Annotated in this window: 173 protein-coding genes, 2 tRNA genes and 3 pseudogenes (1 of these 178 cut by a window edge); 131 read left to right on the top strand and 47 right to left on the bottom strand. The window is 41.3% G+C overall.

Features of this window, described 5'->3' with window-relative positions:
- Window positions 1-371 precede the first annotated feature (371 nt).
- The 8 genes from rpmH (at window position 372) to rsmG (ending at window position 7,240) form a co-directional block, all read left to right on the top strand.
- Complete coding sequence (gene rpmH, locus NKF87_RS14225; protein WP_021859823.1) at window positions 372-506, top strand: 50S ribosomal protein L34; 135 nt, start codon at window positions 372-374, stop codon at window positions 504-506.
- A 53-nt stretch (window positions 507-559) separates the two neighbouring features.
- The gene (gene rnpA / locus NKF87_RS14220) at window positions 560-901 is read left to right on the top strand and encodes a ribonuclease P protein component (protein WP_028087564.1); all 342 of its coding nucleotides are present in this window, start codon (window positions 560-562) and stop codon (window positions 899-901) included.
- A 6-nt stretch (window positions 902-907) separates the two neighbouring features.
- Entirely contained in the window at window positions 908-1,120 is a 213-nt protein-coding gene (yidD, locus tag NKF87_RS14215) for a membrane protein insertion efficiency factor YidD (RefSeq protein WP_006427130.1), read from the top strand.
- A gap of 32 nt (window positions 1,121-1,152) precedes the next feature.
- On the top strand, window positions 1,153-2,229 hold the full coding sequence (locus NKF87_RS14210; protein WP_242998897.1) for a YidC/Oxa1 family membrane protein insertase: 1,077 nt from the start codon (window positions 1,153-1,155) through the stop codon (window positions 2,227-2,229).
- Between the two features lie 12 nt (window positions 2,230-2,241).
- A complete protein-coding gene (gene jag / locus NKF87_RS14205; protein WP_117598111.1) occupies window positions 2,242-3,036 on the top strand; it encodes an RNA-binding cell elongation regulator Jag/EloR in 795 nt (264 codons plus the stop codon).
- A 61-nt stretch (window positions 3,037-3,097) separates the two neighbouring features.
- Window positions 3,098-4,480 (top strand): tRNA uridine-5-carboxymethylaminomethyl(34) synthesis GTPase MnmE, encoded by a 1,383-nt coding sequence (gene mnmE, locus NKF87_RS14200; RefSeq protein WP_055284846.1) that lies wholly within the window; start codon window positions 3,098-3,100, stop codon window positions 4,478-4,480.
- Window positions 4,446-6,356 (top strand): tRNA uridine-5-carboxymethylaminomethyl(34) synthesis enzyme MnmG, encoded by a 1,911-nt coding sequence (mnmG, locus tag NKF87_RS14195; protein ID WP_117598112.1) that lies wholly within the window; start codon window positions 4,446-4,448, stop codon window positions 6,354-6,356. Before mnmE ends, mnmG begins: the two co-directional genes overlap by 35 nt.
- 170 nt (window positions 6,357-6,526) lie before the next feature.
- Window positions 6,527-7,240 (top strand): 16S rRNA (guanine(527)-N(7))-methyltransferase RsmG, encoded by a 714-nt coding sequence (gene rsmG, locus NKF87_RS14190; RefSeq protein ID WP_117598113.1) that lies wholly within the window; start codon window positions 6,527-6,529, stop codon window positions 7,238-7,240.
- A gap of 123 nt (window positions 7,241-7,363) precedes the next feature.
- On the opposite strand, the gene NKF87_RS14185 is transcribed toward rsmG, so the two are convergent.
- Window positions 7,364-8,236 carry an alpha/beta fold hydrolase gene (locus tag NKF87_RS14185; protein WP_117598114.1) on the bottom strand — a complete coding sequence of 291 codons (873 nt, stop codon included), beginning with the start codon at window positions 8,234-8,236 and terminating at the stop codon, window positions 7,364-7,366.
- Window positions 8,237-8,538: 302 nt separating this feature from the next.
- Here NKF87_RS14185 and NKF87_RS14180 point away from each other — a divergent pair, with 302 nt between their 5' ends.
- The 18 genes and pseudogenes from NKF87_RS14180 to NKF87_RS14095 all read left to right on the top strand — a co-directional run bounded on the left by NKF87_RS14180 (window position 8,539) and on the right by NKF87_RS14095 (window position 24,565).
- A complete protein-coding gene (locus NKF87_RS14180; RefSeq protein ID WP_055284851.1) occupies window positions 8,539-9,300 on the top strand; it encodes a ParA family protein in 762 nt (253 codons plus the stop codon).
- Window positions 9,301-9,328: 28 nt separating this feature from the next.
- Window positions 9,329-10,243, top strand: a complete 915-nt coding sequence (locus NKF87_RS14175) for a ParB/RepB/Spo0J family partition protein (protein ID WP_117598115.1) — start codon at window positions 9,329-9,331, stop codon at window positions 10,241-10,243.
- A 6-nt stretch (window positions 10,244-10,249) separates the two neighbouring features.
- Window positions 10,250-10,759 (top strand): annotated as a pseudogene (locus tag NKF87_RS14170) (DUF4446 family protein); the annotation flags it as partial.
- A 246-nt stretch (window positions 10,760-11,005) separates the two neighbouring features.
- Window positions 11,006-12,295: a serine--tRNA ligase gene (serS, locus tag NKF87_RS14165; protein ID WP_006427141.1), complete on the top strand. Its 1,290-nt coding sequence runs from the start codon at window positions 11,006-11,008 to the stop codon at window positions 12,293-12,295.
- A 20-nt stretch (window positions 12,296-12,315) separates the two neighbouring features.
- On the top strand, window positions 12,316-13,191 hold the full coding sequence (locus NKF87_RS14160; protein ID WP_055284855.1) for a DUF3881 family protein: 876 nt from the start codon (window positions 12,316-12,318) through the stop codon (window positions 13,189-13,191).
- Between the two features lie 108 nt (window positions 13,192-13,299).
- Window positions 13,300-13,373, top strand: a tRNA-Arg gene (locus tag NKF87_RS14155).
- Window positions 13,374-13,699: 326 nt separating this feature from the next.
- Window positions 13,700-14,665: a ParB/RepB/Spo0J family partition protein gene (locus NKF87_RS14150; RefSeq protein WP_055160129.1), complete on the top strand. Its 966-nt coding sequence runs from the start codon at window positions 13,700-13,702 to the stop codon at window positions 14,663-14,665.
- 14 nt (window positions 14,666-14,679) lie between these two features.
- Window positions 14,680-15,300: a ParA family protein gene (locus tag NKF87_RS14145; protein WP_334301071.1), complete on the top strand. Its 621-nt coding sequence runs from the start codon at window positions 14,680-14,682 to the stop codon at window positions 15,298-15,300.
- A gap of 14 nt (window positions 15,301-15,314) precedes the next feature.
- Window positions 15,315-15,611, top strand: a complete 297-nt coding sequence (locus NKF87_RS14140) for a hypothetical protein (RefSeq protein WP_005334864.1) — start codon at window positions 15,315-15,317, stop codon at window positions 15,609-15,611.
- A gap of 7 nt (window positions 15,612-15,618) precedes the next feature.
- Complete coding sequence (locus tag NKF87_RS14135) at window positions 15,619-16,023, top strand: hypothetical protein (RefSeq protein ID WP_006427147.1); 405 nt, start codon at window positions 15,619-15,621, stop codon at window positions 16,021-16,023.
- 134 nt (window positions 16,024-16,157) lie between these two features.
- Window positions 16,158-17,135, top strand: coding sequence for a choloylglycine hydrolase (bsh, locus tag NKF87_RS14130; protein WP_005347230.1), 978 nt, complete (start codon window positions 16,158-16,160; stop codon window positions 17,133-17,135).
- Between the two features lie 38 nt (window positions 17,136-17,173).
- Window positions 17,174-17,854: a GTP pyrophosphokinase gene (locus NKF87_RS14125; protein ID WP_005360232.1), complete on the top strand. Its 681-nt coding sequence runs from the start codon at window positions 17,174-17,176 to the stop codon at window positions 17,852-17,854.
- 35 nt (window positions 17,855-17,889) lie between these two features.
- Window positions 17,890-19,449, top strand: coding sequence for a cardiolipin synthase (gene cls, locus NKF87_RS14120; RefSeq protein ID WP_006427148.1), 1,560 nt, complete (start codon window positions 17,890-17,892; stop codon window positions 19,447-19,449).
- A 290-nt stretch (window positions 19,450-19,739) separates the two neighbouring features.
- Complete coding sequence (locus tag NKF87_RS14115) at window positions 19,740-21,173, top strand: phospholipase D family protein (protein ID WP_006427149.1); 1,434 nt, start codon at window positions 19,740-19,742, stop codon at window positions 21,171-21,173.
- A complete protein-coding gene (locus tag NKF87_RS14110) occupies window positions 21,152-21,862 on the top strand; it encodes a response regulator transcription factor (protein ID WP_003693048.1) in 711 nt (236 codons plus the stop codon). Before NKF87_RS14115 ends, NKF87_RS14110 begins: the two co-directional genes overlap by 22 nt.
- Window positions 21,862-22,905, top strand: a complete 1,044-nt coding sequence (locus NKF87_RS14105) for a HAMP domain-containing sensor histidine kinase (protein WP_005347239.1) — start codon at window positions 21,862-21,864, stop codon at window positions 22,903-22,905. Before NKF87_RS14110 ends, NKF87_RS14105 begins: the two co-directional genes overlap by 1 nt.
- 33 nt (window positions 22,906-22,938) lie before the next feature.
- Window positions 22,939-24,003: an FUSC family protein gene (locus NKF87_RS14100; RefSeq protein ID WP_117598116.1), complete on the top strand. Its 1,065-nt coding sequence runs from the start codon at window positions 22,939-22,941 to the stop codon at window positions 24,001-24,003.
- Window positions 23,993-24,565 (top strand): CDP-alcohol phosphatidyltransferase family protein, encoded by a 573-nt coding sequence (locus NKF87_RS14095; RefSeq protein WP_006427153.1) that lies wholly within the window; start codon window positions 23,993-23,995, stop codon window positions 24,563-24,565. Before NKF87_RS14100 ends, NKF87_RS14095 begins: the two co-directional genes overlap by 11 nt.
- Window positions 24,566-24,742: 177 nt before the next feature.
- On the opposite strand, the gene NKF87_RS14090 is transcribed toward NKF87_RS14095, so the two are convergent.
- From NKF87_RS14090 to NKF87_RS14080, 3 genes are all read right to left on the bottom strand, one after another.
- Complete coding sequence (locus NKF87_RS14090; RefSeq protein WP_242859243.1) at window positions 24,743-25,267, bottom strand: ImmA/IrrE family metallo-endopeptidase; 525 nt, start codon at window positions 25,265-25,267, stop codon at window positions 24,743-24,745.
- 486 nt (window positions 25,268-25,753) lie between these two features.
- Entirely contained in the window at window positions 25,754-27,049 is a 1,296-nt protein-coding gene (locus NKF87_RS14085; RefSeq protein WP_108817231.1) for a tyrosine-type recombinase/integrase, read from the bottom strand.
- An 86-nt stretch (window positions 27,050-27,135) separates the two neighbouring features.
- Window positions 27,136-27,765, bottom strand: coding sequence for a helix-turn-helix domain-containing protein (locus tag NKF87_RS14080; RefSeq protein ID WP_108817232.1), 630 nt, complete (start codon window positions 27,763-27,765; stop codon window positions 27,136-27,138).
- Window positions 27,766-27,940: 175 nt separating this feature from the next.
- On the opposite strand from NKF87_RS14080, the gene NKF87_RS14075 reads away from it, so the two are divergent.
- From NKF87_RS14075 to NKF87_RS14050, 7 genes are all read left to right on the top strand, one after another.
- A complete protein-coding gene (locus NKF87_RS14075) occupies window positions 27,941-28,171 on the top strand; it encodes a helix-turn-helix domain-containing protein (protein WP_002578307.1) in 231 nt (76 codons plus the stop codon).
- 145 nt (window positions 28,172-28,316) lie between these two features.
- On the top strand, window positions 28,317-28,631 hold the full coding sequence (locus NKF87_RS14070) for a relaxasome subunit MobC (protein WP_108817247.1): 315 nt from the start codon (window positions 28,317-28,319) through the stop codon (window positions 28,629-28,631).
- Window positions 28,631-28,984 carry a hypothetical protein gene (locus NKF87_RS14585; RefSeq protein ID WP_108817233.1) on the top strand — a complete coding sequence of 118 codons (354 nt, stop codon included), beginning with the start codon at window positions 28,631-28,633 and terminating at the stop codon, window positions 28,982-28,984. Before NKF87_RS14070 ends, NKF87_RS14585 begins: the two co-directional genes overlap by 1 nt.
- Entirely contained in the window at window positions 28,960-30,681 is a 1,722-nt protein-coding gene (locus NKF87_RS14065) for a MobA/MobL family protein (protein WP_108817234.1), read from the top strand. The genes NKF87_RS14585 and NKF87_RS14065 overlap by 25 nt, the downstream gene beginning before the upstream one ends.
- Complete coding sequence (locus tag NKF87_RS14060) at window positions 30,620-31,369, top strand: DUF6040 family protein (protein WP_243024445.1); 750 nt, start codon at window positions 30,620-30,622, stop codon at window positions 31,367-31,369. The genes NKF87_RS14065 and NKF87_RS14060 overlap by 62 nt, the downstream gene beginning before the upstream one ends.
- A gap of 155 nt (window positions 31,370-31,524) precedes the next feature.
- Window positions 31,525-31,983, top strand: a complete 459-nt coding sequence (locus NKF87_RS14055; RefSeq protein ID WP_253583735.1) for a MarR family transcriptional regulator — start codon at window positions 31,525-31,527, stop codon at window positions 31,981-31,983.
- On the top strand, window positions 31,973-32,386 hold the full coding sequence (locus NKF87_RS14050; protein ID WP_253583733.1) for an MATE family efflux transporter: 414 nt from the start codon (window positions 31,973-31,975) through the stop codon (window positions 32,384-32,386). Before NKF87_RS14055 ends, NKF87_RS14050 begins: the two co-directional genes overlap by 11 nt.
- Before the next feature lie 72 nt (window positions 32,387-32,458).
- Here NKF87_RS14050 and NKF87_RS14045 read toward each other — a convergent pair whose 3' ends face one another.
- Window positions 32,459-32,938 carry a hypothetical protein gene (locus NKF87_RS14045; RefSeq protein WP_055283236.1) on the bottom strand — a complete coding sequence of 160 codons (480 nt, stop codon included), beginning with the start codon at window positions 32,936-32,938 and terminating at the stop codon, window positions 32,459-32,461.
- A 157-nt stretch (window positions 32,939-33,095) separates the two neighbouring features.
- Between NKF87_RS14045 and NKF87_RS14040 the strand changes: the two genes are divergently transcribed.
- Window positions 33,096-33,770 (top strand): response regulator transcription factor, encoded by a 675-nt coding sequence (locus tag NKF87_RS14040; protein ID WP_055157894.1) that lies wholly within the window; start codon window positions 33,096-33,098, stop codon window positions 33,768-33,770.
- Complete coding sequence (locus NKF87_RS14035; protein WP_253583732.1) at window positions 33,767-35,119, top strand: sensor histidine kinase; 1,353 nt, start codon at window positions 33,767-33,769, stop codon at window positions 35,117-35,119. Before NKF87_RS14040 ends, NKF87_RS14035 begins: the two co-directional genes overlap by 4 nt.
- A 153-nt stretch (window positions 35,120-35,272) precedes the next feature.
- On the opposite strand, the gene NKF87_RS14030 is transcribed toward NKF87_RS14035, so the two are convergent.
- From NKF87_RS14030 to NKF87_RS14015, 4 genes are all read right to left on the bottom strand, one after another.
- Window positions 35,273-35,902 (bottom strand): YczE/YyaS/YitT family protein, encoded by a 630-nt coding sequence (locus tag NKF87_RS14030; RefSeq protein ID WP_008371268.1) that lies wholly within the window; start codon window positions 35,900-35,902, stop codon window positions 35,273-35,275.
- A 3-nt stretch (window positions 35,903-35,905) separates the two neighbouring features.
- On the bottom strand, window positions 35,906-38,149 hold the full coding sequence (locus tag NKF87_RS14025; RefSeq protein WP_117598122.1) for an alpha-galactosidase: 2,244 nt from the start codon (window positions 38,147-38,149) through the stop codon (window positions 35,906-35,908).
- A gap of 33 nt (window positions 38,150-38,182) precedes the next feature.
- A complete protein-coding gene (gene melB, locus NKF87_RS14020; RefSeq protein ID WP_055283242.1) occupies window positions 38,183-39,601 on the bottom strand; it encodes a melibiose:sodium transporter MelB in 1,419 nt (472 codons plus the stop codon).
- Between the two features lie 176 nt (window positions 39,602-39,777).
- Complete coding sequence (locus NKF87_RS14015; RefSeq protein WP_055283244.1) at window positions 39,778-40,695, bottom strand: AraC family transcriptional regulator; 918 nt, start codon at window positions 40,693-40,695, stop codon at window positions 39,778-39,780.
- 322 nt (window positions 40,696-41,017) lie between these two features.
- Between NKF87_RS14015 and NKF87_RS14010 the strand changes: the two genes are divergently transcribed.
- The 5 genes from NKF87_RS14010 to NKF87_RS13990 all read left to right on the top strand — a co-directional run bounded on the left by NKF87_RS14010 (window position 41,018) and on the right by NKF87_RS13990 (window position 45,662).
- Window positions 41,018-41,488, top strand: coding sequence for a pyridoxamine 5'-phosphate oxidase family protein (locus tag NKF87_RS14010; protein WP_117598124.1), 471 nt, complete (start codon window positions 41,018-41,020; stop codon window positions 41,486-41,488).
- Between the two features lie 195 nt (window positions 41,489-41,683).
- Complete coding sequence (locus NKF87_RS14005) at window positions 41,684-43,702, top strand: ATP-binding protein (RefSeq protein ID WP_117598125.1); 2,019 nt, start codon at window positions 41,684-41,686, stop codon at window positions 43,700-43,702.
- Between the two features lie 17 nt (window positions 43,703-43,719).
- Entirely contained in the window at window positions 43,720-44,592 is an 873-nt protein-coding gene (locus NKF87_RS14000; RefSeq protein WP_055283250.1) for a YitT family protein, read from the top strand.
- A gap of 13 nt (window positions 44,593-44,605) precedes the next feature.
- On the top strand, window positions 44,606-45,181 hold the full coding sequence (locus NKF87_RS13995; protein ID WP_055283253.1) for a DUF4230 domain-containing protein: 576 nt from the start codon (window positions 44,606-44,608) through the stop codon (window positions 45,179-45,181).
- Window positions 45,182-45,305: 124 nt separating this feature from the next.
- Complete coding sequence (locus NKF87_RS13990; protein WP_117598126.1) at window positions 45,306-45,662, top strand: Hpt domain-containing protein; 357 nt, start codon at window positions 45,306-45,308, stop codon at window positions 45,660-45,662.
- A gap of 4 nt (window positions 45,663-45,666) precedes the next feature.
- Here the strand turns inward: NKF87_RS13990 and NKF87_RS13985 are convergent, their stop codons facing one another.
- The 11 genes from NKF87_RS13985 to NKF87_RS13935 form a co-directional block, all read right to left on the bottom strand.
- Window positions 45,667-46,722, bottom strand: a complete 1,056-nt coding sequence (locus tag NKF87_RS13985) for a type IV pilus twitching motility protein PilT (protein WP_117598127.1) — start codon at window positions 46,720-46,722, stop codon at window positions 45,667-45,669.
- A gap of 32 nt (window positions 46,723-46,754) precedes the next feature.
- Window positions 46,755-47,258 (bottom strand): hypothetical protein, encoded by a 504-nt coding sequence (locus tag NKF87_RS13980; RefSeq protein WP_117598128.1) that lies wholly within the window; start codon window positions 47,256-47,258, stop codon window positions 46,755-46,757.
- Window positions 47,251-47,679, bottom strand: a complete 429-nt coding sequence (locus NKF87_RS13975; RefSeq protein ID WP_117598129.1) for a type IV pilus modification PilV family protein — start codon at window positions 47,677-47,679, stop codon at window positions 47,251-47,253. The genes NKF87_RS13980 and NKF87_RS13975 overlap by 8 nt, the downstream gene beginning before the upstream one ends.
- Window positions 47,676-48,161, bottom strand: a complete 486-nt coding sequence (locus tag NKF87_RS13970) for a DUF4860 domain-containing protein (protein WP_117598130.1) — start codon at window positions 48,159-48,161, stop codon at window positions 47,676-47,678. The genes NKF87_RS13975 and NKF87_RS13970 overlap by 4 nt, the downstream gene beginning before the upstream one ends.
- Complete coding sequence (locus NKF87_RS13965) at window positions 48,158-48,496, bottom strand: sigma factor regulator N-terminal domain-containing protein (RefSeq protein WP_028086577.1); 339 nt, start codon at window positions 48,494-48,496, stop codon at window positions 48,158-48,160. Before NKF87_RS13965 ends, NKF87_RS13970 begins: the two co-directional genes overlap by 4 nt.
- Window positions 48,497-48,511: 15 nt before the next feature.
- Complete coding sequence (locus NKF87_RS13960) at window positions 48,512-49,561, bottom strand: type II secretion system F family protein (RefSeq protein WP_226853389.1); 1,050 nt, start codon at window positions 49,559-49,561, stop codon at window positions 48,512-48,514.
- Window positions 49,562-49,625: 64 nt separating this feature from the next.
- On the bottom strand, window positions 49,626-50,552 hold the full coding sequence (locus NKF87_RS13955; protein WP_117598132.1) for a transglutaminase-like domain-containing protein: 927 nt from the start codon (window positions 50,550-50,552) through the stop codon (window positions 49,626-49,628).
- Between the two features lie 35 nt (window positions 50,553-50,587).
- A complete protein-coding gene (locus NKF87_RS13950; RefSeq protein ID WP_253583730.1) occupies window positions 50,588-51,337 on the bottom strand; it encodes a hypothetical protein in 750 nt (249 codons plus the stop codon).
- Entirely contained in the window at window positions 51,330-51,929 is a 600-nt protein-coding gene (locus NKF87_RS13945) for an RNA polymerase sigma factor (RefSeq protein WP_055283273.1), read from the bottom strand. The genes NKF87_RS13950 and NKF87_RS13945 overlap by 8 nt, the downstream gene beginning before the upstream one ends.
- 18 nt (window positions 51,930-51,947) lie before the next feature.
- Window positions 51,948-52,643 (bottom strand): GGDEF domain-containing protein, encoded by a 696-nt coding sequence (locus NKF87_RS13940; protein WP_055283276.1) that lies wholly within the window; start codon window positions 52,641-52,643, stop codon window positions 51,948-51,950.
- 159 nt (window positions 52,644-52,802) lie between these two features.
- On the bottom strand, window positions 52,803-53,954 hold the full coding sequence (locus NKF87_RS13935) for a GGDEF domain-containing protein (RefSeq protein ID WP_147332475.1): 1,152 nt from the start codon (window positions 53,952-53,954) through the stop codon (window positions 52,803-52,805).
- 261 nt (window positions 53,955-54,215) lie between these two features.
- Here NKF87_RS13935 and lepB point away from each other — a divergent pair, with 261 nt between their 5' ends.
- From lepB to NKF87_RS13900, 7 genes are all read left to right on the top strand, one after another.
- Window positions 54,216-54,773: a signal peptidase I gene (lepB, locus tag NKF87_RS13930; RefSeq protein ID WP_117598135.1), complete on the top strand. Its 558-nt coding sequence runs from the start codon at window positions 54,216-54,218 to the stop codon at window positions 54,771-54,773.
- A gap of 26 nt (window positions 54,774-54,799) precedes the next feature.
- Entirely contained in the window at window positions 54,800-56,368 is a 1,569-nt protein-coding gene (locus NKF87_RS13925; protein ID WP_117598136.1) for a D-alanyl-D-alanine carboxypeptidase family protein, read from the top strand.
- A gap of 351 nt (window positions 56,369-56,719) precedes the next feature.
- Window positions 56,720-59,875 (top strand): isoleucine--tRNA ligase, encoded by a 3,156-nt coding sequence (gene ileS, locus NKF87_RS13920; protein ID WP_117598137.1) that lies wholly within the window; start codon window positions 56,720-56,722, stop codon window positions 59,873-59,875.
- Between the two features lie 33 nt (window positions 59,876-59,908).
- On the top strand, window positions 59,909-62,386 hold the full coding sequence (locus tag NKF87_RS13915) for a glycogen/starch/alpha-glucan phosphorylase (protein ID WP_117598138.1): 2,478 nt from the start codon (window positions 59,909-59,911) through the stop codon (window positions 62,384-62,386).
- 95 nt (window positions 62,387-62,481) lie between these two features.
- Complete coding sequence (locus NKF87_RS13910) at window positions 62,482-63,432, top strand: SpoIID/LytB domain-containing protein (RefSeq protein ID WP_181978368.1); 951 nt, start codon at window positions 62,482-62,484, stop codon at window positions 63,430-63,432.
- Between the two features lie 44 nt (window positions 63,433-63,476).
- On the top strand, window positions 63,477-64,283 hold the full coding sequence (locus tag NKF87_RS13905; protein ID WP_117598139.1) for a M23 family metallopeptidase: 807 nt from the start codon (window positions 63,477-63,479) through the stop codon (window positions 64,281-64,283).
- Window positions 64,284-64,442: 159 nt separating this feature from the next.
- Window positions 64,443-64,712: a GIY-YIG nuclease family protein gene (locus tag NKF87_RS13900; protein ID WP_117598140.1), complete on the top strand. Its 270-nt coding sequence runs from the start codon at window positions 64,443-64,445 to the stop codon at window positions 64,710-64,712.
- 115 nt (window positions 64,713-64,827) lie between these two features.
- On the opposite strand, the gene trhA is transcribed toward NKF87_RS13900, so the two are convergent.
- On the bottom strand, window positions 64,828-65,490 hold the full coding sequence (trhA, locus tag NKF87_RS13895) for a PAQR family membrane homeostasis protein TrhA (RefSeq protein ID WP_117598141.1): 663 nt from the start codon (window positions 65,488-65,490) through the stop codon (window positions 64,828-64,830).
- A gap of 149 nt (window positions 65,491-65,639) precedes the next feature.
- A complete protein-coding gene (locus tag NKF87_RS13890) occupies window positions 65,640-66,506 on the bottom strand; it encodes an AraC family transcriptional regulator (RefSeq protein ID WP_055283294.1) in 867 nt (288 codons plus the stop codon).
- 235 nt (window positions 66,507-66,741) lie between these two features.
- On the opposite strand from NKF87_RS13890, the gene NKF87_RS13885 reads away from it, so the two are divergent.
- From NKF87_RS13885 to NKF87_RS13860, 6 genes are all read left to right on the top strand, one after another.
- Window positions 66,742-68,025, top strand: coding sequence for an ABC transporter substrate-binding protein (locus tag NKF87_RS13885; RefSeq protein ID WP_055283296.1), 1,284 nt, complete (start codon window positions 66,742-66,744; stop codon window positions 68,023-68,025).
- Window positions 68,026-68,070: 45 nt separating this feature from the next.
- Window positions 68,071-68,949 (top strand): carbohydrate ABC transporter permease, encoded by an 879-nt coding sequence (locus NKF87_RS13880; RefSeq protein ID WP_055283297.1) that lies wholly within the window; start codon window positions 68,071-68,073, stop codon window positions 68,947-68,949.
- The gene (locus NKF87_RS13875; RefSeq protein ID WP_117598142.1) at window positions 68,949-69,791 is read left to right on the top strand and encodes a carbohydrate ABC transporter permease; all 843 of its coding nucleotides are present in this window, start codon (window positions 68,949-68,951) and stop codon (window positions 69,789-69,791) included. The genes NKF87_RS13880 and NKF87_RS13875 overlap by 1 nt, the downstream gene beginning before the upstream one ends.
- A 43-nt stretch (window positions 69,792-69,834) precedes the next feature.
- Window positions 69,835-72,021 (top strand): alpha-galactosidase, encoded by a 2,187-nt coding sequence (locus tag NKF87_RS13870; protein ID WP_117598143.1) that lies wholly within the window; start codon window positions 69,835-69,837, stop codon window positions 72,019-72,021.
- A gap of 90 nt (window positions 72,022-72,111) precedes the next feature.
- The gene (locus tag NKF87_RS14450; protein WP_181978369.1) at window positions 72,112-72,570 is read left to right on the top strand and encodes an alpha-amylase family glycosyl hydrolase; all 459 of its coding nucleotides are present in this window, start codon (window positions 72,112-72,114) and stop codon (window positions 72,568-72,570) included.
- A 113-nt stretch (window positions 72,571-72,683) separates the two neighbouring features.
- A complete protein-coding gene (locus NKF87_RS13860) occupies window positions 72,684-73,271 on the top strand; it encodes an ECF transporter S component (RefSeq protein WP_117598144.1) in 588 nt (195 codons plus the stop codon).
- 96 nt (window positions 73,272-73,367) lie between these two features.
- On the opposite strand, the gene NKF87_RS13855 is transcribed toward NKF87_RS13860, so the two are convergent.
- Entirely contained in the window at window positions 73,368-73,910 is a 543-nt protein-coding gene (locus tag NKF87_RS13855; protein WP_055283308.1) for an NADH peroxidase, read from the bottom strand.
- 121 nt (window positions 73,911-74,031) lie between these two features.
- Entirely contained in the window at window positions 74,032-74,439 is a 408-nt protein-coding gene (locus NKF87_RS13850) for a Fur family transcriptional regulator (protein WP_117598145.1), read from the bottom strand.
- A 273-nt stretch (window positions 74,440-74,712) separates the two neighbouring features.
- On the opposite strand from NKF87_RS13850, the gene NKF87_RS13845 reads away from it, so the two are divergent.
- Together NKF87_RS13845 and NKF87_RS13840 are read left to right on the top strand one after the other, a co-directional pair.
- On the top strand, window positions 74,713-75,594 hold the full coding sequence (locus tag NKF87_RS13845; protein WP_117598146.1) for a C40 family peptidase: 882 nt from the start codon (window positions 74,713-74,715) through the stop codon (window positions 75,592-75,594).
- A 446-nt stretch (window positions 75,595-76,040) separates the two neighbouring features.
- On the top strand, window positions 76,041-76,262 hold the full coding sequence (locus NKF87_RS13840; RefSeq protein WP_006427234.1) for a DUF1858 domain-containing protein: 222 nt from the start codon (window positions 76,041-76,043) through the stop codon (window positions 76,260-76,262).
- 113 nt (window positions 76,263-76,375) lie between these two features.
- Here the strand turns inward: NKF87_RS13840 and NKF87_RS13835 are convergent, their stop codons facing one another.
- Window positions 76,376-77,122 (bottom strand): adaptor protein MecA, encoded by a 747-nt coding sequence (locus NKF87_RS13835; protein ID WP_055283313.1) that lies wholly within the window; start codon window positions 77,120-77,122, stop codon window positions 76,376-76,378.
- 482 nt (window positions 77,123-77,604) lie between these two features.
- Between NKF87_RS13835 and NKF87_RS13830 the strand changes: the two genes are divergently transcribed.
- The 9 genes and pseudogenes from NKF87_RS13830 to NKF87_RS13790 all read left to right on the top strand — a co-directional run.
- A complete protein-coding gene (locus tag NKF87_RS13830; RefSeq protein WP_028086551.1) occupies window positions 77,605-77,817 on the top strand; it encodes a hypothetical protein in 213 nt (70 codons plus the stop codon).
- Between the two features lie 115 nt (window positions 77,818-77,932).
- Window positions 77,933-79,813 (top strand): glycosyl hydrolase family 18 protein, encoded by a 1,881-nt coding sequence (locus NKF87_RS13825; protein ID WP_226851402.1) that lies wholly within the window; start codon window positions 77,933-77,935, stop codon window positions 79,811-79,813.
- Between the two features lie 74 nt (window positions 79,814-79,887).
- The gene (locus NKF87_RS13820; RefSeq protein ID WP_055283316.1) at window positions 79,888-80,568 is read left to right on the top strand and encodes an N-acetylmuramoyl-L-alanine amidase; all 681 of its coding nucleotides are present in this window, start codon (window positions 79,888-79,890) and stop codon (window positions 80,566-80,568) included.
- Window positions 80,569-80,588: 20 nt separating this feature from the next.
- On the top strand, window positions 80,589-81,641 hold the full coding sequence (locus tag NKF87_RS13815; RefSeq protein WP_117598147.1) for an L-threonylcarbamoyladenylate synthase: 1,053 nt from the start codon (window positions 80,589-80,591) through the stop codon (window positions 81,639-81,641).
- 27 nt (window positions 81,642-81,668) lie between these two features.
- Window positions 81,669-82,298 carry a uracil phosphoribosyltransferase gene (gene upp, locus NKF87_RS13810; RefSeq protein WP_028086547.1) on the top strand — a complete coding sequence of 210 codons (630 nt, stop codon included), beginning with the start codon at window positions 81,669-81,671 and terminating at the stop codon, window positions 82,296-82,298.
- A gap of 16 nt (window positions 82,299-82,314) precedes the next feature.
- Entirely contained in the window at window positions 82,315-82,803 is a 489-nt protein-coding gene (locus NKF87_RS13805) for a deoxycytidylate deaminase (protein ID WP_028086546.1), read from the top strand.
- Window positions 82,804-82,873: 70 nt separating this feature from the next.
- A complete protein-coding gene (locus tag NKF87_RS14580; protein ID WP_319638541.1) occupies window positions 82,874-83,167 on the top strand; it encodes a pro-sigmaK processing inhibitor BofA family protein in 294 nt (97 codons plus the stop codon).
- A 202-nt stretch (window positions 83,168-83,369) separates the two neighbouring features.
- On the top strand, window positions 83,370-84,287 hold the full coding sequence (locus NKF87_RS13795) for a hypothetical protein (RefSeq protein WP_055283321.1): 918 nt from the start codon (window positions 83,370-83,372) through the stop codon (window positions 84,285-84,287).
- A gap of 5 nt (window positions 84,288-84,292) precedes the next feature.
- Window positions 84,293-85,147, top strand: a pseudogene (locus NKF87_RS13790) (CpaF family protein); the annotation flags it as partial.
- A gap of 474 nt (window positions 85,148-85,621) precedes the next feature.
- On the opposite strand, the gene NKF87_RS13785 reads toward NKF87_RS13790, so the two are convergent.
- The 6 genes from NKF87_RS13785 to NKF87_RS13760 all read right to left on the bottom strand — a co-directional run bounded on the left by NKF87_RS13785 (window position 85,622) and on the right by NKF87_RS13760 (window position 90,979).
- Window positions 85,622-86,536: a DUF6551 family protein gene (locus NKF87_RS13785; RefSeq protein ID WP_117592861.1), complete on the bottom strand. Its 915-nt coding sequence runs from the start codon at window positions 86,534-86,536 to the stop codon at window positions 85,622-85,624.
- 2 nt (window positions 86,537-86,538) lie between these two features.
- Window positions 86,539-87,459 (bottom strand): hypothetical protein, encoded by a 921-nt coding sequence (locus NKF87_RS13780; RefSeq protein WP_117592863.1) that lies wholly within the window; start codon window positions 87,457-87,459, stop codon window positions 86,539-86,541.
- Window positions 87,446-87,862 (bottom strand): hypothetical protein, encoded by a 417-nt coding sequence (locus NKF87_RS13775; protein ID WP_117592865.1) that lies wholly within the window; start codon window positions 87,860-87,862, stop codon window positions 87,446-87,448. Before NKF87_RS13775 ends, NKF87_RS13780 begins: the two co-directional genes overlap by 14 nt.
- Window positions 87,822-88,610 (bottom strand): hypothetical protein, encoded by a 789-nt coding sequence (locus NKF87_RS13770; protein ID WP_055145192.1) that lies wholly within the window; start codon window positions 88,608-88,610, stop codon window positions 87,822-87,824. The genes NKF87_RS13775 and NKF87_RS13770 overlap by 41 nt, the downstream gene beginning before the upstream one ends.
- Window positions 88,607-90,460 (bottom strand): recombinase family protein, encoded by a 1,854-nt coding sequence (locus NKF87_RS13765; protein ID WP_117592867.1) that lies wholly within the window; start codon window positions 90,458-90,460, stop codon window positions 88,607-88,609. The genes NKF87_RS13770 and NKF87_RS13765 overlap by 4 nt, the downstream gene beginning before the upstream one ends.
- Window positions 90,461-90,589: 129 nt before the next feature.
- Window positions 90,590-90,979, bottom strand: coding sequence for a helix-turn-helix domain-containing protein (locus NKF87_RS13760; RefSeq protein WP_008374249.1), 390 nt, complete (start codon window positions 90,977-90,979; stop codon window positions 90,590-90,592).
- Between the two features lie 225 nt (window positions 90,980-91,204).
- On the opposite strand from NKF87_RS13760, the gene NKF87_RS13755 reads away from it, so the two are divergent.
- The 7 genes from NKF87_RS13755 to NKF87_RS13725 all read left to right on the top strand — a co-directional run bounded on the left by NKF87_RS13755 (window position 91,205) and on the right by NKF87_RS13725 (window position 97,986).
- A complete protein-coding gene (locus NKF87_RS13755) occupies window positions 91,205-91,420 on the top strand; it encodes a hypothetical protein (RefSeq protein WP_013976761.1) in 216 nt (71 codons plus the stop codon).
- Between the two features lie 124 nt (window positions 91,421-91,544).
- Window positions 91,545-91,865 (top strand): helix-turn-helix domain-containing protein, encoded by a 321-nt coding sequence (locus tag NKF87_RS13750; protein WP_013976760.1) that lies wholly within the window; start codon window positions 91,545-91,547, stop codon window positions 91,863-91,865.
- A 57-nt stretch (window positions 91,866-91,922) separates the two neighbouring features.
- Window positions 91,923-92,411 carry a chemotaxis protein CheY gene (locus NKF87_RS13745; protein ID WP_253583728.1) on the top strand — a complete coding sequence of 163 codons (489 nt, stop codon included), beginning with the start codon at window positions 91,923-91,925 and terminating at the stop codon, window positions 92,409-92,411.
- Between the two features lie 110 nt (window positions 92,412-92,521).
- Entirely contained in the window at window positions 92,522-95,320 is a 2,799-nt protein-coding gene (locus tag NKF87_RS13740) for a DNA methyltransferase (RefSeq protein ID WP_117592868.1), read from the top strand.
- A 1,246-nt stretch (window positions 95,321-96,566) separates the two neighbouring features.
- Window positions 96,567-96,734, top strand: a complete 168-nt coding sequence (locus tag NKF87_RS13735; RefSeq protein ID WP_015513594.1) for a transposon-encoded TnpW family protein — start codon at window positions 96,567-96,569, stop codon at window positions 96,732-96,734.
- Between the two features lie 76 nt (window positions 96,735-96,810).
- Window positions 96,811-97,413 carry a Type 1 glutamine amidotransferase-like domain-containing protein gene (locus NKF87_RS13730; protein ID WP_071144650.1) on the top strand — a complete coding sequence of 201 codons (603 nt, stop codon included), beginning with the start codon at window positions 96,811-96,813 and terminating at the stop codon, window positions 97,411-97,413.
- A 54-nt stretch (window positions 97,414-97,467) separates the two neighbouring features.
- Window positions 97,468-97,986, top strand: coding sequence for a ClbS/DfsB family four-helix bundle protein (locus NKF87_RS13725; RefSeq protein WP_117849504.1), 519 nt, complete (start codon window positions 97,468-97,470; stop codon window positions 97,984-97,986).
- 424 nt (window positions 97,987-98,410) lie between these two features.
- Here NKF87_RS13725 and NKF87_RS13720 read toward each other — a convergent pair whose 3' ends face one another.
- Window positions 98,411-99,208, bottom strand: coding sequence for a helix-turn-helix domain-containing protein (locus NKF87_RS13720; protein WP_055219104.1), 798 nt, complete (start codon window positions 99,206-99,208; stop codon window positions 98,411-98,413).
- Window positions 99,209-99,448: 240 nt separating this feature from the next.
- Between NKF87_RS13720 and NKF87_RS13715 the strand changes: the two genes are divergently transcribed.
- From NKF87_RS13715 to NKF87_RS13640, 16 genes and pseudogenes are all read left to right on the top strand, one after another.
- Window positions 99,449-100,552, top strand: coding sequence for a tyrosine-type recombinase/integrase (locus tag NKF87_RS13715; RefSeq protein WP_117592873.1), 1,104 nt, complete (start codon window positions 99,449-99,451; stop codon window positions 100,550-100,552).
- An 18-nt stretch (window positions 100,553-100,570) separates the two neighbouring features.
- Entirely contained in the window at window positions 100,571-102,301 is a 1,731-nt protein-coding gene (locus tag NKF87_RS13710) for a tyrosine-type recombinase/integrase (RefSeq protein WP_121056313.1), read from the top strand.
- The gene (locus NKF87_RS13705; RefSeq protein WP_244832845.1) at window positions 102,288-103,796 is read left to right on the top strand and encodes a tyrosine-type recombinase/integrase; all 1,509 of its coding nucleotides are present in this window, start codon (window positions 102,288-102,290) and stop codon (window positions 103,794-103,796) included. Before NKF87_RS13710 ends, NKF87_RS13705 begins: the two co-directional genes overlap by 14 nt.
- Window positions 103,780-104,187: a DUF6262 family protein gene (locus NKF87_RS13700; RefSeq protein ID WP_117592877.1), complete on the top strand. Its 408-nt coding sequence runs from the start codon at window positions 103,780-103,782 to the stop codon at window positions 104,185-104,187. Before NKF87_RS13705 ends, NKF87_RS13700 begins: the two co-directional genes overlap by 17 nt.
- 20 nt (window positions 104,188-104,207) lie before the next feature.
- On the top strand, window positions 104,208-104,588 hold the full coding sequence (locus tag NKF87_RS13695) for a TnpV protein (protein WP_117592879.1): 381 nt from the start codon (window positions 104,208-104,210) through the stop codon (window positions 104,586-104,588).
- A gap of 167 nt (window positions 104,589-104,755) precedes the next feature.
- On the top strand, window positions 104,756-105,016 hold the full coding sequence (locus NKF87_RS13690; RefSeq protein ID WP_243038314.1) for a hypothetical protein: 261 nt from the start codon (window positions 104,756-104,758) through the stop codon (window positions 105,014-105,016).
- A gap of 139 nt (window positions 105,017-105,155) precedes the next feature.
- A pseudogene (locus NKF87_RS13685) lies at window positions 105,156-105,566 on the top strand (ATPase, T2SS/T4P/T4SS family); the annotation flags it as partial.
- Window positions 105,514-106,272, top strand: coding sequence for a type II secretion system F family protein (locus tag NKF87_RS13680; protein ID WP_227080196.1), 759 nt, complete (start codon window positions 105,514-105,516; stop codon window positions 106,270-106,272). The pseudogene NKF87_RS13685 and the gene NKF87_RS13680, both read left to right, overlap by 53 nt.
- Entirely contained in the window at window positions 106,209-107,477 is a 1,269-nt protein-coding gene (locus NKF87_RS13675; protein WP_117598150.1) for a type II secretion system F family protein, read from the top strand. The genes NKF87_RS13680 and NKF87_RS13675 overlap by 64 nt, the downstream gene beginning before the upstream one ends.
- Window positions 107,478-107,515: 38 nt before the next feature.
- Window positions 107,516-107,692 (top strand): Flp1 family type IVb pilin, encoded by a 177-nt coding sequence (locus NKF87_RS13670; RefSeq protein WP_138375783.1) that lies wholly within the window; start codon window positions 107,516-107,518, stop codon window positions 107,690-107,692.
- 26 nt (window positions 107,693-107,718) lie between these two features.
- The gene (locus NKF87_RS13665; RefSeq protein ID WP_253583726.1) at window positions 107,719-109,092 is read left to right on the top strand and encodes a DUF5702 domain-containing protein; all 1,374 of its coding nucleotides are present in this window, start codon (window positions 107,719-107,721) and stop codon (window positions 109,090-109,092) included.
- A 104-nt stretch (window positions 109,093-109,196) separates the two neighbouring features.
- Window positions 109,197-110,036, top strand: a complete 840-nt coding sequence (locus NKF87_RS13660; protein WP_118224994.1) for a pilus assembly protein — start codon at window positions 109,197-109,199, stop codon at window positions 110,034-110,036.
- Window positions 110,024-110,452, top strand: a complete 429-nt coding sequence (locus NKF87_RS13655) for a prepilin peptidase (protein WP_253583725.1) — start codon at window positions 110,024-110,026, stop codon at window positions 110,450-110,452. The genes NKF87_RS13660 and NKF87_RS13655 overlap by 13 nt, the downstream gene beginning before the upstream one ends.
- Window position 110,453: 1 nt before the next feature.
- Window positions 110,454-110,873: a TadE family protein gene (locus tag NKF87_RS13650; RefSeq protein ID WP_253583723.1), complete on the top strand. Its 420-nt coding sequence runs from the start codon at window positions 110,454-110,456 to the stop codon at window positions 110,871-110,873.
- A 15-nt stretch (window positions 110,874-110,888) separates the two neighbouring features.
- Window positions 110,889-111,638, top strand: coding sequence for a DUF6382 domain-containing protein (locus NKF87_RS13645; RefSeq protein ID WP_028087039.1), 750 nt, complete (start codon window positions 110,889-110,891; stop codon window positions 111,636-111,638).
- 71 nt (window positions 111,639-111,709) lie between these two features.
- Window positions 111,710-112,318 carry a rhomboid family intramembrane serine protease gene (locus NKF87_RS13640; RefSeq protein ID WP_118224996.1) on the top strand — a complete coding sequence of 203 codons (609 nt, stop codon included), beginning with the start codon at window positions 111,710-111,712 and terminating at the stop codon, window positions 112,316-112,318.
- Here NKF87_RS13640 and NKF87_RS13635 read toward each other — a convergent pair.
- The gene (locus NKF87_RS13635; protein WP_253583721.1) at window positions 112,274-113,020 is read right to left on the bottom strand and encodes a sensor histidine kinase; all 747 of its coding nucleotides are present in this window, start codon (window positions 113,018-113,020) and stop codon (window positions 112,274-112,276) included. The two genes, NKF87_RS13640 and NKF87_RS13635, sit on opposite strands and share 45 nt — an antisense overlap.
- Before the next feature lie 86 nt (window positions 113,021-113,106).
- Between NKF87_RS13635 and NKF87_RS13630 the strand changes: the two genes are divergently transcribed.
- Together NKF87_RS13630 and NKF87_RS13625 are read left to right on the top strand one after the other, a co-directional pair.
- The gene (locus NKF87_RS13630) at window positions 113,107-113,517 is read left to right on the top strand and encodes an HIT family protein (RefSeq protein ID WP_278336861.1); all 411 of its coding nucleotides are present in this window, start codon (window positions 113,107-113,109) and stop codon (window positions 113,515-113,517) included.
- Between the two features lie 20 nt (window positions 113,518-113,537).
- A complete protein-coding gene (locus tag NKF87_RS13625; protein WP_055283337.1) occupies window positions 113,538-114,101 on the top strand; it encodes an RNA polymerase sigma factor in 564 nt (187 codons plus the stop codon).
- Between the two features lie 56 nt (window positions 114,102-114,157).
- On the opposite strand, the gene NKF87_RS13620 is transcribed toward NKF87_RS13625, so the two are convergent.
- Entirely contained in the window at window positions 114,158-115,225 is a 1,068-nt protein-coding gene (locus NKF87_RS13620) for an undecaprenyldiphospho-muramoylpentapeptide beta-N-acetylglucosaminyltransferase (protein WP_195257079.1), read from the bottom strand.
- A 148-nt stretch (window positions 115,226-115,373) separates the two neighbouring features.
- Here NKF87_RS13620 and NKF87_RS13615 point away from each other — a divergent pair, with 148 nt between their 5' ends.
- Complete coding sequence (locus tag NKF87_RS13615) at window positions 115,374-116,279, top strand: DUF4367 domain-containing protein (RefSeq protein WP_253583719.1); 906 nt, start codon at window positions 115,374-115,376, stop codon at window positions 116,277-116,279.
- 71 nt (window positions 116,280-116,350) lie between these two features.
- Window positions 116,351-116,824, top strand: a complete 474-nt coding sequence (locus NKF87_RS13610; protein ID WP_253583717.1) for a DUF6147 family protein — start codon at window positions 116,351-116,353, stop codon at window positions 116,822-116,824.
- A 525-nt stretch (window positions 116,825-117,349) separates the two neighbouring features.
- Here NKF87_RS13610 and NKF87_RS13605 read toward each other — a convergent pair.
- Window positions 117,350-117,592: a TIGR03905 family TSCPD domain-containing protein gene (locus tag NKF87_RS13605; protein WP_028087031.1), complete on the bottom strand. Its 243-nt coding sequence runs from the start codon at window positions 117,590-117,592 to the stop codon at window positions 117,350-117,352.
- A 200-nt stretch (window positions 117,593-117,792) separates the two neighbouring features.
- Here NKF87_RS13605 and NKF87_RS13600 point away from each other — a divergent pair, with 200 nt between their 5' ends.
- From NKF87_RS13600 to NKF87_RS13540, 13 genes are all read left to right on the top strand, one after another.
- A complete protein-coding gene (locus NKF87_RS13600) occupies window positions 117,793-118,485 on the top strand; it encodes a 5'-methylthioadenosine/adenosylhomocysteine nucleosidase (protein ID WP_055283346.1) in 693 nt (230 codons plus the stop codon).
- 153 nt (window positions 118,486-118,638) lie between these two features.
- The gene (locus NKF87_RS13595) at window positions 118,639-119,541 is read left to right on the top strand and encodes a hypothetical protein (RefSeq protein ID WP_253583715.1); all 903 of its coding nucleotides are present in this window, start codon (window positions 118,639-118,641) and stop codon (window positions 119,539-119,541) included.
- Between the two features lie 31 nt (window positions 119,542-119,572).
- On the top strand, window positions 119,573-121,114 hold the full coding sequence (locus tag NKF87_RS13590; protein ID WP_253583713.1) for an aminotransferase class I/II-fold pyridoxal phosphate-dependent enzyme: 1,542 nt from the start codon (window positions 119,573-119,575) through the stop codon (window positions 121,112-121,114).
- Window positions 121,107-121,694, top strand: coding sequence for a guanylate kinase (locus NKF87_RS13585; RefSeq protein ID WP_118225690.1), 588 nt, complete (start codon window positions 121,107-121,109; stop codon window positions 121,692-121,694). Before NKF87_RS13590 ends, NKF87_RS13585 begins: the two co-directional genes overlap by 8 nt.
- A complete protein-coding gene (gene holB, locus NKF87_RS13580; RefSeq protein WP_215720331.1) occupies window positions 121,681-122,670 on the top strand; it encodes a DNA polymerase III subunit delta' in 990 nt (329 codons plus the stop codon). The genes NKF87_RS13585 and holB overlap by 14 nt, the downstream gene beginning before the upstream one ends.
- Window positions 122,671-122,674: 4 nt before the next feature.
- Window positions 122,675-123,586 carry a PSP1 domain-containing protein gene (locus NKF87_RS13575; RefSeq protein WP_055283355.1) on the top strand — a complete coding sequence of 304 codons (912 nt, stop codon included), beginning with the start codon at window positions 122,675-122,677 and terminating at the stop codon, window positions 123,584-123,586.
- Window positions 123,576-124,340: a tRNA1(Val) (adenine(37)-N6)-methyltransferase gene (locus tag NKF87_RS13570; protein WP_028087024.1), complete on the top strand. Its 765-nt coding sequence runs from the start codon at window positions 123,576-123,578 to the stop codon at window positions 124,338-124,340. Before NKF87_RS13575 ends, NKF87_RS13570 begins: the two co-directional genes overlap by 11 nt.
- Before the next feature lie 3 nt (window positions 124,341-124,343).
- Window positions 124,344-125,189 (top strand): 16S rRNA (cytidine(1402)-2'-O)-methyltransferase, encoded by an 846-nt coding sequence (gene rsmI, locus NKF87_RS13565; protein ID WP_118225691.1) that lies wholly within the window; start codon window positions 124,344-124,346, stop codon window positions 125,187-125,189.
- Window positions 125,190-125,348: 159 nt separating this feature from the next.
- Complete coding sequence (locus NKF87_RS13560; protein ID WP_028087022.1) at window positions 125,349-126,461, top strand: ABC transporter ATP-binding protein; 1,113 nt, start codon at window positions 125,349-125,351, stop codon at window positions 126,459-126,461.
- Window positions 126,462-126,707: 246 nt separating this feature from the next.
- Entirely contained in the window at window positions 126,708-127,793 is a 1,086-nt protein-coding gene (locus tag NKF87_RS13555) for a PucR family transcriptional regulator (RefSeq protein ID WP_118225692.1), read from the top strand.
- Between the two features lie 68 nt (window positions 127,794-127,861).
- Window positions 127,862-130,141 carry a hydratase gene (locus tag NKF87_RS13550; RefSeq protein ID WP_253583711.1) on the top strand — a complete coding sequence of 760 codons (2,280 nt, stop codon included), beginning with the start codon at window positions 127,862-127,864 and terminating at the stop codon, window positions 130,139-130,141.
- Between the two features lie 267 nt (window positions 130,142-130,408).
- Complete coding sequence (locus NKF87_RS13545) at window positions 130,409-130,915, top strand: RNA polymerase sigma factor (protein WP_118225694.1); 507 nt, start codon at window positions 130,409-130,411, stop codon at window positions 130,913-130,915.
- Between the two features lie 7 nt (window positions 130,916-130,922).
- On the top strand, window positions 130,923-132,863 hold the full coding sequence (locus tag NKF87_RS13540; RefSeq protein WP_253583710.1) for a beta-propeller domain-containing protein: 1,941 nt from the start codon (window positions 130,923-130,925) through the stop codon (window positions 132,861-132,863).
- 643 nt (window positions 132,864-133,506) lie between these two features.
- On the opposite strand, the gene NKF87_RS13535 is transcribed toward NKF87_RS13540, so the two are convergent.
- Entirely contained in the window at window positions 133,507-134,073 is a 567-nt protein-coding gene (locus NKF87_RS13535; protein ID WP_117597645.1) for a biotin transporter BioY, read from the bottom strand.
- Window positions 134,074-135,378: 1,305 nt separating this feature from the next.
- Between NKF87_RS13535 and NKF87_RS13530 the strand changes: the two genes are divergently transcribed.
- Both NKF87_RS13530 and glgB read left to right on the top strand, forming a co-directional pair.
- Complete coding sequence (locus tag NKF87_RS13530; RefSeq protein ID WP_117597677.1) at window positions 135,379-138,477, top strand: hypothetical protein; 3,099 nt, start codon at window positions 135,379-135,381, stop codon at window positions 138,475-138,477.
- 155 nt (window positions 138,478-138,632) lie between these two features.
- On the top strand, window positions 138,633-140,543 hold the full coding sequence (gene glgB / locus NKF87_RS13525) for a 1,4-alpha-glucan branching protein GlgB (RefSeq protein ID WP_117597644.1): 1,911 nt from the start codon (window positions 138,633-138,635) through the stop codon (window positions 140,541-140,543).
- A gap of 112 nt (window positions 140,544-140,655) precedes the next feature.
- On the opposite strand, the gene NKF87_RS13520 is transcribed toward glgB, so the two are convergent.
- From NKF87_RS13520 to trmB, 3 genes are all read right to left on the bottom strand, one after another.
- Window positions 140,656-141,975, bottom strand: coding sequence for a DUF1002 domain-containing protein (locus NKF87_RS13520; protein WP_117597643.1), 1,320 nt, complete (start codon window positions 141,973-141,975; stop codon window positions 140,656-140,658).
- Window positions 141,976-142,087: 112 nt separating this feature from the next.
- Window positions 142,088-142,495, bottom strand: coding sequence for a thioredoxin family protein (locus NKF87_RS13515; protein ID WP_117597642.1), 408 nt, complete (start codon window positions 142,493-142,495; stop codon window positions 142,088-142,090).
- 122 nt (window positions 142,496-142,617) lie between these two features.
- Window positions 142,618-143,277, bottom strand: coding sequence for a tRNA (guanosine(46)-N7)-methyltransferase TrmB (trmB, locus tag NKF87_RS13510; protein WP_117597641.1), 660 nt, complete (start codon window positions 143,275-143,277; stop codon window positions 142,618-142,620).
- 223 nt (window positions 143,278-143,500) lie between these two features.
- Here trmB and NKF87_RS13505 point away from each other — a divergent pair, with 223 nt between their 5' ends.
- From NKF87_RS13505 to NKF87_RS13465, 9 genes are read left to right on the top strand one after another with little or no spacing between them, the layout of a single operon-like run.
- Window positions 143,501-143,812: a hypothetical protein gene (locus NKF87_RS13505; protein WP_117597640.1), complete on the top strand. Its 312-nt coding sequence runs from the start codon at window positions 143,501-143,503 to the stop codon at window positions 143,810-143,812.
- A 3-nt stretch (window positions 143,813-143,815) separates the two neighbouring features.
- A complete protein-coding gene (locus NKF87_RS13500; protein ID WP_117597639.1) occupies window positions 143,816-144,865 on the top strand; it encodes a V0D/AC39 family V-type ATPase subunit in 1,050 nt (349 codons plus the stop codon).
- Window positions 144,862-146,802, top strand: a complete 1,941-nt coding sequence (locus tag NKF87_RS13495; RefSeq protein ID WP_117597638.1) for a V-type ATP synthase subunit I — start codon at window positions 144,862-144,864, stop codon at window positions 146,800-146,802. Before NKF87_RS13500 ends, NKF87_RS13495 begins: the two co-directional genes overlap by 4 nt.
- Window positions 146,803-146,838: 36 nt before the next feature.
- On the top strand, window positions 146,839-147,273 hold the full coding sequence (locus NKF87_RS13490) for an ATP synthase subunit C (RefSeq protein WP_055284325.1): 435 nt from the start codon (window positions 146,839-146,841) through the stop codon (window positions 147,271-147,273).
- Window position 147,274: 1 nt separating this feature from the next.
- Window positions 147,275-147,583: a V-type ATP synthase subunit F gene (locus NKF87_RS13485; protein WP_022415202.1), complete on the top strand. Its 309-nt coding sequence runs from the start codon at window positions 147,275-147,277 to the stop codon at window positions 147,581-147,583.
- Between the two features lie 20 nt (window positions 147,584-147,603).
- A complete protein-coding gene (locus NKF87_RS13480) occupies window positions 147,604-148,191 on the top strand; it encodes a V-type ATP synthase subunit E (RefSeq protein WP_117597637.1) in 588 nt (195 codons plus the stop codon).
- Complete coding sequence (locus NKF87_RS13475) at window positions 148,184-149,956, top strand: V-type ATP synthase subunit A (protein ID WP_253583708.1); 1,773 nt, start codon at window positions 148,184-148,186, stop codon at window positions 149,954-149,956. Before NKF87_RS13480 ends, NKF87_RS13475 begins: the two co-directional genes overlap by 8 nt.
- A 15-nt stretch (window positions 149,957-149,971) precedes the next feature.
- A complete protein-coding gene (locus tag NKF87_RS13470; RefSeq protein WP_055284327.1) occupies window positions 149,972-151,372 on the top strand; it encodes a V-type ATP synthase subunit B in 1,401 nt (466 codons plus the stop codon).
- Between the two features lie 11 nt (window positions 151,373-151,383).
- Window positions 151,384-151,998, top strand: a complete 615-nt coding sequence (locus tag NKF87_RS13465) for a V-type ATP synthase subunit D (RefSeq protein ID WP_022415198.1) — start codon at window positions 151,384-151,386, stop codon at window positions 151,996-151,998.
- 124 nt (window positions 151,999-152,122) lie between these two features.
- Here the strand turns inward: NKF87_RS13465 and NKF87_RS13460 are convergent, their stop codons facing one another.
- The 3 genes from NKF87_RS13460 to NKF87_RS13450 form a co-directional block, all read right to left on the bottom strand.
- The gene (locus tag NKF87_RS13460) at window positions 152,123-152,305 is read right to left on the bottom strand and encodes a pyrroline-5-carboxylate reductase dimerization domain-containing protein (protein WP_227080479.1); all 183 of its coding nucleotides are present in this window, start codon (window positions 152,303-152,305) and stop codon (window positions 152,123-152,125) included.
- A 107-nt stretch (window positions 152,306-152,412) separates the two neighbouring features.
- Entirely contained in the window at window positions 152,413-153,693 is a 1,281-nt protein-coding gene (locus tag NKF87_RS13455; RefSeq protein WP_253583706.1) for an amidohydrolase, read from the bottom strand.
- Window positions 153,694-153,796: 103 nt separating this feature from the next.
- On the bottom strand, window positions 153,797-154,513 hold the full coding sequence (locus tag NKF87_RS13450) for an L-2-amino-thiazoline-4-carboxylic acid hydrolase (protein ID WP_253583704.1): 717 nt from the start codon (window positions 154,511-154,513) through the stop codon (window positions 153,797-153,799).
- Between the two features lie 176 nt (window positions 154,514-154,689).
- Between NKF87_RS13450 and NKF87_RS13445 the strand changes: the two genes are divergently transcribed.
- Window positions 154,690-155,643 carry a polysaccharide deacetylase family protein gene (locus tag NKF87_RS13445; RefSeq protein ID WP_253583703.1) on the top strand — a complete coding sequence of 318 codons (954 nt, stop codon included), beginning with the start codon at window positions 154,690-154,692 and terminating at the stop codon, window positions 155,641-155,643.
- Window positions 155,644-155,680: 37 nt separating this feature from the next.
- Here the strand turns inward: NKF87_RS13445 and NKF87_RS14575 are convergent, their stop codons facing one another.
- Window positions 155,681-156,256: a DUF6512 family protein gene (locus NKF87_RS14575; RefSeq protein WP_253583701.1), complete on the bottom strand. Its 576-nt coding sequence runs from the start codon at window positions 156,254-156,256 to the stop codon at window positions 155,681-155,683.
- Window positions 156,257-156,393: 137 nt separating this feature from the next.
- Here NKF87_RS14575 and NKF87_RS13435 point away from each other — a divergent pair.
- The 8 genes from NKF87_RS13435 (at window position 156,394) to NKF87_RS13400 (ending at window position 164,845) form a co-directional block, all read left to right on the top strand.
- Window positions 156,394-156,466 (top strand) — tRNA-Lys (locus NKF87_RS13435).
- A 238-nt stretch (window positions 156,467-156,704) separates the two neighbouring features.
- On the top strand, window positions 156,705-158,279 hold the full coding sequence (locus NKF87_RS13430) for a phospholipase D-like domain-containing protein (RefSeq protein WP_253583699.1): 1,575 nt from the start codon (window positions 156,705-156,707) through the stop codon (window positions 158,277-158,279).
- A gap of 180 nt (window positions 158,280-158,459) precedes the next feature.
- A complete protein-coding gene (locus NKF87_RS13425; protein ID WP_006428785.1) occupies window positions 158,460-158,789 on the top strand; it encodes a PadR family transcriptional regulator in 330 nt (109 codons plus the stop codon).
- A 44-nt stretch (window positions 158,790-158,833) separates the two neighbouring features.
- Window positions 158,834-159,664 carry an NfeD family protein gene (locus NKF87_RS13420; protein ID WP_253583697.1) on the top strand — a complete coding sequence of 277 codons (831 nt, stop codon included), beginning with the start codon at window positions 158,834-158,836 and terminating at the stop codon, window positions 159,662-159,664.
- Window positions 159,665-159,759: 95 nt separating this feature from the next.
- Entirely contained in the window at window positions 159,760-162,429 is a 2,670-nt protein-coding gene (locus NKF87_RS13415; RefSeq protein ID WP_253583695.1) for a hypothetical protein, read from the top strand.
- Window positions 162,404-163,162: an ABC transporter ATP-binding protein gene (locus NKF87_RS13410; RefSeq protein ID WP_253583693.1), complete on the top strand. Its 759-nt coding sequence runs from the start codon at window positions 162,404-162,406 to the stop codon at window positions 163,160-163,162. The genes NKF87_RS13415 and NKF87_RS13410 overlap by 26 nt, the downstream gene beginning before the upstream one ends.
- A gap of 310 nt (window positions 163,163-163,472) precedes the next feature.
- Complete coding sequence (locus NKF87_RS13405; RefSeq protein ID WP_334304176.1) at window positions 163,473-164,420, top strand: PD-(D/E)XK nuclease family transposase; 948 nt, start codon at window positions 163,473-163,475, stop codon at window positions 164,418-164,420.
- Window positions 164,421-164,491: 71 nt separating this feature from the next.
- Window positions 164,492-164,845, top strand: coding sequence for a hypothetical protein (locus tag NKF87_RS13400; RefSeq protein WP_253583689.1), 354 nt, complete (start codon window positions 164,492-164,494; stop codon window positions 164,843-164,845).
- A 327-nt stretch (window positions 164,846-165,172) separates the two neighbouring features.
- On the opposite strand, the gene NKF87_RS13395 is transcribed toward NKF87_RS13400, so the two are convergent.
- A complete protein-coding gene (locus tag NKF87_RS13395) occupies window positions 165,173-166,066 on the bottom strand; it encodes a DMT family transporter (RefSeq protein ID WP_117597627.1) in 894 nt (297 codons plus the stop codon).
- 96 nt (window positions 166,067-166,162) lie between these two features.
- On the bottom strand, window positions 166,163-166,585 hold the full coding sequence (locus NKF87_RS13390) for a bacteriohemerythrin (protein WP_055284335.1): 423 nt from the start codon (window positions 166,583-166,585) through the stop codon (window positions 166,163-166,165).
- A gap of 98 nt (window positions 166,586-166,683) precedes the next feature.
- On the opposite strand from NKF87_RS13390, the gene NKF87_RS13385 reads away from it, so the two are divergent.
- On the top strand, window positions 166,684-167,352 hold the full coding sequence (locus tag NKF87_RS13385; protein WP_117597676.1) for a Crp/Fnr family transcriptional regulator: 669 nt from the start codon (window positions 166,684-166,686) through the stop codon (window positions 167,350-167,352).
- Here NKF87_RS13385 and rd read toward each other — a convergent pair whose 3' ends face one another.
- The gene (gene rd / locus NKF87_RS13380) at window positions 167,353-167,514 is read right to left on the bottom strand and encodes a rubredoxin (RefSeq protein WP_055284336.1); all 162 of its coding nucleotides are present in this window, start codon (window positions 167,512-167,514) and stop codon (window positions 167,353-167,355) included.
- A gap of 287 nt (window positions 167,515-167,801) precedes the next feature.
- On the opposite strand from rd, the gene NKF87_RS13375 reads away from it, so the two are divergent.
- A complete protein-coding gene (locus tag NKF87_RS13375) occupies window positions 167,802-169,055 on the top strand; it encodes an MFS transporter (protein WP_117597626.1) in 1,254 nt (417 codons plus the stop codon).
- A 13-nt stretch (window positions 169,056-169,068) separates the two neighbouring features.
- Complete coding sequence (gene buk / locus NKF87_RS13370) at window positions 169,069-170,175, top strand: butyrate kinase (RefSeq protein ID WP_117597625.1); 1,107 nt, start codon at window positions 169,069-169,071, stop codon at window positions 170,173-170,175.
- A 143-nt stretch (window positions 170,176-170,318) separates the two neighbouring features.
- On the opposite strand, the gene NKF87_RS13365 is transcribed toward buk, so the two are convergent.
- The gene (locus NKF87_RS13365) at window positions 170,319-172,262 is read right to left on the bottom strand and encodes a BglG family transcription antiterminator (protein WP_117597624.1); all 1,944 of its coding nucleotides are present in this window, start codon (window positions 172,260-172,262) and stop codon (window positions 170,319-170,321) included.
- A 135-nt stretch (window positions 172,263-172,397) separates the two neighbouring features.
- Between NKF87_RS13365 and NKF87_RS13360 the strand changes: the two genes are divergently transcribed.
- The 4 genes in view from NKF87_RS13360 to NKF87_RS13345 are tightly spaced (at most 21 nt apart) and all read left to right on the top strand, a layout consistent with a single transcriptional unit that may run on beyond the window.
- Window positions 172,398-173,036, top strand: coding sequence for a class II aldolase/adducin family protein (locus tag NKF87_RS13360; protein ID WP_117597623.1), 639 nt, complete (start codon window positions 172,398-172,400; stop codon window positions 173,034-173,036).
- Window positions 173,037-173,046: 10 nt separating this feature from the next.
- Window positions 173,047-174,192, top strand: coding sequence for an iron-containing alcohol dehydrogenase family protein (locus tag NKF87_RS13355; protein WP_117597622.1), 1,146 nt, complete (start codon window positions 173,047-173,049; stop codon window positions 174,190-174,192).
- A 21-nt stretch (window positions 174,193-174,213) separates the two neighbouring features.
- On the top strand, window positions 174,214-175,371 hold the full coding sequence (locus NKF87_RS13350) for an MFS transporter (protein ID WP_117597621.1): 1,158 nt from the start codon (window positions 174,214-174,216) through the stop codon (window positions 175,369-175,371).
- Window position 175,372: 1 nt separating this feature from the next.
- Window positions 175,373-175,442 carry the beginning of an NAD(P)-dependent oxidoreductase gene (locus NKF87_RS13345; protein WP_117597620.1) on the top strand. The gene runs 986 nt beyond the window's last position, so 70 of the gene's 1,056 nt are visible here — the first part of the coding sequence; the start codon lies at window positions 175,373-175,375; its stop codon lies off the right edge, out of view.

Here is a 175,442-nt window from a genome sequence, read left to right as displayed (position 1 = left end):
ATTTACTCCTAATCTGTCTGATTCGCGGATTTTCACCTATAAACCCACTCTTCTACATTGTACATCAAAAAGTTGCTTTAGGCAATCTTTAATCGTGCACTTTGATGCATGTGAGAAACTGTGGAAAACTCAATCCCAATTATCAACATAGTAAAAATGCGTATATAAAGGGGAAAAAAACTAAAAAAATATATGATTTCCACACGTTATCCACAGAAATCCACAAAGTTTTCCACAAAATGTGGATAAATATATTTTAAAAATTTGCGGAATTGCTTGACGTAGAGCGGTTTTTTTAATATAATCAAGGCTGATGTCTTATGAAAATTAGGGAGAACATCCCTTGGAATAAAATAAGGAGGTGGATATCCATGAAGATGACATTCCAGCCAAAAAAGAGACAGAGAGCTAAAGTACATGGCTTCAGATCTAGAATGAGCACAGCAGGTGGAAGAAAAGTACTTGCTGCAAGAAGAGCAAAAGGAAGAAAGAAATTATCAGCGTAGGCCGCATATATGTGGCCTTTTCTTCTACTCAGAATAATTAGGAGAATCACACAATGAAGTATTCCGAATCACTGAAAAAGAACAAAGATTTCCAATATATATATAGAAAAGGGACATCTTATGCCAACAAATATCTGGTTATGTATGTACTGGAGAATGGGACAGGTCAGAATCGATTAGGAATATCTGTAAGTAAAAAAGTAGGAAACAGTATAGTACGGCACAGATTAACGAGGTTAATCCGCGAAAGCTATAGATTACAAGAAGAACGGTTCAGATGTGGATTGGATATTATTGTTATAGCAAGAATAGGCGCCAAAGGAAAAGGTTATAAAGAGATTGTCGGCGCAATGCTCCATCTGGCCCATCTTCATAAGATTATAGATGAGGGGTAACGTATTATGAAGAAGATTCTGCTCACTGGTATCAGATTTTATCAGAGATATCTGTCTCCGATAAAGGGCGGTTCCACCTGTAAGTTTTATCCGACCTGTTCTCAGTATGCGAAAGAAGCAATTGAGAAATACGGCGCGTTAAAAGGGGGACGGCTGGCAGTGTGGAGAATTCTGCGCTGTAATCCGTTTACCAGAGGAGGGTACGACCCTGTTCCTTAAAAAGATTACAACTACATATGGAGGAAAAAATTATGGTACCAAGTTTACTGACTGCCGCTAACTGGCCGATTGTCGGACAGCTTTGCTGGATTCTGGGTAAGGTAATGAACTTTATCTATAATTTACTGGACAACTGTCTGCCAAGCGATAATGGACTGGTAGGTCTGTCAATCATTCTGTATACGATTTTTGTGTATACGTTATTACTTCCACTTACAGTACAGCAGCAGAGAACATCGAAGATGTCATCTGTTATGAATCCGGAGATTCAGGCTATACAGAAGAAGTATAAGAATAAAAAAGACCAGGCATCAATGATGAAACAGCAGGAAGAGATTCAGCAGGTGTATGACAAATATGGTACATCGATGTCAGCAGGATGCCTTCCATTACTGATTCAGATGCCGCTGTTGTTTGCTTTGTACCCGGTTATCTATAATATCCAGAAATATGTTCCGGAGATCAAGACAGCTCCAAAAGCAGTAAATGTATTCCTGACCCTTCCTGACCTGACCATCTCACCTATGCAGATGATCAAGAACAGCGGGGACTATGGATTTGCACCGGTTGTTATTATTATTACTGCAATCTTGCTTCCGGTATTATCTGGTCTGACACAGTACGGAAGTATCAAGCTTTCACAGGCTATTTCCGGACAGCAGCTTGATAAAGATAACCCGATGGCATCTACGATGAACACGATGAATGTGACAATGCCGCTGTTCTCGGTATTTATGGTATTTTCACTTCCGACAGGTATCGGTCTGTACTGGATCGTCAGTGCGGTAGTACGTTGCGTTCAGCAGATATTTATCAATAAGCATTTAAGCAAGATGTCTGTAGATGAAATCCTGGAGAAAAACAAGGAAAAGGCTGAGGAAAAACGTGTAAAACGTGGCGAGAAAAATGAACGAATCGCAGCAATGGCTCAGACGAATACCAAGAATATGAACAACCAGGCATCCATGAAAAAGCAGAGTACATCTAACTTAAGTGAAAAAGAAAGAGAAGCCAGAGTGGAAAAAGCGCACCAGAAAGCAGACAATGCGAAGAAAGGAAGTCTCGCATCAAAGGCAAATATGGTGAAGAAATTTAACGAAAATGATTAGGGGGCGGCTGTAATGGAGGATTACATTACCTTATCAGCAAAGACACTGGACGATGCGATTACAGAGGCACTGGTTCAGTTAGGCGTAACAAGTGATCGTTTAGATTATATTGTTGTTGAAAAAGGAAGCGAAGGTTTCCTTGGAATCGGAAGAAAGCAGGCTGTGATCAAGGCCCGCAGAAAACAGGAAGAAAAACCGGTTGAAGAAGTTGTAAAAGAAGAGCCGAAAGTGGAAGAACCGGTAAAAGAATATTCACACGCCAGAAAACCGGCGAGAGAAGAGAAGCCGGAAGTAAAACCTGCTCCAAAGAAAGAAGCAGAACTTGCAAAGGTGGAACCACAGACGATCGAGACATGTGAGAAATTCATCTATGATGTGATGAATGCAATGGGCATGGAGGATGTAAAAGTTACATCTGCTGTAGATGAAGAAGGTGCACTTTCTATCAATATGGAAGGAAGCAATATGGGTATTCTGATCGGAAAACGAGGACAGACACTTGATTCTCTGCAGTATCTTACAAATCGTGTTGCCAATAAGATGCAGGATGGATATGTAAGAGTGAAACTTGACACAGAGGATTACAGAAGAAGAAGAAAAGAAACACTGGAAAATCTTGCAAAGAATATCGCAAGTAAAGTTAAGAGAACAAGAAAGACAGTTTCTCTTGAGCCGATGAATCCATACGAGAGAAGAATCATTCACTCTGCGCTGCAGTCTGACCCGGCAGTATCCACACACAGTGAAGGTGAAGAGCCTTACAGAAGAGTTGTGGTAACACTGGTAAGAAACAGAAATAACCGATAATTAAGAGACAGGGGTCTTTAAGCGGCCCTTGTCTTTTTTGATACCAAAGTATGGAGGAAATATGGAACAATTATATAATTCCACAATTGCCGCAATATCTACGGCAATGAGTAATTCCGGGATCGGAATTGTACGAATGAGTGGTCCGGAAGCATTTCAGATCGCAGACCGGGTGTATAAAGGGAAAAAAGAGAAGAAGTTATGTGAACAGCAATCACATACGATCCATTATGGGTATATGGTTGATGGAGATCAGGTGATCGACGAAGTACTGGTCATGCTGATGCGCGGGCCGCACAGCTACACCGGTGAAGATACGGTGGAGATCAACTGTCACGGCGGAGTCTATGTGGTAAAGCGTATTCTGGAGCTTCTGATCAAAAATGGTGCGCGCCCGGCAGAGCCGGGAGAGTACACCAAGCGTGCGTTTCTAAATGGCAGACTGGATCTTTCACAGGCAGAGGCTGTCGGGGACCTGATCGCATCGCAGAACGAATATGCTTTACAGAGTTCAGTGAGCCAGCTTAAGGGCAATATCAAAGATAAGATCGGTGAAATGCGTGAAAAGATCCTGTATCACACTGCATTTATCGAGACCGCACTGGATGATCCGGAGCATATCAGCGTTGATGGATACGGGGAAACACTAAAAAAAGTGGTTGATGAGATCATAGAAGCAATGAAAAGATTGCTAGATAGCTGTGATGATGGTAGGATTATAAAAGAGGGCGTACGCACAGTCATCCTCGGAAAACCGAATGCGGGGAAATCATCCCTGTTAAATGTACTTCTCGGTGAAGACCGGGCAATAGTTACAGATATTGCAGGTACAACCAGAGATGTATTGGAAGAACACCTGAATCTGAAGGGAATTTCTTTAAATATCATGGATACTGCCGGCATCCGTGATACGGAAGATGTGGTAGAAAAGATCGGTGTTGACCGTGCAAAAGAATATGCAGACAAGGCAGACCTGATCCTGTATGTGATCGATGCATCCAGACCGCTGGATGAAAATGATGCAGAGATCCTGCATCTGATCAAAGGAAAACGTGCGATCATCCTGCTGAACAAATCCGATCTGGATATGCAGGTGAAAAAAGATCAGGAAGAGCTGCCGGAGGAATTCCCGGTGATCGAGATCTCCGCAAAGAATGTGGAGGGAATCGGAGAACTGGAAGATACGTTAAAGGAGATGTTCTTCCAGGGCGAACTGACATTTAATGATGAAATCTATATTACGAATGTGAGACAGAAAACAGCACTTCAGGATGCATATGCCGCACTTGAACGTGTGAATGACAGCATTGCCGCAGATATGCCGGAGGATTTCTATTCGATCGATCTTATGGATGCATATGAAGCTCTCGGCAATATCACCGGCGAAACGATAGGAGAAGATTTGGTTAATGAGATATTCAGCAAATTCTGTATGGGAAAATAAAGATAAATATGATGTTGTCGTCATCGGTGCCGGACACGCAGGATGCGAGGCGGCACTGGCAACGGCGAGACTTGGATTTCAGACACTGGTATTTACCGTAAGTGTGGACAGCATTGCGATGATGCCGTGTAATCCGAATATCGGAGGAAGTTCCAAAGGCCATCTGGTAAGAGAACTGGATGCCCTTGGCGGAGAGATGGGAAAGGTCATCGACCGTACATTTATCCAGTCAAAAATGTTAAATAAGTCCAAAGGCCCGGCGGTACATTCGCTTCGTGCACAGGCTGATAAGGCGGTCTACAGCAGAACGATGCGCCGTGTACTGGAAGCGCAGGAGAATCTTGAGATCAAGCAGGGAGAGGTGGCAAATCTCCTGGTGGAAGATGGAAAGATTACCGGAGTGCAGACATTTTCGGGTGCAACTTATCACTGTAAGGCGGTTATCATCTGCAGCGGAACTTATCTGAAGGCACGTTGTATCTATGGGGATGTGAGTCAGTATACCGGTCCGAACGGACTGCAGGCGGCCAATCATCTGACCGATTGCCTGAAAGAACTGGGAATTAAGATGTACCGTTTCAAGACAGGAACACCTGCCAGGGTAGACCGTAAAACCGTGGATTTCAGCAAGATGGAAGAGCAGTTCGGAGACGAGAGGGTAGTGCCGTTTTCATTTACTACGAATCCGGACGATGTGCAGATCGACCAGGCTTCATGCTGGCTGACTTATACAAATGAGACGACACATGATATCATCCGTGCCAATCTGGACAGATCACCGCTGTATTCCGGAATGATCGAGGGAACGGGACCGAGATACTGTCCGTCGATCGAAGATAAAGTTGTAAAATTTGCAGATAAAAAGCGTCATCAGGTATTTCTTGAGCCGGAAGGACTGGAGACGGATGAGATGTATATCGGTGGTATGTCGAGTTCGCTGCCGGAAGATGTACAGTATGCCATGTACCGCAGTGTTCCGGGGCTGGAGCATGTGAAGATCGTAAGAAATGCATATGCGATCGAGTATGACTGTATTGATGCAAGACAGTTAAAACCATCCCTGGAATTCCGTAACATCAGTGGATTATTCAGCGCGGGACAGTTCAACGGAAGCTCCGGCTATGAGGAAGCTGCCGCACAAGGGCTTATAGCGGGCATAAATGCCGCCAGAAAGCTGCAAGGCATGGAATCCTTGGTGTTAGACCGTTCAGAGGCTTATATCGGCGTTCTGATCGATGATCTGGTTACAAAGGAAAGTCATGAGCCATACCGTATGATGACTTCCAGGGCAGAGTACCGTCTGCTTCTGAGACAGGACAATGCGGATCAGCGTCTGACGGAAAAAGGCTATGAAGTCGGTCTGATCTCACAGGAGCGTTACGACCGCCTGAAGGAAAAAGAAAGGCTGATAGAGTCGGAAATCGAGCGGTTAAAGAATGCTTATGTCGGAACCAGTGAAAAGGTACAGGAACTCCTGGAATCCTATGAAAGTACACCGCTGAATTCTGGAAGCAGTCTGGCAGAATTGATCCGGAGACCGGAATTGTCTTACGAAGCAGTTGCAGATATTGATGTGACCCGGCCAAAATTGCCGGAAGATCTGGCGGAAGAAGTGATCGGACAGGTGGATATTTCCCTGAAATATGACGGTTATATCCAGCGTCAGAAACGCCAGGTAGAGCAGTTCAAGAAGATGGAAAATAAGAAAATTCCGGAAGATATGGATTATGATGCAGTGAACAGCCTTCGTATCGAAGCAGTTCAGAAGCTGAAAGAGTACAGACCGGTGTCGATCGGACAGGCGTCACGCATTTCCGGTGTGTCTCCGGCTGATATCTCGGTGCTGCTGGTATATCTGAGTGGAAATCACAGATAAAGTGCAGAGATACAACGGATTACAGTGGTAAATATATTTATAATTATATCATAAAATAATACAATTATAATCATATAGTAAATATAACAATAAGTATATAAAATGAATAACATGAAAAAATCATACATTTTATATACTTATTGATTTTAGAGAGAAATAAGGAGAAAAATATGGACCAGATTTTGAAAAAAAGCCTGGAAAAGATAGGAATAGAGATCACGGATCAGCAGAAAGAGCAGTTCGATGCCTATCATAAGCTTCTTGAAGAGTGGAATAAGGTGATGAACCTGACTGGGATCACAGAATATGAGGAAGTTGTGGAAAAACATTATGTAGACAGCCTTTCTATTGTAAAAGTCATGGATATGGCTAAGGCAGATCAGGTAATCGATATTGGTACGGGGGCGGGATTCCCGGGATTACCGCTTAAGATCGCATTTCCACATCTGAAAGTGACATTGCTTGATTCATTGAACAAAAGAATTAAGTTTCTGAATGCTGTGATCGAAGAACTGGGATTGGAAGATATCCACACAATTCATGGAAGAGCGGAAGATTATGCCAAAGATGCAGCATATAGAGAACAGTATGATCTGTGTGTGTCCAGAGCAGTTGCAAATCTGGCAACATTGAGCGAATATTGCCTGCCTTACGTAAAAGTGGATGGTATGTTTGTACCTTATAAATCGGGTGAGATTGATGAAGAAGTAAAAGAGTCGTCGAAAGCGGTAAAGATACTTGGTGGTAAGATTGAAGACGTAGTAAAATTCGAGCTTCCGGGAACAGACATCGGCAGATCGTTCGTGAAGATCCACAAAGTGAAGAATACGGCAAAGAAATATCCACGAAAGGCTGGAATGCCTTCCAAAGAGCCGATACGGTAAGAAAAATAGTAATTTAATAAGAATTTTGTGAAAACAAGAAAATGTAAAAGGGGTAATGTTTCATGTGAAACATTACCCCTTTTGTAAAACTTAATATTATTTACTGGTGATACAGGCAGAACACTAGCAGTTGTCACTTAGCAATATGTCTATCTGCTCTAAAAATGCATCAGCATTTTCCCGCTGCGGCAGTAATCCACAGCCTGTAATTTCAATATGCTCAATGGATGGGAGAACATTACAGTATTCTTCAGCGTTTTCGAAAGTTTCCGGTGCATTTTTCCCGGAAATCACGGCAATGGAAGTTGTAAGTCCTTCGAGACAATGAGCGATATTTACTGTTGTATAATGACCTAAAATGCTGGAGTAGAGATATCTGCATTCAGCAGAATCCGAAAGTGCAGTGTTACGTGCGCCAACATTATAGATGAATGTTCCATATATAGGAAGATTTATAATACTTGCGAGCAGCTTTGACTTATGGTTTGGTGCTTTTGCAAGTGTACGGATGCTTTCCGGACAAACAAGGATTATATGACCAATCTGATCTGCAATGTTCTGACAGACAGCTGTTACAAAAGAAACAGATGCTCCGGTTGCAACGATATCTGTCTTTTCTCCAATGATATCGCGAATGAAATCAGTGAGAAGCTGGACATAGAGATAGCAGGTGTATGTGATGGCAGGTTTATCAGATTTTCCGCATCCAAGAAGATCTATGGTATACACAGTGTGTTCTCTGGAAAGAGTATCGATTACTTTGTCCCATTCCATTGAAGAACTGTAATGATTCAGATCATGGATGAGAAGAAGAGGAGAGCCGCTTCCTGTCTTTTGATAATATATATTTCCAAATTTCCAATTGTAGTAGTTGGATGAGTCTTCTTCTGAGGGTTCATCAGAGGTGTTGAATATGAATTTGTTTATTACGTGGAACGCCAGGGTTGTTGTTCCGATTGCTGTCGAGATGAACAATAATGTCTTTTTCCAGTTCATGTTGATACCTCACTTTCTTACTACTAATTATACTATATTTACTTATAAATTGGAAGATTGCCTTTGCAAAATGAACGCAAAATGAACATCTGTGTAATCAAAGAAAATGTTTCACGTGAAACATTAAAAAATAAAAAGAATAAAAAGAATGGAAAAGCATAAAGATAACGAAAATAACAAATAGAACAGATTCATATTTATGAAAAATGGAAAAACTATGTTTCACGTGAAACATTTTATGGATAAGTACCTGGAAAAGTGATATACTAATATCATGTAAAAAAAGGGAAGGTGATAATTAAATGGGACGAGTTATAGCCGTTGCGAACCAAAAAGGTGGCGTTGGAAAGACAACGACAGCTATTAATCTGTCGGCATGCCTTGCTGAAAAAGGCCAGAAAGTTCTTGCTATCGATATGGATCCGCAGGGAAATATGACGAGTGGATTAGGAATAGACAAAGATGAAGTTGAAAAGAATATCTATGATCTTATGATTGGACAGGTTGGTGTAGAGGAAGTGCTTCAAAAAGAAGCAATTGAAAACCTGGATATTATTCCGACAAGTATTGATCTGTCAGCGGCAGAGATTGAATTGATCGGTGTGGATGATAAAGAATTTATCATCAGAAACGCTATTGCACCAATCAAAGACAATTATGATTATATTATTATTGATTGTCCACCATCGTTGAGTATGCTGACAATTAATGCTATGACAACAGCTGATTCGGTGCTGGTACCGATTCAGTGTGAGTACTATGCGCTGGAGGGATTGAGCCAGTTAATACATACAGTTGAACTGGTGAAAGAAAGATTGAATCCAATTCTGAAAATAGAAGGCGTTGTATTTACAATGTACGATGCGCGAACGAATCTTTCACTTCAGGTTGTAGAAAATGTAAAAGAGAACCTGCAACAGAACATCTATAAAACGATTATTCCTAGAAATATCCGGTTGGCAGAAGCACCAAGTTATGGAATGCCGATCAATCTGTATGATCCAAAGTCTACAGGAGCAAGCGCATACCAGAGACTTGCTGATGAAGTGATGAATAGAGAGTAACTAAAAGATGTGATGTAGGAGGGAACGAATGTCAATTAAGAAAAAAGGTCTGGGAAAAGGTCTGGACAGTCTGATCCCAGATAATAAGAGCATAAAGTCTGTAACACCTGACAAATCTGCTGAAGCAAAGAAAGAAGCAGAAGAAAAAGCAGGCGTGCAGACGATGAAGATCAATGAGGTTGAGCCGAACAGGGATCAGCCGAGAAAGAATTTTGATGAAGATGCTCTCCTTGAACTTTCGGATTCCATCAAACAGTTCGGTGTATTACAGCCGCTGCTTGTTCGGAAAAGAAAGGATTACTACGAAATCATTGCCGGTGAAAGAAGATGGAGAGCTGCAAAACTTGCCGGGGTAAAGGAAGTTCCTGTAATTGTAAAAGAATATACAGATCAGGAAATTCTTGAAATCGGTCTGATTGAAAATATCCAGAGAGAGAACCTGAATCCAATTGAAGAAGCAATTGCATTTAAGAGACTTTTGGAGGAATTCAATCTGAAACAGGATGAAGTTGCAGAACGAGTATCGAAGAGTAGAACTGCGGTAACAAACTCTATGAGACTGTTGAAGTTAAGTGATAAAGTACAGCAGATGATAATTGACGATATGATTTCTACAGGGCATGCGAGAGCGCTTCTCGCAATTGATGATCCGGAACTTCAGTATACACTGGCAAATAAGATATTTGACGAGAAACTCAGTGTGAGGGAGACTGAGAAGCTTGTGAAAGAGATCAAGAATCCGAAAAAACCAAAAGAGAAGAAGGTAATGGAGAATGCGTTCATTTACCAGGATCTGGAAGAAAAGATGAAAGGTGTATTCGGAACAAAAGTCAGTATAGCATCAAAAGGAAAGGGAAAAGGTAAGATAGAGATAGAATATTATTCAGATGATGAATTAGAACATTTGTTCGATATGATGATGAGCATTAAAAGAGGAGAGTAATTGAATATGGATAGCAAAATACTGAAAGCACTTGGTATCGATCCGGCATTGATATTTTTATTTTTGCTGGTACTGATTGTTATATTATTCGTTCTGTATGTAAATGTAACAATGAAGTATAATCGGTTGAAAAGCAGCTATACGACGTTTATGCGTGGGAAAGATGGAAAGACACTGGAAGAAAGCATGATGTCAGGATTTTCGGATGTAGAAGCAATTCTGAAATACACAAAGCAGAATCGTACAGACATCCAAAAGCTGAACAAGAAGATGGAGAAGTCTTACCAGAAGGTTGGTATTGTCAAGTATGATGCATTTAATGAAATGGGTGGAAAGCTCAGCTTTGCACTTGCAATGCTAGACAATAATAATACCGGATGGATCCTCAATGCAATGCACAGCAGAGAGGGCTGTTACACTTACGTAAAGGAGATTGTAAAAGGGGAAAGCTATGTAGAACTTGCTGAGGAAGAAGCAGAAGCACTGGATAAGGCTATTTTCGAAGATGGATATGAAGAAGAAGTCAATAAGGCTGTTGCTTCTGTAACAGGAAGTATGAAAATGGCAAAATCCGGTCCGGCAAAGAACGGAAATCAGAAAAACAGTAATGCAAGAAGTGCAAAACAGGCATCTGGAAAGGCAAATAATGGAAAAATCCTGAATACAAGAACCAGCAGTATGCGTCCAGATATGGCAAGACCTGAAAAAAATAGAAAATAGCAGATCATATAACAGATATGAGAGCAGGAGGAGTTTAGAAAAATGTTAGATATCAAATTTGTAAGAAATAATCCGGATGTGGTAAAACAGAACATCAAAAATAAGTTCCAGGATGAGAAATTACCTTTGGTAGATGAAGTAATAGAACTGGATCAGAAGAATAGAGATATTAAGGGAGAAGTAGAAGCACTTCGTGCAGAAAAGAATAAAATCTCTAAACAGATCGGTGCATGTATGGCACAGGGAAAGAAAGAAGAAGCGGAAGAATTAAAGAGAAAAGTAGCTGAGAGTGCTGCAAGAATCGAAGAACTTTCCAAAGAAGAAAAAGAAGTAGAAGAGAAACTGAAACAGAATATGATGATTATTCCGAACATCATCGATCCTTCTGTACCAATCGGAAAAGATGACAGTCAGAATGTAGAAATTGAAAAATTTGGTGAGCCTTTTGTTCCTGATTTCGAGATTCCATACCATACAGAGATCATGGAAGCATTTGACGGAATCGATCTTGAGAGCGCCGGAAGAGTAGCGGGAAATGGATTCTATTATCTGATGGGTGATATCGCAAGAATTCATTCTTCTGTACTTGCATATGCAAGAGACTTTATGATCAATCGTGGATTTACTTACTGTGTACCACCTTTCATGATCAGAAGCAACGTTGTAACAGGTGTTATGAGCTTCGCAGAGATGGATTCTATGATGTACAAGATCGAGGGAGAAGATCTGTATCTGATCGGAACAAGTGAGCACTCTATGATCGGTAAATTCATCGACACAATGCTGGAAGAAAAACAGCTTCCACAGACACTTACAAGCTATTCACCATGTTTCCGTAAAGAAAAAGGAGCTCATGGTATCGAGGAACGTGGAGTATACAGAATCCACCAGTTCGAAAAACAGGAAATGATCGTTGTATGTAAACCGGAAGAAAGCAAGATCTGGTATGATAAATTATGGCAGAACACGGTAGATCTGTTCCGTTCACTGGATATCCCGGTACGTACATTAGAGTGCTGCTCAGGTGACCTGGCAGATCTGAAGGTAAAATCTTGTGACGTGGAAGCATGGTCTCCAAGACAGAAGAAATACTTCGAAGTAGGAAGTTGTTCTAACCTTGGTGATGCACAAGCAAGAAGACTTGGTATCCGTGTCAAAGGTGAAGACGGAACAAAATATTTCGCACATACACTGAACAATACAGTTGTGGCTCCACCGAGAATGCTGATCGCATTCCTGGAAAACAACCTTCAGGAAGATGGATCTGTTAAGATTCCTAAGGCATTACAGCCATACATGGGCGGAACAGAGAAGCTTGTACCTAAAAAATAGGAAATTATAAGGATAAGCGTATGCATCAATATTTGAAATCCATTGGATTTGGAAATATCAGAGACAAAAAACAGTTAATACAGATCATAAGAGATGTGGAAGAATCCTATACGGGACATCAGCTTGTCACGCAGGATGAAGTGACGGATCTTTGTGAATTTGATAAAGAATATGGAGAAGGTATCGGGATCAAGGTGTGCGGAGATATGGATATCGACGAACAGTTTGATTACCGCTATTATGCTCCGTATTTCACAGGATCCGGCGTAACATCTTATGCAAATGTCAGTGTGGAACGAAGGATAGACCGTGAAGCATATGTAGGCATTTGTGAGGATACAAAAGTTGGCATCAACCTGGTATTCTATCTGCAGAATATGATGGAATATCTGAGAGAGAGGCAGATTGGCGGAAGAAGTATCAAGTATTCTTCTGTTACTTTGTCCGGACTCTGTAATGAGGGAACCATCCTGCTTCCGGTGAGGAAAAGCAAGGAGCAGGAACGGGAACAGCAGGAAGAGGTGCACAACCGCATGCTGTTGTTGAGTGCAGCCAGAACAGGTGATCCGCAGGCAATCGAAAGTCTTACACTGGATGATATGGATACCTATTCCAAAGTATCGAAAAGACTGATATCGGAAGATGTATTTACCATTGTGGATACATACATTATGCCTTATGGAATCGAATGCGACCGGTATTCGATCATGGGCGAGATCTTGGAATATCGTCTTACTAGAAATGAGATTACAAGGGAAGATATCTGCATTATGAAATTGGATGTGAACGGATTATTATTCGATGTATGTGTACCAAAAAGAGAAGTCATGGGCGAACCGGCAGTCGGACGCAGATTCAAAGGAAATGTGTGGCTGCAGGGAAAAATCAATTTCTGAATGTGGATAAGAACAGTAAAATGTGGATAAATATTTCAGAATGATACAGGGGTGGGGATATCCATCCCTGTATTGACTTTTGTGAGATTAATGGTAAAATAGACATGTGTCGTCATAGCTCAGCTGGATAGAGCACTCGCCTCCTAAGCGAGGGGTCGGAGGTTCAAATCCTCTTGGCGACGGGCTTCAAAGCGTTCGAAAATGTTAGCTGGATTAGCTGACAACGAACGCTTTTGTTATTTTCAAATCACGTTCGTGACACAAAATTCCATTCAAAATGATCAATTTCCAGCTAACGCAATCCGATTTTTGTTAGCTGACAGCTAATCAAAATTACCGGTTTGCAAACATGGGTTTTAAGAAGTCCAGCTAACATTTGGGTTCCGCTCCGTTGTCACCTCTTATTCGGGGATGTAAATCAGAGAAAAGGCGGGAAAAGAAACAATCTCTCCCAAACTTGCAAACATGAATTAGCTGAAACAGTATTCAATTCTATTAGCTACAGCTAATGGTCAAACAGCAATGTCTGTTTGGAACTTTACTATCTATAAAAGTTCCAGGCAGGCATTTTTTATTTCCTGAATCCTGGAGGAAAGGAGTCAAGATGACTGAGCCAAACAGACAATCAGGAGAAAACGAAGAAAGAATCATAGAAATTGAGATTGAGCGTCTTCGTCCGTTCAAAGAGCACCCGTTTCAGGTAAAAGATGATAAGGAAATGTTTCTTTTGCAGGAAAGCATTGAGAAGTATGGAATTTTAAATCCGCTAATCGTCAGACCAGTACCGGATGGATACTATGAGATCATATCCGGTCACAGAAGAAAACATGCTGCGGAGAAATTGGGATACCGTAAAGTACCGGTAATCATCCGGGTATTAAGTGAAGATGATTCCATCTTGAGCATGGTAGATTCCAATCTTCACAGAGAACGGATCAGCTACAGTGAAAAAGCTTTTGCTTACAAACTGAAGAATGACGTATTAAAAAGAAAAAGTGGTCGAAAAAAGAGCCAAGTTGACCACAAAACACCAAGAAAGCGGGCAATAGAAATCATCAGTGAAGATTGTGGTGATAGCCCAAAACAAGTGCAGCGTTATATCTCACTGACAAAACTGATACCGGAAATGTTGCAGAAACTGGATGATGAGATTATTTCTTTTTGTCCGGCTGTAGAGATAGCTGCATTAAGTGAAAAAGAACAAAGAGAACTGCTTGTAGCAATGGAGTATGCACAGGCAATCCCATCACTCTCACAGGCCCAGAGGATCCGGCAACTGAGTAAAGAAAAACAGTTGTCACTGGAAAAGATGGAAGAGATCATGTGTGAAGTGAAAAAGGGTGAGATCACAAGAGTGGCATTCACAAACGAGCAGTTGCACAAGTATTTTCCAAATTCTTATACACCGGCAATGATGAAACGGGAAATACTGGCACTGTTGAAATTATGGAAAAAAGAATCATGGGAAAGTTAAAGGAGGAAGAAATCATGTGTAAAGTTATATCCGTAGTAAACCAGAAAGGTGGCGTCGGAAAGACCACCACAACCGTAAATGTAGGCATTGGACTGGCAAGAGAAGGTAAGAAAGTGTTGCTGATCGACGCGGATCCACAGGGAAGTTTAACCGCAAGTCTTGGATATGAGGAACCGGATGATCTTCGCATCACATTGGCAACGATCATGATGGATGTCATCAACGAAGAAGAAATCTCTCTGGAAGATGGGATTTTACATCACCAGGAAAATGTAGATCTTCTCCCGGCAAATATTGAGCTTTCCGCACTGGAAGTAACGATGGGAAATGTTATGAGCAGAGAAATGATCATGAAAGAATATATCGATGCGATACGATGCCGATACGATTATATCCTGATCGACTGTATGCCGAGCCTTGGTATGATGACAATCAATGCACTGGTCTCTTCCGATTCTGTGTTGATACCTGTGCAAGCCGCATATCTGCCGGTGAAAGGACTTCAGCAGCTGATCAAGACCATTCTTACAGTAAAGAAAAGACTGAACCGGAAACTGGCGATTGAGGGCATTCTCCTGACCATGGTAGATTTCAGAACCAATTACGCAAGGGATATGATATGCCAGGACTGGTAAAATAGGAGGTGCACATGTTTATTTTAAAACTTGCTGGAAAGATATTATTACTGCCGGTATGGCTGATCCTTTTTGTGATCGGCCTGGCAGTAAAAATGACAGTACAGACTTATGCGGTTGTCAGAGGGATCCTTGGATTTATATTCACTTTATTGATTATAGCGACTGCATACTGTTATCATGACTGGGTACAGGTTGCATTTCTATTTTCGCTGAGTGTAATTCTGTATCTGATCCTGTTTGCAGGAGTGTTTGTAGATACTGTACTGGACATGACAAGAGAACGTATTATTGATTTTATTATATCGTGAGGAGAATATGAAAATGAGCGAAAACAATGATTATATTCAGTTACCACCACTAAAAAAAGACACACCGTCCGATGTGGTAGCATTTATCTGGGAGTACATGAAAGTACCGGAGAACTCAAGAGAAAAAGTTAAGAATCTGCTTAAAGATGCAAATGAAAATGGCGTAAAATTAAGTCATCAGGCACCAACACTGTATGATGTTGTTCCAAAAGAAGAAATTGCTGAATTTGAAGAGCTTATGCGCAAAACCATAGCTGACATTGTATCAGAAGCCAGTAGCGTTGCCTGTTGGGTGTATGTGCAGAAATATGTGAAGCACAAAACCCTAAACGAAATGCTGCAAGAATTGCCAGACGTAGGTCAATTCATCCTAGCTATGGATACCTGGTTTGAAAAACTGATGGAGAAATAATCTAGGAAAATAGTTTAAAGTTTACATGTTATGATCATGTATGAAGTTGGAACAAAATAAAAGAATTGTGCTATAATATTGTTCAAGAAAAAGCTCATTGACATATTTCAATCTATTTAGGAGGATAAACGATCATGTGTACAGCAGCAACTTATAAAACAAAAGATTTTTACTTTGGACGAACCCTCGATTATGAATTCTCTTATGGTGATCAGATAGTAATTACACCACGTAATTATGCGTTTAATTTTCGCCATGTTGGCGATATGAAAAATCATTATGCAATTATTGGAATGGCTCATGTTGCTGAGGATTATCCTTTGTATTATGATGCTATGAATGAAAAAGGAGTGGCAATGGCAGGACTGAATTTTGTCGGAAATGCTGTTTATGCCGCGATTAAGCCAGATGTGGAAAATATTGCACAGTTTGAATTTATTCCGTGGATTTTAAGTCAGTGTTCTTCTTTAGTTGAAGTTCGCGAGCTTCTTGAACGAATTAATATTGTTAATACTCCTTTCAGCGAGCAATTACCATTAGCACAATTACACTGGATCATTTCTGATGAGAATGAGTCAATTACGGTAGAATCTATGTCAGATGGTTTGCATATTTATGACAATCCAGTAGGAGTGCTTACGAATAATCCTCCATTTCCACAGCAGATGTTTCAACTAAATAATTATATGTATTTATCTCCTAAACAGCCCAGAAATACTTTCTGCGAAAATTTGGCTCTTGATGCATATAGTAGAGGTATGGGAGGATTAGGTCTTCCGGGAGATCTCTCATCTTCCTCACGCTTTGTACGTGTAGCTTTTACAAAGGTAAATGCAATTTCAGGTGAATCAGAGGAAGAAAGCGTTAGCCAATTCTTCCACATTCTCGGATCTGTGGATCAGCAACGAGGATGTTGCGAAGTAGCGGATGGAAAATATGAAATCACATTGTATACGTCGTGTTGTAATGTTACAAAAGGTATTTATTATTACAATACTTATGAAAACCATCAGATCAGTGCAGTAGATATGCATGTAGAAAATCTGGATAGTGATAAAATGATTTGTTATCCAGTAATTCAAGGAGAACGAATCAACTATCAAAATAAATAATGTTTTGAAATCAGGGATGAGGTAGAAAGGAAAGTTCCATGACAAAAGATGAAGTAAAAAAACTCAGGATGAACAGTCCGGAATCACTACAGTTTTTAAATAATGCTACAAAATTTTATAATTTAATGATGATGTATCGTTGTGCTATTCGGGAGATACAAACTAAACTTGAGGTTTTGGATGATGAATTTTCAGTTGAGAACAATCGAAATCCTATTTCTTTTATAAAAACAAGAATTAAGCAGCCCAATAGTATTTACGATAAACTGCAGAAGATGGGATATGAATTTACAACAGAAAATATACAGACATATCTCAATGATGTAGCAGGCGTTCGAATAGTTTGTGCGTTTATTGACGATATTTATATGATATCAGATTTGATTACCCAACAGGATGATATTAAAGTTATTGAAATAAAAGATTATATAAAAAATCCAAAATCGAATGGTTATCGAAGCTATCATATGATTGTTGAAATACCAGTATTTTTTGCTAAGGGTAAAACACCTATGCGTGTAGAATTACAGATTCGAACCAATGGTATGGATTTCTGGGCAACATTGGAACATCAACTTCGCTATAAAAAAGGAATTGAAGAAATGCCTGGCTATGATGAGATAAGTGAAGAATTACTTCATTCTGCAAGAGCTATCATTGAAGCAGATAATGAAATGCAGAGAATAAAAGACAAAATTGGTATGTTCCACGAAATTTAGGAAGAAAACTGAGCAAGTAGGAAGGTGGAATATATATGAAACAAGATACTTTAGAGGGCAAAGCAAAAACAAAAAATGGGGTAAAACGGCTGTGTTTTTCCATAATCTGCATTCTTCTGGAAGTGATTTTTATTATTACTATCGTAACACGCTTGAATGAATATGCAGAAATCATAAATTTATTTACAAGGATTTTGAGTGGGATCTTGGTTTTGGGATTGTACGCATCAAATAAGACATCCTCTATGAAAATGCCTTGGGTCATCTTAATTCTAATTTTCCCAATTATGGGTGTAGGCCTGTATTTGTTGATTGGTTTGAATGGTGGCACACATAAAATGCGTGAGCGATATGCAGAAATTGATAGCAAATTGTTACCAATGCTTCCGGACAGTCAGGAGTGTTTGAGCAAAATAAAAGAAAAAATTCCGAAAGCAGGAAATATAGCAAGTTACATACAAAGAAATTCGCAGTATCCAATCTATCAGAATACGGATATTGTGTATTTTGATGAAGCAGTGAAAGGATTAGAGGCACAGCTTAAGGATTTGGAGAAAGCACAGAAGTTTATCTTTATGGAATATCATGCGATAGAAGACGCTGAAGCATGGCATAAGATTCAAGATGTTCTGGAAGAGCGAGTAAAAGCAGGTGTGGAAGTTAGAGTATTCTACGATGATATGGGTTCTATAGGCTTTATTAACACAGATTTTGTGAAAAAGATGGAAGCAATAGGAATTCATTGCCGTGTATTCAATCCGTTTATGCCAGGTTTAAATCTGTTTTTGAACAATCGTGATCATAGAAAAATAACAGTTATTGATGGAAAAGTCGGATTTACAGGTGGATATAATCTAGCAAACGAATATTTTAATTACACACACCCGTATGGACAGTGGAAAGATACAGGTATTCGTTTAGAAGGAGATGCTGTTCAGTCGCTTACGGTGACATTTTTGGAAATGTGGAATGCAGTAAGTGATAAGGATGCTAATGATTCTGATTTTAGTAAATACCTTTTCCACTATGATTATGCGGCACAGCAAACTGGGTTTGTTCAACCTTATGCAGACAGCCCTATGGATAATGAGCAAGTAGGAGAAGAAGTTTATATCAGTATGATAAATAAAGCTGAAAAATATTGTTGGTTTATGACTCCATATCTAATCATAACAGATGAAATGACGCATGCGTTATGTCTGGCTGCTAAGCGAGGGGTAGACGTAAGAATTATCACACCTGGTATCCCTGATAAAAAATTCATTTATAATATAACTCGTTCTTTTTATCATGGATTAGTTAAACATGGTGTTCGTGTTTATGAGTGGACTCCTGGTTTCTGTCATGCAAAAATGAGTGTGGCAGATGACTGTATGGCAACTTGTGGAACAATTAATCTGGATTATCGAAGTTTATATCACCATTTTGAAAACGGCTGTTTTATGGCAGATTGTCAGGCAGTTGTGGAAATAAAAAATGATCTGATAAGAACGATGGGAGAATGTCGTGATGTGACAGACCAATATCAAACCGGACGAAGTGCATATTTGCGACTGGGACAATTATTTATGAGATTATTTGCTGGATTGCTATAAGAATCTGATGAAACGACCTTTCAAAAAACAGTTGATTTAGAAGTTAACTGTTTTTGAAAGGCCGTTTTTGCTATATCTAACAGTCTGTTGTACAAAGAAGATTTTGCATGGATAGTGATTAATACAACGGAGTAAGAAAAGCTCCTTCATATATTAGAATAAAAATATGACTGTTTCTTTAAAAAGAAGCCGGTCATATTTTTTTATGAAAAATAAATTTTGTTGAGGTTAAATTGAGATTGACTTTGTATTGTATAAGTATGAAATAAAAAGGAAGCAGGTGATGTACAATGAAAAAGCATAAAATATGTAAAATCCTTCTTGTTATACTGGCAATTTTTTTATGTGTGGCTTTTTATGAATTGCTCGGAATCTGCGTTGCATATAAAAAGCAGCCGGAAGTGTCCAATACAACCAAAAAAGAAACAAAAAATGGGTCATGGAACGAATGCAGTGAAAATACAGAACGGGCAGTAATCATAGAAAAGAATCCAGAAGCGCTTTTACAAAGAGTGCGTTTGATCAAGAATGCAAAAAAGGAAATTATTCTTTCTACTTTTGCATTTCAATCCGATGAAAGTGGAAAATTGATTTTAGGAGCACTGCATGATGCGGCAGACAGAGGTGTACATATTCGTCTGTTAGTAGATGGAATGGAGAGCTGGATTGATATGGAAGGAAATCCGTATTTCTATGGATTATCTTCCCATGAGAATGTTGAAATTAAACTGTATAATAAGGCCAATCCGTTGAAACCGTGGAAAATGATGGGTAGAATGCATGATAAATATTTGATTGCAGATGGAAAGAGATATATTCTTGGGGGAAGAAATACATATAATTATTTCCTGGGTGATTTTCCGGGACATAAGAACTATGACAGAGACGTGTTAGTGGTTTGCGATGAACCTGAGAAAGAAAATTCAGTTAACCAGTTGTCAGAGTATTTTGAAACCATATGGAATCAGGAAGACAGTGGTTATTTTCATAACAATAAAAAACTGGCAAATAGAAAATCTGTAAAGAACGCAGTTTTAGAGCTGCAGAACAGCTATCAGAAATATTTTGAAGAGAATAAGGAAAGAATCTGCGAGACCGATTATACGGACGAAACTTTTGAGACAGAAAAGATTACATTAGTGTCAAATCCTATTCACACAGGTTCCAAAGAACCAGTAGTGTGGTATCAGTTGGGAGAATTGATGAAAAATGCAAAAGATCGTGTGAAGATCCACACGCCATATATTATCTGTAATGATATGATGTATAATACATGGGAGGAGATTGCAGAGAACGTTTCAGATTTTTCTATCATGACAAATTCAGTTGCGAATAATGGGAATCCATTTGGGGCTGCCGATTATGCGAAAAACAGAAATAGAATCTTAAGTACAGGAATTAATATCTGGGAATATGAAGGCGGTTATTCATACCACGGAAAAAGTATTCTCATTGACGATGATCTGTCTGTAATCGGTTCCTTTAATATGGACATGAGAAGTGCATATCTGGATACGGAACTGATGCTTGTAATTCGCAGTAAAGATATTAATAAACAGTTGGAAGAGGGCATGATGGAATATGAAAAAGTGTCCCGCCAGATATTAGAAGGCGGAACTTATAATGATCCATATCATGTAGAGCCAATCGAATTAACAAAGAAACGTCAGAGAAAAATATTTTTGGTACAGCATCTGCTTGGATGGGCAAGGTATCTGTTTTAATAAGGAGGAAGGAAAACGTGTTTCAAATATTGATTGTAGAAGATGATAAAGAATTAAGCCAGCTATTCCAAAAAGTGCTTGAGAAGAATGGATATCAAGTCAAAAGTGCATCGGATGGAGCACAGGCATTAGAAGTATTGGATAAGGAATATATTGATCTGATCATTTCTGATATTATGATGCCGGTTATGGATGGCTATGAACTGGTGTCAGAACTCCGTTCAGCAGGATATCAGATACCAGTGCTTATGATCACTGCGAAAGGTTCCTTTGATGATATGCGCCAGGGATTTCTTTCGGGAAGTGACGATTATATGGTAAAACCGGTAAATGTGAATGAAATGGTTTTAAGAGTCGGAGCACTGCTTCGCCGTGCACAGATACTGAATGAACACAAAATTGTGATCGGTTCAACAGAGTTTGATTATGATGCAATGACGGTTACAACTGATAAGGAAAGTCTTGTTTTGCCTAAAAAAGAATTCCTGCTTTTATATAAGCTTGCAGCTTCGCCAGGCAGAACATTTACAAAACAACAGTTGATGGATGAAGTATGGGGATACGAGACGGAGGCAGACCCACATACGATAGAGGTACATATAGGAAGAATCAGAGAGCGTTTTAAAGATAACCCTGATTTTGAAATCGTAACAATGCGTGGAATTGGATACAAGGTGGTGAAAAAATAATGGAACAAAAGAAAGAAAAAGGATTGCGGATCCGATCCTGTCTGACTGGTGCAATCTGGCTGGCACTTGTATTTTCAACAGTCATATCTGCTTTATTATTTGCTTTTTTGAATCATTTTTTTAATCTGCCGGGCAGCATACCTGTGCTTGGCTGGCTTTTGATTTTCAATACATTGATTGCAGGGCTGATCACTTCCTTTATCAATGCAAAGTTACTGGAACCAATTACCAGACTTAGTAAAGCAATGAAGGAAGTTTCTCAGGGAGATTTTGAACAGCATTTGGAAACGAACAGCCGTATAGCAGAAGTTGGAGAATCTTATCAAAGTTTTAATGTTATGACAAAAGAACTTCGTGCAACAGAGGTGCTGCAGATGGATTTTGTATCTAATGTTTCTCATGAGTTTAAGACCCCGATTAATGCCATTGAAGGATATACAATGCTGCTTCAGGGAGAAGAACTGTCTCCGGATCAAGAGGAATATGTAGAAAAAATCTTATTTAACACCCAAAGACTTTCCGGATTGGTTGGTAATATTTTGCTGTTATCCAAGTTAGAGAATCAGAATATACCAATGAAAAAAACAGAATATCGTCTGGATGAACAGATTCGCCAGGCATTTCTTTCATTGGAAACAAAATGGACAGAAAAAGAAATTGGTTTTCAGGTAGAATTGGAGGAAGTTAAATATACTGGGAATGAAGGACTTTTTATGCATATCTGGATAAATCTTTTGGATAATGCGATTAAGTTCAGCCCTTCAAAGGGGACAATTACGATGTTTCTGAAACAAGAACAGGATTCTGTTAAGTTCATTCTGGAAGATGAAGGACCAGGAATAGAGGATGATGTAAAATCCAGAATATTTGACAAGTTCTATCAGGTAGATGGATCTCATAAAGCAGAAGGAAATGGCCTAGGTCTTGCACTTGTAAAACGCATTGTAGATAGTGCCGGAGGAACAATCAAAGCAGAAAACCGTGAATATGGTGGATGCAGATTTGTTATAGAGCTGCCAAAGCAGAAAGATGAGATTATATAGTTTTAAGATAAATTAGAAGATGGGAGGATTTATATGACATTTTATCAGGAGTTGCAGTTAAATCAGACAGGTTCTAAAAACCTGTTGAAAAAGAGTGAAACACTAAAAGAAAAATTATATCATATGTGGGTATATCTGGTGAAGATAGCTGTTACAATGGCATTTTGTTTTTTCTTTGTTAGTATTTTCAGCATCCTATTTGGAAATGAGAACAGCATTGTAGGTGTAGTAGTCTTATTATGTCTCATGGTGTTTAGAAATGCGGATCTGGGGATCCACACCGGACAATCTACGATGCTTTTGGCTTTGTTCTTTGTAATTATGACTGTATGTCCGCATTTAGCAAATCAGTTTTCACCGGTATTGGGAATGCTGTTAAATATTGCGGCACTGGCTGTGTTGATTCTGTTCGGATGCCATAATCCATTCATGTTTAATCAATCTACATTGGTTCTTGGGTATCTGCTGCTATATGGTTATGATGTTACGGGAAAAAGCTATCAGATGCGATTAGTCGGAATGGCTTTAGGTGCAGCACTTACCTGCTTCGTATTTTATCGAAATCATAAAAACAGAACTTATAAAAGAAATCTGAAAGATCTGATACAAGAATTTGATATCACTTCTTCCAGAACAAAATGGCAGATATGTCAGATTTTATGCGTACCGATTGTCCTTTGCATTGCAGAACTTTGTAATATGCCACGTGCAATGTGGGCTGGTATTGCGGCCATGTCCGCGATTTTGCCATTTATGGAAGATATGCACTATAGAGTCCGTAAAAGGATTGTCGGAAATATTGCAGGTGTTATATGTTTTACAGTATTATATTTTCTGCTTCCTTCGTCAATCTATGCATATATAGGAATTCTTGGTGGAATCGGTGTAGGACTTTCAGCACAATATGGCTGGCAGGCAGTATTTAACACATTTGGTGCTTTAGCCATTGCTGCAGAGACTTATGGACTACAAGGAGCGGTTAGTCTTAGAGTGATTCAAAATGTTTTTGGTGTTGTGTTTGCATTAGCATTTTGTGTTATATTTTATTGGTTTATGTCAAAAAAAAAGGAAAGTGAGGCGACCGTACATGCAGAGTGAAGTGAATCAGGAAGAAAATTTGAATAGAATTATTACGGTTCCTAATCTTCTTTCTTTTTTTCGGCTTTGCCTGATTCCGGTAATTATATGGAGCTATTGTGTAAAGAAAAATCCTCTGTTAGCTGGAGAAATCTTATTGCTGTCTGGTCTTACGGATCTTGCTGATGGATATATCGCAAGAAGATTCCATATGATTAGTAATTTGGGAAAAATACTTGATCCGGTGGCCGATAAGCTGACACAGGCAGCGATGTTAATCTGTCTGTTTACTCGGTTTCCGCATATGCTTCTTTTAATCGTAATAATGGCAGGTAAGGAGCTGTATATGGCAGTCAGTGGATGTCTTGTGATACGAAAGACAGGAAAAGTACACGGTGCAGACTGGCATGGAAAGATAGTAACCTTTTTATTATATGGAACTGCAGCGGTGCATATTATATGGTTCCACATTACACCGATGGTATCAGATCTGTTGATTGGTTTGTGCGCTATAATGATGGTCATATCGGTTGCTCTGTATATTATCCAGAATACCAGGACTCTTAAGGGAGAGACTGTATAAGCAATTTTATATTGCAATGACTAGAAAAATATTTAGGAGAAGATAGATATAAACAGTAAGTCAAACACACAAACTATGGAGTCTTTAGTCGGTTTAATAAAATTTTAGATAGAAAATAAATCATTATAAAAAGATCCTGTTCATACTATGATATATAGAACAGGATCTTTATTTACTTTATTTCGCCAGGAAATTGCTCTGAATCTCCATCGGCATATGATAAGCCTGGCCTCGTTTTGTCAGGCTGTATAATTTAAAGCTCATTAGTTCCGGAGTCGCATTCAATGAACTGCAGAGTCCGAAATAATCCAGGTCCTCGTTCTGAACCATATCTTCGATTTTCTCATCTTCAATCAGCAGATCGGCAGCAAACAGATTGGCCTGGTATTCTGTATTATCCGTCATATTGTAGAGTGTATCATCTTGCATCGGAGCCATTTTCAGCTGGGAACGATGCAGGATGATATGCCCTAATTCGTGGGCGGCAACGATCATCTTTTCTTCTTCTGAAAGGAAACTGCTGATCATGACATAGATTGTCTTGCAGCTCATAAAACAATATCCTTTCAGTGTCTTATATCTGGAAGTTTCCCCGACAACAATGTTCATCTGATCCATGATCTCAAATGGATCTCGGGTTCCATATTTCTTGATTAATTTCTTTGTTTCTGTATATATGTAAGTGTTTCTCAAATAAATCACCTCAAAAGTAAAAAATAAAAGGGCAGAAATATCCTTGTAACTATAAGGTAACAGATTAGGTGTACAATAATCCCGCCTTCTATTATTTTTCCTCTTGGTTTTTCAGATATTTTTTCGGTGTAAATTTCTTTGCACGTCTTTTGGAATCCAGATAAAGGCTCTGGATCTCATCCATAAAAGCTATTTTATCTTCGTCTGTCAGTGATCCACCGGCAAACATGAATTAGCTGAAACAGTATTCAATTCTATTAGCTACAGCTAATGGTCAAACAGCAATACTTGGTTCGAAAGACTGATGGCGGATCAATAGAAGTTGTGATAGAATGAAGAAAACGATTTGATGTGCAAATCGGAATTTGTGGAGAGATTTCCTGAACTTTCCTTATTTTTCAAGGCTTACAGCCTCTTAGATAGTGAAATGATATGTATTTTCCCTTATTTTTGCCCTTATGCGGAATCCGCAAGGGAAATAAGGGAAATTTTTAGTTAAGCATTGCTCACTACTTTATCAAGAAGTCTTGCGGAATCCCGCTTTGCTTTTCTTGTTGAGTGAGCGTAAATATTCATTGTGGTACTGACATCAGAGTGTCCTAACAGTTCCTGTACATCTTTCGGTGCAGCCCCATTGGAAAGCAGATTGCTGGTGTAGGTGTGACGTAACTGGTGGAAATGGAAATCTTCAAATCCTTCCAGTTTTTTTGACACTGATCTGCATACAATGCTGAGTGTACTCGGCAGTTCCAAAGAGCCATCCGGTCTTAAGCAGACAAAGGAGATTTCTTTGTAATCTGCCGGGACTTCCTGTGTTCCGGCAAGATGATAGTATTCATAATAGACTCTGTTTTTCACATGAACTTCTTTGTAGTAATTGCGGTGATATAATTCGCCATACTGCATCCGGTTTTTGAGTTGTTCCTTTCTGGCAGCTTTTAATATTTCAGTCAGAGTATCGCCAAAATCAACAATCCTTACTTTCTTCCGTTTCGTTGGTCCGATAATGTTTTTGTGTTTTATGCCGTCGTAGCGGATACTGCGTTTTATGGTCAGGCATTGTTCCTCAAGGTTAATGTCCTGCCATGTAAGACCACAGGTTTCTCCGATACGGAGCCCGGCATAATACGCAATCTGAATCGGCAGAATGGCAGGTGGGTTTTTCTTTTCCAGATACTTGATAAGTCGCTCGTAATCCTCGTGTGAAATCGGCTGTGTGCCTTCTTCCACTTCATCATCGGAAAAGAGGTCAACTTCCTCTGCCTGTCGTTTCAGTTTGATATATTGCATCGGATTGAAACTGATTAGTTGTTTTGGAAATACTGCAAAACGGAATGACTGCTGTAACACTGCGGAAAAAGAATGTATATAATCTTTGCTGTATCCCTTTCTTACTTTCCCGTCTGGAAACTCACCACCGAATGTAAGCAGATCAAGAAATGCCTGTAAATGTTCGGCAGTAACTGTTTTCAGTTTGCGGTCTGCAATCGGGTGTTTTTTGATACAGCGGATTGCACCAAGATAATTTTCCACTGTGCCGTTGCTGAGTGTCCCGGTTTTCAGTTCTTCTTCCGCCCACATATCCAGAAGCTCTCCTACCGTAAGGCTGTCTGCCTTTGCGACAAACTTCTTATTTTCGTAATCTTCCAGTGCTTTGCGGAGAAGTTTTTCCGTCTCACTTTTACTTTCGGTTCCAGCATATTCTTTCTGAACCATTTTACCGCTTGCATCTTCTACATAGAAGCGATAGTACCATTTTTTTCCTTTTTTTCTAACAGATCCTTTTGCCATAATCGTATGTCTCCTTTCGATATCAGACAATCGGAACTGTTGAAATGCTTCTTGCGTGTAAGTATATCACAACTCCGGTTGTCTTACTATACCGATTCAGAATCCTCATACATAACTTCGGATAAAAGATTGGCAAGTCTTTGTTCTGCTGTTTCCGGTTTCTTAGAATAGAGTCTTATCACATCTGCCATATCGTTAAATGCGTTGACAGTATGTGTGATCTCCCTGAGAAACATGATCTCGTTATATTCATCTTTCGATTCAAAGCCCATTACTTTGGCAATGTCCGCATCTTTGGTACTGCCCTTGTAATTTTTACAGGCGAACTGAAACGAATCCAGAAACAGTTCATATTGCTTTAACATTAACAGCAGTAAGTCTTTGGAAAATGCGTCTTCTGTTTTATTGAGGTCGAGCGGTAACTGTTTGAGAATATCACTCATCGCATCACGAATCAGTAATTCTTTCTTATCCGTAATATCAGTTTCATATTCATCGGTTTCCCCTTTGAGCCATTCAATCGATACATGAAGTGCTTCCGAAAGACCTTCCAGTACCATCTTTTTGGTATTGTCAATCGAACCATTCTCATAACGCAGGATTGTGGAAGCGGTAACTCCCATCTTCTCTGCGACATAAGGCTGTGTCAGATTTAATTCGAGACGGCGCTGTTTTGCCCTGCTGCCGATCAGCTTGCGTAGTTCTTTATCTTTCATGCTGATGTGCCTCCTTTTTCGGTATGTCATTACTATACCACGCAACAAAATATATTGCAATATGCAATTCAAGAAAAAGAAACATAATTTCATAATGCTTGACAAAGCAATATAAACACGCTATACTGACAGCACAAATGAAATTGCATAATGCAACTAAAGAGGAGGTGGTCATATGACACAAAGAAAGATTGCCTTATCTATTGAGGAAGCTGCTGATTATACGGGAATCGGCAGGAACACCCTGAGAAAACTGGTGGAGTGGAAGAAACTTCCGGTATTAAAGGTCGGGAGGAAAGTGCTGATCAAAACGGATATGCTGGAACTTTTTATGGAAGCCAACGAGGGCAGGGACTTGAGGGATAAGGGAAATGTGAAAGCAGTCACAAGAAACGGTTCAACTTAAAAAAGCGGTTCCCGAAGAAACCGCCAAAGGTTCTATCAGACCGGAGTCATGATATACCTACACGCAAACAGATTATACCATGTACTTCGTCTGACAGACAACAGGAAACTTATGTTTGGAAGAAAAAGAAAGGACGATGATATTTATGGCAAGATCAACAAAGAGTTATGAGGAGCGTATGCTCCAGTTGGAAAAGAAAGAACAGGAAAGCCTTGAGAAAGCAAAACAGTATGCAACACAGAAACGGGAACTGAAGAAACGTCAGAAAGATGTGGAAACCAAAAAGCGGACACACAGGCTCTGCCAGATTGGCGGTGCGGTGGAATCAGTGCTGGGTTCTGCGATTGAGGAAGAAGATATCCCGAAGCTGATCGGCTTCTTAAAAAGGCAGGAAGCAAACGGAAAGTTTTTCTCAAAGGCAATGCAGAAAGAGCCAGTTGCAAATACGGAGGAAGTGTAATGCCGGAGGGAGTGGGTTTTCCATTCCCTTCATTGCTTTTTCATGAAGGGCGCACTTATGGACAACCAGAGGTCGTCCGTATAAGTTTGCCACAGGTGGCAACCGGTCTGCGCTTACGCTTGCCGGGCTCGTTCCGTCGGCGGGCATTTCATGCAGACCTGCTCATGCCGCAGGAGGCACTCTTCGCCAGAGGGGCGCATTCCATGCAGGCTGTTATGCACAGGGCACTCTTACGCAGAGGGCGTTCCGGCAGATACCATTTTCTTTTTGGGAAAACGTTACCTGCCGGAAATCAAAGCCGGATACGGCAGAAAGGGGGAAACGGAGCATGGCGATTTTTCATTATACAGTAAAGATTGTTGGACGCAGCAAAGGGAAATCCATCATATCAGCATCTGCGTATCTCAATGGTGATGTGATGAAAAATGAAGAAACAGGCAGGATCAGCTACTACACTGCCAAAAGAGAAGTTGTTTATACCAGCCTGTTGATGTGTGAAAATGCACCACAGGAATGGCTGAATGTACCTGCTGAAAATATCAGACGGTTCCAGAAATCTGTCCGATATAAAAGGGCAGATAACAAAGAAGCCGCACTGAAAAAATTTAAACTTACTTTTCAGAAGCAGCGTTTATGGAATGAAGTTTTGAGGATAGAAAAAAGTGCAGATGCACAACTCGGCAGGTCATTTGAGTTCTCACTTCCGAAAGAATGGAACAGACAGGAACAGATTGATTATACAACCGAATATATTCAAAAGACCTTTGTAAATAAGGGAATGTGTGCGGACTGGAGTATCCACGATAAAGGAGATGGAAATCCCCATGTGCATTTACTTGTGACGATGCGACCATTCAATCCAGACCACTCATGGGGGAACAAAGAAATCAAGGATTGGGAGTTTGTCAGAGATGAAAATGGAAATATTGTGGTGGATGAATCCCATCCGGACTGGTGGCAGGATAAAAAGGACCCTGACCGTCATGGAATCCGAATCCCGGTATTGGACGAAAACGGTAATCAGAAAGTCGGTGCAAGGAACCGTAAACAGTGGAAACGTGTATTAACCGATGCTACCGGATGGAACAGTCCGAAAAATTGTGAACTGTGGCGGAGTGAATGGGCGAATGTCTGTAATGCACATTTGAAAACGGAAAATCACATTGACCACCGTTCTTATGCAAGGCAGGGGAAATTAGAGATACCGACGATCCATGAGGGCGCGGATGCCAGAAAAATTGATGAGAAATTTCAAAATGGGCAGACACAATCAGCGTCATGGAAAGTGGTAGAAAATCAGATCATAAAAAGACAAAATGCACTGCTGGATAAAATACAGATTTCTTTCGGAAAGGTATCCGGTGCATTGACACAATGGAAGGAGCGATTGGATGACATTAGAAGAAAGCCGGGAAGTCATTCCCATGATGGAGACAATGATAAACCAGATCGAGGAACAGCAGAATTTTATGGCAGCGATGGTACAGGAATTGCAGGAACGGGATCGACAGCTCCTGTCTTTTCAGGAGCAGAACCAGAGTTTAAAAAGCTTAAACAGCGAATTATCCAGGCTGCTAAATCTTTTGCCAGATACAGAAGAACTGCTCTCACAGATCGAGCAACAGAAAACCAGAATCGAACAGTTGGAAAACGAGAATCAGCAATGGCAGGAATTAACGCAGAAGCTGAACAACGAGAACAGCTTATTGCAGAAACAGAACAGCGAATTGCTGACCTTAAACAGCAGATAGAGAAAGCGAGGGAGATCGATGAGCGAATGCAGAAACTTAGAGAACGTCGGGCAGGTGGAAGAACTTCTGCTGATGACCGAACAGATGCAGGACGAACTGGATCAGAAAGACCAGACAATCCAGGAACTAAACAGGCAGCTAAGCGAATTGCTGACCTTGAACGAGAAATTGAACAGCGAAAACAGAGCCGAGAATATCGAAGCATTGCGGACAAGATTAAGGCAAACAGAGGAACGATTGACCAGCGAGACAGACAGCAGGAAAAGAGCCGACGCAGAAGCCGTGGCATGGAAATTTAAGTATGAAAAAGCAGAGCAGGAAAAACTTTATGCACAGACACACCAAAAGACGGTAGAGGTAGCTGTTGAGAAAAAAGTGCCTTATGAGAAATGTGAAAAATGTGACCGTACTGCTTACCGGAAAGCAAAAGAAAAATGCGATAGCCGTAAAAGCCAGTTAGAAAAGAAATATAAAAATATGACGATTGGTTATGAAAGTATCTTGTTTCTACTGGCATGGTACAGCATAACAACAACACTGTTTACTGCGATTCTTTCGTCGGTTTTCCTTAACGACTGTATCGTCTTTTTCGGTGCGTTAGGAAAAGGAATGGGAAGTTTATTTCGGGAGTTTGTGACAGGTGCAGACTCTTTCGGACAGTTAAGCAGTGGAATACCTAACAGTATTCTTTCCGGGATTGTGTACTGGCTGATTGCCGGTACTGTCATGGCAATTTTATTCGTAATAACCGGGTGGCTGATAATCGGGATTGGTTATCAGGTAGGAAAAATCTACCGGAAATATTGTTGGGATATCATCAGTATCGTGGTAGCGATAACGAGTACAGCTGTTGTAATTTACTTTGGAGAATGGATTAAAAACGCTAATCCGATAAATCTTATTGTATTGCTATTACTGTCGCATATTATTTATATTGGAATCAGATGTTATGTGAAAGACTGGATGGAAGAACGAGGATATTATTAAAAGAGGACAGGGAAATTTCATAATCTTCCTGTCCTTAGTAAGGGACTATTGATTGTTTATATAAAGAAAAAGTATATAAATAAATCTTGACAATTAGTACGAACTCGGACTATACTATAAAAGTCCGGATTCGTACTAATTTAAGGAGAAAAAAGATGAGAAAAGATAATAATATGATAATACAGTTGCAACGATATTATGCTTTATGGAAAGAATGTACAGCAATGTATGAGGAATGGTCAAAGGATCAGGGACTGTCTTCAAATGGAGTTTTTGCTTTGTATTCATTTTATGAAAGTAATGGAAGATGCACGCAGAAAATGATAAGTGAAAAATGGAATATACCTAAGCAAACGGTAAATACGATACTAAAAGATTTTCAGAAAAAAGGATACATCAATATGGTATCTGATGATTCAGACAAGAGAAATAAGCTGATATGCCTCACAGAATCAGGAATGGAATATACGAAAGATATCATAGAAAAACTGCACTCAAAAGAAATATATGTAATCGAAAAAATGGGATTAGAGAATATAGAAAGTCTTAATGATAATACAGAGCTGTTTATCAGACTTTTCAAGGAAGGAGATTGTAAGAAAGATGAATCATAAATCATTATTTTTTAAATATGTTATTCCATCTATTATAGCATTTGCATTATCAGGAATATATGCGATAGTGGATGGATATTTTGTAGGCAATACCATAGGAGATGCTGGAATTTCGGCTATTAATATTGCATATCCGATTGTGGCTTTGATTCAGGCTCTTGGAACAGGAATTGGTATGGGAGGAGCTGTTTATTACTCAATTAATGCAGCAGAAAAGAAAGGAAAACGGGCAGAAGAATTTATTGCTACAAGCTGGTGGCTTCTTGTAATAGTAAGTGTTATCAATACCATAATTATTTACTCCTTTTCGTCTAAAATTTTAGGATTGCTTGGAGCAGATGGAATTATATTAACAAATGCGACAGATGCCGTAGTCAGATCGCAGAGGTATGCAGGTAGATAAAATAATTATCTACCTCCTACCCGATTTGAGAAATTAAGAAAGTTCTGCCACATTCTTGTAGCCCAGATTGAATTAATCATCAATGCCGTATTTGTTTTCCAGCGCTTCTTCTGCTAATTCCAGTTCATCTTCCAGTTTTTCAATCGCGCGTTCTCTCGCTTTGTATGTCTCGAAGCTAATCTCTTTCATCTGGTAAGCATACTCAAATTCATCATCAAGTTTATCCAGTTCGTCATCAACTGCGTCTACCTGCCTTTTCAAAGTGTAGAATTGTTCGTGATTCTCAGATGCATTTGTAGATGTTTTTGCATTGTTTACACTTTTTGTTATATTACAGATTTCTTCTTCATAAGAAGAAAAATCATAGTCCTTTTCGTTCACATTCTCTGCTGCGTTTTCTGTGTTACTGATGTTATCATCATCGTCATCTGTATTTGATGTTACAACTTCCTGGGTCTTAATATCTTCTGTAGCTTCATTATTGGATGAAGTGCATCCTGTAAAAGCAAATATTAATGTGAGGGATAATAAAACTACTAATATTTTTTTCATAACGTGTTCTCCTTCCGTCTCTTGGATGTTTTGTTTTTGCTGTTATATGTATCATATGGGGGGAAGATTAAAAAAAGATTAAAACAAATAGTAATTTCAAAAAATGAAAAAAAGGACTCTAGCACACGAAAATGATTGGTATTATAATAATTACATTATGAGATTACTGATTGTAGAAGACGAGAATGATTTAAGAAACATTGTCAAAAAAAGGCTTGTCAAGGAACATTACAGTGTAGATGCCTGTGGGGATGGTCTGGAAGCGATGGCTTATATCGATATGACTTCCTACGATGGTATTATTCTTGATATCATGTTGCCGGGAAAGGATGGATATGAAATCTTAAGAGAATTAAGGCAACGAGAAGATGATACACCGGTTCTGTTACTGACAGCAAAAGACAGCATTGAGGACCGTGTCAAAGGACTGGATCTTGGTGCCGATGATTACCTGATCAAACCATTTGCATTTGAAGAACTGCTTGCAAGAATCCGTGTCATGATGCGTAGAAAGCCACAATTTACATCCAATCAACTAAAAATAGCAGATCTTATTCTGGATCGTGACACAAGAAAGGTTACAAGAGCCGGAAATGAAATTGATCTTTCTGCAAAAGAATTTATGGTTCTGGAATGTCTTATGCGCAACAAAAATATCGTAATGACAAGACAGCAGATTGAACAGAATGCGTGGGACTTTGATTTTGAAGGTGGTTCCAATGTGATCGACGTATACATTCGTTATTTGCGAAAAAAAATCGATGCACAATATGAACAAAAACTCATCCACACTGTTCGCGGTGTCGGATATGTAATGAGGGAAAACGAATGAAACAGCTGACGATCAAGAAAAAAATTACGCTATGGTACACCGGAATCATTGCCGTAGTCCTTGGGACTATTTTAGTTCTCGTCCTTCTTTTTGTGGATAAGGTTGGAATTTCTGCGACAGAAGAAGAAATCAGTGCCGCAGTGACTGGTTTCTCTTCAAATATTAATTTTCAGGATGATTCCTTTTATCTTGACGGCGATACCGAATTTTACGATGACGGTATTATGTTTTGTATTTATGACAAAAACGGACGCTTACTTTATGGAACGATTCCAACCCAATTTCCAGAAGAAACTATCCTCAAGTCGAATACACCGCGAATGATAACCGGATCAAATCGAAAATGGATGATATATGACAGCGTTTACACTTACGGTGATGATGAGGAAATGTGGGTACGAGGAATTACCTCTGTACATTCTATAGAACTTTTCATGCAGACATCCGAGAAAATGCTGTTGATTGTATTCCCATTACTCATTATTCTGATCGGAGCCATCGGATATTTTATGATCAAACGGGCATTGAGACAGGTGGATCTTATCTGCGATGAAGTTGAAAACATCAGCAATGGAAAAGATCTTTCCAAACGATTGTCTCTGCCAAAAGCAAAAGATGAATTATACGAATTGTCGGAGAAATTTAACGGAATGTTCGAGCGATTGGAATTTTCGTTTGAGAAGGAACGTCAATTCACATCAGACGTATCCCATGAACTGCGGACTCCCGTTGCTGTTATCATTTCCCAGTGTGAGTACTTATTGGAAAATGAAAACTTATCTGCGGAAGATAAGGAAGAGATTGCAGTCATCTTAAGGCAGGCAAAACGAATGTCAAAGCTGACAAGCGAAATGTTAATGATCGCCAGAAACGAACAGGATGAGCAGCATCTGATGGAAAAACTGGATTTTGGATTATTAAGCAAACTTGTAATAGAAGAACTGCAGACAAAAGCACAGGAAAAAAATATTGAGATTACCCTGCAAAAGCAGGACGACTTATTTATGAACGGCGACCAGACATTGATTTTGCGTATGATGATAAATTTAATAACCAATGCCATCAATTACGGAAAAACAAATGGACATATCCATGTTATCCTGAAGGTCGAAAATGACCAGATTGTCGGTGAAGTGAAAGATGATGGTATTGGAATAAGTGAGGAACACCTGGACAGAATCTGGGAGCGTTTCTATCGCATAGACAAAAGCCGTTCCAGAGAAAGTGGCGGTACCGGACTCGGCCTTTCTATGGTGCGTTGGATTGTAAATCTCCACAATGGAACCATTCACGTCGAAAGTATCGAAGGTATCGGAACGAGTTTTATTTTCCGATTTCCGAAAATATAAGGAGCTATCGCTGTATATCCAATTTTTTTTACCAAAGAGAAGGGTTCATTATTCAATGTGAAGGTTTGGATGAAGCTACTGGTGAAAAAGAAAGGCCCGTATCCGTTCAGGATATGAGCCTTGCAAGAATTGGAGAATTGTAATCCGTAGATTTTACAAGTAAAATCTCTCCAGTTTTGTTTTAAAAAATTGAATTAATGGGCCGTTGAAGCAGGCATTTATAATTGTCCCAATCCCTACTACCGACCAGATACCCGCCCCAGATGCAGTGGCAAATATGATTCCGATAATCACGACAACAACATCTGAAAGAATCCTTGCTTTATGGAATGGAATTTTCTGATGTGTCAGTTTCTCGATTATAATTGCGACACTGTCATATGGAGCGATTCCCATATCTGCGACCATATATAATGCCACTCCCATAGATGCCATCAACTGAGCAAGCAGCAGTGCAAGGATACGCAGTGGCAGATTCATCTGAATCTGCACTACATCATTCGCTACATAACAAATAAAGTCTGCAATGTATCCGACAAATACCATATTGATAATGGTCCCCGCACCAATGCAGGATCTTGCCTGAAAAAATACAACTACAAGGATGATCGCATTGACAAGCAACTGCCACGTTCCAAAGCTCCATCCGATAAATCCGCTGATTCCAAGATTCATTGCACTGAATGGATCCACGCCAAATTGTGAAAGTCGTAAGAAAGATACACATAATCCAATAAACAATATTCCCAGTACCATTCCGCCGGTTCTTTTTGTCTTCGTCATGATCTATCTTCCCTCCTGAACTTTTTTGCCTTTCAGCATATATATTCTAGATTCAAAATCGGTACAAGGAGTCACATTCCCTGGCACTTCACCAGCTGTCACATCGGATGTGATCAATCCATAATTCATCAATTCGTCTCCGTAATTTTCTGTATGATTCCATACATTTTCATAAATCATATCCGGGTTCAATCCCTGTAATCTGACACGGCTATACGGCTGATTCACTCCATTTAAAACACGATAGTAGCCTACGATTGCAAGCGTGCGGTCTTCATTTGTCACCATCCATACCGTCTCATTTCCTTCGAATGGACTTTTCAGACGATAAAATGTTCCAAACTGTAACACTTCTCGGTATTCTTTCATAAATGTGATCTGTTCTTTTACTTCTTTGATCTCTTCTTCTGTCAATTTGTTGAGATCCAGTTCGTATCCAAAAGTTCCAAAGTATGCTACATTCGCTCTTGTATGTAATGGGGTATTGCGAAATACCTGGTGATTCGGGACAACAGACACATGGCTTCCCATACTGCTGAGCGGATAACACATAGAAGTTCCGTACTGAATCTTCAGACGCTCAATTGCATCCGAATCATCGCTTGTCCATCCCTGTGGTGCATAATACAGCATTCCCGGGTCAAATCTTCCGCCACCGCTGGCGCAGGATTCAAATAATACTTCTGGAAACTCATTTGTCAAACGTTCATACAGATCATATACACCTAAAATATAACGATGGAACACTTCTCCCTGTCTGTCTGAAGAAAATTTGCTGCTGTAGCATTCTGTAATGCTTCGGTTCATATCCCATTTAATATATGAGATTTTCGACTCCGATAATAACTTTGCCATCATTCCGTAAATATGATCTACTACTTCTTTTCTTGCAAAATCGAGTACATATTGGTATCTGCCGTGTGATGTATTTCTTCCTGGTGTCTGTAAGATCCAGTCCGGATGTGCTCGATAAAGATCAGAGTCTTTATTTACCATCTCCGGCTCAAACCAAAGACCGAATTTTAATCCTAGTGCTTCAATTCTTTCTGACAGGCCTTTGATGCCATTTGGCAGAAGCTCTTCATTTGCCACCCAATCACCAAGACCAGCTCTGTCATTTCTTCTTGCGCCAAACCATCCGTCATCTAAGACAAACAGTTCTACTCCACATTCTTTTGCTTTCCTTGCAATCTCTACAAGGCGATCTTCTGTAAAGTCAAAATAAGTTGCTTCCCAGTTGTTATTTAAAATCGGTCTTGCCTTATCACGCCAGTACCCTCTTGCGAGTCTCTTTGCATACAGCTTCTGGAATGTCTGACTCATGCCATTTAATCCATTTTCACTGTAAACCAGAACTGCTTCCGGTGTCTGAAAGCTTTCTCCCGGTTCTAATTTCCAATCGAATCCTTCCGGATTGATCCCGGCTGTAATTCGTGTCACATCATGTGTATCTACCTCTGCCTGCATACGGAAATTTCCACTATATACAAGGCTTATTCCGATTGCTTCTCCTGCATTTTCATCTGTGTTGTGACGTTTTAAAGCAAGGAACGGATTATGTTCGTGAGAAGAATTTCCGCGCATGCTGTCGATAGCTGTTATGCCTTGCTCCAATGTTCGATTCTTTATATAGCGCTCTCTGGACCACGCACCGGACAACTGCATCCATTCATAATCCTTATCCGGAAGATCCAGGCTTAAGCTCATCATATTTAATACATGCAGATTTTTCTCACCGGCATTTTCAATATAAGCACTTCTTGCAATTGCACTATATTCATCAAAAATCGTATATAAAAGCGCCAGTTTTGCACCAGTCAAAGCGTCTTTCAGAAAGATGCGCAATGTCTGCGCTTCCTCCTTGGACTCTGTGTAAGTTGCCGGCAATCCGGAGAGTTTCGGTTTTCCGGCAATAATCTCATAACTGTCATATTGGAACTCACTGATTCTGCTGCCATTTTCCTGCAACAATTCAATTGCCGGATGTCTGTAGTCTGTCGTACCGTAAACAGGATATTCCTGTCGGATATGTTCCAATGAAAAAGTACGATCCCATTCATATATATATGATGTCATTGGGCGTTCACATTTCTCAACCAGATAAGAAAAATCTGCTTTGTCATGAAGTCGTTTTCCAAAATATAATTGTCCCAGATGTCCATTTTCTAATACACATAAGATATAACTGATTTTTTCATTGTATAAATGGAAAGTTTTCGTTTCCTCGTGAAAAATAATCTGTCTCATATAATACCCCTTTTACAATTTAATTGTTGGCTCTTAAGCTGTCTGCTTTTTCGCATGCATTTCATTTACTTTTCTTGTGATTTCTTCCATCTTCTCACCTTTTAAAATGTAGTATTTTTTGTAAATACCAAAGCTAGCAAATGCAAGAATGATTGGAATTACAATCATTAACACGCGAATACCCATTACGGTTGCTGTGCTCTGCGTTACCGCTTTTGCGTTGTATCCTACAATCTGAAGACCAATTCCTGTTAATCCACCTGCTGCTGCCATGGCTGCCTTCATAAGGAATGTCTGTGCAGAACATGTTACGCTTTCATTTCGTACACCAAACTTCACTTCTCCATAGTCGATAACATCTGCCATACAGCATGTTGTTACTCCAAGTGAAAGACCTGAGCCGAAGAAAAGTAATGCACAACATACAATAACTAACACCTTGCTCTGTGGTGCTACATATCCTGCTGCACCGAGCAGTACAAATCCAACAATCGGAAGTCCGCATGCAAATGCGTATACTTTTTCACGGCTAATTTTTTCTGCAATTTTCGGGAAGCATAAAAGTCCCGCCATCTCAGCAATAATCGCAAATCCAAAAATAGAATACAGATATTCATCATGGCATACACATTTGAAATAATATACAGCAAAGCTTTTTGCAATCTGTGTACAAAGGTTAAATGTCAAAAGTAATCCGATAAATGCAAGCAGCTGATCATTTTTTACAATTACCTGAAATGCCTGTTTCAGACTTGTCTTTTCTGCTGATATACCTAATGTTGATTCCTCTTTTACATTAAATACAGTAATGCCGATTGTAACGATGAAAATAACTGCGATAATGATTGCGAAAAGTGTATATCCTTTTTCTGCGTAGAGATTGCTCTCGCCTGCAACTTTGTTCAGGTAGTTGATGATGTAAAGCCCAAATGTTGCTACTGAAAATCCTGCAAGACTTGCGAAAAATCTTGGAATTACGGATACTTTTTCACGTTCGTGCGGATCATTTGTCAAGTTCGGAAGCCATGACCAGTAAGGGACATCCATGATCGTATAAGTCATTCCATATAAGATATACATAACGGATACATATACGTACAATGCTGTTCCTGACAGGTTAAAACTGTGGAATAGCAAAACAAATACAACTGAATTTACCAATGTTCCGATTACAAGCCAGATTCTGAATTTACCAAAACGTGTATGTGTATTGTCAACAATCATACCCATCATCGGGTCATTGATCGCATCCCATATTCTTGCCACAAAAAACAGTACGCCGACAAATGCCGGTGCCAGATACAATGTATCTGTAAAATAAAGCATTAAAAATGCTCCTACTAAATTGCAAATCGCGTCTTTACCGATTGCCCCAATTCCAAAACATAATTTTTCTCTTGTAGACGCATATTTATATTGCGGATTTTTCTGAGTTTCTTTTTGATTTCCCATGATTCTCCTCCTCTAATACTCCTTTGTTTATTTTTTATTTGAGTGAAGAAACCTGTGCACGTGTTCCTTATGTTTGTTGATACAAGTATAGCGTACAAAAAAAACATCCGTTATACCTTTTTGTTAAGGGTTATATCCCAAATGTTAGGTATTGGATGTTTTTTAAAACATTTTGTCTATTCTTTTTCAATGTCTCCCACATAAATTGTTTTATGCTTCTTATATTCTTTCAGTTCATTTTGTACACAGATCAATCGTTTTCGGGCATCCTTTCTGTTGTCGTTACGATATTGGGTCGGCGTTATTCCCATTTTCTGCTTAAATACTTTACCGAAAGCAAGGGAATTACGATAGCCACAGGAAACTGCAATCTCCTCCACAGACAGATCTGTAAGTGCGAGCTGCTCCTTTCCTCTGGAAATTCGAAATTCCGTCAAAAAATCTTTTGGAGAGATTCCGAGACTGTTCATAAATATTGTATATAAATAGCTTCGATTTAGTGCCAAATAATTTGCTATATCTTCCACTGTGATTTTCTGTGAATAGTAATTCTTTATATAGGAAATTGCCTCCTGCACATGTATGCTTTCTTTTGTATCATTCGAATATTGCTGAATTTCAATCCCGCGAGCCAGTACTGAGAAAAACTGATAGAGCTTCCCCTGGAGATAGTAAAGATTTTCTGCAGTTGAACATGTATGATGAAGCATTTCAAATACAATTTCTTTCAGTTCTTCTCCATATTCACACTCGCATGTAAGCTGACGACTGTTCAGTCCAAGATCTCTGACAAATCTCTGTGCTTCCGTACCACCAAATCCTACCCAAAGGTAAGACCATGGGTCCGTTTTATCTGCCTGATAAAAGGTAAGGCTTTCCGGCTCGATCAGAAAGGCTTGCCCTTCTTTCAGCTGATACTTCGTTTCGCCGACCTGATAGATACCTTTGCCCTTCATTACATAATGCAAAATATAATTGGGTCTTGCGGCTGGCCCGTAGCTATGTAATGGCTTGCATTCTGCAAACCCGCAGAAACACAAATGAAAATCTTTAAACTTTGGTTTCAACAGTTGTAATACGTAAGAATCTTCCATAATCTGTATCCTCTCTTAATCCCTAAGATCACAAGCACTTTCCAGTCATGCTTACTTTTGCTGTTGCTCACTCAGCAATAGTTAGTTTAACCGTTTTCCTTATTCTATCACAGTATCGTGTTATTCTTCCATCAGTTTTCAAACCAAGTATTAAACGGTGCCTCTTCCTTTATAAGTTTCCCCAAAAAAGGCAATGTGTTTTTTCTTGTATGCAAAGAAATAAGGATGTAAAATAAAATTAGTTTTCAAATAAAAAATAGTAATAAGTGAAATGGCAAATTCTGATTGTAGAACTGACATGTGATTATAAGGAAGGAATAATATGAGAAGAAAAGATAGAGAAATCACAGATATACACAAGATTGAAAAAATATTGTCGAGTGCAAAGTATTTACATCTGGGGGTATTAGATGATGAATACCCATATGTTGTACCGCTTCATTACGGTTATCAGATAAACGGCGGGAAACTAACATTTTATGTTCATAGTGCGAAAGTGGGGCATAAACTGGATTGCATTCGGAAAAATAACAGTGTTTTTGTGGAAATTGATTACGGAGAAAAACTTATAGAAGCAGATGTTCCCTGCAAATATAGTGCTGAATATGCGAGTGTCATGTGCCGAGGGAAAGCAAAAATCCTCCAGAATGCAGCGGATAAGTGCGCGGCACTTCGCATTCTTATGAGAGAGCAAACCGGAGAGGAACATGAAATTAATGAAAAAATGATAAATGCGGTATGTGTAATTGAAATAAATGTAGATTCGTATACGGCAAAAGCGTGTGTAAAATAAATTTTAGTTTTCGGCATTATTGCTTCCACCGGTGATTAGTCTGTATTATATTTGTATTCGTGCATTACATAAAAAGACAGTAAAAAAGCCATAAACACCGTCCCCAGTGCTGCGATATTATGTTAAAATGAAGTAAACAAGAAAACTGGAAAAACAAAAAGTTGTTCAAGATATACGGGATGAGAGGGATTGGTTATGGATGATTTTAAACAACTTACAGAGCAGCTTTTAAAATTTTATATCGACACGGAATCCGTAGATGATATAGGCTTTGAAAACTTCTTTGATGATAACAGTAGTATAATCGGAACAGGAAAGCATGAGTTTTTCAGGAATCTGCATGAATTTCAGGAATCATATAAATTCGATGTAAAACAAAGAGGAAAAATCAGACTTAAAATAAGAGATTTACAGCAGGAAGAAGCAGAGCTTGGTGATGACCAGATCCTTGCGTATGGATCGGTAGTCTTTACCGGTTTATTTGAAGATGGATCCGTCTGTTTTGAGATGGACACACGGTTTAGCATTATCTATAAAAAGGTGAACGGGAAATGGCTGGTTAAGCATCTGCATCAGTCAGTACCGGACAGAGACCAGATGACAGGGGAAGAATTCCCGGTTACGCTGGGAAAACAGGTGGAAGAGGCGCACCGGGCAATCAGTGCATTAGGGACCGCTTATTATCACATCTCACGTCTGGATTTAAAGACAAAGAAGATCGAACTTGTGAAAAGATCCCGGAAAATGGAGCTGGGCATTTCGAAAAAAAGCGCGGACTGGGATTCGCAGTTTGAGGTCATCAAAGATGTGATAGCAGAACCGTTTGTACAAAAGTACATAGATTTTTTTGATACACAGACCATGGCCGCACGGCTTCGTAATAAAGAGTCCATGTCTTTTGAATTCAAAAAAAAGGATGGGAAATGGTTCCTTGCCATGATCGTTCCACAGAACTATGATAAAGACGGAAATATTACATCGGTGCTGCTTGCAAACCGGGATGTGACAGATGAAAAACTGCGGGAATTGAGGCAGGAGGAAGAACTGCGGGAAGCTAAATTAAATGCGGAAGTTGCAAGTAAAGCCAAATCCGCATTTCTTTTCAATATGTCCCATGACATCAGAACGCCTATGAATGCGATCATTGGTTATGCGGATCTGGCATCCAGACATCTGGAAGACACAGAAAAACTTGGCAGATATATCGATAACATTCAGGTATGCGGGGAAAAACTTTTATCGTTACTCAGTAATGTCCTGGATCTTGCAAGAATTGAAAATAACAAGGTCGAAATGCAGTATGCCGTGTCGGATGTCCGGGAAGACTTTACGAATTGTGTTACAATGTTCCAGCAACAGGCAGAAAGTAAGAATCAGACTCTGTGTATGACAGAACAGATCCTGTATCCGTATGTATATGTGGATGAACCACATTTATCGGAAGTCTGCATCAACATCATAAGTAATGCGGTCAAGTATACAAATGCGGGCGGTACAATATCCTGTAAGGTTGCACAGAGACCTTGTGAGAAGGAAGACTGGTGCGATATGATCATCAGTATTACCGATAATGGAATTGGTATGGCAGAAGAGTTCCAAAAACATATCTTTGAAGCGTTCGAAAGAGAGCGGACTTCTACGATTACCCATATTGAGGGCAGCGGCATCGGCATGGGAATCGTGAAAAAGCTTGTGGATCTGATGGGTGGTACGATAGAGGTGGAAAGTAAACTTGGTGAGGGATCCACTTTTACAGTGACGATCCCTTGCAAAAAAGCATCAAAAGAAGAAGCTTTAGAGAAGAAAAATCAGAATCCACGAAGTAAGAAGTCGCTAAAAGGCGTCCGGGTCCTGCTGGTCGAAGACAATGAGATCAATGCGGAGATCGCGACAGAACTGTTGAAAGAAGAAGGGTGTATTGTCGAAGTTGCAACTGACGGAGTTGCATGTATCAGCATGATTGAAAAGGCAGATGCGGACTATTACAAGATGATCCTTATGGATATTCAGATGCCGGTTATGAATGGGTTCGATACGACATTAACCATCCGGAAGATGAAGGATGATAAAAAAGCGATGATCCCGATCATAGCTATGACTGCCAATGCCTTTGCAGAAGACAGACAGAAGGCGCTTTCTGTCGGGATGAATGATCACGTTGCCAAGCCTGTTGATATGAATATTCTTGCGCCAACGATGATGAAATATTTATAAAAGTGGGGAATAAAAAAATGAACAAAGAAAAAAAACAGGTTGTCACACCGGACAATCTAAAAGAAATTGCCGTCATGACGATAGCAGTGGGGATCATCGCTGCGGCCGTGTATTTCTTCCTGATTCCGAGCCAGACCTCGATCAGCAGCGTATCTGCGCTGGCGATCATTATTGCGCATTATGTACCGTTACATGTATCAACGGTTACGATGATACTGAATGTGGTCTTACTGCTGATCGGATTTATAACCTGTGGGAAAGAATTTGGGGCGAAGACGGTATATACAAGTATTTTGCTGCCACTGTATCTGGCAGTATTTGAACATGTATTTCCGGATTTTGAATCGTTGACAAATAGTACGGAACTGGATGTGTTATGTTATATTCTGGTTGTAAGCTTCGGACTCAGCATCTTATTTAATATGAATGCGTCGTCCGGCGGACTGGATATCGTGGCAAAGATCATGAATAAATATCTTCATGTCGAACTGGGAAAAGCGATGTCCATCTCAGGAATGTGTGTGGCACTTTCTTCCGCATTGATCTATGATAAAAAAGCGGTTGTACTGAGTGTGCTTGGTACATACTTTAACGGTATTGTGCTGGATCATTTTATCTTTGGACAGAATGTAAAGAGACGTGTCTGTATCATTACAAAATATGAAGAAGAGGTGCGCCAGTTTATTTTACATGAGCTGCACAGCGGGGCAACGTTCTACGAGGCAATGGGTGCTTACAATATGCAGAAATACAGAGAGATCATTACAATCGTAGATAAGAACGAATATCAGAAACTGATGAATTATGTCAGTAAAAAAGATCCGGAGGCATTTGTAACCGTATACACGGTATCCGATATGCGCTACCGGCCGAAAGTTAAATCATTTTAACGGAGGAAAACATATGAAGACAAAAGCTAAAATAATCATTGCGGCAGTTCTTGCCATTGCGATCAGCATCGGTTCGATAGCCATATATAAGCATATTACCGGTCCGAAAGAAGAGAGCATACCGCTTGAGACGACGCTGGAAGATGCAGCGGAGCTGACGACACAGAAGATGATCATCTCGGATGTATTCAGGAGCACAAAGGGAGAGATCCCGCTGATCAACAAGAACAGATTTCTCGTACAATACAAGACGACAGTGACTGCGGGACTGGATGTACAGAAAGCTGTCATAAAGGAGACAGACGACAAGATCCAGATATCTATTCCGCACTGCACGGTCAATGAGGATTCTATTAAGATCAAATCCAGTGATCTGAAGATATATGATACGAATTTTGCGATTATGAGTATCGATAAAGAGGCGGTTATGGAACTTGTCGCAGAGGCTGAGAAGAAAGCAAAGGAAAAAGCCGGATCGGATGAATACGGATTTCTTGAAAATGCAGACAAGAACGCCAAGAAAGTGATCAAGGGCATGTTCGAAAATGTATCGAATGGAAAAGAAGTGATCGTGTCTTTCCAGAATTAGATCGGAAATGACGGATATGTTGTGTAAAAGAATGTAGAGATTATGTGAAGAATGTCGAAAACCATTAATTTCTGCAAAAGAATGTGCTACAATAAAGAAATCTTATATAGACAGGAGATAAAAAATGACAATACAGGAATGCTATGAAGCGATTGGAGGAAACTATGAAGATGTCTTAAGACGCCTTCCCAGTGAAGCACTGATCCGGAAATTCACATTAAAGTTCCTTGAAGATCAGAGTTATCCACTGTTAAAGCAGTCTTTGGGGGATAACAATTACGAAGAAGCTTTTCGTGGTGCACACACACTGAAAGGGGTATGTCAGAATCTTTCCTTTGACCGTCTGTATGAAGTGAGCAGTGAGCTTACAGAACTTTTGAGAGACCGGACCGGAGAGAAGCCGGGGATACCGGAAGCAATGGAAAAAGTAACAAAAGAATATGAGACAACAATTGAAGAAATTAAGAAGCTGCAGGAGTAATCTCCTACAGCTTCTTTTTTAACATTTCCGGATTGGATGCATAAGCAAGTGCCGTGTCAGCAGTAATGCGTCCGTTTTTATAAAGTGAAAGAAGACTGGAATCCATAGAGACCAGATCATTTCCCGCAGAGGAATAGATGAGACCGTCGATCTGCGGGATTTTGTTATCACGGATCATATTGCGGATCGCAGGATTGACGATCATAATCTCGAATGCAGGGGTGAGACCGCCGTCTGTGGTCGGTACCAGCTGCTGGGATACCACTGCCTGCAGGACCATGGAAAGCTGTACTGCGATCTGTCTCTGCTGATTTGGCGGGAAGACGTCGATGATACGGTCGATCGTGTTGGCAGCACCGATCGTATGCAGTGTTGAGAATAACAGATGACCGGTCTCGGCAGCAGTCATGGCTACCTGCATCGTCTCGTAATCACGCATTTCGCCCAGAAGGATCACATCCGGACTCTGGCGCAGGGAAGCACGCAGTGCCGTGACATAATTCTCGGTATCAACATTGATCTCACGCTGGCTTACGATACTCCGGTTGTGCCGGTGAAGGAATTCCAGAGGATCCTCCAGTGTGATGATGTGCTTGTCATAGTTTTTATTGATATGGTCGATGATGCACGCGAGGGTAGTGGATTTCCCGCTTCCGGCAGGTCCTGTGACCAGTACCATTCCTTTGGAGAAATCTGCAAAACGAATGATCTTTTCCGGGATACCGAATGTGGCAGGATCCGGCAAAGTAAAGGAAATAATACGGATCACGACGGACAGGGAGCCTCTTTGTTTGAATGCGCTGACGCGGAACCGTGAGAGACCCGGAACCGCAAAAGAGAAATCATCGTCGCCTGTGTCTTCCAGTATGCCGATGTCACGATGTCCGGCAAGCTCATAGATCTGTTCGATAATCCGCCGGGTGTCATCCGGGAGGAGACGGGTATTGTCTTCCATCCGGATATCACCATGTATGCGCATAGAGACCGGCCGCCCGGCTACGACAAAGATGTCGGATGCTCCGGCGCTGACAGCCTTTTCAAGTAATTCTGTGGTATTCATAAATGCCTCCTGATATCATATAGTCTTTATCATTATTGTATTAATTGAATGGAATTGTCGGCATTCCAGTCACTTGTAGAAGTCATTTTCCAACAGGTGATCTTATAGAATGCAGAAGCAGTATCTGAATCTTCCCGGTCAGACCCGGCTGTAGCGGAACTGTCCGGATAGGTGATCTGGATCCGGACTTCCAGTTCCTGTGACTTGTTGACAGCTGTCTGAAAAGAATAGATCAGGGATCCGTCGCTGCCGGTGATTCCAAGCTGTTGACGCACCTGTTGATAATAGCTGTCTGCATCGGAAGTGGAATGATAGCATGCCTGCAGGATCTTCTCTGTCTTTGCAAGCTTTTTCTCTGCTTTGTTGGATGCCCTGTAATAAGCGGTTGTGTGACCGGCAAGTGTCTGTGCAGACCGATAGCTGCCGGAAGCGGTAGACAATGATAACGCTGCAAGTGTAACCATACAGAGCACGATGAATATCATCAGAAGCGATACAGAGCCGATATTCGTAACAGGAAATTTTCGTTTATTCATGACCGGCAGCCTCCTTTATGCTGTATGGTGTATGGCAGGTAACGTTCAAAGAATAGATCTTTCTTCCGTTGTTAAGCTGCCTTGCGGTGATCTGGTAAGTTGTCAGGCCATCCGTACCGCTATCTTCATCGGATGCGTCCTTTTCTTTTACAGTTATCATATAAGCGGCCTTCTTCTCTTCACATGTATCCCAGGAAGAAGAGTAGAAAGCCTGTGCCTCTACAGATTCTCCTGCTCTTAGAAGTTCCGCAGTGCTCTCTACATGCATAAGAGCTGCGTTCAGGTCACGGGCATTCTCTGTCAGGATGTGTGACCGTGCAAATGCTCTCAGACAGACAGCACTTACCAGTGAGAAGAACAGAATGGCAATGATCAGTTCGATCAGAAACAGAGAAGAGCGGCTGTTGGAAGTTCGTTTCATTGGCGGCTCCTTTCTGATATCGTGACAGAAGCAGTCGTTCCATCCGTATCTGTGGATGTGAATCTGAAAAGTCCGGGTTTGATCTCGCTGACAGAGAAGTCTGCGACTGCCAGGATATCTTTGCCATCCGAAGGGGAAGCATCCGTGCCGTCCCGGAGAGTCAGTTCCTTTAATTTACCTTTGTAAGAATAGATATAAGTGGTGTAGCGGATATCACCGGAACCACCCTTTAGTACAAGACATTCCTGTCCCTGAAAAGTCCCGGCTGATATACCGCCGTCAGAATCGTTCTGACGTATCTTTTCCGCCACGTAGGCAAGAGATGTGTGGACGGTGTAGCCGGTATTCATTTTCTGTGTCTGCGAACTGTATATATGGGCAGACAGGACCAGCACAAGGAAGGAAGAAATGGCAAATACGAAGAGGACAGCAATCGGGAATAACAGGTCAATGACATGATTTTTCTGTCTTTGGAATCTCAACGGTGATCCGCCTCCTTCCTGATAATAGTAATGTCGGGCATGATATTGGCACCGAGCGGCTGATAGTCTACAAAATATTTATTCTCATCATAATGAAGTCCGTAATGTTTTTTCAGGTAGCCAAGACTCTGCGGATAGCTCCCTTCCAGGGTATAACAGGTGGTTACACTCCGGGTTATGGCATTCTGAAGAGTCTGCATCTCCTCCTGATCCATCTTTTTGTTCATGGCAGTCAGCCCGCAGCCAAATCCGGCAAAGATCAGCAGGAAGATAAGAACAGAGATGATAACATTACGCAGATATGAAGTTTTACGTTCTCTTATAAAACGCTGCATATGCATCCACTCCTTCTATAATCCTGCCATAATGCTGACTAGCGGAAGCATTACGGACAATAAGATAATGCCGACGATCACGGATAAGATGATGACGAGTGTCGGTTCGATCGCAGCGATCATTCCGGCCATCCTTACATCAATATCTTCATCATATTGATCTGCGATCTTCTGCATGATCTCTTCCATGGAACCGGTACGTCCGCCGATGGACACCAGTCTGGCGTAAAGTCCGGAGAATATGTGATTGCTCAAAAGTACTTCACTAAAATCATTTCCGGATGAAAGCTCTTCCCGGCATTTTTCCAGCCTGGTACGGAATGCATGGTCATCGATCAGATCCATAGTAAGGTTCAGACATTCTTCCGGCGGAAGACCGCTGCTTAACGTAAGTGCCATACCGCTGGCGAAGCGGCGGGCAGAGATCTTCTCATATAACTGTCTGGAATTCTTAAACTTTCCAAAGAAAGACTGGAAGTTCTGAGACCGCTTTTTCGAAAAGCATACGTAGAAAATCATTCCTGCCAGTACGGCAAGAATCAGAAGAAAGACTGCAATATGACGGTTCAGGAACTGTCCGATATTCAGGATCACAAGGGAAATGCCGGACATACTGCTTCCGAGCTGGATAAATACCTGATTGAAGACCGGCATTACTTTCATGATCAGGAGCAGGATGACAAGCAGCATCATGACGATCATGATCAGCGGATAAGTAACCGCACTCTTGATGGATTCTGCCAGAGAATCCTCTTTCTCATAATAGACGGCCAGAGAATCCATAACATCATCCAGGCGGCCGGTCTGCTCACCGATTCGGACCATAGAGATCATGTAGTCCGGATAAGCGTGTGTATCTTCCAGTGCCTGTGTCAGGTTTCCGGTCTGCATAAGTGTATCATTGACCGCAGAGAGTAATTCCTTCTCGCCTGCATTCTGTGAATCTTCCAGCATGATCGAGATCCCCTCGATAGAAGAGATACCGGATCTTAAGATCATGGCGGTCTGGGAACAGAAAGCGGCAATCTCTGTATTGGAAAGTGGAGTGAATGTTTTGTCTGCCATAAAAGTCTCCTTTCATATCCCATCATATATGGCCATATAGAATACTACATATTTCATGGTGGGATTAATACGTATATTTTACAACATAATGACTGCCGTCGCCGACATATTTCTTAACAGCGGCACTGTCGTTGGTTGCGGCAAGGGTTGGATCCATAATCTGCCAGGTATTCCCGTTGAACTGGATGATATCATCTACCCAGCCTTTGTCATCAATATATGTGCTGATCCAGGCATGGTAGGCATCTCCGGAGTAACCGACTTCCAGTTTGGTCGGAATATTCTGTGACCGCAGCATGCTTGTCATAAGTGCCGCATAGTCAAAGCATATCCCTTTTTTGGAAGAAAGCGTATCATCAATATCCGGGACATATCCGTAAGATACGTTCTGTGCTTTTTCTGTGTCGTAAGAAATGTTTTTAATCACATAATTGTAAATGTTCTGTACAACATCCAGATCACTGTAGGTGTCTTTTGCAAGATCGCTGCCTTTGGAGACAGCCTTCGAATCTGTATGGAAGTTCACATATTGATTCGGATACAGGAAAGGAAGGAATTCATCTTCGATGCTGACGTTGATGGATTGGGCAAGTGAGACGGTATAAGTGTCACCTGCGACATTTTCCAGAACCTGTAAGGCATAGGAGCCATTTCCGGCTGTCAGCGGGAATGTATCATATGCTCCGCGGTCGCTGATCAGGTAAGTATAACAACTCTGATCGGGACATGTGATCTGAAGCTTTACTTTTTCATTTGTTCCATTGTATTTCACCATAACATAGCCCTGCGAAGTATTTGATGTATCAATGGAAGCAAAATCATTCTGATAAACGGTAACCCCGTCAGCTGACGGGGTTAACACTCTAGGCGTTGAATCTCTGGGGGGACCGGAATGTTCCTTTCGGGATGCGGAAGAACTGCCGGAACAACCCCCAAGAAGAAGGCAGAATATGGCGATAAGTAAATAGGATAAATGTAATCTGTATTTCATATCTGCAATCCTCCTGTGTATTTATAAATCGTCTGTTAATTATTATCGACCGGTGAGAGCAGAAGTACCAGCTCGTTTCCGGCGTTATCCGGAATCGTAACGGTTACAGGTGCGTCCGGAACCGGATATACAATCATTCCGGTTTTTGTGTCAAAGTGATCCGGTGCGTATCCGCCGATATTCGGATAGTCGATACCGGAATAGGTATCCATAACTTCCAGGTAGATATAACCGTCTTTGGAATAATAATCCTTAAGAACCGGCTTTTCTTTGTCGAGATGACGGACCTTGTAGAACCTGGCGGCCACCTGTCCGTTGAAAGAGACTGCTTTGATCTTCAGTGTTCCGTTATCGGAAATCGCAGCCTTGAATTCCTTTGAACCCTCTTCCTGAAGCCGGACCGGAGTCCCGTTTATGGTGGCACTTACGGAATGTAAAGGAAGCAGTGTCTTGATATGAATATTATATATGGCATCCGAAGCGGATTTGACATCCGTTCGTTCTGCGATGATCGATGGCCGGAAGAACATAAGCGGAAGCAGGATCAGGACGATCAGGAAAATGTATGCCAGAGTCCGTCCGAGATTGAAGCCGTGCTTTTTATAATTTCCCCAGGATTCCAGGACTTCGACCGGGACTACGCTGGGTTCCATATCGCATGCGGCAAATACATTATCCAGCAATTGGTTCGCTGTCTGTGTATCCAGTTCAGGAATGTCTGTATGTTCTGTGTTGTTCAAAGAAGAATTATCCGGATGAAATACAAGGGTGGCGTTTTTATTCAAACCAATCGCCTCCCATCTTATTTTTCAGCAGTTTCTCAAGTAGTTTTTTGCCTTTTACAAGTCGACGTTTGATCGTGCTGTGGCTGCAGTTCATGGCATCGGCAATCTCATCGATACTCATATCGTTGAAATAACGCATAATAAGTGCCTGTGCATATTGCGGTGGTAATTCGAGAACAGAAGCCATGAGTACGGGGTGGTCGAAATGATCCATGAGCTGCTTTTCCGGATTGTGTGTCATGGAATCCGGCTGCAGATGCGGATCCTTTTCCTGCGTCATCTCCGTAACATGGTTAAGCTCTTCTTCATGACGGCTGTTCTTCTGACATACATCAAAACAGGTGCGGAATGTAATCTGGTTCAGCCAGGAGACGAAGAGCCGGGGATTCTTCAGGGTGTTGATATTTTTCAGCACCAGAATGTATACATCCTGAAGAATATCCTGTGCGAGATAAGCATCCTTTGCATAACGATAGGTAAAACGGTACTGCTTCTGATATGTGGCGGTATAAAGTTCTGCAAAAGCCTCACTATCACCGCGCTGAGTCTTGAGAACAAGTTCGGCGAGATAGTTATAATCTAATTCATCCATAGAACAGTACCTCCTTGGTTAGTGCGCGATCGTTTCATCGGAAATTCTATTATAGGCAAGAGCAATCAACTGGGTAATTTCAGCAAGGTGTTCTTCGCTGTTCTTTGCAATACCGATCCGATATTCAATGGAAATGGCAGAAGGTGACTGGTTGTGCTGCTTAACACGGTCGGCAATCCGGGCGAGGAAAGTATTCAACTGGTCATCTGTGCAATTTTCAAAGATTGCAAGAAATTTATTGCCGCCGTTACGTCCCACAAAACAAAGGGACAGCGCGGAGGCAGACAGGATATTGGAAAAATCTTTTAATAACATATTTCCGGTCGCATGATCATAAAGTTTGTTCACGGACGAAAGATTGGAAAGATCTATCATCACACATGTCAGATTGTCAGGAAGCGTTGTGTCATAATACTTTTCAATGATCGTATCACAGCTGAAACGGTTCGGGATACCGGACAATGGATCGGAATATGCAACGCCGTATAAATTGTGATAGTTTAATTTGACCGATGAAAGGATACTGAAATCAATCAGAAGAAATACATAACTTGCAAGTAATACGATCCAGATAATGATGAACAGTATCGTTGCGGGAGTTGATGCAAAGATATACTGCTTTACTTCCGGCTGCATCAAAAGATATACACTGATCAACGTTATCAAAATCAGTAAAGATAATTGTACAATTTTAAAAATATTGAATTTTTTCATAACTTCCCTGTCTCTTTTTCAAAAATGGATATTTTCATATCTGTGGTATAGATCTGTATGAACAATTTCAGTATAACATAAACTAGCCGTTTTGATAAATAAAGAATAACATAAACCCGGATTATTCATGTCTGCTGTGAATAATCCGGGTTTATGTTATCAATTATCTGATTTCTTTAACAAATGATATTTCCGCTTTTCCTCATACATTTTTTCATCCATATGCATCAGGAACACTTCGGCATCATCTTCAGATCCAAATTCTGCATATCCCATGGAAACACTTAGAGTGAATGGTTCTATCCCGGATTCATTGAAACGGGATAGGTTATTATGAATCTCTTTCATTGTGGCCAGGACACTTTCTTCCTCAACACCTGATAGTAATACAATAAACTCATCTCCCGCATAGCGGATTGCCATACCGGCAGCTGGTATAGATCTAAAAAGTATATTTCCCAACGTACAGATAGCCTTATCTCCCATACTATGACCAAAATTATCATTAATATATTTAAAGGCGTTTACATCCATCATGATTCCATATAAAGATTTACATTTCGTAAATTTCCTTTCAGAAAGTACTGCATTAAGATATCTCCGATTATATAATCCGGAAAGTTCATCCATATATAAATTCTCGGCATATGTCTGCATCTGCACAAATATCAATGCGATCGCAACTAACACCCATGACGATGTGATTCCGTAAAAAAGGAACTGGATAAGCACGCCTGCAAAACAGGGACCGACGAAATATATCACGGGAAAGAAATTCACATTAACTCCCTGTTTTTTGGAATGATACACCAGATAGATGCTGTAAGCAAAATATAATATAAGTGAGATATATCCTACCAGTGAACCGGCAGTTCGCTGATATACATTCTCCTTAGATATTTTAAACATAATCCCTGTTCCGGGCAGATTACATAAAACCATAATTACTTCTACGATCCAAGGAAACATTACAACTCTTACTTTTTTGAATATTCTCTTATAATTCCGGTAAATGCGTAATTCTACATACAGACACCAAAGCAGACCTATGCTGACGGTACCTATAAAACATATGCTGTTGGAGATATAATTGATCTGTCTACAGCCGGTAAATTGATTCCCATCTACCAGAAAAGCAATTGTCTCAGACAATGCCCCCGCTAAGTTCACTATTGCCATTCCGTCATATAGTTTGTCTTCCTCATGGAGACTTTCTCTGTTTTTCCGTCTGCAAAGCAAAAGAAACCACATCATTAGCACAGTCAATCCGTTTGCTATCAATATTTCTTCTATAACTATTATTTCTATCACCTTCCTATCACCATGTTTTTCTATTATATCTCCGTGCTTCCTTCAAAACAATACATATCCTGGATTATTCATACCTTTTACGTGAAAGCTGGTAAAAATCACTTAGTGATTTACACGAAGACTGCTTCATTTTTTCTGAACATTAAGGCAGGGAAAAGGGGCGGCCGTTCTTTTTTGTTGAGTTAACCGGGGAAAAGGATTATAATAGAGAACGCGTGGAATAAGACGCAGGAAAGACAGGAAAAGGACAAAGGATAGAATATGGAGATAGATGCAATCAAGAAGAAAGTGTTGGAAGATGTAGATCCCGAGACGCGCAGAAAGAAAAAAAAAGAGATGCGCATCCAGAGACTGATCGTGACATTGCAGTTCCTGGGGATAGCAGCAGTGGTGATCCTGATCTTCTATATACTGATGGGAATCTCGACTGTTGATGGGAATTCGATGTATCCGACACTTCATGACAAGGACATCGTTATATATAACAGAAGATGTAAGGAATATAAGGCCGGAGACATCGTGGCGATCGCCCGGCCATCCGGAGAGGATTATGTAAAGCGGGTCATAGCTGTGGCCGGAGACACGGTTAATATCCAGGATGGCAAAGTATATGTAAACGGAGAAGAAGTAAGATACGACGGAGAGATAGGAACGACAGAAAAGAAGGCGTCAAAGATCACATATCCACTGAGAGTCGGAGACAAAGAGGTATTTGTCCTCGGAGATAACAGAGAAGTATCCAGAGATTCGCGGGAGATCGGAACGGTGAAGGTGTCCGATATTGAAGGAAAGATTGAGTGGTATATGGGAAGACCATAACGAAACGACAGAGGAGAATAGAAATTATGCGGGGGAAAAAACAGATAGCAGCCGTAGTTCTTGCGGTGATACTTGCGGTGGCAGCAGGGATACCGCACAGTATGGTATACGCAGAGCCGGACAGCACCGGGAATGCGCAGGCAGCAGACGCAGCGGCAGATGATACCCAGAAAGAAGAGAAAAAAGAAGAAGACATGACTCCGGAAGAGCTGGAGAAGAAGGCAGAAGAAGATGCTTATAAGATGGAGATCCAGTCGAACAGCTGGAAGAACTGGCCGCAGGGACCGGGAACATACGGAGAAGCAGCGATCGTGATGGATGCAGGAACCGGAAGTATCTTATATGCGAAGAATATTGACGGGCATGAATATCCTGCCAGCATCACAAAAGTTCTGACCAGCCTTATCGCATTAAAATATGGCAGCCTGTCAGACCAGGTAACATTTTCGAATGACTGTATATCTTTTATGCAGCCGGGAGATTCTTCCGCAGGATTAAAAGAAGGAAATGTGATCTCGTTGGAACAGGCGTTGTATGCGACACTGCTTGCCTCGGCAAATGAAGCAGCCTATGCGGTTGCGGAAAATGTCGGGAAGAATGCCGGGCACGATTACAACTGGTTCATACAGCAGATGAACGAGGAATGCAAAAGTCTCGGCGGGGAGAACTCGAACTTTGTCAATGCGAACGGGCTTCATGATGACAATCATTATACCTGTGCGCGTGACATGGCTTTGATCGGCAGGGAGATCTGGCGTTATCCGGAATTCTTAAAGATCTGTCAGGAGCAGAGTTATACGATCCCGGCATCCGATACGACGGAAGAGCACGTATTTCCGCAGCATCATAAGATGCTTATAAAAGAAAATAAAAATTATTACCAGTATGCGGTCGCAGGAAAGACGGGATATACATCCAATGCCTTATCCACACTGATCACCATGGCTGATAACGGCAATATGAAACTGGTATGTGTCGTACTCAGGACGCATGGAGCGAATATATATCCGGATACAAAGAATCTGTTCGAATATGTATTTAATAATTTCCAGAAGATTCCGGTGGCAGATGAGAAGAAACCGACAGAAGTAAAAGAATTCATAACGGCATCGGATGAAAGTGAGGACGCCGGATCCGCACAGACGGGCGGGAATGAGTACCAGCCGCTGGAAGATGGCTATGTGATCCTGCCGAAGGATGTCTCATACAAAGATACAGACTATGAGATTACAGACGTAGATGAAAAGACCGGAAAAGGAACGATCCAATATACTTATGACGGACATCCGGTAGGAAGTGCGACAGCAAAGTTCACGGAAGAATACCTGCAGAAAATAAGTACAGGGAAAGAACGTGTGGATAATAAGAAGGAGAATGTGGATAACTCCGGGACAACGAAGAACTCCGGTGGAAAATTAAGCGCAAAGAGCATCTGGACGAATTTCGTGCAGAAAGCAAAAGCAGCATGGGCGTTTGGCCAGAAGAAATATGCCGGGAAATCGGCTTCGGAACAATATATGATCGCCGGAGAATGTGTGGCACTGGTGATCCTGATCGTCAGCCTGATCGTTGTATTGATACGCCGGAGAAGATAAAAGACAGAGGATACATGAAAAATAAGGTAAAACCCCTTGACGGATTTTAGGATTGTTGCATATAATAAAGGGTGTGAAAAACGCTGACGAAGACAGTAGGATATAACAGAACGCAGCAGCGAGCCGGGGATGGTGGAAGTCCGGTGCAAGTAAGATATATCTGAATATCACTTCTGAGTTGCAGATTTTGAAAGGTTTCGGTAAGTGACTGAGTAAAAACTGACGGTATTCCTCCGTTACAGGGAAGACATATGATGGTATGTTAGGTGGTTTATAAACGTAAGTACAGCTTTCGTCCTATACAGGGCGGAAGCTTTTTTAATTCTATGTTTTAATTTTATGGAGGTAAATATGTATAAGAAAGTTTCTACGGATCTTAATTTTGTAGACAGAGAAAAACAGACAGAGAAATTCTGGGAAGACAATGACATCTTCAGAAAAAGTATGCGTGACCGTGAAGGCAACGAGATCTATATGTTCTACGACGGCCCTCCGACAGCCAACGGAAAACCGCACATCGGACACGTTCTGACACGTGTTATTAAGGATATGATCCCGAGATACCGTACCATGAAGGGATACGAAGTTCCAAGAAAGGCCGGATGGGACACACACGGACTTCCGGTAGAGCTGGAAGTTGAGAAGCTTCTCGGACTGGACGGAAAAGACCAGATCGAAAAATACGGTATGGAACCATTCATCAAGAAATGTAAAGAAAGCGTATGGAAATACAAAGGTATGTGGGAAGACTTCTCTAATACCGTAGGTTTCTGGGCTGATATGGATGATCCATATGTAACATATGATAATAACTTTATCGAGTCTGAGTGGTGGGCACTCAAGAGAATCTGGGACAAGAAGCTCCTGTATAAAGGATTCAAGATCGTGCCATACTGTCCTCGCTGCGGAACTCCGCTTTCTGCACAGGAAGTAGCACAGGGCTATAAAGATGTAAAAGAACGTTCTGCGATCGTTCGTTTCAAAGTAGTAGGAGAGGATGCATATTTCCTCGCATGGACAACAACACCATGGACACTTCCGTCTAACATCGCACTCTGTGTGAACCCGGAAGAAGACTATGCGAAAGTAAAAGCTGCCGACGGCTATACTTATTACATGGCTGTTGCACTTCTCGATACCGTACTTGGCAGACTTGCCGATGAAGAAAACGGAACAAAGGCTTACGAGATCCTTGAGACATACAAAGGAAAAGATCTCGAATACAAAGAGTATGAGCCATTATACCAGTGTGCTTACGACTGCGCTTCTAAGCAGAACAAGAAAGCATTCTTCGTTACATGCGATACCTATGTAACACTGACAGACGGTACCGGTGTGGTTCATATCGCTCCTGCGTTTGGTGAAGACGATGCCAAGGTCGGACGTAGATATGATATGCCGTTCGTTCAGCTGGTAGACGAAAAAGGTAACATGGGAGAGACGACTCCGTTTGCCGGATTATTCGTTAAGAAGGCTGATCCGGAAGTATTAAAAGACCTCGACGGACGCGGACTTCTCTACGATGCACCGAAGTTCGAGCACAGTTATCCACACTGCTGGAGATGTGATACACCACTTATTTACTACGCTCGTGAATCATGGTTCATCAAGATGACAGAAGTAAAAGATGACCTGATCGCCAACAACAATACAATCAACTGGATTCCGGAAAGCATCGGTAAAGGACGTTTCGGCGACTGGCTTGAGAACGTTCAGGACTGGGGTATCAGCCGTAACCGTTACTGGGGAACTCCACTGAATATCTGGGAGTGTGAATGCGGACACCAGCATTCGATCGGAAGTATCGAAGAGCTGAAAGAAATGTCCGACAACTGCCCGGATGAGATCGAACTTCACCGTCCATACATCGACGAAGTAACGATCAAGTGCCCATGCTGCGGAAAGCAGATGCACAGAGTACCGGAAGTTATCGACTGCTGGTTCGACAGTGGATCTATGCCATTTGCACAGCATCACTATCCATTTGAGAATAAAGAGTTATTTGAAAAGCAGTTCCCTGCAGACTTCATCTCCGAGGCTGTTGACCAGACACGTGGATGGTTCTACTCATTGCTTGCAATCTCTACACTGATCTTCAACAAAGCACCATACAAGAACGTTATCGTACTTGGACACGTGCAGGATGAGAATGGTCAGAAGATGAGTAAGTCCAAGGGAAATGCAGTTGATCCGTTCGACGCACTGGAGAAATACGGAGCAGATGCGATCCGCTGGTACTTCTATGTCAATAGTGCACCATGGCTTCCGAACCGTTTCCACGGAAAAGCCGTTGTAGAAGGACAGAGAAAGTTCATGGGAACACTATGGAACACCTATGCGTTCTTCGTGCTGTATGCGAATATCGATGATTTCGATGCAACAAAATATACACTGGAATACGACAAGCTGTCCGTTATGGATAAATGGCTTCTGTCTAAGCTCAATTCCGCAATCAAGGCAGTAGACTATGATCTGTCCAACTACAAGATTCCGGAGGCTGCAAAGGCACTTCAGAGCTTCGTAGACGATATGAGTAACTGGTATGTAAGACGAAGCCGTGAACGTTTCTGGGCTAAGGGAATGGAACAGGATAAGATCAATGCTTACATGACTCTGTACACAGCACTGGTTGAGATCTGTAAGACGGCAGCGCCGATGATCCCGTTCATGACAGAAGAGATCTATCAGAACCTGGTAAGAAGCGTGGACGAGAGCGCTCCGGAAAGTATCCATCTGTGTGACTTCCCGGTTGTAAATGAAGCACATATCGATACAGAACTGGAAGCTAATATGGACAATGTTCTGAAGCTGGTTGTTATGGGACGTGCATGCAGAAATACTGCAAATATCAAGAACCGTCAGCCGATCGGACAGATGTATGTAAAAGCTGATTTTGAAGTACCGGAATTTTACAAAGACATCGTAAAAGATGAATTAAATGTAAAGAATGTAACATTTACACAAGATGTTCGTGACTTTACTTCATATACTTTTAAACCTCAGTTAAAGACAGTGGGACCAAAATATGGTAAAATGTTAGGAGGTATTAAAGCAGCACTCGATAAACTCGAAGGAAATGCAGCAATGGATGAGTTAAATGCTACAGATGCCCTGAAGCTTGATATCAATGGACAGGAAGTGACTCTGTTCCGCGAAGATCTGTTGATCGAATCTGCACAGATGCCGGGATATGTATCTGAGAATGACAACGGAATTACAGTTGTTATGGATACAAACCTTTCCGAAGAACTTCTGGAAGAAGGATTTGTACGTGAGATCATCAGTAAAGTACAGACCATGCGTAAGGAAGCCGGATTCGAAGTTATGGATAAGATCGCAGTATCTTATGAAGGTACAGAAAAAGCAGAGAAAGTATTTGCAGACAATGCATCTACGATCGCAGATGAAACACTTGCACTGGAAGTTACAAAAGCAGTACCTGCAGGCTACACGAAAGAGTGGAAGATCAATGGAGAAGCTGTAACGATCGGTGTGGAAAAGAGATAATCAAAGCCCAGTTTGTTAGAAGGGAAGTAGAAAATGTATAATCCAAGATTTGAAAAAGACGTATTTAAAAGAGATGTACGGAACAATGTAAAGACATTGTTCCGTAAGGAAGTAGAAGAGGCAACTCCGCAGCAGTTGTTCCAGGCAGTTTCTTATGCTGTAAAGGAAGCCATCATCGATGACTGGCTTGCAACACAGAAACAGTATGAGAAAGACGATCCGAAGACCGTATATTACATGTCCATGGAATTCCTGCTCGGAAGAGCTCTCGGAAACAACCTGATCAACATGACGGCATATAAGGAAGTAAAAGAAGCTCTGGAAGAGATGGGAATCGACCTGAACGTGATCGAGGACCAGGAGCCGGATCCGGCACTTGGTAACGGTGGACTCGGACGTCTGGCAGCATGTTTCCTGGATTCTCTTGCAACACTGGGATATGCATCTTATGGATGCGGTATCCGTTACCGTTATGGTATGTTCAAGCAGAAGATCAGAGACGGCTATCAGGTAGAAGCACCGGATAACTGGTTAAAAGACGGCAACCCGTTCGAGCTTCGCAGACCGGAATATGCGAAAGAAGTACGTTTTGGCGGAAATATCCGTGTGGAATACGATGAGACAGGAAAGACACACTTCGTTCAGGAGAACTATGAATCTGTAATGGCGATCCCTTATGATTATCCGATCGTAGGATACGGCAACCACATCGTGAATACACTCCGTATCTGGGATGCAGAAGCGATCGTAGATTTCCAGTTAGATTCCTTTGACCGTGGAGATTATCACAAAGCCGTTGAGCAGGAGAACCTTGCGAAGAACATCGTAGAAGTGCTTTATCCAAATGATAACCACATCGCAGGAAAAGAACTGAGACTGAAACAGCAGTATTTCTTCGTATCAGCAAGTATCCAGGCTGCAATTACAAAGTTTAAAAAGAAACATGGTGATATCAGCAAACTGCCGGAGAAAGTAACATTCCAGATGAATGATACACATCCGACAGTAGCAGTAGCAGAGCTGATGCGTATTCTTCTTGATGAGGAGAATCTCGGATGGAATGAAGCATGGGATATCACAACAAAATGCTGTGCATATACGAACCATACGATCATGGCAGAAGCACTTGAGAAATGGCCGATCAATCTGTTCTCAAGACTCCTTCCACGTATTTATCAGATCATCCAGGAGATCGACCGCCGCTTTGTCGAGCAGGTAAGAGCACAGTATCCTGGTAATGAAGAGAAAGTAAAGAAGATGGCGATCCTGATGGACGGTCAGGTTAAGATGGCACATCTTGCGATCGTTGCAGGCTATTCTGTCAACGGTGTTGCAAAGCTGCATACAGAGATCCTGAAGAACCAGGAACTGAAAGATTTCTATCAGATGATGCCGGAGAAGTTCAACAACAAGACCAATGGTATCACACAGAGACGTTTCCTTATGCATGCGAATCCGCTGCTTGCCGACTGGGTAACAGAGAAGCTCGGAACAAAAGAGTGGATTACAGACTTATCCAAGATGAGCGGACTGAAGGAATGGCTGGATGACGAAGAGGCTCTGAAAGAATTCATGACGATCAAGTTCAAGAACAAAGAGCGTCTTGCAGCTTACATCAAAGAGCACAACGGTGTAGAAGTAGATCCAAGATCAATCTTCGATGTACAGGTAAAACGTCTGCACGAATACAAACGTCAGCTGCTGAATATCCTGCATGTAATGTATCTGTATAACCAGATCAAAGAGCATCCGGAGATGTCCTTCTATCCTAAGACATACATCTTCGGTGCAAAGGCTTCCGCAGGATATATCCGTGCAAAAGAGATCATCAAACTGATCAACTCAGTTGCGGATGTGATCAACAATGACCGCAGCATCAACGGCAAACTGAAAGTTGTATTTATTGAAGATTACCGCGTATCGAACGCAGAGCTGATCTTCGCAGCAGCAGATATCAGTGAGCAGATTTCTACAGCTTCCAAAGAAGCTTCCGGAACAGGTAACATGAAGTTCATGATGAACGGTGCACCGACACTCGGAACGATGGACGGAGCGAACGTAGAGATCGTAGACGAAGTTGGAATCGACAATGCATTTATCTTCGGACTGAGTGCAGACGAAGTTATCAACTATGAGCAGAACGGTGGATACAATCCATACGATATCTACAACAACGATCCGGATATCAGAAGAGTGGTAGACCAGCTGGTAGACGGAACTTATGCAAACGGTGATAAAGAGATGTATCGTGACCTTTACAACAGCCTTCTGAACAATCAGGGCGGTGCAAGAGCAGATATGTACTTTATCTTAAAAGACTTCCGTTCTTACGCAGATGCACAGGCCCGTGCAATGGAAGCTTACAAAGACACAGACAAATGGGCTAAGATGGCTCTTAAGAATACCGCTTGCTGCGGTAAGTTCTCGGCAGACAGAACGATCCAGGAATATGTAGATGATATCTGGCATCTGGATCATGTTGTGATCAATGAGGATGAACTGGAATATTAAAAAAAACCCTCTCATACCATAAGGTATGGGAGGGCTTTTTTGTGCCAGTGGGGAAGGGGGAAAGTGGCTCTGCCGTTGGGGAGGTGTGCAAATATATGAGACGATACAAGGGAATAGGTGGAAAAGTGAAACAGGCCGGCTGCTGGCTGCTTATCATAGTTCTGCTTCCGTATATCATAACCGTATTTATAAATGGACCGAAGGTTATCACTGCTTCCAAAGCAGATGAAACGATGGTGAAAATAAAGAAAAACGGAAAGATGCCTGTGGAGGAGTATTGTATCGGAGTGCTGGCCAGGGATATGCCGGCAGATTATGAGAAAGAAGCGCTGAACGCACAGGCAGTGCTCATCCGGACAGAAGTATATCGCATGATTCAGGAAGCCGGAGGAGACGGCACACTGCCGGAAGAAGCAGCAGACGAATTCTGGACAGAAAAACAGATGAAATCTGCATGGGGCATGCGGTATGCGGAAAATTACCGAAAGTTAAAAAACGCACTGGAATCGACTGCGGGACAAGTGCTGTTCTATGGAAAAGATCTGGCAATGACACCATTTTTTAATCTGAGTAACGGATATACAAGAGACGCAAAAGAGGTGCTTGGAAAGGAAGAGTACCCTTATCTGAAAATCGTGGAATGCCCCGGGGATGTAAATGCTGAAAATGAGATACAGACGGTGATACTGGAAGTGAAGAGTGAACAAAAAGGCGAAAATGAGGAAACTACAGGTATTGAAACGATGGATGTGGAGATACAGGAGACGGATTCCGTGGGATATGTATTGAAGATCCGCGTGGGAGACAAGGTAATGAGCGGGGAAGAATTCAGAAATAAATATGAACTGGCTTCCAGTTGTTTTACGTTGCAACCTTATAATGGAAAGTTAAGAGTAACCACAAGAGGAGCCGGTCACGGAATCGGTATGAGTCAGTACACGGCAAATGAGATGGCAAAAAAGAAACAAGGATATAGAAAAATATTAAAATATTTTTTTAAAGGAACGGATATAAAAGAAGTGACAGAAATTATAAAAAATGTATAACTACATCACGATCTGGCAAAAATATGGTCAGAGGTGGTGATGAAATGAAGAAAAACGAAAAAACGTCTATGTCCAAACGGCGTGCTACCGTGGCAGCAGTGTTATGTTTTGTGGCAGCAATTGCAATAGCAGGAACATATACATTTAACGATTACAGGAAAACGCAGAAAAATGAGCTGGCGAAGGCGGAAGAAAAAAGCAGGCAGGAAGAGACAAAGAAAGACAACAAAGAGAACAGCGATCTGACAAGAGAAACCGGAACATCAAAAGTAAAAAGTGAGAATACCGGAAGCAGTACAAAGAAAAGCGCAGCAGATGAGAGTACCGTTGATGAGAAAAACGAATCAGACGGAACCGGAATGACAGATCAGTCCGAACAGAATGGAACGGGAACCCAGGCAACAGCAGGAAAGAGTCATAATATTAATTTTACAGAAGACAGCTACATTCTATGGCCGGTGAACGGGGCTGTGATCATGAGCTACAGCATGGATAAGACGGTATATTTCCAGACACTGGATCAGTATAAGTATAATCCGGCCGTGATCATCGAAGGTGCAGAGGGAGACCAGGTGCTCTGCGGCGCACCCGGGATCATCAAGTCGATCGATGTCAGTGCACAGACGGGAACAACGGTCAATGTAGACATCGGAAACGGATACGAGCTGTTATACGGACAGCTGAAAGAAGTACCTGTGAAGGTCGGGGATTATGTAGAAGCGAAGAGTGTGCTTGGCTATGTGAGCCAGCCGACGAAGTATTACAGCAAAGAAGGCTGTAATGTATATTTTGAGATGCGCAAAAACGGACAGCCGGTGAACCCGGTGGAGTATACGGCGGATCAGGATTAAAAGAAAAGGACAGGGATTCCCGGAAATCTCTGTCCGTTTCTTGTGCGGCCCTTCTTTTTGAGGAGTGGATAAAATTGACTTTCCGCAGGATAACAGATAAAATAAAGTGGATTATTACAGGAAAAATCAGACCGATTGTGGATAAGTGGGGAAAGCTACATGAATTATACCTATATCATAAAATGTGCAGACAGTACGTTATACACAGGATGGACAAATGATCTGGATAAGAGGATAAAAGCACACAACAGTGGAAAAGGTGCGAAATACACGAAGACCAGAAGACCGGTGAAGCTTGTGTATTACGAAGAACATGAGACGAAGAATGAGGCAATGAGCCGGGAATATGCGATCAAACAGCTGACACGGAGAGAAAAGGAACGGCTGATCAAAGGAAACGGAAACTTATGTGAAAAAGAGTGTGGATAAGGAGATCGAGATCGGAGAGAAGATCCAAAATGAATTCGAACTCGCGGAATAAGTAAAAATAAATGATATTAAGTGAAAAAAGCTGCCATCGGCAGCTTTTTTCATATGGATTTCATTAAAGTACAAAAGCATACATCACCACAAAGTGGCATGCGCTTCCGGCCATCACAAACAGATGAAAGATCTCATGGCTTCCGAAATATTTGTGTCTGCTGTTAAAGATCGGAAGCTTCAACGCATAGATCACACCGCCAACGGTGTAGATGATACCACCGGCCAGCAGCCATCCGAAAGCCGCCGGACTTAAGGAATTCAGCAATTGTGTAAATGCCAGGACGCAGGTCCAGCCCATGCCGATATAAAGCACGGATGAAACCCATTTCGGACAGTATACCCAGAATGCTTTGATCAGGATTCCGGCGATGGCAAATGACCATACGATCGCAAGAAGGATGATTCCGGTCCTGCCACCAAGTACTAACAGGCAGATCGGAGTGTAGCTTCCGGCGATGAGAACGCTGATCATCATGTGATCGATCTTTTTAAGAATGGTATTTACTTTTTTTGATTTATCGAATGTATGGTAAGTTGTGCTTGCCGCATACAGTAAGATCAGACTTGCCGCATACACAGCAATTGCGATAATGTAAATCTTACTTGGTTCGCGCGCTGCTTTTAAAAGCAATGGGATTGCTGCGAATATTGCCATCAGCATTCCGATAAAATGTGTGATCGCACTTCCCGGATCTTTAATGTGTTCTTTTAACTGCTCTGCCATAGTCATGCACCTCCTGAATGTCGAAAATATGACATGTAGTTTTTGATACTATGTTTGCTATATGTGTATATTATACCAGGAAAAGAAAAAAATCAAGCAGAAAAGGAAAATATTTTTAAAATCAAAATAATCCTTTTCCGCTTGATTTTTTACATATCAGGTTCTAATTTATTTTCATTGCGCCAGCTTCTTGGAGAAGTTCCATAGGTATTCTTGAATGCTCTTGAAAAATGTAACTGATTCGGATATCCGACGGCATTTCCGATATCTGCAATGGATAAAGAGGTCAGTTTCAGAAGTTCTGCAGCCTTCGTCATGCGGTAACTGATTAGGAATTCCTGAGGAGATTTTCCGATGGAATCGTGAAAAATCTTTCCGAAATAACTCCGGTTCAGACCACAGAAAGAAGCAATGTCTTCAATGGTAATATTGTTCTGAAAATTTTGCTCAATATAAGATAATGCTTCTTTGATGTAAAAATCGCTGATCTTTCCACTCTGCTTCATGCGCACTGTAGCAGCAGAACGCATGAAATAATCCAAAAAGAGATACAAATGTCCGATTATATGGAACGGTGAATCGGAGGAGGAACCGGAATGTCTGGTAATATATAACATTTCGTTCATCATTTCATTGCGGAGATCTTTCGAACCGGCATGATAGACCGGATGATCCGGACTGAGTCCGGCAGTAGAGACAATCTCTTTGGCACGGAGTCCGTCAAATTCAATCCAGGTATATTCCCATGGGAGATCCTGATCTGCGATGTAAGTATTGATCTGATTAGGAAATAGCATAAAACCCTGTCCGCTTTTCACCTGATATTTTATTGTATTGCCGGAAGAATCGTCGGCCATTAAAGTTCCGGTTCCGGATATCACATAGTGAAAGATATAATGGTTTCTGGCGGCAGGTCCAAAAGAATGGGAAGGTTCACATTGTTCCCAGCCATACTGATAAAGTCCGATATCAACAAAATTTTCATTTGGGAAAACGGAAAATAAAAGATTACTCATAGGAATCCTCCTTTTTAAAACAGTATATACCAAAATGCTAGATGACTTCAATATATAACGGGAAAAATCGCATTTTGCAATAAAACATATAGTATGATGATATTTATAGACGCATAAGGGTATGTTACAATTCAATTGTAAATAAAAAATAAAAAAACCTGACGATGAAAACAAGAAAATATCCCGGGAAAGGTTCAAAATCAGGAAGGAACGGAACAAAAGGAGTTTGAAAAACATGCATAGGAAGTACAGGAAACTGGTAAGTGCCGGACTGGTTCTTACGATGGCTGGGGCTATGACGTTGCAGGGATGCGGGCAGAAGGAGAAGACAGGAAAGACAGAAATAGAACTTGTGCAGTATAAGCCGGAAGCAGTAAAAACATTTGAGAAAATAGAAGAAGAATTCAACCGTACACATGATGATATTCATCTTACAATTGAATCTCCGAATGATGCAATGACTGTTTTGAAGACGAGATTTATCCGGGAGGATAATCCGGATATTATTGGAATCGGAGGAGACGTGAACTATTCAAACTTTATCGATTCTGACATGTTGATGGATATTTGCGACTATAAGGGTCTGGAAGATATTAAAGAGGCATATAAAGAAATTGATAAAAATCTGGAATTTGTTCCGGAAAAAGGAACTTATGCGGTACCATACGTTGCAAATGCAGCAGGAATTCTTTACAACAAGGAAATGTTCGAAGAACATGGATGGAAAATACCAACTACATGGGATGAACTCATGAGCCTGTGTCAGGAGATACAGAATGCAGGAATCCAGCCATTTTATTTTGGATTTAAAGATACATGGACTTGTCTTGCACCGTGGAATGCGGTTGCGGTAGATCTTGCACCCGCAGATGTGTGTGCACAGGTGAACCGCGGAAAGACAACATTTTCGAAGAAATATAAAGAAGTGGCAGAACGTATGCTGGAGCTGCTTCCATATGGACCGGATGACCCGTTTGCATATGATTACAACGGGGCGTGTACGGCATTTGCAAAAGGTGAGTCCGCAATGTATACGATCGGAAGTTATGCAATTCCACAGATCCAGACAGTGAATCCGGATATGGAGATTGATTCATTTGTAATGCCGGCAAATAATAACAAGGAAGAAAATAAGTTGAACTCAGGAATAGATCTTCAGTTCTGCGTAATGCAAGACTGCAAAAATAAAGAGGCAGCATATGAAGTGTTAGATTTTCTCCTGGAAGATGAGAATGTACAGGCATATCTGGATGCGCAGAAGGCGGTTCCTTGTAAAGAAGGAGATTTTGAACTGCCATCAACCCTTGAAGGAATGAAAGAATATATAAAAGAAGGAAAAATGTCTGACTATCAGGATCATTATTATCCATCGGAAATGGCGGTAGACGCACAGATCCAGACATTCCTGATGAAAAAAGACAGCAAGGCATTTCTTAAGAAATTTGATACAGACTGGGTAAGATATAATCGTGATATTATCCGTAAAGTGGAAGATTACGAGAAATCGCATAATGACTAAGACAGATAAGTTACTGGTAATACGGAAGTTCAAGGAGTTAGTACGATGAAAAAGAATAAATTAAATGATAGAAAGCGGACATTTCTTCTGATCACGATTCCGATTGTTGCATTATTTTTCTGCTTCAATACGCTGCCGCTGATCAAAGGTGTCATCTATAGTTTTACCAATTTTAAAGGATACGGAAGTTACGACTGGGTAGGTCTTCGTAATTATAAAGATCTGTTTACCGATTCCAGAGTCGGAGGCTCATATATCTTTACATTTAAGTTGGCAATTGCGGCGACAATTTTGACAAATGTATTGAGTCTTCTGATGGCACTCGGACTAAATAGTAAGATCAAGTTCAAAAGCGCACTCAGGGGTGCATATTTTATCCCGAATGTACTGGGAGCACTGGTGGTAGGATACATTTTCAACTATTTCTTTACGTATATCCTCCCTGTATTTGGAAAAATGATCGGAAGTAAGACATTTAGTTCCAGTATGCTTTCTAATACAAATCTTGCGTGGATCGCGATTGTGATCGTGTGTGCATGGCAGTCGATAGCAATGAACACAATCATATATATTTCAGGACTTCAGACGGTTCCGGAGGATGTATATGAAGCAGGTGCCATTGATGGTGCTACAGGATGGAAGAAATTCAGGAACCTGACATTTCCACTGATCATTCCATTTTTCTCTATCAATATGGTTCTGAGTGTGAAAAACTTCCTGATGGTATTTGATCAGATCATGGCATTGACAAAAGGAGGTCCTGCCCAGAGTACAGAATCCATCTCATATCTGATCTATAATAACGGAATGAGTGGTGGACAGTTTGGATTCCAAAGCGCAAATGCAGTTATTTTCTTTATTGTGATTGTAGTGATTTCGGTAATGCAGTTGACTATCACCGGTAAGAAGGAGGAACAGTTGTAATGAAAAAAGTTGGGAAAGAAAGAATAAACTGGCCTGTAACGATTCTTTTGATCGCAGGGCTGATCACTGTAGTATTTCCATTGTATATGACTGTTGTCATTGCGCTGAAGAAACCTTCGGAAATGACGAATGATGTCGCAGGAATCTTATCGCTTCCAAAGCATTTCAGTCTGAGTAATTTTACAGAGGCGATGAAAGTGACAGATTTCTGGAACTCATTGGGAAACAGTCTGCTGATCACAGTTGTGACGGTAGTGCTTGCAATGCTGATCCATTCACTGCTTGGATATGCAATTGCAAGAAATAAGGCACATAGTAAATTTTATAAGTTTATTTATTTTTATGTTGTCAGTGGTATGTTCGTACCTTTTGCAATCCTGATGATGCCGGTCGTAAAACAGACGGCGCAGATGGGACTTGCGAACAGAGCCGGAGTGATCATCTTATATCTGGTATTTTATATGCCGATGAATGTGCTGCTGTATTCCGGATATCTGACAAATATTCCCAGAGCGCTGGAAGAGGCAGCATGCGTGGATGGAGCAAGTACATGGACAACTTATTGGAAGATCATCTTTCCGATCATGAAACCAATGCATGCAACGGTTGCGGTTCTGACAGCACTTGGAACGTGGAACGATGTTATGACACCATTGGTTATTATGTCAGGCACAGGAAAGAACACACTGCCGCTGGCACAGCTTAATTTCCAGACACAGTTTGGAACGAACTATAACCTGGCATTTGCCTCTTACCTGTTGGCACTTCTGCCGATCCTGATCTTCTATCTGATCTGTCAGAAGCATATCTTGAACGGTGTGGTAAATGGAGCTGTAAAATAAGGAAATACAAATCGGATAAAAGACACAAAAAGGAGACTGGAAAATGGGAATTGTTTACAGTAAATCAGACAGGACATTTACAATACAGACAAAGAATACAACGTATCAGATGCAGGTGGACCCTTATGGGTTCCTCCTGCACCTGTATTATGGAAAGAAAACAGATGGAAGCTGCATGGATTATCTGCTGACGTATTATGACAGGGGATTCTCTGGAAATCCGTTTGATGCAGGGGATGACAGAACATATTCTATGGATGCACTTCCGCAGGAGTATCCTTCCTATGGAACCGGAGATTACAGAAGCACGGCACTGATCGTTGAAAATGCAGATGGAAGTACAGCGTGTGATCTGCGTTACCGTTCGCATCACATTTTCAATGGAAAATATAAGATTCCGGGTCTTCCGGCAGTCTATGCGGATGAGAGGGAGAGCCAGACGCTGGAGATCGTAATGGAAGATGCGGTTACAGGCGTAGAAGTTACATTGCAGTATGGTGTGCTTCCTGATTATGATGTGATCACAAGAAGCGAGAAGATCGTTTATCGCGGCGAAGGAAAGATATGTATCAGGAAAGCGCAGTCTGCATGTCTGGATTTTGTTCAGGGGAAATATGATCTTCTGACATTTTACGGAAGACATGCAATGGAGAGAACGATGCAGAGAGAGCCGGTCACACATGGAAGTCATGTGATCGGAAGTGTGAGAGGAACTTCGAGCCATCAGTATAATCCGATGATGATTCTTGCGGATGAGAATACGACGGATCAATATGGAAATTGTTATGCAATGTCTTTCGTATATAGTGGAAATTTTAAAGGTGAGACACTGAAAGATCAGTTTGGACAGACACGTGCGCTTATGGGGCTGCAGGATGAGATGTTCTCGTATCCGCTGGCAGAAGGAGAAACATTCTATACACCGGAGGTACTTCTTACTTTTTCCGGAAGTGGAATGAACCTTCTTTCACAGAATCTGCACAGATGTATCAGACAGCATATCTGTAGAGGAAAGTACAAAGAAAGTGTCCGTCCGGTTCTGGTGAACAGTTGGGAAGCATCTTACTTTGATTTTGATGGTGATACCTTATACGAACTGGCAAAAGAGGCAAAGCATGCAGGCATTGACATGCTGGTGCTGGATGACGGCTGGTTTGGAAAACGTGATGATGATAACAGCGGTCTCGGGGACTGGTTTGTCAATGAGAAAAAGCTTGGGGGGACACTGGGAGATCTGATAAAGAAGATCAATGATCTGGGTGTAAAATTCGGAATCTGGGTGGAGCCGGAGATGATCTCGGAAGACAGTGATCTGTACAGAGAACATCCGGACTGGGCACTTACTATTCCGGGAAGGAATCCGGTTCATGCAAGAAATCAACTGGTGTTGGATTTCTCGAGAAAAGAAGTTGTAGATCATATATTTGATCAGATCTGTAAAGTCCTGGATCAGGGAAATATTGAGTATGTGAAATGGGATATGAACCGGAGCCTTATGGATGTGTTCTCGAGAGGAACCGAAGATCAGGGAAGGGTCATGTATGATTATGTTCTTGGATTATATGATTTTCTGGAAAGGATCGTGACAAGATATCCGGATCTGCTGATCGAAGGATGCAGCGGCGGCGGTGGAAGATTTGATGCCGGAATGATGTATTATACACCGCAGATCTGGTGCAGTGATAATACAGATGCATTGGACAGATTGCAGATCCAATATGGTACTTCATTCGGTTATCCGGTATCCGCTGTAGGGTCACACGTATCAGCAGTGCCGAATCATCAGACAGGAAGGATCACATCTCTGCATACCAGAGGTGTAGTGGCAATGGCCGGAACATTCGGATATGAATTGAATCTTGGAAAACTTTCCGAAGAAGAGAAGCAGGAGATCCGGTTACAGGTGGAAGAATACCGGAAGTTCGCACCACTGATCCAGACGGGACTGTACTACCGGCTGTCTGATCCTGCGAGGGAGGAATATGCAGCATGGGCATTTGTATCCGAAGATCAGAAAGAAGTTCTTCTGAACGTCGTACTGCAGGAAATTCATGGAAATATGACTGTGAATTATGTAAAGCTTCAAGGATTGAAATGTAGTGCGATCTATCGTGACACGGAAACAGGAAAAATATATAATGGTGCAGCACTTATGGAAGCAGGAATTCCGATGCCTGTGGAAATGGGAGAATTCAAGGCATACCAGATGCATCTGGCAGCAGAAGAGTAGAGTATAAAAATGGGAAAAAGAGTAGAAAAAAATAACAGTATTTTTCAATATAGGTTAGAGAAACATCATGATGAGCTCAGGTGGCTTTACATGGAACTTTATCAGAACGATGATATGTTCGCGGAATTGTGTTCCAAGATGTATGAGTATTACAGACAACGGAGTAGCAAACTGAAAGAATGCAACATTAATTGTCTTCATCTTATGCCTTTCCTGGATACGCCGGAAGGCAGATCTGACGGCGGTTATGCGGTGGCAGATTTCCGTAAGGTACGCCCGGATCTCGGTACGATGAAGGATCTTGCAGAACTGGCAGAAAAGTGTCATGAGGAAGATATCAATGTGTGTATGGAGCATGATGACAGTGTCCTTTGCATATTACGTGAATATAAGGGAAGAAGATTTTTTGGAATATTCAACTTCAGTGATCAGGAGAAGACAGCGTGGATGCAGGAAGATGGAGTATATCGTAATCTGCTGACGAGTGAAAAGATGGAATTAAAAGATATAAGATTAAGAGGGTACGACTTCCTTTGGTGTGAAAAATAAACTGGCCTGTATGGAAATGTTACAACTGGCTGTTTGGACGAATCCACTATCGTGCTAATATATTCAGCAGAATTTATTTTTCATTACATATTACAACAGGAAGGAAGAGTACAATGAGTACAAATACAGCAGCAGGAAAGACCATTCATAATGATAAGGTGAAGAATCTGGTGATCACGGCATTCTTTACAGCAATTACATTTCTTGGAATCCAGTCTTTCAGGATTCCGCTTCCGGCAGCAGTCGGAACACCATTTCTTCATTTCGGACATATATTTGTCGTAATGGGATTGTTACTTCAGGGAGGAAAAAGAGGAGCCGTATCCGGAACGCTGGGACTTACCATCTTTGATATGTTAAATGGATATATGCAGGATGCGCCAAAGACGTTTGTTGAGACGGCGCTGAAGTGTCTGATCGTCGGAGCACTCTTTGTGATGCTGAAGAAAAAGACAGCCGGTGATAAAAAGAAAGAATACGGAGCAGCGATGATCTGTGCCGTGGTTTACGGATGCATCAACGTAATCATGGAATTTATTATGGGAACCATATCTATGATGATCATGGGAAGTGGATTCGCAGCGGCTGCGGTGGGAGCATTTACATCTCTTCCGGCTACGGTGATCAATGCAGTCTTTATGGTGATCGCAATTGCGGTTCTGTACCAGCCGGTGAAAAAGATCTATGTGCGCATGGCATAGAGCAGGATAGTGGAAAAAATAATGAATGAACAAAAAAGAGCGGATACTCCTTAAGTGGTGTATCCGCTCTTCTTCTGATATCAGAATCCGTTATTCTTATCCGAAATATCTCTTGAGAAGTCCTTCGAAAGCTCTTCCGTGACGGGCCTCATCTTTAGCCATCTCATGAACAGTGTCATGGATCGCATCCAGATCAGCAGCTTTTGCACGTTTTGCAAGATCGAACTTACCGGCTGTAGCTCCGTTCTCGGCATCTACACGCATCTCAAGGTTCTTCTTTGTGCTGTCTGTAACAACTTCGCCAAGAAGCTCTGCGAATTTAGCAGCGTGCTCAGCTTCTTCCCAGGCAGCTTTTTCGTAGTATAATCCTACTTCAGGATAACCTTCTCTGTGGGCAACTCTTGCCATTGCAAGATACATGCCAACTTCTGAACATTCTCCTTCGAAGTTCGCTCTTAAATCAGCTAAGATATCTTCGCTGACACCTTTTGCAACACCTACAACATGCTCTGCAGCCCATTCTCTTTCACCTGTCTGTTCTTTGAACTTATCAGCCGGTGCGTGGCAGATTGGACATTCAGCCGGTGCAGCCTCTCCTTCGTAAACATATCCGCATACTGTACATACAAATTTTTTCATAATGTTGTTCTCCTTTTCTTTGAAATGTTTTTTGATTTATTGAAATTAATATTAGTAATTGTTACTGATATTAATTTAGCACAATATCATTGTTTTGTCAATTAGTTTTTGATGAATTTTATTATTTATTCTCGTTTTTTTTGTTTATGCATTCGGCACAAAGACCATGGAAAAGTGTAGTGTGAGATTCGATGATTCCATCAAAACATGCGTTAGCATCTTCGTTGATCTTTTGAATATAAGAATCATCCATTTCCAGATCGAATACTTTTCCGCAATTCGTGCATACTACATGGTAATGAGGTTCGCAGCGCCCATCAAAACGATCGCCACCGGCAGGTGTCGGAATCCGGAGTGCTTCACCGATGTCGGCAAGCAGATTCAGGTTGCGGTAGACGGTTCCGAGGCTGATATTCGGAAATTCTTCTTTTATATGAAGATATACGGTATCAGCCGTAGGATGTGCGGTTGTGTGTAATAAATACTCTTTGATAGAGGCTCGCTGTTTACTGTATTTTAAAGCAGCCATAACATCCTCCTTTCGATAACGATAATAATTACTATAATTGATATCTTTAGTATAGTGTCGTTGATATCATTTGTCAATAAGGATAAATAAATGTAACAAAATGTAACAAAATAAAAGAAAAAGACGAATGGGAAACAGGGGGGGACATATGATATGCTTGAAAATAAAAGAAATACTTGACAAAGCGTATGTGGATGATATAATAACAAACGTAACATATGTAACAATTCTGTAACAATTACAAAAGACGAGAAAACATAAAGGAGGGAGTTTATGGATTCGATTCTTAAAAAAGGAGTGCTCCTGGTTAGTATGACCGGGATCATGACAGCATTTCCAATGGTGGTGCATGCTGCAGACATAGATGATATGCAGAATATAACGGCGGCGGGAAGCACACAGATACTGGAAGATTGTTACACATCAGATAAGACAATATCGGTAAAAGATCATCTTGTACCGGAACAAAAGGGTGAGTATTCAGATATGGCATTCGCAAATGTACAATCGTTTCTTTATATAAGAAGTGAACCAACAACAGACAGCGAATGGGTTGGAAAACTATATCCGGATTATGCGGCAAAGATCACCGGTCCTGTGGGAGAATGGACGAAGGTTGAGTCGGGAAATGTGACCGGGTATGTGTATTCCAGATATATAACGGTAGGAAATGAGGCACAGAAGAAGGCAGAAGAGTTAGTGCAGAACAATGACACGGGAAATGCAGAAGATGCATTTACGTATGCCGAATCGAGAGAAGAAGAGGCGGCAAGACTTCAAAAGGAGCAGGAGGAGCAGAAGGCGCAGGCTGCGGGAAACGGGCAGGCAATTGTAGATTATGCGTGTCAGTTTATCGGAAATCCGTATGTATGGGGAGGTACGAGCCTCACAAACGGAGCGGATTGTTCCGGATTCGTACAGTCAGTATTTGCACATTTTGGAATCGCACTTCCGCGTACGACATGGGATATGGAGAATGCGGGAACGGCGGTAAGTTACGATCAGGCAGTTGCGGGAGACATTATCTTATATAATGGCCATGTAGGAATCTATATGGGAAATGGGCAGATCGTAAATGCGATTAACAGTGCAAAAGGAATCGGGATCCTGCCGGCAACCTATACGAATATTGTGACCGTAAGACGACTGATATAAGAGCTGATATAAGAAAAGAGACCGGAGGAATTCTGAAAAATTCCCCGGTTCTTTTTTTATCCACACTATCCACATGAATTGAAAGTTATCCACAATATACAAAATCCACAAAAATCGATATATTTCTGCAAAAAATAAAAAATGCAAAAAAATTCATGAAAAAAGTTATCCACATCAAAAAATGCAAAAAATGTAGAAAAATGGGGATTTTCACAAAGTTATCCACGTTATCCACACCCAAATCGGGAAAAACGGGGGATTATTCGGGATAGAAAAAGAACGCACGTTTTGTAGAGTTGTTATAAAAATGAAGAAATGTCGAAAAAAAGAGTTATCCATATTGACATTTGAGTAGTCAAATATTAAGAATAAATTTGCGGAAAATGTTTACACAATGGTAAAAAGCTACTATAATGGAAACACTGAAATAAAAAGGAGGCGATAAGATGGCACAGATTACAAAAGACATGACATTTGGTGAACTGCTTTCCAAATATTATTCTACATGTCCAAAGCTTGTTGACGATCTGATGGAAGCAGGAATGGGATGCATCGGATGCCCACATTCTCAGATGGAATCTATCGAAGAAGGCGCTATGGGACACGGAATTGATCCAGACCTCTTAGTTGCAAAACTGAATGCAACACTGGAAGCAAGCCAGGCATAATATAAAAATAACTATAAAAAAACTCTACAGGATTCCTGTAGAGTTTTTTTGCAGTTATTTGTAAAGAACTGCCGATAGCAGATCTTTATGACAATTCCGGATCATAATTCCGGCTAAATATTGGCGAGCTGCTGAACCGCATCTCCGGAAAGAAATGTCTTGCAGTGTTCTTCCAGGAACGCGAAAGTTGCGCCGGACGCTCTTTCTAAAGCGCCGTATTCAGACAACATATTGCAGATCCGATTGAAATCTGCGGCGGAGTGATCGGACCGGGCAAGTGCCAGCAGATACATCTCCTCCTGTTCGTCCTTGTATAAAGTATTGGAACCGTGGTACATCGGAGCCAGAAGCCTGGCGGCTTTCAGTACATTCTCCATCACAGGGAAAGAAAAGAGCCGGATATTGTTACCGGAATCCTTTTTTTCTGTATCATCACCGGAAGCGGATGTGGTATCCGGGGCAGACTTCGCTGCCTGTGCTTCAAATGATTCCTGAACCTTTCCGAGCAGATCGAGTAAACCTTCTGCTCCTTCCAGCTTGCCCGGAGTATTCTTTTTCCTGGCATCAGCAATGGAAGAAGGTGCAAATTTTGAAAATCTGGTATCGAGTTCCTCAGGATCCTCGACTTTTGTAATTATCAGCACGATCGAATCGGCGGAAGGGATTGCCTCTATCATGAGAGGAATGTCTTCTGCTTCGAATCCGAATTCGAAGGCTGCCTGTTGCATCATATCGCGGAAAAGTGATTTTGCTTTTTCGGTTCCGTATGCCAGTTCACTGAGCTGTAACTGACGGTCAGCCAGATCGGCGCGTGTCAAAGTACAACGGATCTGGTTGTCACTGATTTTTTCAATCTTCATAATCATCACTTCCTTCTAAAATAGTATATCATAAAAAATGTTTGATGTTCAATAAATTTAGTATAAACAAAACGGAATAATAAAATAAAAAAAGACTTGATTCTTCAAATTTTATCAGATATAATGACGCTACTGGAAGATAGTTTTCCCTGATAACTATGTTGTTAGAACCAATAAGGGAGAATTTCTTGAATTTTAATTTTGGGGACGGAACAGAACGCCGTACCGCGCATTTATATTTCAATTCCACGTTCCGGGTGGGATGGATCTATCAAAAGCAAATCAGATTACACAGCCGTTTCAGGCAGATATTTCACAGTATAATTTTGACATAATATGAAAAATATTTAATTGCCGGGGACTATTTCCAGTTGAAACATAATTTGTTGCTGCATAAAAACAGCATTGTATCACGGGCATCTCCTTCGCTGCAGATATGCGCAACATCCATAGTTATCATCCGGTAAAAAGGAGGAAAGAACATGGGGGACAATGACGAATGGAAGAATATGTTCCAGGAACTGACAGGCTATGAAAAGAAAAATATAAGTCTCAGGATCAATGGAATACCAGCCAGCCCCATGCAGATTGTACAGGCACATACGATGTGTGAAAATCAGGCATATATGAGAGATTATGTGCTCAATGACAAAGGTGATGTAAAAGAGTTGTGGTTTCAGAATATAGCAATTTAATCAGGAAAAATATGTAAATACCCCGCAGATTAAGACGAAAGTTTTAAGGAAAATGTCGAAATATAATGACGTGTATCTTACGTTTTGTTATAATGTGACCTGTAGGAGGTGCAGCATGGAAGACAGAGGAAGAAGTAGCCGCACATATGAAAACCGAAGAACATATGGAAAATCACAGGGAAGAAGACCGTCAGATAATCATCCGCCAGGAAGACAGAGAACTCCGGCGGAGCGTGCGCGTATGCGGCGGAGAAGAAAAAGACAACGCATGATACGATTTGTCCTGTTGATCATATTAATCATTGCAGCAATTGCAGGAATCATTTTGTGGAAACGTTACAGCCCATCAAAAGAACAATATGATATGAAGAAATATTATGGGATAGAAAAGGATGGACAGGTTGGTATCACGGTGGATAATAAAGTCGTGGAGGCAGAAGGAAAACTGGCAGGTGGAAAAGTATATGTTGCATATAATATTGTAAGAGATTATATCAACAGCCGGTTCTACTGGGATCCGAATGAAAATGTTCTGTTGTATATGCTCCCGGAAGATATGATATCGGTAGATGTCGGCAGTAAGGATTACTCTATATCCAAAAAAAAGAAAAGCGAAGATTACGTTATTTTAAAAACAGAAGGAAACACAGCATATATTGCATTGGATTTTGTCCAGCAGTACACGAATATTGATTATGAAGTGTCAAATAATCCGGATCATGTTATGATCAGGACAAAATGGGGAAAAACGGATGTTGCAACTGTGAAAAAGAATACACAGGTGCGTTATCAGGGCGGAGTAAAGAGTCCTGTGCTGGCAGAACTTAAGAAAAAAGATGAAGTAACAGTTGTTGAGAGTGAACAGAACTGGAAAAAAGTACGCACAGCAGATGGTGTGATCGGATATGTAAAGAACAAGGCTCTGAAGAACGAAGAAAAGAAGAATATTACCAGAAAGTTTGAAGAGCAGGATTATTCTAATATCAGCAAAGATTACACGATCAATATGACATGGCATAATGTGACGAACCAGGATGCGAACAATGCGGTGGCGCAGAGGATCGCCCAGACGAAAGGGCTTACGACACTGGCTCCGACATGGATCCATGTGGCAGATACTAACGGTAACATCAGCTCTATCGCATCGGCAGATTATGTGAGTTACGCACATAAGCAGAATGTGGAAGTGTGGATGACCGTCAGGGATTTTGACGGAGGCATCAGTTCGGAGAAGGAATCTTACGAACTGCTCAGCTATACATCCAGACGTGAGACATTGATCACGCAGCTGATCGCAGAGGCACTCCGTGTCGGCGTTGATGGTATCAATGTAGACTTCGAAAAGATTTCCGATAAGTGCGGAGAACATTATATTGAATTTATCCGTGAATTATCGGTAAAATGCAGACAGAACGGACTGGTGTTGTCGGTGGACAACTATGTTCCAAAGAGCTTTAACACACAGTATGACCGTAAAGAGCAGGGAATTGTAGCAGATTATGTAGTGATCATGGGATATGATGAGTATTATGCAGGTTCGCCTGAAGCAGGGCCGGTATCTTCTTACAATTATGTAAAAGAAGGAATCACAGAGACGTTAAAAGAGGTTCCGGCGGAGAAGGTTATCAGCGGTATTCCGTTCTTTACACGTCTGTGGAAAGAGACTCCGAAGACGGAAGAAGAACTGAAGAGTGATAAAGGAACGGATGCGGAACAGTATTCTGCAACCGTAGAGAGTGATGCATATGGTATGGATAATGCACAGGCCGTCGTCAAACAGGCCGGAGTCGATACGACCTGGGATAAGAAGGCCGGACAGAACTATGCCACATGGGAAGCAGACGGATCCAAATATGAGATCTGGCTGGAAGACAGCAAATCAATCGAAGCAAAGCTCAAACTCATGAAGAAATATAAGCTTGCAGGTACAGCTGAGTGGTCTCTTGGACAGGAGAGTTCGGATATCTGGAATCTGATCCAGAAATATGTCAATTAATCAAACAGAATAACAGATAAAATATCTCTTGCAGTCATATAGTAGAATATATGAATTGCAGGAGGTATTTTTATTTGTGGAAAAAAATAGAATTTGCAATAGTATTGCTGCTGCTGGCGGTACTTATCATGATGAGTAATCATCTGGAGGAAATGGTATCAAGCGGAAGGGTTACAGGAAGGAATCCATGTATTGTCCTGGACAGCGGACACGGCGGAGAGGATCCAGGAAAGATTGGTGTGAATCAGGCAAAAGAAAAGGATGTAAATCTGAAAATTGCAAAAAAGACAAAAGAGAGACTGGAGAAAAAGGGATGGAAGGTCGTCATGACAAGAGAAAAGGATGTAATGCTTGGAGATCCGGCTGCAGGAAATAAAAAAATCCATGATATGAAAGCGAGAGTGGAACGGATCAATAAGACGATGCCGCAGGCTGCGGTCAGTATCCATCAGAACAGCTATCAGGATGCGCAGATCCACGGGGCGCAGGTCTTCTATTATTCACATTCGGAAGAGGGAAAGCGAATGGCCGAAGTGATGCAGAAAGCACTGCTGAAGGCAGATGAAGAGAATACCAGACAGGCAAAAGCGAATGATACCTATTATCTTCTGAAACGGACGGAAGTACCGACGATCATTGTGGAGTGCGGATTCTTAAGTAACCCGGAAGAAGCCGCAAAGCTGGTCAGTCCAAAGTATCAGGAGAAGCTTGCGGAAGCGATCGCAGAAGGAATCCTTGCTTGTATGGAAAACTAGAGTGTAGTATAATAACAATCATGAAAACAATATTAGAAAAAATTGATAAAAATCAAAATAATACAGATATTATAAGAGAAGCAGGACGGATCTTAAAAGAAGGAGGTCTGGTTGCATTTCCCACAGAGACCGTATATGGTCTGGGAGCAGATGCATTGAATGAAGATGCGGCCAAGAAGATATATGCCGCAAAAGGAAGACCGTCTGACAACCCTTTGATCATTCATATCACGAATATGAAAGCACTGGAAAAAATTGTTTCCGAAGTCCCGGAAAAGGCTGTAAAGGTTGCTGAAAAATACTGGCCGGGGCCGCTTACAATGATATTTAACAAAAGTGATATTGTGCCGTACGGAACCACCGGAGGGCTGGATACGGTAGCTGTCCGGATGCCGGTAGATGAGATCGCAAGAGAAGTGATTGATGCGGGCGGCGGATACATTGCGGCACCGAGCGCGAATACTTCCGGACGGCCGAGTCCGACAACCGCACAGCATGTAGCAGAGGATCTTACCGGAAGGGTAGACATGATCGTAGACGGCGGGGCAGTAGAGATCGGGGTAGAATCTACAATACTGGATATGACGGTAGAACCACCGATGATCTTAAGACCGGGAGCCATTACAAAAGAGATGTTCGAGGAAGTGATCGGAGAAGTCACGATCGACAGGACGCTGATCAGACCGGACAGCAAGCAGGTTCCGAAAGCACCGGGAATGAAGTATCGTCATTATGCACCGAAAGCGGATCTGACCATTATAGAAGGTCCACTGGAGAAGGTGACGGCAGAGATCAATAAGCGTGCAAAAGAAAAGTCCTGTGCAGGATATAAAGTCGGCATTATCGGAACGGAAGAGACTGTGGCAGAATATAAGGCCGGTGACGTAAAATGCATCGGAACCAGAGCGGATGAATCAACCATCGCCGCAAATCTGTTCGGGATCTTAAGAGAGTTTGATGACGATCAGGTAGATTATATCTACAGTGAGTCGTTTGATACTGCAGGAATCGGAAGTGCAATTATGAACCGTCTTCTGAAAGCTGCAGGACATCATATAGAAAAATTGGTATAGAATCATTTCACAACAAGGAGGAGAAACATGTCAAAAGTACAGGTTATGGATCACCCGTTGATTCAGCACAAGATCAGCTACATCAGAAGCGAAGAGGTAGGGTCAAAAGAATTCAGAGAGATCGTTGGGGAGATCGCATCATTAATGTGTTATGAAGCAACAAGAGATCTGAAACTGGAGGATGTCAGGATAAAGACACCAATCTGCGAGATGGTGGGAAAACAATTAAGCGGTAAAAAGTTAGCAGTAGTGCCGATCTTAAGAGCCGGACTTGGAATGGTTGACGGAATGCTGAATATGATCCCGTCTGCCAAGGTCGGACATATCGGTCTTTACAGAGATCCGGAGACATATGAACCGGTAGAATATTACTGCAAACTTCCGTCAGACTGTGACGAAAGAGAAGTATTTGTCGTAGATCCGATGCTTGCAACAGGCGGGTCCTGTGTGGCAGCACTTCAGATGCTGAAAGATAAAGGTGTAAAACATATGCGTTTTATGTGTATCATTGCAGCTCCGGAAGGTGTAAAACGTCTGCAGGAAGCGCATCCGGATGTAGATATCTATATCGGTGCACTCGATGACCATCTGAATGAGCATAAATATATTGTTCCGGGACTGGGAGATGCAGGAGACCGTATTTTTGGGACAAAATAGTGGCGAGGTGACGTATATGGGAGATAAAAGAACAGATTATATCAGCTGGGATGAGTATTTTATGGGCGTTGCAAAGCTTTCCGGAATGCGTTCCAAAGATCCGAATACACAGGTAGGATGCTGTATCGTCAGTCAGGATAACAAGATCCTGTCAATGGGATATAACGGACTTCCGACAGGGTGCTCGGATGATGTATTTCCATGGGCGCGGGAAGGAGAAGATCCTTTAGAGACAAAATATGTATACACGGTTCACAGTGAGCTGAATGCGATCCTGAATTACCGTGGAGGAAGTCTGGAAGGGGCAAAATTGTATGTCTCTCTGTTCCCGTGTAACGAATGTGCGAAAGCGATCATACAAAGCGGGATCAAAGAGGTTATCTATGACAGCAACAAGTATGAAGGTACAGCAGCTGTAATGGCTTCCATGAAGATGTTCGATTCTGCCGGCGTGAATTATCATAAATACCATCGGACAGAACGGGAAATCAAGATTTCGTTATAAAATAAAAAGCAGATCAGAGATCATGAGACAGGTTTGAAAAAAGAAAAAGTTTTCAAGCCTGTTTTTTTAGATGCTTTTTGATAATTATGAAAGGTATAAGACAGATACAGATCATCATATAATAAAAAAACAGAGTAATAAAAAAGAGAAAAATATGAAAAAAAAGGGAACAAAAATCATTGTAAATTTTCTGATTCGTGGAATTATTGGGTTCGCGATCATATTTTTTGTAAACGAATTTCTTGACGGACAGGGAATTTCTGCTTGTGTCGGGATGAATCCGATTACTTTTTTGACATCCGGATCCTTTGGATTTCCTGGGGTTGCTCTACTTTACGGTATAACTTTTTATCAAATTATGTAAACATTGCACAAAGATTGAAAACTTTTAAAAAGGGCATAGACAAATACAAATCATCCAGTATATAATCAGCCTACAAGTTACGAAGTAGCTTGCATCTGATTTGTAGTTCTAATTGTTAGATTCAAAAAATTCAAGAAGTATTCAATGCCGTATCGGCAAACGTTTCAGATTTTGTGTAAACGTGTTGAAGGAGGGATAGTATGTGGTAAGCAGAAATCTGGTGATTTGTGACCAGGAAGTGAGATACGCTGCGGCCCTTGCGGAAGTTTTTATGAAAGCGAAGGAGCTGGCACTTGGCGTACAGGTATGTAACAGTGTTGAGCAGACCGTAAAACTGCAGGAGGAATCACCGGTTGATATCCTGTTGATCGGAAGCAGTTATCCGGTAGAAGACAGGAAGAAGATAAAGGCCGGGAATGTGTTCGTTCTGGCACAGTCGGAAAATGCAGCACATGAGACAAATGAGAAACTTATCAATAAGTACCAGTCCGGAGAGGCCATTATGGGGGCAGTGATCGAACAGTGTACGCAGTCCGGGGAACCGGAAAGATTTTTCCTTAGGACAGCGAAAAAGCAGAATGTCAGGATCATCGGAATCTTTTCCCCGGTGCACCGGAGTAAGAAGACCGGGTATGCATTAAAGCTGGGAAAAGAACTGGCAAGGACGTACAATGTATTGTACCTGAATCTTGAAGTATATGGAGGGATCGGGGGACATTTTCCGGATGCCGGACAGACGGTAGCGGATGCACTTTATTATTCCAGACAGGAGAAGAAACACTTAAGAGCAGCTCTGGCAGGTATGGTAAAACATATGGGACCGCTTGACTATCTTCTGCCTATGCGGATGTCGGAAGATCTGAAGGCAGTGGAGATCGAAGAGTGGACAGGGTTTGTGGAACAGATTGCAGAACAGAGCATATATGAAGTCCTGATACTGGATATCGATGAAGGGATCCGTGGAGTATATGAGCTCTTGAGGATGTGTACGGAGATACATGTGGCGGTCATAAAAGAGGAGGTGGCGCAGGCAAAATTATTCCAGTTTGAAGAAGAATTACATCTGATGGGTTATGACGATGTAAAGCAGAAGATGGTAAAGAAAGAGCTGGAAGGATGAGGAAAATGATAGAAGCAGAGCAGCTCCATGCAAGGATATTATCCAGACTGGATATGACAAGGGACATGGAGGACGAAGAACTGACAGAGTTGATCTATGAAGTACTTCAGGAAGCTTCGCAGGAAGAATATCTGCCGTTGGATCAGAAAACAATGCTTGGAAAGGAACTTTTCAATGCATTCCGGAAACTGGATCTGCTGCAGGAATTTCTGGAAGACGAACAGATCACAGAAATCATGATCAACGGGACGCAGAATATATTTATTGAAAAAGCAGGAAGGATCATCCAGTCAGACAAAAGATTCTTATCCAGAGACAAACTGGAGGATGTGATCCAGCAGATCGTGGCAGGATCCAACAGACTGGTAAATGAGGCATCGCCGATTGCAGATGCCAGACTGGCAGACGGATCGAGAGTCAATGTCGTACTTCCGCCGGTCGCATTAAATGGGCCGATCGTTACAATTCGAAAATTTGCAAAAGAAGCAATTACAATGAAAAAACTGATGGAATGGCAGTCAATCAATTCAGAAGTATCGGGTTTTCTGGCTTTATTAGTAGCCGCCGGATACAATATATTCATCAGTGGTGGAACCGGATCCGGGAAAACCACTTTCTTGAATGCACTATCGCAATATATACCCAAAAATGAACGCATCATAACGATCGAAGACAACGCAGAACTTCAGATTCAAAATGTAAAGAATCTGGTAAGACTGGAAGCAAGAAATGCTAATGTAGAAGGAACAGGAGAAGTTACCATCAGGGATCTGATCAAGTCGGCACTTCGTATGAGACCGGACAGGATCATCGTGGGGGAAGTGCGCTCGGCGGAAGCAATTGATATGCTTCAGGCACTTATATGTACTATATAACAATTATATATATAACGTATATAAGGATGGAAAATATAGATTAGAGGGAAGGCATAGGAACGATATGAACATTAAGTATAGGTTATTGTGTAAAAGGTTAATAGAGGAAAGGAAGAGAGTAGGTGTCATTCAATATTATAATGTACTGTTCATAATGGAGTTATTGTCAGATAAAGACATATGGTTTTTAGAACAGTGGGCGAACGGTATAAATAACATATATATGAAGGATATACATAACTGGTGTAGAATGCATTTTGTTAAATATCACACTGTATTTGTTTACAGGAAAGAGTATCCGGTAAAAGCAAATATTTGGAATGGATATTCATATATAAGGTGGCGGATGGAGCGGATGATGAATTTGGAATAAGATAAAATAGTGCTTGCATGAAAGGGAGTCTTAGAGTAGGGTATTCTTTTGAAAGTATGAATAGAACGAAGGCTGAAGGCTCTGCGCTATTCGTTTGGCAGAGCCTGAGTATTGTCCTGATCCGTAGAAAATAAATCTAACTGACCTTCTGGAGTGGAACTTTGACCGGATTCATCTTCAGTTGATTGTTCTCTTTTTTTGGGTGTTTTATGAGTGTATAATTTCTCAAAAGGAAGTGAATACTTGGATTTTTTATTGTATTCTAGTAAAAGAGCTTCTGCAAACCCTAATGAACCGGCACGACGTTCTCTGGCAGTACGACTGATTTCTCTGACAGAGACACGTCCTACTTTTTCTTTAAATGTGTCATCTTTCATTGTTTCTCCATAAGCATTATCCAGACGGGCAATAGCATTAAGCATATTGGAGCTAAAGGACATAGGCGCGCCTTCCCATGTGGCAACGCAAAGGCGTAAAACACGATCAAGAGTGTGAAAACCATATTTTTCATAGATATTAATTAAAGTGGATACAGCACATATACCTCCGGGGCGAGAGGAAGAAGTAATAGAGAGATCATATGATTCAACAAGGTCACGAATAATAAGTTCTCTATCATTACCAGCTTCAATATTAGCCATGAATATTTCATAAGGTAGTAACGATTTGACATATTTCATCTGATTTGCAAAAATATCTGCTTCTTGAGTGTAAACAAGATCATCATAAACCATGCACCAGACAGGAGTTTCTCTTGATCCAGAGACGAGAGCGACAATTTCTATAGTGTGTTGTCCGTTGAACACATAATTTATCCCATCACGTCTACTTACTTTTACAGGGTTTATCTGATAAAGGTCAAAATTAGCTGCAGCACGCTGAACGTGTTTGATAGAAAGATTACGTTGGTAATCTTGATTTGAACATAAATTTTTAATAGGTATTTGCTCAAAATGCACTTGGGGAACAAACTTTTGTAAATCTTCGGTATTTCCATCCATAATTATATTTCCTCCAATTTTTTCAAAATATTATTTGTGGTTGATATTAGGCACATAAGCTGATATTTAAGCTTATATTTTGCTGTATCAGATGCAATTTTAAAATCTGAAACTTTTAATACTCTTTCGATAGAACTGTTCCATGAGGGAATCGTCAACGTAAGACTTGCAATTTCCGCATCTGGATCAAATTGTGGCAGATTGCGTATAGATGGAATAGAAACGGAAGATTCTTTCTTTAATATCGGTTTGGCGTAATTATTCCACAGTAATTCCCTTTTCATATCATGATAACTGAGATGTTCTATCTTTTCGGCAAGAAGGTAGTTATTTAGACTTAAAAGCTGCTCTTTTGATAATCCTGAAAGTTCAATAATATTAGCTTGGGAAATCCAAAGCTGACCAGAACGAACTCGTTTGACAAGATCCGGAACTTTTTCATCAATTATATCTAGTGCACTACTGTAAGCAGAATATTTGTAAACAGTAGCCATTGCTACATTACATTCTTCGGATATTTTTTTTGCTGCGATGCTTGCACCGGAAATATGAGATTTATTCGTAGATGAAAGTTGTCTTGAAACTAAAATTTTTTCAGCATCATATTTTTTCCCAATCAGGTATTTTTTATTGATATTGGTTAAATCCTCTCGTTTAAGTTGGTCAGTACATATCCATGAAATTACATCTTCTTTACTGGAAAAATGGAGTCTTTTTATTCGGAAAGGAATACTGTGTTTACGAAATAATTCATATGCTTCTATACCATTAATGACAATACCATTCCATGTGCAGATGGGGGTGTGATAGGAATGACATAATATCTGTTGCTCAAGTTGTTTATAATCTTTTTCACTGAGATATTGATACAAATTGGTGAATTCTAGTTTTGTTTTTAATGTATATATACTATAATTGCGCATACTCATCTCCCATTATTTCTGATTTGAATTCTGTTTGTGGCAGTTTTGCGATGATGTTATCCATGGAAAATAGAGCTATTTTCTTATCTGGGTAAATATTGCCTTCTAAACGAAAAATGTTAAATTTCTCCCAAGAAAGGTTAAGCTGGGAAAGTGAATATAATAATTCTCGGCTGTACAATTCATAACTGTTACCATTGATGACAAAATAATCCTTAACTTTATGTGCCAATTTATCCTCTGCACAACTAGCCTTTATACCTATCATTTTTTGATCAGGATTAACAAGAAGTTGAATATATTCTGGGTTACCAATTTGACGGAGTGTATTGCGGTGGATTCGTATACGATTCTTTTTAAAGTCAATACATATTAGTGGATGGGAAGAGTGTTTGTTGTTCATAGGATTTTTCCTCACTTTCTGCTGTTGATGGTTCTTTTGCTTTTTCTATGGATTTATCAGTTGCCTTCTTCTTTTCTTGTATGTCAAATACTGCGTAGCCTTCAAATATATTGACTTGCATTGATTTCTGATGTTCTTCCACTGGAATACCGAATTGATTCTTCCATTCTTCAGGATAAGAAGGTGTCCTAGCAGTGGTTACAGTTCCATTGTCTTTTAGTGTACGAGGAAATATTTCAGGTGAAGTTAAATCGAAAATGAACAGTATTTCATTGCCAGAACGAATTAATTTGCCGAGAATCTTGTACCGATAATTAGGATTCCAATCCATGAGAGATATCACTTTAGCAAAGAAAATTCGACAGGTGATTTGTTTTGGCGAACGCTTTTTTCCAGAGGAACACCAACGAAAAGAGTCTTTTTCTTCTTCTCGACAGGGACGGACAGCCAGTTTTTTTTCAATGGGATTGACTAATATTTGCACATATTCGACATCAGGTAGCTTTTTTATGCAGGCGGTATTTACAGATACCTTGTAGTTATTAAACGTAAACGAAGGTTCGTAAATATGAGCGAAGAATTCGCCACGTACAACTTGATAACCGTCATAGCTGAAAGAATCATCGTCAATGACTTCCATTTGATTTGAGGGGCTGGGTGCGACTGTTATTGGCATAGGTGTGTTGATTTTCATCATATCAGAAGGTTCTGTAGTCATATTCCATTGATTTATAGGTTGCTCGCTCATTGGGTGTCTCCTTTAATTTCTGTAATAATATTCTTTATATTTTGTATAATGGTTTCTTTGGGAGTGGTTTGTAGCTCGGGTTCTTTATAAGGTTTACTTTCTGAAGCAGTTTGCCAGTTTTTGTCCACTGTAAATTCTGTTAATTCTGGCGCTTGAGACTGAGTATAGTAATTATTACCGAAGCTATTCATCCAGTCGGCAGGATAAGCTAACACACTCTTAGAATCAGATATTGTATCAGGCGTGTTGTTATTGGGGGCGGATACGTCGTTGGTACTTGTCGGGATTCGTATTTCTGTATCGTCCATGTTGAAAATAAGGACATTTTCATTGTCTTTTTGGTGGGCAACTCCTAATATTCTATATTTGCATTTTTTGTCCCACTTAAATATCTCGTATAATGTTGGCAAAAATGCAGCACCGGAAATTGGTTTTGGAATAAGTTGACCATCTTTGAGACGTGACCACTGCACTTTATTTTTTGTTTCAGAGGAACATGGTCGAATAGCAAGTAGTTTTGAGCTCGGGTGTATTAGCATTTCGACAAATTTTATGTTTGGAAATTTCCGTATAGCATCTTTGTTAAAAGAGATCTGTTTATATGAAAAAGAAACAGAAATCCGACCAACCGAGGAGAAAAATTGTCCTCTAGCAACTTCATAGTCTCTTAAATCGAAGGAACCGGCGGAAGCAGTAATTGTATCAGGTGCATTCATATTTGTCGGTTTAAGGACGCTTTGAGATGCTTCAAAGTAGTCTCTGGATTTAAATCCAGACCATCTTGGATTAATGCTTATAAATCCACTTAGAGAGCCTTCTTGTATCACATGTAATTCTGGTAAAATCTCTTTATTTCCATATTTCGCATTTGTAATTAATTTTTGAACAGCTATGAAATCATCTCGGGAGATAATAGCTTCATGATGTCCGACTTTTCTGTATTGATTACGGTCTTGATTGTTTTTCCTTGATTTATGGTCAAGATAATTCGGAGTCCATGTTTTTCTCGCCAGAACATCCCCACAATGGCGTTCATTTTGAAGGATTTGTAGTATGGTACTGGATGACCAGACATCATTATTCTTTTTTGTTTTACAACCGAGTTCTGTCAAAGAATCAGCAATTTGTTGAGTACTGCTTCCATTAAGATACATATAAAAAATAAGCTGCACAATTTTAGCTTCATGTGGATTGATTACAAGATCTCCATTTTCGTCTTGGTCATATCCGAGCAGAGGAGGTGTAAGGAATATTCCCCGACGAAAACGCATTTCAATGGAAGAATTCATAATTTCACTTTTGGTATGACTTTCTTCCTGCGCAAGTGTTGACATGAATGACAGAATCATTTCGCTTTTGGGATCAAGAGTATTTAAATGCTCTGTTTCAAAAAATACACCGACGGGTGGACGGAGTGAAGAAAGCTCTCGTACATATCGGATACAGTCAACAACGTTTCTTGCAAATCGGGATACACTTTTTGTTATGATTAAATCAATTTTTCCGCCTTCACAATCTTCAATCATTTTTTTGAATGCATCTCTATGTTGAAGCGAAGTGCCGGAAATGCCTTCGTCGGCATATATTTCTACAAGCATCCAATTCGGATTTTTATTTACTACATCCTGATAATGATTTTTCTGTAATTCATATGAGGATGTTTGGCGTGGATCATCCGTAGATACCCTTGCATATACAGCTACTCGTAGTTTTTTTTCTGTTTTAAAAATATCCTCTGGTGGAAGTGCCGGAATTACTTCCAGTTCTTCTGGATCAATACCTTTGTATCTTTGCCGGATTCTGGCTTTCTGTTCATCAATATTACTGCTTCGTTCTTCACTTTCTTTCATCAATAGCGACATCCTTTATAGTTGATATAACTATCATAGAATTTTTGGATTGAAAAAGACATAAACCATCGGTTAAGTGATTAACGGATGGTTTATGTAGAAATAGATATTTGATTGTTATTGAATGATTTAATAATCATTCGGGTTATCAGCATCGTAATTGTGTTTTGAGGATAGATGCCAATCATTGATTCGTAAAATGTTTTTTATGGCTGAAAGAACCTCGAATATGTAACGTTTTTCAGTGCTGGTACAATCTGCCATTAATAAATCAATGTCAGTTTGATATTCCGTAGGATTGTATAACAAGTTCCCATAGAGTAATTCATCAATAGTAATTTCAAGTGCGTTGCTAATTTTGATTAAAGATTCTAAACTGGGTTTACGCTTGGCATTTTCAATATAGCTTATATAAACAGTAGAAAGATCAGCAATTTCAGCCAGCTCCTCGGCAGATAATCCTCGTTGTTTGCGGGTTTCTCTTATACGTTTGCCTATAAGTGCATAATTTATTTCCATGTCCTCACCTCCTTTCCATCACAACTTGACTTTTTTGTGTTGTAGATAGAAAAAATGGTGAGCTATACAACAGCAATTGGTTGTATAAAGAGAAGTATATCATATGTATATAGCAAAAAGAAGATTGTCGATTGATGGGAGAAAAAGGCGATAAGTTGTAATTGAACAACAGCGAAAAAAGGGTTATCATTTATGTATTAAAAATTATGTCTGGGAGGAAAATACATGGCAGATAAAGAGGAAATCAAAACACTGGAGGAATTAGAGGAAAAAGGAAGAGTACTGCGGGAGTACAAAGAAAAATTCCGGCAGATGTGCCAAGAGAATAAAATGATAAAGGGTTCGACAGTGCTGAAACTATATGATAAAATTGAAGAAATACAAAGAGAATATGAGCATTTAGATAATAAGCTGACATTAATGGAATACAACTTTATATAGTTCTATTTTTTTTGTTTTAATACTACTGTTTCCCTTAGTAAATACTTGTAAGATACATCTCTAATATTTTTGCGGATTTCTAGTTACAATTAAGGTAACTACTATCGGAAAGAGGTGTATTTACTTGCGTACAGAGGATTATATTGCGGACAATATTATAGCTTTATGTAAAAAACGTGATATGAGTAAATATCGGCTGTCACAATTGACTGGTATATCTCAATCTTCGATTGGAAAAATTATTGCTAAAGAAAGTTTACCAACTATGCCTACTGTAGAAAAGATATGTGATGCACTGGGAGTAACAATGGCACAATTCTTTGCCGGAATGGATGTTCCAGTAAGCTTATCAGAATCACAACAAGAGGTTCTGAATATTTGGAATAATCTTGATGAAAAAGAACAGAATGTAGTGATACAAATGCTCCGGGGACTTCAAAAATAAAGGAAACAGTTGTAACGAAAATGTTGACTGTTTCTTTTTTTATGGAGTTGGGAGATTATGGTGATTGAAAAGAAATATTATGATATTGCACAGCATGAATTGGAAGAAATGCAAAGAGAAATTAATGAAGAAAAAGCGCAAATGTCAGAAGAAGAGATACTAGAGGATAAAAAATGGCATGATGAACAATTGGAAACAATTATTAAAAAGGCAGAAGCTCATATGCGTCGTTTTAAGAAAGTTCCAGATCTTCAAAAAGTAGTGAAATTCACTTTTTTACAAAAAGATGCATTGGAAATTGCACGAAATATGCAGATGAATATAAAAACTGAGCGTAAAGAAGATGATTTATGGGGGACGATAGAAATGTCATTTAATAATATGTGGTTTTTAGATTCGGCTCCTAGTGAATGGAAAGATATATGGAATAACTTGCTGAAAGAAGCTCAGAGAGTGTATATAGAAGCAAAAGATAACATGATCATGTATCAATATTATTATGATTTGGCGGTAGAAGTTCCTTGTGTGCAGACACAATACAAATAATGATATATGAATGCTGTTCTGTAATAATTTTATGATATACTGTGGATATGATATGTAAAAATAGTCGGAGAAAGATTTGTGAATGCACGATTATTTAGGAGGAAAAAAGCATGACAGATGCAGAACAAAGAGAGGCTGCCCGTCAATTTGTAAACCGATGGATGGGAAAAGGGAAAGAAGATGAAGATGGACGTTCTTATTGGATTGATTTATTGACGAATGTTTTGGGAATGGATAATGTGACAGAACGTTTGAACTTTGAAAAGAAAGTTGTAATTGATGGAAATACAAAACGTATTGATGTGTATATTCCTGAAACACGAGTAATTATTGAACAGAAGAGTCTTGGAAAAGCATTGGATCAGAAAATCAGGAATTCAGGAGATGTTGATCTTACTCCATTTGAACAGGCAGACAGATATAATGGAAAGCTGACTTTTGATGAAAGAGCTCGGTGGATTGTTACGTCAAATTTTGCTGAAATTTGGATTTATGATATGAACCAGAAACAGCCAGAACCGACAAAGATTGCTTTAGATGAATTACAAAGCAAATATCCATTGTTGGACTTCTTGGTGAAAAAGGAAGTAAAGACAATATCGCATGAAATGGAAGTATCAATAAAAGCAGGAGGTATTGTTGGGCTTATTTATGATGCGTTTTTAAAACAATATCGTATACCAGATATTAAGGAAAAGGATGAAACACTTGAGCAGAGAGAAAAAAGAGAGCATAAACTAAAGAGCCTGAATGCTTTATGTGTGCGAATTGTTTTTTGCTTGTATGCAGAAGATGCTGGTATTTTTGGAAAGAGAAATATGTTCCATGATTATTTGGAAACATATGAAGTAAAGGATTGCCGGAGAGCTATAATAGAATTATTTAAGATATTGGATACACCTGTATCAGAGCGAGACGAGTATTTAGAGGAAGAACTTGCTCAGTTCCCGTATGTAAATGGTGGGTTATTTGCTGATGAAACTATTGAGATACCACCTTTTACAGAGAAAATTAAAGAATTACTTCTTACAAAAGCGTCAGAAGATTTTGACTGGAGTGATATTTCTCCAACTATATTTGGAGCGGTATTTGAATCTACATTAAATCCTGAGACCAGACGTTCAGGAGGAATGCATTATACATCTATTGAAAATATTCATAAAGTTATTAGTCCTCTTTTTTTGGAAGATTTGCAGAAGGAATTTGATAGTATTAGAGCAATTCAAGTGAAGCGTACCAGAGATAAAAAATTGGAAGAATTCCAAAATAAATTGGCATCACTTACATTTTTTGATCCTGCGTGTGGTTCCGGAAATTTCCTTACAGAAACATACCTGTCGCTTCGTCGTTTGGAGAATGAGGTGATAAAGGAAAAAGTTGGCGGACAAATGACATTGGTAGAGGTAAATAATCCAATTAGAGTTTCTATTCAGCAATTTTATGGAATAGAGATTAACGATTTTGCAGTTACAGTTGCGAAAACGGCTTTATGGATTGCAGAATCTCAAATGTTGGAAGAAACGAAAAATATTGTGTATGGATTTAATGACGATTTTCTTCCTTTAAAGACATATGTAAATATTACAGAAGGAAATGCATTAAGAATTGATTGGAATGATGTAATTCCTGCAGAAAAATTATCGTTTATAATGGGGAATCCGCCATTTGTAGGAGCACGTTGGATGGCGTCGGAGCAGAAGGAAGATGTTGAGAAGATATTTGAAGGATGGAAGAGTATAGGAAATCTTGATTATGTTAGTTGCTGGTATAAAAAAGCGGCTGACTATATGGGAAATTATAATATCAGAGCAGCATTGGTATCAACTAATTCAATTACACAGGGAGAAAGTGTTTCGATTCTCTGGAAACCGCTTTTTGAATCAGGTGTACACATTGATTTTGCATACAGAACATTTATATGGGATAGTGAAGCGTCAATAAAAGCGCATGTTCATTGTGTAATTGTTGGCTTTAGCAGAGCTGTAAATAATAAGCAGAAAATAATTTATTCAGGTGAGAACGCAATTCCGGCGAATAATATTAATGGATATTTGCTTGATGCAGAAAATATATTCATTGAAAAAAGAATGAAACCATTGTGTAATGTTCCTGAAATAGCATTAGGTGGGCAAGCAATTGATGGTGGATTTTTAATATTGACGGAAGAGGAAAAGGAAGAGTTTTTGGAAAAAGAACCACAGGCTTCTCCGTTTTTTAGACATTATATGATGGGAAAAGATTTTATTGATCGAAAGCCGAGATATTGTATTTGGCTTGTTGGAGCTGATCCTGGATTATTAAAAAAATGTCCGATGATATTAGAACGAGTGAATAAAGTACGTGAATTTAGACTTAGTAGTACAAGAGCGAACACAAAAAAAGCGGCTGAGAATCCAACTTTATTTGCATCAATACTTGAACATAAAAATCAATATATTGCGATTCCCAAAGTTTCTTCTCAGAATCGTAGATATATTCCAATGGATTATTTAGATGGTGAAATTATTCCGGGAGACAAATTATTCACTATGCCCAATGCATCATTTTATGAATTTGGTGTATTGATGTCGAATGTTCACATGGCATGGATGCGAGCAGTGTGTGGAAGATTAAAAAGTGATTATAGTTATTCAAACACAATAGTGTATAACAATTTTCCGTGGCCTGTAGTAACGGAGAAGAATCGGGAACAAATTGAAAAATCGGCACAGGAAATTTTGAAAGCAAGAACATTATATCCTAGTAGTAATCTTGCGGCTTTATATGATCCTTTAACAATGCCAGCCGAGTTACGACGAGCACATACTGCAAATGATAAAGCTGTTATGGCTGCGTATGGCTTTAGTACAAAAATGACGGAAGCAGATTGTGTGGGAGAGTTGATGAAATTATACCAGAAAATGCAATGATAAAAGTTTATAGAGCTGTTTTTTGCTCAAAGTAAAATATTTGAAAACATAGAATATTCCAAATCCATAAAAGATGAATGAAAACCAATATGGGAATTTTACATGTGTTACAAAATTTGTAAAATTTTCATATTGGTTTTTTTGTAATCTGTAAAAATTATAAATTTGGATATCGAGTAAGGTTTCGGATTTTTGATTTTTATGTATTTTTCAATTTTGGATATGGCTCCGAAATTGGTAATTTTGCGGAAGTGTATCCACACTTCCTGTCCTTGCTATTTTATAATCACATGGTGATTTCACAGGGATATAGGGCTGTTTAGCCTATTTTTTCTCCCTGTGCTGTGACCGAAGAAATTCGAGGAACCAATTATATATTTATGCTGAATGTGAGGAACTAGGGAGCACAATCCTTAGCAAGATTCCAACATCCGGAAAATGCCATAATGCTAAAATAGCGATATGGTATTACCGGGGTGGATCTTGCTCTAATGTGTACAGTAATCTCGGCATAAATAGAAAGAATGGGTTTGGGGAATCCCCAGCAAGATATAAACCTGATGAAAGAATATTTGCCGGAAAGACAATATTGTTAAACACAGGTGGATCTTGCTCTGGGGTAAGAAAGAAGTATCTTTATATTATCAAAATGATATTTGGAGTTTATGTTGTTGGAAAGTCGTAAGCAGGAAGATAACTTCAAGTTGTTGGTGCAAATATAATGAATAGAAGTGTCCAGTACATTTTTTGTGATGGGTATTTTGGTGGAATCCATTTTTATTTATTTTGAATAATAAAATTTTGAATCTGCAGCCGATTCTGCCTGCCGGACAATGTTTTTAGATATCTGTAAACGTCATGGACTGGAACTTGATGAAGAACCATCGTATGATGGAAGAAAGTATTTGGAAACACGATAGAAGCAAACGCTGTACTTATCGTCTTGTCTGGCAGGGAAGATTATTAGGCATTAACCAGAGAGATATCGGCAGAGAAAACAGAAGTGATAGACAATGATATTTGTTAGATATGCTTCTTGTCGTTGGCTGTATCATATTAAAACGCTTTTTACGTTAAAAAAGTGCTGTGATCACAAGGCTTTTTGCAAGCAAAAATGAAAAGGCTATATATAGGTAGCCTGTGAAACTGGAAGTGCCCATTTTGGGCCTGATTTAAAGAATAATGTTCTGACAGAGACCAATGGAATGACTCTCTGCTGGGGCTCCAAAAGAAAGGAAAAATGATTATGGAAAAAATGATGAATACAAAAACAGAGGGTAACACATTTACAAAGAAAATCGGGCAGACAGTCTATGTTGTCCGTTATCATTTCAATGAAAATGCAAAGGAAACAATGCAGGAGAAGATTAACCGGATGCTGGTTACAGAAGCAAGTCGACAGGCAGTATATTAAAATTAGGTGGATGTAATTGAAGAAAAAATATGATATCATGTGAGTAACCAATCGGTATTTATAAAGGAGAATATTGATGAAACTATTTTTATGTTCGCACTTTTCAAGTGTAGGAAGTCTGATAAAAGAAGAAATTGAAAATAAGAAAGTCGCATTTATTCCAACAGCTTCGTTGCGTGAAGGCTACACCGGTTATGTCGGCTCGGCTCGAAAATTATTCAAAAAGTTGGGAGCAATCGTAACTGAAATTGATATTTCAACGGAGGCTTATTCAACGATACAGTCTGTTTTTGAAGATGCAGATGTGATATATTTTACCGGCGGAAATTCTTTCTTTCTTATGGACCAACTCCGTAAAACAAGAACTGATGGGTTGCTGAAAAAGGAACTGGTAAATGGAAAATTGATGATCGGCGAGTCGGCAGGCGCAATTATATGCGCTCCAAGCATCCAATATATCGAGCAAATGGATGAAAAGCCGGAGGACTACTCACAAGAAGATGATGCAGGGCTTGATTTGATTGATTTCTATGTTCTTCCGCATTATCTTACAGCACCATTTAAGAAAGTTACCGAGAAAATAATGACTGAGTTTTCGGATTTGAATCTATGCCCTATTAACAACCATCAGGGAATTGTAATTGATGGTGAAGGTTCAAGGGTTATTTGCAAAGACTAATTTGAAAAATCCTTTTTTTGAAACTGGAAAATCGGAAGCTGAGGAGATAGACTATTGAGAACATATGAGAATAAAGACGAGCTTAAAAACGAGATAAATAAAAGCTTTGCAAAGTATATTTCAGAATTTAATGATATTCCGGAGCATTTAAAAGATAAGAGAATTGATGAGGTCGATCGAACTCCGGCAGAAAATCTTGCTTATCAGGTTGGCTGGACAACTCTTGTTATTAAATGGGAATCAGACGAAAGAAAGGGTATTCCTGTCAATACTCCTTCGGATAATTTTAAGTGGAATCAGCTTGGCGAATTATATCAATGGTTTACAGATACATATGCTCAGCTGTCACTGCAAGAATTGAAAGACAGATTGAATGAGAATATCAACTCTATTTATGCAATGATTGATTCTCTGAGTGATGAAGAATTATTTAAACCACATATGAGAAAATGGGCTGACGAAGCAACTAAAACAGCTGTCTGGGAAGTATACAAATTCATACATGTTAATACAGTTGCTCCGTTCGGAACCTTTAGAACCAAGATTAGAAAATGGAAAAAGATTGCACTATAACTTCCAGTTTGTAGAATTCAAAAATTTAATATGAAATGTGAGATAGAGCGTATGGAAATAATCTATACGTTCTATTTTTTTGCCTTTTTTGAAAAAGTGATTAAAAAACTATTGACATTTTGTTACTGGTAGAAGCAGATGGTTATAAAAAGCTTTTGGTATCTATGAGTGCAAAAACAGATAGCTGCGAAAATTTATTATGAGCTAATAGCAAAATTTGATATTTTGTGATATTGAGGGTATGGGGAATCGTAATCTCCATTAAGTTCGTCAGAGAATCATAATCCAGAAATGGGATTTTGAGTTACTCTAGGCGATACTTGCTTTAGAAAATGATTTGCCATAATGAGTTAGAATATGGGAGGAGGAAGCGTTAAAAAAAGAGAGAGCCATAAGCAACTCTCTCTGTGATAAAATCAAAAAGTTATAGTATCAGTGATTCGGTAAGATTACAAAAATCCTTAACAGGAATATTTTCTTTAAGTGGTAAAGCTGTCTCTAAAAAGGTTTCGTCTGCAAATCTTTCGAGTTCAGAATCAAAATATATAATTGAAGCATTTGTATTTAATTGGTATGGTGGAATTGTAACAAAATAATCATAATCTTCGTAAGAAGGAGTGGCGCAAGAAACTTTGATTTTTCCGCCCAATTTCAATTTTGCAAATTCTCCATAAATGGCAGTTAAGGCTTTTTTTCTTTCTTCATCAGAAGTAATTCTATCTACATATCTAATATACCAATAATCTATATTTCCCTCTTTTAATTCAATTAAATAATCGTATGATCTGGGTGTTCCGGATTTTATTGTCCATTCAACTTTATGCAGACTTGTCATCATGGAAAGTCCACGCATTAAGGTAGAAAAAAATTTTTCATGCACCTGAACAGTAGAGAGATCCAGAGAAAATCCATTGTCTGCAATTATCTTTTTCCGTTCCCGTATTTTCTTAGAAGAATATCCCGTTGCATCATATAATTCTTGGATAAGTTCTGGATCATCAATGGCTTTTGCAATTTTATCAATAGTGCTTTTATATGGTCTTCCAGATCGGGCACCGTTGAGCATTCGTGAAATGGTTGCATTATTTAAGCCTGTTTGTTCAGATAATTCTTTTTGTGTTTTTTTCTGTAAAATGATTTGAAGTATATTGATGAATCTTTCCTGATCGTAAACGCTGTCAGGATTTATTAGTGTGCCTGAATTTGATATAAATTCGTTCATTCAAATCTCCTCTTGACTTCTTTGACTTTGTATAAATTGACTTCTTGTATTTTATCTTATCAATTATATCCCTAAAAATCAATTTAAAACATAAAGAAATCAAAAAATGCTTTATTGATATTCCTTTAAAAGTCAAAGAAGTCAAAAACGTAATTGACATTTTGACATCTTTGTGTATAATGTAAATCAAGAAGTCAAAGAAGTCAAACAAATCGAAAAGAAAGGAAGGAGGGCTGTGGATTGAAATATAGGGTTGTTTCGGTTTTGAAAGATAATAGACCACGTTTTTTGATTATTTCTGATATTGAAGAAATTGAAATCCTTCCATCAAAGTATTTGAAGCATTTGGATCAGATTAATGCTTCTCCGAATACTGTAAAATCCGCAGCCTTCGCACTTTCATATTATTACAATTATCTGCAGGAGCAAACGATAGGATTGGATGAGATTACATTGCTATCCTATTCAGAGCAGAATAAACATTTTATTGATTTCTTGTATTGGGTTAAGAGTGGAAAGCATACTGAGCATAATACACAAACGAGCAATAAGACCTGCAATATGTATCTTGGTGCAGTTTTCAGATACTACCACTTTTTGGCACTGGAAGATGTTTTGCCAATGCTTAAAGTCTTACGAGTAAAAAAAGTATCGTATTTTGACAGTATGGGAGTAAATCATCAAAATGCAGTGAATTCGTTTAAAGGTTTCTTCAAAGAAGAAGAACCTAATCTGGAAGAAATAACATCCGAAGAAATACAGGAGCTGATAAATGCCTGTACGAATGATAGAGATCGATTGCTGATAGCAATGATGGCAGAAACCGGTCTTAGATTAGGGGAAATTCTGGGAATCCATTATACCGAAGATATTGATTTTGAAAGAAGGACGGTTCGGGTAAGGTATCGTGAATCCAATACTAACTTGGCAAGAGCAAAAAATGCAGAATATAGAATGGCTTTGTTAAGTAATACAACTTTTGAGTTCTTGGTTAAGTACATTTCTGATAATCGAAAAAGTCTGATGAACTCGGAGTATCTATTTACAAAATTGACTGGAAAAAACAAAGGAGAGCCATTAGATGCGGATTCTGTGTATAGCATGTTGAAAAGACTATCCAAAAAAACGGATATCAATTCCCATCCGCATCAGCTCCGACACTATTTTGCGGAGGAAAGAAGAAAAGAAGGATGGGATTTGAATGACATTCGTTTTGCCCTGGGGCATAAGAAAGTTGAAACTACCATTAAATACTTGGGTGAAAATAATGAACGATTGATAGAAGCAACAGATCAATACTACTCAAATAATGAAGATTTATACCAAATTGCAGATTTTCTGTAAAAGGAAGGAGGGATTACCTTGGCAGTATTAAAAATTGTTCCGAAGTTATATCAGGAAAAAATATCTGAGAAATTAAAGGAAGAAATATCTTTAGTTACGAATGGAGAAGCAAAATACTATAACCGGTTATATAAATTTTTTCAGTATACAGATATACAGTGTACTGCAGATATTAACTATGAAACGAGAAAAATGTATATGGAGTCTCTTGAAAAAGAGGATATTTCAGAAAAATATAAAGTGGAATTAATGAGCTTATTTGATCGTTTAAAAATAGAAAATATGCCGGATGTCTATTCACAAGGAAATCCTTTCTCTGTAGAACAGGAGTTTTTTAAGCAAGACAAATTGTTTTTGCTGTATGTCCCCAATAAGAAGAAAGCACAATCTTTCCGTCAGGTGGTCGATAAGAATGATTTGTTATGGGACTTAACGAGGATACATTCATCACAGTTGGTGCGACAGACAAAAATATTGCTGTGTGAAATTCTGAATATGGATAAGGTACAAAGACATCGAAGATATTTTTTAGAACCATTAAAAGCACTTGTACGGTTTTGCGATAAGTACGGAATAGATGATATTGAAGAAATGGAACAGGCAGATGAAAACAGATTTTATCTGTATTTAAACAAGGAGTCAGAAATTATAAAAAAACAGGCTTCTAAGATTGTTGAGTTTGCGAGAAGAACGTTATTTCTAACAGATTCAGAGATAAATTGGCAAGCATGTATCTGGTATATGGATAGGTTTCAGTTTGATAAATCAAGAATCAATGCCAGTTCACCTGTTAAAAGCCTTTCATTTATTAATATTTACGAAAAAGAAAATCGTTGGTATTTACAATTATACGCAAAATATTTAGTTGGGATATCTGATCTGTCTTTATCAAATATCCGAAATACAATAAGTTTTATTTCACAATTTTTAAAATATCTGGATGGACAGAGTAAGAAAGTAACTGAACTGGAGATACAAGATATAGCGGATTATGTATCTATTTTGGATGTGTCCGATATTAAATATTCCACGTTTAACCGATATATAACTCATATACATACATTTCTACAGTTTTTGAAAATGAAAAATATTGAAGTGTTGAAGTTTTATCCGGAACGATTTTTAAAAAAAGGTTTTCCAGAACACAACGAAAGAAGTGTTCCAGAAAAAACAATTGCTCATCTGATTAAGGAGTTGCCGGCATTCCCAGAGCATTTACAGTTGATGTATTTGATTTTGTTTTGCACAGGAATTAGGAAAAGCGAGGTTTGTACAATAAAATCGGGAGCCTTTTATTCACAAGGCAATGAGAATTGGATGCGCATATATCAAAGCAAAATGCGGAGGGAAAAAGTCATTCCTGTTCCGAGTTTATTGGTTGGACTGGTGAACGATTATGAAAAAAAGTACGGAATAAAAAATGGGGAGTATTTATTCAAAAATAAAAAAGGTGGTGCATTTAATGGACAGACATTTTCAAATCAGATGATTCGGGAGTGTAAGGCTCGTGGGATTGCCTGTGGAGATTATATCTTTAGAGCACACGATTACAGACATAACCTTGCAACTTCAATGTACGGAAATGGAGTTTCTATACAAGGGGTACGAGATTATCTGGGACATTCAAGTGAGAATATGACAAAACAGTACATTGATTTCATGCCGGAACGTATTGTATCGGCTGAAGATAAATATTTTTCAAGAAATCAGTCATTTAAATTGAAAGGAGTAGAAGATGATGAAAGGTAATATTAATTTGATTTCTTATGACTGTTATCAACAAGCTACAGAAAAACAGTTGGCTGGGCTGAAATGGAAGGAAAACAGGGTGTACTACATATCAGAGATTCGTAATGAAAAGATACAGGATGAGATTTATGGGTATATCGATGATAGATGTAGACGTTTATCATTATCAACAGCCGTAAATGATATTTACAGATTTGATCTGTTGAAAGAATTTCTGAATGAGAAGTGTACAAGCTGTAGCAGCATTACTGATAAAAAATGGGAAGAACTGGAGAGAAGCTATAAAGCATTTTTATATAAAAAAGGATTGGCGCTGTACGTTAGAAGAAATAGACCGGATAGGCGGAATGTTGAGCAACAAAATAGCGCTCAGGTTTCTTTTCTGAAAATGTATTATGAGTATGTTGTGAAGTGTAAAACAGCAGATATTCCAGAAAATGAAAAAGATGTATGGGATATGAGAAAGCTGGATATTGTGCCAAGGAGTAATCCGATTCGTGGAAGATATAGATTAGATTTTCGTGAGATTAGGCAGAGAGAATTTAAAGAGATAATAAAGAGAATATTGTATAGCCACTGCCAGACAAAAGCAATGGGTAGTATAAAAGGCGAATTGTGTGGATTCCGTCGGTTTGCTAGATTTATGTATGATCGGTTTCCAGAAGTAAAGCATTTTACAGAAATTCGCAGGGATATGATAGAAGATTATCTGGTTTATATAAAAACGGATACCGGTCTTACATCAGTCAGTTACACAACAGAACTGTCGGTTTTGGATAATCTGCTGGATGAAATTGGGCGGGAACTGGAAATAGATAATTTATGCAATCTTTTTCTGTCCAGTGATTGCAGAGCATATGACAACGCTTTGCCAGAAGCGTATTCAGATGCAGAAATCAGGAGATTTAATAGTGCATTAACAAAATTAAAGCCCCAGTTAGGAAGATGTCTAATAATACATCAGATGCTCGGTACAAGAATAGAGGATACGTTGACTTTGCGAAGGGATTGCTTATCTGAGAAATCTGGGCATTATTTTATAACTATTCTCCAGCATAAAACAAGGAAATACAAAAGACCAGTCAGCGATCAGCTGGCAGAAGTGATTAGAAAAGCAATAGAAGTTTCAGAAAAGGACCATCCAGATTCAGAATATATTTTTCTGCAAGATAATGGGAAATTATATACAGATTCAATGCTGAAATATCATGTAAATATCATGATTTATGAAAATGATATCAGGGATGATAATGGAAATTATTTTGAGTTTCGTACACATCGTTTTAGACACACTTTTGGAGTAAAACTTACAGAAATGAAATTAGATGATGATAGCATTGCAAGGCTGTTGGGGCATAAGGATACACGAACCATACCACATTATCGGCGGTTAAGAAACGAAGCATTAGCGGAGGATACAAAGGCTGTACGAGATGAAATGAATGAATTATTAGCACAATACAGGAGGGAAAAGGAAAATGCAGAAACACGATAAAATGGTAGCACTGGCAAAAGAAAAAAGTGCGGAAATGACGGAAACAGCAATAACAGCTATTGAAACAATGTATAGAAAAAATATAAAAATTTCAGTTGCTGAACTTACAAAATTAACAGGACTTTCCAGAGGTTTTTTCTATAATAATCCGAATGTGAAACAGGTCATGATGGAATTGAAGGAAAAACAACAGGGAATGATATTGCGAAATCCTAAAAGCGATGCCATTGCAAAAGCACAGGAAGCACGGATTAAGAGTTTAGAACAGAAATTATCCGATAGTGTTCCGAAAAACGAATATGAGAATCTACAGAAAAAATATGAAGAATTACAAGTGAAATATAGTCAAATGAAAAAGGGAACACTGTTGAAGATGTACGACCAATTATAGGAAGAAAAGGAGAATATTTTATGCAGAACGAAATTTACGATGAGAAAAATGGACTTACTTATATGTTATGTGGTGATTATTATTTGCCGGAATTGGCACTTAAAGATATTGAACCAACATATGGGAAATATGGGATGCTTCGTAAAAGCTATTTACAGGAACACAGAAGGGCAAAATATCAAATATTGTTGTTACAAGGAAAACTTGTTGAGCATTTGAATCAGATTGATGCAGAAGCAAGGGATAGGGAAGAACAATTAGTAAAACAGATGATGGAGAAACAAGGAATTACAGAGAAATTAAAAAGACAGGACAACATGGAATGGACTAGGAGGATGAATACCATTTGTCATGATGCAGAAGAGATGATTTTGACGGAAATGATATACACGAAAGGATAATGAACTGTATTGGATAGCAAGAATTTTGCAGCCCGGATAGCAAAAAAGTGGAAGTCCGGATAGCAAAAAAATGGAAGTCCGGATGGCAGGATTCTTGCTGTCCGGAAAGATAAAAAAGTGAGGGATTAAAAATGTTGGTTAAGTACATAATAAAAGTGTTTTTGTGTTTGATTCTTGTAGTAATGACATTGATTTGCTGGTTATTAAAAATTCCTATGATGTTGGGAAATATTTTTCTTTACTTTTTATCAATTATATTTATTCTGACAGGTGTTTTGAGCTATGGATTTGCATTGGAATCTGCAAGAGAATGTGGTCGAATGATAATAATTGGGATGGCATTTGGTGCAATACCAGACTTTGTCCCATTTTTGGGAAAAAGTTTAGAGACATTGGTTGACAAACTGTTGAGTATGACAAATGAATGAGAAAGTCGATATGAAAGAGGGCTGTGAAAGGTTCTCTTTTCTTTTTGCAACTGTGAAATGGCAAGATAATAACGTTATATACATTGTGTATTAGGTACAGATATTGTATTTCTGCATGATGGGAACATAGGGAGTCCATATAAAGGCACTTAATACGGGGCATGACGGAAGTCTCAGCACCGGCCATGCAAACAGTCCGAAGGACATGCTAAGCCGTCTGGAAACGATGGTACTGATGGGAATGGATCTTCCCCTTCCTGCAATTCAGAGACAGATCGCCTCCGGTCTGGATATCATTGTACATCTCGGCCGTCTAAGAGATAAGACCAGAAAAGTCCTGGAAGTAACAGAAGTTCTGGGATACTGGGAGGAAGAAATCCACCTGCAGACGCTGTATTGCTTTGAAGAAGCATATAAGGAGGCGGTGAATGTAACAGAAGATGAAGAAAAAAGAGAAATCAGGATGGAAAGAAAAGTCAGCGGAGACTGGAAAAAAATTGCAGAACTTTGTCACCGCGAGAAGCTTATGGCAGCAGGATATCACATTTAAAGAACGTGGGGCAGCCGGGGGAAAGGCTGCCACACTCATTGGGATTACGGCATGGCTCTATTACCGGAAGATATGGGCTGTGCCGGCACTGATCCCGCTGGGGATATGGCTGTACAGAGAATTTCTGAAAGAAGAGAAAAAGAAAAAGGAACAGGAATTCCAGAAGCAGTTCCGCGAGATGATACAGTCTCTGTCGGCAGCACTGAACACGGGCTATTCGGTAGAAAATGCATTCTATGAAACGCAGAAAGAATTAAAAATTCTTTATCCTCCGGAGGCCCGGATTTCTAAGGAACTATTGGTTATTACGAGAAAATTGCGGATACATATTCCGGTTGAACAGGTGTTGGAGGAATTTGCAGAACAGGTTCTGTCGGAGGATGTAAAGAGTTTTGTAACCGTATTCGTAACGGCAAAGAAAAGCGGTGGGGACATGATCGGTATTATCCGTAATACAGCGAATCAGATCGGAGACAAGATAGAAGTGAAAAGAGAGATCGATACCATGCTCGCTGCAAAGAAATATGAATTTCAGATCATGTCGGTAGTGCCGTATGGAATTATCGGTTATATGTCACTTAGTTTTCCGGAATTCATGAATGAATTATATGGGAATATGGCAGGAATCGGGGTGATGACATTATGTCTTGGAATCTACGCAGGCGCTTATTATCTGGGAATAAGGATATTGAGAATCGACGTATAGTGCGGGTGACTTGTGTACTGTTCATATCCGGAATATTACTGACCGGAGCAGATGCCGTTCGTTCTGTAAAGCAGCTACAACCGGCCATTGAGAGGAATGATTACGGAAAAGGGTCAAAGACGGAAGTCTTAGATGTAAAAGTCGGGGATACAAAGAAAAAAATAAGAACGGATATAGAAGTATCGGAACGCCGGTATACGACAGAAGAGATACAGGAACTGTTCGGAAGGATCATCCGGAGGATGGACAGGCTGATACTAAATGAAAACCAGACGCCGGATCATGTGGAGACAGACCTGAACCTGATCACAGAGATTCCGGGAGAACCGGTGACGGTCTCCTGGGAACTGGACAGGTATGATGTAATGAATGTTAAGGGCGAGATACAGGAGAAGAATATTGCAGAAAAGGGAACGCTTGTAAAACTGAATGCGGTACTTACTTATACGGAAAATGAAAAAGAACAGGCAGCTTATCAGTGCGTGGTCTGTGTATATCCTAAGAAGTTAAGCGGAGAGGAAAAGATAAAGAAAACAGTAACGGAAAATATGAAAAAGGCAGATGAAAAGCAGCGGGAACAGGAAACGATGATTCTGCCGGAACGTCTGGGGAAAAATGAAATTCGTTATTATCATCCGTTTCATAACCGGGGAATGATTATGCTCACAATGAGCATAATGATCGGAATATTGCTCTGCGCATTACAGAAACAGAATGAAAAAAAGGCACTGGAAGACAGAAAAAAACAGATGCTTAAGGACTATCCGGATATTATCAACAAACTGACATTGTATCTAGGAGCAGGCATGACGGTAAAGCGTGCCTGGAGAAAGGTAACCGAGGGCTATGCGAGAGAAAAAGAAGAAGGGAAAAAGAGGTACGCATATGAAGAAATGATACAGACCTGTCATGAGATGGACAGTGGTGTGACAGAATCGGAGAGCTATGAGAATTTCGGCAGACGGTGTGACGTTCAGGTTTATATAAGACTGGGGGCTTTGTTGTCACAGAATCTGCGGAAAGGAACAAAAGGATTGACAGAACTGTTAAAACTGGAATCCATACAGGCATTTGAAGAGCGGAAAGCACAGGCAAAAAGGCTTGGGGAAGAAGCCGGGACAAAGCTGCTGCTTCCAATGTTTCTTATGCTGGCGGTGGTACTGGTCATTGTGATAGTACCGGCATTTCTGACATTGCAGATATAGATGAAAAATAAAAGAAAAAGAAGAAAGGGGAATACAGTATGTGGAGAATTCGATATGCATTACAGGTATTAAGAGACGACCGGGGGATCGGGGTGGTAGAAGTGATCTTGATCCTGGTCGTACTGATCGGACTTGTGATCATCTTCAAATCACAGCTTACCAGTCTGGTGCAGACAATATTCGAAAAGATTACCAGCGAAAGTTCCGGAATTTAAGTGTGGTGAGCACCGGAAAGAAGGAGATGACGACAGGGTATGTAAGAGGAGAGGTAACGGTATATCTGACACTGACATTTATTCTGCTTGTCTCGCTTGTACTTGCGTTGACGGAAAGCGCATCCATCCAGATGGCAAAGAATTACAGAAGGGCAGATATGAACCGGGCAGTGGAGTGCGTATTTGCGGAATATCAAAAAGAACTTCTGGAACATTATGATGTATTTGCCATAGAGGCAGGATATGAAAGCGGGACATACAGTGAGCAGAATTTGTTAGACCGCCTGTCATATTACGGTGCAGATATGGAAAATGATATAAAAAGAATCCAGTTGCTCGCAGATAAGAATGGAGAATTGTTCATGGATCAGGCCGGTAAATACATGAAACACAAATACGGAATCTCATGGGCGGACAAATATCTTGGAAGTACTTCCATCTGGAAGAATCAGGAGCGGCAGGCAGATGAAATTACCAGAGAAGAAAAAGCGCAGACAGATCATCTGGAGGAGCTTCTGAACGGGCAGGAAATGGAACTTCCGGGCGAAGAGAATCCGTTGGAACATGTAGCAGGACTGAAGCAGGCACCGATTTTGAGTCTGGTATTACCGAAAGAAACACAGGTATCAGAAAAACAGATTGTGTCAGAGGACATGCCGGAGAACCGAGAGAATCAGACCGGTCATGGAACATTTGAAGATGTGGAATCGGAAGGAGGAACACTGGATTCCGTATTGCTGGGCGGGTATATACAGGAACATTTTGCGGATTTTCTGGATGAACCGAAGGGTGGGAGCCTAGACTATGAAGTGGAATATATTCTGGCTGGCAGGCAAAGTGACCGGGAGAATCTGGAAACAGTCGCGAACAAATTAGTGCTGCTGAGATTCGTGCCGAATTATCTGTATCTGCAGACCAACAGTACCAGACAGGCCGAGGCACGGGCAGCGGCAGGGACATTATGTACACTGCTTGCAGTACCGGCGGTTACAGAAGCAGCAGCGCAGGGAATTCTTCTGGCATGGGCATATGGAGAATCAGTGATGGATGTGAGAACATTGCTGAATGGAAAAAAGACTGCAGTTGTAAAAGATGATGCAAGCTGGCAGCTCTCATTATCTGGTCTTATGAAGCTTGGAACAGAGGAAGACACCGGCGCCGGGACGGATGTAGAAGGTGGTATGGACTACAAAGACTATGTGCGAATGTTGTTATTCCTGGAAGATAAAGGGAAATTAACAGTAAGAACCATGGGAGTGATCGAGAAGGATATGCAGACGATTTACAGCCAGCCGTCATTTCGGATCGATTACTGTGTTGGAAGAATGGAAGTGGACACGGTGTGTAAGCTGAGAAGAGGGATATCGTATAGATTTCAGACATATTACGGCTATCAGTAGTGCGTGTAAGAACAATGACATGAGGCGGATAAAGATGCCCTTTCAGGTATCGTTAGAAATCCCGGAAATATAAAAATAATAAAGAAAGGAGCAGGATTCGCAAAATGAGAAATAATTTATTCTCCCCCTCACAACCTATCAATCATTCAGTATCTGAAAGGGTATCTTTATCCGCCTCAACACGATTGGAAAAATTATTCCGTAATAAAAGAAAGGGAAGCGTTACCGTAGAGGCGGCAGCAACGGTACCGCTGTTTTTCCTGGCGGTTGTGACACTGCTGTACCTTCTGGAAATGATGGCAGTACATACTGCAGTCAGGAGCAGTCTGCAGTATGCAGGAAAACAGGCGGCAAAAGACACCTGTATCACACAGATGCTGATGCCGTCAAAGGTAGAGCGTGATGTCGTCTATGCAATCGGAGAGACAAGGATGGAAAGAAGTATCATTGCAGGCGGCAGCAGTGGGATGGACTGTTCGGCATCAAGAATGTCTGTGCGTACCGGGATTGGAACATTGAACGCAGAATATCAGGTGAAAATTCCTGTGCCGGTATTCGGTATCAGACCGGTAAAATGCAGGGAAACCATGAAGATAAAAGCATGGAGCGGATATGAAAAAGAGGGATTATCCGATATGGGAAATGATACGGTCTATGTGACGGAGAACGGTCTTGTATATCACAAAGATTATCATTGTTCCTATCTGGATCTGTCGATCCGGATGACACATATGGGTACGGTGTCTGATCTTCGTAATGAAAGTGGCGGCAGATATTATCCATGTGAACATTGCATGAAAGGAAATGCAGGAACTATATACATTACAAATTTTGGAGACCGGTATCATAGTTCATTGTCATGCAGTGGATTAAAACGGACAATCTATGCGATACCGGTATCGGAGGCAGCGGGAAAGGGGGCATGTTCCAAATGTGGACGGTAAGCCGCATAGTGGCGATGGTCATACTGACAGGACTGTCGTTTGTGGATTATAAGATCAGGAAAGTTCCGAGAGATGTACTGTTATTGTGTATGGCAGGAACGGTTCTATATCAGGCAGTTACACAGAATACAGACTGGATGGTATCGCTGGGAGGCGGGCTGATCGGTATGATATTTATAGGAATCAGTAAGATTACACGGGAAGCAATTGGATACGGGGACAGTCTGGCGATTCTGATACTTGGAATCTATCTGGGAGTATGGGGACTTCTGGAAGTTCTTGCGACTTCATTTTTTATTCTGGGGATTCTTGCTCTGGGATGCGTGACCCTGAGACGGAAGAAGAGTCTTGCATTCCCATTCTATCCGTTTCTGACAGTGGGCTATCTGTTTGGCGTATGTATCGGAGGACTGTGAGATGGAACGGATTATAAACATAGATAAGAAACATGCTCTGAACGGAAGCTTTACAGTGGAAATGTCCCTGCTGATGCCGATGATATTATTTCTTGTTATGGGGTGCGTCCTGGCATGTTTTTATTATCATGACAAGAATATTATTGCGGGAGCAGCATACGAGACTGCTGTTGTCGGAAGTACGAAAGCCAGAGAAAAGGACGGAATACAGGAAGCGGAATTAAAAGCTTTATTTCAGGAGCGGGTCGGGAAAAAGTGCATCCTCTTTCCGGGAGCCATGGCGGTATGTTCCGTGAGCAAAGAAGAGATCCGTGTGTCGGCCGTGGCGAAAAGACGGAAGATGTCACTTGCGGTAGAAAGCAGGGCATCGGTAACAGAACCGGAACGGTATATCCGGGATATCCGCAGGATAAAGAAATAAATGGGGAATGAAAGAATGGAACGAAAGATAACGATAGAAGAACATGTATTATATAAAGAGGACTATCAGATGAAGATGCTGAAAGCCAATTCACCGGAAGGATTCCTTAAGGTGGCAGGAAGAGGCATGAATGGCAGCAGTTATTATGATTATGATGTAAGCGGAAAGATATCTATGCAGGCAATGTATACAAGAGCAAAGTTAAAGGCGGAGGATATACGGCAATTTATGTACCAGTTTGGGAATGTGCTGAAAGAAACCGGAAAATATCTGCTGGATATCCACTGTATTCTACTGGAACCGGAATATATATTTTATGAGGAAGGGCAATTCTTTTTCTGTTATTATCCGCCGGCAACGCAGGATCTATGGGAGAAATTCCATGTGCTGACAGAGTACATGGTGAAAGTTGCGGATTACGAGGAAGAAGAATGTGTCCGGCTGGCATTTTTGCTGCATAAGGGAACGATGGAAGAAAATTACAGTCTGGAGAAACTAATCGCAGAATGTGGGGAAAGAGAAGAAAAAGATATGGAAAAACCAGTAAGAAAAACAATGATAGATGAACTGCTGGAAGAAAAAAGAGAGCGGACATCTTATTACGATACGGAAGAACATGACTGGATTACGGAACAGGAGATGGGAAGCTCGATCATGCGTGAGACAGATAATCTGTGGATCCCGGTAAAGCGTTTCCTGACTAAACATAAAAAAACAAAATGGGGAGAATGGGACGGACTGCATATTGAAGAAGAGGAATTGTAATATTTAAGTAATCTATGTTATACTGATAAAGACAGAAAATGAATAGATTGAAAGGTAACGGACGATAGAAGATGAATAAGAACACAATAAAAGCACCATGTACTGTATTACTGGCAGTTGTGAATGTAATAGTCTTTCTGGTACTGTCATTTCAGGGAATGACGGAGGATGGAAGATTCATGTTACAGCATGGGGCAATGTATGTTCCATATCTGATAAAGAACGGAGAGTATTACCGGCTGTTTACGAGTATGTTTCTCCACTTCGGATACGATCATCTTTTCAATAATATGGTTGTGCTTGTAGCGATGGGGTGGAATCTGGAACTTGAGATAGGAAAGATAAAGTTCCTCATCGTATATTTTGTAAGCGGCCTTGCAGGGAATATCCTGTCTGCATGGTGGGACATACTGACAGGAAGTATGGCAGTATCGGCAGGCGCATCCGGTGCAATCTTCGGAATTATCGGTGCACTTCTGTATGTGGCGATCCGTAACCGGGGAAGGATAGGAGAGATATCCGGCAAAGGATTAGTGTTTATGGTTGTGCTGACATTATATTATGGATTTACCAGTGGCGGCGTAGACAATATGGCACACATCGGAGGTCTGGCAGCCGGCTTCCTGATGGGAGTATTACTGTATCGGAAGCGTAAGGGTAAACGTGGTTCCGTTATGTAAGACGGAGTTAAGCGTGACCGTTCCATGATGTGCCTGGATGATCCGGCGGGTGATTGCAAGTCCAAGACCGGTCCCGTCCGGTTTGTGAGTGACAAATGGCTCGAAGATAGTCTTCTGGTCTTCGGGAGCGATGCCGCATCCGTTGTCCCTGACCCCGATATGCAGAGAATCTGTCTGGAGAGTGACAGAGAATGTAATGACCGGCTTCTGGGAATCAGGAGCTTTTTTGTTCAGTGCATCGCAGGCATTACGAAGAAGATTCAGAACTGCCTGACGGAGCTTTACGGGATCTGCAGATATTTCCGGGAGATCCTTGGGAATACGGGAAACAAATTCGATATCTGTATCAACAATAGAAGCAGCGAAGGATAAAGCAATCCTGCGGAAATATGTACTTGCACTTACCGGGGTAAGTTCCAGACGTTCTCCGTTATTGTAAGAAGACAGATCCTCCAGGAGAAATTTCATGTATTCGATATCCTGATGCAGTTCCGTCCAATGGGAAAATGTAAGGACTTCCGGATGTTGTGATTCGATAAGCTGGAGTGTACTGTAAACCAGTGTCAGAGGATTACGGATCTCGTGACTTATGGTACTGATCTCCATCTGATGAGAGGTTAAAAGCCGGTTTATAAGTGCTTCGTTTTCAGGATTTTCCTGCATAATCTGTTGTAATTTGTCATAGTCTGTCGATGATAACATAATAATTACCGCCCCTTTCTGAGGTATCAGTTTAGCATTGGCGGTTTAAATAATCAATCATAAATTTTAAAAGAAAGAAGGATAAGATTATGAAGGATGAGAATTGTATTTTTTGTAAACTGGCGAATGGAGATATTCCGACAGCGACTGTGTATGAGGATGAAGATTTCCGGGTGATCCTGGATGCCAATCCGGCAGCAAAAGGACACGCACTGATCCTGCCAAAAGAGCATTATGCCAATCTGTATGAGATTGATGATGAACTTGCAGGAAAATCAATGATCCTTGCGAAGAAAATGATCACAAAGCTCACAAAAGCACTGGGCTGCGATGGTTACAATATTGTCCAGAACAACGGTGAAGCTGCAGGACAGACAGTATTTCATTATCATGTACACATGATCCCGAGACATAAAGATGACAAAGTCGGACTTGGATGGGCGATGCATGAGTTGACAGAAGAAGAAAAAGAAGATGTTTTATCAAAGATTAAGTAGATAAAAGGTAGGAGCGTAAAGTGGGAAGAGAGTTTACAGGGGAAAGTGCCTTTGTGGATGCATATAGCGAATATTTTGACGTTGTATACAGGGAGGCACTCAGATACTCTGGAAACCATCACGTAGCAGAAGAAATTGCGCAGGATGCCTTCTTCATGGCATATGTACAGAATGGAAATGAATCCAAGCAGCAGATCAAAGCATGGATGCTGATGCTTGCAAAGTACAGAGCCATGAATTATATAAGAGACCATAAACGCGAAGTGTCGTTAGAGGAAATAACGATGTCGGAAGAGAAATATCCGGACGCTCTGGTTGATGACAGTTCAGAAGAGTATGTGATAGCGATGCTCAAGGAACAAGGTTTCCGCAAACTCGGAATTGATATATTCCGGGAATTGTATCAGAAAAAGGCCAGATGGTATCAGGCAGTGACACTTGTATATTATGTAGATATGCCGCAGAAGGAAGCCGCTAAGCAGATGGGCGTTACATTATATGCATTGGAAGGTATGCTGAAAAGAGCAAGAAAATGGATGATAAAAAGGTACAAAGATGAGTATGACCGCTTACACAATACATAAAAAACAGGTGGAAGTACAACCACCTGTTTTTTATGTATTACAGAGATAAATGCAGATCAGTGTCTGGCAACAGATTCGATCAGGTCGATAATGGTATCGATGGAATTCTGCTGAGGAGAATTCTTCATTGCCTGAATGTACGTCTCACGGTTCTGATAAAGGTCCGTGATTGCTTTCAGGAGGACATCATGATTCAGTTCCTCTTCTTCCAGAACAACACTGTATCCCTGACGTTCGAAAGAACGGGCGTTCAGGATCTGGTCACCACGGCTTGCATTTGCAGAAAGTGGAATCAGAAGATTTGGTTTGTGCAGTGCAAGAAGTTCGCAGATCGCATTGGCTCCGGCTCTTGAAATAACAAGATCTGTCAGAGCGAAGAGGTCCTTCAGTTCGTCTTTGATATATTCGAACTGAGCATAACCTTCCAGGTCTTTCAAAGATTCATCAATTTTGCCCTTGCCACAGAGATGAACTACCTGGAAAGACTGAAGCAATTCAGGAAGGACACTGCGGACAGCATCGTTGACGGCAACAGAACCAAGACTTCCGCCAACGACCATGATCACTGGTTTGTCCTGAGTGAAGTGCAGAAATTCCAATGCCTTATATTTATCACCGGATAACAGTTCCTGACGAATCGGAGAGCCTGTGAGAACAGCCTTTCCGGCAGGAAGATGCTCGATGGTTTCCGGGAAGTTACAGCAGATTTTTGATGCCGATGGCATGGAAATCTTATTAGCAAGTCCCGGTGTCATGTCAGACTCATGGATAATGGTCGGGACATGACGGCTTTTACCGGCAAGAACAACAGGAACGGATACGAAGCCTCCTTTGGAGAAGATGACATCAGGATGAAGGATCTTCACAAGTTTTTTGGCTTCGCCGAGTCCTTTGATCACACGGAACGGATCCGTAAAGTTCTGCACGCTGAAGTAGCGGCGGAGTTTACCGGTTGAGATTCCGTGATACGGAATACCGAACTGTTCAATCAGTTCTTTTTCAATTCCATTATAAGAACCTATATAGTGAATATCATAGTTTAATTCTTTCAGGCGTGGCAGAAGAGCAATGTTAGGTGTAACATGCCCGGCAGTACCGCCACCGGTTAAGATAATACGTTTCATAATTACCTCCAGACTTGAATATGTATTATTCTTGCATACATAAAATATAATAAAGATTATATCTATATTATACTTTCTGAAAGAAATAGGTCAAGTGGCAAAACTATGGAGAAAGTTACAGACCAGTCAAAAATTTGAGGGTAGCAAAATGAATGATAAGAAAGACGAATTTAAAGAATGCATTGCCAGGGAATTTGAAGAGATTGCCAGAGAGGAAGAAGAATTTCTGGAAAATGACACCAGTCTTGTCGTGCCTGAAGGGACAAAGGAAGCTGTCCTCGCAAGAGTAAGAGAACAGATCCGTGCATATGAGATGGAGCAGGCCAGGAAAGAAACAGAAGAAAGAGAAGAAGCAATCAACCATCTCTCTGAAGAAGATCGCGAGGCTCTGGAGCTGGGACGCAAGATGCTGAAGGCAGGGATCGGACAAAATGATCCGGAGGAACCTTCCGGAAAGAAAGTCCGCCGCAAAAAGAAGCCTTTGAAAATGTATCTCGCACTGGCAGCAGTCATTGTCTGCGTGCTGGCAATGGGGATTACCAGTATGGGAGGTCCGGAGAGGATTGTGCGGATGATGACGCAGGATGTTGGGGATAGAGAGGTTGAAAAAGTAAGTACGAGTCATAAGATAAAAATGATAGAAAGTGAAGATGAAGAAAAGGCGTATCAGGAAATAAGAAATAAATTTGGTACAGATGTGGTTAAATTATCTATATGTTTAAATAATATGAAATTTGACACAATGAATTTAAACGAAGATAAGCAAATCGCAGAGATGTATTATACATACAATGAAAAGACTATTGCCTATTTTATAAATATGCCATACAGAGATAACTCATGGGGAGTTGATTTTGAAGATCCTATCGAAAAAGAATATACTAAAAAAATAGAGGATTGTTCAATTGAAGTTACAATTTATAAATTAAAAGAAAGTAAAAAATCAAGTTGTGTTGCAAAATTTAAATATGACAATATAGAATATTTATTGATGGGAACAACAACACAAGAGGAATTTGAAAAAATATTAAAAAGTTTAGTTTTTCCCAAATAAAAGCGACAGTTTTTGAAAAATTATGTGTATTAATATATGAGGGCAGAAAAAAGTACGAATGGAGGTGAGATATGAAGAAGAAAATCATGTCTATATGTCTGACCGCAATGCTGGTCGGAGGATTGTCGATGACATCCATGCAGGAGACGAGAGCCGCGGAGGGTAAAGTGATAGACGGTTCGGAGCTGACGCATGAGGAAGAGTCGATAGGGTATGATACGAAGATTACCAGAGGTGAGGACTTATTAACGGGTTATTCCAAGTGTACAAAGCTTGACAATGGAAAAATCTATGCTGGTGGAACAACAGTTGCAAGACAGGTTGTCAAAAGTGTACAGATAGCTGTAATTGTAGAGCGGGCAAAAGAAGAAGACAAAGAATGGTCATACTATGATAATTGGAAGAAAGAAAATAAAAATACCAACAGAGCCATGTCCAACAGAACGCTTTACGTTGACGGTGGTTATTACTACCGCGTACGTTGCACACATGTTGCTAACAGCGATATGAGCAGTTCCTTTACTGATGGAATTTACATCGACTAACAATCCTAAAAAGCATAGAAGGATAAGAACATAAGACTAAAAAAAGAAGAGCAAAACAAAAAGATTACAAATCAAAAGATGAAGAGATTAAAGTAAAGAAGTGGACGGAAAAACCAGAAACCATGCAGACCATGACAGTCAAACAGTAGTTGGGATAAAGTGAAGATTACAGCTGAATGAAACAGGTAAAACAGACAAAGCAAACCATAAGGTAATGTAAATAAAAAGAAGACGACAATAAAAAAACCATAAATAAATTCATCAAAAAGTAAGTGCACAATATGTAGGAGCGGATAATAATTAGAAAATACAATGAAAAACAATGAAAGAAACAATGTAACTATTAATAATTATTTATTCGTAACCAGTCAACGGAAGTTTTGACGAGGGAAAAGCAGGGTGTGAAAAAAAAGAGAAAAAAATACCAAAATTAAAAAATCACCAAAATGAAAAAGGATACAAGTCTCCCGGTCGGGGAACGAGTATCCTTTTTTGTCTGCGTTATTCAGATCAGCTGCTGGCCTATTATTCGCCAAGTGCCTGTCTCAAAGCTTTGGATAACTGGTCAGGACAAGATGTCGGTCTTTCACCACATCTGGTTCCTTCCAGGCGCTTGATGACTTCATGTGCATCCATTCCTTTAACAAGGCTGCTGATTCCGGATGTGTTACCGGCACATCCGCCTACGAATTCTACGTTAGCAATTTTATCTCCGTCAAGTTCTACGTGAATGAGACGAGAACAGACTCCGGTTGGTTTGTAATCCATATCTATTACCTCCTGATAATGTTCTTGCATAGTTTTAGATGATTCGGTATCAACAGACAGAAAATCTGTTGACTGCCATACTTCCCGATTATAACAGAAAACCATCAAATTATCCATACATTTCGTCGGTTGAAATCCATTTTCCTATCGTCTATAATAAGGCGTAGATAAATTCGTGAAACACAGGAGGGTATAAATATATGATAGGTATTATCGGCGCAATGGAAGAAGAAGTTGCAGAACTGAAGAAAGATATGCAGATCGAAGAGACCGTGGAGATGGCAGGTATGGTATTCTGCAAGGGAACACTCGGCGGAAAAGATGTTGTAATCGTAAGAAGCGGAATCGGTAAGGTCAATGCAGGAATCTGTGCACAGATTCTGGTGAGTCAATTCGGAGCAGATACATTGATCAATACCGGTATTGCCGGCTCGCTTGATGCACAGATTGATATTGGCGACATGGTCATTTCCACGGATGCACTGCATCATGATATGGATGCGACTGTATTCGGTGATCCGGCAGGACAGATTCCGAGAATGGATACATTGTCATTCCCGGCAGACAAGGAGCTTGTGAAGAAGGCGGTAGCAGCGAATGAAAAAGCGAACCCGGATATTCATACATTTACAGGAAGAGTGGCGAGCGGGGACCAGTTCATTTCCGATAAGGAAGTGAAAGAAAGAATCGTGTCATTATTCCACCCGATGTGTGTAGAGATGGAAGGTGCCGGAATCGCACAGGCCGCTTACCTGAACAAAGTTTCGTATGTCATTATCCGTGCTATTTCGGATAAAGCCGACAACAGTGCGACAATGGACTATCCGACATTCGAAAAGAAAGCAATCGCCCACAGTGTAAGGCTTATGAAAGAATTGCTTCCGATGATCTAAGACACCGGGACAACCTGCGCAGTACAGAATGTTACAGGATATGCACGAAAGTGACAGAAAGCAGCATTTCCCGTGCAGAATAGGAAGAACGAAATAAAGCGCCCTTCTCTTTGATATACAGTATAATGCATATCAAAAAGGAGGGCTATTATTATGCTGGAAATGTTATTGGACAAGAAGTTGTTATTTGTGCTTATGGGGATGCTGACCGGACTTGGAGTGGCAGACAAGTGTATCGTGAGTATGACGATGAAACGTATGGTAGAGGCAGCGGGAAGTATGAGCAAAAGCAATCATCCGCTGATGCGCCTGGTCCGGGCGAAATTCGAACATGCGTGTATGATCAGTGACACGGTGGAAAATGTAGGAGTATTTGTGGATAAATATCTGTATGAGTACAAAGTATGTGGATTACGTCTGCATTCGCTCCGGAGACTGGAAAAGATGTGTTCCGGTCTTCTGATCGTAACCGGGCTTGCGGGAGCCGGGCTTACATATCGGGTCTATGGAATGGGAGATGAAGCGCTGCGGATGGGCGCTGTCGGCTGCGGACTCGGAATCCTGGTGTGGCTGTTCCACCTGACAACGGATGAGAATTACTGTATGGAGATGGCGAAGAATTACATGGTTGATTATCTGGAAAATGTATGTCTCCGCAAGTATGAAAAGATGAATCAGAAGGAACGGACCGTGCGTGTAAACATAGAAAACGGACCGGCGGAAGAGGAAATACAGAAGGATAAAATACAAAAAGACGAAATACAAAAGGATGAGATACAAAGGGATGAGATACAAAGGGATGAAGTACAGGAGACGGAAGCCGGAACAGAAGAGACACCTGCCCCGGTACCGGATCACAGTGTAGTCCATATGCAGCGTGAGAACAGACGGAGAGAACGGACTCAAAATACCGCAAAAAATCTGGCAAAAGCATCGGCAGGACTTGCCGGTATGGACGGAAGTAAAAGCCCGGAAGCGGAAGAACAGAAAGATGCACCGGAGGAGCTTGCAAAGGACGAGATGATACGCCAGATTCTGCGGGAGTTTATGGCTTGATAATATAATGTTATTTTGTTAAAATATATGCATGTATAATATATTTGATAAACTAAAGAATTACAGTGATTCCGACTATTACGCATTCCACATGCCGGGCCATAAAAGGAATCTGGATCTGATGGACGGAACCTCTCCGTACAGGATCGATATTACAGAGATCGATGGCTTTGATGACCTGCATCATGCAGAAGGGATTTTGAAAGAAGCGCAGGAAAGAGCGGCAGAGGTGTACCATGCGGATGAGACACATTTTCTTGTTAACGGAAGTACCGTCGGAATCTTGAGTGCAATATTAGGAACAACTGAAAAAGGGGATTCCATACTTGTGGCAAGAAATTGTCACAAGTCTGTGTATCATGCGATATATCTGAATGAACTGGATCCGGTCTATCTTTATCCAAAGTTTGATACAGAACTGGGACTGAGTACAGAGATCGATGCAGAAGATGTGCAGAAAGCACTGGAAGAACATCCAAAGATCCGTGCGGTGATGATCGTATCACCGACCTATGACGGCGTGGTGTCGGACATCGAAAAGATTGCAGAGATTGTACATGAAGCGGGATGCCTGCTAATCGTAGACGAAGCGCATGGGGCGCATTTTGGCTTTGATCCGTATTTCCCGGAGAGTGCGAATATGTATGGCGCAGATCTTGTGATCAACAGTCTTCATAAGACGCTTCCGGCCCTGACGCAGACAGCGTTGCTGCATGTGAACAGGGAGCGGGTGAACCGCAGGAAAGTAAAGCGGTATCTGGATATGCTGCAGACGAGCAGTCCGTCGTACATACTGATGGCAAGTATCGATGCGTGTATTCATCTGCTGGAAGAGACACAACTGCAGAAGTGCAGTATTTTCAAAGAATATGCGGCACATATCGATACCCTGCGGGAAGAATTGAAGAAACTGAAGTATCTGAAGATTATCCGGACAGAGAATACAGACAGATATGACAGGTCTAAATTTGTGATCTCTGTAAAGCATGCCCCGATGTCCAGTCATGAATTGTATGAAAGACTGCTTCGTGATTATCACTTGCAGATGGAGATGCTTGCCGGAACCTATGTCCTGGCAATGACGACGGTAGGGGATACGCAGGAAGGGTTAGACAGATTGCGGGATGCATTGCTTGCAATTGATGCTGAGATCGATACAAAGTTAAAGTCAGGATCCGGACAGAAAGATGCCGGGCAGGAGCAGAAACCGATGCAAATGACCGACACGGATATCCCGCTTTCCGGAAGACAGCCGTCACTGGAAGAGGTGTGGACGATCGCGAAGGCAGTGAAGTGCAGAGATAAGATGCAGAACCAGAACCACCAGAAGGATTCAGAAGACATCCTGTATTTGGTGAACCCAGGCAAGATGGAAAAACGAAATTTCAAGGACAGCGCCGGATGCATTTCCCTGGAATATGCGTACCTCTATCCGCCGGGAAGTCCGCTGATCGTTCCGGGAGAACGCATTACGCAGGAAGCGGTGGAGATTCTCTGCTGGTATCAGGAACACGATTTTTCAATTGAAGGACTGCAATCAGAAGATAGCATAGAGGTATGGATAGATGGGTAAGATATTTTACATGATGGGAAAGAGTTCTTCCGGTAAGGATACGGTCTATAAAGAGATCAGAAAAGAGCTTCCCGAGTTGAAGACGCTGACATTATATACGACCAGACCGATGCGGGAAGGTGAAAAAGACGGCGTGGAATATTATTTTGTTTCGAATGAAATATTAGAACAGTATGGAGAAGAAGGCAAAATAATTGAACTTCGTACCTATCAGACCGTGTATGGTGACTGGAAATATGCTACAATAGATGATGGACAGATTCATCTGACCGGGTCTGATTATCTGATGATCGGTACGCTGGAATCTTATATGAAGATGAAAGCGTATTATGGACAGGAGAATCTGGTTCCGCTTTATATCGAAGTGGAAGACGGGGAACGCCTGATGCGCGCGATTGCAAGAGAACGGCAGCAGGAACATCCGGGATACGAAGAAGTCTGCAGAAGATTTCTGGCAGATCAGAAGGATTTCTCAGAAGAGAATCTTGCGGCAGCAGGAATTACAAGAAGATATCAGAATGACGATAAAGTACGATGTAAGGAAGAGATAATAGAGGTAATACGAGATGGGAAGCTTTAAAGATGTGGTTGGTCACAAAGACATATTAAAATATATCAGTAGCGCAGTGGAGAATAACAGAGTGTCGCATGCGTATATTCTGAATGGGGAGAGAGGTTCCGGTAAGAGGATGCTGGCGAATCTGTTCGCAATGACTCTTTTGTGTGAGAGCGGGAACAGTGAACCTTGCGGGAAATGTCATTCCTGCAGGCAGGCAGAGAGCGGAAACCATCCGGATATTATCCGTGTAACACATGAGAAGCCGAACAGCATCAGTGTAGATGATATCCGTACACAGGTGAACAATACCGTGGATATCAAGCCGTATCAGGGACCATACAAAGTATATATTATCCCTCAGGCAGATCTGATGACACCTCAGGCACAAAATGCAATTCTGAAGACGATCGAGGAGCCGCCGGCATATGCGGTATTTTTACTGCTGACGGAGAATGCAGAGATGTTACTTCCGACGATCAACTCTAGATGTGTTATGCTGAAGCTGCGTAACATCAAAGATACACTGATCAGAAAGTATCTGATGGAGAATCTGGAGATACCGGATTACAAAGCAGATATGTGTACCGCATTTGCCCAGGGAAATGTGGGACGCGCGATCATGCTGGCGAATTCGGAGCATTTTAATGAGATCAGAGAGGAAGCGGTACAGCTCCTGAAGCATATCCATGATATGGAACTGAGTGAGATTGTTGCTGCGGTTAAGAATATATCTGTATATAAATTAGAGATCACGGATTATCTGGACATTATCATGATCTGGTACAGAGATGTCTTACTGTATAAAGCAACAAAAGAGATTGACAAGGTCGTATTCAAAGACCAGTTACAGAGTATAAAAGAACAGGCGAGAAAAAGCTCTTATGAAGGAATTGAACTGATCCTGGAGAGCCTTGAGAAAGCGAAAGCCAGACTGAAAGCGAATGTTAACTTTGATCTGGTTATGGAGCTTTTGTTCCTGACCATAAAGGAGAACTAATCATATGACGAAGGTAATAGGCGTTAGATTCAGAACCGCCGGAAAGATCTATTTCTTTTCGCCGGGAAAACTGGAGGTAGAGACGGGCGATAAGGTTATCGTTGAGACTGCAAGAGGAGTGGAATTTGGTTCTGTAGTCACCGGACCGAAGGAAGTGGAAGACGATAAGATCACACAGCCGTTAAAATCCGTGATCCGTCTTGCAACAGACGAAGATAAGAAAAAAGAAGAAAAGAACAAAGAAAAAGAAAAAGAAGCATTCAAGATCTGCCTGGAGAAGATCCATAAGCACGGGCTGGAGATGAAGCTGATCGATGCAGAATATACATTTGACAATAATAAGGTGCTGTTCTATTTTACTGCAGACGGACGAATCGATTTCCGCGAGCTGGTAAAGGATCTGGCAAGTGTATTCCGTACAAGAATCGAGTTAAGACAGATCGGTGTGCGTGATGAGACGAAGATCCGCGGAGGGATCGGGATCTGTGGCAGACCACTTTGCTGTCATACGTATCTATCTGAGTTCGCACCGGTATCGATCAAGATGGCAAAAGAGCAGAACCTTTCACTGAATCCGACGAAGATCTCGGGTGTCTGCGGAAGACTGATGTGCTGTCTGACGAATGAAGAGGAGACATACGAAGAACTGAACAGCCATCTTCCGGCAAATGGTGATCATGTCACAACACCGGAAGGCTTAAGAGGAGATGTCCAGTCTGTTAACGTACTCCGTCAGCTGGTGAAGGTTGTTGTAACACTGGATAATGACGAGAAAGAGATCCGTGAGTATCCGGCAGCAGAACTGAGATTCAAGCCGAGACGTAAGAAGAAAGACGTAAGACTTTCCAAAGAAGAGATGAAGGAACTGAAGGCGTTAGAAGAAAAGAACGGAGCGTCAAAGTTAAATGATGACTAAATTACTTCCGAATGAAAGACTGGATGACCTGCAGATCAGAGGATACGAGATCATCCAGAGTCCGGGACGGTTCTGTTTTGGAATGGATGCGGTGCTTTTATCCGCATTTGCAAATGTGAAAAAGCACGAAAAAGCACTGGATCTCGGAACAGGAACGGGGATTCTTCCGATCCTTCTGGAAGCTAAATATCCGGGCCTGCATTATACAGGACTGGAGATCCAGGAGGAGAGCGCAGATATGGCAAGGCGCAGCGTCAGCCATAACGGACTGGAAGAGAGGATCGACATTGTAACGGGAGATATCAAGGAGGCAGCATCCATATTCGGAGCCGCCTCTTTTGGAGTTATTACGACCAATCCCCCGTACATGATCGGAGACCACGGACTGAAGAATCAGAATACAGCATTGTATATTGCCAGACATGAGGCACTCTGCACGCTGGATGATATATTAAGAGAAAGTGCGAAACTATTGAAGGTCAAAGGAAGGTTTTACATGGTCCACAGGCCATTCCGGCTTCCGGAGATCATGACAAAGATGTGCGCATACGGAATCGAGCCAAAACGTATGCGGCTGGTATATCCGCATATAGACAAAGAACCGAACATGGTTCTGATCGAGGGTATGAAAGGCGGAAATCCGAGAATGCAGGTGGAGCCGCCACTGATCGTATATCAGAAGGATGGAAGTTATACAGAAGAACTGCTTGAGATGTACGGGATGAACAAGAGCGAGCATAAGATGGAGGAGTAAGAGATGGCAGGAACATTGTACTTATGTGCGACACCGATAGGAAATCTGGAAGATATGACCTTCCGGGCGGTGCGGATTTTGAAAGAAGCAGATCTGATTGCGGCAGAAGATACCAGGAACAGTATCAAGCTTCTGAATCATTTTGAGATTAAGACACCGATGACCAGCTATCATGAATATAATAAGATTGAAAAAGGACACAAACTTGTGGAACGCCTGCAGAATGGTGAAGATATTGCAGTGATCACCGATGCAGGTATGCCGGGAATCTCTGATCCGGGAGAAGAACTGGTAAAGATGTGCCAGGAGGCCGGGATCACGGTTACAGCTGTTCCGGGAGCCTGCGCATGTGTGACGGCGCTTACGATATCCGGGCTTGGAACGAGAAGATTCGCATTTGAAGCATTTCTTCCGACGGATAAGAAGGAGAGACAGGCTGTCTTGAATGAACTGAAAGATGAGACAAGAACAATGGTGATCTACGAAGCACCGCACAGACTGGTCCGCACGTTGAAGACGCTTCGGGAGACGCTTGGCAACAGACGCATCAGTATCTGCCGGGAACTGACGAAGAAGCATGAGACGGTATTTGCCACAAAGATAGAAGACGCACTGGCATATTATGACGTACAGGAGCCGAAGGGAGAATGCGTCATGGTGATCGAAGGAAAAAGCAGGGAAGAGATCCGGAGTGAAGAAAAAGCCAGATGGGAAGAGATGAGCATGGAAGAGCATATGGAACTCTATCTCGGACAGGGCATGGATAAGAAAGCTGCGATGAAACAGGTGGCAAAGGACAGAGGTATAGGGAAAAGAGACGTCTATCAGGCACTGTTACAGACACCCTGACTTTAAATAACGTTCCGTTCGTCAACTTGTATAGAAAATGAAAAAAAGATTGTTCAACTTGGGCATTACCCAGGTTGAACTTTTTTTATATACTTTTTATCAGAACGAAACAGGTAACAAAATGAAATAAAACGATTATAAATCAGGAGGATTATAACAATGGCAAGTTTATCATTAAAACACATTAACAAAACTTATCCAAATGGATTTGAAGCAGTAAAAGACTTCAACCTTGAGATTGAAGATAAAGAATTTATCATTTTCGTAGGACCATCCGGATGTGGTAAATCTACAACGCTCCGTATGATCGCCGGTCTGGAAGATATTACTTCCGGAGAACTGAAGATCGGGGACAAAGTAGTAAATGACGTAGAGCCAAAAGACAGAGATATCGCAATGGTATTCCAGAACTACGCTCTGTATCCACATATGACAGTATATGACAACATGGCATTTGGTCTGAAGTTAAGAAAAGTACCAAAGGACCAGATCGACAAAATGGTTCGTGAGGCAGCTAAGATCCTGGATCTGGAACCACTGCTTGACCGTAAACCAAAAGCTCTTTCCGGTGGACAGAGACAGCGTGTTGCTATGGGACGTGCGATCGTTCGTGATCCAAAGGTATTCCTTATGGACGAGCCTCTTTCAAACCTGGATGCAAAACTCCGTGGACAGATGCGTATCGAGATCTCTAAACTGCACCAGAGATTAGGTACAACCATCATCTATGTAACACATGACCAGACAGAAGCTATGACACTGGGAACCAGAATCGTAGTTATGAACGCAGGTATTGTTCAGCAGGTAGATACACCACAGACTCTGTACGATTATCCATGCAACCAGTTCGTTGCCGGATTCATCGGATCACCACAGATGAACTTTGTTGATGCGAAATGTAAAGTAGTCGGAAATAAAGTATACCTGGTAGCAGGACCTTCAGAAATCGAGCTTCCACCGGCAAAAGCGAAGAAGCTGATTGATGGCGGATATGAAGGAAAGACAGTTGTTCTCGGAATCCGTCCGGAAGACGTGCACGATGAGCAGATGTTCATCGAAGCTTCTCCAAATACAGTAATCGAAGCAAAGATCCGTGTATATGAGATGCTCGGTGCAGAAGTATTCTTATACTTCGATTATGAAGGATCAAGTATGACAGCAAGAGTGGATCCTAGAACAACAGCAAGAACAGGTGATACTGTTAAATTTGCTCTGGATGCTGAGAAGATCCATATCTTTGATAAAGAGACACAGGTTACAATCACAAACTAGTCTGTAATGAAGGCTTGGTATAAGAGCCGCAATTATCATGAAAAACAGATGAATATAAGAGGACCGGGCGTAAGAAAGCGTCCGGTCTTTTCGTTTTTTTCAGCAGACAATAAAATTTTGCTTTGTTAAAGCATGATTATCTGCTATAATGTATTCGTAATGCAGTTCGTTAGCGTGCTAAAATGTATACAAGTATGCAAAAGAACACGAAGAACAGCATTACGGATAGGAAATGGAGGACAATGCGTGTTATCAAATCAGATATTACACAAAACAGCACAGGATATCAGGGAGATTACAGGATTTGACTGTGCAATATGGGATATGCAGGGGTTCTGTCTCGTAAGAACGAATGAGACTCTGACCGGGTATGAGATCCAGATCCAGGATTTCCGTGATGACGAAGAAGAACCGGAAGAGATGATCTTAGATGAGATGGGAATGTTCCGCATCTATGAAGACAGTGATCCGGTATATGTATTGATGCTGCATGGAACTGCAGACGGCATGGAACTGGCAGGACGTATGGGAGCAAGTCAGCTTCGGAATCTTCTTTATGTATACAAAGAACGGATGGATAAGAACCGGTTTATTCAGAATCTGCTTCTGGATAATCTGCTTCTGGTTGATATCTATAATCAGGCAAAGAAGATGAAGATTCCGGCAGAACTCAAGAGAGTCGTATTCGTGATCGAACCGAAGAATGAAGGAGATGTCCTGGTACAGGAAACTCTGAAAGGTCTGTATGCGACGGGAACAAAGGATTTCGTAACGGCAATTGATGAAAAACATATTATTCTTGTGAAGTCACTGCAGTCTACCGACAGCTATCCGCAGGTAGAACAGATCGCCAAAGAGCTGGTCACGACGCTGAATATGGAAGCCATGGTAAGTGTAAGAGCGGCATATGGAACAATTGTAGAAGAATTAAAGGATGTATCCAGATCATACAAAGAAGCAGATATGGCTTTGGAAGTCGGAAGAGTGTTTTATACAGAGAAGAAGATCCTTGCATACAATGAACTCGGAATCGGACGACTGATCCATCAGCTTCCGGCATCACTCTGTGAGATGTTCCTGAATGAAGTATTCGAAGATGGCAAGGCCGATATTTTCGAAGAAGAAGAACTGACGACTGTTTATACATTCTTTGATAATAACCTGAATATATCAGAGACGGCAAGGCGCCTGTATGTGCATAGAAATACACTGGTGTACCGTCTGGAGAAGATTCAGAAGAAAACAGGACTGGATGTGCGTGTATTTGACGATGCACTGACATTCAAGATTGCCATGATGGTAGCAGACCATATGAAATATATGAAAGAATAATCAGGTTAGCAGATGTCTGGACTCAGACATTTTAATATATTCATAATACGATAGTAGGAGGACAAAACATGCTGAAATTATATGACAAGGGAGTCTATTTACTGAATGGAACAGAGATTGTGGAAGAAAAAGAAGCAGTTGCTGCAAAAACAGGTAAAGATGTGACTCCACAGGAAGCTGCAAAGAATACAATGGCATATAACATTCTGGCAGCGCATAACACCTCGGGAAATATGGAGCGTCTGCAGATCAAATTCGATAAGCTGACATCTCATGACATTACATTCGTTGGAATTATTCAGACAGCTAGGGCTTCAGGGCTTGAAAAATTTCCGATCCCTTATGTACTTACGAACTGTCATAACTCTCTTTGCGCAGTCGGAGGAACGATCAACGAAGATGATCACATGTTCGGTCTCACCTGCGCGAAAAAATATGGCGGAGTCTATGTACCGCCTCATCAGGCAGTCATCCACCAGTTTGCCCGTGAGATGCTGGCTGGCGGCGGTAAGATGATCTTGGGATCAGACAGCCACACACGTTATGGTGCACTTGGAACCATGGCTATGGGAGAAGGCGGACCGGAGCTTGTAAAACAGCTTCTGAATAAGACATATGATATTAAGATGCCGGGGGTAGTCGGAATCTACTTAGACGGTGAGCCGATGAAAGGTGTCGGACCACAGGACGTGGCACTTGCGATCATCGGTGCGACATTTGGCAATGGCTATGTTAACAATAAAGTGATGGAATTCGTAGGACCTGGTGTGAGTAAGTTAAGTGCGGACTTCCGTATCGGTATCGATGTTATGACGACAGAGACGACCTGCCTGTCATCCATCTGGAAGACCGATGATAAGATCAAAGAATTCTATGACATTCATGGAAGAAGTGAAGATTACAAAGAACTCAACCCGGGAGATATTGCTTACTATGACGGTATGGTATATGTAAACTTAAGTGAGATCAAACCAATGATCGCAATGCCATTCCATCCGTCTAATGTATACACGATCGATGAAGTGAGAACCAACTTAAAAGACATCCTTCATGATGTAGAACAGAAAGCACTGGTAAGTCTCGACGGAGCAGTTGACTATTCTCTGCAGGATAAGATTGTAAATGGGCAGTTATATGTGGATCAGGGAATCATCGCAGGATGTGCCGGCGGCGGATTTGAAAATATCTGTGCAGCAGCAGATATCATCAAAGGACATTATATCGGTTCCGATGAGTTTACATTCAGTGTATATCCTGCAAGTACACCGATCTACATGGAACTTGTGAAGAACGGAGCAGTTGCTGACCTTATGGAAGCAGGAACGATCGTGAAGACGGCATTCTGCGGACCATGCTTCGGTGCCGGAGATACCCCTGCAAACAACGCATTCTCGATCCGTCACTCAACCAGAAACTTCCCGAACCGTGAAGGCTCCAAACTTCAGAGCGGACAGATCGCATCGGTTGCACTTATGGATGCACGTTCCATCGCTGCAACAGCAGCGAATAAGGGATTCCTTACACCTGCAACTGACCTGGATGTGGAATATAAAGGACAGACTTATCATTTTGATAAGAACATTTATGCGAACCGTGTCTTTGACAGCCATGGTGTAGCAGATCCATCGGTAGAGATCAAGTTCGGACCAAATATCAAAGACTGGCCTGCAATGGCAGCACTTCCGGAAAACTTACTTCTGAAAGTGGTATCTGAGATCCATGATCCGGTCACCACAACAGATGAACTGATTCCATCCGGTGAGACCTCTTCTTACAGATCCAACCCTCTGGGACTTGCAGAATTTGCATTGTCCAGAAAAGATCCTGCTTATGTAGGCCGTGCGAAGGAAGTACAGAAAGCTGAAAAAGCAATTGAAGCAGGACAGTGTCCGTTAGAAGTATTAGATGAACTGAAACCGGTTATGGATAAGATTCACGAGACATATCCGGAGACAGGAAAAGGTAATCTCGGAATCGGAAGCACGATCTTTGCAGTAAAACCGGGAGATGGTTCTGCAAGAGAGCAGGCAGCATCCTGTCAGAAAGTACTCGGCGGCTGGGCAAATATTGCGAACGAATATGCAACCAAGAGATATCGTTCGAACCTGATCAACTGGGGTATGCTTCCTTTTGTTACGGAGGAAGATCACGAGAACTTAAGCTTCCGTAACGGCGACTATATCTTCGTGCCGGAGATCAGAAAAGCAGTGGAAGATAAGAATGCCGAGATCAAGGCTTATGTGGTTGGAGATTCTCTGAAAGAGATCACGCTGAAGCTTGGTGATATGACCGATGCCGAAAGAGAGATCATCCTGAAAGGATGTCTGATCAATTATTACAGAGGATAATATGTTTTATTTTTGGTACCGTTTTGTTTTGGAAAATTTTGATCTGACATTCGGACTTATGTATACAGCAGGAAATCACGGATTTCCTGCTGTTTTTCCTTATTCGGAGATGCAGACACTGCCTAAATAAGGAAAATTCTTGTATAATATGATAAAATACCTGCAACAATGTGAGTAGGAAATGACTCTTATTTATATAGGATTTATAATAATTACCGGAAGATTAAAAATAGTAATAACAGATTCATATCTGAGGGAGGTTACGATATGATATGCAGTGTAAAAAGGTTCTCGGAAATGTATGAAACGGTTTACCGTGATCTGTACCATTACGCACTGTGCCTGATGAAGAATCCACAGGAAGCGGAGGATGCAGTGAGCGAGGCGGTTGTTGCGGCATACGAGAACATACATAAATTAAAAAAAGAAGAAGCATTCCGCAGCTGGATATTTACAATTCTGACGAATAAATGTAAGAAGAGATTGAAGAAGGCATTAAAAGAAGAGCCGGGAAGAGAGGAAGAACTTCCGGAACAGCCGGTTGTACCGGATTATGATCTGGCAATGGACGTCAGGAAAGCATTCTTCGTGTTATCGGAAGAAGAACAGATATTAGTCGGATTATCCGTATTCGGCGGGTATTGCAGTCAGGAGATCGGGGAAATGATGCGGCTGAATCCGAACACGGTACGATCGAAGCGGAGCCGGGCACTTAAAAAGATGGAATGTGTGTTAGGCAGTTACGGAGAAACAGAGCAGGGAAGAAAGGAGTGAGAAGTGTATGCGGCGTGAGAATGAACAGGAAAAAAAGCAGAACGGATACTGCGAACAGGATATGGTGGATCAGATTGCACGATTGTCAGAAAACACAGAGGTACCGGACAGTCTGAGACCGGAAAATATAGATCGGTTACTAAAAGGGAAAAAGCAGAAGAAACATTTTCATTCATACCGGATCGGACTTGCAGCAGCCTGTGTAGCAGTTGTGACGGGAATCATAGTGTGGCAGTATGGAAGCCTGCATCATGGAATGACAGACTCTAAAAGGGTGTCAGCAGATAATGCAGAAAGGAAGATCAGCGGCAGCAGGAAGATCAGGATAGCCGAAAGTTATGATGAAATCTATAAATATATCAAACAGTCGCAAGGTAACGAAGGAATTGCAATGTATGCAAGAAGTGGAAATGAGACATCGGCAGCAGCGGATGCAGGCAGTGGGAATGAGACATCAGCGGCAGCAATGGACGCAGATGGCGGATATTCGCAGACCAATGTCCGGCAGTCCGGTGTAGATGAAGGAGATATTGCAAAAACAGATGGAACGTATCTGTATGTACGGGAAGATAATGGCCGGACGATCGACATCATAGATGCCGGGAAAGGGCAGTTGGAAAAATACAATGAGATCACTTTGGAAAAAGAATATACGATCCAGGAATTTTATATAGATACAGACCGGAAGAAACTGGTGGCGGTATGTCAGAAAGAATGTACAGATGCAGATAATAAAAAGCAGGTCGGTACAGCTGTCCGGCAACAGACAAAAACTGCGGCAGTCACCTATGACATCAGTGATATCAAAAAGCCGGTAAAAGAAGGTGAAGTAACACAGAGCGGTACTTACAATTCATCGCGCATGGCAGACGGATACCTGTATCTGTTCAGTGAGTATTATACAGGAAGTAATGTGGTTAAAGATAAACCGGTCACCTATGTACCGATGGTGAATGACAAAGCAATGAGCCAAAGCAGTATCTGCCTGCCTCCGGAAAACTGTGGAATGATGTACGAAGTGATCAGTTCCGTGGATATCAGTAAACCGGATGAAACGGCAGATCATAAAGCGATCCTATCTGAAGGCGGTCAGATGTATGTCAGCAAAAAAAATATTTACTATTATGAATCAGGGTGGCAGCAGGATAATCAGACTGTGACAACACTTAGAAAAATTTCTTATAATAAGGGGAAATTAAAGGCAGCAGCACAGGGAAAAGTAAAAGGTTATCTGAATGATACCTTTTCGCTGGATGAATACAAGGGCAATTTAAGATTATTCACGACAAATAATGACGAAAATCTGGTGACGATACTGGATAAGAAACTGGATAAGATCAGTACCATCGAAAATCTGGCAAAAGGCGAAACCATCTATTCTGCAAGGTTCATGGGCGAATCCGGATATTTTGTGACATATGAGCAGGTCGATCCGTTATTCAGTGTAGACCTGTCCGATCCGGAGAAGCCAAAGATTCTCGGTAAATTAAAGATTCCTGGATTTTCCGAATACCTGCATTTCTATGGAGAAGACAGACTGCTCGGTATCGGAATGTCAACCGATGAAGAATCCGGCGTGGCAGAAGGAGTAAAAATAACAATGTTCGATATATCTGACCGGTCAGATGTAAAAGAAGAATCTACACTTGTGCTGGATGATCTGTACGGAAGCCATGCGGCATATGATTATAAATCGGTGCTTGCCGATCCGGAGAAAAACGTAATCGGATTATCCGGTTACAGCCAGAATGGGGAAAGCTATTATCTGCTGACATACAACCGGACAGACAGGAAATTTGAGACAATCCTGCAAGAAGAAGTCAATGGAAATACATCTCAGGGAATCCGGGGAATCTATATAGAAGATACGCTGTATGTGATCAGCGGAAATATTATTGAAGCTTATGATATGAATACGGGTGTGAAAAGCGGAGATATCATATTATAAATTTAAATTGGGATTTAATTTATTAACGGGGAAGCGGCCTCTCAGTCCTTGAAGGAAACAATAGATAAGGCTTCTTGTTCAGGTTCCATACCATAAGAAACACTAAGAGAGTCAGAATCACCTAAAAGCAAAGGAACTACGCTCAAACTCGGCGTTCGCCTCAAACACGTTCGCTTCGTTTCTTTAACGGTGCTTCTGACTCTCTAATTGTTTCTAACGGCATTCCACATTCACAATAATCCTTATCTATTGTTTCCTTCAAGTCGTGACTGGAAGCAGATATTAATAAATGAAATGCCCGGAAGTATAACCCGGTGGAGGCCACTACGGTTACGCATTTGCCATTCTTGAGGCATTTGATACACACGGAATAAAACTTGGAAAGGCGTTCCGGTGAATGTGAAAGAGGCGTTGGTAATTCTTAAGGGGTAAAATTCTGCGTTGGGTTTTCAAAATTTGACTGTCTGAGGCGTATGCCGAGTTTCAAATTTTGAAAGCCTGCTTTTAGCAGAATTTTGCCCCTTTAGAATTGACCCGCCGATGGAACCTGAACAGGAACACCTTTCCAAGCTTTATTCCGGTTCGGGTATCCATAGCCTTCCTGAATTAAATCCCAAATTAATTCCGATACTGTGTATTTTTATTACTGCAGCTGGCTCAGACGGCTGCGGAGTACAGGTCCGACGATGATCGCAATGATAATCTTCACTGCGTCACCGGCAAGATAAGGAATTACTCCGACAGAAAGTGCTGCAACGAATGACATTTTCAACTGGATCGCAAGCCACTCTGTACCGAAGATATAAGTGACTGCCATACCGATGATCATACCGACAACTGCCAGGATTCTGTTCTTTGGAAATTTATCAACGAACAGTCCGGAAATCAGTGCAAGGAAGATGAAACCAATCAGGTATCCGCCGGTAGGACCTGCAAGCTTTCCTAATCCACCGGTAAAACCGGAAAATACAGGGAGACCGACAAGACCAAGTAACAGATATACGATGTAACTGATGGTTGCATCTCTAAAACCAAGTACATAGATACTGATCATGATCACCAGGTTGGTAAGACTGATCGGTACCGGGCTGACCGGAATCGGAATCGCCATAGGAGCGAAGATACAGGTGATTGCAGTCATCAAAGCAATCAGAACCAGTTTGCGGGTGGAAAGCTTTTTCGTTGTTGTGCTATTTACTGTGTTGTTCATAGTGGTAATTGTCTGCCGTATGACATGGCAGAACTCCTTTCCTTTAGTTTTATCTCAAAATATAACAGAAGTATAAAATAAACAGGATAAAATGTCAACTGTAAAAGATAGCTGGTTAACAATTGGACATGCGCAAGCGTATGATGTTAACAAAAGCATACGATTTGAAAATGTATAGTATTGTGTAAACATTAAAATAAAGAAAGAAAAATCAGATAATTCAACTATTAAAATGAAATAACGGAAAATAAATAAAATTAATTGCAAAAAGTATTGACAAAATAAAAGTCGAATGATATTATATAATCAATCCAAAGGAAATCCAAAATAAACAAAAAAGAATTCCTGACGAGAAAGGGAATCTTGAAAATTGAATATCACATATTTTATAAGATGTATTTTTATTATAAATTCTCAATTCGTTTAAGAATCGAAAAATACAGGATATAGATATGAAATATCTGGTAAGGCATCGGATATCAAATATCGTAAAGTATATTGTAGAGAAAGAGAATGGATGAATAACGATTATAGAATGGTATCAAGGGGATATGGATCATAATCGTAGAAGAGATGAGATAATAAATTCTAGCTTATATCTTAAGTGATAAAAGAAAAGTTTATCAAGGATGAAGAATATTTCATATGTCGGTGAGATATCGTTGATTGGAAATTTATGAAAAGGAGGCTTAATCCAATGGACACAGTAGAATCATCGAATCAATATGTTAGTGGTATGGCAGGTAGAAGTTCCCAGAGAATAAGCCTTTATTATAATAGATAAAAGGCCGGTAGAGGAGATTCGGAAGAATAGAACAGACGGAGAAAATATACACCGGACGATAAAAAGAACTGCAGACATATTGAACAGAATACCACATATTTAAAGATATTATTAATATGTGTAAAGAAACATGAATAGTAGATTTGAATGAATGTGCAAAGAAGATGAGTAAAAGATCATCGGAAAGCATACAAAGGCGACAGGGAATAAAAATTAAAAATCATTCTCCGATATAAAAATTAAATATGATAAAATTGAATATGTAACAGCCATCATAGGAAAGAATATGATGGCTGTTTTTTACGTTGATATCAGAGAGCAGCCGGCAGATATTTTACAGGGATAAAAAAATTGTAATTTTTGTAATATTTTTTTAACATATTTGGCGGGATATTTTGACAATAAACAGGTCATATGATAAACTTATATAAGTAAAATTGTAGGGAAATACGCTTTTTTAAAATAAACATTTGAGGTGAGAAATATTGGATAAATATGAATATAGGGTGAAGACCGAGCAAATGCTTGATCATCTGGAAAAGAAGGAGTACCAGCAGGCAAAGGAAATTGCTGATGGTATAGACTGGCGAAGAGTAAAGAATGCGTCAATGCTCAATACAGTCAGTGAGATTTATGAATATAACGGTGAGTTTAAGAAGGGGAGAGATATACTGTTCCTGGCATTTGACAGAGCACCGGGAAGCAGAAAAATTGTATATCGTTTAGGCACACTGGCATTGAAGATCAAAGATATCAGAGAAGCAACGGATTGTTATGAAGAATTCGTAAAGCTGGCACCAAAAGATCCGAATCAGTATATTTTAAAATATAAGATTCTGAGAACACAGGGGGCATCGCTGACAGATCAGATTACAGCACTGGAAGAATTTAAAAAAGCGGAATATATTGAAAAGTGGGCATATGAACTTGCCAAATTGTATGATGAAGCCGGAATGACAGCAGAATGTCTGGAAGAATGTGATGATCTGATCTTGTGGTTCAGTGAAGGAAAATATGTATACCTTGCAATGGAACTGAAGATGAAGTATAAGCCACTGACACCACTTCAGCAGGAAAAATATGACAGCCGTCCGGGAGCGGTTAAGAAGAAACCGGAACCGGAGAAACAACCGGAATCAACACTGGAAGAAGTGGATGACGAGAATGAATATAATGAAAGTACAGAAGAGACTGTTGACGTACAAGAAGAGCCGGTCAGAGAGCCAGTGACAGAAAGAGTTGATGAATCTGAAGTTCAGGAAATTCCTCCGCAGGAAGTACCGATGCAGGAAACTGTTGTACAGGAAGAGATTCCACAGGAAGTACCAATGCAGGAAACTGTTGTACAAGAAGAGATTCCGCAGGAAGAAATTGTAGAAGAAGCTGCAGAAGAAGTCGTGGAAGAAGAACCGGTATATACTGAACCGGAAGAGGCTGCGGAAGAACATGGATCAACGATCAAACAGGTTGTGACGGGAGCTACTTTGGAGGAAGCTTTAGCGCAGGGCATGGCGGTTGCCAATGGCATTACAATTGAAGAAGAAGCAATGAAAGAGCGTGAAGATGAGATTCTGGCGAATGGTCAGATGATGATCGATGATATTCTTCAGAAATGGGAAGAAAAACAGAAAGACCACGAAGCAGCAATCGAGAAGCAGAAAGCAAAAGATGAAGAGCGTCTTCAGAAAGAAAGAGAACAGGCTCGTATCCGCCAGGAAGAAGAACGCAGAGAAGTTGAGAGAAAAGCGGCAGAAGCTGAGGCAAGAAGAAAAGCCGAGGAAGAAGCAGCAAGAAAGGCAGCCGAAGAAGAAGCAAGAAGAAAAGCTGAGGAAGAAGAAGCAAGAAGAAAAGCCGAGGAAGAAGCAGCAAGAAAAGCGGCCGAAGAAGAGGCAAGAAGAAAAGCCGAGGAAGAAGCAGCAAGAAAAGCGGCCGAAGAAGAGGCAAGAAGAAAGGCCGAGGAAGAAGCAGCAAGAAAGGCGGCCGAAGAAGAGGCAAGAAGAAAGGCCGAGGAAGAAGCAGCAAGAAAGGCGGCCGAGGAAGAGGCAGAACCGATAAGCAAGACACAGAGAATTCCGGATGATATTGTACGTCTGATGGAAGAAATGGGAAATGAAGAGTCGGAAGAAGAACTCTATGAAGAGGATTTTGAAGATGGTTCGGAAACGGAAGAAGACTTCATTGAAGGAATCGAAGAAGAACTTAGCGGAATCGATATGAGTGGAAGCAGTTTTGAAGAAGCCGATTTCGGTGATGAAGATTTTGAAGAAGCTGATTTCGAAGAGGAAGACTTTGAGGATGAAGACTTCGAAGAAGAGGACGAAGAAGAAGCTGATTTCGAAGAGGAAGACTTTGAGGATGAAGACTTTGAAGATGAGGACTTTGAAGAAGCTGATTTTGAAGAGGAAGACTTTGAGGATGAAGACTTTGAAGAAGCTGATTTCGAAGAAGAAGACTTCGAAGAAGAGGACGAAGAAGAAGCTGATTTCGAAGAAGAAGACTTTGAGGATGAAGACTTTGAAGAAGCTGATTTTGAAGAGGAAGACTTTGAGGATGAAGACTTTGAAGAAGCCGATTTTGAAGAAGAAGACTTCGATGCTGATTTTGCGGATGTAGAGGACGAAGAAGAAGACTTCGACGATGATTTTGCAGATGTAGACGAAGAAGAGACAGATTTTGATGACGAAGACTTAGAGATTGAAGACGACGAAGAAGCGGATGAAGAGTTAGAAATCGAAGAGCCATCAGAGGAAGAGATTCAAGCAAGAATCAAGAAATCTAAAGGCGGTGTTCCGTTCGATACAGGATTTGTTGTAACCGGAAGATATGATCTGAGTGCTACGAGTGAGATCGGTCTGAAAGCCGGACTTACAGAAGAACAGAAGAAGCTGTTCTCATATTTTGTACCGGTGAGAGGAATGAGCGAACAGATCGTTGAAGTGCTTGATAACGACAGAAGGGCACAGAGAGAAGGAACATCCAAGACAGGAAACCTTCTTGTGATTGGTAGAAAAGGATCTGGTAAGACAGTCCTTGCGGTTGATATTGTAAAAGCAATTCAGAAACAGAGAAGTCTGAAACAGGGTAAAGTAGCAATCGTTACAGGTGAATCTCTTAATAAGAAAGAGCTTACGAATATTATTCAGAAGCTGCGCGGCGGAGCGATCATCATCGAGCATGCAGGAAAATTGAATGCGAGAACTGTAAAAGAGTTAAATTATCTGATGGAGAAGAAGACAGGAGAATTGCTCTTTGTACTGGAAGATCAGAGAAAACCTTTGGAGCGTCTGATGACAGCAAACCCGGAATTCAAGAAGAAGTTCAGTTCTAAGCTGGAGCTTCCGGTATTCATCAATGATGAGCTGGTAACATTTGGTCAGACATATGCGAAAGAGAATGGATACAAATTGGATGAGATGGGAATCCTTGCACTGTACAGCCGTATCGATGTAATGCAGAGAGAAGATCATGCAGTATCAGTTGCTGAAGTAAAAGAGATCATGGATGAAGCAATCTCACATTCACAGAAAGCAAATGTAAAACATCTTGCACGAAGAGTATTCGGCAAGGGAACCGACGATTCTGACAGAATTATTCTGAAAGAAGAAGACTTTAGAATTTAACAAAAACGAATACCTGTAAGAGGCTGTCGAGAACAGGATTTACAGGTCGGATTTTGAAAGAGTTTTGACAAACTAAACGGTCAAAGCTCTTTCTTTTTGCCTGTTTGTAAAGTATAATGTTCTTATAAATATGCAGCAGAATGCGAGGGGTAATTATGGCTGAAAAAAAGAAAAAACCATATGAAATAGGTGAATTGGATCAATACCTTTTCGGACAGGGCAATCATTATGAGATTTATGAGAAGCTGGGCGCACATCTGGTACAGAACGGAAAACAAAAAGGTGTGTATTTTGCAGTGTGGGCACCGCATGCGCAGGCGGTATCGGTAGTCGGAGAGTTCAATGAATGGGACACAGAGGCAAATCCGATGAAGAGGGAAGAGCCGCTCGGGATCTATACCTGTTTTATACCAGGTGTGAAGAAGGATCAGATGTATAAATATTGTATCGAGACTTATTCGGGAGAACAGATATTTAAGGCAGATCCATATGCCAATTATGCGGAGTTAAGACCGGGAACAGCATCCAGGGTCGCAGATATTGAGAATATCAAATGGACAGATACAGAGTGGATGACACGTAGAAAGACCTGGAATCATAAGCACGAGCCAATGTCTGTCTATGAGGCACACATTGGTTCCTGGATGCGTCATCCGGGAAGGGAAGATGAAGGATTCTATACATATAGAGAATTTGCCAGGGCAATTACCAAATACATAAAAGAAATGGGTTACACACATGTGGAACTGATGGGAATTGCCGAGCATCCGTTTGACGGATCCTGGGGATATCAGGTGACCGGATACTATGCACCGACATCCAGATATGGGTCGCCGGAAGATTTTGCATGGATGATCAATTATCTGCATAGAAATAAAATCGGTATCATTCTCGACTGGGTACCGGCACATTTCCCGAAGGATGCACACGGACTGGCAGATTTTGACGGAACACCGACGTACGAATATGCAGATCCAAGATTGGGAGAACATCCGGACTGGGGAACGAAAGTATTTGATTTTGGAAAGAATGAAGTAAGGAACTTCCTGATTTCAAATGCGTTATTCTGGGTTGAGAAGTTCCATATAGACGGATTGCGTGTGGATGCGGTTGCTTCGATGCTGTATCTGGATTACGGACGGAAGGACGGAGAATGGGTTGCAAACAAATATGGCGAGAATAAGAATTTGGAGGCAATCGATTTCTTCAGACATCTGAATTCTGTTGTACTTGGAAGAAACCCGGGAGCACTTATGATCGCAGAGGAATCTACGGCATGGCCGCAGGTTACCGGAGATGTAGAAGAAGGTGGACTGGGATTCAGTCTGAAGTGGAATATGGGATGGATGCATGACTTCACAGAATATATGAAACTGGATCCATATTTCCGAAAGGATAACCATCATCTGATGACATTTGCCATGAGTTATGCATACAGTGAGAATTATATTCTGGTATTGTCGCATGATGAGGTGGTACATCTCAAGTGTTCGATGCTGAATAAGATGCCGGGACTTGGATTTGATAAATATGCGAATCTGAAAGCTGGATATGCATTTATGATGGGACACGCAGGAAAGAAACTTCTGTTTATGGGACAGGAATTTGCACAGCTTCGTGAATGGAGTGAAGAACGGGAACTGGACTGGTTCCTGCTGGCCGAACCGGAACATCAGCAGATGAAGATGTGGGTAAAAGACCTCTTACACCTGTATAAGAGGCATAAGGCAATGTACGAGATGGATCAGAGCTGGGAAGGATTCGAATGGATCAATGCGGATGACGGATACAGAAGTATCTACAGCTTTATGAGACATTCGAAAGGTGCAAAGAAGAATCTGTTGTTCGTCTGCAACTTTACGCCAATGGCAAGAGATGATTACAGAGTCGGAGTGCCGAGAAAGAAACAGTATAAACTGATCCTGAACAGTGATGAGGAGAAATACGGCGGAACCGGAGCAGATCGTAAGAAGATATACAAAGCGGAGAAGAAAGAATGTGATGGAAGACCGTATTCATTCGCATACAAATTGCCGCCTTACGGAGTTGCTGTATTCGAGTTTTAATTATATGAAGTCAGTGGCAAAAAACTTTGATGCCTGCGGATAAAAATGCCGGGAAGTGTTGAAACTTCCCGGCATTTTTCGTTTTACTATACATCTTTATTAATGACTGTATTTAGTTGGAAGAACTGTCGCCTGAGGAATCAGAAGTATCGGAACCAGAGGCATCGGATTCACTGCTGTTTTGTGTGTTGCTCTGGTTATCAGACTGGTTATCTGTACTGTCATTCAATGAAGAATCATCAGCAGAGTTGTCTGTTGTGCTGTCATCTGAAGAATCAGCATCGTTGTTCAGAGAATCGTTCTGTGTGTCGCCAGACGGCTCATCAGTGTTATCAGAGTTATCTTCTGTAATGGCATCATCGTTACTCTTGTCTGTGTCGTCTTTCTTAGAATTGCTTCCACCGAACAGATCTTTGAAGAAATTCTTGATCTTGCCCCAGAACCCGCTGTCATCACTGTTGTCATCCGAAGTATCATCCGAAGCGGCATCTGAACTGTCTGTGCTGTTGGAAGAATTGTCGGAAGAATCCAGTGTACTGTTAGTTACGACATCATCACCGAGTGCGCTGTCATCCGTGCCGTTAATGATTCCGCCATCGGAACTGTCATCGCCGCCGAAGATACCTTTGATAGAACTCCAGAGGTTGGAGAAGAATCCGCCACTCTTTCCGTCAATGTTATCTAATGTATTCTTCAGAGCTTTGACATCATAGTCATACTGGGAAATGTTTTTCATCAGATCGGAGATCTTGTCGATCTGTTCCTGTGTCAGCGTGACGTTGTTATCCTTGGCAGCGTTTTCAACTGCATTCTGAATGTCATCTGCATCCGTTAATCCGCCCTCGATCACATCTTTTTTTACATCGTTCATGACATTTTCCGCTTTGTCCTGGCCGATGTTATTGGCCAGGTCTCCTGTGGTGACAAGTTCATCGGTTGCAGCTGCTTTCTGATCGTCATTCAGAGTTGTTCCGGTGGCTTTCTCATAAGCCATCATGATACCTGTCAGTGCACCGGTTCCGGATACTTCGATCGGAGAAGCGGCAACGACATTACAGTTTTCAACACCGGATGTCAGAAGCGTACTGGAGATCATAGAGCTTGTAACATAAGTTAAGTTGGAAACCTTTACCTGGATTCCGCCGCTTGTGGTCGGTTCTACATAAGAACAGCTGTAGGTACGGGTACCGATTTGTTCGTCGGGAGCGACTCCTTCCAGATATTTTCTTTCGTCTGCATTGGTAACTTCGATGACTTCTGCTTTGTCAGATGAAGTTCCGAAATACTCATACATAGAATTCTTCTGTGAATCAGTCAGATTGGCGCCAAGTGTTACAACTTTGGATGAATCTGCTCTTACAACCAGTGGTGCCGCAGTAGATCCAAGTACGATTGCCATGGCAACTGGTAATGCTCTTTTAAATTTTTTCATAATGCGTGGTGTGTTCACCATGCCCCCTTTTTATTAAATATTTTTATCCCTGTTACTTTTTTAATATAACATAAAACAATGTGTTTTCCTAGAAAATATAAATTAACTATTTCTAAAGATTTTCTGTAGATTGCGTCCGCATCTGCACAGTCAACAACTTCTGCAGGCGTGAGTCCAGCTCCTTTTGCGGTATCATTCCCTGCATGGTGGCAATCAGTTCTCGGTCTTTGAAAATGAGAAATGACGGAAGAAGAGCGGTCTGATATTGCGCAGCAAGAAGTGCGGATTCAGAGGTCTCTACTTCAAAAAAGCAGATGCTGCCGAAATATTTCTTCTGATATTTCTTTTCCAGATCTTCTATGACAGGGCGCATCATTGCACATTTTCCACACCAGACAGCGTAGAACATGACTACAGCCAGTGTGGGATGCTCCGATCCAGCCTTTGTCGGTGTATCGGAAGAAAACTGCCAGTGGTTCATCCGGCAGATATCAAAGTTCTGTGTCGTCAGATGTAACATAAGCTTCCACCCTTTCCCATAAGAAACAGGAGCATAAGATATGCTTTCTATTAATATATGAAAGGAAAGGGAAGAAGTGCAGGCAGACAGGATCGGTATATAAGTTCGGATATTGCAGCATGTTATCTGCGCTTTGCGATCAGTTTACAGATCGGATTGCCCATAGAAGAGAACTTGGCTTCATATTCAGTCATAATATTGCCCTGATTCATCGTACTGTCGTTATGAAGATCATAGGATAGCTGATCCAGAACGAAAAGTTCGGAAGTTTCGAGTTCTTCTACTGAAAAGTCAAAGAGCGGCCGGTTGTCGGTCTTGAATTCTACCGTTCCATCTGCGGTCAGGACTTGGTCATAAAGCTTGAAGAATTCATTGGAAGTCAGTCTTCTTCTTGCATGGCGGGCTTTCGGCCACGGATCGGAGAAGTTCAGGTAGATACGTGATACTTCTGCCGGGGCGAATACGGTTGGCAGGTCATTTGCATCCATACAGATGAACCGGATGTTGGCAGGAGCTTTCCCCTCCGCTTCCAGTTCCTGGAATTTCTCAACGGCACGCAGCAGAACGCTGGAATAACGCTCAATGCCGATGTAGTTAATTTGTGGGTTTTTGGCTGCCAGGGTCAGAAGAAACTGACCTTTTCCCATGCCGATCTCGATATGCAGGGGCTGCTCTTTTTTAAACGTCTGGTTCCAGTTTCCGCGTAAGCTTTCCGGATCTTTCACAACTTCTTTGCAGGCTTCGAGAACGCTCTCTGCACGTGGTATATTTCTAAGACGCATACGTGTATTCCTCCTTATAATCACTGGATTTGCAAATCGTTCTTAGTTTATCGTCTGTGCAGGAAAAAGTCAATGGAAGCAGAAATTGTCAGAAGAATTGAGAAGAAATAATACAATATATACAAAATAATTGTGGCAATTTTAAAAAATAGGTGTATTATTATAACATGGATAAAAAAATAACAATTATTTGTTGTGAAATGTGCGAAAAGGAGGGCGGCTTATGAACTCTGTAATTGGAAAATTGGCTGAAATAGAGACGACGGCGGAGACGATCGTAGAGCATGCCAGACAGCAGAAGAGTGAAATTGAAAGACAGATACAGGAAGAAAGAGATCAATTTGACCGGGACCTGGAAGAAGAGACACAGAAAAAACTGGAGAAGATAAAAGAAAAGTCGCAGCAGGAAGTAGAGAAGGTCCTGGACCGGGAACGGAAGAAGAACCAGACTGCAATTGATGCGCTGAAGCAGGAATATGAAGAAAATCACGAGATTTATGCAGAGGAAATCGTAAGACATATGATCGAGGTGTAGTGTATGGGAAATGTGATGGCTTACAGTGGGATTACGACAAAGGTACGTGCAATGTCGGCAAAGCTTTTGGCAGCGGAGGATTATGACACAATTGCCGGACTTGGGACAGTAACGGAAGCAATTGAATATCTGAAAGACAAGACGGCATATGCACCTTATGTGAACCGGATGGACATTTCTCTGTATCACAGGGGAAATGTGGAGAAGATCCTGTATCAGTCTCTGTTCGATGATTATTCGAGACTCTTCCGTTTTGCCGGAATGAAACAGAAGACATTTTTAAAATTATACTGGAAACGTTATGAGATTGATCTGATCAATTATTGTCTGAGAATTGTGTTCAATCATTATGACAAGCCGTTTGACCTGGAATATAAGAAAGAGTTTTTTGACAGATATTCACAGATTTCCATTGACCGGTTGATAACTTCGAAAAATATTGATGAGCTTGTGGATAACTTACGGGATACGGAGTATTATGATGCACTTGCCAGAATTAAAGATTCCGGAGCGGGAACGCTTTTTGATTATGATCTGGCACTGGATCTGTATTATTTTTCCACCATGTGGAAAAAGGGAAAAAGAGTTCTGAAAGGACATGAACAGAAGATATTTTTAAAAGATTACGGGACGAAGATCGACCTTCTGAATCTACAGTGGATCTACCGTGCGAAGAAGTATTATCATATGCTTCCGCCGGACATTTATTCGATGACGATCCCGATTCATTACCGGGTTCGTGTGGAAGAGTTCAAGAGCCTGGTAGAGACTCCGACACTGGAACAGTTCGAAACCGAAGTGGGAAAAACGTACTATGCGGGAAAGTATGATTATATGCAGGCAGATAAGACACTGGAACAGATGTACCGTGATTGTCTGCGGAAATTGTACCTGACCGATAAAAGGAATGATCCGTATTCGATCGCGATCGTCAATACGTATCTGTTCCTGAAAGAAGAAGAAATCTATAAACTAACGACAGCCCTTGAGTGTATCCGTTACGGTTTGACGAAGGGAGAGACATTAGGATACTTAGGAGGTGTGAATCAATGATTGTTAAGATGAAGTTCTTAAGCATCAGCGGACCGAAGAATGACATCGACCGTGTCTGCGAGGTGTATCTGTCCAAATACGAGATGCAGCTTGAAAATGCGGCGGCGGAGCTTAAGACGACCGACAACCTGCAGCCTTTTGTGGAAGTCAATCCATACAAAGAGCCGCTTGCGAAGGCAGAGCAGTTTAACGCATTGTTATCTGATGAAGACCAGCGAATCGATGCATCGATGAACCAGGATGATATGCTGAGTCTGATCCGGGATGTCAATCATGACTATCTGGATCTTGTGGAAAAGAAAGAGTTAACGAAGAAACAGGTAGAGGAATACAAAGAAAAGCTTCTGATCATGGAGCCGTTCCGGACATTGGAACTGGATATGCAGAAATCATTAAAGTATAAATATATGAAAGTCCGGTTCGGACGGGTAGATGTGAATTATTACAAACGTCTGGAAAAATATTTGTTTGATGATTTGAATGCGGTATTTATCGAAGGCATAAGGAATGAAAATTATGTGTACGGATGTTATTTCGTATCGAATGCAGATTCCAGTAAAGTAGATTCGGTATTCAATTCTTTGCATTTTGAAAGGATTGCAATTCCGTCCGAGTACATAGGAACACCGGAGCAGGCCTGTGAAGAGCTTGAAAAGGCAATCGAAGAAAAGCAAAAAGAGATTGCAGAGATAGAAAAACAGATCAGGGAGCTGATGGCGAAGAATGCCGCAAAGCTCCGTGGTGCGAAAAGGCGTCTGGAAGAACTGTCTACAAACTTTGATGTACGTAAGTTGGCGGCAAGGATCGAAGAGGGAGATAATAAAGAAGATTATTACATCCTGTGTGGCTGGATGGGTGAAGAAGATGTGAAAAAATTCCTGGCGGAATCGAAGAACGATGATAAGGTATTCGTTGTTGTAGAAGAAGATAAGGAGAAGTTTTTCGGAGAACCGCCGACGAAGCTTAAAAATCCAAGATTCTTTAAGCCATTCGAGATGTTCATACGGATGTACGGACTTCCGGCAAATGATGAGATAGATCCGACGATGTTTGTGGCACTGACGTATACATTTATCTTCGGTGCGATGTTCGGGGATGTCGGGCAGGGCTTATGTCTGTTCGTATTCGGCGGGCTTTTGTATCTGATCAAGAAGATCAACCTGGCAGGGATCATATCCATTGCGGGACTGTTCTCGACATTTTTTGGATTCATGTTCGGAAGTATCTTCGGATTTGAAGATGTGATACAGGCACGCTGGTTAAGACCTGTGGATGCGATGACGAACCTGCCGTTTATCGGACAGCTCAATACGGTATTCGTGGTAGCTATTGCATTTGGTATGGGACTGAATATCCTGGTGATGATCTTTAACGTGATCAACGCAGTTAAGAGTCATGATCTGGAAAATATGTTATTTTCCCACAACGGAATCGCAGGGCTGGTGTTCTATGGATTCCTGGTGCTGACGATCGTGCTTTATATGACGGGACATAAGGTTCCGGGTAATATTATGATGGTAATTTTCCTGGGGGTTCCGGTGCTCTTGTTCGTATTCAAGGAACCGTTGGGCAATCTGGTGACAAAGCAGCATAAGAAGATGGAAGAGGGAAAGGTGATGTTCTTCGTGCAGGCGTTTTTCGAACTGTTCGAGACGATGCTGAGTTATTTTTCCAATACCATTTCTTATGTGCGTATCGGTGCATTTGCCGTCAGTCATGCGGCGATGATGGAGGTTGTGCTGATGTTATCGGGCGCAAGTGCGGGGCATACGAACTGGATCGTGTTCGTGCTTGGAAATGTGCTGGTGTGCGGACTGGAAGGGCTGGTCGTCGGTATCCAGGTACTGCGTCTGGAATACTATGAGATGTTCAGCCGTTTCTATAAAGGAACCGGACGGGAATTTAAGCCGTTTCACAGTCAGAGTGACAGAAAGTAATAAAATTCAAAGATATATTTACAGGAGGACAAAAATATGAGCCTGACAGTTAGAGTATTATTCGTTGTAACATTGTTGCTGAGTATTGTAATTCCATTTGGATATTTCCTGATCGGACAGAGGACGAAGAAGCGTTATAAGAGGGCTATCGGCACAAATATATTCTTTTTCTTCAGCACTGTTCTGATCGCAGGGATCATGCTTTTTGCGGGAGATCCGGTACAGGCAGCGGAAGCAGCCGGCAATACGGCGTCGAACGCAACAGGATTCGGATACCTGGCAGCAGCACTTTCAACCGGTCTTTCCTGCGTCGGCGGTGGTATCGCCGTTGCAAGTGCAGCAAGTGCGGCTCTGGGTGCAATTAGTGAAGATTCCAGTGCACTTGGTAAGTCACTGATCTTCGTAGGTCTTGCAGAAGGTGTGTGTCTGTACGGACTGATCATCTCCTTCATGATCTTGGGTAAATTGTAAGATGAAGATGTATCTGATCAGTGATAATATCGATACTCTGACAGGAATGCGTCTCGCAGGGGTAGACGGAATCGTGGTACATGAAAGAGAAGAACTCCGGTGTGCGATCGAGAATGCCATGGAGGATAAAGATGTAGGTGTGATTCTGTTGACGGAGAAATTCGGAAGAGAATTCCCGGACCTGATTGACGAGATCAAGCTGGAGCGGACAATGCCGCTTCTGATCGAGATTCCTGACAGACACGGGACCGGACGTAAGAAAGATTTTATCACATCGTATGTAAATGAAGCGATAGGGTTGAAATTATAGACAGGAAGAAGGTGGCACATTTGACAAACGAAGAAAAGATCACGCATATCCGCACGGCAGCGATGGAAGAGGCAAGAGCGGAGGCGAATGCGATCATAAAGCAGCATGAGGATGCGCTGAGAAGTGTGTTCGAGCAGCACCAGATCGAAGCCAGACGGCAGTCGGAGACGAGAGTGCGTGCGGAGAGTGTGACTGCAAAACAGCAGCTGAATATGGCGATGTCAAAGGCGCAGCTTGAATTAAAACGTGAGATGGGTAAGATACAGACAGAACTTAAGACAGAACTGTTCGAAGAAGTACAGTTAAAGCTTCTGGCATTTATGAGAACAGAAGAGTATAAAGAGGTTCTGATCCGTTATATAGAGAAAGCAGCACAGTTTGCATCCGGGATGGCGATGACGATCTATATCAATCCGTCTGATGCAGATAAGAAGACATATCTGGAGGAGCGCACGGGAATGACGCTGACGATCAGCAAAGTGGATTTCATCGGCGGTGTGCGTGCGGTTGTGCCTGAGAAGAATGTTCTGGTGGATTATGCATTCAAAGGGACATTGGAAAATGAATACCAGAAATTCCGGTTCCGGGGAGGTGTAAAGGGTGAGTAGCGGAAAGACAGAAAAGATATATGGCATCAACGGCCCGGTCATTTACCTGAAAGGGAAGACGGATTTTAAGATGTCGGAAATGGTCCATGTGGGAGAGGAAAAGCTGGTTGGCGAAGTTATTTCCCTGGATAAGGACCGGACGACGGTACAGGTGTATGAGGAGACTTCCGGGCTGCATCCGGGAGAACTTGTGGAAGGTACGGGAGCGGCAGTGTCGGTTACGCTGGCACCCGGTATCCTGAATAATATCTTTGACGGTATTGAGAGACCGCTGGAGCGGATCGCTGACAAGGGCGGGGCATTTATCACCCGTGGTGTCAGTGTGGATGCACTGGACCGCCAGAAGCTCTGGGAGACGCATATCACAGTGGCGGAAGGCGATATGGTACAGGGTGGAACGATCATTGCGGAAGTGCCGGAGACGCGGGCTATCGTGCACAAATGTATGGTTCCTCCGGGAGTGGAAGGAACTGTTATATCTGTGGTTCCGGATGGTGAATATACGATTGATGAGACGCTGGTTACGATTGAACTGCTCAGTGGAGAAAAACGAGAACTTTCGATGACACAGCACTGGCCGATCCGTGTACCGAGACCGGTGAGCCGGAGATTCCCGGCAAGTGTGCCGCTGGTAACAGGACAGCGAATTCTGGATACGATGTTCCCGATTGCAAAAGGTGGAACGGCTGCGATCCCGGGAGGATTCGGAACGGGTAAGACGATGACCCAGCATCAGATCGCAAAATGGTCGGATGCGGATATTATCATATATATTGGATGTGGCGAGCGTGGAAATGAGATGACGCAGGTTCTGGAAGAGTTTTCAGAACTGGTCGATCCGAAATCAGGAAATCCTTTGATGGACAGAACGACGCTGATCGCCAATACCTCGAACATGCCGGTGGCTGCCCGCGAGGCATCCATTTACACCGGACTTACACTGGCGGAATATTACCGTGACATGGGTTATGATGTGGCGATCATGGCGGACTCGACATCCCGATGGGCAGAGGCACTGCGCGAGCTGTCCGGACGACTGGAAGAGATGCCGGCGGAGGAAGGGTTCCCGGCATATCTGGCATCGAGACTGTCGGCATTCTATGAAAGAGCCGGCATGATGCAGACATTAAATGGTGCAACCGGATCTGTCTCTATCATCGGAGCGGTGTCTCCGCAGGGGGGAGATTTTTCCGAGCCGGTTACGCAGAATACGAAGCGTTTCGTGCGCTGCTTCTGGGGACTGGATAAATCCCTGGCGTATGCGAGACATTTCCCTGCGATCCACTGGCTGACGAGTTACAGTGAATATCTGAATGACTTAAGCGGCTGGTATTCGGATCATGTGTCGCCGAAATTTGTTGATTACCGGAACCGTCTGATGGCGATCCTGAACCAGGAGAGCAGTCTGATGGAGATTGTAAAACTGATCGGCGGGGATGTGCTTCCGGATGATCAGAAACTGATCCTGGAGATCGCAAAGGTGATCCGTCTGGGATTCCTGCAGCAGAATGCATTTCATAAGGATGATACATGCATATCGCTGGAGAAGCAGTTCAAGATGATGGACGTGATCCTGTATCTGTATAAGACCAGCAGGAAACTGGTGGCAATGGGAATGCCGATGTCGGTACTGAAGGCGGAAGGTATATTTGAAAAGGTCATTGCGATCAAGTATGATGTGCCGAATGACAACCTGCAGTTACTGGATCTGTATAAATTAGACATTGATGACTTCTATAACCGCGTCATCGAGAAGAATGCGTAAAGGGAGGGACGTAAGATGGCAATAGAATATCTTGGACTGAGCAGTATAAATGGCCCTCTCGTCGTGCTGGAAGGCGTGGAAAATGCATTTTACGATGAGATCGTAGAATTTATTGTAGATCATAATACGAGGAAAATGGGGCGTATCGTAGAGCTGGATGAAGACAAGGCTGTGATCCAGGTATTTGAAGGGACAGAAAATATGTCACTGGATAATACCCATACAAGACTTACGGGACATCCGATGGAAGTTACTGTATCGGAGGAAATGCTGGGACGTACATTTAACGGAATCGGGGAAGCAATCGATGGACTTGGTCCGATTGCAGATGCAGAAAAAAGGGATGTAAACGGACTTCCGTTGAATCCTGTCAGACGGGAGTATCCACGAAACTATATCCGTACCGGAATCTCGGCGATTGACGGTCTGACGACACTGATCCGCGGGCAGAAGCTTCCGATATTCTCGGGAAACGGATTGCCGCATGACCAGCTCGCGGCACAGATCGTAAAGCAGGCTTCACTTGGAGACAATTCGGATGAACAGTTTGCGGTTGTATTCGGTGCGATGGGAGTCAAGCATGACGTGGCAGAATTCTTCCGTAAGACATTTGAGGAAAGCGGTGTGGCAGATCATGTGTGTATGTTCCTGAATCTGGCAAATGATCCGGTGGTAGAGCGTCTGATCACGCCGAAGGTTGCGCTGACGGTAGCGGAATATCTGGCATTTGAGAAAAATATGCACATTCTGGTTATCCTGACGGATATGACTTCTTTTGCGGAAGCCATGCGTGAAGTGTCTTCTTCCCGTGGCGAGATTCCGTCAAGAAAAGGATATCCGGGATATTTATACAGTGAACTGGCCACGATCTATGAACGTGCCGGTATTGTGGACGGGGCAAATGGTTCCGTAACACAGCTTCCGATCCTGACCATGCCGAATGATGATATTACACATCCGATCCCTGACCTTACCGGATATATCACAGAAGGACAGATCGTACTGGACCGTAATCTGCACGGGCAGGCAGTCTATCCGCCGATCAGTATCCTGCCATCGCTGTCACGACTGATGAAGGACGGCATCGGAAAAGGATATACCAGGGAAGATCATCAGGATCTTGCGAACCAGTTATTCTCTGCCTATGCAAAGGTTGGAGAGGCGAGAAATCTGGCTTCGGTTATCGGAGAAGATGAATTGTCACCAATCGATAAACAGTATCTGAAGTTCGGTGAAGAATTCGAGAGACGCTATATCGGGCAGGGACCGGCGGAGAACCGGACGATGATGGAGACGCTGGATCTTGGCTGGGAACTGCTTGGACTTCTGCCGAAGGAAGAACTGGACCGTATTGATACGAAGCTGGTTGAGAAGTATTGGAAGGATACGAAAGAGACATTGGAGACGGAAGAGTAGGAGGGATGCATATGGATCCGAGAGAATTTCCTACCAAGGGAAATCTGATGCTTGCAAAGAATTCTCTGATGCTTGCACGTCAGGGGTATGACTTGATGGATAAAAAGCGGAATATTCTTCTGAAAGAACTGATGGGACTGATCGATGAGGCGAAAGACATCCAGGAAGAGATCGATGCAACCTTTACAAAAGCATATGCCTGCCTACAGCGTGCCAATATCGAACACGGGATCAGTAAAGTCCAGGAACTGGCATTTACTGTTCCAATCGAGGATTCGCTGAAGATGCAGACCAGAAGCATCATGGGAACGGAGATCCCGCACATCAAGTATGATGCGAAGCAGAATGATCTGACGTATTCGTTCAGCACGACACACGAGTCGGTGGATATTGCAAGAGAAGCTTTCCGGGAAGTGAAGGAACTTACGATCAAGCTGGCTGAGGTGGAGAACTCGGCGTACCGTCTGGCCGCAAATATCAAGAAGACACAGAAGCGGGCGAATGCGCTTAAGAATATTACGATACCGATGTATACGAATCTGGTGCATACGATCAGTAATGCGCTGGAGGAGAAGGAAAGAGAAGAATTTACACGGTTGAAGGTGATAAAGAGGATGAAAATGTAACGACAAATTTTGCAAAGTAATTCCACTTATCCCCAACAAAAGAGGAGTTATCCACGGGAAACTGTGGATAACTCCTCTTTTGTCTGATAATTCCGATGCATGAATCGACATAGAATGACAACGATTATAATGAACGGGATTTTTCTGTACTTACATTAATGCATTCGATTACAGCACCACGCATGCCGGCTTTTTCAAGAGCCTCGCAGCCTTCGATGGTTGTTCCGCCAGGGGATGTGACCATGTCTTTTAATTCACCCGGATGTCGAGTGCGCCATAAAGAATGGCACCGCCCATATTGCCACATCCGATAATTCCGATTTTTTTTGTGATCATAATAATTCCTCCTAGTTTGGTCATGAGATGTTTTAGAGCAGATATTTATAAAGTGTACAGTATGCAATGACAGGAGCTTTAAGGAGTCAGCTTGTGCAGTTCCCATGCTTTTTCGATACTTCCCGGAGTTTTCATCAATAATTTCGTTCCTTCTGCCATACATCTCGCAACGTAGAACATACCTTTCTGTCCGATAGTCATACCGGCCTGTCTGGCAGCAGCCCAGTGATGAAGCGGGGTACCTTTACACATCGTAGCGGCACTTAAGGTGATCAACGGGACGGTGTGGCTGACCTGTGAAGCGTCCGTGCCGATAGCGATCGGAACCGGTTCATCTTCAAGCGGTTCCAGGCCGGAGAATAGTGTCCCGTCATTGATTAGTCCGGCTTCTTCTGTGATCTGCTTTGCAAAATCCAGCTCTTCCGGTGTATAAGCCGGTGTCGGAACTCTGGTCATAGCATCGTAATATAATTCTGTCAGTACCCGGTTAACTTTCATCTCACTGCAGCTTGCGACCAGTTCGATATCGACGGTGGTGTCTGTCATAAGAGCGGCACCTCTGGCGCAGTTGTCTACACGTTCGCTTGCATCTTCGGTGCGGGAACGTAAGTAGGAGCGGATGAAATAATTTGTCTTTGCGATATCCGGAACAACATTTGCCGGAAGACCGTTATCAATGTAGGCATAATGCATACGGACATCTCCCGGTACGTGTTCACGGAGATAATTGACGCCTACATTCATGAGTTCGGCGGCATCCAGGGCGCTGCGGCCTTTTTCCGGTGCTTTGGCAGCATGGGAACTAAGTCCGTGGAAGGTGTAGTTCTTAATGTCCTGTGCCTGCCAGATATCGTTGCTGACACGGTTGCGGTCGAATGGATGCCAGGTAATAGCAACATCGAGGTCATCAAAGACTCCCTGATCGTTCATCACAATCTTGCCGGACATGATCTCTTCGGCCGGGCAGCCATAGACGCAGATCGTTCCGGCTGCACCGGTTGCTTCCATATCGGCTTTTAATGCACATGCCGCTGCGGCAACGGCTGTTCCAAGCAGGTTGTGCCCGCAGGCGTGTCCGACACCTGCCAGAGCATCGTACTCGGCCAGGAATCCGAGGATTGGTTTTCCACCTCCCCAGACTGCGGTAAATGCGGTGGCGATACCGGCTGTTTTCCATGTTATTTTAAATCCCTGGCTTTCCAGATAATCTGCCAGGCATTTGGAAGAAAGTGTCTCCTGATATGCAAGTTCCGGGTGATGGAAAATGTAATCAGCGGTATTCACCAGTTCTTCCTGATGATCGTCGAGCCAGCTGGCAATGATATTGTCAGGTGTATGTTCAGTTGTTAGTGTATTCAAAATATAGATACCTCCTCATAGAATCGGGTGTTTATCTATCATTTTAGCACAGAAAAACAGGATGTAAATAGATTTCATAGTTTTCTTATATGAAAAGTAAAAACTATTCAACCGGATAAAGCCCGTCCAATACATCCAAATATTCCTGCCCGAATGTATCTACATAATCAGTAAGTGCAAGTTTCACTGCCGCTTCTCCTTTTTCACCAAGATTATGGATCAGGGCCTGGCTGACGGTATATTTTAAATGTGCCGTATGGAAATTAAAATCTTTCATACAGGAAGTTCCAAGCTCGGCTTTTTTCTCCGCCAGTTCTTTTACCTCTTCCTGTGAGAGCGGATGTCCCCAGTCGAATTCGCAACGATCACCGCCCCAGCTCATAGATGTGGCAGTCGGGGTACAGACGAAGTCGGAACGGAATCCCTGGTAAACGGCATTGTCTACATTGACGCAATAATATTTCCCATATTCGGTAATGTTATGCTTTTTCCATGCTTCACACCATGCACATTTTGCAATGTAAGTCTGAAGTGTCGGTTCGGTGCGAAGTGTTCCGAAGTCCATTTGTCCGGCGTAATCTGGTTTCCATTCACCGTATGCCTGATTGGTCATGGTAGTCAGTTCATCACCGTGTGCGAGAGCATTTGCCGCCATGCGGGCACCCCGTTCATTTCCATAGGTAGTCATTCCGGCAAGGATTGCGTCTTTTCCGGCTTCACCGCATAATTCAATTGCATGTTTGGCGAGAAATGCGAACATCATGGCGTGATGTTCGATTTTGCAGCTGACAGGACAGACTTTATTTTCATTTTCACTCATATTAAAAACTCCTTTCGACATTTGTAAGTGATAATCTATTTATTACAATACTACATTGTAGTGAAAAAGTCTCGAGAAAAGGCTTGATAAAAAGGAAAAAAGCGGTATGATAGTAAAAAAGAAAAAGCAATTACTTAAAAGTGAGAATAAAGTTGAAAATTAAAGAGGAAAAAAGTATGAGCAGGAAAAAGTTAAAAAATAGAAGACGAAAAGATCGTGCACAGAGAAAGATTCTGATTGCAGCAGTCTGCATAGCAGCAGTGATCATAGGTGTGGGAATCGGCGGGCATGTTATAAAAAAGAATGCCGGTAAAACGATGACAACGGCCGAGACGGAAAGTAAAAAGGCAGTATCAAAGAAAAAAGCAACTGCAAAAAAACTTACGATCAATGAGAATAAAACTGATGCATCCAATAAAGAAAATCAAGGCCAAAAAGATCAGGCAGATGACAGAAGTGAATTTGCAGTTCAACCAGGAAGAAAAGTGGGCACAACAGAACAATCGGATGAAAAAGTTGTCTATCTGACGTTGGATGACGGACCGTCTAAGAATACGCAGGCGGTGCTGGACATTTTGGATAAATACAATGCGAAAGCAACGTTTTTTGTTACAGGAGCCATGCCGGAATATAAAGATATGATCAAAAAGGCTTATGATAAGGGACATACGATCGGAATGCATACATATTCTCATGATTACGCAAAGGTGTATGCATCTGTTGATGCATATTTTCAGGATCTTGACCAGATTGGACAGCTTGTAAAAGAAGAGATCGGCTATGTTCCGTGTTTTATCAGATTTCCGGGAGGATCTTCGAATACCATATCTGCAAGTTACACGAAGGGAATTATGACAACGCTTACGCAGGAGGTTCAGGCAAGAGGATATCAATATTATGACTGGAATGGAAGTTCGGGAGACGGGGCCGTGAGAACAACGGAACAGCTTGTGGATCAGGCAACCAGTTTCCATGACAATAATATCATCCTGCTGTCACATGATTCCGAGACAAAAGATACAACTGTGGAAGCGCTGCCGAAAATTATTGAATATTATCAGTCACAGGGATATGTGTTCAAAGCATTGGATCTTAACAGCTATGTTGCACATCATGGTGTGAATAATTAATTATATATGTAGGGAAATGTGTTGATGGTTGTTGTACTTATGCTGAATAGAATAACGGAAGATCTGGCGGAAAACATGTAAATACAAAGAAGAAAAATGATGTTATCAACCAGAGTGAGACTACAAAGCCAGGTTCTGTCTCGTGAGGAGAACGGGTCTTGCCGGAAATATATTCAGACATTCCAAATGAAAATATTACACTGGAATAAAAAAGCAGGATGTCTAAGATCAGGAAATTCCGGCCGAGAATCCCGGAATATGTGTAAAAAACAGAAACAGTAAAAAACATTCCGAGAAGCACACCCAGATACCGACAGTAAAAGAACGGTAAAACAACCGGATGCAGAGACAGATATTCCCATATGCTTACGAATAAAAAAGGAAAATATAAAAGTTTCAAATGTTCCCACACGGATTCATTAACCGGGCAGAAAAGTGCAATGATTGGAGGCTGCCCGGATAAAAAATACAGGAAATGATTCAGTGTTCCGAGAAAGGCAGCGACCAGGACAAAATGCAGAGCTGTGCCTTGAATGCAGGAGATAATCTCTGTGCAGACAGTATGAAAGATTTTTTTGAAATTGGTTGTAACATAATGGATAATATGCTTCATAAATTCAACCCCCATATCAATATATGAGAGCTGTGAAAAAAATATGAAAAAAATAAAAAAAGTACTTGCATTTTAAAAAACCTTATTATATAATAAATCTTGTCGTTACGGAGAACGTAACACAGACAATTGAAGATGCGCGATTAGCTCAGTTGGTAGAGCACCTGACTCTTAATCAGGGTGTCCAGGGTTCGAACCCCTGATCGCGCACTAACAAATCACTGTTTTTAGAGGCTTAGAGCTCTGGGGACGGTGATTTTTTTGTGCCTGAAAATAGGGGCTTTATGGGGGATAAAACGGAAATCACTAGGGAAAGCAAGGGTGGAAAGGAAAGAATTATGCAAATTATTTCCGGAGAGGATTTTACAAAATACCGGATAAAGCTTGTGACGGGAACATGTTCGTGTTAGTATAATCATAATTTACGATATAAGAAAAGAGTGAGAAGATGAGCAGTCATACACTGGAAGGAAAGAAAAAGACACAGAATGGTGTGAAGCGGCTGGCGTTCACAGTGCTTTCGATATTACTGGAAGTAGTGTTCCTGATTGGGATATTTAAGGGACTGAATGAATACGCGGTATTCATAGACAATCTGACCAGAATATTTGCCGTCATACTGGTTCTGAAAATATATGGAAGAAATGAGACTTCCTCGATGAAGACACCGTGGATCATCCTGATCCTGACATTTCCGATCCTTGGAGTAGCACTTTATTTTATGATCGGTATGAACGGTGGAACCCGGAAGATGCGGATGCGTTACAAAAGGATTGATGAGAAGCTTCTGCCACTTTTGCCGGAAAATAAAGAAGTGCTGGAATGTCTGAATGTGTCAGATCCGAAGGCGGGAAATGTTTCTAATTATATAGAAAGAAATGCGTGTTATCCGGTGTATCAGAATACGGATGTGACTTATTTTGATGAAGCGGTCAAAGGACTGGAGGCGCAGCTTACGGATCTTGCAAAGGCGGAGCAATTCATTTTCATGGAGTATCATGCAATTGAGGATGAATATGCATGGAGCAGGATACAGACGGTGCTGGAAGAACGGGTGAAAGCAGGAGTAGAGGTCCGGGTGTTCTATGATGACATGGGCTCGATCGGATTCGTAAATCTGAGCTTTGCGAGAAAACTGGAAGCGAAAGGAATTGCCTGCCGGGTATTCAATCCGCTGCTTCCGGGACTTAATATGTTCCTGAATAACCGTGACCACAGAAAGATTACGGTGATTGACGGAAAGGTTGGGTACACAGGCGGTTATAACCTGGCAAATGAGTATTTTAACTATACACATCCATACGGGGAATGGAAGGATACGGGAATCCGGCTGGAAGGAGATGCGGTGGCTTCGCTTACGGCAGCATTTTTGGAAATGTGGGAAGCATCCGGGAAGACTCCGGCCGATGTGGATGTTCTGGATATAGAGGCACAGAAAAAATATCTGGTACAGTATCCGTATCAGGCAAAGCAGACGGGATATATCCAGCCGTATGCGGACTGCCCGTTAGACGGAATCCAGGTTGGAGAGGATGTCTATATCAGTATCGTCAACAAAGCGGACAGATACTGCTGGTTCATGACTCCTTATCTGATCATCACGGATGAGATGACACATGCACTTTCGCTGGCGGCCAGGCGTGGCGTAGATGTGCGGATCATCACACCGGGAATCCCGGATAAGAAGCTGATCTACAGTATCACCAGATCGTTCTATCACAATCTGGTACAGGATGGTGTAAGGATCTATGAGTGGACACCGGGATTCTGTCATGCCAAGATGAGTGTGGCGGATGATTGCATGGCGACTTGCGGCACGATCAATCTGGATTACCGGAGCCTTTATCATCATTTTGAAAATGGATGCTTTATGGCAGATTGTGATGCGGTGCTGGATATCCGGCGGGATATGGAGCAGACATTGGAACAGTGCAGGGAAGTGACGGAGAAGTATAAGTCCGGCCGGAGTGCGAGTCTGCGGCTGGGGCAGTTGTTCCTGCGGTTATTTGCGGAGCTGTTGTAGGAAAGAAGAAGGTAAAGGGACTGGGAATGCAGGTTTGCATTTCCGGTTTTTTTATTCTTGTATATTGACATATATCGAGATACGATATATAATAAAACCAAGAAGAAAGCAAAATTTTTTACACTCAACTATCGAAAGCCGATATATAATGAAAGCAAATATAAGAAAGGAGCAATCACTATGAAAGTAAACAAAAATATGGTCTCAGGAAATACCGCAATGTTAATTCTCAAATTGATCTCAGAAAAGGATATGTACGGATATGAAATGATCGATACACTCTCAAAGAGATCGGACAATGTATTCGAATTAAAGGTAGGAACATTGTATCCGCTGCTTCACAGCATGGTACAGTCCGGATATTTGGAAAGTTATAACCAGGAGGCGAACGGGAAACTCAGAAAGTATTACCGGATCACACCTAACGGGAAGAAATATCTGGAGAAAATGATCGAAGAATGGAATGCTTATGCCAATGCAGTTACAAGCATGATCCAGTATTCCGTATAGCACAGGTAAGGCAGTGAAGGTGGTAGAAAAGGAGGGTGTTAGATATGAAGGAAAGAGAATATCTGAAAGAACTTGGGAAGAAGATTACCGATTCGTCTGTAAGAAAAGAGATTGTAAATGAATATGAAGCGCATATAGAAGACTGTAAAGCCGCATTAATGGAATCAGGGATGACGGAAGTTGAAGCAGAGGAAGAAGCAGTCCGCCAGATGGGCGATCCGCAGGAAGCAGGTGAAGCAATGGATAAGATCTATCATAAAGTGTTTGATTCCAATATGTTTCTGTGGATGCTGGCACTGGGATGTGTACCAATTGTATGTGTGTGCATTTCTTATCTTATCGCAAGAGATCCGAACGCATTTTTATGGTTGTGGAATGATGCGCTTGGCCTGAATAAAATCCCGGCAGTTATACACCGGAATATCGGAATCGGATTAGCTGTCTATGGAATCGGATTGAGCTTCTGGGAGAAATACACGGGCAAAGCTTTATTCTATGCAGTCGGAAGAGACTGGGGGCAGGGATGTTACGTTGCAAACAGCGGGCTGGTACTTTTTATCTCGGCATTATGTTTTGTTCCGAGTTTCCCGGTGAAGGGATATGCAGGAATCCTCTGCTGTGTATTGATAGCATGTCTGCTGAATATGGTACTGAGAGGATTTATGAATCTTTTGCAAAGCAGAAGAGAGACCAGACTTTTATGGGAGATTGGAACGGCAGATACCAAAATCAACTGGAAGGGAAAAGGATATCTGTGTGGACATCATATGAAAGTAAGAGTACAGGGATCTGAGAAAGGAACGGAGATCCCGGCAGGAGCACCGGTGATGGTTGTCGGAATGGAGGGATTTAAGCCGGTGGTGGCGCAGGTATAAAGAGAGAGACGTTAGATCTTGGATAGTAAGCGTATATGAAGAGAGACGTTAGATCTCGGATAATAAGCGTGTATGAAAAATGAGAGGCAAAAGTTATGAATAAGACGGAAAAGCGAATGAAGATATTCACGCTGATCATGCAGGTGATCATCCAGGCAGTGCTATTATTTCCGTGGATGAACATGGGGACATGGAAATGCAATGTACCGGGATATCTGATAAAATTGGCTGCTTCGGGCGATGGGATGAGTTACATAAAGAAAAGTCTGAAGCCTTTGGGAGTACTGGACGGTGCAGATGAACAGATGATGGTTCAGATACTGATGCTGTTCATCTGTGAACTGGTAATGGTACTGGTAATCCAGGTGATAGGAATTGTGAATCTGATACTGGCTTTAAGCAATCACCATAAACTGCTTCTGGATATCATGTCACTGATCGCAGGATGTATGATATCATTTCTTGGGGCAGATGGGGCAGTATTTTCAGATCCGCTGTCACAGGTGTATCCATTTTTACTGGTAGTGCTTCTGGTGATCAATTTGATCGGTGCGAAGCTGATTGATTCGTGGCAGGAAGAGAAAAAGATACAGGAAGAAGTTAAAGCCAGAGAGAAAAATTACAAAGATGAAAAGAAAAAGCATCTGGAATTTTCGGGGAAGTATCCGAAAGGATTCTATACGGCCCTGTGGAAGAATTTTAAAAGTTCAAAAAGAGATTTTATTGTTTACGTAAGTATGAACCTGCTTCCGGCGACGTTGATATTTTCCGGAGTCGGAATGGCACAGATGCTGGCACCATTTAATAAAGAAGGAAATATACTGACGGGGCATGGAATCACGGCAATTCTGCTGGAATTCCTGATCGTGAGTCTGATCGCATCGCTGATGCTGATGATCACGAATCTGTTGTCATATTTCAGAAAACGGATGAGAAATTACAGTATATTTTCTACTCTGGGAATGCGGAAGTCTACACTTTATGAAGTGCTTGGAGCAGAGATTGTGGCTGGAATTCTGGGAATGCTGATCGGGGGAGCCTGCATCGGAAGTGTGATCCTGTGTATCATCCGCAGAATTTTCATGGCAAGATCCGGAGTGGGAGCACAGCCGGCGAAGATTACAGGATTCACATATTTGATCGCAAGTCTTATCATGATCGGAATATCCGGGATTGGACTGATGATCCTGCGGGATTTCTTCCTGTACAGGGAACTAAAAAAAATGCAGCTGGGCGATGTGGAAAAGGAGAAGATGCCGGAAAAACGGATCGGTCTGTGGCTTACAATTGGCCTGGTCATTGTGGTATTTGGAATAGTGAATTTCGGAATGCGGAAGAATGCCGAAGGGTTACGGATACTTTTATTTATCTTCCTGGGCATTTATCTGGCGGAAAAGTTTGGATTTGGATTGTTCCTGAAAGTGCGGAAGCATAAAAAGAGTTATTATGCAAAGTTGATCCCATATAATTCGTTTTATTACCGTTTCAAGAGTACATTCCGTTATGTGTACGTGATCAGTCTTATACCGGTACTGATATTGTTCTTATTTGGAAAAGATATGATCTCAGCGAAGATCGCGCAAAAGCCGGAAGGACTGTTCCCGTATGATTTTGTATGTATGGCAACGGAAGCGGATGAGACATTCTGGAAACAGCTGCAGGAAAAATATGACGTGAAATTCCAGGAGTATCCGATGGTACGCGTGACGAATGTGGATAATTCGGAAAAGCTGGATGATGCCAGAGCAGTGATCATGCCGCAGGGACAGCATATAGGCATCTCGGAGACGACGTATAAAGAACTGAATAAGGCACTTGGAAAGAAAAGTGAAAAAATGAATCTATCTGCTGACGGAAAGGAAATCTATATTATTTATCAACAGGATAAGAGTACGAAGGCACATCCACTGGATTACCTGAATTCGAGAAAAGAGCCGTACCTGCACATCGGACAGCCGATAGAATCTTATGGATTTCTTGATCGGGAAAAGATCTATCCAACACGAACCGTAAAGGGTGAAAAGACGGATATCCTGACAGGTGCATTTCGGCAGGGAAGTGAGGAGAATCTGGTTGTATTTTCGGATGAATATTTTGAAAAGGTTCAGGACGACTGGAAGAAATATAATTGGATCACCGGAGATCCGGTTGAGGAGGGTGAAGCAGAAGAAGGAGTGACGATCCATCACTGGCCGACAAAGCTTGTCCTTTTGAATGTGAAAAATGTAGATTATCAGAAGATAGAAAAAGAGCTCCAGGCTTTTCGGAAGGTACATAAAGAGGATGAAAGATTTGACAAGGATGTATTATCCTGCTATTCCAAACGTACAACGATGGAACAGATTGAAAGCGAACGCTTTATGACAACGGTAGTAGATATATTTATCATGGGAGCATTTCTGCTGGGAAGCGTTCTGGTCATTTACTTGAAATATGAATCTGAGATGACGGACAAGAAGAAGCGGAATCATTTCTTAACCTGTATTGGAATGAGCTCGAAAGAAAGAGAAAAGCTGATCCGGACAGAGACGGGAATCTTTTTCTGGATCCCGGCAGCAGTTGCGGTTGTTATGGTGCCGGTGTTAACCGGGGAGATGTGGAACATGCGGGAATATACGAAGGCTGACGGTGTACATTATTTGCGATATCTGTTGATCCTTGCAGTTATATATCTTGTAGTGCAGGGCATCGGTGTAAAGGTGATTGAGCAGTATACAATAAGAAAGGTAGAAGGAAAGCATGAAAGAAATATTAAAGGTAAATAACCTGATCAAGAAATTTCCAAAAGCCGGTGGGGAGATTGATGATGCGGATGCGATTTCGGTACTGAAAGGCATTAACTTTGATGTAGAACAGGGAGAGTACGTCGGAATTATGGGAAAATCCGGCTGTGGAAAGACAACACTTCTGAAGATCCTGGGATTTATGGATCAGCAGACGGACGGAGATGTGATCTTTAACGGTGTGAATACGAATGAGCTTTGGAAAGAAGAACTTACGGATATCAGACGTAGAAAGATCGGATTTGTATTCCAGGATTTTAATCTGATGGACAGTCTTTCGGTAAAAGAAAATATCATGCTTCCGGTATTGCTGGATAAAAAGGAACAGAAAGAATGTGAAGAGAAAGCGGAAGCATTGGAAAAGCAGTTTGGGATTGAACATCTTCAGGAAAAGAATCCTTATGAACTGTCCGGCGGTGAGCGGCAGAGAGTGGCAATCTGCAGGGCGCTGATCAATGATCCGAGTATCATATTTGCAGATGAGCCGACGGGAAACCTCGACTCAAAATCCGGAAAAGTTGTTGCGGGGGAATTCCGGAAAATCAATGAGGAGTTAGGGAAGACCCTTCTGATGGTAACGCATGATCCACAGATGGCAAGCCGGTGTAAGAGAGTGATATTTCTGAAAGACGGATATGTGATGAATGATGTGAGAAAAGAGGGCACGGAAGAAGAATTTTACAGAACGATCATTGGGGAGATGGAGAAGTTTTAAGATGAGATAATATATAGATGGTGATATGGGCTATGCGGCGGAAGATAATTCTGCCGCTTTTTTTACGAAAATTAATCTTGTAATCATATGAACAATATGCTATTCTGAATTCACTTCAAAGAGTGACTTCTACAAACTCTTAAGTATTTCTAGGCCAAAAGGCATCAAGTTTCGACCGTTTCACACCTAAAAATGTCTGAAACATATTTCCGACTTGAGAGAACACGAAAATTTTATAATCTATTCAGGAGGACGTGCCTATGACAAACAACTTCAACAGTATTTCCCGATGATTCGGACAAGGGAGGAGGTGTTGAATGAGATTGAAAGTAAAAGCAGATTAAAAAATTTATTTTATGAGTGGACAGAGGAAAATCAAAATGAATTTCTGGATTTTTGTACCGGAGTGAAAGGTATAAAAATCATGTATGATTTCATGATAAAAGAAATTCTGAATCCGGAGAATACACCGGAGAGAGTAAATGAATTACTCACGTTACTTCTCGGACAAAGAGTGAGAATTGTAGACGTATTACCAAATGACGGAACAAGATTAGCAGATGAATCTACGCTTCTTATTACAGATATGGTAGTACAACTGGAAGATGGAAGTATTGCGAATCTGGAAATTCAGAAAATCGGATACTATTTTCCGGGAGAAAGAAGTGCCTGTTACTCAGCAGATCTGTTGCTTCGGCAGTATAAGAGAGTGAGAGGAATCAAAGGAAAACGATTCTCTTACAGAGATATCAAGCAGGTGTATACGATCGTGTTATTTGAAAAAAGTCCAACAGAATTCCAGAAATTTTCCAATAATTATATCCATCGTTTTATGCAAAAATCTGATACAGGAGTAAATATAAATTTATTACAAGAATATCTGTTCATACCTCTTGACATATTCAAAAAGAATCAGCAAAATGAAAATAGAAGTGTAAAAATAGAAAACCGGCTGGAAGCATGGCTTGCATTTTTCTGCATGGATGATCCGGAGACAATTATAGAAATTATAGAGAAATATCCGGATTTCAAAGAAATGTATGAACAGGCCTATGATGTCTGCCGGAATATCGAAGAGGTGATGCAGATGTTTTCGAAAGAATTGCTGGAGTTAGACAGGAATACAGTAAAGCTGATGATTGATGATATGCAGAAGGAGATAGACTGCCAGAGAGAGCAGTTGAGTCAGAAGGATGAGGAGATGTTAGAAATGAGGAAAGAAATACAACGATTACAGCAGCTATTGGATAAAAAATAGCATGAAAAATGTCAAAAGAATTGTTTTAGGTACTTATAAAAATAACTAGTCAGTTGAAAGAGGTGATGTAGATGCTTTCGGAAGAATTGTTAGAATTAGATCGAAATACAGTAGAATTCATGATTGAAGATATGCGGAGGCAGATAGAAGAGAAAGATGAGCAGATAAAACAACTAGATGAGCAGATAAAACAGAAAGATGAGCAGTCAAGACAACTGGATGAACAGATAAGACAACGGAATAAACAAATAAAAGAAAGTGATAAGCAAATAAGACAACTGGAGGAACAGATAAAAGAAAGCGATAGGCAGATAGGACAGTTGGATGAACAGATAAAAGAAAGCGATAGGCAGATAAGACAGTTGGATGAACAGATAAAACAATCAGAACAAGAAATACAAAAAATGGAGGAAGCAAAAGAGTAATACATAGCCTGGCTGTCTCAGGAACGTGAAACAGCCAGACCGCTTACCTCAAAGCATGTAATCCAGGGATATTCCATATAATTGATGCTGATATCCCCGTTTACAGTAACCCCATCAGGCAGATAATAGACATTTCCAAGAGGACTGGTCTCGCAGACATACCCCTGTGCGAGCATATCCTCTTTTTCTTTATCGGTAAATCCTACCGATATCTCCAGACGCGGAGGGGCACATCAACTGGTGATTGTTTCGATGGAAAGTATGATGTTGCGGAATCCGCGTTTATTCATATAGGCAATAGCATTGTCGTTCAGGTGTACCATATGTTCAATTCCTTTCATAATTTAATAATATTACAGCAGTAATTGTAAAACAAAGTCCACAGATGGAAAGAATACCTGGTGTTTCGGCATAGAGTACCGCTCCGAATAACATGGCGGCAGCAGGCTCGCTGGAAGCGAGAATCGATGCCTTGCCGGCCTCCATATAGCGCATGGATAAAGAATATAGTGCATAAGGCAGGACGGATGATACCAGCGCATGAATAATCAGGATAAAAAAGGTGGTCCTTTGCCCTGAGACAATCATACTGCTTAAAGAGTGTATATTACTGAAAGGCAGCATTGTCATGCCGGAAAAGAGTGTGCCGTAAAAAGTAATCGTCAGGAAATGATATCCTTTTTGTGTGACTTTTTTGCTTATGATTCCATATACAGCATAGAAAAAGCTTGCCAGAATTCCGCAGAGAATTCCTGTTATGCTCCAGGAAAGTCCATTGCTTTCCAGTACTCCGCTTACCAGTACACAGCCAATGAGTGCGAGTGTTACACAGGTCAGTTTGTGTCTGGTTATCGGTTCATGGAAGAATATAGCAGCCAGAAACAGAACAAAGACCGGAGACATGGCAAGTAACACGGCAGAAAGTGCAAGAGATCCTTTCGTAACGGAAATATTATAAAAGACACTGAGGGCGGTCATGCCGATCATGCCGCTTCCGATAAAAAGCCAGAAGTCACGCCGATGTACATAAAATAAATGTCGGTTATAGAATAGAATCCATATGCCAGTGATCAGAGCTGCAAGCAACATCCGGAAACTAATGATGGAAAAGTTGTCGAGCCCATCGTGTTCCAGTGTACGGACAAAGATTCCGGCAGCACCCCAGCAGATGCCGGAGAAAAATGGCAGTAACCAGGCGTATTTGGTAAGTTTCTGATTCATAAGTACCCAATCCTTTGTAAATATAATAAATTAAGTATATCACAAAAACGGACATTGTTATGAGAACATGTCCGTTTTGTGCATTTTTATGAATCACTATAATCGATTGGAATTATCTTTCAAATGAATATATTCCGCTACAGACCGGTCAAAAGTCTTGATATGTTGGAACAGCCAGTCTACAACATTGCGCTTTACCTGTTCGATAAACTGATCATCAGGCCCTTCATTTTCATTCAGATAATCGTATAATTCCTGAATAGATGTTTTGAATTCTTCATGCTTTGCATGGTGACTGGAAATCTCCGGATAAGATACCTTTTTCTGAAGTTCCTCTTCTTCCTGAAAATGAAAATTTGTATATTCATCAAGGTAATCTAACATTTTGATCGCTTTGATCTTACTGTCACCGGATTCGCATGCTGCAACGAACTGCCGGATACGGTCGATCAGTTCCTGATGCTGGGAATCGATGGTCTTGTTGCCTGTAATTAAGTTATCGTCAAATGTAATATTCATAGAGAAACCTCCTGTCTTTGGTACACATTGAATCCTCGTCCCGCATAGTCTATAATGAATCGTAGAAAATGTTTATCAGCAGAGAAAAGGATTGGATTATGAAGTTACAACAGTTACAGATATTTCAGAACCTGACAGAAGAAGAACTGGAAAAAAGTCTTGTCTGTTCACAGGCTGTAGTAAAGAAATATCCGAAAGATACCTATATTTTCCGTCAGGGTGATGTGCCGTTAAAATTATATTTCATATTGGAAGGAATGGTTGAGCTTGGCAGTATCAACCTGAATGGTAAGATTACCCGGAGCAGTTACGTTACGGTGGGTGAGGAGTTTGGCGAAGTAGAAATGTTTCTGCGCCAGTCTGCTTACTCCGGTTATGCAAAAGCAAAAAGTGAAGTGTCGGTTCTGGAGGTTTCACAGAATTTCTTTGGCGGAAGATGCGAAAGAAACTGTGTACATCACAGTAAGGTTGTCTTCAATATGCTTCAGCTTTTTGCGGAAAAAGCAGAGAAATGTAACCGTCAGATAGAGGTTCTTACCAGTGGAAACTTACGTCAGCGTGTAGCGGCGTACCTGTTGGAAAACTGTAATCCGGACTATCGGGTCCGTTTGCATATGAACAGGGAAGATCTGGCAGTATATCTGAATACTACAAGACCATCTCTGTCGCGTATGCTGCTTACTTTACAGGATGAAGGTATCATCCGTCTTGTAGGCCGTAAGGTAATCGAGATCACGGATTATGAAAGACTGCAGTCGGAAGAGTAATTAATCTTCTGCAACAAATACTTCTTTTCCTAATCCGCAGATTGGACATACCCAGTCATCTGGAAGATCTTCAAAGGCTGTGCCCGGTGCGATTCCGTTATCCGGGTCTCCTACAGCCGGATCATATTCATAGCCACATGGTTCACATACATATTTTTTCATAGTTAAAATCTCCTTTTATAAAAATTAATTGTTTGTTGATTGTTGCTGTACAACTTATGTTGTGATTAAAGTATATTGCTTTTATCAGAGAAAATCTGTAACAAATGTTACGAAAATGAGAAAAAATGATAATTATATGTCAATTCAATTAAAAATTTCCATATACATGAGGAAATAGAATGTTTGAGGAAAAATTCGAAATTTTATATTCTTAATACAAGAAAGAAAATCGCGGTTTGAATCTGAGAAATTATTCATGCAGAACATACAGAAAGGAAAAAAATAGTATGGAAACGAAAGTGAAAAAAGGATATGGAAAAGGATGGGCATTGATTCTTTATGCATTCCTTGCATATTTTACAGCAACTGCAGTAGGTAGTGCAATGAACGCAGCGTCAGGAACGTTGTCTGAATTAAGAGGATGGAATGCAGCATTATTAACAAGCTTTATTTCATTAGGATCTATTGCAAATGTAGTTGCAGGATTTGTTTTTGGTAAGTTATCAACAAAAGCTTCAGCGAAAAAGCTGAGTATCATGTGTAGTGTGATCTGGATTGCAGTTGTAGTCGGAATGGGAGTGACAACTAATCTCTGGGCATTTGCATTCTGCCTGATCATTGCAAATGGTATTTCCAGTGCGCTTGGATATCAGCTGGCACCAGTTATGATTTCAAAATGGTTTCCTAAGAGAAAAGGAATTATCATGGGAATTGTAACAATGGGTATTCCGCTCTGCTCAGGATTTGCAACAATGATGTACCAGGCAGGATATGCAGCAATGGGATCTTTAGGTGGATTTCTTCCATTTATTGCAGTATTGGTTGTAGCGTTGATTGTACTCGTTGTATTCCTTGCGGATGATCCGGCTGACAAAGGATTCAATCCGGATAACGGAGCAGAAGCAGAAGCGGAGGAAGAAAAAGGAATTAATAAAGAAAGCATCTGGACAACACAGAAACTTCTGTCTACTCCACAGGTATGGATTCATGGTCTTACACTTGGTGTTCAGTTGTTGTTCGCCAGTGGACTGATGGTTCAGTTATTCCCAAGACTTCTGGAGATTGGATTTGATCCAGGAATGGCAGGAATGATGATGCTTGCATCTGGTCTTCTTGCTCTGCCAGGCTCTTACTTATGTGGTGTGATTGATTCTAAGATCGGAGCAAGAAAAGCAGCATATACTTCATATGTATTCGGTATTCTTGCAATGCTTCTGAACCTTACAGGTAATACGGTATGTGTATGGATTTCATTGGTATGTATTGGTATGGTTGTAGGTGGTGCAGCAAACTGGCCGGCATCACTCTGTATTGAAGAGTTTGGAGACAGCTTCGCAAATGGATATGGTATTATCCAGCCAATGATTCAGGTAGTCGGAGCAGTTGGACCTGCATTCTTCGCAGCATTTTACGGAATGACAGGAAGCTATAAGATACCATATATCTGCGGTGCTGTATTAATGTTTATCGGTCTGATTGGATTTGCGACACTGGCAAAACCAGGATTTGCAAAAAAAGAAGAAGAGAAATATAAAAAATAAGGGATGATATCAGATGAAGACATATAAAGTATTTACTGTAAATCCCGGTTCTACATCAACAAAGATCGCAGTGTTTGATGGAGAAAAGAAGGTCTACTCAGCAAATGTCAGCCATGATTCAAAGGTGTTGGAAGAATATAAAACACTGGAGGATCAGCTGGCTTACAGAAAAGCAACAATAGAAAGTCTTTTGAAAGAAAATCATATAGACCTGGAAGGTCTGGATGCCTGCGTTGGTCGTGGAGGCGGTCTGCTTGCAATGGACGGCGGAACTTATGAAATCGATGATCTTGTTTTGGAACATTCGATTCATGCTAAAAACGGAGTAGTACATCCGGCATGTCTGGGACCAAGTATTGCAAGAGAATTTGCAGAGCAGTATGGTGCAAAAGCATATGTTGTCAATCCGCCGGATGTAGATGAACTGCAGGATTTGGCGCGTATGACCGGCATCAAAGGTGTATATAGAAATGTACATCTTCACGCATTGAATTTAAAAGAGACAGCTATCCGTCATGCCAGAAATATGGGAAAGAAATATGAAGAGTGTAACTTTGTAGTCTGCCATATCGGAGGAGGTATCTCGGTATCGGCGCATCAGAAAGGGAAAATGATTGACGGATTTGACATTGTCGGTGGAGAAGGACCGATGGCACCTACCAGATGTGGAAGTGTTGCAGTGGCAGATGTGTTGAAGTATTGTGAAGACAAAGAGATTAAGACTGTGAAACAGTTATGCACGAAAAATGGAGGATTTGTCAATCATATGGGAATTTCAGATGCACTGGAACTGACAAAATGTGCAGCAGATGGAGATAAATATGCCGGATTACTCTGGGATACCATGATCTATCAGATCGCAAAATGCATCGGTTCTATGGCAGTCGTGCTGGAAGGAAGTGTAGACGGTATTCTGTTGGGAGGTGGAATGGTCTACAATGAAGATTTGGTTGCGAAGCTTAAAGGGTATTGCGAATGGATTGCGCCGATAAGTGCATATCCTGGGGAATTTGAAATGGAAGCAATGGCATCCGGCGCAGAACGTGTGTTAGATGGCGAGGAAGAAGTGAAGAAATATACGGGAGAATGTAGATTTCAGGGATTTGATTTTATAAAATAATGGCGATGGAAAAGGGTGCCGCACAGATAAAAATGTGCGGCACCCTTTTTGTAAGCTGACATTCGTCCGAAAGAAACTGCGAGTGGCAGGTTTTGCAGATACCAAAGTATGTAAAAGGAACTGACGGCAGCAAATCCTCTGCATTACTCATATGCTTTAAAGAAATCAATAATTTCCTTTTTAGTCTTTAGCATCCGCAGAGTGTCAATGTCAAGCTTGTCATTATAAAAAATATGCAGAAGCCGGAACACCAGAGTCGCATCATCCGGACGGAAAGCTCCCATAATAATGATACGGATCTTATAGGAATTCCACATGATCCGGTGATCCAGTGTTGTGATTGATAATCGTGTTTCCTTTGCGGGAATCAGAGAATGCAAGAACAGAATCCCGGGACCAGTCGCATTAGTGGCGATAGATTCCCATCTTAAAATATCAGACAGATAAGACGTATCGGTCAGGTTATTCTGTAAAAAATCTTCAGCCATTGTCTCAATAATGGTGAATCTGTCGGTGAATGATTCTTTTTCATGCCAGAATGCATGCTCCAGCAAATGACCGAGTGTTATATCAGATGCGGCGCATAAATGTTCGATACGCTGCTCGTTGATGTATTCTGACAGAAGCAGATAGTCATCCGGTGCGAGAAATGGGCTGATCTGTATGGTATCAATACCGGGAAAATTAGTAATTGATTTACGGACGGTTGATAAGATAAGATCTGTATTTTGAAAATCATAAATATTCTTATCATTCACAGGCAAAAGTGCCGTTACATTCAAGTATTTATCAAAAGCTCCCAGAATTTTCCGCTTAAGTGCCCAGGCAGCCGGCATATTCATGTGGCAGAAGATGACCGTTTTCATCTTGGTCTCAGGATGTATCTCAAACAGGAATTCCACAGCACCTGAGATGCAGTGAGCCAGATAGAGCAGTTCATTCTGATTCAGGTAATATCCAAGGTATTGCTGGGCGAGATCCTGAAACAGGTATGCAATCTCGAATTCTACATTCAGGATTCGTTTTTCAAGATCCTGATTTCCCTGTGTATTGAGAATGTGTGTAGGAGCCTGGATGAACTGGATGTAGGATAAAAGCGTGATATAGAAATCCTCATCTTCAGAAAAATCCAGATGGAATACATCCTGAATTCTGTCTATGTAAGCTTTCGCTAGCTGGATGGTAACCGGACCAAAATGCTGTGAGATATTCAATGGTGTAATGTCGGATACATCAGGAAGATGTCCGGAGGCAATCCGCTGATAAAGATCATCCCGTTCTTCGCGGCTGAAAGAGCAATGGAACTGTCCTTCCAGGGCATCTGCCAGACTGTTGGAAGCCAGGCTGGCCGGAGTATCAGGCCGGAGTACAGGTGAAGCCGGTGGCAGCTGATGGCCGGATAATACTCGGTGATACATGATAGCAGCAGCAAGATTCAAAGAGACAAGGCTTGGGTCTTCCATAGATATTCCGTATTTATCCAGATGTAAGGGTACTTCATCCATAATGTAATCCAGCACGTCTTTATTCAGAAATGTATATCCGTAATACGTGTTCCAGTTGTGATTATAATTCCAGTCTTCATGAAATAACCGGTTCAGAACAGAGCGACGTTTTTGTTCATTTTCTTCGAATGTAAGAAAGTTTCGCTTCTGTTCTAATTTTATATAGGGTTCCGACAATACATATTTCATTTTGAGACTATGCAGATCGTGTTCCAGTGTTGTGTGGCTTATGAACATTTCATCTTCCAGATCAAAGAGATTTAGATGTTCATCGGTCAGACACAGCCGGAAAGCAAGATAACGGATGCGATCTTCTTTGGTAAAGAATGCAGTGTCAATTTGATTTAGCTGTTGGATGATTTCGGGGTTTTCTGCGGTATAAAGGTATCCTTTGCTGCGCGCGGAAAGAATCTTTGCGTGATAGGGTAAGATGTTTTGATTGATTTCTACGATATCACTGCGGATCGTTCGTGGTGAAACACCTAATTGCTTTGCAAGTTCATTTCCGGTGATATAAGTAGTCTGTTCCTGCATCATGTGGAGAAGTTTCCGTTGGCGCAGAGATAGATTAAGCTTGTCCATGATAACCGTCCTTTCGTATATTTTTCTGAGTATATTTTATCAAAAAGCATTGCCGTTTTAAAGAGGAAATATCCAATTTGAGAAGGCGGAGGAATGAGATTAAGATAAAGTTATAAAAAACAGGAGGTCTTAAAGATGAAATACGAAAATACCAGAAAAATTGTTTTAGATGCTATTTTAGATGCAGTAGATATGGGGCTGATCCATGGAACATCAGGAAATATTGCCATGAGAGATGATAAGGAAGATGTAGTTGCGATCACACCAAGCGGAATCTCTTATAAAGGGATGACAGCAGATCAGATTGCCATCGTAGATATGAATGGAAAATGGCTTGATGGACCATTCAAACCATCTTCAGAAGTCCCAATGCATACAGCAGTTATGAGAGCAAGAAAAGATGTAAAAGCAACGGTACACACACACGGAATGTTTGCAACAATCGCAGCAATGAGCGGAGAATTACTTCCAATTACACCACCGCAGGCAGAATTCGTTCCGGTAGGAATTGTTCCATTTACGATGCCGGGAAGTAACGATGTTGCGGATAAAGTAGTTGAGGCTCTTGGAGAAGAAGGAAGAGCAGTCCTGATCAAAAATCACGGAATGTTCTGCTGTGGGAAAGATATGAAAGCAGCAATGGCAGCAACAATTTATACAGAAGAGATGGCTCAGACAACATACTATGCAAAGGTTGCAGGTGTATATCAGCCGATGCCGGAAGAAGCTGTTAAGAAAATGAAAGAACTGATCGCAGCAGACCAGGCAGTGTAGGAGGAAGAAAATGAGTTTTAACTTTTTCGTAAAAAGCAATATTACATTCGGAAGAGGTGCAGTAGAGAAACTTCCGGAGATTATTGCAGGATATGGATTGAAAAATATCATGGTTGTGTATGACCGAGGAGTAAAGGCAGCGGGAATTGCAGAACGTGTGATGGAGCAGGTAAAGAAAGCCGGAGTAAAAGCAGTTGTGTTTGATGGAGTCATTCCAAACCCGACCAATGAAGTGGTAGAAGAAGCAGCAGCAATTGCAAAGGAAGCACAGGTGGACGGATTCGTAGCAGCCGGTGGCGGAAGCAGTATTGACCTTGCAAAAGCAATCAATGTTCTGATGACAAACCCAGGAAAGATTGGTGAATACGGCGGAATAGGAATGGTAAAAAATGCATGCCTTCCACTGATTGCTATCCCGACAACAGCAGGTACATCCAGCGAGATCACAAATGTAAGTGCACTGATCGATACAGAGAAAGTAATCAAATATGTAGTCATTGACAACAAGATCGTGGCATCTGACGTTATTGCAGATCCAGATTTCACAAAGACAGTACCGGCAGGCGTAACTGCTGCAACCGGAATGGATGCAATCACACATGCAGTGGAAAGCTACATTTCCAATATGGCAACACCATTAACAGAATACAACTCATTAAAAGGACTGGAAATCTTACATAAGAACCTTCCGAAAGTTGTAAAAGATGGTTCGGATATGGATGCCAGAGAACAGATGATGCTGGGATGTATCATTACAGGGTTCGGATTCTCCAATGCCAATCTCGGACTGGTTCACGGTATTGCACATACACTGAGTGCACATTTCGGACTGGCTCATGGAATGGCCAATGCAACCGTACTTCCTTATGTTATGGAATACAATGCAGGCAGCTGCCCGGAAAAAATGGTTGATCTTGCAAAAGCAATTAAACTTCCGGTAACAGGTAATCTGGATGAGGACAAACTGCTTCTTGCAAAAGAATTGAAGCGTCTGACAACAGAACTTGGAATCAAGACTCTGGAAGAGCAGGGAATAAAAAAAGAAGACTTCGATATGCTGGCAGATGATGTGTTAAAAGAGCCTGTGCTTGGATTCAACCCACGTCAGAACATCACAAAAGAAGATATCCTTGCAATTCTTGAAAAGGCATTTTAATCAGAAAGGATTAACGATAAGGTGAGTAAAGGAAAGAAGATAAAAATTATTATTTCAATTGCAGCGATCTCGTTCATCCAGGGATTACAATATTGCGTATCGCCTGTGCTTGGGCAGATACAGGAACATTATCCGGATGTCAATATCAGTCTGGTCCAGATGCTGATTACAGCACCGGCGCTGCTGTCCATGATCGTGGCAGTATTGTCCGGATGGCTGGTCTTAAAGATCAGCAAGAAGAAATTACTTTTGTTTGCCAGCCTTGTAGCAGGAATCACCGGGTTCCTTCCGTATCTGTCGGATAGTTTTGGTCTTCTGTTCTTTTCACGAACATTTTACGGTGTAGGACTGGGACTTGCAACGGCTCTGAATACGGCAGTTGTAGCAGAGTTCTTTGAAGGAGACGAGCGGGTGTCCGTTATGGGAATTCAGGCGGCGAGCGTAGGTGCAGGTATGGTTGTTGTAACAACCGTCGGAGGAATGCTGGGTGCCGGAGGATTTAAAAATGCATATCTAATCAATGTGATCGGCTTTATTTCTCTGATATTGATTGCATGCTGCCTTCCGGATACCGGAAAAGCGCAGGCTTCCGGCTCGGAAAAAATTCAGCTGAACAAAGAAGTTTTTAAGATCTCATTTCTGGGAATGCTTGAATTTTTATTCCTGATTACATTTACAACGAATATAGCCATGCATCTGAGCGGAAATCTGGCAGGAAATACAGCCGTTTCCGGAAATCTGACGGGCGTATTTTCCGGATCCCAGATTGTAATCGGATTAATCCTTGGTATGGTTACAAAGATTACGAAGAAGTATACACTTCCAGTGGCGATGTTAAGTTTCAGTATCGGTGGACTGTTACTGATCCTGTTTCCGTCGAACCTGATCATGCTGATGGCAGGAGCAGTGTTCTGTGGATTTTCTCAGGGCATCTTCATTCCACAGGCGATGGTGGATGTCGCAGGGGCTGTAAAACCAGTGGCAACAGCGATGGCATCTGCATGTTTTACCTGTGCAATGTGTTTCGGTCAGGTAATATCGCCAACGGTTCTGAATACCATCTCGAAGCTGGTATTCGGCGAAGTTTCCACTACGAATGTATACATCATTTCCGTGATTGGAATGACAGTAGTTGCAGTTATCACAATTATTATGAAAAGAAGAAAGGAAAATATATAAAATGAAAAAGACATTAGCACTTTGTACTCCAATTCCGGAGAAACAGATGGAGTATATCAAAGAACAGTGTG

Origin of the sequence: Dorea longicatena, assembly GCF_024168045.1 — a bacterium.
In the GTDB taxonomy this organism is placed as follows: domain Bacteria; phylum Bacillota; class Clostridia; order Lachnospirales; family Lachnospiraceae; genus Dorea_A.
This window is presented reverse-complemented; position numbering and strand designations above follow the sequence as displayed.

Coding starts and splice junctions, on each gene's coding strand:
- NKF87_RS14585 (WP_108817233.1), top strand. CDS start 28,631: ATGCCGGAGGGAGTGGGTTTTCCATTCCCTTCATTGCTTTTTCATGAA.
- NKF87_RS13610 (WP_253583717.1), top strand. CDS start 116,351: ATGAAGAAGAAAATCATGTCTATATGTCTGACCGCAATGCTGGTCGGA.
- NKF87_RS13375 (WP_117597626.1), top strand. CDS start 167,802: ATGGAAACGAAAGTGAAAAAAGGATATGGAAAAGGATGGGCATTGATT.
- NKF87_RS13925 (WP_117598136.1), top strand. CDS start 54,800: ATGCGGGGGAAAAAACAGATAGCAGCCGTAGTTCTTGCGGTGATACTT.
- NKF87_RS13860 (WP_117598144.1), top strand. CDS start 72,684: ATGAGTACAAATACAGCAGCAGGAAAGACCATTCATAATGATAAGGTG.
- yidD (WP_006427130.1), top strand. CDS start 908: ATGAAGAAGATTCTGCTCACTGGTATCAGATTTTATCAGAGATATCTG.
- NKF87_RS13745 (WP_253583728.1), top strand. CDS start 91,923: ATGGTGATTGAAAAGAAATATTATGATATTGCACAGCATGAATTGGAA.
- buk (WP_117597625.1), top strand. CDS start 169,069: ATGAAGACATATAAAGTATTTACTGTAAATCCCGGTTCTACATCAACA.
- NKF87_RS14005 (WP_117598125.1), top strand. CDS start 41,684: ATGGATGATTTTAAACAACTTACAGAGCAGCTTTTAAAATTTTATATC.
- NKF87_RS13985 (WP_117598127.1), bottom strand. CDS start 46,722: ATGAATACCACAGAATTACTTGAAAAGGCTGTCAGCGCCGGAGCATCC.
- trmB (WP_117597641.1), bottom strand. CDS start 143,277: ATGCGTCTTAGAAATATACCACGTGCAGAGAGCGTTCTCGAAGCCTGC.
- NKF87_RS13585 (WP_118225690.1), top strand. CDS start 121,107: ATGGGTAAGATATTTTACATGATGGGAAAGAGTTCTTCCGGTAAGGAT.
- NKF87_RS13415 (WP_253583695.1), top strand. CDS start 159,760: ATGAATAAGACGGAAAAGCGAATGAAGATATTCACGCTGATCATGCAG.
- NKF87_RS13700 (WP_117592877.1), top strand. CDS start 103,780: ATGCAGAAACACGATAAAATGGTAGCACTGGCAAAAGAAAAAAGTGCG.
- NKF87_RS14010 (WP_117598124.1), top strand. CDS start 41,018: ATGAGAAGAAAAGATAGAGAAATCACAGATATACACAAGATTGAAAAA.
- NKF87_RS14150 (WP_055160129.1), top strand. CDS start 13,700: ATGGTCAAACAGCAATGTCTGTTTGGAACTTTACTATCTATAAAAGTT.
- NKF87_RS14575 (WP_253583701.1), bottom strand. CDS start 156,256: ATGAAGCATATTATCCATTATGTTACAACCAATTTCAAAAAAATCTTT.
- NKF87_RS14100 (WP_117598116.1), top strand. CDS start 22,939: ATGACATTTTATCAGGAGTTGCAGTTAAATCAGACAGGTTCTAAAAAC.
- jag (WP_117598111.1), top strand. CDS start 2,242: ATGGAGGATTACATTACCTTATCAGCAAAGACACTGGACGATGCGATT.
- NKF87_RS14180 (WP_055284851.1), top strand. CDS start 8,539: ATGGGACGAGTTATAGCCGTTGCGAACCAAAAAGGTGGCGTTGGAAAG.
- NKF87_RS13460 (WP_227080479.1), bottom strand. CDS start 152,305: ATGTGGCAATATGGGCGGTGCCATTCTTTATGGCGCACTCGACATCCG.
- NKF87_RS14135 (WP_006427147.1), top strand. CDS start 15,619: ATGAAAATGAGCGAAAACAATGATTATATTCAGTTACCACCACTAAAA.
- ileS (WP_117598137.1), top strand. CDS start 56,720: ATGTATAAGAAAGTTTCTACGGATCTTAATTTTGTAGACAGAGAAAAA.
- NKF87_RS13490 (WP_055284325.1), top strand. CDS start 146,839: ATGAGCCTGACAGTTAGAGTATTATTCGTTGTAACATTGTTGCTGAGT.
- NKF87_RS13805 (WP_028086546.1), top strand. CDS start 82,315: ATGGGAGATAAAAGAACAGATTATATCAGCTGGGATGAGTATTTTATG.
- NKF87_RS13705 (WP_244832845.1), top strand. CDS start 102,288: ATGATGAAAGGTAATATTAATTTGATTTCTTATGACTGTTATCAACAA.
- NKF87_RS13575 (WP_055283355.1), top strand. CDS start 122,675: ATGACGAAGGTAATAGGCGTTAGATTCAGAACCGCCGGAAAGATCTAT.
- NKF87_RS14025 (WP_117598122.1), bottom strand. CDS start 38,149: ATGAGACAGATTATTTTTCACGAGGAAACGAAAACTTTCCATTTATAC.
- NKF87_RS13425 (WP_006428785.1), top strand. CDS start 158,460: ATGAAAGTAAACAAAAATATGGTCTCAGGAAATACCGCAATGTTAATT.
- NKF87_RS13840 (WP_006427234.1), top strand. CDS start 76,041: ATGGCACAGATTACAAAAGACATGACATTTGGTGAACTGCTTTCCAAA.
- NKF87_RS13830 (WP_028086551.1), top strand. CDS start 77,605: ATGGGGGACAATGACGAATGGAAGAATATGTTCCAGGAACTGACAGGC.
- NKF87_RS13885 (WP_055283296.1), top strand. CDS start 66,742: ATGCATAGGAAGTACAGGAAACTGGTAAGTGCCGGACTGGTTCTTACG.
- NKF87_RS14070 (WP_108817247.1), top strand. CDS start 28,317: ATGGCAAGATCAACAAAGAGTTATGAGGAGCGTATGCTCCAGTTGGAA.
- NKF87_RS13670 (WP_138375783.1), top strand. CDS start 107,516: ATGTGGAGAATTCGATATGCATTACAGGTATTAAGAGACGACCGGGGG.
- NKF87_RS13770 (WP_055145192.1), bottom strand. CDS start 88,610: ATGAGCGAGCAACCTATAAATCAATGGAATATGACTACAGAACCTTCT.
- NKF87_RS14050 (WP_253583733.1), top strand. CDS start 31,973: ATGAATCATAAATCATTATTTTTTAAATATGTTATTCCATCTATTATA.
- NKF87_RS13850 (WP_117598145.1), bottom strand. CDS start 74,439: ATGGCTGCTTTAAAATACAGTAAACAGCGAGCCTCTATCAAAGAGTAT.
- glgB (WP_117597644.1), top strand. CDS start 138,633: ATGGCTGAAAAAAAGAAAAAACCATATGAAATAGGTGAATTGGATCAA.
- NKF87_RS13915 (WP_117598138.1), top strand. CDS start 59,909: ATGTATAATCCAAGATTTGAAAAAGACGTATTTAAAAGAGATGTACGG.
- NKF87_RS13995 (WP_055283253.1), top strand. CDS start 44,606: ATGAAGACAAAAGCTAAAATAATCATTGCGGCAGTTCTTGCCATTGCG.
- NKF87_RS13590 (WP_253583713.1), top strand. CDS start 119,573: ATGTATAATATATTTGATAAACTAAAGAATTACAGTGATTCCGACTAT.
- NKF87_RS13515 (WP_117597642.1), bottom strand. CDS start 142,495: ATGTTACATCTGACGACACAGAACTTTGATATCTGCCGGATGAACCAC.
- NKF87_RS14450 (WP_181978369.1), top strand. CDS start 72,112: ATGGAACTTTATCAGAACGATGATATGTTCGCGGAATTGTGTTCCAAG.
- NKF87_RS13450 (WP_253583704.1), bottom strand. CDS start 154,513: ATGAGTGAAAATGAAAATAAAGTCTGTCCTGTCAGCTGCAAAATCGAA.
- NKF87_RS13420 (WP_253583697.1), top strand. CDS start 158,834: ATGAAGGAAAGAGAATATCTGAAAGAACTTGGGAAGAAGATTACCGAT.
- upp (WP_028086547.1), top strand. CDS start 81,669: ATGTCAAAAGTACAGGTTATGGATCACCCGTTGATTCAGCACAAGATC.
- rsmG (WP_117598113.1), top strand. CDS start 6,527: ATGGACCAGATTTTGAAAAAAAGCCTGGAAAAGATAGGAATAGAGATC.
- NKF87_RS13980 (WP_117598128.1), bottom strand. CDS start 47,258: ATGAATAAACGAAAATTTCCTGTTACGAATATCGGCTCTGTATCGCTT.
- NKF87_RS13465 (WP_022415198.1), top strand. CDS start 151,384: ATGGATCCGAGAGAATTTCCTACCAAGGGAAATCTGATGCTTGCAAAG.
- NKF87_RS13990 (WP_117598126.1), top strand. CDS start 45,306: ATGACAATACAGGAATGCTATGAAGCGATTGGAGGAAACTATGAAGAT.
- cls (WP_006427148.1), top strand. CDS start 17,890: ATGAAACAAGATACTTTAGAGGGCAAAGCAAAAACAAAAAATGGGGTA.
- holB (WP_215720331.1), top strand. CDS start 121,681: ATGGGAAGCTTTAAAGATGTGGTTGGTCACAAAGACATATTAAAATAT.
- NKF87_RS13905 (WP_117598139.1), top strand. CDS start 63,477: ATGAAGAAAAACGAAAAAACGTCTATGTCCAAACGGCGTGCTACCGTG.
- NKF87_RS14015 (WP_055283244.1), bottom strand. CDS start 40,695: ATGGAAGATTCTTACGTATTACAACTGTTGAAACCAAAGTTTAAAGAT.
- NKF87_RS13360 (WP_117597623.1), top strand. CDS start 172,398: ATGAAATACGAAAATACCAGAAAAATTGTTTTAGATGCTATTTTAGAT.
- melB (WP_055283242.1), bottom strand. CDS start 39,601: ATGGGAAATCAAAAAGAAACTCAGAAAAATCCGCAATATAAATATGCG.
- NKF87_RS13635 (WP_253583721.1), bottom strand. CDS start 113,020: ATGTTATCATCGACAGACTATGACAAATTACAACAGATTATGCAGGAA.
- NKF87_RS13775 (WP_117592865.1), bottom strand. CDS start 87,862: ATGAACAACAAACACTCTTCCCATCCACTAATATGTATTGACTTTAAA.
- NKF87_RS13385 (WP_117597676.1), top strand. CDS start 166,684: ATGAAGTTACAACAGTTACAGATATTTCAGAACCTGACAGAAGAAGAA.
- NKF87_RS13470 (WP_055284327.1), top strand. CDS start 149,972: ATGGCAATAGAATATCTTGGACTGAGCAGTATAAATGGCCCTCTCGTC.
- NKF87_RS14185 (WP_117598114.1), bottom strand. CDS start 8,236: ATGAACTGGAAAAAGACATTATTGTTCATCTCGACAGCAATCGGAACA.
- NKF87_RS13695 (WP_117592879.1), top strand. CDS start 104,208: ATGCAGAACGAAATTTACGATGAGAAAAATGGACTTACTTATATGTTA.
- NKF87_RS14580 (WP_319638541.1), top strand. CDS start 82,874: ATGCTTTTTGATAATTATGAAAGGTATAAGACAGATACAGATCATCAT.
- NKF87_RS13620 (WP_195257079.1), bottom strand. CDS start 115,225: ATGAAACGTATTATCTTAACCGGTGGCGGTACTGCCGGGCATGTTACA.
- NKF87_RS13855 (WP_055283308.1), bottom strand. CDS start 73,910: ATGAAAAAATTTGTATGTACAGTATGCGGATATGTTTACGAAGGAGAG.
- NKF87_RS13940 (WP_055283276.1), bottom strand. CDS start 52,643: ATGAAAAAATTCAATATTTTTAAAATTGTACAATTATCTTTACTGATT.
- NKF87_RS13675 (WP_117598150.1), top strand. CDS start 106,209: ATGTCTTGGAATCTACGCAGGCGCTTATTATCTGGGAATAAGGATATT.
- rnpA (WP_028087564.1), top strand. CDS start 560: ATGAAGTATTCCGAATCACTGAAAAAGAACAAAGATTTCCAATATATA.
- NKF87_RS13720 (WP_055219104.1), bottom strand. CDS start 99,208: ATGAACGAATTTATATCAAATTCAGGCACACTAATAAATCCTGACAGC.
- NKF87_RS13550 (WP_253583711.1), top strand. CDS start 127,862: ATGCTGAAATTATATGACAAGGGAGTCTATTTACTGAATGGAACAGAG.
- NKF87_RS13875 (WP_117598142.1), top strand. CDS start 68,949: ATGAAAAAAGTTGGGAAAGAAAGAATAAACTGGCCTGTAACGATTCTT.
- NKF87_RS14210 (WP_242998897.1), top strand. CDS start 1,153: ATGGTACCAAGTTTACTGACTGCCGCTAACTGGCCGATTGTCGGACAG.
- NKF87_RS13540 (WP_253583710.1), top strand. CDS start 130,923: ATGCGGCGTGAGAATGAACAGGAAAAAAAGCAGAACGGATACTGCGAA.
- NKF87_RS13645 (WP_028087039.1), top strand. CDS start 110,889: ATGGAACGAAAGATAACGATAGAAGAACATGTATTATATAAAGAGGAC.
- NKF87_RS13825 (WP_226851402.1), top strand. CDS start 77,933: ATGGAAGACAGAGGAAGAAGTAGCCGCACATATGAAAACCGAAGAACA.
- NKF87_RS13880 (WP_055283297.1), top strand. CDS start 68,071: ATGAAAAAGAATAAATTAAATGATAGAAAGCGGACATTTCTTCTGATC.
- NKF87_RS14065 (WP_108817234.1), top strand. CDS start 28,960: ATGGCGATTTTTCATTATACAGTAAAGATTGTTGGACGCAGCAAAGGG.
- NKF87_RS13355 (WP_117597622.1), top strand. CDS start 173,047: ATGAGTTTTAACTTTTTCGTAAAAAGCAATATTACATTCGGAAGAGGT.
- NKF87_RS13780 (WP_117592863.1), bottom strand. CDS start 87,459: ATGCGCAATTATAGTATATATACATTAAAAACAAAACTAGAATTCACC.
- NKF87_RS13640 (WP_118224996.1), top strand. CDS start 111,710: ATGAATAAGAACACAATAAAAGCACCATGTACTGTATTACTGGCAGTT.
- NKF87_RS13595 (WP_253583715.1), top strand. CDS start 118,639: ATGCTGGAAATGTTATTGGACAAGAAGTTGTTATTTGTGCTTATGGGG.
- NKF87_RS14000 (WP_055283250.1), top strand. CDS start 43,720: ATGAACAAAGAAAAAAAACAGGTTGTCACACCGGACAATCTAAAAGAA.
- NKF87_RS13495 (WP_117597638.1), top strand. CDS start 144,862: ATGATTGTTAAGATGAAGTTCTTAAGCATCAGCGGACCGAAGAATGAC.
- NKF87_RS14080 (WP_108817232.1), bottom strand. CDS start 27,765: ATGAAAGATAAAGAACTACGCAAGCTGATCGGCAGCAGGGCAAAACAG.
- NKF87_RS13430 (WP_253583699.1), top strand. CDS start 156,705: ATGAGCAGTCATACACTGGAAGGAAAGAAAAAGACACAGAATGGTGTG.
- NKF87_RS14175 (WP_117598115.1), top strand. CDS start 9,329: ATGTCAATTAAGAAAAAAGGTCTGGGAAAAGGTCTGGACAGTCTGATC.
- NKF87_RS14140 (WP_005334864.1), top strand. CDS start 15,315: ATGTTTATTTTAAAACTTGCTGGAAAGATATTATTACTGCCGGTATGG.
- NKF87_RS13945 (WP_055283273.1), bottom strand. CDS start 51,929: ATGGATGAATTAGATTATAACTATCTCGCCGAACTTGTTCTCAAGACT.
- rpmH (WP_021859823.1), top strand. CDS start 372: ATGAAGATGACATTCCAGCCAAAAAAGAGACAGAGAGCTAAAGTACAT.
- NKF87_RS13785 (WP_117592861.1), bottom strand. CDS start 86,536: ATGGATGGAAATACCGAAGATTTACAAAAGTTTGTTCCCCAAGTGCAT.
- mnmE (WP_055284846.1), top strand. CDS start 3,098: ATGGAACAATTATATAATTCCACAATTGCCGCAATATCTACGGCAATG.
- NKF87_RS13650 (WP_253583723.1), top strand. CDS start 110,454: ATGGAACGGATTATAAACATAGATAAGAAACATGCTCTGAACGGAAGC.
- NKF87_RS14110 (WP_003693048.1), top strand. CDS start 21,152: ATGGGCAAGGTATCTGTTTTAATAAGGAGGAAGGAAAACGTGTTTCAA.
- NKF87_RS14045 (WP_055283236.1), bottom strand. CDS start 32,938: ATGAAAAAAATATTAGTAGTTTTATTATCCCTCACATTAATATTTGCT.
- NKF87_RS13605 (WP_028087031.1), bottom strand. CDS start 117,592: ATGGATTACAAACCAACCGGAGTCTGTTCTCGTCTCATTCACGTAGAA.
- rsmI (WP_118225691.1), top strand. CDS start 124,344: ATGGCAGGAACATTGTACTTATGTGCGACACCGATAGGAAATCTGGAA.
- mnmG (WP_117598112.1), top strand. CDS start 4,446: ATGAGATATTCAGCAAATTCTGTATGGGAAAATAAAGATAAATATGAT.
- NKF87_RS14030 (WP_008371268.1), bottom strand. CDS start 35,902: ATGACGAAGACAAAAAGAACCGGCGGAATGGTACTGGGAATATTGTTT.
- NKF87_RS13735 (WP_015513594.1), top strand. CDS start 96,567: ATGGAAAAAATGATGAATACAAAAACAGAGGGTAACACATTTACAAAG.
- NKF87_RS13365 (WP_117597624.1), bottom strand. CDS start 172,262: ATGGACAAGCTTAATCTATCTCTGCGCCAACGGAAACTTCTCCACATG.
- NKF87_RS13560 (WP_028087022.1), top strand. CDS start 125,349: ATGGCAAGTTTATCATTAAAACACATTAACAAAACTTATCCAAATGGA.
- NKF87_RS13400 (WP_253583689.1), top strand. CDS start 164,492: ATGCTTTCGGAAGAATTGTTAGAATTAGATCGAAATACAGTAGAATTC.
- NKF87_RS13395 (WP_117597627.1), bottom strand. CDS start 166,066: ATGAATCAGAAACTTACCAAATACGCCTGGTTACTGCCATTTTTCTCC.
- NKF87_RS13660 (WP_118224994.1), top strand. CDS start 109,197: ATGAGAAATAATTTATTCTCCCCCTCACAACCTATCAATCATTCAGTA.
- NKF87_RS14145 (WP_334301071.1), top strand. CDS start 14,680: ATGTGTAAAGTTATATCCGTAGTAAACCAGAAAGGTGGCGTCGGAAAG.
- NKF87_RS13765 (WP_117592867.1), bottom strand. CDS start 90,460: ATGAAAGAAAGTGAAGAACGAAGCAGTAATATTGATGAACAGAAAGCC.
- NKF87_RS14075 (WP_002578307.1), top strand. CDS start 27,941: ATGACACAAAGAAAGATTGCCTTATCTATTGAGGAAGCTGCTGATTAT.
- NKF87_RS14160 (WP_055284855.1), top strand. CDS start 12,316: ATGCATCAATATTTGAAATCCATTGGATTTGGAAATATCAGAGACAAA.
- NKF87_RS13815 (WP_117598147.1), top strand. CDS start 80,589: ATGAAAACAATATTAGAAAAAATTGATAAAAATCAAAATAATACAGAT.
- NKF87_RS13530 (WP_117597677.1), top strand. CDS start 135,379: ATGCTTGATCATCTGGAAAAGAAGGAGTACCAGCAGGCAAAGGAAATT.
- NKF87_RS13545 (WP_118225694.1), top strand. CDS start 130,409: ATGATATGCAGTGTAAAAAGGTTCTCGGAAATGTATGAAACGGTTTAC.
- NKF87_RS13500 (WP_117597639.1), top strand. CDS start 143,816: ATGGGAAATGTGATGGCTTACAGTGGGATTACGACAAAGGTACGTGCA.
- trhA (WP_117598141.1), bottom strand. CDS start 65,490: ATGGCAGAGCAGTTAAAAGAACACATTAAAGATCCGGGAAGTGCGATC.
- NKF87_RS13615 (WP_253583719.1), top strand. CDS start 115,374: ATGAATGATAAGAAAGACGAATTTAAAGAATGCATTGCCAGGGAATTT.
- NKF87_RS13975 (WP_117598129.1), bottom strand. CDS start 47,679: ATGAAACGAACTTCCAACAGCCGCTCTTCTCTGTTTCTGATCGAACTG.
- NKF87_RS13600 (WP_055283346.1), top strand. CDS start 117,793: ATGATAGGTATTATCGGCGCAATGGAAGAAGAAGTTGCAGAACTGAAG.
- NKF87_RS13955 (WP_117598132.1), bottom strand. CDS start 50,552: ATGAAATACAGATTACATTTATCCTATTTACTTATCGCCATATTCTGC.
- NKF87_RS13655 (WP_253583725.1), top strand. CDS start 110,024: ATGTGGACGGTAAGCCGCATAGTGGCGATGGTCATACTGACAGGACTG.
- NKF87_RS14040 (WP_055157894.1), top strand. CDS start 33,096: ATGAGATTACTGATTGTAGAAGACGAGAATGATTTAAGAAACATTGTC.
- NKF87_RS14055 (WP_253583735.1), top strand. CDS start 31,525: ATGAGAAAAGATAATAATATGATAATACAGTTGCAACGATATTATGCT.
- NKF87_RS13835 (WP_055283313.1), bottom strand. CDS start 77,122: ATGAAGATTGAAAAAATCAGTGACAACCAGATCCGTTGTACTTTGACA.
- NKF87_RS13665 (WP_253583726.1), top strand. CDS start 107,719: ATGACGACAGGGTATGTAAGAGGAGAGGTAACGGTATATCTGACACTG.
- NKF87_RS13520 (WP_117597643.1), bottom strand. CDS start 141,975: ATGAAAAAATTTAAAAGAGCATTACCAGTTGCCATGGCAATCGTACTT.
- NKF87_RS13890 (WP_055283294.1), bottom strand. CDS start 66,506: ATGAGTAATCTTTTATTTTCCGTTTTCCCAAATGAAAATTTTGTTGAT.
- NKF87_RS13390 (WP_055284335.1), bottom strand. CDS start 166,585: ATGAATATTACATTTGACGATAACTTAATTACAGGCAACAAGACCATC.
- NKF87_RS14085 (WP_108817231.1), bottom strand. CDS start 27,049: ATGGCAAAAGGATCTGTTAGAAAAAAAGGAAAAAAATGGTACTATCGC.
- NKF87_RS13965 (WP_028086577.1), bottom strand. CDS start 48,496: ATGCAGCGTTTTATAAGAGAACGTAAAACTTCATATCTGCGTAATGTT.
- NKF87_RS13485 (WP_022415202.1), top strand. CDS start 147,275: ATGAAGATGTATCTGATCAGTGATAATATCGATACTCTGACAGGAATG.
- NKF87_RS14035 (WP_253583732.1), top strand. CDS start 33,767: ATGAAACAGCTGACGATCAAGAAAAAAATTACGCTATGGTACACCGGA.
- serS (WP_006427141.1), top strand. CDS start 11,006: ATGTTAGATATCAAATTTGTAAGAAATAATCCGGATGTGGTAAAACAG.
- NKF87_RS13960 (WP_226853389.1), bottom strand. CDS start 49,561: ATGGCAGACAAAACATTCACTCCACTTTCCAATACAGAGATTGCCGCT.
- NKF87_RS13755 (WP_013976761.1), top strand. CDS start 91,205: ATGGCAGATAAAGAGGAAATCAAAACACTGGAGGAATTAGAGGAAAAA.
- NKF87_RS13730 (WP_071144650.1), top strand. CDS start 96,811: ATGAAACTATTTTTATGTTCGCACTTTTCAAGTGTAGGAAGTCTGATA.
- NKF87_RS14115 (WP_006427149.1), top strand. CDS start 19,740: ATGAAAAAGCATAAAATATGTAAAATCCTTCTTGTTATACTGGCAATT.
- NKF87_RS13505 (WP_117597640.1), top strand. CDS start 143,501: ATGAACTCTGTAATTGGAAAATTGGCTGAAATAGAGACGACGGCGGAG.
- bsh (WP_005347230.1), top strand. CDS start 16,158: ATGTGTACAGCAGCAACTTATAAAACAAAAGATTTTTACTTTGGACGA.
- NKF87_RS13910 (WP_181978368.1), top strand. CDS start 62,482: ATGAGACGATACAAGGGAATAGGTGGAAAAGTGAAACAGGCCGGCTGC.
- lepB (WP_117598135.1), top strand. CDS start 54,216: ATGGAGATAGATGCAATCAAGAAGAAAGTGTTGGAAGATGTAGATCCC.
- NKF87_RS13445 (WP_253583703.1), top strand. CDS start 154,690: ATGAGCAGGAAAAAGTTAAAAAATAGAAGACGAAAAGATCGTGCACAG.
- NKF87_RS14105 (WP_005347239.1), top strand. CDS start 21,862: ATGGAACAAAAGAAAGAAAAAGGATTGCGGATCCGATCCTGTCTGACT.
- NKF87_RS13535 (WP_117597645.1), bottom strand. CDS start 134,073: ATGAACAACACAGTAAATAGCACAACAACGAAAAAGCTTTCCACCCGC.
- NKF87_RS14095 (WP_006427153.1), top strand. CDS start 23,993: ATGCAGAGTGAAGTGAATCAGGAAGAAAATTTGAATAGAATTATTACG.
- rd (WP_055284336.1), bottom strand. CDS start 167,514: ATGAAAAAATATGTATGTGAACCATGTGGCTATGAATATGATCCGGCT.
- NKF87_RS13570 (WP_028087024.1), top strand. CDS start 123,576: ATGATGACTAAATTACTTCCGAATGAAAGACTGGATGACCTGCAGATC.
- NKF87_RS13410 (WP_253583693.1), top strand. CDS start 162,404: ATGAAAGAAATATTAAAGGTAAATAACCTGATCAAGAAATTTCCAAAA.
- NKF87_RS13740 (WP_117592868.1), top strand. CDS start 92,522: ATGACAGATGCAGAACAAAGAGAGGCTGCCCGTCAATTTGTAAACCGA.
- NKF87_RS13845 (WP_117598146.1), top strand. CDS start 74,713: ATGGATTCGATTCTTAAAAAAGGAGTGCTCCTGGTTAGTATGACCGGG.
- NKF87_RS13760 (WP_008374249.1), bottom strand. CDS start 90,979: ATGGAAATAAATTATGCACTTATAGGCAAACGTATAAGAGAAACCCGC.
- NKF87_RS13900 (WP_117598140.1), top strand. CDS start 64,443: ATGAATTATACCTATATCATAAAATGTGCAGACAGTACGTTATACACA.
- NKF87_RS13870 (WP_117598143.1), top strand. CDS start 69,835: ATGGGAATTGTTTACAGTAAATCAGACAGGACATTTACAATACAGACA.
- NKF87_RS14125 (WP_005360232.1), top strand. CDS start 17,174: ATGACAAAAGATGAAGTAAAAAAACTCAGGATGAACAGTCCGGAATCA.